General features: G+C 71.5%; 225 protein-coding genes, 3 tRNA genes and 1 riboswitch (1 of these 229 cut by a window edge). Of the genes, 106 read left to right on the plus strand and 122 right to left on the minus strand.

The features are described from left to right. A partial coding sequence (locus tag ACLQ3K_RS10060) for a hypothetical protein (protein WP_425999795.1) occupies positions 1-107 on the minus strand: 107 nt, incomplete at its 3' end. Positions 108-258: 151 nt separating this feature from the next. On the opposite strand from ACLQ3K_RS10060, the gene ACLQ3K_RS10065 reads away from it, so the two are divergent. The 18 genes from ACLQ3K_RS10065 (at position 259) to ACLQ3K_RS10150 (ending at position 17,837) form a co-directional block, all read left to right on the plus strand. Next, positions 259-1,233 carry an isopenicillin N synthase family dioxygenase gene (locus tag ACLQ3K_RS10065; protein ID WP_425999003.1) on the plus strand — a complete coding sequence of 325 codons (975 nt, stop codon included), beginning with the start codon at positions 259-261 and terminating at the stop codon, positions 1,231-1,233. A gap of 28 nt (positions 1,234-1,261) precedes the next feature. Continuing rightward, positions 1,262-1,657, plus strand: a complete 396-nt coding sequence (locus ACLQ3K_RS10070) for a hypothetical protein (RefSeq protein WP_224645814.1) — start codon at positions 1,262-1,264, stop codon at positions 1,655-1,657. A 141-nt stretch (positions 1,658-1,798) separates the two neighbouring features. Continuing rightward, the gene (locus ACLQ3K_RS10075; protein WP_068524392.1) at positions 1,799-2,161 is read left to right on the plus strand and encodes an NADH-quinone oxidoreductase subunit A; all 363 of its coding nucleotides are present in this window, start codon (positions 1,799-1,801) and stop codon (positions 2,159-2,161) included. Next, positions 2,152-2,706, plus strand: a complete 555-nt coding sequence (locus ACLQ3K_RS10080) for a NuoB/complex I 20 kDa subunit family protein (RefSeq protein WP_224645813.1) — start codon at positions 2,152-2,154, stop codon at positions 2,704-2,706. Before ACLQ3K_RS10075 ends, ACLQ3K_RS10080 begins: the two co-directional genes overlap by 10 nt. After that, the gene (locus ACLQ3K_RS10085; RefSeq protein WP_224645812.1) at positions 2,703-3,437 is read left to right on the plus strand and encodes an NADH-quinone oxidoreductase subunit C; all 735 of its coding nucleotides are present in this window, start codon (positions 2,703-2,705) and stop codon (positions 3,435-3,437) included. Before ACLQ3K_RS10080 ends, ACLQ3K_RS10085 begins: the two co-directional genes overlap by 4 nt. A 26-nt stretch (positions 3,438-3,463) precedes the next feature. Continuing rightward, positions 3,464-4,723 carry an NADH-quinone oxidoreductase subunit D gene (locus tag ACLQ3K_RS10090; protein WP_224645921.1) on the plus strand — a complete coding sequence of 420 codons (1,260 nt, stop codon included), beginning with the start codon at positions 3,464-3,466 and terminating at the stop codon, positions 4,721-4,723. Then, positions 4,720-5,442 carry an NADH-quinone oxidoreductase subunit NuoE gene (gene nuoE, locus ACLQ3K_RS10095; protein WP_425999007.1) on the plus strand — a complete coding sequence of 241 codons (723 nt, stop codon included), beginning with the start codon at positions 4,720-4,722 and terminating at the stop codon, positions 5,440-5,442. The genes ACLQ3K_RS10090 and nuoE overlap by 4 nt, the downstream gene beginning before the upstream one ends. Beyond that, positions 5,439-6,779 carry an NADH-quinone oxidoreductase subunit NuoF gene (nuoF, locus tag ACLQ3K_RS10100; protein WP_425999009.1) on the plus strand — a complete coding sequence of 447 codons (1,341 nt, stop codon included), beginning with the start codon at positions 5,439-5,441 and terminating at the stop codon, positions 6,777-6,779. Before nuoE ends, nuoF begins: the two co-directional genes overlap by 4 nt. Continuing rightward, complete coding sequence (locus tag ACLQ3K_RS10105; protein WP_425999011.1) at positions 6,776-9,118, plus strand: NADH-quinone oxidoreductase subunit G; 2,343 nt, start codon at positions 6,776-6,778, stop codon at positions 9,116-9,118. The genes nuoF and ACLQ3K_RS10105 overlap by 4 nt, the downstream gene beginning before the upstream one ends. Beyond that, a complete protein-coding gene (gene nuoH / locus ACLQ3K_RS10110) occupies positions 9,115-10,431 on the plus strand; it encodes an NADH-quinone oxidoreductase subunit NuoH (protein WP_224645808.1) in 1,317 nt (438 codons plus the stop codon). The genes ACLQ3K_RS10105 and nuoH overlap by 4 nt, the downstream gene beginning before the upstream one ends. Beyond that, the gene (gene nuoI / locus ACLQ3K_RS10115; RefSeq protein ID WP_224645807.1) at positions 10,424-10,927 is read left to right on the plus strand and encodes an NADH-quinone oxidoreductase subunit NuoI; all 504 of its coding nucleotides are present in this window, start codon (positions 10,424-10,426) and stop codon (positions 10,925-10,927) included. The genes nuoH and nuoI overlap by 8 nt, the downstream gene beginning before the upstream one ends. After that, positions 10,924-11,715: an NADH-quinone oxidoreductase subunit J gene (locus ACLQ3K_RS10120; RefSeq protein ID WP_425999013.1), complete on the plus strand. Its 792-nt coding sequence runs from the start codon at positions 10,924-10,926 to the stop codon at positions 11,713-11,715. The genes nuoI and ACLQ3K_RS10120 overlap by 4 nt, the downstream gene beginning before the upstream one ends. Then, positions 11,712-12,011, plus strand: coding sequence for an NADH-quinone oxidoreductase subunit NuoK (gene nuoK / locus ACLQ3K_RS10125; protein WP_068741024.1), 300 nt, complete (start codon positions 11,712-11,714; stop codon positions 12,009-12,011). The genes ACLQ3K_RS10120 and nuoK overlap by 4 nt, the downstream gene beginning before the upstream one ends. A gap of 3 nt (positions 12,012-12,014) precedes the next feature. Further along, a complete protein-coding gene (gene nuoL, locus ACLQ3K_RS10130; protein ID WP_425999016.1) occupies positions 12,015-13,892 on the plus strand; it encodes an NADH-quinone oxidoreductase subunit L in 1,878 nt (625 codons plus the stop codon). Beyond that, complete coding sequence (locus ACLQ3K_RS10135; protein ID WP_425999018.1) at positions 13,889-15,367, plus strand: NADH-quinone oxidoreductase subunit M; 1,479 nt, start codon at positions 13,889-13,891, stop codon at positions 15,365-15,367. The genes nuoL and ACLQ3K_RS10135 overlap by 4 nt, the downstream gene beginning before the upstream one ends. After that, complete coding sequence (nuoN, locus tag ACLQ3K_RS10140; RefSeq protein ID WP_425999020.1) at positions 15,364-16,809, plus strand: NADH-quinone oxidoreductase subunit NuoN; 1,446 nt, start codon at positions 15,364-15,366, stop codon at positions 16,807-16,809. The genes ACLQ3K_RS10135 and nuoN overlap by 4 nt, the downstream gene beginning before the upstream one ends. Before the next feature lie 15 nt (positions 16,810-16,824). Then, the gene (locus tag ACLQ3K_RS10145; RefSeq protein ID WP_224645802.1) at positions 16,825-17,148 is read left to right on the plus strand and encodes a hypothetical protein; all 324 of its coding nucleotides are present in this window, start codon (positions 16,825-16,827) and stop codon (positions 17,146-17,148) included. A gap of 50 nt (positions 17,149-17,198) precedes the next feature. Continuing rightward, entirely contained in the window at positions 17,199-17,837 is a 639-nt protein-coding gene (locus ACLQ3K_RS10150; RefSeq protein WP_425999797.1) for a TetR family transcriptional regulator, read from the plus strand. On the opposite strand, the gene ACLQ3K_RS10155 is transcribed toward ACLQ3K_RS10150, so the two are convergent. The 3 genes from ACLQ3K_RS10155 to ACLQ3K_RS10165 form a co-directional block, all read right to left on the minus strand. Then, on the minus strand, positions 17,838-19,241 hold the full coding sequence (locus tag ACLQ3K_RS10155; protein WP_425999022.1) for a lipase family protein: 1,404 nt from the start codon (positions 19,239-19,241) through the stop codon (positions 17,838-17,840). Positions 19,242-19,317: 76 nt separating this feature from the next. Then, positions 19,318-19,605 carry a DUF1905 domain-containing protein gene (locus ACLQ3K_RS10160; protein WP_425999024.1) on the minus strand — a complete coding sequence of 96 codons (288 nt, stop codon included), beginning with the start codon at positions 19,603-19,605 and terminating at the stop codon, positions 19,318-19,320. A gap of 15 nt (positions 19,606-19,620) precedes the next feature. After that, positions 19,621-20,007, minus strand: coding sequence for a DUF1761 domain-containing protein (locus tag ACLQ3K_RS10165; RefSeq protein ID WP_336670058.1), 387 nt, complete (start codon positions 20,005-20,007; stop codon positions 19,621-19,623). 69 nt (positions 20,008-20,076) lie between these two features. Here ACLQ3K_RS10165 and ACLQ3K_RS10170 point away from each other — a divergent pair, with 69 nt between their 5' ends. The 4 genes from ACLQ3K_RS10170 to ACLQ3K_RS10185 all read left to right on the plus strand — a co-directional run bounded on the left by ACLQ3K_RS10170 (position 20,077) and on the right by ACLQ3K_RS10185 (position 26,174). Then, positions 20,077-20,736, plus strand: a complete 660-nt coding sequence (locus tag ACLQ3K_RS10170; protein ID WP_425999026.1) for a TetR/AcrR family transcriptional regulator — start codon at positions 20,077-20,079, stop codon at positions 20,734-20,736. Between the two features lie 125 nt (positions 20,737-20,861). Beyond that, entirely contained in the window at positions 20,862-24,443 is a 3,582-nt protein-coding gene (gene mfd / locus ACLQ3K_RS10175) for a transcription-repair coupling factor (RefSeq protein WP_425999799.1), read from the plus strand. Further along, complete coding sequence (locus ACLQ3K_RS10180; protein WP_425999028.1) at positions 24,440-25,402, plus strand: MazG family protein; 963 nt, start codon at positions 24,440-24,442, stop codon at positions 25,400-25,402. The genes mfd and ACLQ3K_RS10180 overlap by 4 nt, the downstream gene beginning before the upstream one ends. A 43-nt stretch (positions 25,403-25,445) precedes the next feature. Further along, positions 25,446-26,174, plus strand: a complete 729-nt coding sequence (locus ACLQ3K_RS10185) for a lytic transglycosylase domain-containing protein (RefSeq protein ID WP_224651582.1) — start codon at positions 25,446-25,448, stop codon at positions 26,172-26,174. A gap of 3 nt (positions 26,175-26,177) precedes the next feature. Here ACLQ3K_RS10185 and ACLQ3K_RS10190 read toward each other — a convergent pair whose 3' ends face one another. The 5 genes from ACLQ3K_RS10190 to ACLQ3K_RS10210 all read right to left on the minus strand — a co-directional run bounded on the left by ACLQ3K_RS10190 (position 26,178) and on the right by ACLQ3K_RS10210 (position 28,311). Continuing rightward, positions 26,178-26,480: a MerR family transcriptional regulator gene (locus tag ACLQ3K_RS10190; protein WP_336670055.1), complete on the minus strand. Its 303-nt coding sequence runs from the start codon at positions 26,478-26,480 to the stop codon at positions 26,178-26,180. A gap of 145 nt (positions 26,481-26,625) precedes the next feature. Then, a complete protein-coding gene (locus tag ACLQ3K_RS10195) occupies positions 26,626-26,964 on the minus strand; it encodes a hypothetical protein (RefSeq protein ID WP_425999031.1) in 339 nt (112 codons plus the stop codon). 56 nt (positions 26,965-27,020) lie between these two features. Beyond that, entirely contained in the window at positions 27,021-27,848 is an 828-nt protein-coding gene (locus tag ACLQ3K_RS10200; protein ID WP_425999033.1) for a DoxX family protein, read from the minus strand. Positions 27,849-27,882: 34 nt separating this feature from the next. After that, positions 27,883-28,092 carry a CsbD family protein gene (locus tag ACLQ3K_RS10205; protein ID WP_224651589.1) on the minus strand — a complete coding sequence of 70 codons (210 nt, stop codon included), beginning with the start codon at positions 28,090-28,092 and terminating at the stop codon, positions 27,883-27,885. A 48-nt stretch (positions 28,093-28,140) separates the two neighbouring features. Beyond that, positions 28,141-28,311: a hypothetical protein gene (locus tag ACLQ3K_RS10210; RefSeq protein ID WP_336670052.1), complete on the minus strand. Its 171-nt coding sequence runs from the start codon at positions 28,309-28,311 to the stop codon at positions 28,141-28,143. A 310-nt stretch (positions 28,312-28,621) separates the two neighbouring features. Here ACLQ3K_RS10210 and ACLQ3K_RS10215 point away from each other — a divergent pair, with 310 nt between their 5' ends. Further along, positions 28,622-28,837 carry a hypothetical protein gene (locus tag ACLQ3K_RS10215; protein WP_336670051.1) on the plus strand — a complete coding sequence of 72 codons (216 nt, stop codon included), beginning with the start codon at positions 28,622-28,624 and terminating at the stop codon, positions 28,835-28,837. 56 nt (positions 28,838-28,893) lie between these two features. On the opposite strand, the gene ACLQ3K_RS10220 is transcribed toward ACLQ3K_RS10215, so the two are convergent. Next, positions 28,894-29,247, minus strand: a complete 354-nt coding sequence (locus ACLQ3K_RS10220; RefSeq protein ID WP_336670050.1) for a hypothetical protein — start codon at positions 29,245-29,247, stop codon at positions 28,894-28,896. 117 nt (positions 29,248-29,364) lie between these two features. Here ACLQ3K_RS10220 and ACLQ3K_RS10225 point away from each other — a divergent pair, with 117 nt between their 5' ends. Beyond that, positions 29,365-29,805: a pyrimidine dimer DNA glycosylase/endonuclease V gene (locus tag ACLQ3K_RS10225; RefSeq protein ID WP_336670049.1), complete on the plus strand. Its 441-nt coding sequence runs from the start codon at positions 29,365-29,367 to the stop codon at positions 29,803-29,805. A gap of 164 nt (positions 29,806-29,969) precedes the next feature. Here the strand turns inward: ACLQ3K_RS10225 and ACLQ3K_RS10230 are convergent, their stop codons facing one another. Then, positions 29,970-30,320 (minus strand): metalloregulator ArsR/SmtB family transcription factor, encoded by a 351-nt coding sequence (locus ACLQ3K_RS10230; RefSeq protein ID WP_336670048.1) that lies wholly within the window; start codon positions 30,318-30,320, stop codon positions 29,970-29,972. 91 nt (positions 30,321-30,411) lie between these two features. On the opposite strand from ACLQ3K_RS10230, the gene ACLQ3K_RS10235 reads away from it, so the two are divergent. Together ACLQ3K_RS10235 and ACLQ3K_RS10240 are read left to right on the plus strand one after the other, a co-directional pair. Then, on the plus strand, positions 30,412-31,749 hold the full coding sequence (locus ACLQ3K_RS10235) for an MFS transporter (RefSeq protein WP_425999037.1): 1,338 nt from the start codon (positions 30,412-30,414) through the stop codon (positions 31,747-31,749). Positions 31,750-32,125: 376 nt separating this feature from the next. After that, positions 32,126-32,674 carry a hypothetical protein gene (locus ACLQ3K_RS10240; protein WP_425999039.1) on the plus strand — a complete coding sequence of 183 codons (549 nt, stop codon included), beginning with the start codon at positions 32,126-32,128 and terminating at the stop codon, positions 32,672-32,674. Between the two features lie 134 nt (positions 32,675-32,808). On the opposite strand, the gene ACLQ3K_RS10245 is transcribed toward ACLQ3K_RS10240, so the two are convergent. The 3 genes from ACLQ3K_RS10245 to ACLQ3K_RS10255 form a co-directional block, all read right to left on the minus strand. Then, a complete protein-coding gene (locus tag ACLQ3K_RS10245) occupies positions 32,809-33,447 on the minus strand; it encodes a hypothetical protein (RefSeq protein ID WP_425999041.1) in 639 nt (212 codons plus the stop codon). A gap of 127 nt (positions 33,448-33,574) precedes the next feature. After that, positions 33,575-34,297 (minus strand): hypothetical protein, encoded by a 723-nt coding sequence (locus ACLQ3K_RS10250; protein WP_425999043.1) that lies wholly within the window; start codon positions 34,295-34,297, stop codon positions 33,575-33,577. A gap of 696 nt (positions 34,298-34,993) precedes the next feature. Next, positions 34,994-35,065 (minus strand) — tRNA-Gln (locus ACLQ3K_RS10255). Positions 35,066-35,195: 130 nt separating this feature from the next. Between ACLQ3K_RS10255 and glmU the strand changes: the two genes are divergently transcribed. The 6 genes from glmU to ACLQ3K_RS10285 all read left to right on the plus strand — a co-directional run bounded on the left by glmU (position 35,196) and on the right by ACLQ3K_RS10285 (position 40,492). Then, positions 35,196-36,647 carry a bifunctional UDP-N-acetylglucosamine diphosphorylase/glucosamine-1-phosphate N-acetyltransferase GlmU gene (gene glmU / locus ACLQ3K_RS10260; protein ID WP_425999045.1) on the plus strand — a complete coding sequence of 484 codons (1,452 nt, stop codon included), beginning with the start codon at positions 35,196-35,198 and terminating at the stop codon, positions 36,645-36,647. Further along, the gene (locus ACLQ3K_RS10265; RefSeq protein WP_224651601.1) at positions 36,644-37,621 is read left to right on the plus strand and encodes a ribose-phosphate diphosphokinase; all 978 of its coding nucleotides are present in this window, start codon (positions 36,644-36,646) and stop codon (positions 37,619-37,621) included. Before glmU ends, ACLQ3K_RS10265 begins: the two co-directional genes overlap by 4 nt. Before the next feature lie 7 nt (positions 37,622-37,628). After that, complete coding sequence (locus ACLQ3K_RS10270) at positions 37,629-37,931, plus strand: DUF1905 domain-containing protein (protein ID WP_224651603.1); 303 nt, start codon at positions 37,629-37,631, stop codon at positions 37,929-37,931. A 10-nt stretch (positions 37,932-37,941) separates the two neighbouring features. Beyond that, complete coding sequence (gene arsC / locus ACLQ3K_RS10275; protein ID WP_224651605.1) at positions 37,942-38,283, plus strand: arsenate reductase (glutaredoxin); 342 nt, start codon at positions 37,942-37,944, stop codon at positions 38,281-38,283. 9 nt (positions 38,284-38,292) lie between these two features. Then, positions 38,293-39,180 (plus strand): LysR family transcriptional regulator, encoded by an 888-nt coding sequence (locus ACLQ3K_RS10280; RefSeq protein WP_425999048.1) that lies wholly within the window; start codon positions 38,293-38,295, stop codon positions 39,178-39,180. Between the two features lie 133 nt (positions 39,181-39,313). Continuing rightward, positions 39,314-40,492 (plus strand): NAD-dependent formate dehydrogenase, encoded by a 1,179-nt coding sequence (locus tag ACLQ3K_RS10285; RefSeq protein ID WP_425999050.1) that lies wholly within the window; start codon positions 39,314-39,316, stop codon positions 40,490-40,492. Positions 40,493-40,528: 36 nt separating this feature from the next. Here the strand turns inward: ACLQ3K_RS10285 and ACLQ3K_RS10290 are convergent, their stop codons facing one another. Further along, complete coding sequence (locus ACLQ3K_RS10290) at positions 40,529-41,557, minus strand: FUSC family protein (RefSeq protein WP_425999052.1); 1,029 nt, start codon at positions 41,555-41,557, stop codon at positions 40,529-40,531. Between the two features lie 24 nt (positions 41,558-41,581). Then, on the minus strand, positions 41,582-41,773 hold the full coding sequence (locus tag ACLQ3K_RS10295; protein WP_224651611.1) for a hypothetical protein: 192 nt from the start codon (positions 41,771-41,773) through the stop codon (positions 41,582-41,584). 148 nt (positions 41,774-41,921) lie between these two features. Here ACLQ3K_RS10295 and ACLQ3K_RS10300 point away from each other — a divergent pair, with 148 nt between their 5' ends. The 5 genes from ACLQ3K_RS10300 (at position 41,922) to ACLQ3K_RS10320 (ending at position 47,348) form a co-directional block, all read left to right on the plus strand. Continuing rightward, positions 41,922-42,956, plus strand: coding sequence for a Dyp-type peroxidase (locus ACLQ3K_RS10300; RefSeq protein WP_425999055.1), 1,035 nt, complete (start codon positions 41,922-41,924; stop codon positions 42,954-42,956). Continuing rightward, positions 42,953-43,750 carry a family 1 encapsulin nanocompartment shell protein gene (locus ACLQ3K_RS10305; RefSeq protein WP_425999057.1) on the plus strand — a complete coding sequence of 266 codons (798 nt, stop codon included), beginning with the start codon at positions 42,953-42,955 and terminating at the stop codon, positions 43,748-43,750. The genes ACLQ3K_RS10300 and ACLQ3K_RS10305 overlap by 4 nt, the downstream gene beginning before the upstream one ends. Before the next feature lie 46 nt (positions 43,751-43,796). Continuing rightward, a complete protein-coding gene (locus tag ACLQ3K_RS10310) occupies positions 43,797-46,346 on the plus strand; it encodes an ATP-dependent Clp protease ATP-binding subunit (protein ID WP_425999059.1) in 2,550 nt (849 codons plus the stop codon). Positions 46,347-46,443: 97 nt separating this feature from the next. Then, positions 46,444-46,605, plus strand: a complete 162-nt coding sequence (locus ACLQ3K_RS10315) for a hypothetical protein (RefSeq protein ID WP_224651619.1) — start codon at positions 46,444-46,446, stop codon at positions 46,603-46,605. Positions 46,606-46,607: 2 nt separating this feature from the next. Next, a complete protein-coding gene (locus ACLQ3K_RS10320; protein WP_425999062.1) occupies positions 46,608-47,348 on the plus strand; it encodes a hypothetical protein in 741 nt (246 codons plus the stop codon). On the opposite strand, the gene ACLQ3K_RS10325 is transcribed toward ACLQ3K_RS10320, so the two are convergent. The 4 genes from ACLQ3K_RS10325 to ACLQ3K_RS10340 all read right to left on the minus strand — a co-directional run bounded on the left by ACLQ3K_RS10325 (position 47,345) and on the right by ACLQ3K_RS10340 (position 50,806). After that, positions 47,345-48,499: a GGDEF domain-containing protein gene (locus tag ACLQ3K_RS10325; protein ID WP_425999064.1), complete on the minus strand. Its 1,155-nt coding sequence runs from the start codon at positions 48,497-48,499 to the stop codon at positions 47,345-47,347. The two genes, ACLQ3K_RS10320 and ACLQ3K_RS10325, sit on opposite strands and share 4 nt — an antisense overlap. A gap of 130 nt (positions 48,500-48,629) precedes the next feature. Next, entirely contained in the window at positions 48,630-49,460 is an 831-nt protein-coding gene (locus ACLQ3K_RS10330) for a dienelactone hydrolase family protein (RefSeq protein ID WP_425999801.1), read from the minus strand. A gap of 26 nt (positions 49,461-49,486) precedes the next feature. Beyond that, the gene (locus ACLQ3K_RS10335) at positions 49,487-50,305 is read right to left on the minus strand and encodes an LLM class F420-dependent oxidoreductase (protein WP_224651625.1); all 819 of its coding nucleotides are present in this window, start codon (positions 50,303-50,305) and stop codon (positions 49,487-49,489) included. A gap of 54 nt (positions 50,306-50,359) precedes the next feature. After that, on the minus strand, positions 50,360-50,806 hold the full coding sequence (locus tag ACLQ3K_RS10340) for a limonene-1,2-epoxide hydrolase family protein (protein WP_425999067.1): 447 nt from the start codon (positions 50,804-50,806) through the stop codon (positions 50,360-50,362). Between the two features lie 233 nt (positions 50,807-51,039). On the opposite strand from ACLQ3K_RS10340, the gene ACLQ3K_RS10345 reads away from it, so the two are divergent. From ACLQ3K_RS10345 to ACLQ3K_RS10365, 5 genes are all read left to right on the plus strand, one after another. Beyond that, on the plus strand, positions 51,040-51,636 hold the full coding sequence (locus ACLQ3K_RS10345) for a 50S ribosomal protein L25/general stress protein Ctc (RefSeq protein WP_425999069.1): 597 nt from the start codon (positions 51,040-51,042) through the stop codon (positions 51,634-51,636). 5 nt (positions 51,637-51,641) lie between these two features. Then, entirely contained in the window at positions 51,642-52,220 is a 579-nt protein-coding gene (gene pth / locus ACLQ3K_RS10350) for an aminoacyl-tRNA hydrolase (RefSeq protein ID WP_425999071.1), read from the plus strand. Further along, the gene (locus tag ACLQ3K_RS10355) at positions 52,217-52,759 is read left to right on the plus strand and encodes a GNAT family N-acetyltransferase (RefSeq protein ID WP_425999073.1); all 543 of its coding nucleotides are present in this window, start codon (positions 52,217-52,219) and stop codon (positions 52,757-52,759) included. Before pth ends, ACLQ3K_RS10355 begins: the two co-directional genes overlap by 4 nt. A gap of 43 nt (positions 52,760-52,802) precedes the next feature. Then, positions 52,803-54,407, plus strand: coding sequence for a peptide chain release factor 3 (locus ACLQ3K_RS10360; RefSeq protein ID WP_425999075.1), 1,605 nt, complete (start codon positions 52,803-52,805; stop codon positions 54,405-54,407). 98 nt (positions 54,408-54,505) lie between these two features. Further along, complete coding sequence (locus ACLQ3K_RS10365) at positions 54,506-55,360, plus strand: 3-hydroxyacyl-CoA dehydrogenase (protein WP_425999077.1); 855 nt, start codon at positions 54,506-54,508, stop codon at positions 55,358-55,360. Between the two features lie 24 nt (positions 55,361-55,384). Here ACLQ3K_RS10365 and ACLQ3K_RS10370 read toward each other — a convergent pair whose 3' ends face one another. Both ACLQ3K_RS10370 and ACLQ3K_RS10375 read right to left on the minus strand, forming a co-directional pair. Next, on the minus strand, positions 55,385-55,723 hold the full coding sequence (locus ACLQ3K_RS10370; RefSeq protein ID WP_425999079.1) for a hypothetical protein: 339 nt from the start codon (positions 55,721-55,723) through the stop codon (positions 55,385-55,387). Between the two features lie 143 nt (positions 55,724-55,866). After that, positions 55,867-56,478, minus strand: a complete 612-nt coding sequence (locus tag ACLQ3K_RS10375) for a TetR/AcrR family transcriptional regulator (RefSeq protein WP_224646953.1) — start codon at positions 56,476-56,478, stop codon at positions 55,867-55,869. 51 nt (positions 56,479-56,529) lie between these two features. On the opposite strand from ACLQ3K_RS10375, the gene ACLQ3K_RS10380 reads away from it, so the two are divergent. Next, positions 56,530-56,973 carry a PaaI family thioesterase gene (locus ACLQ3K_RS10380; protein ID WP_425999081.1) on the plus strand — a complete coding sequence of 148 codons (444 nt, stop codon included), beginning with the start codon at positions 56,530-56,532 and terminating at the stop codon, positions 56,971-56,973. Positions 56,974-56,982: 9 nt separating this feature from the next. On the opposite strand, the gene ACLQ3K_RS10385 is transcribed toward ACLQ3K_RS10380, so the two are convergent. After that, positions 56,983-57,630, minus strand: a complete 648-nt coding sequence (locus tag ACLQ3K_RS10385; protein ID WP_255603366.1) for a LysE family translocator — start codon at positions 57,628-57,630, stop codon at positions 56,983-56,985. Between the two features lie 229 nt (positions 57,631-57,859). Next, positions 57,860-58,405, minus strand: a complete 546-nt coding sequence (locus tag ACLQ3K_RS10390; protein ID WP_425999083.1) for a DUF6790 family protein — start codon at positions 58,403-58,405, stop codon at positions 57,860-57,862. A gap of 55 nt (positions 58,406-58,460) precedes the next feature. On the opposite strand from ACLQ3K_RS10390, the gene ACLQ3K_RS10395 reads away from it, so the two are divergent. Beyond that, a complete protein-coding gene (locus ACLQ3K_RS10395) occupies positions 58,461-58,898 on the plus strand; it encodes a MarR family winged helix-turn-helix transcriptional regulator (protein WP_336670026.1) in 438 nt (145 codons plus the stop codon). A 12-nt stretch (positions 58,899-58,910) separates the two neighbouring features. Here ACLQ3K_RS10395 and ACLQ3K_RS10400 read toward each other — a convergent pair whose 3' ends face one another. Continuing rightward, positions 58,911-59,912, minus strand: a complete 1,002-nt coding sequence (locus ACLQ3K_RS10400; RefSeq protein ID WP_425999086.1) for an enoyl-CoA hydratase/isomerase family protein — start codon at positions 59,910-59,912, stop codon at positions 58,911-58,913. Positions 59,913-59,985: 73 nt separating this feature from the next. On the opposite strand from ACLQ3K_RS10400, the gene ACLQ3K_RS10405 reads away from it, so the two are divergent. Next, positions 59,986-61,812, plus strand: coding sequence for an ABC-F family ATP-binding cassette domain-containing protein (locus ACLQ3K_RS10405; protein WP_425999088.1), 1,827 nt, complete (start codon positions 59,986-59,988; stop codon positions 61,810-61,812). A 151-nt stretch (positions 61,813-61,963) separates the two neighbouring features. On the opposite strand, the gene ACLQ3K_RS10410 is transcribed toward ACLQ3K_RS10405, so the two are convergent. The 6 genes from ACLQ3K_RS10410 to ACLQ3K_RS10435 form a co-directional block, all read right to left on the minus strand. Continuing rightward, positions 61,964-64,537 carry a heavy metal translocating P-type ATPase gene (locus ACLQ3K_RS10410; RefSeq protein ID WP_425999090.1) on the minus strand — a complete coding sequence of 858 codons (2,574 nt, stop codon included), beginning with the start codon at positions 64,535-64,537 and terminating at the stop codon, positions 61,964-61,966. A gap of 26 nt (positions 64,538-64,563) precedes the next feature. Then, the gene (locus ACLQ3K_RS10415) at positions 64,564-65,523 is read right to left on the minus strand and encodes a heavy-metal-associated domain-containing protein (protein WP_425999803.1); all 960 of its coding nucleotides are present in this window, start codon (positions 65,521-65,523) and stop codon (positions 64,564-64,566) included. A gap of 166 nt (positions 65,524-65,689) precedes the next feature. Next, positions 65,690-66,604, minus strand: a complete 915-nt coding sequence (locus tag ACLQ3K_RS10420; protein WP_224646961.1) for a 4-(cytidine 5'-diphospho)-2-C-methyl-D-erythritol kinase — start codon at positions 66,602-66,604, stop codon at positions 65,690-65,692. Positions 66,605-66,614: 10 nt separating this feature from the next. Further along, on the minus strand, positions 66,615-67,508 hold the full coding sequence (rsmA, locus tag ACLQ3K_RS10425) for a 16S rRNA (adenine(1518)-N(6)/adenine(1519)-N(6))-dimethyltransferase RsmA (protein WP_425999092.1): 894 nt from the start codon (positions 67,506-67,508) through the stop codon (positions 66,615-66,617). Positions 67,509-67,523: 15 nt separating this feature from the next. Further along, entirely contained in the window at positions 67,524-69,029 is a 1,506-nt protein-coding gene (locus ACLQ3K_RS10430) for a transglycosylase family protein (protein ID WP_425999094.1), read from the minus strand. A gap of 106 nt (positions 69,030-69,135) precedes the next feature. Beyond that, on the minus strand, positions 69,136-69,984 hold the full coding sequence (locus tag ACLQ3K_RS10435; protein ID WP_425999096.1) for a TatD family hydrolase: 849 nt from the start codon (positions 69,982-69,984) through the stop codon (positions 69,136-69,138). 120 nt (positions 69,985-70,104) lie between these two features. Between ACLQ3K_RS10435 and ACLQ3K_RS10440 the strand changes: the two genes are divergently transcribed. Then, positions 70,105-71,292 carry a DUF7373 family lipoprotein gene (locus ACLQ3K_RS10440; RefSeq protein WP_224646966.1) on the plus strand — a complete coding sequence of 396 codons (1,188 nt, stop codon included), beginning with the start codon at positions 70,105-70,107 and terminating at the stop codon, positions 71,290-71,292. Positions 71,293-71,339: 47 nt separating this feature from the next. Here ACLQ3K_RS10440 and metG read toward each other — a convergent pair whose 3' ends face one another. Together metG and ACLQ3K_RS10450 are read right to left on the minus strand one after the other, a co-directional pair. Continuing rightward, on the minus strand, positions 71,340-72,890 hold the full coding sequence (metG, locus tag ACLQ3K_RS10445; protein WP_425999098.1) for a methionine--tRNA ligase: 1,551 nt from the start codon (positions 72,888-72,890) through the stop codon (positions 71,340-71,342). A gap of 90 nt (positions 72,891-72,980) precedes the next feature. Then, the gene (locus ACLQ3K_RS10450; RefSeq protein ID WP_224646970.1) at positions 72,981-73,253 is read right to left on the minus strand and encodes a hypothetical protein; all 273 of its coding nucleotides are present in this window, start codon (positions 73,251-73,253) and stop codon (positions 72,981-72,983) included. Positions 73,254-73,410: 157 nt separating this feature from the next. On the opposite strand from ACLQ3K_RS10450, the gene ACLQ3K_RS10455 reads away from it, so the two are divergent. Beyond that, positions 73,411-74,529, plus strand: a complete 1,119-nt coding sequence (locus ACLQ3K_RS10455; RefSeq protein ID WP_425999100.1) for an aminodeoxychorismate synthase component I — start codon at positions 73,411-73,413, stop codon at positions 74,527-74,529. A 35-nt stretch (positions 74,530-74,564) separates the two neighbouring features. Beyond that, positions 74,565-75,062 (plus strand): hypothetical protein, encoded by a 498-nt coding sequence (locus ACLQ3K_RS10460; RefSeq protein ID WP_425999102.1) that lies wholly within the window; start codon positions 74,565-74,567, stop codon positions 75,060-75,062. A gap of 15 nt (positions 75,063-75,077) precedes the next feature. On the opposite strand, the gene rsmI is transcribed toward ACLQ3K_RS10460, so the two are convergent. Continuing rightward, positions 75,078-75,938: a 16S rRNA (cytidine(1402)-2'-O)-methyltransferase gene (gene rsmI, locus ACLQ3K_RS10465; protein WP_425999104.1), complete on the minus strand. Its 861-nt coding sequence runs from the start codon at positions 75,936-75,938 to the stop codon at positions 75,078-75,080. 15 nt (positions 75,939-75,953) lie between these two features. Here rsmI and ACLQ3K_RS10470 point away from each other — a divergent pair, with 15 nt between their 5' ends. Beyond that, positions 75,954-77,555: a dolichyl-phosphate-mannose--protein mannosyltransferase gene (locus ACLQ3K_RS10470; protein WP_425999106.1), complete on the plus strand. Its 1,602-nt coding sequence runs from the start codon at positions 75,954-75,956 to the stop codon at positions 77,553-77,555. Positions 77,556-77,727: 172 nt separating this feature from the next. On the opposite strand, the gene ACLQ3K_RS10475 is transcribed toward ACLQ3K_RS10470, so the two are convergent. Next, positions 77,728-78,930: an MFS transporter gene (locus ACLQ3K_RS10475; RefSeq protein WP_425999108.1), complete on the minus strand. Its 1,203-nt coding sequence runs from the start codon at positions 78,928-78,930 to the stop codon at positions 77,728-77,730. 92 nt (positions 78,931-79,022) lie between these two features. Here ACLQ3K_RS10475 and ACLQ3K_RS10480 point away from each other — a divergent pair, with 92 nt between their 5' ends. From ACLQ3K_RS10480 to ACLQ3K_RS10505, 6 genes are read left to right on the plus strand one after another with little or no spacing between them, the layout of a single operon-like run. Continuing rightward, positions 79,023-79,112 carry a potassium-transporting ATPase subunit F gene (locus tag ACLQ3K_RS10480; protein WP_074850389.1) on the plus strand — a complete coding sequence of 30 codons (90 nt, stop codon included), beginning with the start codon at positions 79,023-79,025 and terminating at the stop codon, positions 79,110-79,112. Continuing rightward, positions 79,112-80,770, plus strand: a complete 1,659-nt coding sequence (gene kdpA / locus ACLQ3K_RS10485) for a potassium-transporting ATPase subunit KdpA (protein ID WP_425999111.1) — start codon at positions 79,112-79,114, stop codon at positions 80,768-80,770. The genes ACLQ3K_RS10480 and kdpA overlap by 1 nt, the downstream gene beginning before the upstream one ends. Further along, entirely contained in the window at positions 80,767-82,890 is a 2,124-nt protein-coding gene (gene kdpB / locus ACLQ3K_RS10490; protein ID WP_425999113.1) for a potassium-transporting ATPase subunit KdpB, read from the plus strand. The genes kdpA and kdpB overlap by 4 nt, the downstream gene beginning before the upstream one ends. A gap of 14 nt (positions 82,891-82,904) precedes the next feature. Continuing rightward, complete coding sequence (gene kdpC / locus ACLQ3K_RS10495) at positions 82,905-83,492, plus strand: potassium-transporting ATPase subunit KdpC (RefSeq protein ID WP_425999115.1); 588 nt, start codon at positions 82,905-82,907, stop codon at positions 83,490-83,492. 24 nt (positions 83,493-83,516) lie between these two features. Next, positions 83,517-86,084 carry an ATP-binding protein gene (locus tag ACLQ3K_RS10500; RefSeq protein WP_425999117.1) on the plus strand — a complete coding sequence of 856 codons (2,568 nt, stop codon included), beginning with the start codon at positions 83,517-83,519 and terminating at the stop codon, positions 86,082-86,084. Then, positions 86,081-86,755, plus strand: coding sequence for a response regulator (locus ACLQ3K_RS10505; protein WP_224646983.1), 675 nt, complete (start codon positions 86,081-86,083; stop codon positions 86,753-86,755). Before ACLQ3K_RS10500 ends, ACLQ3K_RS10505 begins: the two co-directional genes overlap by 4 nt. Here ACLQ3K_RS10505 and ACLQ3K_RS10510 read toward each other — a convergent pair. Next, the gene (locus tag ACLQ3K_RS10510; RefSeq protein WP_425999119.1) at positions 86,745-87,212 is read right to left on the minus strand and encodes a hypothetical protein; all 468 of its coding nucleotides are present in this window, start codon (positions 87,210-87,212) and stop codon (positions 86,745-86,747) included. The genes ACLQ3K_RS10505 and ACLQ3K_RS10510 overlap by 11 nt on opposite strands. Before the next feature lie 62 nt (positions 87,213-87,274). Here ACLQ3K_RS10510 and ACLQ3K_RS10515 point away from each other — a divergent pair, with 62 nt between their 5' ends. Then, complete coding sequence (locus tag ACLQ3K_RS10515) at positions 87,275-87,604, plus strand: hypothetical protein (protein ID WP_425999121.1); 330 nt, start codon at positions 87,275-87,277, stop codon at positions 87,602-87,604. A gap of 456 nt (positions 87,605-88,060) precedes the next feature. On the opposite strand, the gene ACLQ3K_RS10520 is transcribed toward ACLQ3K_RS10515, so the two are convergent. Then, positions 88,061-88,498, minus strand: a complete 438-nt coding sequence (locus tag ACLQ3K_RS10520) for a PaaI family thioesterase (RefSeq protein ID WP_425999123.1) — start codon at positions 88,496-88,498, stop codon at positions 88,061-88,063. A 36-nt stretch (positions 88,499-88,534) separates the two neighbouring features. Between ACLQ3K_RS10520 and ACLQ3K_RS10525 the strand changes: the two genes are divergently transcribed. Beyond that, on the plus strand, positions 88,535-89,107 hold the full coding sequence (locus ACLQ3K_RS10525; protein ID WP_425999125.1) for a TetR/AcrR family transcriptional regulator: 573 nt from the start codon (positions 88,535-88,537) through the stop codon (positions 89,105-89,107). Between the two features lies 1 nt (position 89,108). Here the strand turns inward: ACLQ3K_RS10525 and ACLQ3K_RS10530 are convergent, their stop codons facing one another. The 5 genes from ACLQ3K_RS10530 to ACLQ3K_RS10550 all read right to left on the minus strand — a co-directional run bounded on the left by ACLQ3K_RS10530 (position 89,109) and on the right by ACLQ3K_RS10550 (position 93,263). Then, complete coding sequence (locus ACLQ3K_RS10530; RefSeq protein ID WP_425999127.1) at positions 89,109-90,083, minus strand: RNA polymerase subunit sigma-70; 975 nt, start codon at positions 90,081-90,083, stop codon at positions 89,109-89,111. A 1-nt stretch (position 90,084) separates the two neighbouring features. Beyond that, positions 90,085-90,504: a VOC family protein gene (locus tag ACLQ3K_RS10535; RefSeq protein ID WP_425999129.1), complete on the minus strand. Its 420-nt coding sequence runs from the start codon at positions 90,502-90,504 to the stop codon at positions 90,085-90,087. A gap of 113 nt (positions 90,505-90,617) precedes the next feature. Continuing rightward, positions 90,618-91,892, minus strand: coding sequence for an aspartate aminotransferase family protein (locus ACLQ3K_RS10540; RefSeq protein WP_224646993.1), 1,275 nt, complete (start codon positions 91,890-91,892; stop codon positions 90,618-90,620). A 4-nt stretch (positions 91,893-91,896) separates the two neighbouring features. Further along, the gene (locus ACLQ3K_RS10545) at positions 91,897-92,835 is read right to left on the minus strand and encodes a phosphotransferase enzyme family protein (protein WP_425999132.1); all 939 of its coding nucleotides are present in this window, start codon (positions 92,833-92,835) and stop codon (positions 91,897-91,899) included. Continuing rightward, positions 92,832-93,263 carry an Lrp/AsnC family transcriptional regulator gene (locus ACLQ3K_RS10550; protein WP_425999134.1) on the minus strand — a complete coding sequence of 144 codons (432 nt, stop codon included), beginning with the start codon at positions 93,261-93,263 and terminating at the stop codon, positions 92,832-92,834. Before ACLQ3K_RS10550 ends, ACLQ3K_RS10545 begins: the two co-directional genes overlap by 4 nt. A gap of 82 nt (positions 93,264-93,345) precedes the next feature. Here ACLQ3K_RS10550 and ACLQ3K_RS10555 point away from each other — a divergent pair, with 82 nt between their 5' ends. Genes ACLQ3K_RS10555 through ACLQ3K_RS10565 form a run of 3 tightly spaced genes read left to right on the plus strand, consistent with a single transcriptional unit; the run spans position 93,346 to position 95,092 of the window. Next, complete coding sequence (locus ACLQ3K_RS10555) at positions 93,346-94,014, plus strand: AzlC family ABC transporter permease (protein ID WP_425999136.1); 669 nt, start codon at positions 93,346-93,348, stop codon at positions 94,012-94,014. Then, a complete protein-coding gene (locus ACLQ3K_RS10560; protein WP_425999138.1) occupies positions 94,007-94,333 on the plus strand; it encodes a branched-chain amino acid transporter permease in 327 nt (108 codons plus the stop codon). Before ACLQ3K_RS10555 ends, ACLQ3K_RS10560 begins: the two co-directional genes overlap by 8 nt. Positions 94,334-94,348: 15 nt before the next feature. Continuing rightward, entirely contained in the window at positions 94,349-95,092 is a 744-nt protein-coding gene (locus ACLQ3K_RS10565; protein WP_425999140.1) for an alpha/beta fold hydrolase, read from the plus strand. A 4-nt stretch (positions 95,093-95,096) separates the two neighbouring features. Here the strand turns inward: ACLQ3K_RS10565 and ACLQ3K_RS10570 are convergent, their stop codons facing one another. From ACLQ3K_RS10570 to ACLQ3K_RS10595, 6 genes are all read right to left on the minus strand, one after another. After that, on the minus strand, positions 95,097-95,990 hold the full coding sequence (locus ACLQ3K_RS10570; RefSeq protein ID WP_425999142.1) for a 3-hydroxyacyl-CoA dehydrogenase NAD-binding domain-containing protein: 894 nt from the start codon (positions 95,988-95,990) through the stop codon (positions 95,097-95,099). 137 nt (positions 95,991-96,127) lie between these two features. Continuing rightward, on the minus strand, positions 96,128-97,015 hold the full coding sequence (locus tag ACLQ3K_RS10575) for a hypothetical protein (RefSeq protein ID WP_425999144.1): 888 nt from the start codon (positions 97,013-97,015) through the stop codon (positions 96,128-96,130). Positions 97,016-97,144: 129 nt separating this feature from the next. After that, positions 97,145-98,137 (minus strand): hypothetical protein, encoded by a 993-nt coding sequence (locus ACLQ3K_RS10580; RefSeq protein WP_425999146.1) that lies wholly within the window; start codon positions 98,135-98,137, stop codon positions 97,145-97,147. Positions 98,138-98,212: 75 nt separating this feature from the next. Then, on the minus strand, positions 98,213-98,986 hold the full coding sequence (locus tag ACLQ3K_RS10585; RefSeq protein ID WP_425999148.1) for a lysophospholipid acyltransferase family protein: 774 nt from the start codon (positions 98,984-98,986) through the stop codon (positions 98,213-98,215). Between the two features lie 62 nt (positions 98,987-99,048). After that, a complete protein-coding gene (locus ACLQ3K_RS10590; protein ID WP_425999150.1) occupies positions 99,049-99,690 on the minus strand; it encodes an NAD(P)-dependent oxidoreductase in 642 nt (213 codons plus the stop codon). Further along, positions 99,687-100,127: a DoxX family protein gene (locus tag ACLQ3K_RS10595; protein WP_425999152.1), complete on the minus strand. Its 441-nt coding sequence runs from the start codon at positions 100,125-100,127 to the stop codon at positions 99,687-99,689. The genes ACLQ3K_RS10590 and ACLQ3K_RS10595 overlap by 4 nt, the downstream gene beginning before the upstream one ends. 101 nt (positions 100,128-100,228) lie before the next feature. Here ACLQ3K_RS10595 and ACLQ3K_RS10600 point away from each other — a divergent pair, with 101 nt between their 5' ends. Together ACLQ3K_RS10600 and ACLQ3K_RS10605 are read left to right on the plus strand one after the other, a co-directional pair. Next, positions 100,229-100,564 carry a winged helix-turn-helix transcriptional regulator gene (locus ACLQ3K_RS10600; protein WP_425999154.1) on the plus strand — a complete coding sequence of 112 codons (336 nt, stop codon included), beginning with the start codon at positions 100,229-100,231 and terminating at the stop codon, positions 100,562-100,564. 30 nt (positions 100,565-100,594) lie between these two features. Then, positions 100,595-101,371: a dioxygenase gene (locus ACLQ3K_RS10605; protein ID WP_425999156.1), complete on the plus strand. Its 777-nt coding sequence runs from the start codon at positions 100,595-100,597 to the stop codon at positions 101,369-101,371. A gap of 8 nt (positions 101,372-101,379) precedes the next feature. Here the strand turns inward: ACLQ3K_RS10605 and ACLQ3K_RS10610 are convergent, their stop codons facing one another. The 7 genes from ACLQ3K_RS10610 to ACLQ3K_RS10640 all read right to left on the minus strand — a co-directional run bounded on the left by ACLQ3K_RS10610 (position 101,380) and on the right by ACLQ3K_RS10640 (position 106,353). Beyond that, a complete protein-coding gene (locus ACLQ3K_RS10610) occupies positions 101,380-101,565 on the minus strand; it encodes a hypothetical protein (RefSeq protein ID WP_425999158.1) in 186 nt (61 codons plus the stop codon). Between the two features lie 16 nt (positions 101,566-101,581). Further along, complete coding sequence (locus ACLQ3K_RS10615) at positions 101,582-101,920, minus strand: DUF1801 domain-containing protein (protein ID WP_336670001.1); 339 nt, start codon at positions 101,918-101,920, stop codon at positions 101,582-101,584. Between the two features lie 129 nt (positions 101,921-102,049). Continuing rightward, positions 102,050-102,122 (minus strand) — tRNA-Ala (locus ACLQ3K_RS10620). A 42-nt stretch (positions 102,123-102,164) separates the two neighbouring features. Beyond that, on the minus strand, positions 102,165-103,412 hold the full coding sequence (gene glpR / locus ACLQ3K_RS10625) for a gephyrin-like molybdotransferase receptor GlpR (RefSeq protein WP_425999160.1): 1,248 nt from the start codon (positions 103,410-103,412) through the stop codon (positions 102,165-102,167). 141 nt (positions 103,413-103,553) lie between these two features. Continuing rightward, positions 103,554-104,183 (minus strand): GNAT family N-acetyltransferase, encoded by a 630-nt coding sequence (locus ACLQ3K_RS10630; protein WP_224647028.1) that lies wholly within the window; start codon positions 104,181-104,183, stop codon positions 103,554-103,556. A 5-nt stretch (positions 104,184-104,188) separates the two neighbouring features. Further along, the gene (gene glp, locus ACLQ3K_RS10635; RefSeq protein WP_425999162.1) at positions 104,189-105,430 is read right to left on the minus strand and encodes a gephyrin-like molybdotransferase Glp; all 1,242 of its coding nucleotides are present in this window, start codon (positions 105,428-105,430) and stop codon (positions 104,189-104,191) included. A 20-nt stretch (positions 105,431-105,450) separates the two neighbouring features. After that, positions 105,451-106,353, minus strand: a complete 903-nt coding sequence (locus tag ACLQ3K_RS10640) for a UTP--glucose-1-phosphate uridylyltransferase (RefSeq protein ID WP_425999164.1) — start codon at positions 106,351-106,353, stop codon at positions 105,451-105,453. 60 nt (positions 106,354-106,413) lie between these two features. Here ACLQ3K_RS10640 and ACLQ3K_RS10645 point away from each other — a divergent pair, with 60 nt between their 5' ends. Together ACLQ3K_RS10645 and ACLQ3K_RS10650 are read left to right on the plus strand one after the other, a co-directional pair. Continuing rightward, complete coding sequence (locus ACLQ3K_RS10645) at positions 106,414-106,938, plus strand: 5-formyltetrahydrofolate cyclo-ligase (protein ID WP_425999166.1); 525 nt, start codon at positions 106,414-106,416, stop codon at positions 106,936-106,938. A 186-nt stretch (positions 106,939-107,124) separates the two neighbouring features. After that, complete coding sequence (locus tag ACLQ3K_RS10650; protein WP_425999168.1) at positions 107,125-108,027, plus strand: DUF559 domain-containing protein; 903 nt, start codon at positions 107,125-107,127, stop codon at positions 108,025-108,027. Positions 108,028-108,047: 20 nt separating this feature from the next. On the opposite strand, the gene ACLQ3K_RS10655 is transcribed toward ACLQ3K_RS10650, so the two are convergent. Next, complete coding sequence (locus ACLQ3K_RS10655) at positions 108,048-108,599, minus strand: TetR/AcrR family transcriptional regulator (RefSeq protein ID WP_425999170.1); 552 nt, start codon at positions 108,597-108,599, stop codon at positions 108,048-108,050. A 73-nt stretch (positions 108,600-108,672) separates the two neighbouring features. Here ACLQ3K_RS10655 and ACLQ3K_RS10660 point away from each other — a divergent pair, with 73 nt between their 5' ends. The 3 genes from ACLQ3K_RS10660 to ACLQ3K_RS10670 all read left to right on the plus strand — a co-directional run bounded on the left by ACLQ3K_RS10660 (position 108,673) and on the right by ACLQ3K_RS10670 (position 110,450). Next, positions 108,673-108,927 (plus strand): FmdB family zinc ribbon protein, encoded by a 255-nt coding sequence (locus ACLQ3K_RS10660; RefSeq protein WP_425999172.1) that lies wholly within the window; start codon positions 108,673-108,675, stop codon positions 108,925-108,927. Continuing rightward, positions 108,924-109,727: an acyl-CoA thioesterase gene (locus ACLQ3K_RS10665; RefSeq protein ID WP_425999174.1), complete on the plus strand. Its 804-nt coding sequence runs from the start codon at positions 108,924-108,926 to the stop codon at positions 109,725-109,727. Before ACLQ3K_RS10660 ends, ACLQ3K_RS10665 begins: the two co-directional genes overlap by 4 nt. Before the next feature lie 90 nt (positions 109,728-109,817). Then, positions 109,818-110,450 (plus strand): SAF domain-containing protein, encoded by a 633-nt coding sequence (locus tag ACLQ3K_RS10670; protein WP_425999176.1) that lies wholly within the window; start codon positions 109,818-109,820, stop codon positions 110,448-110,450. A 2-nt stretch (positions 110,451-110,452) separates the two neighbouring features. Here ACLQ3K_RS10670 and ACLQ3K_RS10675 read toward each other — a convergent pair whose 3' ends face one another. Beyond that, entirely contained in the window at positions 110,453-111,439 is a 987-nt protein-coding gene (locus ACLQ3K_RS10675) for a PrsW family intramembrane metalloprotease (RefSeq protein ID WP_425999178.1), read from the minus strand. Between the two features lie 11 nt (positions 111,440-111,450). Continuing rightward, positions 111,451-111,975 (minus strand): hypothetical protein, encoded by a 525-nt coding sequence (locus ACLQ3K_RS10680; RefSeq protein ID WP_425999180.1) that lies wholly within the window; start codon positions 111,973-111,975, stop codon positions 111,451-111,453. A 69-nt stretch (positions 111,976-112,044) separates the two neighbouring features. On the opposite strand from ACLQ3K_RS10680, the gene mscL reads away from it, so the two are divergent. Beyond that, positions 112,045-112,494 carry a large-conductance mechanosensitive channel protein MscL gene (gene mscL / locus ACLQ3K_RS10685; protein WP_425999182.1) on the plus strand — a complete coding sequence of 150 codons (450 nt, stop codon included), beginning with the start codon at positions 112,045-112,047 and terminating at the stop codon, positions 112,492-112,494. A gap of 84 nt (positions 112,495-112,578) precedes the next feature. On the opposite strand, the gene ACLQ3K_RS10690 is transcribed toward mscL, so the two are convergent. From ACLQ3K_RS10690 to mrf, 14 genes are all read right to left on the minus strand, one after another. Further along, positions 112,579-113,280, minus strand: coding sequence for an MspA family porin (locus tag ACLQ3K_RS10690; protein WP_425999184.1), 702 nt, complete (start codon positions 113,278-113,280; stop codon positions 112,579-112,581). 211 nt (positions 113,281-113,491) lie between these two features. After that, positions 113,492-114,886 (minus strand): hypothetical protein, encoded by a 1,395-nt coding sequence (locus ACLQ3K_RS10695; RefSeq protein WP_425999186.1) that lies wholly within the window; start codon positions 114,884-114,886, stop codon positions 113,492-113,494. Positions 114,887-115,278: 392 nt separating this feature from the next. Next, the gene (locus tag ACLQ3K_RS10700; protein ID WP_425999188.1) at positions 115,279-116,670 is read right to left on the minus strand and encodes a hypothetical protein; all 1,392 of its coding nucleotides are present in this window, start codon (positions 116,668-116,670) and stop codon (positions 115,279-115,281) included. A 151-nt stretch (positions 116,671-116,821) separates the two neighbouring features. Further along, the gene (locus ACLQ3K_RS10705) at positions 116,822-117,520 is read right to left on the minus strand and encodes an MspA family porin (RefSeq protein WP_425999190.1); all 699 of its coding nucleotides are present in this window, start codon (positions 117,518-117,520) and stop codon (positions 116,822-116,824) included. Positions 117,521-117,589: 69 nt separating this feature from the next. Then, positions 117,590-118,249 carry an MspA family porin gene (locus ACLQ3K_RS10710; RefSeq protein ID WP_425999192.1) on the minus strand — a complete coding sequence of 220 codons (660 nt, stop codon included), beginning with the start codon at positions 118,247-118,249 and terminating at the stop codon, positions 117,590-117,592. A 425-nt stretch (positions 118,250-118,674) separates the two neighbouring features. Then, the gene (locus tag ACLQ3K_RS10715; RefSeq protein ID WP_425999194.1) at positions 118,675-118,920 is read right to left on the minus strand and encodes a hypothetical protein; all 246 of its coding nucleotides are present in this window, start codon (positions 118,918-118,920) and stop codon (positions 118,675-118,677) included. Beyond that, entirely contained in the window at positions 118,920-119,528 is a 609-nt protein-coding gene (locus tag ACLQ3K_RS10720; protein ID WP_425999805.1) for a MogA/MoaB family molybdenum cofactor biosynthesis protein, read from the minus strand. Before ACLQ3K_RS10720 ends, ACLQ3K_RS10715 begins: the two co-directional genes overlap by 1 nt. Positions 119,529-119,542: 14 nt before the next feature. Further along, complete coding sequence (locus tag ACLQ3K_RS10725) at positions 119,543-120,841, minus strand: S1C family serine protease (protein WP_425999196.1); 1,299 nt, start codon at positions 120,839-120,841, stop codon at positions 119,543-119,545. Between the two features lie 72 nt (positions 120,842-120,913). Beyond that, a complete protein-coding gene (locus ACLQ3K_RS10730) occupies positions 120,914-122,359 on the minus strand; it encodes a HAMP domain-containing sensor histidine kinase (RefSeq protein ID WP_425999198.1) in 1,446 nt (481 codons plus the stop codon). A 94-nt stretch (positions 122,360-122,453) separates the two neighbouring features. Next, complete coding sequence (locus ACLQ3K_RS10735; RefSeq protein WP_425999200.1) at positions 122,454-123,140, minus strand: response regulator transcription factor; 687 nt, start codon at positions 123,138-123,140, stop codon at positions 122,454-122,456. Between the two features lie 80 nt (positions 123,141-123,220). Beyond that, complete coding sequence (locus ACLQ3K_RS10740) at positions 123,221-123,877, minus strand: trimeric intracellular cation channel family protein (protein WP_425999202.1); 657 nt, start codon at positions 123,875-123,877, stop codon at positions 123,221-123,223. A 70-nt stretch (positions 123,878-123,947) separates the two neighbouring features. Beyond that, positions 123,948-124,121: a 50S ribosomal protein L32 gene (rpmF, locus tag ACLQ3K_RS10745; protein WP_013127873.1), complete on the minus strand. Its 174-nt coding sequence runs from the start codon at positions 124,119-124,121 to the stop codon at positions 123,948-123,950. A 74-nt stretch (positions 124,122-124,195) separates the two neighbouring features. Next, a complete protein-coding gene (locus tag ACLQ3K_RS10750; RefSeq protein WP_224647060.1) occupies positions 124,196-124,459 on the minus strand; it encodes a type B 50S ribosomal protein L31 in 264 nt (87 codons plus the stop codon). Continuing rightward, a complete protein-coding gene (gene mrf / locus ACLQ3K_RS10755; RefSeq protein ID WP_425999205.1) occupies positions 124,456-125,673 on the minus strand; it encodes a ribosome hibernation factor-recruiting GTPase MRF in 1,218 nt (405 codons plus the stop codon). The genes ACLQ3K_RS10750 and mrf overlap by 4 nt, the downstream gene beginning before the upstream one ends. Positions 125,674-125,719: 46 nt before the next feature. Between mrf and rpmB the strand changes: the two genes are divergently transcribed. The 7 genes from rpmB (at position 125,720) to ACLQ3K_RS10790 (ending at position 129,941) form a co-directional block, all read left to right on the plus strand. Then, positions 125,720-125,956 (plus strand): 50S ribosomal protein L28, encoded by a 237-nt coding sequence (gene rpmB / locus ACLQ3K_RS10760; protein ID WP_068574798.1) that lies wholly within the window; start codon positions 125,720-125,722, stop codon positions 125,954-125,956. Beyond that, complete coding sequence (gene rpmG, locus ACLQ3K_RS10765) at positions 125,957-126,121, plus strand: 50S ribosomal protein L33 (protein WP_425999208.1); 165 nt, start codon at positions 125,957-125,959, stop codon at positions 126,119-126,121. Then, the gene (rpsN, locus tag ACLQ3K_RS10770; protein ID WP_425999210.1) at positions 126,121-126,426 is read left to right on the plus strand and encodes a 30S ribosomal protein S14; all 306 of its coding nucleotides are present in this window, start codon (positions 126,121-126,123) and stop codon (positions 126,424-126,426) included. Before rpmG ends, rpsN begins: the two co-directional genes overlap by 1 nt. Then, positions 126,426-126,656 carry a 30S ribosomal protein S18 gene (gene rpsR / locus ACLQ3K_RS10775; protein WP_425999212.1) on the plus strand — a complete coding sequence of 77 codons (231 nt, stop codon included), beginning with the start codon at positions 126,426-126,428 and terminating at the stop codon, positions 126,654-126,656. Before rpsN ends, rpsR begins: the two co-directional genes overlap by 1 nt. Before the next feature lie 470 nt (positions 126,657-127,126). After that, on the plus strand, positions 127,127-128,065 hold the full coding sequence (locus tag ACLQ3K_RS10780) for an AEC family transporter (protein WP_224649591.1): 939 nt from the start codon (positions 127,127-127,129) through the stop codon (positions 128,063-128,065). 138 nt (positions 128,066-128,203) lie between these two features. Beyond that, on the plus strand, positions 128,204-129,184 hold the full coding sequence (locus ACLQ3K_RS10785) for a hypothetical protein (RefSeq protein ID WP_425999214.1): 981 nt from the start codon (positions 128,204-128,206) through the stop codon (positions 129,182-129,184). A gap of 154 nt (positions 129,185-129,338) precedes the next feature. After that, positions 129,339-129,941, plus strand: coding sequence for a DUF1707 SHOCT-like domain-containing protein (locus tag ACLQ3K_RS10790; protein WP_224649589.1), 603 nt, complete (start codon positions 129,339-129,341; stop codon positions 129,939-129,941). Here the strand turns inward: ACLQ3K_RS10790 and ACLQ3K_RS10795 are convergent, their stop codons facing one another. The 4 genes from ACLQ3K_RS10795 to ACLQ3K_RS10810 all read right to left on the minus strand — a co-directional run bounded on the left by ACLQ3K_RS10795 (position 129,942) and on the right by ACLQ3K_RS10810 (position 134,813). Next, positions 129,942-131,939, minus strand: a complete 1,998-nt coding sequence (locus ACLQ3K_RS10795) for a VWA domain-containing protein (protein ID WP_425999217.1) — start codon at positions 131,937-131,939, stop codon at positions 129,942-129,944. It abuts the gene before it with no gap. Further along, positions 131,929-133,323, minus strand: a complete 1,395-nt coding sequence (locus ACLQ3K_RS10800; RefSeq protein WP_425999219.1) for a sigma 54-interacting transcriptional regulator — start codon at positions 133,321-133,323, stop codon at positions 131,929-131,931. The genes ACLQ3K_RS10795 and ACLQ3K_RS10800 overlap by 11 nt, the downstream gene beginning before the upstream one ends. A 116-nt stretch (positions 133,324-133,439) precedes the next feature. Continuing rightward, positions 133,440-134,303, minus strand: a complete 864-nt coding sequence (locus tag ACLQ3K_RS10805; protein ID WP_425999221.1) for an SCO6745 family protein — start codon at positions 134,301-134,303, stop codon at positions 133,440-133,442. A gap of 42 nt (positions 134,304-134,345) precedes the next feature. Next, positions 134,346-134,813, minus strand: a complete 468-nt coding sequence (locus ACLQ3K_RS10810; RefSeq protein ID WP_224649585.1) for an SRPBCC domain-containing protein — start codon at positions 134,811-134,813, stop codon at positions 134,346-134,348. 16 nt (positions 134,814-134,829) lie between these two features. On the opposite strand from ACLQ3K_RS10810, the gene ACLQ3K_RS10815 reads away from it, so the two are divergent. Then, positions 134,830-135,180, plus strand: a complete 351-nt coding sequence (locus ACLQ3K_RS10815; protein ID WP_224649584.1) for an ArsR/SmtB family transcription factor — start codon at positions 134,830-134,832, stop codon at positions 135,178-135,180. 507 nt (positions 135,181-135,687) lie between these two features. Here the strand turns inward: ACLQ3K_RS10815 and ACLQ3K_RS10820 are convergent. The 6 genes from ACLQ3K_RS10820 to ACLQ3K_RS10845 all read right to left on the minus strand — a co-directional run bounded on the left by ACLQ3K_RS10820 (position 135,688) and on the right by ACLQ3K_RS10845 (position 142,435). Next, a complete protein-coding gene (locus ACLQ3K_RS10820) occupies positions 135,688-136,452 on the minus strand; it encodes a class II aldolase/adducin family protein (RefSeq protein WP_336670142.1) in 765 nt (254 codons plus the stop codon). Between the two features lie 154 nt (positions 136,453-136,606). Beyond that, positions 136,607-138,154: a bifunctional phosphoribosylaminoimidazolecarboxamide formyltransferase/IMP cyclohydrolase gene (gene purH, locus ACLQ3K_RS10825; protein WP_425999224.1), complete on the minus strand. Its 1,548-nt coding sequence runs from the start codon at positions 138,152-138,154 to the stop codon at positions 136,607-136,609. Beyond that, entirely contained in the window at positions 138,151-138,765 is a 615-nt protein-coding gene (purN, locus tag ACLQ3K_RS10830; protein ID WP_425999226.1) for a phosphoribosylglycinamide formyltransferase, read from the minus strand. The genes purH and purN overlap by 4 nt, the downstream gene beginning before the upstream one ends. Positions 138,766-138,844: 79 nt before the next feature. Next, the gene (locus ACLQ3K_RS10835) at positions 138,845-140,293 is read right to left on the minus strand and encodes a DUF6350 family protein (protein WP_425999228.1); all 1,449 of its coding nucleotides are present in this window, start codon (positions 140,291-140,293) and stop codon (positions 138,845-138,847) included. A gap of 58 nt (positions 140,294-140,351) precedes the next feature. Continuing rightward, positions 140,352-141,479, minus strand: coding sequence for a DUF5336 domain-containing protein (locus ACLQ3K_RS10840; RefSeq protein WP_425999230.1), 1,128 nt, complete (start codon positions 141,477-141,479; stop codon positions 140,352-140,354). An 89-nt stretch (positions 141,480-141,568) separates the two neighbouring features. Beyond that, complete coding sequence (locus ACLQ3K_RS10845) at positions 141,569-142,435, minus strand: LysR family transcriptional regulator (protein WP_425999232.1); 867 nt, start codon at positions 142,433-142,435, stop codon at positions 141,569-141,571. A gap of 77 nt (positions 142,436-142,512) precedes the next feature. Between ACLQ3K_RS10845 and ACLQ3K_RS10850 the strand changes: the two genes are divergently transcribed. After that, the gene (locus tag ACLQ3K_RS10850; RefSeq protein WP_425999234.1) at positions 142,513-143,727 is read left to right on the plus strand and encodes an MFS transporter; all 1,215 of its coding nucleotides are present in this window, start codon (positions 142,513-142,515) and stop codon (positions 143,725-143,727) included. Between the two features lie 81 nt (positions 143,728-143,808). On the opposite strand, the gene sucD is transcribed toward ACLQ3K_RS10850, so the two are convergent. After that, positions 143,809-144,711, minus strand: coding sequence for a succinate--CoA ligase subunit alpha (sucD, locus tag ACLQ3K_RS10855; protein ID WP_224649577.1), 903 nt, complete (start codon positions 144,709-144,711; stop codon positions 143,809-143,811). A gap of 16 nt (positions 144,712-144,727) precedes the next feature. Next, positions 144,728-145,891, minus strand: coding sequence for an ADP-forming succinate--CoA ligase subunit beta (gene sucC, locus ACLQ3K_RS10860; protein ID WP_336669976.1), 1,164 nt, complete (start codon positions 145,889-145,891; stop codon positions 144,728-144,730). 273 nt (positions 145,892-146,164) lie between these two features. Here sucC and ACLQ3K_RS10865 point away from each other — a divergent pair, with 273 nt between their 5' ends. From ACLQ3K_RS10865 to ACLQ3K_RS10885, 5 genes are all read left to right on the plus strand, one after another. Beyond that, positions 146,165-146,950 carry an LppX_LprAFG lipoprotein gene (locus ACLQ3K_RS10865; RefSeq protein ID WP_425999237.1) on the plus strand — a complete coding sequence of 262 codons (786 nt, stop codon included), beginning with the start codon at positions 146,165-146,167 and terminating at the stop codon, positions 146,948-146,950. Positions 146,951-147,000: 50 nt separating this feature from the next. After that, positions 147,001-147,384: a DUF4189 domain-containing protein gene (locus ACLQ3K_RS10870; RefSeq protein WP_224649565.1), complete on the plus strand. Its 384-nt coding sequence runs from the start codon at positions 147,001-147,003 to the stop codon at positions 147,382-147,384. A gap of 101 nt (positions 147,385-147,485) precedes the next feature. After that, positions 147,486-148,748 (plus strand): DUF7373 family lipoprotein, encoded by a 1,263-nt coding sequence (locus ACLQ3K_RS10875; RefSeq protein ID WP_224649563.1) that lies wholly within the window; start codon positions 147,486-147,488, stop codon positions 148,746-148,748. Positions 148,749-148,782: 34 nt separating this feature from the next. Next, complete coding sequence (locus ACLQ3K_RS10880) at positions 148,783-149,934, plus strand: endo-1,4-beta-xylanase (RefSeq protein WP_425999239.1); 1,152 nt, start codon at positions 148,783-148,785, stop codon at positions 149,932-149,934. Between the two features lie 125 nt (positions 149,935-150,059). After that, positions 150,060-151,289, plus strand: a complete 1,230-nt coding sequence (locus ACLQ3K_RS10885) for a DUF7373 family lipoprotein (protein ID WP_425999241.1) — start codon at positions 150,060-150,062, stop codon at positions 151,287-151,289. On the opposite strand, the gene ACLQ3K_RS10890 is transcribed toward ACLQ3K_RS10885, so the two are convergent. The 8 genes from ACLQ3K_RS10890 to ACLQ3K_RS10925 form a co-directional block, all read right to left on the minus strand. Next, positions 151,290-153,152, minus strand: a complete 1,863-nt coding sequence (locus ACLQ3K_RS10890) for an acetoacetate--CoA ligase (RefSeq protein WP_425999243.1) — start codon at positions 153,150-153,152, stop codon at positions 151,290-151,292. Positions 153,153-153,156: 4 nt separating this feature from the next. Further along, positions 153,157-154,782: an AMP-binding protein gene (locus ACLQ3K_RS10895; protein WP_336669974.1), complete on the minus strand. Its 1,626-nt coding sequence runs from the start codon at positions 154,780-154,782 to the stop codon at positions 153,157-153,159. A 21-nt stretch (positions 154,783-154,803) separates the two neighbouring features. Next, entirely contained in the window at positions 154,804-155,646 is an 843-nt protein-coding gene (locus ACLQ3K_RS10900) for an HpcH/HpaI aldolase/citrate lyase family protein (protein ID WP_425999245.1), read from the minus strand. Continuing rightward, entirely contained in the window at positions 155,647-156,150 is a 504-nt protein-coding gene (locus ACLQ3K_RS10905) for a MaoC family dehydratase (protein ID WP_224649506.1), read from the minus strand. It lies immediately after the preceding gene. Next, positions 156,147-157,295 carry an acyl-CoA dehydrogenase family protein gene (locus ACLQ3K_RS10910; protein ID WP_224649503.1) on the minus strand — a complete coding sequence of 383 codons (1,149 nt, stop codon included), beginning with the start codon at positions 157,293-157,295 and terminating at the stop codon, positions 156,147-156,149. The genes ACLQ3K_RS10905 and ACLQ3K_RS10910 overlap by 4 nt, the downstream gene beginning before the upstream one ends. A 1-nt stretch (position 157,296) precedes the next feature. Next, complete coding sequence (locus ACLQ3K_RS10915) at positions 157,297-159,303, minus strand: biotin carboxylase N-terminal domain-containing protein (protein WP_224649501.1); 2,007 nt, start codon at positions 159,301-159,303, stop codon at positions 157,297-157,299. A gap of 42 nt (positions 159,304-159,345) precedes the next feature. Next, complete coding sequence (locus ACLQ3K_RS10920; RefSeq protein ID WP_224649488.1) at positions 159,346-160,878, minus strand: acyl-CoA carboxylase subunit beta; 1,533 nt, start codon at positions 160,876-160,878, stop codon at positions 159,346-159,348. 117 nt (positions 160,879-160,995) lie between these two features. Continuing rightward, complete coding sequence (locus ACLQ3K_RS10925) at positions 160,996-161,610, minus strand: TetR/AcrR family transcriptional regulator (RefSeq protein ID WP_224649486.1); 615 nt, start codon at positions 161,608-161,610, stop codon at positions 160,996-160,998. Positions 161,611-161,669: 59 nt separating this feature from the next. After that, a riboswitch (M-box (ykoK) riboswitch) is annotated at positions 161,670-161,838 on the plus strand. Positions 161,839-162,127: 289 nt separating this feature from the next. On the opposite strand from ACLQ3K_RS10925, the gene ACLQ3K_RS10930 reads away from it, so the two are divergent. The 4 genes from ACLQ3K_RS10930 (at position 162,128) to ACLQ3K_RS10945 (ending at position 167,115) form a co-directional block, all read left to right on the plus strand. Continuing rightward, positions 162,128-162,832 (plus strand): MgtC/SapB family protein, encoded by a 705-nt coding sequence (locus ACLQ3K_RS10930; RefSeq protein ID WP_224649592.1) that lies wholly within the window; start codon positions 162,128-162,130, stop codon positions 162,830-162,832. Then, complete coding sequence (locus ACLQ3K_RS10935) at positions 162,829-164,583, plus strand: ABC transporter permease (protein WP_224649484.1); 1,755 nt, start codon at positions 162,829-162,831, stop codon at positions 164,581-164,583. Before ACLQ3K_RS10930 ends, ACLQ3K_RS10935 begins: the two co-directional genes overlap by 4 nt. Before the next feature lie 27 nt (positions 164,584-164,610). Then, positions 164,611-165,909, plus strand: coding sequence for a nitrate/sulfonate/bicarbonate ABC transporter ATP-binding protein (locus tag ACLQ3K_RS10940; protein WP_224649482.1), 1,299 nt, complete (start codon positions 164,611-164,613; stop codon positions 165,907-165,909). A gap of 195 nt (positions 165,910-166,104) precedes the next feature. Further along, on the plus strand, positions 166,105-167,115 hold the full coding sequence (locus tag ACLQ3K_RS10945; protein ID WP_336669972.1) for a M23 family metallopeptidase: 1,011 nt from the start codon (positions 166,105-166,107) through the stop codon (positions 167,113-167,115). A gap of 77 nt (positions 167,116-167,192) precedes the next feature. Here the strand turns inward: ACLQ3K_RS10945 and pcrA are convergent, their stop codons facing one another. The 4 genes from pcrA to ACLQ3K_RS10965 form a co-directional block, all read right to left on the minus strand. Continuing rightward, on the minus strand, positions 167,193-169,616 hold the full coding sequence (gene pcrA, locus ACLQ3K_RS10950) for a DNA helicase PcrA (RefSeq protein WP_425999250.1): 2,424 nt from the start codon (positions 169,614-169,616) through the stop codon (positions 167,193-167,195). A gap of 145 nt (positions 169,617-169,761) precedes the next feature. Further along, the gene (locus ACLQ3K_RS10955; RefSeq protein ID WP_425999251.1) at positions 169,762-171,558 is read right to left on the minus strand and encodes a hypothetical protein; all 1,797 of its coding nucleotides are present in this window, start codon (positions 171,556-171,558) and stop codon (positions 169,762-169,764) included. A 263-nt stretch (positions 171,559-171,821) separates the two neighbouring features. Continuing rightward, the gene (locus ACLQ3K_RS10960) at positions 171,822-173,594 is read right to left on the minus strand and encodes a hypothetical protein (protein ID WP_224649023.1); all 1,773 of its coding nucleotides are present in this window, start codon (positions 173,592-173,594) and stop codon (positions 171,822-171,824) included. A 209-nt stretch (positions 173,595-173,803) separates the two neighbouring features. Beyond that, on the minus strand, positions 173,804-175,624 hold the full coding sequence (locus ACLQ3K_RS10965; RefSeq protein WP_425999254.1) for a hypothetical protein: 1,821 nt from the start codon (positions 175,622-175,624) through the stop codon (positions 173,804-173,806). A 43-nt stretch (positions 175,625-175,667) separates the two neighbouring features. On the opposite strand from ACLQ3K_RS10965, the gene ACLQ3K_RS10970 reads away from it, so the two are divergent. After that, a complete protein-coding gene (locus ACLQ3K_RS10970; RefSeq protein ID WP_068524189.1) occupies positions 175,668-175,952 on the plus strand; it encodes a chorismate mutase in 285 nt (94 codons plus the stop codon). A gap of 3 nt (positions 175,953-175,955) precedes the next feature. Here the strand turns inward: ACLQ3K_RS10970 and ACLQ3K_RS10975 are convergent, their stop codons facing one another. Next, positions 175,956-177,083, minus strand: coding sequence for an FAD-dependent oxidoreductase (locus tag ACLQ3K_RS10975; protein WP_425999256.1), 1,128 nt, complete (start codon positions 177,081-177,083; stop codon positions 175,956-175,958). 73 nt (positions 177,084-177,156) lie between these two features. Here ACLQ3K_RS10975 and ACLQ3K_RS10980 point away from each other — a divergent pair, with 73 nt between their 5' ends. The 6 genes from ACLQ3K_RS10980 (at position 177,157) to ACLQ3K_RS11005 (ending at position 182,864) form a co-directional block, all read left to right on the plus strand. Next, positions 177,157-177,819 carry a TetR/AcrR family transcriptional regulator gene (locus tag ACLQ3K_RS10980; protein ID WP_425999258.1) on the plus strand — a complete coding sequence of 221 codons (663 nt, stop codon included), beginning with the start codon at positions 177,157-177,159 and terminating at the stop codon, positions 177,817-177,819. A 95-nt stretch (positions 177,820-177,914) separates the two neighbouring features. After that, complete coding sequence (stf0, locus tag ACLQ3K_RS10985; protein WP_425999260.1) at positions 177,915-178,712, plus strand: trehalose 2-sulfotransferase; 798 nt, start codon at positions 177,915-177,917, stop codon at positions 178,710-178,712. After that, on the plus strand, positions 178,709-179,650 hold the full coding sequence (gene cysD / locus ACLQ3K_RS10990) for a sulfate adenylyltransferase subunit CysD (RefSeq protein WP_425999262.1): 942 nt from the start codon (positions 178,709-178,711) through the stop codon (positions 179,648-179,650). Before stf0 ends, cysD begins: the two co-directional genes overlap by 4 nt. Then, positions 179,650-181,539: an adenylyl-sulfate kinase gene (cysC, locus tag ACLQ3K_RS10995; RefSeq protein WP_425999264.1), complete on the plus strand. Its 1,890-nt coding sequence runs from the start codon at positions 179,650-179,652 to the stop codon at positions 181,537-181,539. The genes cysD and cysC overlap by 1 nt, the downstream gene beginning before the upstream one ends. A gap of 125 nt (positions 181,540-181,664) precedes the next feature. Beyond that, positions 181,665-182,465, plus strand: coding sequence for a formylglycine-generating enzyme family protein (locus tag ACLQ3K_RS11000; protein WP_374201342.1), 801 nt, complete (start codon positions 181,665-181,667; stop codon positions 182,463-182,465). 18 nt (positions 182,466-182,483) lie between these two features. Beyond that, a complete protein-coding gene (locus tag ACLQ3K_RS11005) occupies positions 182,484-182,864 on the plus strand; it encodes a PIN domain-containing protein (protein ID WP_224648964.1) in 381 nt (126 codons plus the stop codon). A gap of 22 nt (positions 182,865-182,886) precedes the next feature. Here the strand turns inward: ACLQ3K_RS11005 and ACLQ3K_RS11010 are convergent, their stop codons facing one another. The 3 genes from ACLQ3K_RS11010 to ACLQ3K_RS11020 form a co-directional block, all read right to left on the minus strand. After that, the gene (locus ACLQ3K_RS11010) at positions 182,887-184,299 is read right to left on the minus strand and encodes a carotenoid oxygenase family protein (protein WP_224648950.1); all 1,413 of its coding nucleotides are present in this window, start codon (positions 184,297-184,299) and stop codon (positions 182,887-182,889) included. Between the two features lie 110 nt (positions 184,300-184,409). Beyond that, positions 184,410-185,840, minus strand: coding sequence for a sulfatase family protein (locus ACLQ3K_RS11015; protein ID WP_224648948.1), 1,431 nt, complete (start codon positions 185,838-185,840; stop codon positions 184,410-184,412). Positions 185,841-185,969: 129 nt separating this feature from the next. Beyond that, entirely contained in the window at positions 185,970-187,433 is a 1,464-nt protein-coding gene (locus ACLQ3K_RS11020) for an NAD-dependent succinate-semialdehyde dehydrogenase (RefSeq protein ID WP_336669965.1), read from the minus strand. Between the two features lie 111 nt (positions 187,434-187,544). On the opposite strand from ACLQ3K_RS11020, the gene pgi reads away from it, so the two are divergent. Then, a complete protein-coding gene (pgi, locus tag ACLQ3K_RS11025; protein ID WP_425999268.1) occupies positions 187,545-189,203 on the plus strand; it encodes a glucose-6-phosphate isomerase in 1,659 nt (552 codons plus the stop codon). 62 nt (positions 189,204-189,265) lie between these two features. Here the strand turns inward: pgi and ACLQ3K_RS11030 are convergent, their stop codons facing one another. Both ACLQ3K_RS11030 and ACLQ3K_RS11035 read right to left on the minus strand, forming a co-directional pair. Continuing rightward, the gene (locus ACLQ3K_RS11030; protein ID WP_224648942.1) at positions 189,266-190,063 is read right to left on the minus strand and encodes an IclR family transcriptional regulator; all 798 of its coding nucleotides are present in this window, start codon (positions 190,061-190,063) and stop codon (positions 189,266-189,268) included. Further along, positions 190,063-191,115 carry a D-2-hydroxyacid dehydrogenase gene (locus tag ACLQ3K_RS11035; RefSeq protein WP_425999270.1) on the minus strand — a complete coding sequence of 351 codons (1,053 nt, stop codon included), beginning with the start codon at positions 191,113-191,115 and terminating at the stop codon, positions 190,063-190,065. The genes ACLQ3K_RS11030 and ACLQ3K_RS11035 overlap by 1 nt, the downstream gene beginning before the upstream one ends. Before the next feature lie 56 nt (positions 191,116-191,171). Here ACLQ3K_RS11035 and ACLQ3K_RS11040 point away from each other — a divergent pair, with 56 nt between their 5' ends. Further along, a complete protein-coding gene (locus ACLQ3K_RS11040; RefSeq protein WP_425999272.1) occupies positions 191,172-192,068 on the plus strand; it encodes an NAD(P)-dependent oxidoreductase in 897 nt (298 codons plus the stop codon). A gap of 3 nt (positions 192,069-192,071) precedes the next feature. Here ACLQ3K_RS11040 and ACLQ3K_RS11045 read toward each other — a convergent pair whose 3' ends face one another. The 3 genes from ACLQ3K_RS11045 to ACLQ3K_RS11055 all read right to left on the minus strand — a co-directional run bounded on the left by ACLQ3K_RS11045 (position 192,072) and on the right by ACLQ3K_RS11055 (position 193,781). Next, on the minus strand, positions 192,072-192,299 hold the full coding sequence (locus ACLQ3K_RS11045; RefSeq protein WP_224648935.1) for a hypothetical protein: 228 nt from the start codon (positions 192,297-192,299) through the stop codon (positions 192,072-192,074). A gap of 130 nt (positions 192,300-192,429) precedes the next feature. Further along, positions 192,430-193,122, minus strand: coding sequence for an SDR family oxidoreductase (locus tag ACLQ3K_RS11050; RefSeq protein WP_425999274.1), 693 nt, complete (start codon positions 193,120-193,122; stop codon positions 192,430-192,432). After that, a complete protein-coding gene (locus ACLQ3K_RS11055) occupies positions 193,086-193,781 on the minus strand; it encodes a YczE/YyaS/YitT family protein (RefSeq protein WP_425999276.1) in 696 nt (231 codons plus the stop codon). The genes ACLQ3K_RS11050 and ACLQ3K_RS11055 overlap by 37 nt, the downstream gene beginning before the upstream one ends. A 76-nt stretch (positions 193,782-193,857) precedes the next feature. Here ACLQ3K_RS11055 and ACLQ3K_RS11060 point away from each other — a divergent pair, with 76 nt between their 5' ends. After that, complete coding sequence (locus ACLQ3K_RS11060) at positions 193,858-195,303, plus strand: PLP-dependent aminotransferase family protein (RefSeq protein WP_425999278.1); 1,446 nt, start codon at positions 193,858-193,860, stop codon at positions 195,301-195,303. An 84-nt stretch (positions 195,304-195,387) separates the two neighbouring features. After that, positions 195,388-196,008 (plus strand): DoxX family protein, encoded by a 621-nt coding sequence (locus ACLQ3K_RS11065; protein WP_224648925.1) that lies wholly within the window; start codon positions 195,388-195,390, stop codon positions 196,006-196,008. 181 nt (positions 196,009-196,189) lie between these two features. On the opposite strand, the gene efeB is transcribed toward ACLQ3K_RS11065, so the two are convergent. The 3 genes from efeB to ACLQ3K_RS11080 all read right to left on the minus strand — a co-directional run bounded on the left by efeB (position 196,190) and on the right by ACLQ3K_RS11080 (position 200,396). Beyond that, the gene (efeB, locus tag ACLQ3K_RS11070) at positions 196,190-197,437 is read right to left on the minus strand and encodes an iron uptake transporter deferrochelatase/peroxidase subunit (protein WP_425999280.1); all 1,248 of its coding nucleotides are present in this window, start codon (positions 197,435-197,437) and stop codon (positions 196,190-196,192) included. Next, on the minus strand, positions 197,427-199,457 hold the full coding sequence (efeU, locus tag ACLQ3K_RS11075; protein WP_425999282.1) for an iron uptake transporter permease EfeU: 2,031 nt from the start codon (positions 199,455-199,457) through the stop codon (positions 197,427-197,429). Before efeU ends, efeB begins: the two co-directional genes overlap by 11 nt. Before the next feature lie 66 nt (positions 199,458-199,523). Next, positions 199,524-200,396, minus strand: coding sequence for a DNA-formamidopyrimidine glycosylase family protein (locus ACLQ3K_RS11080; protein ID WP_425999284.1), 873 nt, complete (start codon positions 200,394-200,396; stop codon positions 199,524-199,526). A gap of 22 nt (positions 200,397-200,418) precedes the next feature. Here ACLQ3K_RS11080 and ACLQ3K_RS11085 point away from each other — a divergent pair, with 22 nt between their 5' ends. Genes ACLQ3K_RS11085 through ACLQ3K_RS11095 form a run of 3 tightly spaced genes read left to right on the plus strand, consistent with a single transcriptional unit; the run spans position 200,419 to position 202,814 of the window. Beyond that, positions 200,419-201,171: a 3'(2'),5'-bisphosphate nucleotidase CysQ gene (locus ACLQ3K_RS11085; RefSeq protein WP_224648917.1), complete on the plus strand. Its 753-nt coding sequence runs from the start codon at positions 200,419-200,421 to the stop codon at positions 201,169-201,171. A gap of 4 nt (positions 201,172-201,175) precedes the next feature. Then, entirely contained in the window at positions 201,176-201,841 is a 666-nt protein-coding gene (locus tag ACLQ3K_RS11090; RefSeq protein WP_224648913.1) for a helix-turn-helix transcriptional regulator, read from the plus strand. A gap of 52 nt (positions 201,842-201,893) precedes the next feature. Further along, complete coding sequence (locus tag ACLQ3K_RS11095) at positions 201,894-202,814, plus strand: sterol desaturase family protein (protein ID WP_224648911.1); 921 nt, start codon at positions 201,894-201,896, stop codon at positions 202,812-202,814. Here ACLQ3K_RS11095 and cobF read toward each other — a convergent pair. Then, positions 202,787-203,551 (minus strand): precorrin-6A synthase (deacetylating), encoded by a 765-nt coding sequence (cobF, locus tag ACLQ3K_RS11100; protein WP_224648909.1) that lies wholly within the window; start codon positions 203,549-203,551, stop codon positions 202,787-202,789. The two genes, ACLQ3K_RS11095 and cobF, sit on opposite strands and share 28 nt — an antisense overlap. Next, positions 203,548-204,171: a TetR/AcrR family transcriptional regulator gene (locus tag ACLQ3K_RS11105; RefSeq protein ID WP_425999287.1), complete on the minus strand. Its 624-nt coding sequence runs from the start codon at positions 204,169-204,171 to the stop codon at positions 203,548-203,550. The genes cobF and ACLQ3K_RS11105 overlap by 4 nt, the downstream gene beginning before the upstream one ends. 143 nt (positions 204,172-204,314) lie before the next feature. Between ACLQ3K_RS11105 and ACLQ3K_RS11110 the strand changes: the two genes are divergently transcribed. Continuing rightward, positions 204,315-205,424: a hypothetical protein gene (locus tag ACLQ3K_RS11110; protein ID WP_425999289.1), complete on the plus strand. Its 1,110-nt coding sequence runs from the start codon at positions 204,315-204,317 to the stop codon at positions 205,422-205,424. Here ACLQ3K_RS11110 and ACLQ3K_RS11115 read toward each other — a convergent pair whose 3' ends face one another. Continuing rightward, positions 205,425-206,033, minus strand: coding sequence for a pyridoxamine 5'-phosphate oxidase family protein (locus tag ACLQ3K_RS11115; protein ID WP_425999291.1), 609 nt, complete (start codon positions 206,031-206,033; stop codon positions 205,425-205,427). Positions 206,034-206,070: 37 nt separating this feature from the next. Here ACLQ3K_RS11115 and rnhA point away from each other — a divergent pair, with 37 nt between their 5' ends. After that, positions 206,071-206,514, plus strand: a complete 444-nt coding sequence (gene rnhA, locus ACLQ3K_RS11120) for a ribonuclease HI (protein WP_224648900.1) — start codon at positions 206,071-206,073, stop codon at positions 206,512-206,514. Here rnhA and ACLQ3K_RS11125 read toward each other — a convergent pair. Both ACLQ3K_RS11125 and ACLQ3K_RS11130 read right to left on the minus strand, forming a co-directional pair. Next, entirely contained in the window at positions 206,511-206,948 is a 438-nt protein-coding gene (locus tag ACLQ3K_RS11125) for a DUF2510 domain-containing protein (RefSeq protein WP_425999294.1), read from the minus strand. The genes rnhA and ACLQ3K_RS11125 overlap by 4 nt on opposite strands. Positions 206,949-206,966: 18 nt before the next feature. Next, on the minus strand, positions 206,967-208,109 hold the full coding sequence (locus ACLQ3K_RS11130; protein ID WP_425999296.1) for a metallophosphoesterase: 1,143 nt from the start codon (positions 208,107-208,109) through the stop codon (positions 206,967-206,969). Between the two features lie 82 nt (positions 208,110-208,191). On the opposite strand from ACLQ3K_RS11130, the gene ACLQ3K_RS11135 reads away from it, so the two are divergent. Next, positions 208,192-208,268 (plus strand) — tRNA-Arg (locus ACLQ3K_RS11135). Positions 208,269-208,277: 9 nt separating this feature from the next. Here the strand turns inward: ACLQ3K_RS11135 and ACLQ3K_RS11140 are convergent. The 5 genes from ACLQ3K_RS11140 to ACLQ3K_RS11160 all read right to left on the minus strand — a co-directional run bounded on the left by ACLQ3K_RS11140 (position 208,278) and on the right by ACLQ3K_RS11160 (position 213,030). Next, positions 208,278-209,270: an ABC transporter substrate-binding protein gene (locus tag ACLQ3K_RS11140; protein ID WP_425999298.1), complete on the minus strand. Its 993-nt coding sequence runs from the start codon at positions 209,268-209,270 to the stop codon at positions 208,278-208,280. Between the two features lie 82 nt (positions 209,271-209,352). Beyond that, entirely contained in the window at positions 209,353-210,933 is a 1,581-nt protein-coding gene (locus ACLQ3K_RS11145) for a VWA domain-containing protein (protein WP_425999300.1), read from the minus strand. A gap of 30 nt (positions 210,934-210,963) precedes the next feature. After that, positions 210,964-211,170, minus strand: coding sequence for an antitoxin (locus ACLQ3K_RS11150; protein ID WP_425999302.1), 207 nt, complete (start codon positions 211,168-211,170; stop codon positions 210,964-210,966). 10 nt (positions 211,171-211,180) lie between these two features. Next, positions 211,181-212,293 carry an MBL fold metallo-hydrolase gene (locus ACLQ3K_RS11155; RefSeq protein ID WP_224648875.1) on the minus strand — a complete coding sequence of 371 codons (1,113 nt, stop codon included), beginning with the start codon at positions 212,291-212,293 and terminating at the stop codon, positions 211,181-211,183. 2 nt (positions 212,294-212,295) lie between these two features. Further along, the gene (locus ACLQ3K_RS11160) at positions 212,296-213,030 is read right to left on the minus strand and encodes an enoyl-CoA hydratase (protein ID WP_425999305.1); all 735 of its coding nucleotides are present in this window, start codon (positions 213,028-213,030) and stop codon (positions 212,296-212,298) included. Positions 213,031-213,053: 23 nt separating this feature from the next. Here ACLQ3K_RS11160 and ACLQ3K_RS11165 point away from each other — a divergent pair, with 23 nt between their 5' ends. After that, on the plus strand, positions 213,054-214,148 hold the full coding sequence (locus tag ACLQ3K_RS11165; protein WP_425999307.1) for an NAD(P)-binding domain-containing protein: 1,095 nt from the start codon (positions 213,054-213,056) through the stop codon (positions 214,146-214,148). A gap of 404 nt (positions 214,149-214,552) precedes the next feature. Here ACLQ3K_RS11165 and ACLQ3K_RS11170 read toward each other — a convergent pair whose 3' ends face one another. After that, a complete protein-coding gene (locus ACLQ3K_RS11170; RefSeq protein ID WP_224650081.1) occupies positions 214,553-215,362 on the minus strand; it encodes an aldo/keto reductase in 810 nt (269 codons plus the stop codon). Positions 215,363-215,428: 66 nt separating this feature from the next. Here ACLQ3K_RS11170 and ACLQ3K_RS11175 point away from each other — a divergent pair, with 66 nt between their 5' ends. After that, positions 215,429-216,937: a carboxyl transferase domain-containing protein gene (locus ACLQ3K_RS11175; protein WP_224650079.1), complete on the plus strand. Its 1,509-nt coding sequence runs from the start codon at positions 215,429-215,431 to the stop codon at positions 216,935-216,937. Here ACLQ3K_RS11175 and ACLQ3K_RS11180 read toward each other — a convergent pair whose 3' ends face one another. Both ACLQ3K_RS11180 and ACLQ3K_RS11185 read right to left on the minus strand, forming a co-directional pair. Beyond that, complete coding sequence (locus ACLQ3K_RS11180; RefSeq protein WP_425999310.1) at positions 216,938-217,462, minus strand: DUF4333 domain-containing protein; 525 nt, start codon at positions 217,460-217,462, stop codon at positions 216,938-216,940. A 116-nt stretch (positions 217,463-217,578) separates the two neighbouring features. Beyond that, a complete protein-coding gene (locus ACLQ3K_RS11185) occupies positions 217,579-218,775 on the minus strand; it encodes an Nramp family divalent metal transporter (protein ID WP_425999808.1) in 1,197 nt (398 codons plus the stop codon). A 138-nt stretch (positions 218,776-218,913) separates the two neighbouring features. Here ACLQ3K_RS11185 and ACLQ3K_RS11190 point away from each other — a divergent pair, with 138 nt between their 5' ends. Continuing rightward, complete coding sequence (locus tag ACLQ3K_RS11190; protein ID WP_425999312.1) at positions 218,914-219,714, plus strand: HugZ family protein; 801 nt, start codon at positions 218,914-218,916, stop codon at positions 219,712-219,714. A gap of 25 nt (positions 219,715-219,739) precedes the next feature. Here the strand turns inward: ACLQ3K_RS11190 and ACLQ3K_RS11195 are convergent, their stop codons facing one another. Next, positions 219,740-220,768, minus strand: the 3' portion of a protein-coding gene (locus ACLQ3K_RS11195) for a hypothetical protein (protein WP_425999314.1). The gene runs 624 nt beyond the window's last position; only the last 1,029 of its 1,653 coding nucleotides appear in the window; the start codon falls outside the window, past its right edge; the stop codon is at positions 219,740-219,742.

Consider the following 220,768-nt stretch of genomic DNA (forward strand, 5'->3'; position numbering starts at 1 on the left):
GCCGCGCGGGCGAAGCTGCCATCGGCCAGCACGATCTCCACCTCCACCGTGGGGTTACCACGGGAGTCGAGGATCTCACGGGCGCCTACCTGGACGATTTCGGACACGGTCTCTCCTTATGCACTGGCCGAGCTCGGGGGCAACTCAGGAGCCAGCCTAGTGCCCGGCACCCGCGACACGAAGCCCGGCGCGCACGAAGTCCCGATCACACTGATCGGATCCACTCATACCTGGAGCCGACGGCGCTACCCTGCGGTCATGTCCGTCCCGGTGCTCGACCTCGCCCTCCTCGACACCGACCCCGCGCAGTTCGACGGTGCCGTCCGCGCCGCCGCGCACGACGTCGGCTTCTTCTACCTGACGGGCCACGGCCTGCCGCCGGAACGCATCGCCGAGGTGCTCGGCGTCGCCCGCGACTTCTTCGCGCTGCCGCAGGCCGAGAAGGACGCCATCGCGATGACGAACTCGCCGCACTTCCGCGGCTACACGCGCCTGGGCGGCGAGTTCACCCGCGGCGAGGTCGACTGGCGTGAGCAGATCGACCTGGGTCGGGAGGATGCGGCACCGTCGGGCCCGGGGCCGGACTACCTGAACCTGCTCGGCCCGAACCAGTGGCCGGAGTCCCTGCCTGCGCTGCGCGCGGTGATGGAGCGGTGGGACGCGGACCTGTCGCGGATCTCGCTAGCGCTGCTGCGGGCGTGGGCCCGATCGCTCGGCGCCGATCCGCACGTCTTCGACGAGGCCTTCGCCGACCACCCGGCGACGCTGATCAAGATCGTCCGCTACCCCGCGGGGACGGATTCCGAGCAGGGTGTGGGCGCCCACAAGGACTCGGGCGTGCTGACGCTCCTGCTCGTGGACCCCGCGTCGCAGGGCCTGCAGGTGCTGCCGCCCGGCGCGGCCGAGTGGGTGGACGTGCCGCCGCTGCCCGGCGCCTTCATCGTCAACCTCGGCGAGATGTTGGAGGTGGGCACCGACGGCTACCTACACGCCACCGAGCATCGGGTGCTGAACCGGAACACCGGCGACGACCGGATCTCGGTGCCCTACTTCTTCAACCCCTCCGTCGCGGCGCGGATGCCGCATCTGCCACTCCCCGCGGACCTGCGGACGGGCGTCACCGTCGACCCGGACAATCCGATCTTCGACACCTACGGCGCGAACGCCTGGAAGAGCCGCCTGCGGGCGCACCCGGACGTCGCGGCGCGGCACTACCCGCAATCCGCTTCGTAACCCGACCGGCGTCCCTAGTGTGGGGACCATGACCGGCGCAGCCCCGCTCGTCCTCGTCTACAGCTCCAACGCGCGGCACCGCGCGGAGATCACCGCCGCCCTGGGCTCCCGCCCGGCCCCGGACAGACCCCCGATCACCGTCCTCGAGGTCGCGACCGCGCCCGCCGTCATCGCCCGGCTCGACGAGGGTGGGGTCGCCCTGGTCGTGCTCGACGGTGAAGCCGCCCCCGCGGGCGGGCTGGGCCTGGCCCGGCAGGTGCGCGACGAGATCGAGCCGTGCCCGCCCCTGCTGGTCATCACGGCGCGCCGCGCCGACGGCTGGTTGGCACGGTGGTCCCAGGCCGACGACTGGGTGAGCCATCCGCTGGACCCGTTCGAGTTGGCGGGCGCCGCCGGGCAGCTGCTCGCCACCGCGACGCTCTGAGAAACAGACACGCTCGCCCCAAAAGCCCACCCCGATCAAACGTTGGACATATAGTCGTGATGTAGCTCACAACTTCACTCAGGGGAACCTAACCGGTTCTGCTGACTGGGATTTCGCATACGCCGCGAAGGGAGCACCGCCGTGAACCTGTACGTGCCCATCCTGGTACTCGGGGCGATCGCGGCCGCCTTCGCGGTGTTCTCCGTGGGTGTCGCCCGGTTCGTCGGGCCGCGCCGGATCAATCGAGCGAAGCTCGAGGCCTATGAGTGCGGCATCGACCCCTCGCCCACGCCGGCATCGGGGGGCGGCCGGTTCCCGGTGAAGTTCTACTTGACGGCGATGTTGTTCATCATCTTCGACATCGAGATCGTCTTCCTCTATCCGTGGGCGGTGCACTTCGACGTGCTGGGCACGTACGGGCTGCTCGCGATGGCGCTGTTCCTGGTGAACGTCACGGTCGCCTATGTCTACGAGTGGCGTCGAGGGGGACTGAGTTGGGACTAGAAGACAAGGTTCCCGGCGGGTTCCTACTGACGACGCTCGAAGGGGTGGCGGGCTACGCGCGGAAGGGATCGCTGTGGCCGGCCACGTTCGGCCTGGCCTGCTGCGCCATCGAGATGATGGCCACCACCGGTCCCCGCTTCGACATCGCCCGGTTCGGTATGGAGGCCTTCCGCGCCTCGCCCCGGCAGGCCGACCTGATGATCGTCGCGGGCCGGGTCAGCCAGAAGATGGCGCCGGTGCTGCGGCAGGTGTACGACCAGATGGCGGAGCCGAAATGGGTCCTCGCCATGGGGGTCTGCGCCAGCTCGGGCGGCATGTTCAACAACTACGCCGTGGTGCAGGGCGTCGACCACGTGGTGCCCGTGGACATCTACCTGCCCGGTTGCCCGCCGCGCCCGGAGATGCTGCTCAACGCCCTGCTGGCCCTGCACGAGAAGGTCGCGGAGACGCCGATGGGCGTGAACCGCGAGGCCGCGCGCCGCGCAGCGGAGGAGGCCGCTCTCGCCGCGCGTCCCACCATCGAATTCAAGGGCCTGCTGCGATGACCGACTCCCCCGAGCTGCCCGAGCCCGGCCGGACCGACGAATCCGGCACCGTCGAACCCGCTGCGTCGCAGTCCGACGTCGTCCGCACGCGCACCGGCATGTTCAGCGGCGGCACCGGTGACACCTCCGGCTACGGGCGGATCAGCCGTCCGGTCGCGATGCCCGGGCCCGGCGAGGAGCCCCTGCCCGCGGGCTACGACGGGGTCGTCGCGGTCCTGCGGTCGGCGCTGGACCGGTCCGACGGTGCGTCCTCCGAGGAGGCCGTCCGCGCGGTGGTCGTGTTCCGCGGCGAGGTCACGCTGAGGGTGCCGCGCGAGCATGTGGTGGCGGTGGCGCGGCTGCTGCGCGACGAGCCCGCGCTGCGGTTCGAGATGTGTCTGGGCACCTCGGGCGTGCACTTCCCCGAGGACGCCGGCGCGGAACTGCGCGCGGTCACGCACCTGCAGTCGATCACGCACGGGCGCCGGCTGCGCCTCGAAACCTCCTGCCCCGACGCCGATCCGCACATCCCGTCCCTGTTCCCCGTCTACCCGACGACGGATTGGCACGAGCGGGAGACCTACGACTTCTTCGGCATCGTCTTCGACGGGCACCCCTCGCTCACCCGGATCGAGATGCCGGACGACTGGGAGGGTCACCCCCAGCGCAAGGACTACCCGCTGGGCGGGATCGGCGTCGAGTTCCACGGCGCCGAGGTCTCCGCGCCCGACACCCGGAGGTCGTACTCGTGACCACCGACTACACCGAGTTCACCGCCATGGGCTCCGACTGGGACGACATCGCCGCCGAGGCGATCGGCCAGGAGCGGATCGTGGTGAACATGGGCCCGCAGCACCCGTCGACGCACGGCGTGCTGCGCCTGATCCTCGAGCTCGACGGCGAGACGGTGACGGAGGCGCGGTGCGGGATCGGCTTCCTGCACACCGGCATCGAGAAGAACCTCGAGTTCCGCACCTGGACGCAGGGCACCACCTTCGTCACCCGGATGGACTACCTGGCACCGCTCTTCAACGAGACCGCCTACTGCCTGGCCGTGGAGAAGCTGCTCGGCATCACCGAGGAGATCCCCGAGCGCGCGACGGTCATCCGCGTGCTCCTCATGGAGCTCAACCGCGTCACGAGTCACCTCGTGGCGCTGGCCACGGGCGGCATGGAGCTGGGGGCGGTCTCCCCCATGCTGCGCGGCTTCGAGATCCGCGAGCAGATCCTGGACGTCTTCGAGACGATCACGGGACTACGGATGAACCACGCCTACATCCGTCCCGGCGGCGTTGCGGCGGACCTACCGGACGAGGCGATCCCGCAGATCCGGGAGCTGCTGCGGACGCTGCCGCCGCAGCTGGCGTCCATGGCGTCCATGCTCACCGAGAACCCGATCTGGATCGCGCGCACCAAGAACATCGGCTATCTGGACCTCACCGGCTGCATGGCGCTGGGCATCACGGGCCCGGTGCTGCGGTCGACGGGCCTGCCGCACGACCTGCGTCGCAGCGAACCCTATTGCGGCTACGAGGACTACGAGTTCGACGTGATCACCGACAGCGGGTGCGACTGCTACGGCCGCTACCTGATCCGGGTGCTGGAGATGACGCAGTCGCTGCGCATCGTCGAGCAGTGCCTCGACAAGCTGACGCCCGGGCCGGTGATGGTCGAGGACGCCCGGCTCGGCTGGCCGGCGGACCTGAAGGTCGGACCCGACGGTCTCGGCAACTCGCGTGCGCACATCGCGGAGATCATGGGCGAGTCCATGGAGTCGCTGATCCACCACTTCAAGCTGGTGACCGAGGGCTTCGCGGTTCCCGCCGGACAGGTGGCCGTCTCCGTCGAGGCGCCGCGGGGCGAGCTGCTGGTGCACGCCGTGAGCGACGGCGGCACCCGCCCGTACCGCGTCCACTTCCGCGATCCGTCGTTCACGAATCTGCAGGCGGTGGCAGCGATGTGCGAGGGCGGCATGGTCTCCGACGTCATCGCGGCCGTGGCCAGCATCGACCCGGTGATGGGAGGGGTGGACCGATGAGCGAGCCCGTCTTCCTCGAGTTCGGCGCGCGACCGCAGGAGAAGGTGCAGCTGTACCGGCCGGGTGCGCCCACCGCGTACCCCGCGGCCGTCGCGGAGCGCCTCGCCGCCGACGCCGCGCAGCTCATCGTCCGGTACCCCGAGAAGCGGTCCGCGCTGCTGCCCCTGCTCCACCTGGTGCAGTCCGAGGACGGCTACATCACCCCCGCGGGCATCGAATTCTGCGCGGCCGCACTGGACCTCACCGCCGCCGAGGTCGTCTCCGTCGCCACCTTCTACTCGATGTACCGGCGCGGCCCCACCGGCGAGTACCTGGTCGGCGTCTGCACCACCACGTTGTGCGCCGTCCTCGGCGGCGACGCGATCCTCTCCTCCCTGTGCGAGCACCTCGGGATCGACCCCGGCGGCACCACGCCCGACGGGCGGGTCACCGTCGAGCGGATCGAGTGCAACGCGGCGTGCGACTACGCCCCCGTCGTCATGGTCAACTGGGAGTTCTTCGACGACCAGACGGTGGCGAGCGCCCGCGACCTCGTCGACGCGCTGCGCTCCGGCCGGCCGCCGTCGCCGACGCGGGGCGCACCGCTCGTCTCCTTCCGCGAGACCGCCCGCCTACTGGCCGGTTTCGACGACGTCCGGCCGGGCGCCGTGTCCGCCTCCGGTGCCGGCGGTGCCCCGACGATGGCCGGCCTGCAGGCCGTGCGGGAGGCGGAGTCATGACCGCGCACCTCACCCCCGTGCTGTCCGCCCGCTGGGGCGACCCCGAGCCCTGGACCCTCGATTCCTATCGCGCGGCGGGCGGGTACGAGGGGCTCGACCGCGCGCTCGCGATGACGCCCGACGAGGTGATCGGGCTGGTGAAGGACGCGGGACTGCGCGGCCGCGGCGGCGCCGGCTTCCCGACCGGCCTGAAATGGAGCTTCATCCCCCAGGTGCGCGACGGCGAGGCCTCCAAGCCCGGCGCCGACAAGCCGCACTACCTCGTGGTGAACGCCGACGAATCCGAGCCCGGCACCTGCAAGGACATGCCGCTCATGTTCGCCACGCCGCACACGCTGATCGAGGGCGTCATCATCGCCTCGTACGCGATCCGAGCACGTCAGGCGTTCATCTACGTCCGCGGCGAGGTGCTGGGCGTGCAGCGACGGCTGCGCGCCGCCGTCGCCGAGGCGTACGCGGCGGGCTACCTCGGCAAGCCGATGGGCCCCAGCGGATTCAGCCTGGACCTCGTCGTCCACGGTGGCGCGGGCGCGTACATCTGCGGCGAGGAGACGGCGCTGCTGGACTCGTTGGAGGGCCGTCGCGGGCAGCCGCGGCTGCGGCCGCCCTTCCCCGCCGTCGCGGGCCTCTACGCCTCGCCGACGTGCGTGAACAACGTCGAGTCGATCGCCAGCGTGCCGGCGATCCTCGCCCGCGGCGCCGAGTGGTTCCGCACCATGGGCAGCGAGAAGTCGCCCGGGTTCACGCTGTACTCGATCTCGGGGCACGTGGTGCGGCCCGGGCAGTACGAGGCGGCGCTCGGGGTCACGCTGCGCGAGATGCTGGAGCTCGCCGGCGGCGTGCGGCCCGGGCACGAGCTGAAGTTCTGGACACCCGGCGGCTCGTCGACCCCGCTGCTCACGGCCGAGCACCTCGACGTGCCGCTCGACTACGAGGGCGTGGCCGGCGCCGGATCGATGCTGGGCACCAAGGCCCTCCAGATCTTCGACGACACCGTCTGCGTCGTCCGGGCGGTGCTGCGCTGGCTCGAGTTCTACGCGCACGAGTCGTGCGGCAAGTGCACTCCGTGCCGCGAGGGCACGTACTGGCTGGTGCGGCTCCTGCGCCGGCTGGAGGAGGGCGAGGGACGCGTGGAGGACCTGGACACGCTCGCTGAGGTGGCCGACGGCGTACTCGGCAAGGCCTTCTGCGCGCTGGGCGACGGTGCCGCCAGCCCCATCCAGAGCTCGCTGCAGTACTTCCGCGAGGAGTACGAACGGCACGTCGCCGAGGGCGGCTGCCCCTTCGACCCCGCGGCCTCGATGCGCGAGGCCCCGGTCCCGGGAGGTGCCCGATGACCGCCCCGGAGCCCGTGAAGGCCACCATCGACGGCATCGAGATCGAGGTCCCGCCGGGCACTCTCGTGATCCGCGCTGCCGAGGACCTCGGCATCGCCATCCCCCGGTTCTGCGATCACCCGCTGCTCGCACCCGCGGGCGCGTGCCGGCAGTGCCTCGTGGACGTGGAGGGCCAGCGCAAGCCGCTGGCCTCGTGCACCACGACGGTGACCGACGGCATGATCGTGCGCACGCAGGCCACCTCCACCGCCGCTGCCGGCGCGCAGCGCAGCGTGATGGAGCTGCTGCTCGTGAACCACCCGTTGGACTGCCCGGTGTGCGACAAGGGCGGCGAGTGCCCGCTGCAGAACCAGGCCATGTCCGCCGGCCGCGCCACGTCGCGCTTCCCGGCCGCCGACAAGCGCACGTACCCCAAGCCCATCCCGCTCTCGGCGGAGATCGTGCTCGACCGCGAGCGCTGCGTGCTGTGCGCCCGGTGCACCCGCTTCTCCGACGAGATCGCCGGCGACGACTTCATCGAGCTTATGGATCGCGGTGCGCTGCAACAGGTGGGCGTCGCGGGCGACCAGCCGCTCGACTCCTACTTCTCCGGCAACACCGTGCAGATCTGCCCCGTCGGAGCGCTCACCAACACCTCGTACCGGTTCCGGGCGCGCCCCTTCGACCTGACCTCCACCCCGTCGGCGTGTGAGCACTGCGCGAGCGGCTGCGGCCTGCGGGTGGACCACCGCCGCGGGGAGGTGCTGCGCCGCCTCGCCGGCGACGATCCCGCGGTCAACGAGGAGTGGAGCTGCGACAAGGGCCGCTGGGCCTTCGCCTACGCCGCGGCGCCGGATCGCCTGACCGCGCCGCTGGTCCGCGGGGCCGACGGCACCCTCGTCCCCGCTTCGTGGCCGGAGGCGATCGCCGCCGCCGCAGAGGGGCTGACCGGCCGGGCCGCGGGCGTCCTCGCCGGCGGGCGCGGCACCGTCGAGGATCTCTACGCCTATTCGGCCTTCGCGCGCATCGCGCTGCGCACCAACGACATCGACTTCCGGGTCCGGCCGCACAGCGCGGAGGAGGCGGCGTTCCTGGCCTCCGGCGTGATGGGCGGGGTGACCTACGCCGACCTCGAGACCGCGCCGGTCGTGCTGCTCGCCGGCTTCGAGCCCGAGGAGGAGTCGCCGATCGTGCACCTGCGGCTGCGGAAGTCGGTGCGCGCCGGCAGCACCCGGGTGCTGTCGATCGCCCCGTTCGCCTCCCGCGGCCTGGGCCGCCTCGACGGCACACTCCTCGGGTGCGCCCCCGGCGGCGAGGCCGCCGCGCTCGCCGACCCCGACCTGGCGCAGCGGCTCTCCGTGCCCGGAGCGGTCATCCTCGTCGGCGAGCGACTCGCCGAGACCCCCGAGGCCCTCGCCGCGGCGGCGGCGCTCGCGGGCACCACCGGTGCCCGGCTGGCGTGGATCCCGCGCCGCGCGGGCGAGCCCGGCGCGATCGCGGCGGGGGCGCTGGCCGGGATGCTGCCCGGCGGCCGCCTCACCGCGAACTACGCCCACCGCATGGAGGTCGAGGCGCTGTGGGGCGTCACCCTTCCCGACGGCCCCGGCCGCGACACCGCCGGAATCCTCGCCGCCGCCGCGTCCGGCGACCTGCCCGCCCTGGTGTGCGGCGCGGTCGACATCGGCGATCTGCCCGACCCCGACGCCGCGCGCCGCGCCCTCGACGCCGCCTTCGTGGTGAGCCTCGAGCAGCGGGAGTCCGAGGTCACCGCCCGCGCCGACGTGGTGCTCCCCGTCGCCACCGTGACGCAGCGCGCGGGCACCTTCCGCAACTGGGAGGGCCGCGACCGCTCCTTCGCCGCGGCGCTCCCCTCGCCCGGCGCCCTCGCGGACGCGCGGGTCCTCGCCGTCCTCGCGCAGTCGATGCGCGCCGACCTCGGCTTCACCGACGCAGACGGTGCCGCCGCCGCGCTCCGCACGCTGGGCTCGGTCCGGCCGCCGCGCCGCCCCGTCGCCGGGCGCCCCGGCACCGTCGCCGTCCCGGGCGACGGCGAGGCCCTGCTCGCGACGTGGCGACAGCTGCTCGACCTGGGTCGCGGACAGGACGGCGAGCCCGATCTCGCGGCGACGGCGCGGCGGCCCGTCGCGCGGATGTCGGCGGCCACCGCAACCGGGATCCTCGCGGCGGACGGCGCCGACGTGTCGATCTCGACCGACCGCGGCACGATCACCCTGCCGCTCCAGGTGACCGACATGCCCGACGGCGTGGTGTGGGTTCCCCGGAACTCGCCCGGCAGCACCGTCGGCGAGACGCTGGGGGTCGGCTGGGGCGCCGTGGTCGGGATCGGGGTGGCCCGATGATGCTCGCCCTCGGACCGCACGACCCCGTCGACCTCTCCGCGTTCGGCCGGGACCCGTGGTGGCTGATCCTGATCAAGGCCGTCGCGGTCTTCGCCTTCCTGGTCGTGACGGTGCTCGCCGCGATCCTCATCGAGCGCAAGGTGATGGCTCGGATGCAGCACCGGTACGGGCCGAACAGGGTGGGGCCCTTCGGCATCCTGCAGTCCCTCGCGGACGGCATCAAGCTGGCGCTCAAGGAGGGGATCACGCCCGCGGGCGTCGACAAGCCCGTGTACCTGCTGGCGCCGATCATCGCCACCATCCCGGCGTTCATGGCCTTCGCCGTGATCCCGTTCGGGCCGCAGGTGTCGGTGTTCGGGACGTGGACGCCGCTGCAGCTCACCGATCTTCCCGTCGCGGTGCTGTACGTCCTCGCGATCACCAGCATCGGCGTGTACGGCATCGTGCTGGCCGGCTGGTCCTCCGGCTCCACGTACCCGTTGCTCGGCGGCCTGCGTTCCACGGCCCAGGTGATCAGCTACGAGGTCGCGATGGGCCTGAGCTTCGCCGCCGTCTTCCTGTACGCGGGCACGATGGCCACGTCGGGCATCGTCGGGCGGCAGGAGGGCACCTGGTACGTCTTCCTGCTGCTGCCCTCGTTCGTCGTGTACGTGGTCTCGATGGTCGGCGAGACGAACCGCGCGCCCTTCGACCTGCCCGAGGCCGAGGGCGAGCTGGTGGGCGGCTTCCACACCGAGTACAGCTCGCTGAAGTTCGCGATGTTCATGCTCGCGGAGTACGTGAACATGACCACGGTCTCGGCGCTCGCCACCACCCTGTTCCTCGGCGGCTGGCACGCTCCGTGGCCGCTGAACATGTGGGAGGGCGCGAATTCCGGCTGGTGGCCGGTGATCTGGTTCGTGGGCAAGGTGTGGTGTTTCCTGTTCGCCTTCATCTGGCTGCGCACCACGCTGCCGCGGCTGCGCTACGACCAGTTCATGCGGTTCGGCTGGCAGCTGCTGATCCCGACCGCGCTGGCCTGGGTGCTGGTCGCCGGCGCGGTGCAGGCGTGGGCCCTCGCCGGGCACTCGACGACGGTGCTGGCGCCCGTCGTCTCGCTGCTCTTCACCCTCGCCGTGCTCGCCGTCCTGGTGGCGCGGCACCGTCGGCAGAAGGCCCCCGAGCCCGGCCCCGATCCCGAGACCTTCTCGCTGCCCTTCGATCCGATGGCCGGCGGCTTCCCCGTGCCGCCCATGCCGGGCCAGTACCTGTCCGAGCCCGCCCGACGTGCCCTGCCGCGCGAGGCCGAAGCGAAGGAGGCGTCCCATGGCTGATCCCCTCGGCCTCGCCGGATTCGGCGTGACCCTACGGACCATGTTCACCAAGCCGGTCACGGAGAACTACCCGGAGGAGCCCTCGCCCACCGCCGGCCGGTATCACGGGCGGCACCAACTGAACCGGTACGCCGACGGGCTGGAGAAGTGCATCGGCTGCGAGCTGTGCGCGTGGAGCTGCCCCGCGGACGCGATCTACGTGGAGGGCGCCGACAACACCGAGGAGGAGCGGTACTCCCCCGGCGAGCGCTACGGCCGGACCTATCAGATCAACTACCTGCGGTGCATCGGCTGCGGCCTGTGCGTGGAGGCCTGCCCGACGCGCGCGCTCACCATGACGAACGACTACGAGATGGCCGACCGCGATCGCGGCGCGCTGATCTACGACAAGGACGATCTGCTCGCCCCGCTGCACGAGGGTGAGGTGCCGCCGCCGCACGCGATGCGCGAGGGCCTCACCGCCACCGACTACTACAAGGGGGCGGTGGACGAATGACCGGGGAGGAGTGGGCGTTCTGGATCGTCGCGGTGCCCGCGGTGGTCTTCGCCCTGGGCGTCGTGCTGGCCTCCAAGGCCGTGTACTCGGCGCTGTGCCTGGCCGCCACCATGATCCTGCTCGCGATCCTCTACATCTCGCAGGGCGCCACTTTCCTCGGCGTCGTGCAGATCGTGGTCTACACCGGCGCCGTGATGATGCTCTTCCTCTTCGTGGTCATGCTGGTGGGCGTCGACTCCTCCGACTCCCTCGTCGAGACCCTGCGCGGGCACCGGATCGGCGCCGCCGTCGCGGGTCTCGCCTTCGGAATGCTGCTCATCGGCCTCGTGGCCCGGGCCTCGCTCCGGGACGTCGGCGCCGGGGCCGCGCAGGGAGCGGGATCGGGCGAGTACCCGCCGAATTCCGTGGAGGCCCTGGCAGACACCGTCTTCGTCCGCTACCTGTGGGCATTCGAGCTCACCGCCGCGCTGCTGATCACCGCCACGCTGGGCGCGATGATCCTCGCCCACCGGGAGAAGCTCGCCACCGCGCTCAGCCAGCGCGAGCAGTCGATCCGCCGGTTCCGCGAGGGCCGCCGCGCCACGCCGCTGCCCAACCCCGGCGTCTACGCGCTGGGCAACGCCGTCGACCTGCCCGGTCGGCTGCCCGACGGGTCGCCCGCGCTCGACTCCGTGAACCACACGCTGACACCGCGCGTGCCGGGCGAGCGGCGGGCGCTCCCCGACCGCGCCCCGTCGCTCGACGACGACGTTCCGCACGCGCTCCGCGACGAGGAGGTGACGCCGTGAACCCGCACCTCTACCTGTACCTCGCCGCGCTGCTGTTCGCGATCGGCTCCGCCGGGGTGCTGCTGCGCCGCAACGCCATCGTGGTGTTCATGTGCGTGGAGCTGATGCTCAACGCCGCGAACCTCGCGCTCGTCACCGCGGGCCGCATGCACGCCGTGCCGCACGGACAGGTCCTCGCCTTCTTCACCATGGTGGTGGCCGCCGCCGAGGTGGTGGTGGGCCTGGCGATCATCATCGCGATCTTCCGGGTCCGCAAGTCCGTGTCCGTCGACGAGCCGCACCTGCTGAGGCGGTGACCGGTGACCGTACTCATCGCGGCTCTGCCGCTGATCCCCCTCGCCGGAGCGGCGGTGCTGCTGCTCGGCGGGCGCCGGACGAACGCCTGGGGGCACCTGTTCGGCACCGCGGTCGCGGCGCTGTCCTTCGTGGTCTCGGCCGTCGCCTTCGGCCTGCTCCTGGCCCGGGACGGCGCGGACAGATCGGTGGGCACCGTTCTCTACCACTGGTTCTCGGGCGGCGACCTCTCGGTGGACCTGGCCTTCCGGCTGGACCAGCTGTCGGTGTGCTTCGCGCTGCTGATCACGGGCGTCGGCACGCTGATCCACGTCTACTCGATCGGCTACATGGAGGCCGATCCGGGCCGGCGACGGTTCTTCGGCTACCTCAACCTGTTCCTCGGCGCGATGCTGGTACTGGTCCTCGCGGACGACCTCGTGGTGCTCTACCTCGGCTGGGAGGGCGTGGGTCTCGCGTCCTACCTGCTCATCGGCTTCTGGCAGCACAAGCCCTCGGCCGCGACCGCCGCGCGGAAGGCCTTCATCGTCAACCGCGTCGGCGACATGGGCCTCGCGCTCGCGGTCGCGGTCACCCTCATGACCTTCGGCACCACCACCTTCGGTGAGTTCCTCCCCCGCGCCGATGAGGCCGGCGAGGGCGTGCTCACCTGGCTCGGGCTGCTGCTCCTGCTGGCGGCCTGCGCCAAATCGGCGCAGGTACCGCTGCAGAGCTGGCTCGGCGACGCGATGGAGGGCCCCACCCCCGTCTCCGCTCTCATCCACGCCGCGACGATGGTCACAGCGGGCGTCTACCTGATCGTGCGCACCGGCCCCGTCTTCGAGGCGGCACCGGTGGCGCAGGGCTTCGTGCTCGCCGTCGGCGCGGTGACGCTGCTCTTCGGCGCCGTGATCGGCTGCGCGAAGGACGACATCAAGAAGGCCCTCGCGGCGTCGACCATGAGCCAGATCGGCTACATGGTGCTCGCCGCCGGGCTCGGTCCCGCGGGTTACGCCCTGGCGATCGCGCACCTGTTGGCGCACGGCTGCTTCAAGGCCAGCCTGTTCCTGGGCGCGGGCTCGGTGATGCACGGGATGAACGACGAGACCGACATGCGGCGGTACGGCGGCCTGGCGAAGGTCATGCCGGTCACCGCGGTCACCTTCGGCCTGGGCTACCTGGCGATCATCGGCGTCCCGCCGCTGTCGGGCTTCTTCACCAAGGACGGGATCATCGAGGCCGCGCTCGGCCGCGGCGGCTTCTGGGGCGCGGTGCTGGGCGGCGCCGCGATCCTCGGCGCCGGGATCACGGGCTTCTACATGACGAGGGTGATGGTGCTGACCTTCTTCGGCGCGCGCCGCTGGCGCGAGGGCACGCATCCGCACGAGTCGCCGCGGGTGATGACGGCGCCCATGGTCGTGCTGGCGCTGGGTAGCGTCGGCGCGGGCGCGATCCTGGTGATCGGCGGCACGCTGTCCGACTTCCTCGCACCCGCCGTCGGATCCGCGCCCGAGGCGCACCACGCGATCCCCGCCTGGGCGGTCACGCTGCTGGTCCTCGGCGCCGTCGCGATCGGCGTCGCGGTGGCGGTCCGCCTGACGCGGACGGTGCCCGTGGAGGCACCGTCGGCGGTGAGCGCCCTGACCCGCGCGGCCCGGCAGGACCTGTACGGCGACGCCCTCAACGAGGCCGTCTTCATGCGCCCCGGACAGGCCGCCACGGAGGCGCTGCTCGTGGCCGAGCGCAAGGGCATCGACGGTGCGGTCGACGCGATCCCCGCCGGAGTGCACCTCGGCTCGCTCCTGCTGCGGCGCTCGCAGACCGGGTACGCGCGCAGCTACGCGCTGGCCATGCTGGCCGGGACGGCGGTGCTCATCGGCGCCGCGGCGGTGTGGCTCTCATGAGCGGGCCGTGGCTGACGCTGCTGTGGGCGGCGCCCGCGGTCGGTGCCGTCGCCGCCGCGGCCGTGCCCCGCGCCGCGCGGTGGATCGGGCTGGCGGCCGCGCTCGTAGCGCTGCTGATCGGCATCGGTCTGGCGTTCGCCTTCGACCCAGCGGGCGGCTTCCAGTTCGTCGAATCGCAGTCCTGGATACCGTCCTTCGGCGCGGGCTACCGCCTCGGACTCGACGGCACCGGGCTGGTGCTGGTTCTGCTCACCGCCGCCCTGCTACCGGTCCTGCTGCTCGCCGCCTGGCGCGAGACCGCGCCGGAGAGCGAACGCGCCGGCACCTACGTCGCGCTCACGCTCGCGGTCGAGGCGATGGTGCTCGTCAGCTTCGTCACCACCGACGTGCTGCTGTTCTACCTGGTCTTCGAGGCCATGCTGATCCCGCTGTACTTCCTCCTGGCCGGGTTCGGCGGCACGGGAAGCGATGCGGCGGTCCGCACCCACGCGGCCGTGAAGTTCCTGCTCTACAACCTCGCCGGCGGGCTCGTGATGCTGGCCGCGGTCGTCGGGCTGTACGCCGCGTCCGGCACCTTCGACCTGCGCGCCCTGCTCGACGGTGCGCGGCCCGGCCCCGGCATCGCGCAGGACCTGATGTTCCTGGGATTCCTGTTCGCCTTCGCGGTGAAGGCGCCGCTGTGGCCGCTGCACACCTGGCTGCCGGGCGCGGCGGTGCAGACGAATCCGCCGACGGCCGTGCTGATGATGGCGATCGTCGACAAGGTGGGCACCTTCGCGATGCTGCGCTACTGCCTGACGCTGTTCCCCGACGCGGCGGCCCGCTTCGCGCCGTGGGTCGCGGCGCTCGCGGTGATCGGCATCGTCTACGGCGCGATCCTCGCGATCGGGCAGTCCGACGTGATGTCGCTCATCGCGTACACGTCGATCAGCCACTTCGGCTTCATCATCCTCGGCGTCTTCGCGCGCACCGGCGACTCGCAGGCCGGTTCGGTGCTCTACATGGTCAACCACGGCGTCGCGACGGCGTCGCTGTTCCTCACCGCCGGGGTCCTGGTCGCACGCCGTGGGAGCCGCCGGATCGGCGACTTCGGCGGCGCCTGGTCGCGGGCGCCGAAGCTGGGCGCGATCTTCCTCATCGCGGGCCTGGCGACCCTCTCGCTGCCGGGCCTCGGCCCCTTCGTCTCCGAGCTCCTGGTGGTGGTCGGCACCTACCCGCGGTGGGCCGTCGCCGCGATCGTCGCGGTGGTCGCGCTGGTGCTGTCGGCGATGTACGTGCTGTGGACCTACCAGCGCATGTTCACGGGCCCCGTGCCGGAGGAGGTGGAGCGCACCGTCGACGACGCGCGGCCGCGCGAGCTGCTCGTGCTCGTGCCGCTGGTCGTCGCCCTGTTCGTGCTGGGCTTCTTCCCCGCTCCCGCGCTGGACGCGATCAACCCGTCGGTCTCGCCCACGGTCGCGGAGGTCGCCCGATGAACCCGTCGATCGAGTACGCGCAGATCGCGCCGGCGCTCATCGTCTTCGTGGCCGCGATCGTCGGCGTGGTGGTCGAGTCGTTCGCGCCCGCGGCGCTCCGCGCCCGGGTGCACGCGGTGCTCGGCGGGGGCGCCGTGCTGGCTGCGCTGATCGCGGTGGCGGTGCTCGCGGACACCGGCGAGCGCCCGCGCGCGGTACTGGCGGGCGCGGTCGCGGACGACGGCCTCTCCCTCGCGCTGCAGGGGCTGCTCCTGCTCTCGACGCTCCCGGCGCTCGCGCTGATGGTGGCGCGCTACGACTCGCTGACGCACACCGAGGCGGTGCCGCTGACGCTGTTCGCGTTGGGCGGCATGCTGGCCTTCGTCTCGGCGCAGGACTGGCTGACGCTGTTCGTCGCGCTCGAGGTCTTCTCGCTGCCGCTGTACCTGCTGTGCGCGTTGGCGAAACGGCGCGGGCTGCTGCCGCTCGAGGCGGCGCTGAAGTACTTCCTGCTGGGCGCGTTCAGCTCGGCGATCCTCCTGTTCGGCATCGCCCTGCGCTTCGCGGCGACCGGCTCCACGTCGATCGCGGCGGTCCCGCAGGACGCGGTGTTCGGCACCCTCGGGGCCGCGCTGATCGGCGTGGGCCTGCTGTTCAAGGCCGGCGCCGTGCCCTTCCACTCCTGGGTGCCCGACGTCTACCAGGGCGCGCCGACGCCCGTGACCGCGTTCATGGCGGCGGCGACGAAGATCGCGGCGTTCGGCGTGATCGTGCGGCTCACCCTGGTCGCCTTCCGGGACGTGCCGTGGCGTCCGGTGATCGCGGCGGTCGCCGTGGTCACCGTCGTCGTGGGTTCGGTCATCGCGGTCACGCAGTCGGACGTCAAGCGCCTGCTCGCCTATTCGGCGATCGCGCACACGGGCTTCCTGCTCATCGGCGTCTTCGCCGGGACGGTCCGCGGCACGGGCGCGGTCTGCTTCTACCTCGCGGTGTACGGGCTCAGCACGGTCGGCGGGTTCGCGGTGGCCGCCGCCGTCCGCGAGACGCGGGCCGACGGCACGACCGCGGAGGTGGCCGACCTGGACCGGTGGGCCGGGCTGGGCCGGACCCGCCCGCTCCTCGCGGGTGCCATGGCCCTGTTCCTGCTCTCCTTCGCCGGAATCCCCCTGACCGGCGGTTTCGCGGGCAAGTTCGCGGTGTTCACGGCGGCCGCACAGCGCGGCGGAGGGTGGCTGGTCGTGGTCGGTGTGCTCGCCAGCGCGCTGGCCGCGGTCTTCTACATCCGGATCCTGATGACGATGTACTTCGCGCCCGCCCACGAGTTCGCGCCCGACGTTCCCCGGGTGGATCCGCTCACCGGTTTCGCGATCGCCCTCGGCGTCGTGGCGGTGGTCGCGCTGGGCGTCTTCCCGCAGCCCCTGCTGGACCTGTTCGCCGATCTCACGGTGTTCACCGGGCGGTAAGTAGAATCGTCAATCATGAGTGACAAGCCGCTTCCGTTCAGCAACGGCCTGCAGTTGAAGCCGATGGGTGCCGTCCTGCTGCTGGTTCTCGGCGTACTGATCTGGCGGCTGACCGATGCCACCACGACGACGGCACGGGTGCTGTACGTCGCGGCCATCGTCTTCGAGCTGCTGTTCTTCGTGGGCCTGATCTTCGCGAGCCGGTTCATCAAGAAGCAGCACGACCGGGCCGAGGCCGCGTACCGGGCGCAGGTGGCCGCGCAGGCCGAGGCCGCGCGCAAGCCCGCCGACGACGCCGACGATGCCGCGCCCGAGCCCGGCGCGACGGACACACCGTGACCTCCTCCGCCAAGCCGAATCGCGCGCCCGCCGCGCCGGCGCGGAAGCGGATGCCCGCGGCCGAGCGCCGCAACCAGCTGGTCGACACCGCGCGCTCGGTGTTCGCCGACCGCGGCTACGAGGCGGCGACCATCGAGGAGGTCGCGTCGAAGGCCGGCGTCTCCAAGCCCGTTGTCTACGAGCACTTCGGCGGCAAGGAGGGCCTCTACGCGGTGGTCGTGGACCGCGAGATGGAGATGGTCCTCGAGGTCTTCTCCCGGGCACTGCTCGAGGACCGCTCCAAGACGCGGATCGAGCAGATCACCCTCGCACTGCTCACGTACGTCGAGGAGCGCGCCGACGGCTTCCGGATCCTCACCCGAAACAGCTCGGCCGAGCACACCGGCGGCTACTCGACGCTGCTCAACGACCTGGTCAGCCAGGTCGAGATCCACCTCGAGAGCGAATTCGAGAACAAGAACCTCGACCCCGAGCTGGCGCCGCTCTACGCCCAGGCGCTGGTCGGCATGGTCGCCATGACCGCGCAGTGGTGGCTGGAGGTGCGCAACCCGCCCAAGGAGGCGGTGGCCGCCCACATCGTGAACCTCTCCTGGTACGGCCTCATCGGCCTCAAGGAGAACCCCGTCGCCATCGAGCCGAGCCAGCTGGGCGAGCCCGACTGCACCGTCGAGCCCGCCCGCGGAGACTGACTACCTGGGCCCGGCCCCGATAGGCGCGCCGACCAGCGAGGCGAGGACGGTACCGATCGCCTGGCCGAAGGTGCCGATCGCCGCGGGCTCGAGCCCGCTGCTGAAGACGTTCCGGATGTCGCAGCCCGACGGTGCCGGCCCGGTCGAGTCCATCCGCTGCTTGAGCCAGTCGAACGCGCCGCCCGCGCCGGTCACCACGACGGTGCCGTGGGTGGTCATGAGCTGCTTGACCGGGTTCGGCGGGAACTCCTCGCGGCGGTAGGTCACGGACGCGCCGCCCTTGCAGTACGAGTCCACGAGCTTGTCGGTCCCCGTGATCGGGGCGACCTCCTCGGTGATGCCGTTGTAGACGTACGCGGGCACCGTCGGGACCCGGCCGCTCACGCCGCGCTCGCGAATGGTCTTGGCGATGATCGGAATCCGCAGCACCTCGTCGACCGGCTTGGTGAGCATCCGGTTGTAGTCGAACCACAGGTTGGCCACGACGTTCTGCGGCATGCAGTGCCGGCGGGTCTCGTTCACGCGCGCCCGGCCCTCAGGGGTGAGCACCTTGTCGAGGGCGCCCCGGAACTCCTCGGAGTCCTTGCCGAGCGCGGAGAGGGCGAGCGGAATGAGGCCCGCGAGCAGCGACGTGTTCACGGCCTTGAGCGAGGCCTCGAGGTCGCGCTCCGGCGCGCCGAACGCGGCTCCGCGGATGTTGAGCTCGGGCGCGTAGGTCGGGTGCTCCTCGATGGTCCAGCTGCTGGCGATCGCGCCGCCCGAGTAGCCCCACAGCGTGACAGGGGTCTTCGCGTTCAGTCCGAGGCGGGAGAAGTTCTCCACCGCCCGGATGCCGTCGAGTACGGCCCAGCCCGGCTGGCGCGGGGTGAGGAAGCGGTCGTCGCCGCCGCCGTGGTCGGGCATCGCGACGGCCCAGCCCTCCTGGACGCCGAGGCCGGCGAACAGCAGCTCGGCGGCGGGCATGCCGAAGGTGAGCGGGCCCTCCTTCGCCGCCAGGTCGATGGGGCCGCCCTTGGTGGTCGAGTACGAGGACTGGCAGATGCGCAGCGTCGAGTCGGCGGCCGCCTGGTAGGAGAGCAGCTTGGTGGGCTTCTTGCCGCGCGGCACCATCACGGTGGTCACGCTGAGATCAGGCTCGCCGTTCATGCCCGTGGTCCGGTAGGCGAGCTGCCAGGCGTCCACGTTGAGGGGCATCACCTGCAGCGAGCGGATCGACGTGGTGCGGGTACGCACGATCTCGCCGGGCTTCAGCGACGCCAGGTCCGCGGGGCGGTCGTAGAAGGCGTCGGCGGGCGGTGCCGGTTCGACGAGGGGCGGCAGCGCCCGGGCGCTCGGGGCCGTCGCGATCCCGGTCGCGATCACGAGGACGGCGCCGATCAGCGCCGCGAGGACACGCGATCCCATCCGGAACGCTGATGTTTCATTCACCATAAGAAGGAACTTAAAGTGACCCCCGTCACCTGTCAAGGGGTGCTGTGACTCAGCTCAGGCGGCGCTCGAGGTGGACCGTGATCGCGTCGCCCTCCTCCTTGCCGATCTCGCGGCGGATCTTCGCGGCGACCGGGAGCTTGTGCGTCCCGTCGCCGAGAGCCATGAAGGAGCTGGTGAACGGGACCCCGTCCATGGTCCCGGAGACCTTGACGAGGCCACGGGCGCCGAAGAACTCGGCGGACCCGTCGAGCACGACGTACGTCCACCCGCCCTCGGCCTCGCTCCGCCGGAGCACGGCGGTGAAGGTGGTGTCGAGCGGACCTGCGATGGCGGACATGGCGTTTCCCTTCGATCAGTGGAGAAGGCCCAGCGCGACGGCGATGAGCACGAGCTTGAGGAGCCAGTCGCCCGCGTGGATCGCCGCGGTCTGCCACGGCACGCGCTCCCAGATGATCGATCCGGTGAGCAGCACGACGGGGAACGCGACCCAGAGCACGAGGGCGAGCGAGAGGGAGGCCGGGAGGGAGAGGAGGCCGGCCCGGTCGGCGACCCAGGCGAATCCCGCCGCGACCACGGCCGTGCGGACAAGTTCCGCGGCGACCTTCGCCGGCCCGGGCTTCCCGCGGTCGAGCGCCCGCTCCCCGAGCGCCCGCTGCTCCACCGGAGAGAGGAGCACGTAGTAGACGGAGCTGAGCACGAATGCCGCGAACGCGGCGACGGCGATACCTGCGACGATCATGACGTCCTCCTTTTAGTACTAATGAGTACCCTACGTCCTCATCTGAGTACTGTCCAGTACTATTTCGGCATGAACACCGCACAGGGCACACCCCGGCTCCGCGGCCGCCCGGGCGGCCGCAGCGGCGCCGACCTGCTCGCCGTCGCGCGGGACCTGCTCCTCGACCGCGGCTTCGCGGGCACGACGATGGACGCCGTCGCCGCCGGTGCCCGCATCTCCAAGCAGACCCTCTACCGGCAGTACCCGTCGAAGGACGACCTGTACGCGGCCGTCGTCCGGGATTGGGTGGACCGCGGCCGCGACGCGATGCGGCCGCACCTCGACGCACTCATCGCGACCGACGACGCCGCCCGCGGGCTGCGCGCCCTCGCCGGCACGCTGCAGGCGGGCGTCCTCAGCGGCCCCGTCCTGCGGATGCGCGCCCTGGTCGCGGCCGAGGCGGAGCGCTTCCCCGAGGTCGCCGACGACTACGTGCGGCGCAGCTGGGATCGCAATCAGGAGCTCCTCGCCGACGCCTTCGCACGCCTGGCCGCCCGCGGCCTGCTGCGCATCGACGATCCCGCCGCCGCGGCCGAGCAGTTCACCTGGCTCGTCCTGGCGGCGCCGCTCAACCGGCTCACCCTCACCGGCGGCCGGTCGCGCCCTACGCAGCAGGAATCGGACGACGTCGCCGACGAGGCGGTCGCCACGTTCCTGGCCCGCCACGCGCCGGCCGGCGCCGGTGCCTGAGCGGGCGCTCGGGCCCGTCGGCGCGTGTCGGACCGCGCCAATACACTGGATCGGTGCCTGACGCCGCCCCCTCCCCCGTCCCCGCCCTCGCCGGACTGACCAGGGCGGTCGCCGCCGATCCGGACATCGCCGCCTTCGCGGAGGCGGCGGGCAGGCCCGACCTCACCGTCACCGCGGTCGACGGTGCGCGTCCCTTCCTCGTCTCGGCGCTCGCCGACCGCGCGCCCGTCCTCGTCGTCACGGCCACCGGGCGCGAGGCCGACGACCTGACCTCCGAGCTGCGGGAGATGCTGGGCGACGGTGCCGTGGCGCAGTTCCCCAGCTGGGAGACGCTGCCGCACGAACGGCTCTCGCCGGGCGCCGACACCGTCGGCAAGCGGCTGCAGGTGCTGCGCCGCCTGGCCCACCCCGACGACGCGCAGTACGGCGTCCCGCTGCGGGCCGTCGTCGCGACCGTCCGCTCCCTGGTGCAGCCGATGGCGCCCGGACTGGGCGACGCCCCGTCGATCACGCTGCGCGAGGGCGTCGAGCACGACTTCGACCAGCTCATCGAGACCCTCGTGGAACTCGCGTACACCCGGGTCGACATGGTGGGCAAGCGCGGCGAGTTCGCCGTGCGCGGCGGCATCCTCGACGTCTTCCCCACCACCACGGATCTGCCCGTGCGCGTGGAGTTCTGGGGCGACGAGATCACCGACCTTCGCGCCTTCTCCGTCGCCGACCAGCGCTCCCAGCCCGAGGTCGAGGTGGGCACCGTGCACGTCTACCCGTGCCGCGAGCTGCTGCTCACCGCCGAGGTCCGCGAGCGCGCGGCCGCGCTCAAGGCCGATCATCAGAACGACGCCGCCCTCCTCGAGATGCTGGAGAAGCTCTCGCAGGGCATCCCGGTGGAGGGCATGGAGGCGCTGATCCCCGCGCTCATCCCGGGCGAACTGCAGCTGCTCACCGACGTGCTGCCCGCGGGCGCCCACACCCTGCTGCTGGACCCCGAGAAGATCCGCACCCGCGCGGGGGATCTCGGCCGCACCGGCCAAGAGTTCCTCGAGGCGTCGTGGACCGCCGCCGCGCTCGGCTCGGCCGCGCCGCTGGACCCGTCCGGGATGAACCTGGGCGCCAGCGCCTACCGCCCCCTCGACGAGGTGCACGCCTCCGTCTCGGACGCCGGGCGTCCGTGGTGGACCGTCTCGCCGCTGGCGACGGGGCCGGACGAGGGCCCCGACCACCTCACCGTCCGCGCCGAACACGCGCCCGCGCCAAGGGGATCCGACGCCGAGGCGGAGAAGCTCTTCGCGACGCTGCGCGCCCACGCCGCGTCCGGCGGCACCGGGGTGATCGTGGTCGCCGGCCAGGGCACCCGCGCCCGCATCCTGGAGCGGCTGCGCGACGCCGAGGTCCCCGCGACGGAGCTGGACGCGGGCGCCGCCCCGAAGCCCGGCACCGTCGGCGTGCTGCGCGGCAGCCTGCAGACGGGCCTGACGGTGCCCGCCGAGAAGCTCGTGCTGCTCGCCGAGCCCGATCTCACGGGTAACCGGGTCGCGGGCGTCGGCGACGGCAGGCGACTTCCGGCCAAGCGCCGCAACCAGGTCGACCCGCTGGCCCTGACCGCCGGCGACCTCGTGGTGCACGACGAGCACGGCATCGGCAAGTTCGTCGAGATGATCGAGCGCACCGTCGCGGGCGCCCGCCGCGAGTACCTGGTGATCGAGTACGCACCGGGCAAGCGCGGCCAGCCGGGCGACAAGCTGTTCGTCCCGATGGAGTCGCTGGACCAGCTCTCCCGCTACGTGGGCGGCGAGATGCCGGCACTGTCGAAGATGGGCGGCAGCGACTGGCAGAACACCAAACGCAAGGCGCGCAAGGCCGTCCGCGAGATCGCGGGCGAGCTGGTGCAGCTCTACGCGGCCCGCAACGCCGCGCCCGGCCACGCCTTCGCGCCGGACTCCCCGTGGCAGCGCGAGATGGAGGACGCCTTCCCGTTCACCGAGACCGTCGACCAGATGACGGTGATCGGCGACGTGAAGGGCGACATGGAGAAGCCCGTCCCGATGGACCGCGTCGTGATCGGCGACGTCGGCTACGGCAAGACCGAGATCGCCGTCCGCGCCGCCTTCAAGGCCGTCCAGGACGGCAAACAGGTCGCGGTGCTCGTGCCGACGACGCTGCTCGCGCAACAGCATCTGAAGACCTTCGAGGAGCGGATGCAGGGCTTCCCGGTCACGGTCAAGGGCCTGTCCCGGTTCACCGACAAGCTGGAGACGCGGGCCGTGCTCGAGGGCCTCGCCGACGGCAGCGTCGACGTGGTGGTGGGCACGCACCGGCTGCTGCAGACCGGCGTGCGCTGGAAGGACCTGGGCCTCGTGATCGTCGACGAGGAGCAGCGCTTCGGCGTCGAGCACAAGGAGCACATCAAGGCGCTGCGCACCAACGTCGACGTGCTCACCATGAGCGCCACCCCGATCCCCCGCACACTGGAGATGAGCATGGCGGGCATCCGGGAGATGTCCACCATCCTCACCCCGCCCGAGGAGCGCCACCCGGTGCTCACCTACGTGGGCGCGTACGACGACAAGCAGGTGGCCGCCGCCATCCGCCGCGAGCTGCTGCGCGACGGCCAGGTCTTCTACGTGCACAACCGCGTCAGCTCGATCGACCGGGCCGCCAAGCACATCCGCGACATGGTGCCCGAGGCCCGGGTCGTGGTGGCGCACGGGCAGATGGGCGAGGAGGCCCTGGAGAGCACCGTGCAGGGCTTCTGGAACCGCGAGTTCGACGTGCTGGTGTGCACCACCATCGTCGAGACCGGCCTGGACATCTCCAACGCCAACACCCTCATCGTGGAGCGCGCCGAGAACCTCGGCCTCTCGCAGCTGCACCAGCTGCGCGGGCGCGTGGGCCGCTCCCGCGAGCGCGGCTACGCCTACTTCCTCTACCCCTCGGAGAAGCCGCTCACCGAGACCGCCTACGACCGGTTGGCGACCATCGCACAGAACAACGACCTCGGCGCCGGCATGGCCGTCGCGATGAAGGACCTCGAGATCCGCGGCGCCGGCAACGTTCTCGGCGCGGAGCAGTCCGGCCACGTCGCCGGCGTCGGCTTCGACCTGTACGTGCGGCTCGTCGGCGAGGCGGTGGAGGCCTACCGCGCCGCCGCCGACGGCAAGCCGATCACGGTGCCGGAGGAGCAGAAGGAGGTGCGCATCGACCTGCCGGTGGACGCGCACATCCCGCCGGACTACGTCACCAGCGACCGGCTGCGCCTGGAGGCGTACCGCAAACTTGCGGCGGCGCACGACGATACGGCCGTCGCCGAGGTGCTCACCGAGCTCACCGACCGCTACGGCCCGCCTCCGGTGGAGGTGGACCGCCTCGCCGCGATCGCCCGGCTCCGGTCGCTCGCGCGGAACGCCGGCGTCACCGAGATCACCGTGACCGGCACCAATCTGCGCATCGCGCCGATGGAACTGCTGGACTCGCAGCAGATGCGCCTCAAGCGGCTCTACCCCGGCGGGTCCTACCGCGCCGCGACCCGCACCATCACCTTCCCGCTTCCGCGGGTGGGCGTGGGCGGCGTCGGCAGCGAGCGGGTGCGCGACATCGACGTGCTGCAGGCCGTCGCCGACTTCCTCGCCGCGATGGACGGCAAGGGCGCCGGCTACTGGCGGCTCGACCAGCCGCCCCGCGCCGTCGCTGCCACGGAGGCCCCGTGAGCGAGCCCCGCGGCACCGTCGTGCTGCTCGATCCGGCGCTGCCCACCCTGCTGCCCGTCGCGGCGCTCGCCCGGCTCACCGGCCCCGTGTACTACACGGAGGAGCTGCCGGTGAGGCTCGCGTGGCACCTGCCCGACGGGCACCCCGTGCTCGGCGCGGAGGCCCCCGCGGGCGCGACGCTGCTGACCTCCGACGAGACGCACCCGGCCGCGGCCGCGCTGCGGGCCGCGGGCGCCGACGTCATCGCCTCGCCCCGGCCCGCCGGGCTGGCGGTGCTCGACACCGTCGAGCTCATCGACCGGCTGCGGCGGGAGGGCCCGTGGGAGTCCGAGCAGACGCACGCGAGCCTGCTGCGCTACCTGGTGGAGGAGACCTACGAGGTGGCCGACGCCGTGGCGGCGCTCGACGACCCGGAGGGCGGGGCCGCCGCCGCGGCCGAGCTGCGCAGCGAGCTCGGCGACCTGCTGCTGCAGGTGGTCTTCCACTCGCGGATCGCCGAGGAGGGACCGCACCCGTTCGGCATCGACGACGTGGCCCGCACCCTCTCCGCCAAGGTCCGCCGGCGCACGCCCCACCTGGCCGACGGTGCCGAGGTCGACGTGGCGACGCAGGCCGAGAACTGGGAACGGCAGAAGCGGCTCGAGCGCGGCGAGCGCGCCTCCGTCCTCGACTCGATCTCGCTCGGCCAGCCCGCGTTGGCGCTGGTCGCGAAGGTCTTCGAGCGGCTGCTCACCGTCGACTTCCCCGCCGAGCTGGTCCCGGACGACGTGCGCACCGTCACCGTCGACCCGGCGGAACCGGACGCGGCTTTCGAGCTGGACTACCGCCGACGGGTGCTCGCGTTCATGGACCGGGTGCGCGAGGCCGAGGCCGTGATGGCCTCCGACGGGGTAGAATCGTGGGTCACCGCCTGGGGCGACGGTCACGCCGGGAACCCCGAGGCACAGCCCGGACGTTGAGATCGCGTCCCCAGTTTCCGGCGAGAGAGTTCACGGCGAGGTCATGGTCAGTTCCCGCATGCGCGCGGCGTTCGTCGTCGGCGTCGCGACGACGGTGCTCGCCGGCTGCGGCGCGATCGACCCGCGCCCCGAGATCCCGCAGGGCATCCCGCCCGGCGCGGGCGCTCCCGTGCCGCTGATCAACGTGAACGGACCGGGCCGCACCTCGGACCTGCTCCGCGACTGGGCCACGCCCATCAGCGTGGCCACCGGCATCCCGGTGATCTCGCTGGAGGCCTACGGCAACGCGGCCGAGGCGCTGCGGCAGCGCACGCCCGAGTGCGGGATCGCGTGGACCACCCTGGCCGGGATCGCCTTCATCGAGAGCAAGCACGGCACCTACCACGGCGCGACGATCGCGCCCGACGGCAAGGTCTCGCCGCCCATCCGCGGCGTGCCGCTGGACGGGACCAACGGGAACATGGAGATCCGCGCGACGGGGACCGACCCGCACCGCCCGAACGCGAAGTTCGACGCGGCCATGGGGCCGTTCCAGTTCATCCCCGAGACCTGGCAGCGCTTCGGCGTGGACGCCAACGGCGACGGCAAGGCCGACCCGGACAACATCGACGACGCCGCGATGACCGCGGCGCGCTACCTCTGCGTCTCGGGCAAGGACCTGACCACCGCGAAGGGCTGGGAGAAGGCCGTGATGGTCTACAACCAGTCCCGCAAGTACGTCCTGGACGTGCGCGACGCCGCGGCCGCGTACTCGGTGAACGTGCAGCCGTAGCCGCTAGTCGGCGCCGGCGCGGCAGGCGTCGAGTTCCGACCGCAGCGCCGCGCACTCGTCCTCCAGGACCAGAATGCGCTCCACCCCCGGGAGATTGATCCCGGTGGCGACGAGTTCCGTGATCCGCCGGATCCGCGCGATGTCGTCCTCGCTGTACCGGCGGGTTCCACCCGAGGTGCGCTGCGGCCGGATCAGGTGCCGCCGCTCGTAGAGGCGGAGCGTCTGGAGGCCGACCTGCGACAGCTCGGACGCCACCGAAATGCTGTACACGCCGAGGTCGGAACGCACGCGATGCGACTGCGTCATCGCACTCCTCCTTCGAGCCCTTCCTCACCTCGCCCGCACTGCTGCGTCGCTCGGCTACGAAAACCTGATCCGTCCACTGTAGATCCCGCCGCGCGGCGAATGTGGGACCACCCGCCGTCCCCGCGGATCCGCTCCGCGGGGACGGTCAGGCGTGCGGGACCTCGGCCAGGGGCGGCAGATCGCCGACGGCGGCGTCGTAGGCGTCGATCAGCCACGCCGCGGAACGGTCGGCGATCAGGACGGCCGCGCCGTCGCCCAGGGCACCGTCGAAGAAGCGGACCCGCCACGGCGCCCCGGCGTCCTCGTCGGCGAGGCCGGTGACGGCGTCCGTGTTCGTCGCGAGCAGGTAGCGCCCGAGCTCGAAGTCGACGCGCAGCGCGTACTGACCGTCGAGGTTCTCGACCCGGGCGCTCCGCTGCGTCGACACCTCCAGCGCGTGCAGCGCGTCGGTGTACCGCCCGGTGAACTCTGGCCTGCGGGGCACGGCGTCTCGATTCTCGTCGACCTACCGCGGCCGCGATCCGGGCCGGGCGGCCCACGTTACGCGACGCGCGAACGCTTCCTCTCCGCCACGGCGGCGGACGCCTCGTCCCGCAGCGCGTGGAGCCGGTCGCCCGCCGCGTCGACGAGGCCGGACGCGGCCTCCGCAGCGTCGGCGAGGACCGGTCGCGCGCGATCCACGACGTCGTCGAGGACGGGGCGCGCGCGCTCCACCGCGTCGTCGACGACCGGCTTCACCTTGTCCGCCGCATCGGTGATCGCGGGCTTCGCCTTCTCGACGGCGCCGGCCACTGCCGGCTTCGCCTTGCCGATCGCGGTCGCGCCGTACTCCTGCGCCGCGTGGGCCCTGTCCCGCCAGGCGTTCCCGTCGTCGTGATGCCCGGGCGTGATGGCGGAGACGGTGTCGGAGACCCGTTCGGACGCGCGCTCGGCGGCGCGGCGGGCGCGCCAGGTGACGCCGGGCTTTCCCTCGGTGTCGAAGCCGGCGATCAGCAGGCCGCCGAGCAGCGACAGGTTCTTCACGAAGTGCAGCTGTTGCTCGCGCCGCGCTTCGGGGTCCGCTTCCGCCCAGAACGGGTGGTCGACGACCGTCGCGGGCACCAGGGTGCCCGCGAGGGCCAGCGACGCGGCGCGCGGAGCCCGCCCGGTGGCGAGCAGCAGGCCGCCGCCGAGCTGGACACCCGCGTTGATCCGCACCCAACTCCGGGCGCTCGTCGGGATCGCCGTCGAATCGGGCAGGGCCTCAGTGGCCTTCTCGACCAGCGGGGCGACGGTGTCCGCCTTCCGCCCCGGGTCGCTCGTCAGGCCGGTGTACCCGGTGTAGACGAAGATCGATCCCAGTAGTGGTCGTGCGATCCGTCGAATCATGTCCAGCTCCCATCGTCGTCGGATATCGGGCGGATCACTTGCCCGAGAGCTTGTCCTTCACCTCGTCGACGCCCTCCTTGACCTTGTCGGCGGCGCCGGCGATCTTGTCCTTGATGGAGGCCTCGGCCTGGTCGCCACGGCCCTCCTCCTTGAGCTGCGGGTCGTCGAACGCGGTGCCGACGGTCTCCTTGGCCCGGCCCTTGATGTCCTGTGCCTTGTTCTTGGCGTCATCGGCGAAGCTCATCGTGCTCTCCTTCATGTCGGGGATTGCCTGTGCTGCTCGACGGCCGGATCAGCCGATCGGGGCGGCTGCCGTGTACAGGACGAGGGGAACCATCAGTCCCAGCGTCAGTAGCAGCAGCGCCACGATCACGACCCCACCGCGAGGGTGGACGACCAGCGGCTGAGCCGCCTCGACGAGGTGGCGCGGGACTCGTGCCGGGGTGGCTCGGAGGTCGTTCATCTCGCGCTCCCATCTGAAAATCTATGTCGTGTCGAACAGATTTCACGTTATGAGCGATGTCTATTCCTGTCAACGGTCACGCTAGAAAAGAAGCTCGAAACCGGAGGAAACAGGACGCCACCTGCACGTTCCCCGCACTGTGCGGCTCGTCACATTCGTCACGTGTGCGGCCTCGACCCCCGACGATCCAGCCCTTCCCGGCCGCGCCGTCCGGCGACGATTCGGGGGGTAAAGGCCGCTTGGGAGAACCGGCAGCGAAGGCCCACCCGGCTGACACCGAGCACCCAGGTTCGGGGCGCACCGTCGAACCATGACCATCAGCCGAAAGACCCTCGCCGCAGCCGGATTCCTCGCGATCTCAGCCCTCGCCCTCAGTCCTGCCGTCGCCTCCGCCGACACTCCATCGATGTACGACACGTGCTCCGCCGCACAACAGGGACGGGACATCACAACCGCCGACGGCGACACCCTCCGGTGCGTGAACATCGACTCGGGCTCCGGCTACTACTGGGAGGAACCCAACTGACCTGATCGCCGCGCTCCCCTCACCCGGCGCGCGTGATCCCGCGAAGGCGCGGGCCGCTAGACCTCGAGTCCGGCGGCCCGCGCCTGCTGCTTGATGCGGCTCATCTCGGAGACGTTGCCGATGATCGCGATCCAGTTGTAGACCAGCAGGGAGATCAGGCCCCACCAACCGGCGAGCAGGTTGTGCGTCTGCGCCGCTCGGTAGGCGGCCCGGATCTGCTGGTAGTCGCCGGTGGCGTAGGAGTCCTGCCACTGCGCCACGATGAGCAGCCCGGTGTGCTTGCGGAACTTCGCCTGGAAGACGGGGCCCTGCGGGTAGGGCTGCGGCGCATACCCCTGCTGGGCGTAGGGCTGCTGGGCGTAGGGCCGGCCGGCGGGCTGCTGCGCCGGGTCGTACGGGTTCGGATTCATGGACTCATCACGCCACTACGCGCTTGCGGTCGCCTTGCGCCGGGGTTGTTGCGCGGGACATTTCGGGCGAACCGGCACCGGTGCTCGCACCCATTGCGGGCCGGATAGCGTGGAGCCATGCGCATCTGGTCCGTCCATCCCCGCTACCTCGACCGGCAGGCACTCATCGCGTGCTGGCGCGAGACACTGCTCGCGCAGGCGGTGCTCGCGGGCCGCACCAAGGGCTACACGCGACACCCGCAGCTGGAGCGCTTCCGCGCGACGCCGGATCCGCTCGCCGCGGTCGGCGCGTATCTGGCCGCCCTCGCCGACGAGGCCGACGCCCGCGGCTACAACTTCGACCGCACCCGCATCGACGAGCCGGACGCGACCGTCGCGCCCATCGACGTGACCGACGGGCAGCTGGACCTGGAGTGGGCGCACCTGACGGCCAAACTGAAGACGCGGAGCCCCGAGGTGGCGGAGCGGTGGACTGCCGTCGAATCACCGGAACAGCACCGCAGCTTCCGGACAGTGCCGGGTCCCGTCGAGCCGTGGGAGCGCGCGCAGAAGGCGTGATTCCGCGTACTGCTCTCCCGCCAGACTCGAACCTGTTCCTGACGCGCTCCGAACCGGAAGACGACCCACATCGCCACGACGTCGCGTCGAGTGGGACGACTGCCGCGCACCTGTGAAGCCGGCGCGGGTCTATCGACAACCCTCAACCCGACGTCGGACCTGACCTAGTCGTGCTCGGGTAGATCCTTGAGTTGATGCTCGGCGGCGTTGAGCGCCTCGATCAGCAGACGTCGCACGTGCCCTCCACGCACCCGGTAGAGCAACCGGCGGCCGTCACGCCGATGCGCGACCAGGCCGGCGAGCTGAAGCTTGGCCAGGTGCTGCGAGACCGCAGGCCGCGCCTGGCCGACCTGCTCCGTGATCGTGGTGACGTCGAGCTCCCCCGCCCCACTGAGCGCCCAGAGGATCTTCATCCGAGACGGCACCGACAACATCTTCAACGCCAGGCAGGTCGCCTCGATCTGCCCGTCGGGCGGAGTCCGATCCCACTCGGACGTGACGTCATGTGCGTACACGGTCACAGGATAGCCGGTCGGCAGTTCGCCCCCATGGTTATTATGTGCGTACACAGGCACATGTGCATGGGTGGTCGGCGGGAGGTGGGACGTGACGTCGCTGTTCAGGATCCGTGACTACCGGCACCTGTTCGGTGCGCAGGTGGTGGCCCTGTTCGGCACGGGAATGACCACGGTCGCGCTGGGCCTCCTCGCGTACGACCTCGCGGGCACCGGGGCTGCCGCGGTGCTCGCGACGGCGCTGACCATCAAGATGGTCGCGTACGTGCTGATCGCGCCGCTGGCGACTGCGTACGTCGATCGGATGCCGCGCCGGCTACTGCTCGTCGGCCTCGACGTTCTTCGAGCGTCGGTCGTGCTCGCGTTGCCGTGGGTCGATCAGGTGTGGCAGATCTACGCGCTCATCACGATCCTGCAGTCCGCGTCAGCGGCGTTCACGCCCACCTTCCAGGCGGTGATCCCCGACATCGTGTCCGACGAAGCCGAGTACACGCGAGCACTGTCGGCCTCGCAGCTGGCATCGACGATGGAGTCGCTCCTGAGCCCCGTGCTCGCCGCGGTCGCGCTCGCGGTGATGAGTTACCACTGGTTGTTCGGGTTCACCGTCATCGGCTTCGCGTTGTCGGCGGCGCTGGTGGTGTCGACGTCGATTCCGGACGCGACGCGCAGCGCTCGAACGGGTGTCTTCGACCGGACCTTCGCGGGGATCCGGATTTTCGCAGCGACGCCGCGGCTGCGCGGGGTCCTCGGGCTGGATCTCGCGGTCGCGGGGGCAGGGGCGATCGTGATGGTCAGCACGGTCAACATGGTGCGAGACCACCTCGGCGGGTCGCAGGCGGGAGTGGCATGGCTGCTGGCAGCGTCGGGAATCGGGACGATGATCGTCGCAATGACGCTGCCGCGCGTACTCGACCGGGTCCCGGAGCGACCGGTCATGTTCGCCGGCGGCGGCCTCCTGGGCGCCGCAGCCGCATCGTCGGCAGTGATGGTCTCGGTGCCGGGTGCGCTCACGTGGCCGTCTGCGCTCATGGTGTGGTCGGCGATCGGGGTAGGGATGAGCCTGGTCCTCACACCCGTCGGGCAGGTGCTGCGCCGCTCGTCAGCACCCGCGGACCGGGCCGCGGTGTTCGCCGCGCAGTTCTCCCTCTCGCACCTGTGCTGGTTGATCGCCTACCCGATAGCAGGCTGGCTCGGCACCTCTGCCGGGTTCGGTCCCACGTTCGCGGTACTCAGTGGGCTGTCCCTGATCGGTCTGGCGGTGGCGGTGCGGGTGTGGCCCCGCTGCGATCCTGCAGAGCTCGAGCACCACCACTTCGCGGGCGACACGGCTCCTGAGCATCTCGCCGACGCGGTCGCCGTGGGCGGCGGCGTGTACCAGCATCGGCATCGCTTCGTGATCGACACCGAGCACGTCCACTGGCCCACCTGAGTCGCGGCCTCCCCGGCCGGCCGCAGAACGCCAGCCAACGCGTAGGCCTTGCTCTCCCGCCAGGACTCGAACGTGTTCCTGAAAACGCGTTGACCAGGGAAAAGGACTCAAATCGCCACGACGCCGCACCGAGTGAGGCGAGGGCCACGACCAGGCGAAACCGGCGCGACGGGTTGATATATCAACAACCCTCAACCTGTCAGGTCAGTCGCTGCTCGCGCTCTGAGGTTCGATCGTCAATGCGGTGTAGGTGACCTTCACCGCCCCGCCGCGGCTAACGTCGGACGCCTTGATCGCATCGATCCGGACCACCCGGGGATGTCACTGAGTCCGCTGGATGATGCCGCCCTGGCCAACGAGGGGAAGTAGGATTGAAATGAGCAATCGAACATTTGTCGCAGTTCCAGGCGCAACGATTGTACTGTTGTGCTCGTTGGTTGCTGGGTGTGGCACCAACGGTGGGGGAGGAAGTGCAGCCTCGCCTTCAGCGGCGATTCAGCCGGTGTCGTGTGTGATTAATGCGGACTACGTCATCGACCGCAATGATAAGAGGCGAGTCGCGGGGTATGCGAAAGGCATTTTCGTCGGTAGGGTCGCAATGAAGGTGAGGGAGGTCACCGACGGTGCGTCTAGCAAGACGATATTTCGAATCGATGTCCTCCGGACAATGAAGGGGGAGGTCGATCGTTCGGTAGAGATTGACCAGGCGGGAACCTCCGCGTGTCCCCAGGTCGACGAAAAGCTGCTTGAGGTTGGTCGCTACTACGTGTTAGCGATCGGCGCAGGTACTCCCCCGCTGGGGCTCGTTCAGTCCTACCCAGTCTCGCAGGCGGCCGCCCAAGCCGCTGAGCGAGACCTTTCGAAGGCCGACGGTGCGATCCAGGAAGTCGCTGAAGCCATCGCCAACCCGATCCCGTTCCCATAGCCTGAATCCACAACTGCATAGGGCGCGCGTCGCATCGCGCCACATCGCTGAAGCTGCCCCTCGACTCTCAACCAGTCGAGGGGCCGCTTTCGTCGCTGATCTGCGCCCGCGCTCTGACTATTGCCGGGGACCGCTCACCGCCGCACCTCGACAAGGGCTGCCCCGCTTCGCTCGGTCGCCGAGCGAACGTCTTTGAAGTCGGCGAGCCGGCAAGTGCCTACCGCTGGAATAGACACAGAGTCCTCGGGATACATCTCCACTGTCGCGGACAGTCCGGTATTGCCGCGCTGGATGCCGCAGGAGACCATCACTGATCGACCGTCGTTCTCGCCGACGATTCGCGCCGACAGGTTCAGGCCATCTCGGTTCAACTGACGTTCCATCGGGATGTCGTAGACCGTAGACCCCTTACGGAGCTTGGAGATCTCGGCCTTGCGCTCTGCGCTGTCGGGCGAGAGGTTGTAGCCGCCTCCGCCTGAGGCTTTGGTGCCAATTACCGCGATCTTCTTGCCGTTCTCGACGCGAATGTCCGAAAGGATGATCGACAGCCGCCATCCGATGAACGTCGAGGCCACGGAGTCGCCGCCGAGATACTGGTACACGCGAAATCCGAATTGATCCCCGTTGGAGAATTTCGCGGTCATATCCGCCCAGGTTCGCCCTGATTTGTTCTCGCCCGAGTTTTTGACCTGAAGCTGGACCTTGCCGCCTTGACTTGTGTGAAGCTCTGCGACCTCTACGGAGGATCCGACAGGCACGTCGGACATGCTCATAGGGACCGCACCAACACTGACGGAACTCCCTGCAGTTGGAGCGGCGGGATCGCCGCTCGGCGTGCACGCTCCGATGAGCATCAGCCCTGCAAGTGAGCATCCTGCAGTAACGAATTTTGCGCGCATGTCAGCACTGCCTTTCGAATGCGGTCGAGATTGGGGCGGAGATGGCAATGCCTGAGAATGAATGATTGATCTGCTCTTTTGGAATCCAAATCTCGCCGCCTCGGTCGGCCGGGTTGCCGGGGCCCCAAGGGTTCACGACCCACACTCCATCTGGAGTAGCTTTGGTAACCGCGTACTGGTGCATTCCTAGGGTCTTGACCGTCTCATCTCTCGACAAGCTCCCGTTCCGCATGACATCCGTAGTGAACGTCATGTCCTTCATGGTACCCAGCACGACGGACCTGCCCTCGGCAATCAGGGCGTTCGTCTTCTCGTGATCCTGCGTGACCTGATCTCTGACCTTGTTGCCAAGGGAGGCAACGAGATGGTGCTCACTCTCGCCGCCAGTGATGATCTGCTGTGACATGAAGGCGAAGCCGCCAACGCACATTAGGTACGCGGCCGCGCCGCCCCCTGTCTGGCTGTACGCCGACTCAAGAATCGAGATCGCGCCCTGGTTGCCGGCGAACCGTGCCCCTTCTCCGTAGACCTTGTCGACGTGGAAGGGCTTGCAGTTGGATCCGAACTTGACGTCGTAGCCGCCTCCGGCGGACGGCGTGATCATTTTCGCAAGGCCTTCTCGACCCTTTTCGCTGGCTTGAAATCCGAGGAATGATGCCAGCACCCAGCAGTCTCCGAGCCCGCCCTGTTCTGCCGTGTCGATCCGAGGGATGCCGCCGTTCATGAGACCCGACTGCACAGCCTCGTCAGGCTTCGCAGCATCGCAGTCAATCAGGCGGCGCGCGATCCTCTTGGGAGGGTTCTGGTCGCTCTGATTCTGTACCCCGTCCTGTGCAGGTTGCCCGCTCTGTGGTTCCGTAGGCGCCGGAGCTTGAGTGGCCGGCGGCGCTGGGGCCTGCGTCGGTTCGCAGTTCAGGATGCAACTGTTTGGCGGGGCGGTCACTGTGGGCATCGGCATCACTGTGCCCTGCAGCGCTGGGGTATTGCCGGAGCCTTGTGTGGGCGCTGGCGTCTCCGGCGGGGTGTACCCGGGAACGGTGGTGCTTGGAGCCTGCGGCGCGGTGGTGGGCACCTGGTTGCCCTGCGTCGGCTGCGGGCCCTGGGTTGGCTGTGGGCCGCACGTCTGTGAACCGTCTGGACACGGCAGCGCCTGTGCCGGGGCGACGCTCACGGCGATTGCCGCGACCAGCGTGGGTAAGAGTGCGGCAAGCGCCACCCGCCGGTCTCGACTACTCGGCCTGCCGCGGTAGCAGGCGGAAGCGAAACGAAACCTCGGGCGGAAAGACTCTTCTTGCATAGTGTGCACCTTGAGGTAGGCAACCTGAATGTGCTGGAAGCTATCACAGATTTGCTTAACTCATGAGGAAAGCGAATAGGCGCTGACGTTTCGGTTGCGACCCTCCGACCTGGCCTTGCGTTGCTCTCCCGCCAGGACTCGAACCTGAAATGTCTGAACCAAAATCAGAAGTGTTGCCGATTACACCACGGGAGACCGGGCCCGGGCGGGTGCCCGGAACCGTCGTCCAGCATTGTGCCACGGACGCTCCACCGCGGCGGTTCTCGTAGGATTGCGCCGACTCTCGACGCGAACGCACGACACGGACGACACCTCAGGAGAAGCGATGGCGAACGGAACAGCGGTGGTGATCCTCGCCGCGGGCGCGGGAACGCGGATGCGGTCGAAGATCCCGAAGGTGCTGCACGCGATCGCGGGCCGCACCCTGCTGGGCCACGCGCTGCACGCCGCCGCGGGCACGAAGCCGGAGCATCTGGTGGTGGTGGTCGGGCACGATCGGGACCGGGTCTCCGAGGCCGCCCTCGCCACGGCCGGCGAGCTGGACCACGAGATCCTCGTCGCCGTGCAGGAACAGCAGCGGGGCACCGGCGACGCCGTGCAGGCGGGCCTGAGCGCTCTCCCCGCCGACTTCGCCGGCACCGTCGTCGTGACGGCCGCCGACGTCCCCCTCCTCGATGCCGCGACGCTGCGGGAGCTCCTCGCCACGCACACCGGCGGCCACGGCGCCGCGGTCACCGTGCTGACCACCGCCGTCGCCGACCCGTCCGGGTACGGCCGCGTGCTGCGCACGCAGGACGGGCAGGTCACGCAGATCGTCGAGCAGAAGGACGCGACGCCCGAGCAGCTCGCGATCACGGAGATCAACTCCGGCGTGTACGCCTTCGACCACGCGCAGCTCGTCGCCGCGCTCGCCCAACTGCGGCCCGACAACTCGCAGGGCGAGCTGTACCTGACCGACGTGATCGGCATCGCCCGCGCGGCCGGCCAGCTGGTGCGCGGCGACCACGTCGACGACGAGATGCTGGTCGCGGGCTGCAACGACCGCATCCAGCTGTCCCAGCTCGGCCGCGAACTGAACCGGCGGATCGTCGAGCGGCACCAGCTGAACGGGGTCACCGTCGTCGACCCCGCGAGCACCTACATCGACGTCGACGTCGAGATCGCGCCCGACGTCACCATCGAGCCCGGCACGCACCTGCGCGGCGCGACCGTCATCGCCGAGGACGCGGTGGTCGGCCCCGACACCACCCTCATCGACACCGAGGTCGGCGCGGGCGCGACGGTGCTGCGCAGCGAGGTGCACCTGTCGGTGATCCGCGAGAACGCGACCGTCGGGCCGTTCAGCTACCTGCGGCCGAACACCGACCTCGGCCCCAAGGGCAAGATCGGCGCCTTCGCCGAGACCAAGAACGCGCAGATCGGAGCGGGCAGCAAGATCCCGCACCTGAGCTACATCGGCGACGCGACCATCGGCGAGGGCAGCAACATCGGCTGCGCGACGGTGACGGTGAATTACGACGGGGTGAACAAACACCGAACGGTGATCGGCGACCACGTGCGCATCGGATCCGACACGATGCTCATCGCGCCGGTGGAGGTCGGCGACGGCGCGTACAGCGGAGCGGGTACCGTGATCAAGCGCGACGTGCCGCCGGGAGCCCTGGCGGTCTCCGCCGCGGATCAGCGGAACATCGAGGAATGGGTCCTGCACCGGCGTCCGGGCACGAGCTCGGCCGAGGCGGCCCAGCAGGCTATCGCGAGGATTGACGAGCAGTGAGCAACTGGATCGATAACCAGAAGAACCTGATGCTGTTCTCGGGGCGTGCCCACCCCGAGCTGGCGCAGCAGGTCGCCGACGAGCTCGGTGTGCAGGTCACCCCGCAGACGGCTCGCGATTTCGCCAACGGCGAGATCTTCGTGCGCTTCGAGGAGTCGGTGCGCGGCAGCGACGCCTTCGTCCTGCAGAGCGCCCCGTACCCGGTCAATCAGTGGATCATGGAGACGCTGATCATGATCGACGCGCTCAAGCGCGGCTCGGCGAAGCGGATCACGGCGGTCCTGCCGTTCTACCCGTACGCCCGCCAGGACAAGAAGCATCGCGGCCGCGAGCCGATCTCGGCGCGCCTGGTCGCCGATCTGTTCAAGACCGCGGGCGCGGACCGGATCATCACGGTCGACCTGCACACCGACCAGATCCAGGGCTTCTTCGACGGGCCCGTCGACCACATGCACGCGCAGACCATGCTCGCCGAGTACGTGCGCGAGCACTACGGCACCGAGAACATGGTGGTCGTCTCCCCCGACGCCGGCCGCGTCAAGGTGGGCGAGAAGTGGGCCGACGCCCTCGACGGCGCGCCCCTGGCCTTCGTGCACAAGACCCGCGATCCCAATGTCGCGAACCAGGTCAAGAGCAACCGCGTCGTCGGTGACGTCGCCGGCCGCACCTGCGTGCTGATCGACGACATGATCGACACCGGCGGCACCATCGCGGGCGCGGTGGGCGTGCTCAAGGAGGCCGGCGCGAAGGACGTGATCATCGCGACCACGCACGGCGTCTTCTCCGAGCCGGCCACCGAGCGCCTCGCCAACTGCGGCGCACGCGAGGTGATCGCCACGAACACGCTGCCGATCCCGCCGGAGAAGCACTTCGACAACCTCACCGTGCTCCCCATCGCGCCGCTGCTCGCGCGCACCATCCGCGAGGTCTTCGAGAACGGCTCGGTGACGAGCCTGTTCAACGGCAACGCGTAGCCGCGCCGTGCCGGGCGTGCGGGGCGACTTCCGGGCCGAGATCTGGCTCGCGGAATCGACCGGCGCCTGGCACTTCGTCTCGCTCCCGAACCACCTGGCCGACGAGATCGCCGACACCGTCGACGGCTCGAAGCCCGGGTTCGGGAGCGTTCGCGTCTCGGTGACCGTCGGCGCGACCACCTGGGCGACGTCGATCTTCCCCGACGCCAAGCGCGGCACCTACGTGCTCCCGGTGAAGAAGGCCGTCCGCGCCGCGGAGGGTGTGGAGGCCGGCGACACCGTCGCGGTCTCCCTCGCCGTCACGGACTAGATTGGCCGGTATGGACGCGACGATCTACCACAACCCCCGCTGCACCAAGTCCCGCCAGGCGCTGGCCCGGCTGGAGGAGGCCGGCGCGACGGTGACGGTGGTCAAGTACCTCGACCAGGTGCCGTCGAAGGCGGAGCTGACGAAGCTGATCGCCGACGCCGGGCTCACCGTCCGGCAGGCCGTGCGCACCCGCGAGGCGGAGTACAAGGACCTCGGCCTCGCCGACGCGACCGACGACGCCCTGCTCGACGCGATGATCGCGCACCCGAAGCTCATCGAGCGCCCCTTCGTGGTGACCGCCAAGGGAACGCGCATGGCGCGCCCCACCGAGGCCGTCGACGAGATCCTGTAGCGGAGGGCGATGCTCTTCCGTCAGCTCGAGTACTTCGTCGCCCTCGCGCGCGAGCAGCACTTCGCGCGCGCGGCCAGCACCTGCTACGTGTCACAGCCGGCGCTGTCCGAAGCGATCCGCAAGCTCGAGCGCGAGCTCAAGGTGCCGCTCGTGCTCCGCGGCTCCTCCTTCGAGGGCCTCACGCCCGAGGGCGAGCGGCTGGTGCCGTGGGCGCGCCGGATCCTCGCCGACCGCGACGCCCTCGAACACGAGGTCACGGCCCTGCGCACGGGCCTCACCGGCGAGCTCAGCCTCGGCGTGATCCCCGCGGCCGCCACCTCCGCCGCGCTGCTCACCGACCCGTTCTGCGCCGCCCACCCGCTGGTCCGGGTCCGGGTGTGGGCGGGCCTGCGCTCCGCCGACGTGGTCGAGCGGATCCGCCGGTTCGAGCTGGACGCCGGCATCGTCTACCCCGGGGGCGTCGCCGTCGACGGCCTGGCCGTGACGCCGCTCTACACGGACCGGCTCGCCCTCATCGCGCGCGAGGACCTCCTGCCCGACGGTGACGGGCCTTGTCCGTGGGCGGACGCCGCGCAGCTGCCGATGTGCCTGCTGCACGAGGGCATGCACGGGCGCGACCTCGTCGACGCGGCGGCGCGGGCGCACGGGGTGCGGCTCTCGCCGCGGCTCGAGGCGGACTCGGTGGCGACGCTCCTCGCCATGGTGGGGGCCGGTCGCTGGGCGTCGATCGTGCCGCGCGCGTGGATCGCGACGTACCGCGCACCGTCGGGCACGCGGACCGTCGAACTGGAGGGCACGGAGGATCTCGCCACCTCCGTGGCCCTCGTGCGGGGCGCCGGGGAGCCGGAGTCGCCGCTGGCCCGCGCCCTCGCGGAGAGCGCGCACCGCGCCGGCTGAGTCCCTGCCTGCGGTGATCGGCGGCGCCTATCGGGCGAGCGGATCCCCGTATTGGACGCGGCGTCCGGGACGCGCGAAGGTAGTTGCAGAGGGACGAAATCAATTCTCCCCCTCAATTATTCGAGGAGTTGTCATGGCGAAGATCCTGTGTGTCCTGTACCCCGACCCGGTGACGGGCTACCCGCCCGAGTACGCCCGCGATTCCATCCCGCTGATCGAGGCCTACCCCGGCGGTCAGACCATCCCCTCCCCCGCCGCGATCGACTTCACGCCGGGCGAGCTGCTCGGCTGCGTCTCGGGCGAGCTGGGCCTGCGGAAGTACCTCGAGGCCGCCGGCCACGAGCTGATCGTGACCTCGGAGAAGGACGGCCCCGAGTTCGAGCGCCACCTGGCCGAGGCCGAGGTCGTCATCTCGCAGCCGTTCTGGCCCGCCTACCTCTCGGCGGAGCGCATCTCGAAGGCCCCGAACCTCAAGCTGGCGCTCACCGCCGGCATCGGCTCCGACCACGTCGACCTGGACGCCGCGATCAAGGCCGGCATCACCGTCGCCGAGGTCACCTACAGCAATTCGATCAGCGTCGCCGAGCACGCCGTGATGCAGATCCTCACGCTGGTCCGCAACTTCGTGCCCTCGTACAAGTGGGTCGTCGAGGGCGGCTGGAACATCGCCGACTGCGTCGAGCGCGCCTACGACCTCGAGGGCATGGACGTGGGCATCATCGCCGCCGGCCGCATCGGCCAGGCCGTGATGCGCCGCCTCGCCCCGTTCGGCGTGCGGCTGCACTACTTCGACACCCGCCGGCTGCCGCTGGAGCTCGAGCAGGAGCTGAACCTGACCTACCACGATTCGGTGGAGTCGCTGGTGCGCTCGGTGGACGTCGTCGACATCCATGCCCCGCTGCACCCGAAGACCTATCACATGTTCGACGCCGAGCTGCTGTCGACGATGCGCCGCGGCTCCTACATCGTCAACACCGCGCGCGCCGAGATCGTGGTCCGCGACGACGTCGTCGCCGCGCTCGAGTCCGGGCAGCTGGCGGGCTACGCCGGCGACGTCTGGTTCCCGCAGCCGCCGGCCGTCGACCACCCGTGGCGCACCATGCCGCACCACGCGATGACCCCGCACGTCTCCGGCACCACGCTCTCCGCGCAGGCCCGGTACGCCGCGGGCACCCGCGAGATCCTCGAGGACTTCTTCGCGGGCTCGGCCATCCGCGACGAGTACCTCATCGTCGACGGCGGAGCGCTGGCCGGCGTGGGCGCGAGCTCGTACACGTCCGACGGTTCCGCCAGCCCGGGCGCGCACGTCTGATCGCCGACGGTGCGCGGCCCCGGCCCGGGCGGCGACTCAGCCGCGCCGCTCGGCCGGGCTGCGCACCAGGAGCGCGACGGCGACGCCCACCACCACGCCGATCACCGTGTCGACTCCGCGGTAGAGCAGCATCCGCACCGGATCCGTCGGATCCGCCAGCTCGGTCATCAGCATGATCAGCGGGGTGAAGAAGCCGATCGCGACGGCGTAGTGCCGGGCCGTGTAGAGCTCCGTCGGGAACAGCAGCGCGATCGCCACGAGTGCCAGCGCGGTGGGCCCGGGGTCCAGCGCCAACAGCGCCGCGGCCACCGCGAGCCCCACAAAGGTCCCGATGGTGCGGTGCGTCGCGCGGGTGATCACCAGCCCCGTCTCCGCGTCGGAGGGCCGGCCCGCGTCGATCACCGCGAGCGGGACGGCGGCGGCGGCCATCGCCCAATTGGCGTGGTCGACGCCGATCAGCACCCCCGCGGTGCCCGCGATGCCGACGGCGAGGGCGTAGCGCAGCGCGTGGATGCCCACTCCCGGGGCGGGACGTCGGAGGACCATCGCGACGCCGTCCCACCAGGGGCGGCCGCGGAACGGATCGGGTCGCCCGACCGCGCCGACCACGATGGCGAAGACCACCGTCGCGGCGCAGATCGCGAGCGCCTGCCAGGGCGGGGCGAGCCCCGCCGGCAGCGTCGCGGTCGCGCCCATCGCGAACAGGAAGAAGAACGGCCCGGCGGGGCGCAGCCGCACCGCATCGGACAGGACGGAGCAGACGGTGGCGAAGACGACGCCGACCGCCACGAGCACCCAGGGCGGTGCCTGATGGTGCGCCAGGGTGATCCCGAGCGCCTCACCCGCAATGAGCAGGCCGCCGGCCTGCACCTGGTGCACGATCCGCGGGCGGCCCTGCTCGCCCCGCCCGTACATGCCGGCGAAGGCGCCGAACTCGGCGTAGATCAGCAGCTCCGGACGGCCCCAGGCGATGAGCACCAGGCCCGGGACGAGGAGCGCTATCGCGACGCGGAGCGCGTGGCCGCCGTCGCGCAGGTCGGGCCGGTAGCGCTCGGGGAGGTTCATCCCCACCGGACGCCGCACGCGGGGTCAGGCGTACGCGGCGAACACCGCGGCGAGGATCGCGCACACGGCGGCGCCGCTGACCGCGCCGGCGGCGAGCAGCGCGTTGGTCGTGTAGGTGGCGTCCGAGGCGGGACGGCGCGGCGTGGAGACCACGCACGCGGCGACGACGCCCGCGAGCGCTCCGAGTGCCAGCACCACCACTACGATCCACGTCATCTTCGACTCCCTCCGGTCCTGTGAACAACACCCAATACCGTCGAAACGGAACCGACGACGGTGCACGGACCATCATCGCACGCGCGGCTTTTCGCGTCCCGCTGCGCCGATCGTTCTTCCCCACCGCACCGTCCAGACCTGAGTTAGGGTGAAAATCGTGGTCCCGAATCAAGTAGTGATCTCGCCGTTGACCCAAGCCGCGATGTTCGTCGTGGTGACGATCGAGCATGGCCGCGAGGACCACGTCCACGACGCCCTCGACAACCTCTCCGGGCTCACCCGCTCGGTCGGCTTCCGGTACCCCGAGAAGCTTCTCTCGCTCACCACCTCGTTCGGCTCCGACGCCTGGGATCGGCTGTTCTCCGGGCCCAGGCCGCGGGGGCTGCACCCGTTCACCCCGCTCGACGGTCCGCGGCACCGCGCACCGTCGACCCCCGGCGACGTGCTGTTCCACGTCAAGGCGAGCACCCTCGACATGTGCTTCGAGCTGTCCTGGCGGATCCTCGAGGCGCTCGGCGACGCCGTGACGGTGGTCGACGAGGTGCACGGCTTCCGGTTCTTCGACGACCGCGACCTGCTCGGCTTCGTCGACGGCACCGAGAACCCCGCGGGCGCAGCGGCGGTGGCCGCCACCGCGATCGGCGACGAGGATCCCGACTTCGCCGGCGGCAGTTACGTGCACGTGCAGAAGTACCTGCACGACATGGGCGCGTGGCGCGCGCTCTCCGTCGAGGAGCAGGAGCGCGTGATCGGGCGGAGCAAGCTCGAGGACATCGAGATGTCCGACGACGTGAAGCCGGCGAACTCGCACATCGCGCTCAACGTGATCGAGGACTCCAGCGGTGAGCAGCTGCAGATCATGCGGCAGAACATGCCCTTCGGCGAGCTCGGCAAGGGCGAGTTCGGCACCTACTTCATCGGCTACTCCCGCGACCCCGGCGTCACGGAGCAGATGCTGCACAACATGTTCATCGGCTCTCCGGCGGGCAACACCGACCGGATCCTCGACTTCTCGACCGCGCACACGGGCTGCCTGTTCTTCACCCCGTCGGGCGACTGGCTCGACGCCCCGCCCGACCTCCCCGCCGACGGCGCACCGTCGGCGGAACCGACCGCAACGACCCCGCCCGCCCGCGCCGAGGGCTCACTCGGCATCGGCGGCCTCAAGGAAGGCACGCAATGAACAACCTGCACCGTCACCTCGCACCCGTCACCCCCGAGGCCTGGGAGGAGATCGAGACCGAGGCCTCCCGCACGTTCAAGCGGAACATCGCCGGCCGCCGCGTTGTCGACGTCACCGGCCCCGACGGGCCCGAGGCGGCCGCGGTCGGCACCGGACGCCTCCTCCCGGTCGACGGCCCCGCCGAGGGCGTGCAGGCGCAGCTGCGCGAGAGCCGCCCGCTGGTGCGGCTGCGCGTCCCCTTCACCATCTCCCGCGACGCCGTCGACTCGGTGGAACGCGGCGCGCAGGACGCGGACTGGGATCCGGTGAAGGCCGCGGCGAAGCAGCTCGCCTACGCCGAGGACCGCGCGGTCTTCGAGGGCTACGCCGCCGCATCGATCGCCGGCCTGCGCGCGTCCTCGTCGAACGCCGCCATCGCCCTGCCGAGCGACCCGATCGACGTCCCCGACGCCGTCGCGGGCGCCCTCGAGGACCTGCGGCTCGCGGGCGTCGACGGGCCGTACTCGGTCCTGCTCTCGGCCGACGTCTACACCTCGATCAGCGAGACCACCGACCACGGCTACCCGATCCGCGAGCAGCTCAAGCGGTTGGTGGACGGCGAGATCATCTGGGCGCCTGCGATCGACGGCGGCTTCGTGCTGACCACCCGCGGCGGCGACTACGAGCTGCGGCTGGGCACCGACGTGGAGATCGGCTACCTCAGCCACGACGCGACGACCGTACAGCTGTACCTGCAGGAGACGTTCACGTTCCTGGCCTACACCGCGGAGGCTTCGGTCCCGCTGACCTCCTAGAACACCGCTCCACCCTCCCCTCCGATAACCGAAGAAAGGCATCCCCATGAGCGAACTCGACGGCGTTTTCGACGACATCTTCCAGCGGTTCTTCGGCAATTCGGTGGGCCGGCCCGCGACGGCGCGGGTGGACCTGAACCGCCTCCTCAACGAACAGGCGAAGTCCCTGCTCGCCGAGGCCCAGGTGGCGGCGTCCGACTGGGACAACCCGGAGATCACCCCCGAGCACCTGCTCTACGCGGCCGCGATGAACGAGCCCACGCGGGACGTGCTCGTCCGGCTGAAGCTGGACCCGGACAAGGTGGCCGCCGCGATGCAGGCCGCCGCGCAGGCGAGCGCGAACCCGGCCGCGATGGACGGCGCGCCGTCGCTGAGCCCCGCGTCGCGGCGCGCGCTGCGGGTGGCGCAGCAGCACGCCGCGCAGAACGGGCAGTCCTACGTCGGGCCCGAGCACATCCTGCTCGGCATCGCCGACAACCCCGACACCGTTGCCGCACAGGCGCTCTCCGGTGGCGGCATGGCCTCCGGCCAGACTCCGGGCAAGCCCGGCAAGGCGGGGAAGCCCGGCAAGGCCGGCACCGCCGGGCAGGCACCGCAGCAGGAGAGCACGACCCCGACGCTCGACGAGTACGGTCGCGACCTCACCGCCGAGGCCCGCGCGGGCAAGGTCGATCCGGTGGTCGGTCGCGCCGAGGAGATCGAGCAGACCATCGAGATCCTCTCCCGGCGCCGCAAGAACAACCCCGTCCTCATCGGCGACCCCGGCGTCGGCAAGACCGCCATCGTCGAGGGCCTGGCGCAGCGGATCGTCAACGACGACGTGCCGAAAACGCTTGCCGGGCGCCGCGTGATCGCGCTGGACGTGAGCTCCATGGTCGCGGGCAGCAAGTACCGCGGCGAGTTCGAGGAGCGCCTGACCAAGGTGCTCGACGAGGTGCGCGAGCATTCGGACGAGCTGGTGGTGTTCATCGACGAGCTGCACACGATCATCGGCGCCGGCGGTGGCGGCGAGGGCTCCATGGACGCCGGCAACATGCTCAAGCCCGCGCTGGCGCGCGGCGAGCTGCACGCGATCGGCGCCACCACGATCGACGAGTACCGCAAGTACATCGAGAAGGACGCCGCCCTCGAACGCCGCTTCCAGCCCGTGATGGTCAGCGAGCCCTCGGTGGACGACACCATCGAGATCCTGCGCGGCCTCATCGACGTCTACGAGGAGCACCACCAGGTGCGCTACGAGGACGCGGCGCTCGTCGCGGCCGCGGAGCTCTCCGACCGGTACATCACGGACCGGTTCATGCCGGACAAGGCGATCGACCTCGTCGACCAGGCCGGCGCACGGGTCCGCCTGCGCACCAAGACCCCCGACGCCGACACCCGTTCGATCGAGGACGAGCTCGGCGCGCTGCGCCGCGAGAAGGACAGCGCCGTCGAGGGCGAGGACTACAAGGCCGCCGACGAGCTCAAGGAGAAGATCTCCGACGCCGAGGAGCGCCTCGCGGCGGCGGGCGGCGGCGAGGCCGAGCCGGAGGTCACCGTCGTCGACATCGCGGAGGTCGTCTCCCGGCGCACGGGGATCCCGGTGGCGGACCTGACCTCCGAGGAGCGGGAGAAGCTGCTCCGGCTCGAGGACGACCTGCACGACCGCGTGATCGGCCAGGACGAGGCGGTGCTCGCCGTCTCCGAGGCCGTGCGCCGCGCCCGCGCCGGGCTCAAGGACCCGGGCCGGCCCATCGGCTCGTTCCTGTTCCTCGGCCCGACGGGCGTCGGCAAGACCGAGCTCGCGAAGGCGCTGGCCGCCACCGTCTTCGGCGACGAGGACCGGCTGATCCGGTTCGACATGAGCGAGTTCCAGGAGAAGCACACGGTCTCGCGGCTGGTGGGTGCCCCTCCTGGCTACGTGGGCTACGAGGAGGCCGGGCAGCTCACCGACAAGGTGCGGCGCCAGCCCTACTCGGTGATCCTGTTCGACGAGGTCGAGAAGGCCCATCCGGACGTCTTCAACGTGTTGCTGCAGCTGCTCGACGACGGCCGCGTGACCGACGCGCAGGGCCGCACCGTCGACTTCAAGAACACGATCGTGATCCTGACGTCGAACATCGGCGCCGACCTGATCCTGGACGCGCCGGAGGACGACTTCGAGTCGGTCATCCCCCAGGTCAAGGACCGGCTGCGGACGCACTTCCGGCCGGAGTTCCTCAACCGCATCGACGACACGGTGATCTTCCACCGCCTGGACAAGGCGCAGCTGCGCAACATCGTCGAGCTGATCCTCGACGGTACGCGGCGCCTGCTGCGCGCCCAGGACGTGGAGCTGGACGTGACCACCAAGGCGGAGGACTGGCTCGCCGACGAGGGCTTCCAGCCCCAGTTCGGCGCGCGCCCGCTGCGCCGCACGGTGCAGAAGGAACTCGACAACCGGCTGTCGTCGATGTTGCTGCGCGGCGACGTCCGCGCCGGCGACACTGTCCGCGTGGACGCCGACGACGACGGCCTCGTGCTGTCGGTGGTGGAGAAGCACGCCGACGGTTCCGTGTCCGAGGGCTCCCTGCCCGCGGGCGACGAGCCGGACGCCCCGGAGAAGGAGAAGGTATGAGCGACAAGAACACCCGCGAAGAAGAGATCGAGCACGAGCAGAAGCGCAAGCAGGAGGAGCGCGACCGCCTCGAGCGAGAGGAACAGGAGCGACTGGAATGAGCGATTCGAACGAGACGGACCTCTCCGCCCTGGCGGAGACTCCCGCCCAGGCTGCTGCCGAGGCGCAGCAGGCGGAGCTCGACGCCCGCGAGGCGGTGGGCGCGGACCTCGATGACGACGGGGAGAACGTCCTCGCCGAGGAGGAGGGCATCTCCTAGCGGTGACCTGGTTCGGGGACTGGTGGCAGCACGAGGTGATCGGCGCCCAGAAGGGCCCGCTGCTGCTGAGCTTCGTCGCGTTCGTGGTCACCTTCGTCGCGACGCGGTCCGTCACACGGATGATCCGCGCCGGCCACGGCCCCTTCCACGACGTCAGCGCGGGCGGGGTGCACCTGCACCACTCGACACCCGGCCTGCTCCTGCTGGTGGCGGGCGCGTTCACGGCGGTCGGCGCCGCCGGGCGCGCGCCGTGGGCCTACCTCGCGGCGCTGCTCGTCGGCGTGGGCGCCTCGCTCGTCCTCGACGAGTTCGCGATGATCTTCCACCTCAAGGACGTGTACTGGTCGCAGGAGGGGCAGCTGTCCGTCTCCGTGGTGACGCTGGCGGCGGCCTGCGTCGGGCTGGCCGTGGTCGGGGTCTCCCCCGCGAACGTCCCCGGACTGGGCGACACCGAGCGGTGGGTACGGGGCGGCGTCGCCACGCTGCTCGTGGCGCACCTGCTGCTCGTCGCCGTGACCGCGCTCAAGGGCAAGTACCCGACGGCCCTCGTCGGGCTGTTCGCCTGGCCGGTGGCGTGGGTCGCCGCCGCCCGGATCGCCCGCCCGACCGCGCCCTGGGCCCGGTGGTTCTACTCCCCCGCGAAGACGGACCGGGCCCGGCGGCGTGACCGGGAGTTCGCCGCGCGCTGGGGTCCCGTCCGGCAACGCTGGGACGACCTCATCGGCGGGCGGCCGTCGAGCTAGCCCGAGGGATGGTCCTCGCGATGGACGGTCGTGCGGCCGCCACCCGACTCCTTGCTCCGGCGGAGGGCACCGTCCGCCGACTCGATGACCGAGACGACGAACCGGCTCCGGTCGTCGAAGGTCCGCAACACCGCGGGCTCCGGGAGCTCCACCGAGGCGATGCCCGCGCTGAACGACATCCGCTCGCCGCCCGCCAGCACGGGCAGTAGCTCCTGCACGTCGTGCAGGACCGCCGCCACGGCGGGCGCACTCAGAGGCGACACGACGGCGAATTCGTCCCCGCCGACTCTGGCGACCAACGACTCCCGGAGCGCCGACCGCTGCAGCGCGACCGCCACCGCCCGGAGCGCGGCATCGCCCGCCAGATGCCCGTAGGCGTCGTTGACGTGCTTGAACCGGTCTACGTCGAGCATGCACACCGAGAACCGCCCGACCGTCGACCGCATCAGCTCGTCGACCGAATCCCGGAACCCCGTCCGGTTGAGCAGTCCGGTCATCGCATCGGTCGACGAGGCCGTCAGGCTCGCCCTGATCAGTTGCTTGAGCTGCCAGGTGTACAGGTAGTTGAGGATCACGACACCGCCGATCCCGAGGATGCTGACCGCGACCTGGGCGCTCACGGCGAGCGGGGTCGCGCCGTACACCTGGATCACTCGGATCCCCAGATGGACGATGACGATGCTGGAGACGACGAGATGCAGCGCCAGGGCGCGCGTCGTCAGGAAATGCGCCGCGTACGCGCCGACGGTCGCGAACAGCACGGTTCCCGCCAGCGCCGCGGCCGGGCTCTCGTACAGGACCAGAATGCTGGAGACCACGACGTCCGCGTACAGAACGAACAGCCTGCTGATCAGCTTGCGGCGCGGGCACGGATTCCACCACAGCGACGTGATCGGAAAGCGACTGACGGCGACGGCGGCCGGGACCCCCGACACACACAGGAGGGACAGCGCGATCGTGCGGGCAGCGGAGTCCCCGGCCCCCTCGGGGGTGAAGATCATGACGGCGCCGAAGATCCCGACGCACAGGGTGAAGCCAGCGACCGAGTACCGCCAGACGACGTCGCTGACGACCGCATGACGCCTCAATCGATTGAACGCCAGGCCGAGTTCGTCGCCGTTGCGGTCGGGGTGGCTACCGGTGATCTCCATGATGGCGCCGAGACTAGCAATAGTAAATGCTTGGTAATGACACGCAAAAGTTCTCTTGACCGTTATGGGAAGATCGGTCTGAGCTGCGCGAACGCACCCCGTAGCCCTCGTCGGCGCCCGGCTCGCTGAGTCAGGACGCAGGGAGCAGGGTGTCGCGGAAGAGCTGGATGACGTCGTCGAGGGCCTGACGGGTGGGCTGGCCGGGCTCGTCGATGAGGTGCTCGGTGAGCACCGAATGCGGCGGCGTCGGCGCGTCGGGGTTCGCGTCCGCACCGTCGATCTCGACGGCGATGAAGGCGTCGCCCAGCTGCTCCCGGAGGAAGTCGAAGCGCTCGCCGGGCACCAGCGTGTCCGTCGTGAACCGCAGGCCCAGCACCTTGAGCCCCTGCTTGGCGCACCGCACCTTGACGGTCTCGAGGTCCTCCGGCGAGATGTCGATGCTCCGGCGCCGGCCCGGCGTGATCCCCAGGGGCATCGATGGCTGGCTGAGCACGGGCGCGAGCAGCACGTCGTCGACCGCCATACCGAGCGCGAAACCGCCGGTGAAGCACATGCCGACCGCGCCGACGCCCTTGCCGCCGCAGCGCTCGTGTTCGTGCCGGGCGAGCGCGCGCAGCCAGGAGACGACCGGCGAGGACTTACCCACCGCGAGGATGGTGAACTCCTTGCTCACGCACAGCGGCGCGATCGAGGCGCCCGCCATCGCGGCGCCCTTGAGTCCGGTGTTCTTCGGGTTGGCGTCGAGCCCCGGGATACCGAACAGCTGGGGCACGACCGCGGTGAAGCCCGCGGCCACCACCTTCCGGGCGAACTCCAGGACCTTCGGCGTGATCCCGGGGATCTCTGCCATGACGATCACGGCCGGGCCCTCGCCCTTCCGGTACACGTCACGGGTCGCCCCGTCGGCCGTGAACGACTCCTTCGCGAAGTCGGTGAGGTTGGCGGCGGCTTCTGCTCTCAGGTCCACCGCACCATCGTGCCCGACCGTCAGAGAAGGCGCTGCGCGACGGCCTCGAGCGCGGGCCACGGATCGTCGTCGAGCGCCTGCACCGCGACGTGGTCCGCGCCCGCGTCGAGGTGCGCCCGCACACCCGCGGCGACGGCGTCCCCGTCGCCGTGCACGGCCAGCACGTCGACGAGGCGATCGCTCCCGGGCTTCTCGACGTCGGCCTCGTCGAAGCCGAGGCGCCGCAGGTTGGCCACGTAGTTCTGCAGGCCGAGATAGAACTTCACCGTCCTACGCCCCAGCTCGCGGCCGCGGGCGTCGTCCTCGTCGAGCACCACCTTCTGCTCCGGCGCGAGCAGCACCCCGTCGCCGAGGATCTCCCGCGCGCTGCGGGTGTGCTCGGGCGAGGTCAGGTACGGATGCGCGCCGGCGGTGCGGTCGGCGGCGAGGCGGAGGACCTTGGGCCCGAGGGCCGCGAGCACCGTCTGCTCCTTCGGCACGCCCTCGGCGGCGAGCACGTCCAGGTAGTCGACGAGCGCCTGGTACGGCGTGCGGTAGTCGGCGCTGGCCTCGCGATGCCCGGCGCCGATGCCGAGCACGAACCGGCCCGGGTACTTCGTCTCGATGCGATGGAAGGCGGCGGCCGCGGACCGCGCGTCGTCCTGCCAGATGTTGAGGATGCCCGTCGCGACGACCAGGTCCTCTGTCGCGTCGAGGAGCGGGTCGACCACCGCGAGGTCGCCGCCGGGCGAACCGCCGAGCCACAGCGTGCCGTAGCCCAGCTCCTCGGCCCGTGCCGCGAAGGCACCGTCGACCAGTGTCGCGCCGCGCCAGATCCCCAACCTGCCCAGAGTCGTCATGGCCGGTGCAACACCGCCAGCTGCGGGATCCATTCCCTCTCGGATCACGGCGAGTCAGATCACGGCGCGCGGCAGGGTGGGCCGGGCGGGCGCGTAGAAGACGCCGGCGACGGCGCGCGCTCCGGCGCGGGCGACCGCGCGCACGTCGGCCTCGTCGCGCCAGGCGACGATGCGGCCACCGTCGACCTCGAAGGTGCCCCGGACCTGGAACTGGACCCGCAGCGGCCCGTAGACGAGGGCCGTGACGCGCTCAGTGACGGCCACGGCGCAGCCGGACTGCTCGGACGCCAGCAGGACCGCCTGCATCGCGACGCGAGTCCGCGCGTGCCAGCGGAAATGGCGCGCGATGGCGACCCGACCGCGCAGCGGCCTGCCGCCGGTGCGCCGGTACACGACGTGCTTCGCGAGCAACCTCTCTGCGATGTCGTAATCGCCGCTGCCCAGGGCGTCGACGAAGCGCTCCGCGACGTCCTGCGGCGACCACAGCGGGGAGTTGTTCACGTTATCGATGGTGCCGATGTGGCGTGGACGCCGCGCGAACTGGACATGACGGAATGGCGAAGCTTCGATTTCGCTCCTGAGCGGGCGGTTCGGTAGACTGTGGGGCGACCTTCTCGGCGAGGGCGGCCCCGGCCGCCGTGATCGACGCGAACGGCACTTCTCCCGCGGATCCGCAGGGCGCAGTGCGGGCCGCCTCGGACGCCGGGGCCGCATCACCGCACCGAAGGAATCTCATGTCCGAGACCAACAAGCTCGTCGCCACCGTCCGCACCGAGTTCGGCAAGGGCGCCGCGCGCCGCGCCCGTCGCGACGGCCTCGTGCCCGTCGTGCTCTACGGCCACGGCACCGAGCCGCAGCACTTCACCGTCGTCGCCCGCGACTTCGCCACCATCCTGCGTAAGGACGGCACCAACGCCGTGCTGAACCTGGACATCGACGGCAAGGAGCAGCTCGCGCTGACCAAGCAGGTCGTCGTGCACCCGCTGCGCAACTACATCGAGCACACCGACCTCCTCGTCATCAAGAAGGGCGAGAAGGTCACCGTCTCGGTGTACGTGATCATCGAGGGCGAGCCGATCGGTGGCGCGCAGGCGTCGCTGGAGCTCAACGAGATCGAGATCGAGGCCGACGCGCTGAACATCCCCGAGAACGTCGTGGTCAACGTCCACAACCTCGAGCCCGGCACCCAGATCACCGCCGGCGAGCTGAAGCTCCCCGCGGGCGTCACCGTGCTGACCGACCCCGAGGCCCTGGTCATCAACATCACCGAGATCGCTTCCGCGGCGTCCGAGGATGAGGCCGAGGCCGAGGCCGCCGAGGCTGCCGAGTAACTGAAATGACCGACCGGCCACTCATCGTCGTGGGGCTGGGTAACCCCGGCGAGAAGTACGCCGGAACCCGGCACAACATCGGCTTCGACGTGGTCGACGAGCTCGCATCGCGCGCCCGCACCTCCTTCTCCCGGCACAAGAAGTCGGGGGCGGAGGTCGCGGGCGCGCGGCTCGTCGGCCGCCAGGTGTACCTGGCGAAGCCGCAGTCCTTCATGAACCTCTCGGGCGAGCCCGTGGGCGCGCTCGCGCGGTTCTACTCGGTGGAGCCGACCGACGTGATCGCCGTGCACGACGAGCTTGACATCGACTTCGGTCTCGTCCGGCTCAAGCGCGGCGGCGGCGAGGGCGGCCACAACGGGCTCAAGTCCCTCACGCAGCACCTCGGTACGCGCGACTACCTGCGCGTCCGGGCCGGGATCGGCCGACCGCCCGGCCGGCAGGACCCGGCCGACTACGTGCTCAAGCCCTTCGCCAAGACGGAGAAGCCCGAGGTGCCGCTGCTGATCGCCAACGCCGCGGACGCGGTCGAGCTGCTGATCCGTGACGGCCTCGAGCCCGCCCAGAACACGGTGCACGCCTGGTGATCGCCTTCCGCCGGGTCACGCGCGAGGACTTCCCCCTCCTCGCGTCGTGGCTCGGCGAGCCGCACAACCGGCGCTGGTGGCACCACCAGACCTCCCCCGAGGCGATCGAGCGCGACTTCGGGCCGTCCGTCGACGGTGCCGAGCCCTCGCTGGACTTCGTCGCGCTCGACGATGCCGGGGTGGCGTTCGGCCTGATCCAGCGGCAGCGGTGGATCGACTACGCGGACGAGCCGGAGACGGCCGCCGTGGGGTCCCTGGTCGATCTCGGTCCCGCGGACTGGGGAGTCGACTACCTGATCGGCTCGCCCTCCGCGACGGGCCGGGGCCTGGGCACGGCCATGATCGCGGCGATGTGCTCGGTGATCTTCACCGAGCTCGGCGGCGAGCGGGTCGTGGTCGCCGTCGCGGCGGGCAACCGCCGCTCGTGGCGCGCGCTGGAGCGCGCCGGCTTCGCCCTCGTCGGGCACGTCGACATCCCGCCCGACAACCCCGTCGACCCGCCGGACCACGTGCTCTACGCCCTTTCGCGCCCCTCCTGACCGCGACACGATCTACCTGCGAATACGGGTACACTGGCTCCCCGTGAGTTCCATTGCCGACGAGGTCTCCCGCCGCCGTACCTTCGCCATCATCAGCCACCCCGACGCGGGTAAGTCCACGATGACGGAGGCCCTGGCGCTGCACGCCCGGGTGATCAACGAGGCCGGCGCTATCCACGGCAAGGCCGGCCGCAAGTCCACCGTCTCCGACTGGATGGAGATGGAGAAGGCGCGCGGCATCTCCGTCAGCTCCACGGCGCTGCAGTTCAACTACACCTCCGCCGGCGCCGGCGCGGACGCCGAGCCGTCGGTCATCAACCTGGTGGACACCCCGGGTCACGCCGACTTCTCCGAGGACACCTACCGCGTGCTGACGGCCGTCGACGCGGCGGTCATGCTCATCGACGCCGCGAAGGGCCTGGAGCCGCAGACGCTCAAGCTGTTCCAGGTGTGCCGCCACCGCGGGATCCCCGTGATCACGGTCATCAACAAGTGGGACCGGCCGGGCCGCACCCCGCTGGAGCTGCTCGACGAGATCTCCGAGCGCATCGGCCTGACCCCCACTCCCCTGTTCTGGCCGGTCGGCATCGCGGGCGACTTCCGCGGCCTGCGCGACGTGCGCAAGGACGAGTACGTGCACTTCACCCGCACGGCGGGCGGCGCGAAGATCGCTCCCGAGGAACACCTTTCGACCGACGCCGCGCTCGATCGCGAGGGCGAGGTGTGGACCGAGGCGGTCGAGGAGACCGAGCTCATGACCGAGATGGGGCAGGGCCACGACCAGGAGATGTTCCTGGCGGGCCAGACCTCGCCCGTGATCTTCACCTCGGCGATCCTCAACTTCGGTGTGCGGCAGCTGCTGGAGGCCCTCGTCGAGCTGGCGCCCGCCCCGCATTCGCGCACCGCGATCGACGAGTCCGAGCGGGAGGTCACCGATCCGTTCAGCGCCGTGGTCTTCAAGGTGCAGGCCGGCATGGACTCCGCGCACCGGGATCGCCTGGCGTTCATGCGGATCGTCTCCGGCGAGTTCGAACGCGGCATGGTCGTGCAACACGCGCAGACCGGCAAGCCCTTCGCCACCAAGTACGCGATGACGGTGGTCGGCCGCGACCGCGAGACCGTCGAGACCGCCTACCCCGGCGACGTCGTCGGCCTGGTCAACGCGAACGCGCTCGCCCCCGGCGACACCCTGTACGACGGTGCCAAGGTCCAGTTCCCGCCGATCCCCTCGTTCGCGCCGGAGCACTTCGCGGTGGTCCGCGCCGACTCCGCGGGCAAATACAAGCAGTTCCGCAAGGGCATCGAGCAGCTCGGCACCGAGGGCGTGGTCCAGTTGCTGCGCAACGACGTTCGCGGCGACGCCTCGCCCGTCATGGCCGCGGTCGGCCCCATGCAGTTCGAGGTCGTCGTCGCCCGGATGAAGACGGAGTTCAACGTCGACGTCCAGGTCGAGAACCTGGGCTACTCGGTGGCGCGCCGGACGGACGCCGCCAGCGCGGATGAGCTCAACCGGCAGCGCGGCGTCGAGGTCTTCGAGCGCAACGACGGCGCGCTGCTCGCCCTGTTCTCCGACAAGTGGCGCCTGCAGTACATCGAGAAGGAGCACCCGACTCTCGCGCTCGCGCCCCTGGTCGCGGCGGCCGACTGACCCTCGACGCATCGAGTTGTGTTCTACAACTCAGTGCGCGGCCCGGCGACCGGGACGAGGATGGATCACGTCACGACTTCGAGAGTGAGGATCCGTTCATGACCGACATCCGCAGGGTCACCGTGCTCGGCACCGGCGTACTCGGCGCGCAGATCGCCTTCCAGACCGCGTACAGCGGCTTCGAGGTGACCGCGTACGACATCGACGACGCCGCGCTCGAGCGCGGCCGCGCCACCTTCGCCGGGCTCGTCGCCACGTACGAGCGAGAGGTCGACGGGGCCGCGGACGGCAAGGCCTCCGCCGCCCTGGGCCGGCTGACCCTGACCGCGGATCTGGCCGCCGCGGCGCGCGAGGCGGACCTGATCATCGAGGCGATCCCCGAGATCCTGGAGCTCAAGCGCGAGACCTTCGGGAAGCTGAACTCGCTCACGCCGGAGGCGACGATCTTCGCGACCAACTCCTCGTCGTTGCTCCCGAGCGCGATCGCGGACGCGACGGGCCGCCCGGATCGGTTCCTCGCCCTGCACTTCGCGAATCGCATCTGGACGTCGAACACCGCCGAGGTGATGGGGACGCCGGCGACCTCGCCGGACGTCTTCGACACCGTCGTCGAGTTCGCCGGCGAGATCGGCATGGTGCCGATCCCCATCCACAAGGAGAAGGCGGGTTACGTCCTCAACTCGCTCCTCATCCCGTTCCTCAACGCCGGCGTCGAGCTCGCCGCGGACGGCTACGCGACGCCGCAGGACGTCGACAAGGTGTGGCGGATCGGCACCGGCTCGCCGATGGGCCCCTTCCAGATCCTCGACATCATCGGGCTGAACACGCCGTACAACATCATGTCGGCCGGCGACGAGCGCAATCGCGGCTTCGCCGCGTGGATCAAGGAGAACTACCTCGACCGGGGCCGCACGGGCCTGGCCGCGGGCAAGGGCTTCTACGACTACGAGTAGTCCGCTGCCGGGCCCGGCGCCCCCTCAGAACCGGGGGCTGTCGGCGCCCGGCGCGTCGCGGGGATGATCCCCCGGGTCGATGGGCGTCGCGGAGCTCGGCCCCGCATCGCGGGCCGATCCCGAATCCGAGTCCGGATTCATGTTTCCGGGCCACAGCGCGGACCCCGGCGGCACGTTCGAGTGATTGGCGCCGCCGCCGGGCGCACCGCCGGGAGCGACCGCCGACGGGCTCACCACGTGGTCTCTGGGCTGCGCGGCGGCAGGCCCGGCCGCGAGGAGGGCGGCGCCGGCTCCGGCGGCGACCAGTCCGACGGCGAGCCGTCGTGTGAGGGGCTGGACTGCGGGATTCCGTTTCTCGTTCATACTTCGACCGTACCGACGGATTTCACGAAACCGACTGGCTGAATACAGCTTTCACGAAGCCGACACAAACGGACGAACGTCACGGAACCGACGGTGGGACCGTCGCGATTCCTTCACATCACCGTGCGTGGCGTGCGCCACGGTCAGCGGGAGACGGCGAGGTTCGCGGCACAGCGAGCGCGGACTTCGCCGATGAGGCGGTCGGCCTCGGCGGCGTCGATCAGGCCGCGGGCGGCGAGGGCGAGCAGCCCGTTGATGCCGGCCCAGCACTGGATCACCTCGCTGCGCGCCGCGTCGGCCGGGTCGCCGACGGCGACGATCACCGCGTCCAGCGCCGTCGCGAGGTAGCCGCGCACCTCCGCCCGGGCGGCGCGCACCACCTCCGAGTCCTCACCGTGCACGTCGGTGAGGCCCAGCAGCCGGAAGGCGATCGGCTCGCGGCGGTGGAAGTCGAGGTACTCGTCGAAGGCCCTGCGCGCGGCCTCCTCCCCCGCGCTTCCCGCGACCGCTGCCCCCATCGCCGCGACGTGCTCGCTGCCGACCCGGCAGGCCAGCACCGCGTAGAGGTCCGCCTTCCCGCCCGGGAAGTTCGAATAGATGCTGGTCAACGCGACGTCCGCGGCGGCGGCCAGCTCGTCGACGGAGGTGCCCCGATAGCCCTGCGGCCGCCCGTACAGGTCCCGCGCCGCGTCCAGCAGCGCGGCACGCGTGCGGCGGCGGCGCTTGTCCGCGGGTTCCGTCAGGAGCGATTCCATGGCACTATCCTAGTCATACTTCGTTTTCATAGTCAGACTAGGAGAACTTCGATGACCGTCTCGCCCGATCAGCTCGACGCCGGCGCCGCCGACGGCTCCGAGATCATGCGGCAGTTCGTGCCCGCGTCGCCCTTCGTCGCTCTGCTCGGGATGCAGCTGGAGGAGATCTCCGACGGCGCCGCCACGCTCCTCGTGCCCTACCGGCCCGATCTGACGACGGTCGGCACGATGATGCACGGCGGCCTCATCGCGGCGGCCGCGGACATCGGCGTGATGGTCGCGGCGTGGGCGGGCCGCCCGGTGCCGGACAAGCTGCGCGGCGTCACCGCGTCGCTGTCGCTGAACTTCATCGCCCCGTTGATCGAGGACGGCCTCCGGGTGCGGGCGCACCGCCTGTCCACGGGCCGGAAGACCAGCCACGTGCGGTGCGACATGTACTCGCAGACGGGCGACGTGTTGGTCGCGAGCGCTACGGGCACGTACCAGGTGGGCTGACGCCGGCACTCACACGCGGGCGCGCTGCGGGACCTCGCGGGCGAGGAGCAGCGCGACGGCGCCGAGCAGCGTGCCCGTGATCCGGCGCTGCCACGCCGCCCACGTCGGGCGCCGCGCGATGAGCGCCGCCACCGCACCCGCGGCGATCACGATCGCGGCGTTGACCAGCATCGACACCGTGATCTGGATACCCCCGAGGAGGAAGCCCTGCGCGGCGACGTGCCCGCGGGAGGGGTCGACGAACTGCGGGATCAGAGCGAGGTACATGATCGCCGCCTTGGGGTTGAGCAGGTTGGTGAGGAGCCCCATCCGGAAGAGCTTCGCGCTCGAGTCGCGCGGCAGGTCGGTGGTCTCGAACAGCCCGCGGCCGCCCGGACGCAGCGCCTGCCACGCGAGACAACCCAGATACAGCGCGCCGGCCGCCTTGAAGCCCATGAAGAGCCACGGCACCGCCACGAAGACGACGGCCAGCCCCACGTTCGCGAGGGTGAGGTAGACGAGGAAGCCCGCCCCGGTGCCGGCCAGCGAGATCAGTCCGGCCGCGCGGCCCTGGCCGATGCTGCGGGAGACGAGGTAGATCATGTTCGGCCCGGGCGTGAGCACCATCGCCAACGCCGTCACCACCATTCCCGCCACCGCGGTCCACGAAACGATCATGAGACCCATCCTCGTGAGCAACTGGCATCGGAGTACATATCCAGTCGAGTGTGACTGGCATCCGCGTGAACGCGGGCGCGACGTCGCACCCCCCGAGTTCCGGACACTATGAAATCGTGACCGCCAGTGACACCCGGAACCACGACATATCCGGTGTGTCACTGGCGGTCACGATGTCATAGCCGTTCGAGCTCACATAGCGGCTCACGCGTTGCGAGCCGGTCCGCAGTCAGTGCGACGCGGGGAGCGGGCCGGCGCCGACGCCGACGCTCACGCGATCGCCGTCCGATGCGTGGCGACGGTCCGCGATCGCGAGCGCGATGATCGCCGCGGGGACGAGGATGTCGACGAGGAGGATGCCGCCGGTGTTGCCGGGCTGGTGGTCACCGTGCGCGAACCACTGGTCGAGATGCCCGAACGCCGCGCCCCACAGGAAGATCGCGTAGCCGACGCCGTAGGCGAGCCGGAATCCCCGATGCCGGAAGACCAGGACGAAGGCCATCGCCGCGAAGCCCAGATTGGTGAAGGCGATCTCGAATTGGAAGGGATTCCCGGCGGGGAATCCGATCTCGTTCGCCATCACGTCCGGGGCGAGGAGGAAGAAGACGCCCACCCACGCCGCGCCCAGGCCGGCGGCGACGAGCATCGCCCGCTGCCAGATCTCGAGACGCTCGCCGGGCCGGCGGGAGGAGCGGACAGCGGCCCAGATCGCCGCGGCGATCGGGAAGATCAGCGGGGTGGACGTGTGGATGAGGTACTGCGTCGATGCGTTCATAACTCAGTCTTAACACGTTAATATTAACGGGTCAAGACTCCTGTAGCCTGGAGACATGAACGAACCCGACGAGGGCCTGGGCGACGTGCTCAACCACATCACGATGCTGCTCGGTGTCGTGACGCGCGAGTACGGAGCCCCCGGCGCGCTGAGCTACAGCCGGATGCGGCTCCTGGGCACCCTCGAGGAGGTGCAGCCCGCGACGCAGCACGAGCTGGCGCAAGCGATGCTCGTCTCCGACGCGGCCGTCAGCCGCATGCTGACCGCGCTCGCGCCGGAGGGGCTGGTCACCGTCGAACCCGATCCCGAGCACGCCCGCCGGCGCCTGGTGCGCCTGACGGACAAGGGTGCGGAGCAGTTCCACGCGTCGAGCACCGACTACGCGGCCCAGCTCGAAAAGGCCCTCACCGCACAGGACTTCCCGTACGAGCGCTATCTCCGCGACAGCATCGTGCTGCGCGACTTCCTCGCGACCGCTGCCGGCCGCGGCTGATCCGCGAGCGGATCAGTTGCCGATGATCGCCTCGATCTCGCGCTCCTCGACGTCGCTGACCGATGCGGGCGAGAACTTCGGGTCGCGCGTCTTGTCGACGAGCACCGCGCGGATCCCCTCGACGAAGTCGGGGCGGCGGACCAGGCGGGCGCCCACGACGGCCTCCTCGGCGAGGCACTGTGCCAGGGTCCGGTTGCGCGACTCCTGAATCAGGTCGAAGGTGACGAAGACCGAGGTGGGGCAGGCCGTGGAGAGCTGCTCGCGGGCAGTGTCGGCCCAGGCGCCGGACGTCGTGGCGAGGCCCGCGAGGATCTCGGTCACCGAGTCGCGGCCGAAGACGTCGGCGATCTCGTCGAGCGGCAGGGTCGAGGCGGGGGCGGTGTCGCCGAAGCGCGCGAGGACACCGTCGAGCTCCTCCCCGGCGAGGAGGGCGGCCTTGACGTCGGGCATGGCCGACGAGGGCACGAAGTGCGTCGCGAGCCCGACGGCGAGCGCGTCGCCGGCGCCGATCCGGGCGGCGGTCATGCCCATGAGCTCGCCGAAGCCCTTCGGGAGGCGGCCGAGGATGTGCGTGGCGCCCACGTCGGGGAGGAAGCCGATCGCGACCTCGGGCATGGCGATGAGCGCCTTCTCCGAGACGACGCGGTGCGAGCCGTGGATCGAGACGCCCACGCCGCCGCCCATGTTCACGCCGTCGATGAGGGCGATCACGGGCTTGGGTAACTCCGCGAGGCGCAGGTTCATGTCGTACTCGTCGCGGAAGAACGGGGTGAAGTCCTCCCCCGCCACCACCTGGTCGCGGATGGCGCGGATGTCTCCGCCGGCGCAGTAGGCCTTGGGCGAGGCGGAGGTGAGGAGCACGCGGGTCACGGCGTCGTCGGACTCCCAGGCCTGCAGCGCCGCGTCGATCGCGTGCACCATGTCCATGGTGAGCGCGTTGAGCGCCTTCGGACGATTCAGCTCGATGTGGCCGGTGCCCCCGGCCACGGTGGTGACGATCTCGGCGTCGCTCACAGCCCACTCCTCGCGATTAGTCGCATATCCAACTAAATCAGTATGGCAGGTGCCCGCGTAACCTGGACGCGCGATGGCGAATCTTCTCGGCGCGGATGCGCTGCACCTCGAGTACCCGACCAAGACGGTCTTCGATTCGGTCTCCCTCGGCGTCAACGAGGGTGACCGGATCGGCATCGTCGGCCGCAACGGCGACGGCAAGTCCAGCCTGCTCGGCCTGCTGGCCGGCACCCGCGAGCCCGATTCCGGCCGCGTCACCCGACGCGGCGGCGTCAGGGTGGGCGTGCTCACCCAGACCGACCTCTTCGACGACGAGGACACCGTCGGCCACTCCGTGGTGGGCGACACCCCCGAGCACGTCTGGGCGGGCGATCCGAAGGTACGCGATATCCTCGCCGGCCTGCTCACGGACCTGCCGTGGGACGCGCGCCTCGGCGAGCTCTCCGGTGGGCAGCGTCGCCGGGTGCAACTGGCGCAGCTCCTCGCGGGCGAGCACGACGTGCTGATCCTCGACGAGCCGACGAACCACCTGGACGTCGAGGCGATCGAGTGGCTCGCCGGCCACCTCAAGACCCGCTGGCCCGCGAACCAGGGCGGCCTGCTCATGGTGACCCACGACCGGTGGATCCTCGACGAGGTCTGCACCGCGACGTGGGAGGTGCACGACCGCATCGTCGAGCCCTTCGAGGGCGGTTACGCCGCGTACATCCTGCAGCGCGTCGAGCGCGACCGGCAGGCGGCGTCGATCGAGCAGAAGCGGCAGAACCTCGCGCGCAAGGAGCTGGCCTGGCTGCGCCGCGGCGCCCCCGCCCGCACCAGCAAGCCCAAGTTCCGGATCGACGCGGCGAACGCGCTCATCTCCGACGTCCCCGAGATCCGCGACAAGACCGAGCTGCAGTCGCTCGCGGTCTCGCGGCTCGGCAAGGACGTCGTCGACATCCTCGACGTCGGCGTGGCGTACGGCGACAAGCAGGTGCTCAGCGACATCGAGTGGCGCGTCGCGCCCGGCGAGCGCACCGGCATCCTCGGCGTCAACGGGGCGGGCAAGTCGACGCTGCTCGGCCTCATCGACGGTGCCGTCCAGCCCACGACCGGCACCGTCAAGCGCGGCAAGACCGTCAAGGTGCAGACGCTGACGCAGCGGCTCGACGAGCTCGAGCAGCACTGGGAGGATCCGGTCCGGGTGGTGCTGGCGAACCTGGCCACCAGCTTCACCGTGGGCAGCGGCTCCAAGGCGCAGGACCTGACCCCCTCGCAGCTGCTGGAGCGGCTGGGCTTCGCGAGCGCGCAGCTCTCGACGCCGGTCAAGGACCTCTCCGGCGGACAGAAGCGGCGCCTGCAGCTGCTGCTCATCCTGCTCGACTCGCCGAACGTGCTGATCCTCGACGAGCCGACCAACGACCTGGACACCGACATGCTGGCCGCGATGGAGGACCTCCTCGACTCGTGGCCGGGCACGCTCATCGTGGTCTCGCACGACCGCTACTTCCTCGAGCGCGTCACCGACCAGCAGTACGCGATCCTCGAGCGCCGCCTGCGGCACCTGCCCGGCGGCGTCGAGGAGTACCTCGCCCTGCGGCGCGCCCAGCACGGCTCGGGCTCCGGATCCGGTTCCGGCCGTGCGGGTTCGACGGTGCCCGCCACCTCCGACTCCGGCGCCCCGGCCGAGTCCGGGCTCAGCGGCGCCGAGCTGCGGGCGGCGCAGAAGGAGGTCACGGCCGTCGAGCGCCGGATGACCAAGCTGACGGAGCAGGTCGAGAAGGCGAAGCTCGCGCTCGCCGAGCACGACCAGGGCGACTACGCGGGCCTCGCTGAGGAGATGAAGAAGATCTCCGCGCTGGAGGACGAGCTGGCGGAGCAGGAACTGCGGTGGCTCGAGCTGTCGGAGGCGCTCGAATAGGCGATCCGCTCACGAATTTCCACTCCTCGTGGCAGGCGCGACGCAGATGTCCGCGGCCGGCCGCTGAGTTGGAATTCGTCGACGCGATCATGCCGAAGCGCCGGCCGAGGCGCGGTTGACCCGCGCGCCGGCCGGCGCTTCCTCGCTCGGCTCAGGCGACGTTCGCCGCGTACTTCGCCGGGTCCGAGTCGAACTTCGGGGCGCACGAGGGGCAGCAGAAGAAGTACCGCTCGCCGTCGAAGTCGCGGAACAGTCCGCGCGCCTCGGCGGTGGACTTCACCACCGGGTTGCCGACCATGACGGGGCAGGTGGTGTTCTCGTCCGCCGCCTGCGCGGTGTTCGCGGGCGCGACGCTCAGCCGGATGTCCTCGGGCTGCGAGGAGTTCGTGCTGCAGCAGCTCATGTCGGTGGTGTCCTCTCGATCGGTGGAAGGGATCCGGTCTCCGGGGCGATCGGCCGGAGCCCGCCCCGCCGCGCTGCGGAATCCACGCAGGCGCAAGCTGTTCCCGACGACGAAGACGCTGGAGAAGGCCATCGCCGCGCCGGCGAGCATCGGATTGAGCATGCCGAGCGCCGCCACCGGGATCGCCGCGACGTTGTAGGCGAACGCCCAGAACAGGTTCGTCTTGATCGTCCGGAGGGTGGTGCGCGACAGGCGGATCGCGTCGACGGCGGCCCGCAGGTCCCCGCGGACCAGGGTGATGTCCGCCGCCTCGATCGCGACGTCGGTGCCCGTGCCCATCGCGAGTCCCAGGTCGGCGGCGGCGAGCGCGGGGGCGTCGTTGACCCCGTCGCCGACCATCGCCACGACGCGGCCCTCGGCCTGCAGGCGGGTCACCACGGCGACCTTGTCCTGCGGCATGACCTCGGCGATCACCTCGTCGATGCCGACCTCCGCCGCGATCTTCCAGGCGGCGGCCTCGTTGTCGCCGGTGAGCAGCACGGGCGTCAGACCCAGTGCCCGCAGCTCCCGGATCGCCTCCGCGCTGGTGGGCTTCACGACGTCGGAGACCACGAGGATCCCCCGCGCCGCGCCGTCCCAGCCGACCGCGACGACCGTCGCGCCCTGCGCCTCGGCGTCCGCCTTGGCCGCGACGAGCCCGTCGGACAGGTGCAGCGCCCAGTCGGCGAGCAGCGACTCGCGACCCACGATCACGCCGTGGCCGTCGACGACACCCTGCACACCCTGTCCCTCGACGTTCGCGAAACCGTTGACGGGAGAAAGGATTCCGACCTTCTCCGCCGCGCCCTTGGCGATCGCCTGGGCGATCGGGTGCTCGGAGGCGTCCTCGAGGGCGCCGGCGTAGCGCAGCACGTCGATCTGGTCGACGCCCTGCTCGGTGATCACGTCGACCAGGGTCATCCGGCCGGTGGTCACGGTGCCGGTCTTGTCGAGCACGACGGTGTCGACGCGGCGGGTCGATTCGAGGACCTCGGGCCCCTTGATGAGGATGCCCAGCTGGGCGCCCCGGCCGGTGCCGACGAGCAGCGCCGTCGGCGTGGCGAGGCCCAGCGCGCAGGGGCAGGCGATGACGAGGACGGCGACCGCGGCGGTGAACGCCGCCGAGACCGGGAAGCCCGCGCCGAGCCAGCCACCCAGGGCGACCGCGGCGATGGCGATGACGATCGGCACGAAGACGCCGGAGATCCGGTCGGCGAGGCGTTGCACCTCGGCCTTGCCGGTCTGCGCCTCCTCCACGAGCCGCGCCATCTGCGCGAGCTGCGTGTCCGCGCCGACGCGGGTGGCGCGCACCACGAGTCGTCCGCCCGCGTTGACCGTGGCGCCGGTGATCGGGTCACCCGGTCCGACCTCGACGGGCACCGATTCGCCGGTGAGCATCGAGGCGTCGACCGCGGACGTCCCGGAGACGACCACGCCGTCGGTGGCGATCTTCTCGCCGGGCCGCACGATGAACTCGTCGTCCGCCCGCAGCTCGTCGACGCCGATCTTCACCTCGGCCCCGTCGCGCAGGACGGAGACCTCCTTGGCGCCGAGCTCGAGCAACGCGCGCAGCGCCGCCCCGGCCCGCCGCTTGGAGCGCTTTTCGAAGTAGCGCCCGGCGAGGATGAACATGGTGACGCCGGCGGCCACCTCGAGGTAGATGTTCGCGGCACCGTCGGACGGCGCGAGCGTGAGGGAGAACGGGTGCGTCATCCCCGGCTCCCCTGCGGTGCCGAGGAAGAGGGCGTACAGCGACCACAGGAACGCCGACAGTGTGCCCATGGAGATGAGCGTGTCCATCGTGGCCGTGCCGTGCTTGAGGTTCGCCCACGCCGCCTTGTGGAAGGGCCATGCGCCCCACAGGATCACGGGCGAGGCCAGCGCCAGCGAGGCCCACTGCCAGTAGGTGAACTGCCACGCGGGGATCATCGCCATGGCGATGACGGGCACGCTGAGCACGACGGCGCCGATGAGCCGGGTGCGGAGCGAGGCCAGCTCGACGTCCGCGGGGGTGCTCTCCTCGCCGCCCGGCCCCGACGGTGCCGCCGCCCCGGACAGCGTGGCGCTGTAGCCGGTGCCGACGACCTCGTCGATGATGCGCTGCGGGTCGACGCCCTCGGGCGCGACGACCTTCGCCTTCTCGGTGGCGTAGTTGACGGTGGCGCTCACGCCGTCGATCTTGTTGAGGCGCCGCTCGATCCGATTGGCGCACGAGGCGCAGGTCATGCCACCGATATCCAGCTCGATGTGCGCGCCGCCGGTGGTACTGCCGGGTGTGCTCATGGTCGATTCCTCCTCTTCTGTGGTGGTCAGTGCCCGCCGTGGCCGTCGGCCGGAGCGGGGGCGGATGGGGTCGTGGGGTTCGGCGGCGCCGCGGACGCGGCCGCGTCGACGACGAAGCTCGCGGTGCGCACCACCCCGTCGACCTGGAAGTCCAGGTACAGCAGGTAGCGCCCCGCGGTGGGGGCCTGCGCCTGGAAGGCGATGGCTGGCCCGCCGGTGTCCCCCGGCTTCGGCTCGGCACCCTCGGGGTGCACGTGCAGGAAGGCGAGATCGCCCTGGCGGAGTGCGACCAGGTGGCCGAAGGCGCCGAGGTAGGGCTGCAGCGCGGTGACGGGCGCGCCGTCGCGGCTCACGCGCAGCGTGACGGGGCTCGAGGCACCGGCGACGAGGTCACCGTCGAGCTGGACGGTGAAGCCGTCCACCTGAGCCGTGCGCGACGGGGCCGGGTCGGCGGGTGCGTAGCCGCCGGCGACCTCGACGGTGCGCGTGAGCGTGACGGCGGACCCGGTCGCGGGCGCGAAGTCGGCGTAGAGGCGGTAGGCGCCCGCCTCGGCCCAGCTCCACGGCAGCGACCAGACGCCGGTGGCGCGGTCGAGCGTGGGATGGACGTGGCGGAACAGGCTGCCGTCGGCGCGGACCACGATGAGGTGCAGGTCCTTCTCGTGCGTGGTCGTGTACGCCGTCACGGGTGCGCCGGCGGCGTCCTCGATGCGGAAGCTCAGGGAGCCGGCCTCCCCGACCGCGCGCGGCGCGGCGACGGGGGCGAAGGTGAGACCCTCGGCGCTGAGCGAGACGCCCTTGAGCGCGGTCGGCGCCGCGGGGGCGGCTGCGGCCGGGGCGGCGTGCCCGCCGTGGCCCTGGTCCGCCTGCGCGTTCCACTGGGCGACGGTGCCGTCCGGCACCACCGCGCCGGCGATGCCGTAGGCGCCGCCGAAGGCGATCACGAGGCCGGCGCCGTAGACCGCCAGCTTGGCCGCCGGATTCATCGAGCGCCGCGTCGTCTCCCGGCTGTCCATGGTTCCTCCTCGATCAGGGGTACCCCCAGTGGGTATCTGATCGAACCATATACCCCTAGGGGGTATGTGGCAAGGAGTTGTCCGCCATTCATCCGAGAGGGGGGTGAGGCGCGCGGCGGCGCGAGGGGGCGTGCGCCTACGGCACGACGGTGGCGCCCGGCACCGGGCCCGAGGCGACGCGCACCGTCCGGCAGACACCGGCGCCCGCGAGCTCGGTGCCCACGTCGACGGCGTCGTCGGCGCTCGCGCAGAGGAACGCACAGGTGGGGCCGCTGCCGGAGACGATGCCGGCGAGCGCGCCCGCCTCGATGCCGGCGCGCAGCGTGCGCCGTAGTCCCGGCTGCAACGAGAGCGCGGCCGCCTGCAGATCGTTGGTGAGCAGCGGAGCCAGGCGGTGCGGATCGCCGGATGCCACGGCGGCGAGCAGCGCGTCGGGACTGCCTGCGCGCGGCGGATCGCCGGCCTCGCGCAGCCGGTCGAGCTCGCGGTACACGGCGGGGGTACTCAGGCCCTCGCGGGCCAGCGCGAGCGTCCAGTGGAATTCGCCGCGGGCCAGCGCGGGGATCAGCCGCTCGCCGCGGCCGGTGCCGAGCGCGGTGTGACCGTGCAGCGAGAAGGGCACGTCGGAGCCGAGCGTCGCGGCCACCTCGTCGAGGTCGTCGCGGCCGATCTCGAGGCCCCAGAGGGTGGCGGCGCCGAGCAGCGCGGCGGCCGCGTCCGCGGATCCGCCGGCCATCCCGCCCGCCACGGGGATGCCCTTGGCGATGTCGATGCGCATGTTCGGGTCCCGGCCGTACCGCTCCGCGAGCGCGACGACGGCGCGCGCCGCCAGGTTGGTGGGGTCGGTCGGCACGTCGCGGACGCCCTCGCCGGTCACATGCAGGGTCAGCGCGTCGGACGGGGTGAGGGTCACGTCGTCGTGCAGGGAGAGCGCCTGGAAGACGGTGACCAGCTCGTGGAAGCCGTCGGGCCGCACGTCGCCCACCCCGAGGTGGAGGTTCACCTTGGCGGGCGCCCGCACGGTCAGGGGGGTCGGTACCACGGAAAGCACGCGGTCCAGACTACGGGGCGGCGTCGGCGGGCCGAGCGGCGGCGAGGGCGGCGAACTGCTCGACCGACAGCTTCTCGCCGCGTTCGCGCGGGTCGATACCCGCCGCGACCAGCAGCTCCTCCGCCGCGGCGGGCGATCCCGCCCAGGTCGCGAGGGCGGCGCGCAGGGTCTTGCGGCGCTGCGCGAAGGCCGCGTCGACGGCCGCCCACAGGCGGACCCGGTCCACGTCGGGCCGGCCGCCGGGGCCGTGCAGGTCGATCCGGACCAGGCCGGACTCCACGTTGGGCTCGGGCCAGAACACCGCCCGCCCGACGGTGCCGGCCTTGCGCACGCGCCCGTAGTACGCCGCCTTCACCGACGGGACGCCGTAGACGCGCGAACCCGGGGGCGCGGCGAGCCGGTCGGCGACCTCCAGCTGCACCATGACCAGCACGGTCCGCAGCGTGGGGACCTCGGCCAGCAGGTGCAGCAGCACCGGCACCGAGACGTTGTACGGGAGGTTCGCGACGAGCACCGTCGGCGATCCCGCGACGGACACCTGCGCACCGGAGACCTTGAGCGCGTCCTCGCCGATCACCGTGAGGTTCCCCGCGAGTTCCGGCGCACGTTCGGCCACCGTCTTCGGGAGCTGTTCCGCGAGAACGGGATCGATCTCAATGGCGGTGACGGAGGCGGCGGCGTCGAGCAGCGCGAGGGTGAGGGAGCCGAGGCCGGGCCCCACCTCGAGCGCGACGTCGTCGGGGCGCACGTCGGCGGCGGCGACGATCTTGCGGACCGTGTTCGGGTCGTGCACGAAGTTCTGCCCCAACGTCTTCGTGGGACGAACGGACAACTGCCCGGCCAGCGCGCGGATCTCCGCGGGGCCGAGCAGTCGTGCTTGATTCTTGAACTCGGCGCCGGTCACAACGGCTGAGTCTACTTACTCCGAGTTGCCGGACAGGCCCAGCTTCGACGAGCACGAGGGCCATGCGCCCCAGCCCTGGCCGCGGAGGGTCTTGCGGGCGATGTCGATCTGCTCCTCGCGGGTCGCGAGATCGGCGCGGGGCGCGTACTTGCCGCCGCCGAAGGCCATCCACGTCTGCTGCGTGAACTGGACGCCGCCGTAGAAGCCGTTGCCGGTGTTGATGGCCCAGTTGCCGGTGGCCTCGCACTGCACCAGGCGGTCCCACACGGAGCCCGGTGCCACGTAGGGCGCGCCCGGGGCGGTGCCGACGGCGGTGACGCCGGCGATGCCCGCGTCGAGGACCTTGGAGCCGATCCGCTCGCGGGAGACGACCTTGCCGTCCACCACGTGCTCGCGGTACTGGACCTCCTGCTTGCCCGGCTTGCCCGGGTTCGTGACCTGCGTCTTGCCATTGGTCAGCTTCGGGTCGTCGACCTTCTTCGGCGGCGCCGTGTACGGCTCGGTGACCGTCACGGTGGCCGTCCGGTTCCGGTTGACCGAGATGGTCATGCCGGGGGTGACGGGGGTGTTGGCGCTCGGCTTGACGGCGTCCTGCTGGATCAGCGGGACACCCATCTTGGCCAGGTACTCGCCGACGGTGCGCCCGGCGGCGTTGGCGACGACCTTGCCGCCCGCGTCGAGCACGGTGGCGGTGACGGGCGTGACCACCGAGACGGCGGCACCGTCGAGCGGCACCTGCGCGTCGAGCGGGAGGGAGACGAAGTTCTTCGCGTCGCCGAGGCCGGCCGAGGCGAGGGCGGCGCCGAGCGTCAGGTCGGTGGTCTTGACAGTGCGGACCTTGCCGTTGACGTTGACCGCGATGTCGCGGTCGTGCTGCACGGTGATCTGCTGACCGGGCTTGACCGACTCGCCGAGGCCGGGGCTCACGCGGTCCGAGGCGTCGGCGTCGATGCCGGCGGAGCCGAGGATCGACTTCACCGAGCGGCTCATCGTGGAGACCTCGTGGGTCTGCCCGTCGACGGTGACCGTGAAGTCCTGGTACAGCGCGGCGGCGGTGCCGCCGGAGGCCATCAGGGCGACCAGCATGGCGCCGGTGACGGCGCGGACCGGGGTGTTCTCGAGCTTCGCCGACAGGCCGTCGAGGATTCCGGGCTTGTCGTCGTCGGACGCGGTCTCCGCGGCGGGCTCGAGGGCGTCGTCGGCCTCGGTGTCGAGGACGGCGGGCTCGGGGAGCGCCTCGGCCTGCGGGTGCTCCGCGTTGTACTTCTCCTCGGCCTCGAGGGCCAGGCTCTCGGCCTCCGCGACGGCGTCGTCGCCGTAGACCTCGGCCTCGAGGTCGATGATCTCGCGGTCCGCCTCGGGATCGAGGGGCCGGCCCTCGATGTCGGTGAACCGGGCGAAGACCTGGGTCACGTCGAACTCGGCGGTGCGCTCCCGGGTGGAACCGAAGGCGCCGCGGCGCGGGTGCGAGGTGGGCTGATCCACCGTGGTGGTGTTGTCGTCTGCGTCGAGCTCAGGCACTGGTGACTTCCCATGGGTGGACTGCAGGTGTGGCGCTCGGCGACGTTTCGGTCGCCGTTACATCACAGTACGGTAACGGAGAAGTGGGAGGCGTGCCAGCTTCTGTTCATTTCGCGCCCGCGAATGTGGCCCCGAACACACGCTCCGCCGTCGTGGTGGTGGCCGCCGCGATCTCCTCCGGCGAGACTCCGCGCAGGTCAGCGAGGTAGCGCGCGGTATAGGGGATGCAGTACGACTCGTTGGGCGTACCCCGGTACGGGTGGGGTGTGAGATACGGCGCGTCGGTCTCGACGAGCAGTTGATCGTCCGGAACGAGGCGCGCGGCCTCCTGCAGCTCCGTCGCGTTCGTGAACGTCACGGTGCCCGAGAAGCTCAGGACGTAGCCGCGGTCCACGCACTCGCGCGCCATCGCCGCGTCGCCGGAGAAGCAGTGGAAGATCACCGTCTCCGGGGCGCCGAAGCGCTCGAGGTCCGTGAGGATGTCGGCGTCCGCCTCACGGTTGTGGATCATCAGCGGCTTGCCCAGTCGCTTCGCCAGGTCGATGTGCCACTCGAAGGCCGCGTGCTGCTGCGCCGGCGTCGCGACGTCCTCCCGCTTGCCGAGCCAGTACCAGTCGAGCCCCGTCTCGCCGATCGCCACGCACCGCGGGTCGGAGGCCAGGCGCTCGAGCTCCGCCGGCGCACCGTCGACCTCGAGCTGGTGCGCGTCGGTCGGGTGCAGGGCCACGGCGGCGAAGACCCGCTCGTCCCAGCGGCTCGCCTCGATGACGTACCGCGCCTGGTCGAGATCACAGGCGACGGTGACCACGCGGTCGACGCCGACGGACGCCGACCGGTCGACCAGCTCCCGCACGGCCTCGGGCGTGCGGGCGCGGCATCCGTCGAGGTGCGTGTGCGCGTCGACGAGGCCGGGCAGCGGCGCGGGCAGCGGAGGCGGCGGCTTCTTCTTCCCCATGCGCTCCATTGTCCCGGTACCGCTCCGGGGCCCCGTCCTCGGACCATGTTTAATCCGACGTTAAGCAGCCGCGAAGCCGTGCCTGGTGTGCTCCGTGCGGTGTCCGACCGAGGAGAACGAATGAAGAAGTCCGTCCTGTCCGCCGCTGTCATCGGCGGTGCCGCGTTGCTCGCCGCCTGCAACACGACCGGCGGGGAGCCCGTCGCGGCCCCGTCGTCGGGATCGCCGGCCGTCTCGTCGTCGGCGGCGCCCAGCGCGCCCGCCGGGACGACGGTGCCGGTCCCCGCCGGCCTGGACTACGGCGCGTACCCGACGAAGGCCCGCACGATCACCGCCTCGGAGAACCGGTCGTGGGTGGCCGAGGGCAATCGGATGGGCGACGAGGCGCTCATCCAGGCCAACGAGGTCGACCCGCGGCTCATCATCGGCGGCGCGGGCCTGCGCTCGTACCCCGTGCTCGTCGGCGACGGCCTCCGCAGCCGCGTGCCCGACGCCACCGCCCGGGCCTTCCAGGCCAACAAGATGCGGGTGGGCATGACGACCACGCGGGGCGACGCGCTCGACAAGCCGACCGTCGCGGTGCGGATCGGCCTCTACCGCTTCGAGACCCCCGACGCCGCGAAAGCTGCCCTCGACGCCATCCGCACCGCCACCGCGTCCGCCCCGAAGGTCCGCGTCACCGTCGACGGTGCGCCCGACGTGCTCGCGTCCGAGTTCAAGCCCGGCACCGTCGACGCCTACGTCGTGCAGGGGCCCTTCGTCGTGAACGTCAGCGGCACCGGGCCGACCACGGATCAGGGCGCGCAGTTCGTGACCAAGGCCTACGGTCTGGAGCTGCCGAAGCTCAAGGCGTTCACGCCGACCGCCGTCGACCAGATCCGCAAGCTCGACCTCGACAAGGACGGCATCCTGTCCAGGACGCTCCCCGCGCCCGACGCACAGGATCCGACCCTCTTCGAGAACTGGTACACGTGGAACGGGCAGCTGCACCGAATCCAGGACATCACCAGGACCGAGACCTATCTCGCCGCCGGCATCGACCTGATCGGCAACACGGGCGCCGGCAGCGTCGTCTATCGCACGCGCGATGCCGCGGCCGCGACCACGATGGTGCAGACCGCCGCCGCCAAGAACCCCGCCGTGCCGGGCATCCCCCAGCTCCCGTCGGTGAAGTGCATGACGGGCGGCAGCCTCACGTACTGCTGGGTGCCCGTCGGGCGCTACGTCGGATCGGTCCAGGACAGCAACGCGGCGCTCGCGCGGCAGAAGGCGGCCGCCCAGTTCTCCATCCTCGCGACCACGCCGTAGGCCCGCCGGCCGGGCGCGGGAGACCGCGTCCGGCCGAGGTACCGCGGCTACTCGGCCTCGGGCTCGACGTACCGGGGGAAGACGCCCTGCGGCTTGGGGAGCGCGGTGCCCGCGGCCAGTCGGGTGCCGACGGCCTCGAACGTGCGCCGGTCCTTCGGCTGCTCGAGCAGGGTCAGCAGTTCCTCCGCCGACTCCGGCATCACCGGCTGCAGCAGCAGCGCGACCTGGCGGACGACCTCGGCGGTCGTGTAGAGCACCGTGCCCATGCGCTCGGGGTCGCTCGCCTTGAGCTTCCACGGCTCCTGCGCCGAGAAGTACCGGTTGGTCTCGGCGAGGACCTCCCAGATCGCCTCGAGGTACAGGTGCAGCGCCTGGTCGCCGACGTGCCGGCGGACCGTCGACAGCAGGCCGTCGGCCCGGGCGAGGAGCGCCTCGTCGGCGGGCGTGAACGGGCCCGGCGTGGGGACCGTGCCCGCGCAGTTCTTGTTGATCATCGACAGCGAGCGCTGCGCCAGGTTGCCCAGCTCGTTGGCGAGGTCGGCGTTGATCCGGCCGACGATCGCCTCGTGGCTGTAGCTGCCGTCCTGGCCGAAGGAGACCTCGCGGAGCAGGAAGAAGCGCAGCGCGTCGAGGCCGTACTCGGCGATGAGGGCGTGCGGGTCGACGACGTTGCCGACCGACTTGCTCATCTTCTCGCCCTTGTTGAACAGGAAGCCGTGGGCGAAGACCCGCTCGGGCAGCTCGATCCCGGCGCTCATGAGGAACGCAGGCCAGTACACGGCGTGGAACCGGATGATGTCCTTGCCGATGATCTGCAGCTTGGGCGGCCAGAACGTCTGGAACTGCGCCGACTCGGTGTCGGGGTAGCCGGCGCCGGTGAGGTAGTTGGTCAGCGCGTCCACCCAGACGTACATCACGTGATCCGGGTCGCCGGGGACGGGCACGCCCCAGTCGAAGGTGTCGCGGCTGATCGAGAGGTCCCGGAGTCCGCCCTTGATGAAGCTGACGATCTCGTTGCGCCGCGTCGCGGGCTCGAGGTAGCCGCCCTCGCGGTCGAGCAGGGCGAGCAGCCGGTCCTGGTACGCGGACAGCTTGAAGAAGTACGACGCCTCCTCGGTCCACTCGACCTCGGTGCCGGTGTCGGTGGAGACGCGGGTGCCGTCCTCGGTGACGGTGGTCTCGTCCTCGGCGTAGTAGGCCTCGTCGCGCACGGAGTACCAGCCCGAGTACTTGCCCAGGTAGATGTCGCCGGCGTCGACCATCTTCTGCCAGATGGCCTTCGACGCCTCGTAATGGTCGGCGTCGGTGGTGCGGATGAACCGGTCGAAGGTCGAGCCGACTGCGCGCTGCAGCGCCTCGAAGGCCGCGGCGTTGCGATCGGCGAGGGCCTTGACCTCGATGCCCTCCTTCGCGGCGGTCTGCTGCATCTTGATGCCGTGCTCGTCCGTGCCGGTGAGGAAGAAGACCTCGTGGCCGTCGAGTCGCTGGAAGCGCGCGATCACGTCGGTGGCGATGTACTCGTAGGCGTGCCCGATGTGGGGCACGCCGTTCGGGTAGGCGATCGCCGTGGTGATGTAGAAAGCCTTGTCTGCAGCCATGGTGCGCCCAGCTTATCGGTGCACTGCAAGCGTGTTCCGGGCGGAATCGCGAAGTGGATCGACGGGGCCCGGCGCCGTCCGGGACGGACGTCAGCCGGCGAGGGCGGAGGCGGGAACCGCATCCAGCGCGACGACGGCGCCGGACTCGTCCAGCCGGAAGCGGGCGATGTCCCGGCCGTAGCGGACGTAGACCACGTCGTAGTCCACGCCGATGACCTCGGTGTCGACGGTCGGAACCGCGGCGGCGGTACCCGCGTACTCGCCCTCCGCGTAGAACCGGACCTGGCTGCGCTCGCCGTGGGCGACGTGCACCCAGGCCAGTCGCTCGCCGAGGGCCGTACCGCCGTCGATCACCGGGTTCATCGCTCCTCCTCGTGAGTTGGGGTGGCGGGCGGATCGGGTGGGTGGGAGAGATCCGCCGGCCGAGACCCACTCTTCCGGCCCGCGCCCTCCGCGCACATCCGGTGAAACCCCCATTCCTCCCCGAGATCGCGCGGCGGCGCCGTGACAGGATGGCGCGGTGCAACCGGTCGACATGCTGCGGGCGCTCCGCGAGCGCGGCCACCGGCCCGCCGCGCTGTTCGGCGCGTGGGGCGGCTTCCGCGCCGTGATCGCGCCCGCGCCGCAGCTCGATCCGGGCATCGCGCCCGACGGTGCGCCGTGGCTCGGGATCGTCGGCTACCCGGACACGACCGGCGAGCCCCGCCTCGTCCCGGCGGTCATCGGCGGCGATCCGGGCCCGCTGCTCCTGCTCGACGCCGACGGCCGTTGGGCCTGCACCGATCCCGCGTTCCCGATCCCCGACGCCGCGCCCGCCCCGCGCCCGTGGGCGGCCGCGTGGACCCCGCCCGACCGGGGCGATCATCGCGCAGCCGTGCTCGCGTGCCAGGAGGCGATCCGCGCGGGCGACGTCTACCAGGTGAACGTGTGCACCCGCTTCGGCGGCGACCTCACCGGCGACCCGCTGGACCTGTTCGCCGACATCGCCGCCGCCACCCGCCCCGCCAAGGCCGCCTACCTCGAGGGCGACTGGGGCGCGGTCGCCTCGTTCTCCCCCGAGACCTTCCTCACCGAGCGCGACGGCCTGCTCACGGAGCGGCCCATCAAGGGCACGCTGCCGCTGACCAGGCCGGCGGAGGACCTGCGCGCCAGCGTCAAGGACGTCGCGGAGAACGTGATGATCGTGGACCTGGTGCGCAACGACCTCAGCCGCGTCGCCGCGACCGGGACCGTCCGCACGCCGGAGCTGCTGCGCGTCGAGCCCGCCCCCGGCGTCTGGCACCTGGTCTCGACGGTGACCGCGCGGCAGCGGCCCGGCACCACCCGCGCGCAGCTGCTCGACGCGACCTTCCCGCCGGCGTCGGTCACGGGCACCCCGAAGCTCTCCGCCCGCGAGCGGATCACCGCATGGGAGCGGCACACCCGCGGCAGCTACTGCGGCGCGATCGGCATCGACCATCCGCTGACCGGGTTGGACCTCAACGTCGCGATCCGCACCGTCGAGGCGCGCGACGGTGCGCTGCGGCTCGGCGTGGGCGGCGGCATCACCATCGACTCCGAGCCCGACGCGGAGTGGCGCGAGTGCCTCGACAAGGCGGCGTCGATCGTCGGCCATCGCGGATCTCCCCCGCACGGGTGACGACGCCCCGCGTCGCGGCCCGCGACACTGGCCGCATGATCGACCTCCACGCCCCCGCGTTCCGTCGCTTCCTCCTGGTCCTGGCGGCGGCCTTCGCCGCCGGGCTCGCGTTCGGCGGCCACCTCTACACCCAGCGCGATCCCGTCGTCGCCGGCTTCGTCCCGTGGACCGCCGCCTGGCCGCAGCACGCGGTGGTGGCCGTGATCGGGGCACTGCTCGTGCTCGGGATCCGGGCCCGACGGTGGCCGCCCCGCACGCCCGCCCTCACCCCGGTGCGGCTGACGCTCGCCGCGCCACTGCTGCTCCTGCTGGTCTTCGCCGCCTTCCGGGCGGGCGTGCAGGTGCTGGCCGGGCTGGACCCGAACTTCACGGTGAACGCGTGGGGCGGCCCGACGTACCTCGGCGCGATGGCCTGCCACTACCTCGATCTCGCAGTGGGCGGCATCGTCGTGGTCGGGGCGCTCCGGCTGATCCTCACCCGGCGGGCATCGACGCCCGGAGCGGGGGTTCAGCGGGCTGCGGCCGCCGCCTGATTCTCCGCGACCCGGTCAGTCGTCGGTCTCCTCGCGCCGCCGCGCGAGCGCCGTCTCGTAGAGCTCGCGCTTGGAGGCACCGGTCTCCGCGGCGACGGCCGCGCAGGCATCCTTGAGCCGCTCCCCCGCGTCGACGCGGCGCAGCACGGCGGCGACGTGGTCCTCGGGGTCGGCGGAGATCGGATCGGCACCGGAGACCACGACGGTGATCTCGCCGCGCACCCCGTCGGCGGCCCACGCCGCGAGCTCGCCCAGCGTGCCCCGGCGGACCTCCTCGTAGGTCTTGGTGAGCTCGCGACACACCGCGGCGCGCCGCTCGGTTCCGAGCACCTCGGCGGCGTCGGCGAGGGTGTCGGCGAGGCGGTGCGGCGACTCGAAGAACACCGCCGCGCGACGTTCCGTCACCAGCTCGGTGAGCCATGACCGGCGGGCACCGGACTTGCGCGGGGCGAAACCGTCGAACAGGAACCGCTCGACGGGCAGCCCCGACAGGGCCAGCGCCGTGGTCACGGCCGACGGCCCGGGCAGGCACGTGACCCGGTGCCCCGCCTCGACGACGGCCGCGACCAGGCGATATCCGGGGTCGGAGACCGACGGCATGCCGGCGTCGGTGATGAGCAGGACGGTCTCGCCGGCGTCGAGCGCGGCGAGCAGTTGCGGGATGCGGCCGGCCTCGTTGTGGTCGTAGAAGCTGAGCACGCGCCCGGCGATCTCCACCTCCAGCGACGCCGCCAGCGACCGGGCCCGGCGCGTGTCCTCGGCGGCGATCACGTCGGCGGATCCGAGCGCCGCGATCAGCCGCGCGGTGGCGTCACCCGGGTTGCCCATCGGCACTCCGGCGACGATCAGTGCCCCGCGCGCGTCCTCTGTTCCCACGGGTCACACCCTACGATGGTTCGCGTGACAGCTGTGGCGATGCCCGAGGGGCGTAGCGAGGACCGCGAGATGGTGAGCCCCGGCCCGAGGCTCCCGCCCGCGGTGTTCGGCGCGACGGACCGCGCCTTCGGCTGGACCGTGACGCTGGTGCTGACCGCCGTCGCGGCGGCGACGCGGTTCTTCAACCTGGGCTATCCGAGCAACACGGGCTTCATCGGCAGCACGCCCGTACAGACGCCCGTCTTCGACGAGAAGCACTACGCCCCGCAGGGCTGGCAGGTGCTCTCGGGCGGGCAGTGGATCGAGGACAACCCCGGCTTCGGGCTGGTCGTGCACCCGCCCGTGGGCAAGTGGATGATCGCGATCGGCGAGTGGCTGTTCGGCTACGGCCCGCTGGGCTGGCGGTTCATGTCGGCGGTGTGCGGCACGCTGCTCGTCCTGTTGGTGATCCGCGCGGCGCGGCGGCTGGCGCGGTCCACGCTGATCGGCGGCCTGGCCGGCCTGTTCCTCATCTGCGACGGCCTGACGATGGTCTCCTCGCGCGTCGCGCTGCTCGACATCTTCCTCGTCTTCTTCGGCTTCGCCGCGTTCTCGATGATCCTCGTGGACCGCGATCAGATGCGGGAGCGGCTGCACCGCGCGGCGCTCGAGGGGCGGATCACCGATTCGCTGTACGGTCCGCGGCTGGGCTTCCGCTGGTGGCGGTTCTCCGCCGCGATCATGGTGGGCCTGGCGTGCGGTGTGAAGTGGTCGGGCATCTACTTCCTCATCGGCGTCCTGGTGCTGTCCCTGGCGTTCGACGTGGCGAACCGACGCCAGTACGGCGTGCTGCGTCCGTGGCGCGGGGTGCTGCTGCGCGACCTGATCCCGTCGGGCATGTCGCTCGGGGTGGTCCCGGTGCTGGTGTACCTGGGCAGTTTCTGGCCGTGGTTCGCCTCGGAGACGTCGGTGTACCGGTACGCGGTGGGCAACCAGGTCGGCGAGGGCGGCCCGTTCGGCTGGGTCCCCGCGGCGCTGCGCTCCCTGTTCTTCTACGAGACCACGATCCTCGACTTCCACGACAGCCTGACGAACTCCGCAGGCAACCACCACCCGTGGGAGTCGAAGCCGTGGACCTGGCCGATGGGCCTGCGGCCGATGCTCTACCACTACACCGCGGACCAGTCCGGGGGCATGTGCGGCGACGGGCCGTGCGTGCGCGCGGTGATGGCGGTCGGCACGCCGGCGCTCACGTGGATCGCCGTACCGGTGGTGCTGTGGGCGCTGTGGAAGATGTTCGTCAAGCGGGACTGGGCCTACGCCGCGCCCGTGACCATGTACTTCGCGACCTATCTGCCGTGGTTCCTCAACCTGGACCGGCAGATGTACTACTTCTACGCGCTCACCCTGATGCCCTTCCTGTGCATCATGATCGCGCTGATCTGCCGCGAGGTGCTGGGCCTCGACGGCCGCGCCCGGTACTTCGGCTTCGAGCGGCTGCAACTGGGCCGCTGGCTGGTGGTGCTCTACGCGACGATCGTGGTGCTCAACTTCGCCTGGCTGTGGCCGATCCTCACCGCCACGCCGATCCCGATGTGGTGGTGGCGTCTGGAGCTCTGGCTGCCCAGCTGGCAGTAGGGCCCGGAGGGCGGGGCGGAGGTCCCCCGTTCACGCTGCGACGGGACTCTCGAATTCTGTCCGGTTCGGACACGGTGTCCGAAGCGGACAGAATCCGAGAGTCGTCGATGCGGTGCACGTCGTCGACCACGACGGGGGTGCGTCCGTAGGCGCACACGGGCGGGCGCCGCGCTCAGACCGTCGCGGCGACGCGGGTCTCCCGCGCCAGCATCCACACGAACGCGGCGACCACGCACAGCGCGGCGGTGATGGCGAAGGCCCAGGTGAAGCCGAGGTACTGGGCGATGGCGCCGGCGAGCAGCGGGCCGGAGATGGTGCCCGCGTCCTGCGCCATCTGATACGCCGAGAGGGCGCCGCCGCTGCGGCCCTTGCCCTGCAGGACGTCGGCGAGGGAGGCCTGCATGGTCGGGGCGACGAGGCCCGTCCCGATCCCGGCGACGACCGTGACGAGGAAGGCGACCAGCACCGAATCGGTGAAGCCCAGCGCCAGCGTGCCCGCGGCGATGACGAGCATGCCGACCACGATGAAGGGGCGGCGGCCGTACCGGTCGGAGGCGCGGCCCGCGGGGAACATGGCGAGCACGTCGCCCGCGGCGTAGGCGGCCAGCGCGTAGCCGGCGATCGCGGCGGGCTGATCGAGCACCGCGGCGAAGAACAGCGGCAGCAGCGAGACCCGCATCGAGTACACCCAGCCGAACACCACCGACGTGAACAGCGCGGCCCGGTAGGCGGAGTCCGCGAGGGCCTCGCGCATCGTCGTGCCCGGTTCGGAGGAGGCCTCCTCCCGGCCCGCGAGGGTGCTGCCGCGCAGCGCGATCCCCACGACGAGCGTGGCGACGACGAGCGCGATGGCGTAGACGACGAACGGCACCCGCAGGCCGAAGCCGACGAGCGCGCCGCCCAGGAGCGGGCCGCAGATGCCGCCGAGCACGAAGCTCGACGAGTACACGCCGCTGACCCTGCCGCGGATCTCGGCGGGCGCGATCCGGATCATCAGGCCCATCGCCGAGACGGTGAACATCACCGATCCGACGCCGCCCAGCCCGCGGAAGAGCATGAGCTGCCAGTAGCTCTGAGCGAAGGCGACGGCGAGCGTCGAGGCGGCGACGATCAGGAGCCCCGTCATGTAGATCCAGCGTTCGCCGAAGGCCTTCACCAACGGGCCGGTGGCGGGCGCGAAGGCGAGCCGCATGATCGCGAAGGCGCTGACGACCGCGGAAGCGGCGCCGATGCCCACGTCGAAGGTGCGGGCGAAGGCGGGCAGCGCGGGCGCGACGACGCCGTACCCGAGGGCGATCACGAAGCTCGCCGCGACGAGGACCCAGACCTCCGGCGGTACCCGCTGCGGCGCGGGCGCGGAAGCTGCTGAGTTCACCGAAACATCATCCGCTAAGAACGCGTCAAGACCCGCATCGGGGGCGTTAAGGGGGCGTGAAAACGCCCGTTCCCGGTGGTCCAGTGGAGCCCATGGACATCTCCAACGCGCTGGCTCTGGCGGCCACGATCCTCACCCTGGCGTACCTGCTGTACGCCCTGCTGCGCCCGGAGCGCTTCTGATGAGCGGCACCCTCTCCGGCCTGCTGACGATCGGCACCCTGGTCGCGGCGCTGGCCATCGCGTACCGCCCGCTCGGCGACTACCTGGCGCACGTGGTCACCACGCCGAAGCACTGGCGGGTCGAGCGCGTCGTCTACCGCCTCGTGGGCGCCGACCCCGAGGCCGAGCAGGGCTACCGGGTCTACGCGCTGGCAGCGCTCGCGTTCAGCGCCGTCAGCATCGTCGCGCTCACGATCCTGCTCCTCGTGCAGGGCTGGCTGCCCGGCGTCGAGCCGAAGCAGTGGCGCTTCGACGAGGCCCTCAACACCGCGATCTCGTTCGTCACCAACACCAACTGGCAGTGGTACTCGGGCGAGAGCGCCATGAACCTCATCGCGCAGGCGATCGGCCTCGCGGTGCAGAACTTCGTCTCCGCGGCCGTCGGCATCGCGGTCGCCGTCGCGCTGATCCGCGGCTTCGTCCGCTCCCGCACCGACCGGCTGGGCAACTTCTGGGTGGACCTCACCCGCATCACGCTGCGCGTGCTGCTGCCGATCGCCGCGATCGGCGCCGTGATCCTCATGGCGCAGGGCGTGGTGCAGACGCTGTGGCAGCGGCACGAGATCGTCGGGCTCGACGGGCAGAAGCAGGTGCTCACCGGCGGCCTCGTCGCGAGCCAGGAGGTCATCAAACTCCTCGGCACCAACGGCGGCGGCTACTTCAACGCCAACTCCGCGCACGCCTTCGAGAACCCGACGGCCGCGACCAACCTGTTCCAGATCTTCCTCATCCTGCTCATCCCCGTGGCGCTGCCCCGCATGCTGGGCAACCTCGTCGGCAACCACCGGCAGGGCTACGCGATCCTCGGCTCGATGACCGTGATCTTCGCCGTCTCGACCGCGATCTCCATCGGCGCGCAGCTGGGCAACCAGGGCACGGCCGGCAGGGCCGCGGGCGCCGCGCTCGAGGGCCAGGAGCTGCGGATCGGCCAGTGGGGCACCGGCCTGTTCGCCACCGCCACCACCAGCACGTCGACGGGCGCCGTGAACGCCGCCCACGACAGCCTCACCCCCGGCGCCGGCGGCGCCGCGCTGGTGAACATGCTGCTCGGCGAGATCAGCCCCGGCGGCGTGGGATCCGGCCTCTACGGCATGCTCGTCATCGCCGTCCTCACCGTCTTCCTCTGCGGCCTCATGGTGGGCCGCACCCCCGAGTACCTCGGCAAGAAGATCGGCCGCACCGAGATCACCCTCGCCGCGCTGTACATCCTGGTGATGCCCGCGCTGGTGCTGGTCGGCACCGCCGCCACCGTGGTCCAGAAGCAGGGCGTCGCCGCCATGACCAACGACGGTGCGCACGGCCTCTCCGAGGTCCTCTACGCCTACGCCTCGGCCGCGAACAACAACGGCAGCGCCTTCGCCGGCCTCGCCGTCGACACCCCGTGGTTCAACTACACCCTCGGCGCCGCAATGCTCCTCGGCCGATTCGCGCCCATGGTCGCGATCCTGGCCCTGGCCGGCGCGCTCGCCAAGCAGCACCCCGTGCCCGCCACCGCGGGCACCATCCCCACCCACCGCCCGCTGTTCGTGGGCCTCACCGTGGGCGTCGTGGTCCTGGTGGCCGGATTGACCTTCGTCCCCGCCCTCGCGCTCGCACCGATCTCGGAGGTCACCCAGTGACGAACACGCTGACCGACGCCACCCCGTCGGACCCGAAGGCCGTCACCCAGGCACCGAAGCGGCGCTCCGCGTTCTCGCTCGCCGAGCTCAAGTCGGCGCTGCCCCGCGCGGCCGCGAAGCTGGACCCGCGCACGCAGATCCGGCAGCCCGTCGTCTTCGTGGTGTGGATCGCCTCGGTCTACACCACCGCGCTGGCGATCGTGAACCCGTCCGTGTTCGCGTGGTCCGTGGCCGTCTTCCTCTGGGCGACGGTGCTCTTCGCGAACCTCGCCGAGGCCGTCGCCGAGGGCCGCGGCCGCGCGCAGGCCGATTCGCTGCGCAAGGCCAAGACGGAGACGATCGCACGGCGCAGGACCGCGTCCGGCGAGGAGCAGGTCCCCGGCTCGCAGCTGCACGTCGGCGACCTCGTGATCGTCGAGGCCGGCGAGGTCATCCCCGGCGACGGCGACGTCGTCGAGGGCATGGCGACCGTCGACGAGTCGGCGATCACCGGCGAGTCCGCCCCCGTCGTGCGCGAGTCCGGCGGCGACCGCTGCGCCGTCACCGGCGGCACCCGGGTGCTGTCCGACCGCATCGTCGTCGAGATCAAGACCGAGCCGGGCAAGAGCTTCATCGACCGGATGATCGGCCTCGTCGAGGGAGCCAACCGGCAGAAGACGCCGAACGAGATCGCCCTGAACATCCTGCTCACGGTGCTCACGATCATCTTCCTGCTGGCTGTCGCAACGCTGCAGCCGATGGCGATCTACTCGGGCGGCGCGGTCGACGTGGTGGTGCTCGTGGCGCTGCTCGTGTGCCTCATCCCCACGACGATCGGCGCGTTGCTCTCCGCGATCGGCATCGCCGGCATGGACCGGCTGGTGCAGCGGAACGTGATCGCCAAGTCGGGCCGCGCCGTGGAGGCCGCGGGCGACGTCTCGACGCTGCTGCTCGACAAGACCGGCACCATCACCTACGGCAACCGGCGGGCCACGTCGTTCCACCCCGTCGCGGGCGTCGACGAGCACACCCTCGCCGGGCACGCGCTGCTCGCCTCGCTCGCCGACGAGACGCCCGAGGGGCGCTCCATCGTCGACCTGGCGACGGAGCACGGCCACGAGGTCCCGACGGTCCGCCTCGGCACCGTCGTGCCCTTCACGGCGCAGACCCGCATGTCGGGCGTCGACCTGCCCGACGGCACCCGCATCCGCAAGGGCGCCTCGGCGGCCGTGCTGGCGTGGGTCGCCGCGGAGCACCGGGTCGACGGGCCCGGCGAGACCCTCGGCGAGGCCGTCTCCGAGGCGCTCGGCGCCGTCGACGTGCGGCTGGCCGTCGACGAGATCTCCGGAACCGGCGGCACCCCGCTGGTCGTCGCGTACGCCGAGCCCGGCGCCGCCCCGACCCTGCAGGGCGTCGTGCACCTCAAGGACGTGGTCAAGGCGGGCATGCGCGAGCGCTTCGCGCAGCTGCGCGCGATGGGCATCCGCACCGTCATGATCACCGGCGACAACCCCCTGACCGCGAAGGCCATCGCCGCGGAGGCGGGCGTCGACGACTACCTCGCCGAGGCCACCCCCGAGGACAAGCTGGCGCTGATCAAGCAGCAGCAGGAGGGCGGCCGCCTCGTCGCGATGACCGGCGACGGCACCAACGATGCGCCCGCGCTCGCGCAGGCCGACGTGGGCGTCGCGATGAACACTGGCACCTCCGCCGCGAAGGAGGCCGGGAACATGATCGACCTGGACTCCGACCCGACGAAGCTCATCGACATCGTGGAGATCGGCAAGCAGCTGCTCATCACCCGCGGCGCGCTGACCACGTTCTCCATCGCCAACGACATCGCGAAGTACTTCGCGATCATCCCCGCGATGTTCGTGCCCCTGGCCCCCGGCCTCGACGTGCTCAACGTGATGCGCCTGCACAGCCCGCAGTCGGCGATCCTCTCGGCGGTGATCTTCAACGCGCTGATCATCGTCGCGCTGATCCCGCTCGCGATGCGGGGCGTGAAGTACACCGCCAAGTCGGCCGACAAGCTGCTCGCGCGCAACCTCACCATCTACGGCCTCGGCGGCATCGTCGTCCCCTTCCTCGGCATCAAGCTGATCGACCTCGTCGTCCAGCTGATCCCCGGCCTCTCCTGAAAGAAGGCATCACCGTGTTGAGTTCCACACCGCGCCAGCTCCTCGCCGGCCTGCGCATGCTGATCGTCATGACCGTCGTCCTCGGGGCCCTGTTCCCGCTGGTGATCTGGGGCGTCGGGCAGGTCGCCTTCAGCGCGAAGGCGAACGGCTCGCAGGTCGAGCAGAACGGCACCGTCGTCGGGTCCGAACTGCTGGCCCAGAAGTTCGACGGTCCGCAGTGGTTCCATCCGCGCCCGTCCGCCGGCGAGTACGACACCCTCGCCTCCGGCGGCACCAACCTCGGACCGAACAGCGAGAAGCTGGTCGCGCTCATCGCGGAGCGCCGCGCGAAGGTCGCCGCGGAGGACGGGGTGGCACCGTCGGACGTGCCGACCGACGCCGTCACGGCGAGCTTCTCCGGCTTGGACCCGCACATCTCCCCCGCGTACGCGCGGCAGCAGGTGGCGCGCGTCGCGAAGGCCCGGGGCCTGGCGCCGGAGCGGGTGACCGCGCTGGTGGCCGCGCACACCGACGGCCGACAGCTCGGCTACCTGGGCGAGGAGCGGGTTAACGTGGTGAATCTGAACCTCGCGCTCACCGACCTCGCCGCCGCGGCGAAGTAGCCCGGGCGGAGGAGGAGGGGAGACATGCCGAAGGGGCTTCTTCGCGTCTACCTGGGCGCCGCGCCGGGCGTGGGCAAGACCTACGCCATGCTCACCGAGGGCGTGCGCCGCGCCTCGCGCGGGACGTCGGTGGTCGTCGGCTACGTCGAGACCCACGGCCGGCCCCAGACGGAGGCCCAGGTCCAGGGGCTGCAGGTGATCCCCCGCCGGAAGGTCGAGTACCGCGGCGCGGTGCTGGAGGAGATGGACGTCGACGCGGTGATCGCCGCGCACCCGACGGTGGTCCTCGTCGACGAGCTCGCCCACACCAACGCCCCCGGCTCGAAGAACGAGAAGCGCTGGCAGGACATCGCCGAGCTGCTCGACGCCGGCATCACCGTGATCACCACGGTCAACATCCAGCACCTCGAGTCCCTCGGCGACGTGGTGGAGTCGATCACCGGCGTGCGGCAGCGCGAGACGATCCCCGACGGGGTGGTCCGCCGCGCCGAGCAGGTGCAGCTCGTCGACATGACGCCCGAGGCCCTGCGGCGGCGCATGGCGCACGGCAACATCTACGCGCCCGACAAGGTGGACGCCGCGCTCTCGCACTTCTTCCGCATCGGGAACCTCACGGCGCTGCGGGAACTCGCGCTGCTGTGGCTGGCCGACCGCGTGGACGAGCGGCTCGAGCAGTACCGCTCCGAGCAGGGCATCTCGGCCGCCTGGCCCACCCGTGACCGCACCGTCGTCGCCCTGACCGGCGGCCCCGAGGGCGGGACGCTGCTGCGCCGCGGCGCCCGGATCGCGGCGAAGGGCGCGGGCGGCGAGCTGCGCGCGGTGTACGTCGCGCGCAGCGACGGCCTCTCGGGCGCCTCGCCCGCCTCGCTGGCGCAACTGCGGCAGCTCACGGAATCGCTGGGCGGCACCTTCCAGATCGTCACCGGCGACGACGTGGCCGCCGCGATCCTGCAGTACGCCACCTCGGTGAACGCCTCGCGGATCATCCTCGGCAAGTCGCGGCACCGGGCGCTGACCTCGGTGGTGCGGTGGCCCGTCTCGGACGCGGTGATCGAGGGCTCCGGCGACATCGACGTGCAGGTGGTCACGCACGAGCGGGCCGCGGGCGCGGGCCGGCGCCGGCTGCTCCCCCGCATCGACGGCCCCGACCCCGTGCTGCTGGGCAAGCGGCGCACCATCGCGGGCTGGGTGCTGGCGATCGCAGGGCCGGTACTCCTCACGGCGCTGCTCGCGCAAACCCGGCAGTGGCACTCGCTGCCCACCGAGCTGATGCTCTTCCTCATGCTGACGGTGGCGGTCGCCCTGGTCGGCGGCATCCGGCCGGCGGTGCCCGCGGCGATCCTCGGATCGGTGCTGCTCAACTACTACTTCGCGCCGCCGCTGTACACGTTCACGGTGGCGTCGGGCGAGAACGTCTTCGCCGTCGCCATGTTCGTGCTGACGGCGATCGCGGTCGCGTCGGTGGTCTCCCTGGCCGCCCGGCAGACCGCCCGGGCCGCCCGCGCCCGCGCCGAGGCCGACGTGCTCAGCGGCCTCGCCGACACCCTGCTGGCGACCGAGAACACCGACGACGAGATACCCGCCCTGCTCGACGAGGCCATCGTGACCTTCGGGCTGCGCGGCGCCTCCCTGCTGCGGCGCGACGACGCCGACTCCCCCTGGCAGCTGGTCGCCGGGCGGCGCGAGTCGCCGCTCAGCCCGGAGGACGGCACCGACGCGGCGATGGTCGGCGACAACGTGGCCCTGGTGGTGAACGGCGATCCGCTCAGCGCCTCCGAGCACGGGCTGCTCGTCGCCTTCGCGGCGCACGCGGCGGCCCGGCTCGACCGGGAGGCGCTCAGCGCCGAGGCCAAGCAGGCCCGGACCCTCGCCGAGGGCAACCGCGCGCGGACGGCGCTGCTCAGCGCGGTCTCGCACGACCTGCGGACGCCGCTCGCCGGGATCAAGGCCGCCGTCTCGTCGCTGCGCCGCGACGACGTGGAGTGGTCCGACGAGGACGAGGCCGAGCTGCTCGCGACCATCGAGGAGAGCGCCGACCGGCTGGACTCGCTGGTGGGGAACCTGCTCGACATGTCGCGGCTGCAGTCCGATTCGCTCACGCTGCTCACCCGCGAGGTGGGGATCGAGGAGGTCCTGCCCGCCATCTGGACCGCGCTCCCCGACGCCGACCTGGCCTTCGACTTCGCCTGCGCCGACACCGACGCGCCGCCCACCGCCCTGGCGGATCCCGGACTGCTGGAGCGGGTGCTGGCGAACCTCGTGGAGAACGCCGTGCGGCACTCGCGGGGCGGGCCGGTCACCGTCGGCGTCTCCGGCGTGCACACCCCCGACGGGGACCGCCTGCAGGTCCACGTCCGCGACCACGGCCCTGGTGTGCCGCAGGAGCAGCGCGAGGCCATGTTCAAGCCCTTCCAGCGGATGGGCGACGCCCCGGCCGGCAACGGCGTCGGGCTCGGGCTCGCGGTGGCCCGCGGGCTCACCGAGGCGATGGGCGGCACGCTCACCGCGGAGGACACCCCCGGCGGCGGCCTGACCATGATCGTGGACCTGCCCGCCGCGCAGCCGGTGTCGAGTGATGAGGTGGTCTCGTGACGTTCGTTCTGGTGGTCGACGATGAGCCCGCGATCCTGCGCACCCTGCGGATCAACCTCAAGGCCCGCGGCTACGAGGTGGAGACGGCGTCCGACGGCCGGTCGGCCCTGCAGATCGCGCGCGAGCGGACGCCCGACGTGGTGGTGCTCGACCTCGGCCTGCCCGACCTCGACGGCACCGCGGTGCTGGCGAAGCTGCGGGAGTTCTGCACCTCCCCGGTGATCGTGCTCTCCGCGCGGCACGGCAGCGACGACAAGGTGGAGTCGCTGGACATCGGCGCCGACGACTACGTGACCAAGCCCTTCGCGATGGACGAGTTCCTCGCCCGCGTGCGCGCGCAGGTGCGGCGGACCGGCCTGGTGGACGCGCCGGCGCCGGCGAAGACCGAGGCCTTCGAGGTGAACTTCGAGGCGCGGACGGTGACCCGCGACGGCGCGACGGTGCGCCTCACCCCCACCGAGTGGAAGATCGTGGACGTGCTGGTCCGCAACGCGGATCGGCTGGTCTCGCAGCAGACGCTGCTGCACGAGGTGTGGGGCCCGTCGTACTCGCGCGAGACCAACTACCTGCGCGTGTACATGGCGCAGCTGCGGCGCAAGCTGGAGCCGGACCCCGCGCACCCGCGGTACTTCGTCACCGAGCCCGGGATGGGCTACCGCTTCATCCCGTAGCGCTCGGACGGCGCCGGTTCGGGAGCGCGGCGTACCTCCCGCCGGGTGCGACGGTGCTCCTGCCGCGCGGCTCTCGGATTCTGTCCGGAACGGACACGACGGTGCCGAGCACGTCGAACGCGCGGGCGCGGGCCGCGGCCAGGTCGGCCTCGGCGGACGATGCGATGGCGACCAGCCCGTTTCCACGTGCGGCACGGGCCTGCGCGGAACTGTGGTTCGCGGCGCGGTGGTTCGCGGCACGGTGGTTCGCGGCACGGTGGTGGGCGACGCCGAGGTCGCCGACCAGCGGCTCGAGCGTTCGCGCGACCGCGCTGAAGGCGGCGGCCGCTGCGGCTCCCCCGGTCGCGTCGAGGTCGAAGACGCGGGCGAGGGTCCGGCCCAGCGATTCCGCCCACGTCGCCTCCGCGAGTGCGAGCCATGCCGCGATCTCCCGCCGTTCCTCTCGCAGGTCGCGCATCCAGGGCAGGTTCGCTGCCCACCCGGTCGCGACGAGGTGGCCGGTGAGCACGGAGTGGAGTCGTGGAGGAGATCGCGGAGGGCGATCGGTGTCGGCGAGGCGTGGGCGAGACCGCCGAGCGGATCGTCGATGCCGGCGTCGGTGAAGAACGCGGCGTCCGGCCACGTGTCGTCGGTGCGCCCGTCCTCGCAGTCGCATCCGGCCGGGCGGTCCCGCGGATCGCGCTCCGGCACGCCGCCCTCGCACCGGCAGTCGTCGGCGATGGCGGACGCCGCCTCGGCCGCGGGGCCGCTCGGCCACACCGGCCCCTCGGTGCGCCGCGGGCGCGGGGCGAGGACGACGCGCACGGCGTCGGCCGGCTCCGGCAGCCACCACGGCGTGGCGAAGAGTAGCCGCGCGGTGCCGCCGTACTTGCGCCGCAGGGTCCGCTCGGACACGCGCTCCCCGCTCGGAAGGCGCAGGCGGCGCGCGACTTCCGTCAGGGTCGCGCGGTCCAGTCCCTCGACCGCGACGAGCTCGAGCGCGGCCCGGACCGCCGCCTCGTGCAGCGCCCGATCACGGATCGGCATGGTTCGTTCCTGGAAGTTGTGCATGGCTCCCCCCGAAGCTCACGTATCCCGACGTCGACGCTACGACGACCGCGCGCCGCCCGGGCGAGGACCGCGAAACCCGCGGCGAGTGGGGCGGATGCCGCGCGGCACGGGCACGGCCCCGTGCATTGCACTGCAGCGATCTCGGGACTCTCGATTTCTGTCCGGTTCGGACGACGTGTCCATAACGGACAGAATCCGAGAGTCGGCGGGAAGGCAGCCTGCAGGCTCCCTCCTCCGGGCGCGCCGCCGCGAGACTCAGCCGGCGGGCGCGGTGAGCGGACGGTCGAGGGCGGTGGCGGTGTAGAGGCCGGTGAGGCAGCGGGTGCCGTCGAGGGAGTCAGTGAAGACGTCCGCGGCGGCGATCATGGTGCGGCCGGGAGGGCCGACGAGGCGGCCGACGGCGACGAGCCGCTCCCCGCGCGCCGGGCGGAGGTTGTGGGAGTTCATGGCGGTGGTCGCGGCGACGCGGCCGGAGTCATGGATCGCGGCGAACGCCGACCCGACCGCGGCGATGTCGGCCAGCATGGCGACGATGCCGCCGTGGCAGTGCACCCCGTCGAAGGTGACGTCGGGGACGACGGGCATCGAGAGGACGGCGCGGTCGGGTGTGACATCGTCGACCGAGAGTTGGAGCCAGCGGGCGACGGGCATGGAGTCGAGGACGCGGGTGAGGACGTGATCCAGGGTCGTCATGGCCGAAACATATCACTGATACGATTGCCGGGGAAGATGCCGAGACAGAGAACCAGGACGCCCGAGGTCGCGGACGGGATCGCCGCCGCCGCACTGGAGATCGTCCGCGCCGAGGGCGCGGACGGGCTCACGACCCGGCGCGCCGCGGCCGCCGCGGGCACGAACATCGCCGCGCTGGGCCAGCTCTTCGGGAACCGCGACGGCCTCGTGAACGCGGTCGCGCTGCGCGGCTTCGCCCTGCTCGTCGAGACCCTGCCGCAGGCGGACGGCCCGCCCCGCGAGGTGCTCGCCGCCTGGGCCGACGCCTACCGCCGCTTCGCCGCCGACGAGCCCGCGCTGGTCGACGTGATGTTCTCCCGCCCGCTCATCGGCCCGATCCCACCCGAGCACCCGGTGCACGAGTGCCGGCAGGTCCTCGTCGAGGCCTTCGGCGCACTCACGGGCAGCGCCGAACGGGGGGACGTCGAGGCGATCGCGCTCGGCTTCGGCGCCCTCCTCGAGGGCCTGGCGACGAAGGACCGGCACGGCCTGCTCGGCCCCACCGCCGACGCGCGGGACCGGGCCTGGCGCCTCGCCGTGGCCGCCTACGCCGACGGCGCCGCCCGCTGATTCAGCGCAGGTCGGCCGGCAGCCCCGCGAGCGCGAACAGGTCCGCGGGATCGAGGAACGCGGAGACGTGGGTGAGCGCGCCGTCGGTGAAGGTCAGCACGTCCAGCTGGAACGGCAGCCAGACGTCGCCGCCGGACCCGGCCGCCGCCGGCGAGCGCAGGTACATCGCGGCGGCGGGCAGGCCGTTGCACACCGTCGGGACCATCCGCAGGTCCCCGGCGACCTGCGCGGGGCACTGCGTCCGCGAGAGCTCGCCGATGGCCTCGGCGCCGCGGTACCAGCCCGGGATCGGGGGCATCTCCCAGGTGGCGTCGGCGGCGAGGATCCGCACGACACCGTCGATGTCGTGCCGCTCGAAGGCCGCGCAGAACTCGTCCCACACCTCCTTCTCGTGGTCGGACAGCTCGGCGGCCCTGCGGCCCTCCTGGGCGGCACCGTCGCCGATGGAGGCCCGCGCCCGCTGCAGCGCGCTGTTCGCCGACGCGACGGAGGTCTCGAGCGCCGCGGCCGTCTCGGCGGCGGAGAACTCGAGGACGTCGCGCAGGATCAGCGCGGCCCGCTGCTTGGCCGGCAGCACCTGCAGCGCCGCGACCATCGCGAGCCCGATGCCCTCCCGGGCGACCGCCGCCTCCCCCGGATCGCCGAGCGCGCGGTCCGGGAGGGGCTGCAGCCAGAGCACCTCCGTCGACGGCACGACCGGCTCCAGCGGATTCGACGGCTCGCCGCCGAGCCCGACGGGCAGCACCCGCCGGGCCGTGGCGGCCGTGAGGCAGACGTTGGTCGCGATGGAGTACATCCACGTCCGCACCGACGACCGGCCCTCGAAGCGGTGGAAGGCCTTCCACGCGCGCAGATAGGTCTCCTGCACCAGGTCCTCCGCGTCGGACGCGGAGCCCGACATGCGGTAGCAGTGCGCGAGGAGCTCGGCGCGCAGCGGCGCGGTGGCGGAGTCGAAGCCGGCGTCGACGACGGTCATGTCAGCCCTGCGCGGCCTCGGGCCCGCCCGCGGCGGCGGCCGGGTCCATCCACATGATCTCCCAGGTATGGCCGTCGGGATCGTCGAAGGAGCGGCCGTACATGAAGCCGTGATCCTCGGAGCGTCCCTCCGTGCCGCCGGCGGCGACGGCGCGGTTCACCACCTCGTCGACCTCCTCGCGGCTCTCCGCGCTGAGCGCGATGAGGGTCTCCTTGACGCCGGGCGCCGCCGTCGTGGCCTCGTGGAAGGTGCCGAAGAAGTCGTTCTTGAGCAGCATCGCCACGATGTTCTCGCCCAGCTCCACCGAGATGGCGTTCTCGTCACTGAACTGCTCGTTGATGGTGTAGCCCACGGCGGTGAAGAAGTCGCGCGAGCGCTGGACGTCGGCGATGGGCAGGTTCACGAAGATCATCTTGTGCATGGCGTCGCTCCTTGGTCCGCGGCGTTCGCTCTCGAACACCGTCACATGGTTAGACGGGCCTCGTCGCCGGAACTCATCGGCCCGCGCGGATATATTTTCCGGTGGCCGATGACCTACCCCTGCAACGCGGAATCGAGGATCTCCAGGCCCGCGTCGATCTCGGCGTCCGACGCCGTGAGCGGTGGCGCTATGCGGAAGATCGAGCCCATGCCGGGCAGCTGCACCACGTTCATGTGCAGGCCGCGCTCGTAGCAGCGCTCCGTCACCAGCTTGCCCAGCTCGTTCGCGGGTTCCTTGGAGTCCCGGTCGCGCACCAGCTCGATGCCCTGCATCAGGCCGCGCCCGCGCACGTCGCCGATGGCCTCGTGGCGCAGCGCCAGCTCGTCGAGCCCCGCGCGCAGCCGCGCCCCGCGCGCCGCGACCGAGGCCGCGACACCGTCGCCCAGGACGTCCAGCACCGTCGTCGCGACGGCGGCGACCATCGGGTCGCTGACGTGCGTGGTGAAGAACAGGAAGCCCCGCTCGTGGCAGACGCGCTCGATCTCCGCGGAGGTCACCACCGCCGCGATCGGCAGGCCCGCGCCGAGCGTCTTCGAGAGGGTCAGGATGTCGGGCACGATGCCGTCGCGCTCGAAGGCGTACGCGGCGCCCGTGCGCCAGAGGCCGGTCTGCGCCTCGTCGACGATGAGCAGCATGCCCCGCTCCTCGCACTTGCGCTTCAGCGCCGCGAGGTACCCGACGGGCACGTCGATGATGCCGCCCGACGACAGGATCGGCTCCACCAGGCACGCGGCCAGCGAGCCCGTCGACTGCGCGTCGATGAGCTCGAAGCCGAAGTCCAGCTCCGACTCCCAGTCGTACTTGCCCGCGGCGTCCACGAACCGCGAGCGGTAGGCGTTCGGCGTCGGCAGGGCGAAGTTGCCGGGCGCGGTGGGCCCGTAGCCCTTGTGTCCCGACGAGTAGGTCGCCGCGGCCGCGCCGGCGGTCATGCCGTGCCAGGACTTCGAGAAGCTGACGATCTCGTGCTTGCCGGTGTACAGCTTGGCCATCCGCAGCGCGGCCTCGTTGGACTCCGCGCCGGTGGTGAGCTGCAGGACGTGGCTCAGCGGCTCCGGCAGGGTGGCCGCGAGCCGCTCGGCCAGCGTCACGACCTGCGGCGAGAGCATGCCGGAGAACAGGTGGTCGAGCGTCGCGATCTCCCGCTGCACCGTCGCCACGATGGCCGGATGGCTGTGCCCCAGAATGGCGCTCATCTGACCGGACGTGAAGTCGAGCCAGCGCCGCTCCCCCGAGTACACGTAGGTGCCCGCGGCACGGTCGATGGGCAGGGGCGCGAAGGTGCCGCCGTAGCGCACGACGTGCGCGGCGACCGATTCCGAGAAGCTCACGCGCTCACAGTAGCCGCCCGGCCAGGTACGCCTGCGCCAGTTCGACGGTGCCGTCGGCGAATCCGGGATCCGCCTCCAGTGCATGTCCGTGCGTGCCGAGCCAGCCGAGCAGTTGCAGGCGCCGCAGCAGCACGAAGTCGGGCAGGAGAGCGGCGTGCGCGTCGGGCAGTGCCCGACGGTGGCGGTACGCCGCGGCCCAGGCCGCCGCCCACTCCGGCAGCCGCGGGTCGGTCTCGACGAAGGACGCGGCGGCCGCGAATTCGAAGAGGTGCCAGCCGAACCCGGCGTCGTCGAAGTCGATCACGGTGAATCCGGCGCCGGGCGTGATGAGGTTGGCGGCGCGCAGGTCGCCGTGGATCAGCCCGAATCGGTCGGCGGTGCGGCCGAAGGCGTCGATCCGTTCCGCCGCGCTGTCGGCCGCCGGCGCGATCGCCCGACGGTGCGCCTCCCCCACCGCGAGCCCGTCGCGCCAGGAGCCCCAGCGGGGCCGCGGCCCGATCGTCTCCTCCACCCCCCAGGTGAAGCGCGTGAAATCGGCGGGCCGTCGCCAGGACTCGGCGTGCCCGTGGAAGACCGCGGCGATCTCGCCGAGCGCCGCGAAGTGCGCGACGTCGAGCGCCTCGTCGGGCACGGGGCCGCCGGGCAGCTCGGCGAACAGCACCGCGCGGCGCCCCGTCGGGCCGTCGATCAGGACGTCGCTCAGCGGCTCCACCACGGGCACCGTCGTATCGCGGCGGAGGGCGGCGATCCATGCCAGCTCGGAGGCGATCGCCGCGTCGCCGACGTACCCGGGCCGGTGCAGTCGCAGCACCGCCGGCCGCGGCCCGCCGCGCACGCGGAAGGTGGCGTTCTCGCTGACCAGCAGCGGTTCGACGGTGCCGCAGGGCCACGCATCGTCGGCGATGCGCTGCGCGACGAGGGAATCGGCCTCCGCGGAGCTCACTTGACCACCTTCATCGTCATGCGGGAGTCCACGCGGACGATCGCCGGGTCGCCCATGAGGTGCGTGGTGACCCAGCGCTCGTACGTCGCGAGATCCGCGACGCGCACGCGGATCAGGTAGTCGGGCAGGCCGAACATGCGGCGCACCTCGATGACCTCGTCGAACGAGGCGATCCGCGCCTCGAAGGCCTCCACCGACGCGCGGTCGTTGGCCCCGAGGTCGGCGTTGATCATGACCTCGAAGCCGCGGCCCAGGGCCGCCGGGTCGAGCACGGCGGTGTAGCCGGTGATCACCCCGTCGGTCTCCAGCCGCCGCACGCGGCGCAGGCACGGCGCGGGCGTGAGGCCCACGCGCTGCGCCAGCTCCTGGTTGGTGAGCCGCCCGTCGCGCACCAACTCGTCGATGATTGCTCGATCGAGTGCATCCACGTCGGTGATATTGCCACAGCCATCGTCTATCCGACCATTTACGCAAGCACATTGCGCACGATGCGAAATAGAATTGTTTCCCATGGGAGTTCCGTCGAAGGTCGCCGTGGTGCAGCTGGGCCTGTTCGTGCTCGGCATCGGCCTCGGCGTGGTGGTCACGGGCAACGGCCTGCCGTGGTGGATCGCGCCGGTGCTGTCGATGGCGGTGTACGCGGGCTCCGTCGAGTTCCTCCTCGCCGGCCTCCTGGCCGCGGCGACGCCACTCGCCGCGATCGCCGCCACGACGTTCCTCGTGAACTCGCGACACCTGTTCTACGGCCTCACCTTCCCGCTCGACCGGATCCGCAGCCGCGTCGGGAAGGCGTACGGCGTCTACGCCCTCACCGACGAGGCCTACGCCCTGGTGAGCACGGCACCGTCGGCCACGATGACGGGGAAGATGATCCTGCGCACCCAGATCGGCCTGCACGTGGCGTGGGTCGCGGGCTCGCTGGTGGGCGGGCTCGCGGGCGGCGCCTTCCTGCGCGACGTGCCGGGCGTCGACTTCGTGCTCACCGCGTTGTTCGTGGTGCTCGCGATGGACGCGCACCCGGACCGCACGACGCTCGCGCTCGCGCTGGCCTCCTGCGCGGTCGCGCTGGCCGCGGCGCCGGGCGCGATGCTGCTGGTCGCGATGGGCGGCTTCGCCGGGCTGCTGGTGGTGCGGCACGTCGTGGCCCGCCGGAACGCGAAGGAGGCGGCGCATGCCTAGCACCGGATACCTGCTGGCGGGGATCGCGATCGCGGCCGCGGTCACCGTCGCGCTGCGGCTGGCGCCGTTCGGCCTGGCCTCGGTGCTGCGCGATTCGCCGCTGCTCGCCGACTTCGGGCGGTGGATGCCCGCGGGCGCCGTGGTGGTGCTGGCCGTCTACTGCATGGCGCAGGTCGACTACGCCGCGCCGGCCCACGGGATCCCGCAGATCGCGGGCGTGGCGGCGACGGCGCTGGCGCACCTGTGGCGGCGCAACGCGGTGCTGAGCATCGTCGCGGGCACCGGGGTGTGCGTCGCGCTGAGTTACGCCTTGGCGTGATGGCACCATGAGCTGATGCGCGAGGAGATCGTCACCACCGGCGACGTGCGCCTGGCGGTGCAGCACCGCCGCGTGCCGGATCCGACGGGCCCGCCGGTGCTGCTCATCCACGGCATGGCCGCGGACCACCGCACCTGGCGGCGCACCGTCCGCGCCCTGCACGCCGCCGGTCGCGACACCGTGACCTACGACCAACGCGGCCACGGCCGCAGCGACCACAGCCCCGAGTACCTGCTCGACGAGCTCGCCGCGGACGCCGAGCGGGTGGCGCGGCACGCGGGACTGACCACCTTCGACGTGGTCGGTCACTCCCTCGGGGGCCAGGCCGCGCTGCGGCTCGCGTGGCGCCTGCCCGACGGTGTCCGCCGCCTCGTCCTCGAGGAGATGCCGCCCGTGGCGCTCGAACCCGAGCAGGTGGCGGAGTCGATGGACGTGCCGCTGACGCCCCGCCGGGTGTGGCTGGGCGTCAAGCAGGTCGTGCAGACGCCGGGCGCCCTCTCGCGGTTCGACAAGACGATGATGGACTCGGTCTCGCCGCAGTTCCACCCCGACCCGGCGTGGTGGGAGCGGCTCGCGGCGACCGACCAGGAGACGCTGGTGATCTCCGGCGGCCCCCGCGACTTCCTCCGCCCCGAATACCTGCGGCTCGTCGCCGATGCGCTGCCGCACGGCGAGTTCGTCGAGCTGCGCGGCGGGCACACGGTGCACCGCGAGTCCTCCGCCGCGTTCGCCCGCGCGGTCCTCGAGTTCCTGCGGTGACCGGCTACGCCCCGTCGTCCACGGAGCGGAGCGCGTCGAGGACGGCGCGCGTGCGCCGGTCGCGCCGGGCGAGCAGGCGCTCGTAGTTCTCCTGCCCTGTCCCGTACGCCGCGTCGACCTTCTCGATGAGCGCCTCCGTCGATTCGGGGGTGTTCGACGGGGTGCCGAGCGGGATCTTGCCGACCTCGGCTCCGATCCCGGTGAACAGGTGCCGCGCACCCTCGGGCCCGCCGCCCAGCGCGTTGCCCTCGAAGAGCCCCGTGGCCGCCCAGCGCAGGCCGAGTGAATTGCTCAGCGCGACATCGAGGTCCTCGACGCTCACCACGCCGTTCTCGACGAGGTAGCGGGCCTCGCGGCTGATCGCCACCTGCAGCCGGTTCGCGACGAAACCCTGGATCTCCTTGCGCAGCACCACCGGCGAGCGGCCGAGTTCCCGGTACAGCGCGACCGCGCGCTGCGTCGTCTCCTCCGACGTGTGCTCGCCGGGCACCACCTCGACCAGCGGCATGAGCGCGGGCGGGTTGAACGGGTGCCCGACGATCACCCGCGAGGGGTCGTCGAGGTCCGCGGCGATCGGCGTCGCGGGGATCGAGGAGCTCGACGTGGCGAGGACCGCGTGTGCGGGGGCCGCGGCGACGATCTGCGCGAACAGGTCCTGCTTGATCGGCAGCCGCTCGGGGCCGTTCTCCTGCACGAGGTCCGCGCCCGCGACGGCGGCGGCGAGGTCCGCGGCGACCTCGACCTGCGCGTCGCCGGGGAACTCCGCCGCGACCAGGTCGGCCAGGTCGGGCCGGGGGTCGGTGAACGCGACGCGCCAGCCGTGCGCGCGGGCGAGTTCCGCCCACGACAGGCCGATGACTCCCGCTCCGATGATCGCGATCTTCCGGGTATCCGCCACGGTCCCACTCCTTCTCGGGCATTCGCCGCGCTCCGGCGGGCGGCGACGGTTTCAGGTCTACTCCTGTCGGCCCCCTTTGTCACAGCAAAAGGCCCGCCCCACCGAATGGTGGGACGGGCCCTGCGGAGGAACCGGTGTCACGGGGTGGGCGGGGCCACCTGGCCGCCGGAGATCAGCCGGTAGGCATTGATCAGCACGAGCGAGGCGACGGGCGCCGCGACGAGCAGGCCGACGCCGCACAGTGCGCCGCCGATGGCCAGGATCACCACGGTGACGATGTAGACGAGGATCGAGTTGCCCACGTCCTTCTGGAAGACGGCGAAGCCCTGTTTGAAGGCCTCGCCCACGCCCAGCCCGCGGTCCACGACGGTCGGGAGGATGTACATCGTGACCAGACCGACGACGATCGAGCCGATGTAGCCCACGTACGGGATGGCCGAGATCAGGCTGGCGACGATCGCCAGGAGCAGCGCCGTGAGTATGGACGGGCCGGCGTTGCGCGGCGCGAAGAACGAGCCGATGCTCACCGGCTTGCCGTCAGCGATGTCCAGCAGGCCCGACGTGTACGCGACCAGGCAGATGTACAGGATGAGCGCGCCGACGAAGGAGAAGATCACCGTGGCCACGGATCCCGCGGTGGTGAGATCGACGGTGGTCGAGCCGTCCGACTCCTCGATCACGTCACCGACACCGAACTGGCTGATGAGGAAGTACGCCAGCGCGGAGGCGGCGACCAGCGCGATCGCGTAGACGATGATGGGGATGATCAGCGCGGCGGCGTTCTTCGTGAACTTGTTCCACGACCAGGAGATCGCGTCCCCTAGGTTGAAGTGCGCCTGCGGCGCAGGCGGGTACTGGCCGAATCCGGGCTGCCCGTAGCCCTGCGGCGGAACGGCCCCCTGTGGCGGAACTGCACCCTGCGGCGGCACCGGCGGCGGGAAGCCCTGCCCGGGCTGCGGGGGTACGGCGCCCTGCGGCGGAACGCCGGGCTGATCGCCTGTCGGATCGTTCGGTGGTTGCGTCACGGAAGCCTCCCCTGGGTCGGGAGCTCGGCGCTCCCGTTTTGCGGTCGCACTCATTTAACGACACAAACCGAGGGCCCGCCCACCGTTCGGTGAGCGGGCCCTGGTTCGGCTTCCGTGAGGACGGTTCCCCTAGGGGGTGAGCGGAGCCACCTGACCGCCGGTGAGGCGGCGCCACGTGTACACGATGACCAGCAGGCCGATCGGCAGCGTGATGAACGCGCAGATGCCCATGATGATCGCGGTGAGGATCCACACCAGCAGCGAGTTGCCGGCGTTGTTCTTGGCGGTCTCGAAGCTGGTGCGCAGCGCGTCGCCGAGCCCCAGATTGCGGTCGATGGTCGCGACGAGCACGAACATGAAGAGCCAGGCCGCCACGAGGCCGGGGATGACGCACAGCAGAGTTCCGACGCCGACGATCAGTCCGACGACGAGCGCCGCGACGAGCGCGGATCCGGTGTTGCGAGGCTTGAAGAACGAGCCGAGGGTGACCTCTTTGCCGTCGGCGAGATCGAGCAGCCCCGACAGCAGCGCCGTGTGGATCAGGTACTGCACGATGGCGATGACCAGCGCGAACAGCAGGGAACCGCCGAGGCTCGCGCCCAGCGAGACGTTGTCCGCGGTGTAGGTGTTGGTGGTCGGGTCGTACGTCGTGTCACTGGACGCCAGCATCCCGCCGAGCAGCAGGCTGTAACCGATGCCGAACACGACGTAGAAGATCACGCCGTAGATCAGGCCGGCGACCAGGACCGAGCCGGCGTTCTTGCTGAACTTGTTCCAGGCCCAGGAGAAGGCGTCACCGACGTTGAAGGGCTGCTGGCCGCCGAACTGCGGTGCGCCGTAGCCGCCGCCGGGAGGAGGCGGGAAGCCGCCCTGCGGCGGAGGCGGGAAGCCCTGTCCACCCTGCGGAGGCGGGAAGCCCTGGCCGCCTTGCCCGTAACCGGGATCCTGCGGGGGCGGGAAGCCTCCTGCGGGCGGGGGCGGGAAGCCGCCCTGCCCGTACCCCGGCTGCTGCGGGGGCTGCTGCGGGTAGCCACCCTGCTGGTATCCGCCCTGTTGCGGATCCTGCGGGTTCTGCGGGTAGCCGCCCTGGTTGTCACCAGGGTAGTTCGGCGGCTGCGTCATGGGTCTCCTCCACTTGCTCATGAACGAACAGGGAAAACCTACCAACCGCAGGTGGTGCACACCATAGGTGGCGGCTCAGCCACCGTCGGCCTGACGCTTCGCCTCGCGCTTGGCCTTCCGGAGCGCGAATTCCTCCTGTTCGAGGCGCAACGCCTCGTCGGGCGGGGGGGCCCCGCCGCCGAGCCTGGCCGGCACCCAGTCCTCCCCCGCCGGGGCGGGGAATCCGCGCTGCGCGTCCAGCACCGTCTCCCCCATGGCGGCCCGCAACCGAGCCGTCAGGGCGACGGGGTCGTCACCGTCGGGCAGGAGGGCCGGCCCGACCTCCACGACGACGGGGAACCGATGCCGACCGATGCGGCGCTGCGTGCCCTTGGACCAGATGCGCTGCGTGCCCCACACGGCCATCGGCACGATCGGCACGCCGGCCTCGATGGACATGCGGGCGGCGCCGGATTTGAGCTCCTTGAGCTCGAAGCTGCGGCTGATGGTGGCCTCGGGATAGAGGAGGATCACCTCGCCGCGCTCGAGGGCCGCTTCGGCCTCGTGGTAGCTCTCGGCGCCGTGCTCGCGGTCGACGCCGATCGCCCCGCAGTGCTTGATGATGAAGGCCATGATCTTCACCTTGCGGAGCTCGGCCTTGACCATGTAGCGCGGCCAGCGACCGGTCCTCTTCACCGCCAGTCCGGCTTCGAGGAAGTCGACGTAGGAGGTGTGGTTGACCGCGACGATGACGCCGCCGGTGGCGGGGATGTTCTCCAGGCCGCGGTACTCCACGCGCAGCCCCTGTGCGCCCACAATGCTTCTCGCGAGCATCAGGACCACCTGATAGACGGGTTCGCGCCGCGCCATCACACCCCCTGCAGTTGCTTCCTGCTGCGAGGATACGACGGCGCGGCGCGGGCCGCGTCGGATCAGTAGGCGACCGAGAACCGCTCCCGCTCGTGCGCGGGGGTGAGGATCTCGTCGACGAACGCGATCGCATAGTCGGCGCCGGAGATCTCGGAGTTCCCGTCGGCGTCGGTGAGCAGCAGGTCGCCACTCGTGCGGAAGGTGCCGCGCTTCTCGCCGGGGTTGAAGGAGCCGTAGCTCGCGGCGGGGCTGAGGTAGAACCAGTCCACGTCATCGACGGTGCGCAGGTAGTCCAGCGCGCGGTCGTGCTCCTGGGCGATCGGCTTGACCTCGTCGGGGAACGACGGGGTGTCGACCAGCTTGGGGCCGCCCTCCGCGACCAGCAGGCTGCCGGCGCCGCCGACCACGCCGAGGCGGGCGCCGGTGGAGCGCGCGGCGGCGACCAGCGCCTCCAGGGCGGTGCGCAGCTCGGTGCCGTCGCCCGACGGTGCCGCGGTCGGCAGGGCGGACACGATGACGGCGGCGCCCTCGACGGCGCGGGCCACGGAGGCCGCGTCCGTCACGTCGCCGGCCTCGGCGGTCGCGCCGGCCGGGACCTTCGCGACGTCGCGGGCGACGCCGACGACCTCGATACCGCGGTTCAGGGCCTCGGTGGTGATGTGGCCGCCCGAGTACCCGGACGCGCCGAAGACGGTGATCCTCACTTGGTGCCCTCCAGCTTGTTCTTGAGCAGCAGCGCGTCGATGCCCAGCGAGGTCTGCGGCACCGCGGCGACGGCGAGCAGGCCGGCGATCAGCACGAGCGGCAGCTCGATGCCGCCGCCGCCGGGGTTCGACGCGAAGAAGCCGTTGTCGATGTGCACCGTGAAGATGGCGCCGACCATGTCGATGATCAGCACGATCGCGACGATCGGGACCGCGAAGCCGACGATGAGGAGTGCGCCGCCGAGCAGCTCGGCCAGGCCGGCGAACCACGCCGACAGGGTCGGTGCCGGGACGCCCATCTTCTCGAAGGCGCCGGCGGTGCCGCTGAGGCCGTTGGTGACGACCTTCTGCCAGCCGTGCGCGAAGAAGACGACGCCGAGGATGACCCGGGCGAGCGTGAGAAGCGTGAACTGGGTGGTGACCAGTTTCTTGACCATTGAGATCTCCTAAGATGGTTGAAGCTTCAAGCGTTTGCCGTTACCATAGAAGCACAGACGAAACGTAAGCGCAATAATTCTGTACGTGTAAGGTTTCCGCCATGGCTGATTTCGACGTCTTCGCGAAGGACTGCCCCTCGCGCGAGGTGTTCGCCCACGTCACCGGACGATGGGGCGCGCTCGTCCTCGGGCGCCTGCGCACCGAGCCCCAACGCTTCGGCGAGATCCGCCGCCAGGTCGAGGGCATCAGCGACCGCATGCTCACGCAGACGCTGCGGTCACTCGTCGACGACGGGCTCGTGAGCCGCTACTCCGCCGGCACCAATCCCCCGCACACCGAGTACCGGCTCACCCCCGCCGGTGCCGATGTGGCGGAGGCGGTACTGCGGCTGGCCGAGGCCGTGGAGACGGCGATGACCACCACGGATCGTCCCTGACGCGAGCGCTCGATCCCCGGGAGGGAACTCATGTCCACCATGCCCGCGCTGTTCCTCAGCCACGGTGCACCGCCCCTCGTCGACGACGAGCGGTGGGTCGCGCAGCTGCGCCGGCTCGCCGCCGACCTGCCTCGGCCGGAACAGATCCTCGTCGTCTCCGCGCACTGGGAGGCGGCGCCGCTCACCGTGGGCGCCACCGATTCCCGCGTCCCGCTCACCTACGACTTCGGCGGCTTCCCGGAGCGGTACTACCGCACCGTCTACCCCTCCCCCGGCACGCCCGACCTGGCGGACCGGATCGCGGCCATGGCGCCCGACGACCAACCCGTGCACCGGGACTCGCAGCGCCGCCTGGACCACGGCGCGTACGTGCCGCTCACGGTGATGTACCCGGACGCCGACATCCCGACGCTGCAGGTCTCGCTCCCCACGCTGGAGCCGGAGGCGCTGTTCGGGCTGGGGCGGCGGCTCGCGGAGCTGCGCGAGGAGGGCGTGCTGATCATCGGCTCCGGGTTCACCACCCACGGCCTGCCCTTCCTCACCGACCCGAGCGCCGACGCCGTCGCGCCCGGGTGGTCGGTCGAGTTCGACGCGTGGGCACACGAGCGGTTCGCCGCCGGGGATGTGGACGGGCTCATGCGATTCCGCGAGGAGGCGCCGGGCATGCCCTACGCGCACCCGCGGATCGAGCACTTCGCGCCGCTGTTCGTCACGCTCGGCGCGGCGACCGATCCCGAGGCCGCGCCCGAGGAGCCTATCGACGGCTTTTGGATGGGTCTGGCCAAGCGCAGCATCGTCGCGGCCTGAGGCGCGCGTCAGGCCCCGTCGGCCTGCTCGGTCAGGTAGGCGAGGAGGGCGGCGTCGTCGGACTCGAGGCGGTCGACGATCTCACCGCCGTCGCAGCGCAGCAGGGCGACGACGGCGCGCTCGTCCGAGCGGTTCAGCACCGTCCACGTGCCGCCGGAGTCCTCCCAGCGCCGCAGCTGCTCGAGCGGGGTCATCGTCGACGGTGCGCCGTCAGGCGACGGCCTTCGCGACCAGGGCGGCGATCCGCGCCTCGGTCTCGGCGTCGAGGGCGGTGATGTTCCAGACGATGGGGTGCATGGTGGCGCCCTCCTCGAAGGCGGGGTTCACCGTCTCTCCGAATCCGAAGGCCACGTACGTGTCTCCGGGCTTGATGTAGCAGACGTCCTCGCCGCCGCCGACGTAGAACGGCAGGCCCCAGCGCACGACGGGCTCCAGGCCCGGCGCGTTCTCGCGGATGATGGCGTGCACGCGCTCCCCGATCTCGGCGTACGGCGCGGGCATGGCGCGGAGCTTCGCGAGAACGGCGGCGTCGCCCTTCTTGGTGAACATGACGGTGGGCCTCCTGCGGTCGGGCGGGAACCTCACGCTACCGCGAGCGCGCCGCGCGGGCGGGCCCGGAAACGAGTTCGGGCGGGGTTCTGATTTCTCAGAACCCCGCCCGGACTGCGGTTTCCTCTGTGGAGCTAAGGGGAATCGAACCCCTGACCTCCTCGATGCGAACGAGGCGCGCTACCAACTGCGCTATAGCCCCTTGCGGAACTCGAATACCTTAGCAAGCCCCGCGGCCAAACTGTTAACCGACCTTGCGCTCGTACGGTTCCCGCACGTCAGCGGGGCGATCGAGGAAGTCGAACTCCTCGGCGCGGTAGCGCGGCAGGTGGTCGAAGGCGGGGTCCTCGTCGTCGATCTCCATGACGATGCAGCCGCCGCGGCGCAGGTGCGCCGGCACCCCGTCGCGCACCTCGGCCTCGCGGGCGCGCTCACGCCGGGCCCGCTCCAGGCGCGCCATCCGGCGCCGTCGGATCTCGGTCTCGATCCGCACCGTCCGGCGGAGGTAGGCGAGGTAGGCGACCAGCGCGAGCACCACCGCACCGAGGCCGTACCAGGCGAAGGGCACGTTCATCAGGCCCGCGCCGAGCGCGACCACGGCGAGGACGCCCAGCACCAGCGTGACGCGCTGACGGAACCGGAACCGCGCCTCGGTGATCCGGGCGTCGTTCTCCGGGTCGTAGCCGCCGCGGCGGCGGCGCGGCTCGGCGGCATCGTCCTGCGCCTCGTCCGCGGCGGCGTACTCGTCCTCGTACTCGGCGTCGCCCTCGTACTCGGCGCCGTCCTCGGCGACCGGGCGGGCGACGGGGGCGAGCTCCTCGGTGAGCTGCTCGTCCACCGGCACCTCGTCGACGATGTCGTCGTACTCCGCGGCCTCGGCGAACTCCTCGGCCTCGGCGACGAGCTCGGGCTCCGCCTCGGCGACGGGCTCCTCGACGACGGGCTCCTCGACGGGTGCGGTCACGCGGCGGACGATCGGCGCGGCCTCGGGCGCGGCGGCCTCGTCGGAGGCCTCGGGCGCGTCGACGTCCAAGTGGTCGAGGTCGACGACCTTCGTCCGCTGGGACATAGCGGCCCGCTCGACGGTGTGGATCGGCGTGGTGTCGCCGTCCATCGGGCTGGATCCGTGCAGGTCGTCGACGTCGGAATCGACGTAGGCGTGCGCCTCCGCGTCCTCGTCGGCGCGGTCGTCGGTCGCGGAGACGGAGGTCTTGCCGAGCACGATCCGGCCGTCCTCGACGATCTCGTCGTCCTCGAGCTCGGCGTCCGCGTCGGCCGCGGCCGCGCCGCGCCGCTCCTCGACGACGGTGGCCGCGGGGCGGATGCGGCGCCGCACGGCGCGGCCGGCGGAGCCGCCGCGGTGCAGCAGCCTGGTCTTCAGCGTCGCGTCGGACACCTGGTTCACCTTGGGGTGCCGTGCCGCGAGCATCGGAACGAGCACCACCAGCCACGCGACGATCAGCCCCACCCAGAGCAGTGTCTGCGGGATCATGTCGGCTCCCTCCGGCAATCAGCGAGCACGGATCACATCCGTGTAAGTCGCCTTGAAGGCTATTTCACCGTGGTGAATCAGCGCGCCCGACGCGCCGTAGCCAAACCCCAAAAATCTCAAACAGTCACTTCAGTCACACGCTCAGAAGCGCGCGCGACCCGACCGGACCACCCGCGCGACCATGGAATCCGCGACCTCCTCGGCCGTGATCGCGACGAGCAGATGGTCGCGCCAGGCACCGTCGACGTGCAGGTACCGGCGCAGCAGGCCCTCCTCACGGAAGCCCGAATTCCGCAGCACCGCGCGCGATCCGGCGTTCTCCGGGCGCACCGTCGCGTCCACGCGATGCAGGCGCAGCGCGCCGAAGCAGTGGTCGACGGCGAGCGCGACCGCCGCCGTGGCCACCCCGCGGCCGGTCACCCGCCGGTCCACCCAGTACCCGACCCACGCGCTCTGCAGCTGCCCGCGCGTGATGTTCCCGATGGTGATCTGGCCGGCGTAGGCACCGTCGACCTCGATGACGAGAGGGACGATCGTCCCGGATCTCGCCTGCGAGCGCAGGGACGCGCACAGCGGCGTCCACTGCGAGGCCGCGTGCCGCCGTTGCCAGTTCACCTCGCCCGACGGTTCCCAGGGTTCCAGCTCGGCCCGGTTGAGCAGCCGCAGCCGCGACCACTGCCGGCCGTCGCGGGCGCGGATGGGGCGCAGCCGCACGACGCCGGCGGCCGTGGTGAGGGGCCCGAGCTCGACCTGCCAGTTCGCTCCGAACACCGACGTCAGCCGCGCTGGGCGAGGAAGGCGACGACCACGTCGTCGCCCGCCCGGACCTCGGTGACCTCCGGGTCCACGACGATGAGGCAGTTCGCCTCGGCCAGGCTCACCAGCAGGTGGGAGCCGTTGTCGGGGATCGGGGCGACCATGAACTCGCCGCTGTCCTCGTCGCGCATGAGCTGGCCGCGCACGTACTCGCGGCGCCCGGCCGGAGATTGGTGGGACGCGGCGCTCTTGGCCGTGACCAGGCGGCGCATCGGCTGCCGCTTGCCGAGCGCGATGCGGATCAGCGGCCGCACCATCACCTCGAAGGCGACCAGCGCGCTCATCGGGTTCGAGGGCAGCAGGAACGTGGGCACCTGATCGTCGCCGAGCGTGCCGAAGCCCTGCACCGACGCGGGGTGCATCGCGATGCGCTCCACCGCCAGGTCGCCGAGCTCGGCCAGGGCGGCGGTGATGTCGTCGGACGCGCTGCCGCCGAGCGCGGAGGTCACGATCACGACCTCGGAGCGCTGCAGCTGCGCCTCGACGGCCTCGCGCACCCCGTCGGTGGTGACGATGCCCACGCGGTGCACCTCGGCGCCGCAGTCGCGGGCGGCGGCGGCCAGCGCGTAGGAGGCCACGTCGTAGACCTGGCCCGCGCCGGTGTCGCGGTCGATGTCGACCAGCTCGCGGCCCACGGAGATCACGGCGACGCGGGGCCGCGGGTGCACGGAGACCTTGTCGCGCCCGACGGCCGCGAGCAGGCCCACCTGCGCGGGCCCCACGACGGTGCCGCGGCGCACGGCCACGTCGCCCGGCTGCACGTCGTCACCGGTGCGGCGGACGTACTGCCCGGACCGGACCGCATGTCCGACACGGACTTTCGACAGGCCACCGTCGGTCCACTTGTCGGGGAGGACGGCGTCGGCGAGCGTGGGCAGCGGCGCGCCGGTCTCGACCTTGACGGCCTGGCCGGGCTGCAGCCGGATGGGTTGGCGGTTGCCCGCGCGGACCTCGCCCACGACCGGCAGCGAGACGACGATCTGCTCGCCCGTCTCCTCGTCGGTCTCGCCGGCGCTCGCCACGTCGACGGAGCGCACGGCGTACCCGTCGATCGCGGCCTGGTCGAACGCGGGAAGGGCGTTCTCGACGACCACTTCCTCCGCGCACATGAGGCCCTGCGCCTCGGAGATCCCCACGCGCACCGGCCGCGGCGCCACCGCCGCCGCCGTGACCCGTGCCAGATGGTCCTCCACGGAGCGCATGCTCTCGGCCTCCTACAGCGTCAGTCTCGGTTCAGGCGATCCTGCAGCCAGTCGCGCAGGTCGGGACCGTAGTCGTCGCGGTCCAACGCCAAGTCAACCGCAGCCTTGAGGTAGCCCCCGGGATTTCCGAGGTCGTGTCGGGTTCCGCGGTGCACGACGACGTGCACGGGATGGCCCTCGCTGATGAGCAGCGCGATGGCGTCGGTCAGCTGGATCTCGCCGCCGGCGCCCTTGTCGATGCGACGCAGCGCGTCGAAGATCGCCCGGTCCAGCAGGTATCGGCCGGCCGCCGCGTAGTTCGACGGGGCGTCCTCGGCCTTGGGCTTCTCGACCATGCCGTTGACCTTGAGCACGTCGGGATTGGTGGCGTCGGGCACGATCTCGACGTCGAACGCGCCGTAGCTGCTGATCTGCTCCGGGGAGACCTCGATCGCGCACAGCACGGAGCCGCCGCGCTTCTCGCGGACCTTCGCCATCGTCGTGAGCACGCCGATGGGCAGCACCAGATCGTCGGGCAGCAGGACGGCGACGGCGTCCTCGTCGTCGTCGAGGACCGGCTCGACGCAGGACACGGCGTGGCCCAGACCCAGCGGCTTCTCCTGGATGACGGCCTCGGCGTGGATCAGGTTCGGGGCGCGACGCACCTTGTCGAGCATCGCGGTCTTGCCGCGCTTCTCCAGGGTGCCCTCAAGGACGAGGTCCTCGACGAAGTGGGCGACCACGCCGTCCTTACCGGGGCTGGTGACGATGCAGAGCCGCTCCGCACCGGCGGCCGCGGCCTCCTCCGCCACCAGCTCGATGCCGGGGGTGTCGACCACCGGGAGCAGCTCCTTCGGCACCGTCTTGGTGGCGGGAAGGAATCGGGTACCGAGGCCGGCAGCGGGGACGATCGCGGTCTTCGGAATGGACGGCGCGTTGCTCATTCCCCCACCTTAGGCTAGGTCACGTGAAGGTAACGATCCGAGTGGCTGGGAGTTCGCTGCATGAGCACTGAGTCCAAGGCCTCCTGGCGCGCACGTTTCCGCCGTGGTCGCGCGGCCATGACGGGCGCTCAGCGGGCGGAGGCCGCGGCGGCGTTGACCTCGGTTCTGGCCGCGTTGGACCTGGGTGAGGTGGTCGCGGCGTACGTGCCGGTGGGCTCCGAGCCGTCGTTCAGTCTCGACCGGCGGGTGCTGCTGCCGGTGACGCCGGCGGAGCCGGGACCGCTGGACTGGGCGTGGTCGGGCTCACTCGCCCCCGGCCCCTTCGGCCTGCTGGAACCCACCGGTCCCCGGCTCGGGGTCGAGGCGCTTTCCGGGGCTTCGGCGGTGCTCCTCCCCGCGCTGGGCTGCTCCCGGGAGGGAGTACGACTGGGGCGGGGAGCCGGCTACTACGACCGCTCCCTGCGCCCCGGACCGCGACTGATCGCGGTGGTCTACGACGACGAGCTGGTGGACTCCCTGCCGTCGGAGCCCACGGATGTGCCGGTGCATGCCGCGCTGACCCCGTCGGGGCTGGTGGAGTTCTGATATCGCCGAGGAATTCGCATCGGTGCGCCGGCGGAGGGAGGATTTCCCTCGGGTACCAGGAGGAACGCGAAATCCCCGGCGTAGTTCTCGGCGCCGTTCTCCACAGGTAAGGGTACGAAACGAGTTCTCTCCACAGGAAGGCGGCGGGAGGCCTCACCCATCCGCCGCGGCCTCGATCATCGGACCATGACCACACTGGAATTGATCGCGCAGATGGCCGCGGCCAGCGGCGGAGTCGTCTCCCGGCGAGCGTTGATCCGTGGCGGCGCCGACGCGGCGGAGATCGAGCGGTTGCGGAGCCGCGGCGTCATTGCCGCCGTCCGCCGCGGTTGGTACTCGGTGCCCGGAGCGAAGCCGATCGTGGTGGCCGCAGTGAAGAACGGCGCCGCTCTCACCTGCGTCTCGGCGCTGCCGTACTACCCCGGGGTCTGGGTCCCGCCCGGCGACGGCAGGACACATCTCCGCTGGCCCCGACATCTCAAGCACCGTCGCACGCACAGGCAGTGCCGCGCGTACCGCACGCTGCCGTCGCCGGTCCATGCCGTCGATCCACTCGTCACGACGTTGCTGTGCGCGGCGAACTGCGTGAGCGACGAGAACCTGGTCGCCGTACTCGACTCGGTGCTCCGCCTCCCCGATCCGGTCACCATCGACGACCTGCGTGTGGCGTTCGACGGAGCGCCCCGTCGGATCAGCCGCCTCCTCGGCCTCCTCGATCCGAAGGCGGGCTCGGGCACAGAATCCCTCACCCGCTACCGCCTGCACTGCCTCGGAATCAGAACGCGGTCGCAGGTGGCGCTGCCATGGGGCATCGTCGACCTCCTCGCGGGCGAGAAGTTGGTCATCGAATGCGACAGCGAGGAGTACCACGGCGGCGCTCAGCGGCGCGCCGATCTGCGGCGCGACCGCATCGCCGTGCGCGGTGACTATCGCGTGATGCGGATCGACTACCAGGATGTGATCGCGAATTGGGATGCTGTCCGCGACGACATCCTCGACATCGTGCGAACCGACCGTCACCGCGGGAAGACCCGGGAGATCAGCATCGAGAACCGCACCGAGTCCGAATCCGGCTTCGACCACGCGTGAAACGCGAATTCCCCGGAGACCTAGATCAGGAGGCGGGAGATGTACTTCTCGCCGTAGGTGCGCAGGGCGGCGGTGTCACTGATGTCCAGGCCGGTGGGCGAGTTGGACAGCAACGATCCCGTGATCCGCAGCATCAGATCCACCACCGAACAGAGCTCGGCGTAGTCCTGCTCGGCGCCGGTGTTGCGCAGGCGGATCACGATGCCCTGGATGAGCAGGTCCCACACGCCGCGCGGGATGCGCAGGAAGTACTCGGGCTCGGCGGCCAGCACCTTGGACACGGCCATGTTCGACTCGGCCTGTTCGATGCTCAGCACGAACACCTCGACCAGCGTCTGCTGCGGCGTGTACCCGACGATGGTCTTGTCGAGCTTGCGGCGCAGGGTGCGGATCTCGATCGCGACGACGCGGGCGATCAGCTGGTCGCGGTTGGGGAAGATCCGGTACAGCGTGCTGCGGGAGACGTGCGCCTGCTTGGCCACCTGGTCCATGCTGACGCCGGGGATGCCGTTCGCGGCGATCACCTCACGTGCCGCGTCCACGATCCGCCGCGCAGGTGAGGGAACCGTCATAGCGGTATCGTATCCGCTCACATCCTTGGCACTCGAATCGCAGGAGTGCTAAATCGAGGGGTAGAATCGCGAGGTGCCTACCTATTCGTATCAGTGCAAGGAGTGCGGCGAGGCCTTCGACGCCGTCCAGTCCTTCTCCGACGATCCGTTGACCGTGTGCCCCAACTGCGGCGGCCCGCTGCGGAAGCTGTTCAACTCCGTGGGCGTCGTCTTCAAGGGCAGCGGCTTCTACCGCACTGATTCCCGCAGCTCCAAGGCCGAGACGACGGCCAAGTCGGAGACGAAGTCGGACACGGCAGCGAAGGTCGACAAGGCGACCAGCTCGTGACCCACGTCTTCGACGAGGCGACGTCCGTCGAGCCGATCGCCGGCGGATTCCGCGCGCAGACGCACCCGGCCTACAACAACATGGTCGGCCCGTTCGGCGGGATCACCGCCGCCACCGTCGTCGCGGCGCTACAGGCGCACCCCGAGGCGCAGGGCCACCCGCTCAGCCTCACCCTCAACTTCGCCGCCCCGATCAAGGACGGCGCCTGGGACGTCGCGATCACCGTGCTCCGCACGAATCGCACCAACCAGCACTTCACGTACGTCATCAATCAGGGCGACGGTGCCGTCGCCTCCGGTACCGCGGTGTTCGGCACCCGTCGCGATACCTGGAGCGACACCGAGTCCGCCTTCCCCGAGGTCGGGTCCCCCGAGGGCATCGCCGAGAAGCCCTTCCCCGCGATGATCGCCTGGGCGCAGAACTACGAGACCCGCTTCGTCGAGGGCAGCCTGGAGATGGACGGCCCGCAGGACGCGTCGACGACCACCATGTGGCTGCGCGACAAGCCGGCGCGCCCCCTGGACTACCCGGCGCTGGCCTCGATCTCCGACTCGTTCTTCCCGCGGATCTTCCTGCGCCGCGGCACGTACGTCCCGGCGGGCACCATCTCGCTGACGACCTACTTCCACGCGAGCCCCGCGGAACTCGAGCAGCAGTCCGACGACTACCTGCTCGCCACCGCCCGCGCGGCCCGGTTCGGGCACGGTCATTTCGATCAGTACGGCCAGGTCTGGGGCCGGAACGGCGCACTGCTCGCGACCACGCATCAGATCGTCTACTACAAGGATCCGCAGGCCTGATCCTCCGGCCTTTCTCCACAGGTTCGGGGTTATCCACAGGCACCCCTTTTCCGACGGTGCCGGGGTGCGGCACCGTCGTAGCCTCCGGGCATGGACTCCTTGCAACCGACCGGAGCGGAACGGATCCGGGCCGCGCTGCGGCCGGGCTGGGCCCGCACGCTGACGGCTCGGCGGACGGTCGCCGCGGCGCTGGCCGTGCTCGCGCTGATCGTGGCCGTCACCAGCCGCCCGAGCGGCCCGCAGGAGCAGGTTCTGGTGGCCGCGCGGGAACTGGGGCCGGGCGGCCGGCTCACCGCCGAGGACCTCGCGGTGCGCACGGTGCCCGCAGAGCTCGCGCCGCAGGACGCGCTGGCCGGGCCCGACGATGCCGTCGGCCGGTCGGTGACGGGGCCCGTGGGCGCGGGCGAGATCCTCACGGGCCGCCGAGTGCTTACCGACCGCACCGCCGGGTACATCCGCCCGGGATCGCGACTGGTCCCGGTCTCACTCCAGGACGCGGCCACGATGGATCTGCTCCGCGCGGGCGACGTGGTCGACGTGGTGGCGCAGCGCAAGGACGACTCCCCTGCCGTGCTGGCCCGCTCGGCGACGGTGGCCGTGGCCGCGGCTCCCCAGGCCACCCGGCAGCAGGCCCGCACGGCGATGCTCGCGATGTCGGAGTCGGAGGCGCACGCCGTGGCCGCCGCGGCGCTCAGCTCCCCGCTGTCGGTGGTCTTCCGGTGAGGTCAGCCGACGCGGTAGGTGAGCTCGCGGATCAACCACGTCTGCCGCTCCCGCGCGACGTCCGCCGCGGCGGGGCCGTAGTAGTAGCGCAGGTACTGTTCGCCGGCGCGGCGCTGGGCTCGGGTGGGCAGCGTGGCGAGTTCGGCGGGCGGGGCGAGTTTCGCAGCCTCGGGCGTGGTGATGGCGCTCTGCAGCCACCGTCGCTGCTCGAGGATCATCCACCACCAGGCGCCGCCGAGCAGGGTCAAGGTGACGGCGCATTTGAGCAGGATCAGCGCGAAGGCGATCATCGGGTTCTCGCCACTGGGCGCGTTCCACCAGAAGTGCATCAGGTAGGAGAGCGCCAGAGCCAGGGCCGCCAGCGCCGGGCGGCTCCGCAACAGGGCCAGGCCGAGCGCGAAGAAGCCTGTGTACACCCAGTGCGACTGGAAGCCGAAGAGCGCGCGCAGCAGGGTCACGGTGAGCGCGCCGGCGGCGTCGGACTGGGCGTCGCGCAGCGCGAAGGTCATCGCGTAAGTGAGGTTCTCCACCACCTGGAAGCCGAGGCCCGCGAAGGCGCCGACGGCGAAGATCTGCAGGGGCCGACGCAGCCGGTCGCGGAACATCACCAGCAGCAGGGCGACGCCGGCGCCCTTGATCGTCTCCTCGTCGAGCGGGCCGACGAGGGCCGCGCCCCAGACGGTGGCGCCGGGATCGTCGAGGACGTCGCTCACGGCGTCGGAGGCGAAGCCGTTGATCTGCAGCGACAGCCCGCACGCGCCGATCGCGCCCCACGCGAACGCGAGCGCCCAGGCGCTGCGGACCTGGGCGTGGGAGCGGTCCAGTGCCCAGATGATCACCGCGATGACGGCGGCCGCGAGCACGATGATCGGCAGCGCCACAGCGATGGCGGTGCCGGACTCGGCGAGCCGCGGCACCATGTCGCGCGCGAGTACGTAGCCGCCGCACACCAGGCCGGCCGCGTACACCCAGAAGGAGATGGTGGTCATCCGCGCGCGCATCAGACCTCCCGCATCGACTGGACGAGGGCGGTCAGGTCCGGCACGGCACCGTCGGGTGGGCGCAGCGTGAGCACCGTGACCAGCAGTGCGTCCCGTCCGACCACGGCGCACTCCCCCTCGCGGCCGCCGCCGGTGGCGGTGCAGCTGCGGCCCGTGAAGTCGGCTCCGCGGAGTTCGCCGGTGAAGCGCGCGTCGACGCCGCCGGCCTCGAACTCGCGCAGGCGGCGCGGGGCGGCGGAATCGAAGTCGGTCATGCCGGTGGTGAGACGCACGGAGAGCGAGCTGCCCGTGGCGTGGGTGAATCGCGCCACGTCGGCCCGGCCGGACGGCACCTTCTCCCAGCCCGACGGTGCGCGGAAATCGACTCCGGCGTAATCGTTCCCAACACGGTAGGCATGGTCGGCGACGGGCGTCTGCGGTGTCGGCACGGCGCGCTCGATCCCGAACCACCCCGCGGCGAGGCCGCCGACGACCAAGATCACACCGGCCGAAACGCCCGCGTCCACTGCGCGGATTCGATTCATACCGCTAGCATAAGTCCGAAATTGCATCATGCGTCACTGGCGTTACAACCTCACGAAGGACACTCGATCATGCTCAAGGGATTCAAGGACTTCCTCCTCAAGGGCAACGTGCTGGACCTCGCGGTCGCCGTTGTCGTCGGTGCCGCGTTCACCGCGATCGTCACCGCGTTCACCGAGAACATCGTGCAGCCGCTCATCGCCTCGATCGGCGGCGGCAAGGACGTGCAGGGCCTCGCGTGGCAGATCGTCTCGGGCAACGACAAGACCGTCGTCGACTTCGGCGCCGTGATCACGGCAGCGATTAACTTCATCCTCGTCGCGGCCGTCGTCTACTTCGTGCTGATCCTGCCGTACGAGACCCTGAAGAAGCGCGCGAGTGGTCCGGCTACCGAGGACGAGGTGGACGTGCTCGTCGAGATCCGCGACCTGCTCGCCGCGCAGGCCGCGCAGCCCCAGGGCGGCGCGCACTCCGTCCTGCCGCCCACGGGCCAGTTCCCCTCGCAGAAGCCGCAGATCTGACCCCGGCTACAACGAAAGCCGGCCTCCCCCAACGAGGGGAGGCCGGCTTTTCGCTTTCCGGTCCGACGGTGCCGTCGGCTCGCGTCAGCCGAGGGTGAAGCGATCGCCCCAGAGGATCACGCGACCCTTGCTGTCGCCGACCTGGGCGCGGACGATCACGTACAGGCGGGCCTGGGCGTACCCGGCGCAACCGTCGACGCCGATCGTCTGGTCGCTGTAGGTGAAGCTGCCGCTCGAGCCGGTGAAGTCGAAGCTGGTCGACGGGGCCGCCCAGTCCGGGTCGATCTCGTCGCCGGGCTTCGGCCAGGTCGAGCGGTCATAGGTCAGCGACTGGGTTCCGATCGAACCCGCCGAGAGCGAGAGGGACGCGCCGGTCGAACCCGTCACCGAGGGCTCGATCGTCGGGCCGTTGAAGCCGACCGAGGCTCCCGACGCCGCCTCGACACCGGCTTCGACGCCGGCCGACCCGACATCGATCTGGCAGCCCACGGCGTACCCCGCCTCGATCGATCCGCCGTCTGCATCGGCGCCGTTCACCTTAACGCTGACCGTTCCCGATACCCAGGCGTTGCGCGTGGTCGGCAGGGCGACCATTCCCGGCGACAGGCGGGCGCGCTGCCCCGTGACGGAGACGGTGATCGAGCCGGATCCCGCCTTCACCGTCTGCGAGGCGTTGCGCAACGGAATCACGGTATCGGCGCTCGCCGTAGCGGGCGCGAGCAGCGCAGCGGTCGCGGCGCCTGCGGTGGCGAGCGCCGCCGCAGCGAGGGAGATTCTCGGGGTCATGTACCCAGTCCTTTCGTACGCCGGCTGAGCTTCGCCGACGATTGAGAGGAAGCTACCAGCCGAAAAACGCCCAAACCGCCCGTGGAAACGCTGAGTTAACACTGACGGGAAGCTGTAACAGAATAGGCACTTTCTGAGGACTCCGGAGGGTTTCGGGCCGCAAACGACGGAGCGCCCGCCCCAATCAGGGCGGGCGATCCGTCGGTCGGAGCTATTCGCCGTCGTTCGCCGTCTCGCCGCCGGTGCCGGGCTCGGCTTCGGCGGTCGAACCCGCGCTGCCGGACGGCTGCGGGTCGTCACTCCCCGTGGGCGCGGTCGGCTCCTGCGTCGTCGGCGCGCTCGGCTCCGCGGGCTTCGTCCGGTCGGGACGGTCGAACAGGTCACGGACGGCGCCGATGAGATCGCGCCCCTTCGCCCCCTCGCCCGTCCCCGAGCCACCGGTTCCCGGGGTGGTCGGCACGGTGGAGCCGGCCTGCGACGAGCCCTCAACCTCGGGTGCGCCCGAGCCTGAGCCGCTGAGTGTCTTGACGAGAGGCTTCGCGGGCTTGGCCCCCGTCTCGGCTGCAGCGCCACTGGCTACCGAGCGGTCGGCCGCGGCGTCGGGCAGAGTCGGGACGCCGGGAAGGACGGCGCCGATCGCCTTGAGGTCGTATTCGAGGATCTGCCCCGGCAGCGCGACCACGTTGCCGGCCACCTCGGTGAGGTAGCCCTGAATCGCCTGCGCCGCGCCGGCGAAGTCGCCCCGGAGCGCCTTCTTGTTCACGGCGTCACTCACCGCCTGGAAGATGTTGGACTTGTCGGCGACGCCGTTCTTCGCGACGAAATCCGCGTACTCGGCGTCGGACTGCTCGGCCGTCTTCTTGGGGAGAGTGCCGCCCCCCTTCTTGAGGTACAGACCGTCCTCGTCCGTCTTGTAGCCGACGGTGACGAACCCGGCGAGCCTGGCCTGATCGAAGTTCTTCAGCGGGATCCCGGCAACAGTCAGCAGGCTCCCGACGGTCGGGAGCGCGAACGGGCTCGCATCAGCCGGGGACGCGGCCGCCCGAACCGCGGTCGCGGTCGCTGCCGGCTTGGGAAAGAAGGCCCCCACGTTCAGGTTGATCAAGGCCGCCGGGAGGGCGATCACCTTCGCGGCGAGCTGGGCCAGGTAGTTCTGGATCTGCGCCGCGGCGGTGGCGAAGTCACCCTTCAGCGCCACCTTGTTCACCGAATCACTGATCGCCTGGAAGATGTTCACGTTGACCGCCACGCGGTTCTCCGCGACGTACTTCGCGTAGTCCGCGTCGGACTCGCCCACCGCCTTCTCTCGAAGCGGCTTATCGTTCTTGTCCACCAACTTGCCGGCGGCGTTCGTCTTGTAGCCCGTGAAGACGAAGGCGGACGTCCGAATCAGCTCGAAGTTGCTGAAGGGAAGCGCGAGCACTGTGAGCGGGTCGGGCGCGAACGACTCCAGAGCCGGCAGCTCCGGCAACGCGGCGGCCTGCTGTGTGGAGACAACGGCCGCGGGCGCGGGCGCAGAGGTGGCGGCGACGGCGTTCGCGCCGACCGGGTTCGCGATGATCGCGGCCGCGGTGACTGCGGCGGCCAGCGAAGTGGTGCGCTTCATTGCTATTAGTTCCCCTCAGTTCAATCTCAGGCGATTCCTACCTGTTCCTGAAAAATAGCACCGCACATGGAAGAAGAAATACGAAGTACGGAAAGTCGGTTGAGCAATCCATTACCAAGCAATGAAAAGAGTTCGGGCCCCTGGGAGCGATACACGCGGTGGCGGCTTTCGACATTGCACCAGCAATTCGCCGACGGTTCCGGAACCGGACAGAGAGGCACCGAAGTGACCCCCGCGCGAACGACTCCGCCGCGCATCGGTGCACGTCATTCGGCTGACGAGTGACGCCCTGCCACGCATATCGCACCGTTGCAGACTCCGGGCTACAGAAAAGCGCATCGCGCGCCCCGGGAAGCCCGAGACGCGCGATGCGCTGATGTGAAGAGGAGCGGCTACTTCGCCGTCGAGCCTGCCGACGAATCCGACGCGCTCGACCCCTCCGATGCCGACGAGTCCGACGCGCTGGAGTCGCCGGTGGACTTCGACTCCGCGGCCGGCTTCGACTCCGCAGCGGGCTTCGCATCCGCCGTCGGCTTCGACTCCGCAGCGGGCTTCGCATCCGCCGTCGGCTTCGCGTCGACGGTGGGCTTCGACTCCTCGACGACCGGCTTGGTCTCCGTCGCCGTCGACTCGACCGGCTTGGTCACCGTCGGCTCGGCGGCCGGCGTGGTCACCGTCGGGGTCGACTCGACCGGCTTGGTGACCGTCGGCTCCGCCGCGGGCTTCGCGGTCTCGGCGACCACCGGCTTGGCGGTCTCCACCGCGGGCTTGGCAGCCTCGACGGTCGGCTTGGACGTCTCCACCACCGGCTTCTGCGCGACGGTCGCCTTGTCGGCGACTGACGTCACGAGGGACTCGTCGGCGGTAGCGACCGAGGTCCGCGACACCGCATCCGACGACGTGATGGTCGGCGCGGCGACGCCCGGGGTCAGCGAGGCGATCAGCTTGTCGATCTTGTCCGATGCCGCCTTGATCTGCGCGCCCGGGAACTCGACGATCGTGGTCACCGACTTGGACACGGCGTCGACCACGAGGTTGACGGCATCGCCGAACTTGCCCTGGAAGATCGCCTGGGGGACCGAGGTGAGCAGGCCGTAGAAGTTCTTGTAGATCGACAGCGCCGCCTGGCCGCCGGCGTACGCGGTCGCGACCGGGATGCCGAGGACGTCGAGCCCGGCGGTGATCGGGTTCGGCTTGGCGGCCGTCTCGGACGAGACCGTGGCCGCAGCCTTGGGGGCTTCGGCCGCCTTCGGGCCCGCGCCGGTGGCGATCCAGGTCAGCGAGTCCGTGACCGCCTTCTGGAACAGGCTCGGAACCGAGCCGAACTCACCCTTGAAGATGGCTTGCGGCACTGAGGTGAGCATCTTGTACCAGATGGTGTAGACGCCCTGGCTGGTCTGCAGGACGCGGTAGACCGCCTGCACCGGAAGGCCGGCGAGGTTGAGGAGATCGGTCACCGACTTCGGCACCGTGGGCAGCTCGACAGCAGCCTGCGAGCTCGCGGCAGAGGCGGCAGCAGTGGCGCCCTGAACGGCCTCGTCGGTGACGACGACGAAGGTGCCGAGCGCGGCCGGAACAGCGGCGGCCGCATTCGCAACCGCGGGAGCCGCGGCGATGTTCTTGAGCACCGCGGCGGGGGTCGCGATCGTGCTCGCGACGGTGGCGGCCGGGGTGGCGGCGGGTGCCGAGGTCGCGGCGACGGCGCCGGAGACCGGTGCGATGGCGACGGCGGCGGCAGCCACGATCGCGGTGACGGAGGTGAGGGAGGTGGCCTTCGTGTTCATGGTGTCAGCTTCCTTGAGGACGGATGCAGCGCCCGGGATTCATGCAGTACAAACCGGGCGGCGCCGTGCCCGATTTGTACGTTGGTACCAATCTGTCGAGACACAGAAGGCGGTGCCCGAATGGACACCGCCTCCTAGCGTGTGATGGCTATCAGCCCAGGGTGAAGGGCTTGCCCCAGAGGAAGACCGTCGACTGCGTGTTACCCGACTTCACCTTGACCTTGGCGAAGAAGCGGGCCTGCGCGTAGCCGGCGCAGCCGTCGACGCCGATGGTCTGCTCGGTGTACGCGAGCGAGCCCGACGCACCCTTGAACTTGAAGCCGGTGCTGGGATCGGCCCAGTCGGGGGCGATCTCGTCGCCGGGCGACGGCCAGGTCGCGCGGTCGTAGGTCAGCATCTGCGTGCCGATGCTGCCCGCGGAGAGCTTGATCGAGGCGCCGGTGGTGGCGGTGACCTTCGGCTGGATGGTGGGGCCGTTGAACGAGACCGAGGCTCCGGACTCGCCGGTGACGCCGGCGGTGACGCCGGCCGAGCCCACGTCCACCTGGCAGCCCACCGCGTAGCCCGCGGCGATGGAGCCGCCGTCCGGCTTGCCGCCGTTGATCTTCACGGAGACCAGACCCGAGACCCACGCGTTGCGGGTGGTGGGCAGGGCCACCATGCCGGGCGAGAGCTTCGCGCTCTGGTTGGTGATGGTGACCACGACGTTCGAGTCGCCCACCTTGTTGGAGACGCTGCCGTTGGGCAGCGGGATGAAGGTGTCGGCGTTGGCCACACCCGTGGAGACGGTGCCGAGCGCCACGCCGGCCGCGGCGGCAACGACGGCGCCGCGGATCGCGATGTTCTTCATTGAAATGACATTCCTTCGGGAATCGCCGCCCCGCGGGGCGGGCAAGAGAGAGTCAGGTCGGTCGGGAGATCAGCCCAGCGAGAACGGCGCGCCGTACAGGAAGCCCTGGATACGGTTGCTGCCCTTGATCTCGACCCAGGTCACGACGCGCGCCTGCGCGTAGCCCGAGCAGTGCTTGATGTCGATGTTCTGGTCCTTGATCGACACGTTGTACGTGCCGGCCTTGGTGAACTTGATCGAATCGGTCGAACCCAGCTGATCGCCGCGGCCGTAGCCGGAGACGCTCGAGGTCGCGCCCGGGGTCAGCGGGACGGACAGTCCGACGCCAGCACCGCCGAGGCTGGCGCTGGGACCGCTCGAATCGAGGCCCGCACCGGGTCCGGTGACCTTGCCCTCGACACCGATCGCGCCCGGGAACTGGCAGCCGACGATGACGCCGACGCCGAGCTTGCCCTGGATGTCCTTGGCGTCGGCAGGAGCCGAGACCGTGACGGAGCCGTTGGACGTGTACCACGCGGTGCGCGACTGCGCCGTGGCGAGCGAGCCCTGGATCGCCGACGAGTTGCCCGTCGACTTCAGGACGACGCTCCAGCCCGCGGGGGCCGGGACGGTCTTCTGACCACTGGGCAGCGGGCCGGCGTTCGCCGATCCAGCAGTGACCGAGGCAGCAGCAGCCACCGCGATCGCAACGACGCCAGCGCGCCCTGCAACCTTGCTCATCTTGCTCATTCGTTCCCCTCACCAGGAATCATGGTGTGACGCTCCGGTAGGAGCGCCGGCCGGCGACTCACCCAGCCGCCCTGCCGAATCCTGCGCTTCGTCTCAGCTCAGGATCACTATCGGTTCCCCGGAAGTCTTCGCTGACCTTCGGTTCTCGCGGAGCATATCCTCAGTTTTCCAGGTCGCGCAACGCTTTCGATCTTCGTAAATGATGAGTTCGTGAACCTTCTCATCGCGATCGCGAATCTCGTACTCATGCGTCGACCTGCACTTCTTAGGTTGCACTCACCGAAAACGGTCATCTACCTGCATGAAACTTAGGGTGGGCTTCGCCCTTAGAGTTCACTCAGATACACCAGAGCCGTAACCTGACCGTTTCACTGGGCGGGCGTGTCCTTAGTCACACTACCAGCAGGTTTGCGACTTCAACGGCTCTACCCGCCGTGGTGCGGCGGGCGATTCTCGCGATACCAACGCTCCGTCGGGTCACCGTCGGGCCCGGAACGGCGAGACGCCGCGCCCGAGCGGGGCGCGGCGTCGTTCGATCCTCGGCCGGAGCCGGAATCGGGCAGATCGTCCTTGGTCTGCGAGGGCAGGACGTCCCCGAAGATCCGCGCGACATCGCGCGCGGAGTACTTCCGGGGAGCGGGGCCCTCGGGGGTGGATCCGGGCTCGGACATCACCGCGCCTGGTCGTCCCCGCCCGCGATGTGGCGGATCACGTGGGTGGCGAGCGGCGTCAGCGTCGCCATGCCGTCGCGGATCGCCGCGCGCGAGCTGGCGAGGTTCACCACCACCGTGCTGCCGGACACGCCGGCCAGGCCGCGCGAGAGGCCCGCGTCGGCCGCGCCCGCGGCGAGGCCCGACGAGCGCAGCGCCTCGCAGATGCCGGGCAGCTTCTTGTCGAGGATCTCCTCGGTGGCCTCCGGCGTCACGTCGCGGGCGCCCACGCCCACGCCGCCGATGGTGACCGCCAGGTCGACGCCGCCGATCACCGCGGTGTTCAGCGCGTTGCGCACGTCCACCTCCTCCGCGGGGACCACGACCACGGCGTCCACCTCGAAGCCGGACTCCTCGAGCAGCTCCGTCACCAGCGAGCCCACCGACTTCCCCGCGCCGGACGCGCGGGAGGCGCCGGGCTGCAGGTGGTCGTCGACGACGACCACGAGGGCACGGCCGATCACCCCGGCCCCGTCGAGGGCGGCGTCATCGAGGGCCGGCACGTCCAGCACGTCGTCCTCCAGCCACTCGGCGTCCGCTGCTCGGCTCTGGCTCATCTCCGCGGTCATCTTCGACTCCTCCGTCACTTGTCCAACTTATCGAGCGTCACCTGCTTGGTCACCGGACTCGTACTACTCGGGCTATCGAGGTAGGTAACGGTCACGGTAGCCCCCGGCGGGTAGGCGCGCACGGCCCCGATCAATCCGTAGCCGTCGCTGATCTGCAGATCGTCGACCTTGGTCACGAGCGCACCCTTCGGGATGCCCGCGCGGCCGAAGCCGCCCGTCGCCGAGACGTCCACGACCAGCGCGCCGGGCCGGCTCACCGACGCCCGCGGATCCACCGTGATGCCCACGGCCGCGTGCGTCGCCGACCCCGACTCCATCAGCTCCTTGCTGATCCGCTGCACCTGGTTCGACGGGATCGCGAAGCCCAGGCCGATGCTGCCGCCCTGCTGCCCCGTCGCCTTCGAGCCGCCCAGCGTCGCGATCGACGAGTTGATGCCCACGAGCCGGCCCGTCATGTCGACCAGGGCGCCACCCGAGTTGCCCGGGTTGATCGCCGCGTCGGTCTGCACCGAGTTGATCACCGTCGCCTGGTCGGAATCCTTGCCGCTGGTCGCCACCGGGCGGTTCAGCGCCGAGACGATGCCGCTGGTCACCGTGCCCGCGAGGCCCAGCGGGGCGCCCACGGCCACGACCTCCTGGCCGACGGTCAGCTTGCCGCTGTCGGCGAAGGTCAGCGGCTTGAGGCCGCGCTTGTCCGTCTGGATCACCGCGAGATCGGTGATGGGGTCCGTGCCCACCACGGCGGCGTTGCTCACGCTGCCGTCGGAGAAGGAGACCGTCAGCTTGCCGTTCCCGGCGATGACGTGGTTGTTCGTCACGATCTTGCCGTCCGCGCTGATCACGACGCCCGACCCCGACGACTCCGAGCTCCCCGCCTGATTGTCGATCGACACCACGGCCGGCAGCACGCCCTGCGCCACGTCCTGCACCGAGCCCTTGACCACGGGCGGCGCGTCACCGCCGGACACCGTCACCGTCGGCGACGCATCGCTCTTGCCCCACACCAGGTACGCCCCGGTCACCGAGAGCAGCGACGCGATCAGCGCGATCGCCACGCCCATCGCGACCAGCGCGCCCATCCCGGGCCCGCGCGCGGGCGTCGTGGTCACCGCGGGCAGGACGCCCGGCCCCGGGTAGCCCGACGGTGCGCCGCCCGGCGCCGGGTAGGTGTTCGAGTACTGCTGCGTGGGCCGGTACTGGCCCTGCGCACCGGGCTGGCCCGGCTGGCCCGACGCACCGGGCTGGCCCGGCTGCCCGTACTGCTGCCCCGCCGGCTGCCCCTGCTGATAGGGATTCTGCGGACCCTCGGTCATGGAGCCCCCTCCTTCGTGTTCTTCCCCGCCAAGACTGCATACGCCTTCTGTGAAGTGCCTGTGAGCAGATTGTCACTTCCCCCGCAGCAGGCGCAGGCGGGGTTCCCGCTGCACCACCTGCGGGGCCCTGCCACCCGCCACCGGGCTACCGGGGATCTCGAGACGCACCAGCGCGCCGCCACCGTCGGCCGTGCCGACCGCGACGGAACCACCGTGCCGCTCCACCACCTGTTTGACGATCGCGAGGCCCAGGCCGGAGCCGGGCATCGAGCGGCTCGCCATCGAGCGGTAGAAGCGCTCGAAGACCAGCTCCCGGTCCTCCTCCGGGATGCCGGGCCCGCTGTCGGCGACGCTGAGCGCCGCCCGGTCGACGCCGATCTCGGCGAGCTCGACCCGGACGACGGAACCGTCGGGCGAGAACTTCGCAGCGTTGTCCAGCACGTTCACCACCGCGCGGCCCAGGCCGCCGTTGTCGCCGTAGACGTACCAGGGCGCGCTCGTGACGTCGAAGCGGACCGTCGGGCGACGGCGCTCCACGCGCTCGACCGCCTTCTGCACGATCTCCTCGAGGTCGACCTCCTCGTTCACGGCCTCGGGCGCGTCCTCGCGGGCGAGGTCGACGAGGTCGCCGACCAGCGTGGTCAGCTCCTCCACCTGGGCGAGGACGTCGTCGGAGAGCTCCTTCATGTCGTCCTCGGGGATCGGCGGCGCGCCCGGCTGGTTCGCGGCGACGAGCAGCTCGACGTTGGTCCGCAGGCTCGTGAGCGGCGTGCGCAGCTCATGGCCGGCGTCGGCGACGAGGCGGGCCTGCCGGTCGCGCGACTCGGCGAGGGCCTGCAGCATCGTGTTGAAGCTCATGGTCAGCCGCGCCAGCTCGTCGCGGCCCACCACGGGGATCGGGGTGAGGTCGTCGGTGCGAGCCACCCGCTCCGCGGCCTCGGTGAGCCGCTGCACGGGTCTCAGGCCCCCGCGCGCGACGGCGGTGCCCGCGATCGCCGCGAGCACGATGCCGCACGCGCCGACCACGACGAGCACCGTGCCCAGCTCGCTGAGCAGGTTCTTCGTCGGGGTGAGGTCCTCCGCCACGATGATCGTGACGCCGTTGTCGAGGCGCCGGGCCATCACCCGGGTGTCGCCCTCGGAGCGCAGCGACTGGGCGAGCTTGCCCGAGATCACGTCGCGCTCGGGCTGCCCGATGGGGACCTGACCCGACGGGCCCGAGTGGTACGGCGTCCCGTCCGGGTAGACGACCATCGTGCGGTTGACGGACATGTCCGGCCGGAACATCAGCATCATCATCACGGTCGTGAACTGCGTGACCGGCGAGCTCATCGCCGGCGCCACCGAGTCGACCTGCTGGTGCAGCCGGTTGTCGACGTCCGCGTACATCGCCCGCTTGACCACGAAGAACGCCGACGCCGCCATGAGCGCCACCGTGATGCCCACGACGGCCGCGGCCAGCAGCGTCACGCGCCAGCGGAAGCTGACGTTGCGGGTGACCGGGTTGGGGTCGCGCATCGGGCGACGGTCCCGGACCTGCCGGTCGCGGGCCTCCGGGCGGGCGTGCCGCGGCAGAGGGCCGGACGTCGTCGGAACGCGCCCCGTCATCGGATCACGGCGGGGTCTCGCGCAGGACGTACCCGACGCCCCGCACGGTGTGGATCAGGCGGCTCTCCCCCTCGGCCTCCGTCTTGCGGCGCAGGTAGCCGACGTACACCTCGAGCGCGTTCCCCGAGGTCGGGAAGTCGTAGCCCCAGACCTCCTCGAGGATGCGGCTGCGAGTGAGCACCCGGCGCGGGTTGCTCATCAGCATCTCAAGCAGGCTGAACTCGGTGCGGGTGAGGCTGATGCTCCGCTCGCCGCGGAGCACCTCGCGGGTGGCCGGGTCGAGGCTGAGGTCCTCGAACCTGAGCACCTCGTTGTCGGCGCCCGCGTCCGGGGTCGCGCGGCGCAGCAGCGCCCGCATCCGGGCCAGCAGCTCCTCCAGCGCGAAGGGCTTGGGCAGGTAGTCGTCGGCGCCGGCGTCGAGGCCGCTGACCCGGTCGCTCACGGCGTCGCGGGCGGTGAGCACGAGGATCGGCAGGTCGTCGCCCGCGCTGCGCAGGCGGCGGCACACCTCCAGACCGTCGATCCGCGGCATGTTCAGGTCCAGGACCAGCGCGTCCGGGCGGTTGCTCGCGATGTGATCGAGCGCGTCCTGCCCGTCGACGGCGGTGTCCACCTGGTACCCGTTGAAGGTCAGCGAGCGGCGCAGGGACTCCCGCACCGCACGATCGTCGTCGACCACCAGAATTCGCATAGTCCACAGTCTTACCGAAGTCGTGTGTGAATTGGCTTAAGGGGTGCTTGTCGGCACTCGGCCCTGAGCGAACAACCGGTTCAGCGGCGGCGCAGCGCCTTCTTGCACGCGCCGACGAAACGTCCGGCCACGTCCTCGGGGGCGACGGGCACCCGCCAGCCCTGCCACAGCGCGAGCAGGCGGAAGCCGGACGCCAGCACCGCGCCGACCAGGAGCGCGCGGGAGTCGGTGGCGCCCCAGGAGGCGGCGAGCACCGTCGCGCCGGCGCCGGTGAGAGCCGGGATGGCGTAGAGGTCGCGCTCCTGGATGAGCAGCGGCACCTCGTTGACCAGGATGTCGCGCAGCACGCCGCCGCCGAGGGCAGTGGTGATGCCGATGAGCGCGGCGGCGAACGGGCTGGCGTCGTGGTGCAGGGCCGTCAGGGCGCCGGTGGCAGAGAAGACGCCCATGCCGATCGCGTCGAGCACGAGCACGGAGTTGCGGAGCCGGCCGAACTGCGGGTGGAAGACGAAGACGAACGCCGCCGCGATCGACGCGGTGGTGATGTTCTCCCAGCCTTGGAAGGAGGCGGGCGGGTGGATGCCCAGCAGCACGTCGCGGGCCACGCCGCCGCCCACGCCGGTGAGCGCCGCGAGGGTCCACACGCCGAACAGGTCGAGCCGCTTGCGGACGCCGATGAGCGCGCCGGAGGCGGCGAAGACCGCGATCCCCGCGTAGTTCAGCACCGCCAGCAGCACGTATGCCCCCTCGGATACACCTCAAGAGCGGGTCGGCACCAGGCCGACCCGCTCTTGGGGGAAAGATCAGTTAGCGGCGGTCGAGATCGACCAGGCCCAGCTTCGCGGCGCGCACGAGGCGACGCGGAACCAGGTGGGTGCGGCCGCCGACCTGCACGGCCTGCAGCTCGGGGTTGTTCGCCTTCCACTGCGAGCGGCGAGCATGCGTGTTCGCCCGCGACATACGGCGCTTCGGTACAGCCATGATTCTTCCTAACGGTCCTCGGAACAAGTCTTCGACGCGAGCCCGAGGGCTACCAACGTCACAAGCACTGAAGTCTACCGTCCCGCGGCCCGCCCGCCAAAACGTGCGTACTTCTCCTGGAACTTCTGCACCCGGCCGGCGGTGTCGACGACGCGCTGCTTGCCCGTCCACAGCGGGTGCGAATCGCTGGTCACATCCACGACGATCAGCGGATACGTCTCCCCGTCGACCTCGACGGTGCGCGTCGACGTCGCCGTGCTGCGGGTGACGAAGATCTTCCCCGTCGACGAGTCCTGGAACGCGATCGGTCGGTACTCGGGGTGGATTCCCTGCTTCATCGGTTCTCCTTCTGTTCAGCCTCGGCCTCGGTGCCGGGGGTCAGGTCTTCGCACGGGTCGGCGTGCATCTCGCCGAACGGGTCGTGCCAGCCGGCCCACGCGTCGGGGCCGGCGGCGAACTCCTCGGGGGTCAGCTCGGCCCACCGCAAGGTCTCCGCGATCTGCGCGGGGTCGGCCCCGGCCGCCAGCACCACCAGGTCGGTCCGACGGTCCCCGTACGCCTCGTCCCACGCCGCCGACGCCATCGCCCACCGCTCGGGCGAGCCGTCGCCGCCGGCCGCGAGCCACCGTCCGGCCGCCCCGACGCGCAAACCGGCGCCGGCGGACTCCAGCCAGAAGGCCTCGTCGGGCGTGGTAGCGAGCCAGAGGCGCCCGCGGGTGTGGACGACACCGTCGAGCAGCACGTCGATCGCCTCGTGGAAGCGGCCGGGGTGCAGCGGGCGGCGGGCACTGAACTCGATCAGCCGGACGTCACCGTCCGCGTCGAGGGGCGGGCAGCCGGGCAGAAGCGGGCCGAACGGCTCGATGGGCGCGCGCGGGGTCGCCAGGCGCGGCAGCAGGCCGTCGAGCGGGACGCGCTCGCGGGCGATCGGGGCGCCCGGCGCGAGGCGGCGCAGCACCGCGCGCAGCCGGGCGGGGTCGGGGCTGTCGCCGGTCACGACCAGCAGGTCCGCGCTCTGCGCGTGCCCGACGGCCAGCTGGGCGACGGTGCGCTCGTCGTCGTCCGGCACCGGGAAGCGCTCGCCGAGATCGTCCTCGCCGAGGGCGTCGTCGAGCCAGGTCGCGCCGTCGACGAAGCCGATCGTGCCGGTCACCTCGACGTCGCGCGCGGCGGGGCCGGGCACCGCGCCGACCATCTCCACGATCACGTGCTCGATGGCGTGCCGCACGGCGTCGGCCTCGAGGATCGGGTCGAGCCGCACGACGATGCGCCGGACGCCCACCCGCCGGTGCAGCGTGCGGAGCAGCGGCAGCAGGTCCTCGCGGAGCGTGCACGAGACGCAGCCGTGCGCGAGCTCGAGCAGGGCGACGCGCTCCTCGGCGGTCCCGTCGGGCCGGACGGTGGCCTCCGAGCGCACGACCAGGCCCTCCCTCAGGCCGGACAGGTCGTGATGCACGACGACGGTGCCGGGCTCGGCCAGCTCAAGCGCGCGCTCCTGCCCGCCGAAGCCCGTCAGGAGCAGGACCGGGGTTCTCTTGGAAATGATTCCCATTTCCAGTACGTTACCTTATCGACAATCATTCGCAAGAAGGAGAACCATGTCCGCACACTGCCAGGTCACGGGCCGGGCGCCCGGCTTCGGCAAGCGGGTCTCGCACAGTCACGTGCGCACGAACCGCCGCTGGGACCCGAACATCCAGCGCCGCCGCTACTACGTGCCGTCGCTCGGGCGCACGGTCACGCTCCGGGTGTCCACGAAGGGCATCAAGACCATCGATCGCCGCGGCATCGACGCCGTGGTCGCCGACATCCTGTCCCGAGGGGAGAAGCTGTAAATGGCCCGCAACGAGGTCCGACCGATCATCAAGCTCAAGTCCACCGCCGGCACCGGGTACACCTACGTGACCAGGAAGAACCGCCGCAACGACCCCGACCGCATGGTGCTGCGCAAGTACGACCCCGTGGTCCGGCAGCACGTCGACTTCCGGGAGGAGCGCTGATGGCCACGAAGGCGAAGATCGCCGCCAACGAGCGGCGCAAAGTCCTGGTGGCACGACACGCCGAGCGTCGCGCCGAGCTCAAGCGGGTCATCGCGCACCCGTCGACCTCGGCGGACGAGCGCGCGGCCGCCGTGAGCGCGCTCGCGAAACTGCCCCGCGACAGCTCGGCGACGCGTGTCCGCAACCGCGACGCCGCCGACGGCCGCCCGCGCGGCCACCTGCGCAAGTTCGGGCTGTCGCGCGTGCGGGTGCGGCAGATGGCGCACGACGGTCAGCTGCCCGGCGTCCGGAAGTCGAGCTGGTGATGGCACGTCGATCCCTGCGCACCCCGCCCGCGCGGCGCGGCCTCGTCCGCGTGCCCGAGGGCGCGCTCGACTACAAGAACGTCACCTACCTGCGCACTTTCCTCAACGAGCGCGGCAAGCTGCGCTCCCGCGCGGTGACCCGGCTCTCGCCGCAGGACCAGCGCGCGCTCGCGCTGGCGGTGAAGAACGCCCGCGAGATGGCGCTGCTCCCCTACTCCTCGAAGAAGTAGCTCCTCACGATGTCGCGTTCTGCGGCGGTACACCTGCGCACGCGTACCGCCGCAGAACGCCGAATCGTGAGGAACACCCTCGCGGCCGGGCGCACATGCACGGGCGACGCGTGCGTGCCGGCGAGGAGTGCAGGTGCTCCGCCGCTCTGCTCTCGGATTCTGTCCGGAATGGACAGCGCATCGCCGCGGATAGCGGACGAGTCGCCGTCGTCCCCCACGCGGCGTCGACGTCCCCCACGCCGCGGTTGCTCCCCCACCCCACGACCGGCTTCCCGTAGGGACCGACCGTCCCGCACGCGGCGTCGACGTCCCCCACGCGGCGCCCACGCGGCGCTGTGTCGCGACCGGGGAGGCCCGTCGAACAGCCGCGCCGGCGCTGTCCATTCCGGACAGAATCCGAGAGTCGAGCGCCGCGTGCACCGAACCCACCCGCGAGTCGGTGATACTTCGGTCGCGTAACCTTCTGGCACGTGACTTCCGTGCTGGCAGGCTTCGCCGTGATCGCGATCATCATCGCGGCCGGGTGGCTCCTCGGCCGGTTGGAAGTCCTGGGCGAGCAGCCGGAGAAGCAACTGTCGCTGCTGGTCTTCTACCTGCTGACGCCGGCGCTCCTGCTGCACGCGCTGGCCACCACCGACGTGACCGTCCTCTTCAGCTCGCGGCTGTGGGTGAGCGCGGGGTCGGCGCTCGCGATCGCGGCGGTCTACTACGTGATCGTCCGCGTCTTCTGGCGGCGGACGATGGGCGACGCCACGATCGGCGCGCTCGCCTCGAGCTACGTGAACTCGTCGAACCTCGGCATCCCGATCGCGGTCTTCGTGCTGCACGACACCTCGTACGTGGCGCCGCTGCTGCTCTTCCAGATCCTCGTCTTCTCGACGATCGCGCTCACGATGCTCGACCTCGCCGAGGCCCGCGAGCGCACGGGGCCGAAGCAGCCGCTGTGGCGCACCGTCGCGACCCCGCTGCTGAACCCGATCGTCGTCGGTGCGCTGATCGGGCTCACGATCTCCCTGACGCGGTGGCATCCGCCGGAGTGGTTGATGAGCCCGGTGAAGCTGCTCGGGGACGCCTCGGTGCCGATGGCCCTGATCGTCTTCGGGCTCTCGCTCGGCGGCGTGCGGGTGCTGCAGAAGGGCGAGGCGCCCCGCCGGGACATCGCCCTGGCGACCGTGCTCAAGATGATCGCAATGCCGGTGCTCGCGTGGGCGATGGCGCGCTTCCTGTTCGGGCAGTCGGGGCACGCCCTGATGGCGCAGACGGTGACCGCCGCCCTCCCGACCGCGCAGAACGTGCTGGTCTACGGCTTGCGATACAACCGTGGCGTGATCCTGGCGAGGGATTCCGGGCTTATCACAACGGCCCTGTCGATTCCGGCGATCATGCTGATCGCGGTCCTTCTCACCTGACGAATGTGACGCACGACCCGGTCACATTACGCCTGTGACCCCCGTTTCGGCTTGGGTTGACGAAACTACTCGTGGGTTAATGAACTCACGAGTAGGGCGCTGAACGGCGCACTACGAACCGAACCCAGGAGAGACCCCATGGCTCAGACCGCCGCACAGCGCGCCGTCGACCTGTTCGTCTCTGCCGTTGAGGCCCGCGGGGGCAAGGCAGAGGTGACCACGAAGGGCAGCACGACCCTCGTCACCGTGACCGCAGCCGACGGCCGTACCGAGACGCTCCGCGTGAAGGCCACCACCGGCGACGCATGGCAGGCCCGTAAGACCGAGGCCGCCGCGAAGGCCCCCGTCACCGCGTGGGCGCTCGTCGACCTGTCCGACGGTGCGCCGATCGCGCTCGCCCCGGCCGCCGACTACGCCGCGCACGTGGCGAAGCTCGCCGCCGCGTGGGAGGGCAAGAACCCGGGCAAGGCGCTGACCGCCGGCACCAACCTCTCGGTGACCGCCGACGCCGTCGCCGCGTGGGAGGACGCCTGGGCCGTTCTCGGCCTCGACGGTGCCGCGAAGCCCGCCGCCGCTGAGAAGCCCGCCGCCAAGCCCGCCGCTGAGAAGCCGGCCGCCGCGAAGGTCCCGGCCAAGAAGGCCGCCGCCAAGACGGCGACCCCGGCCGCGAAGAAGGCCGCCCCGGCCAAGAAGGCGCCCGCGAAGAAGGCGCCGGCGAAGTCCGCCGCCACCAAGCCCGCCGCTGCGAAGCCGGCCGCGACCAAGCCCGCTGCTGCCAAGACTGCTGCTGCGAAGCCGGCGGCCGCCAAGACTGCTGCGTCCAAGCCGGCCGCGAAGCCCGCGGCCACCAAGCCCGCCGCGAAGAAGGCGCCGGTCAAGGCCTCCGAGGCCAAGATCACCCCGATCGCCGCGCAGAAGGACGCCGCCTCGAAGAGCAAGGCGCCCGCCTCGATCGACGCGAAGTCCTCGAAGCCCGCCGCCAAGGCGGACGCGAAGGCCGCGCCGAAGGCACCGTCGAAGACGGTCGCGAAGGCCGAGGAGAAGGCCCCGAAGAAGGGGCAGCCCTCCGGGATCGCACTGCTGCTCAAGCGTCTCCCCGTGGTGGGTCGCCTGCTCTGACGCGGCACCGAACACCTCGCTCCCCCGCGGGAGCAGCACCGTCCCCCGGTCCCTCGGACCGGGGGACGGTCGCGTTCCGGGACGAGTGCACCCCCTGAACGGCGATGAAGTTTTGGGAAGCGCGACGGCGGGCGATTCGCCTAGAGTCGAGGGCATGTCCGACGAGTTGGAGCCCCTGCGCCGCGACGTCCTCCGAGCATCCGATCACGACCGCAACCGGGTGGTCGAGATGCTCTCCGAGGCCCTCGGCCTCGGGCAACTCACGCTTCCCGAGTACGAGGACCGCTCGCACCAGGCGGTCGCGGCCCGCACGTTCGCCGATCTCGACCGGCTCGTGGTGGACCTGCCCGCCGTGCAGAACCTCCCCGCGACGGCGGCCCCGGCCTACCGCGCACCGTCGACCGCGCCGGCCGGCGTGCCGCGGATGGGCGAGACCAAGTGGGCCGTGATGTCGGAGACCAAGGTGCGTGGGCCGGTCGCCGTCGGGCCCGAGCACACCGCGATCGCGTTCTGGGGCGGCGTCTCGCTGGACCTGCGGGAGGCGACGTTCCTCGTCGGCGACGTGACGCTCAACGCCTACGCGGTCATGGGCGGCGTGAAGATCATCCTGCCGCGCGGCGCGAACGTCCACGTCGAGGGCGTGGGCGTGATGGGCGCCTTCGACCACAAGAATCCGCAGACGGGGGACCCCACCGGCCCCCGGATCGTGGTGAAGGGCTTCGCCTTCTGGGGCGGCGTCGAGGTGGAGATCAAGTAGCTATCTGCGCTTGCGGCTGCCCAGGTAGTCGCTGACCACGGCGGCACCGAGCCCGTCCAGGTCCGGCGAGACCAGCCGCCCGCCGACGCGCCGCACCACGGCGGTGAGGAAGCGGGTCAGGCCCGGGTCGTCGCCCAGCTGGAAGACGGTGATCTGCGCGCCCTGCGCGGCAACCGCATCCAGTCCGCGCACCGTCATCGCGATGGTCCGCGGGTGCGGCGGGTAGTCGAAGAAGGGTTCGCCGTCGCGTTCGAGGTGCGCGGTGGGCTCGCCGTCGGTGACCACTAGGAGCACCGGCTGCGCGTTCGGATGCGACCGGAAGTGCTGCTGCGCCAGGGCGAGCGCGTGGTGCAGGTTGGTGCCCTGCTCGTAGACGCCGTCCAGCCCCGTCAGTTCGCCGACGCTGAGCGTGCGCGCGTACCGCCCGAAGCTGATGAGCGCCAGGTCGTCCCCGCGGAATCGGGTCGAGATCAGCTGGTGCAGAGCAAGAGCCGTGCGCTTCATCGGCAGCCAGCGGCCCTCCATCACCATGGAGAAGCTGGTGTCCACGAGCAGCGCGACGGCGGCGCGGCTGCGCGCCTCGGTCTCGGTGACCTCGATGTCCTTGGCGTCCAGCGTCACCGGGCCCGACTCGCCGGAGGCGGCCTGGCGGAGCACGCCGTTGAGCACGGTGCGGGTGGCGTCCCAGGGCTCGGTGTCGCCGAACCGCCACTCCCGGCTCGCGCCGGTGGCCTCGCCGGTGGCACCGGCGCGGGCGGTGTTGCGCTCCCCGCCACGGGAGGTCAGACGGTCAGCGACGTCCCGGAGGATCGACTGGCCCAGCTGCCGGATCGCCTTGGGAGACAGGCGCAGCGCTCCGTCGGGGTCCCGGGAGAAGTAGCCCTGGTCCTTGAGCGCCTTCTCCAGTTCGGCGAGTGTCCGCGCGTCGGCGACGGCCTCGTCGCCGAGCTGCCGCTGCAGTGCGTCGAGGTCGATGTCGTCGAGCGCGGCGCCGTTGTGCTGCTGGCTCAGTTGCTCGGCAAGGGATTCCAGGTCGGCGATGTCCTGCATGGCCTGCGTCGCATCGCCGAGGCCCATGCCCTCGCCGCCCTCGAACTCCTGGCTGCCGTACCAGTCCTCGCCCGGACGGGCGTCCATGAGCTTGCCGGTGAGGTCGCTCAGCGCCTGGGAGAGCTGCGGCGAGCCGAAGGCCGCCTGCGACAGCTCCTCCAGCTCGGCCCGCTGCTCGGGCGTGAGGCTGTTGTGGAGCCGCTGCGCGGCCGCCGAGCGCTGCGCCAGCGCATCGATGAGCTCGTCGATGTTCCGCGGGTTCTCCGGGAAGTACTGGCCGTGCTCGGCCATGAAGTCCTCGAAGTCGTCCTGCGTCGCGGTGCCGGCGTTGTGCTTGTCCAGCAGGGTGTTCAGGTCGTCGAGCATCTTCTGGATCGCCGCGCGGTCCTCGTCGGTCGCGCCCTCGAGCGCCTGCTTGATCCCCGCGAACTGCTGGTCCAGGAGCTCGCGGCCAAGCAGGTCGCGGATCTCCTCGTACTTCTGCGCCGCCTCGGGCGAGCGCCACTGATAGTCGCCCAGCTCGCGCACGGCCTGCGCCGCCGACGGCGGCAGGTTCGAGATCCGCATCTCCTGGAACCGGGCGTCATCGTCCAGTGCCCGCGCGAGCTCCTTGCGCTCCGCGAGCACGGCCTCGTCGAGCAGCTTCTGCACGTCCTCGAAAGTCTTGCCGAGGTTGTTGCGCTGCAACAGCTCCTGGCGCCGGCGGTTCGCCAGCTCGGCGAGCTTGTCGAGGCCGCGGCGGTTCTCGCCGCCGCGGCGCAGGTACTCCTGCAGCGCGCGGCGCGGGGAGACGCCGCTCATCACGTCGCGGCCGATCTCGTCGAGCGCGTCCCGTAGATCCACCGGCGGGGCCAGCGGATCGGGCCCGCCGGTGTAGCGGCGGTACCGGGCCAGGTGCCCGCGCCGTCCCTGCCGGTCGCGCCCCGCGCGCGAGGACCTATCCGCCATAGACGGTCTGGCCCTCCTCGTCGGACTCCTTGCCGATCCGCCGGGCCAGGTACAGGCCCTCGAGCGCGAACTCGGCGGCGGCGGCGCGCTCCCCCGGCGACTCGGCCTCGAGCCGGCGGTACACCTCCGCGAGGACCGGGACCTCCGGGAGCGCGGTCAGCAGCTCGGCGGCGGTCACGTCGTCACCCGTGACGATCGGCCCGCCCGCCTCGATTGCCTCCACGAGCGGCCCCAGATCGACGCCCAGCAGGTACTCGCTGATCGTCTCGGCCGTCGCGCGACGCAGCAAGTGCACGAGCGTCGCGATCTCGCGCCCCTCCTCGCCGGCCTCGAACTCGACCTTGCCGCGCAGCACGTCGGGCACCGTCATCAGGTCGACGGGGCGCGCGACGGGCAGGTCCTCGCCGCCCACGGCCGCGCGGTGCAGCGCCGCCGCGGCGATGGTCTCCTGCGCCGCGATGGCGAACCGGGCGGAGACGCCGGACCGCTGGTCGACGGCGGGCGATTCGCGCAGCTCGCGGGTGAACCGGGCCAGCACCTCGGTGAGGTACTGCGGCACGGAGGCCACGACGTCGGCCTCCTGCTCGATGACCGCGACCTCGTCCTCGAGGTCCAGCGGGTAGTGCGTGCGGATCTCGGCGCCGAAGCGGTCCTTGAGCGGCGTGATGATGCGGCCGCGGTTGGTGTAGTCCTCGGGGTTCGCGGACGCGAGGAGCAGCACGTCCAGCGGCAGGCGCAGCGTGTAGCCGCGCACCTGGATGTCGCGCTCCTCCATCACGTTCAGCATCGCGACCTGGATGCGTTCGGCCAGATCGGGCAGCTCGTTGACCGCGACGATGCCGCGGTGCGCCCGCGGGATGAGGCCGAAGTGGATGGTCTCGGGATCGCCGAGGCTGCGGCCCTGCGCGACCTTGACGGGGTCGACGTCGCCGACCAGGTCGCCGACGGACGTGTCCGGCGTCGCCAGCTTCTCGGAGTAGCGCTCGTCGCGGTGCTTCCACGCGACGGGCAGCTCGTCGCCCAGCTCCTGCGCGCGGCGGATCGAGGCCGGGGTGATCGGGTGGTACGGATGCTCGCCGAGCTCCGCACCGTCGATCACGGGGGTCCACTCGTCGAGCAGGCCGACGATGGTGCGGATCAGCCGCGTCTTGCCCTGGCCGCGCTCGCCGAGCAGGACCACGTCGTGGCCGGCCAGAAGGGCGCGCTCGAGCTGCGGGATGACGGTGTCGTCGAAGCCCTGGATGCCGTCCCAGGGATCGGTGTCGGCGCGCAGCGCGGCGAGCAGGTTGTTGCGGAGTTCGTCCTTGATCCCGCGGTAGACGTGGCCGGAGGCCTTGAGTTCGCCGAGGGTGGCGGGCAGCGTGTCGGGGCGTGCAGTGCTCACGCCGTCAACGCTACGCCGATCGGCGGCCTCCGCCCTAGCGAGTACGCCCGCAGCGAAACCGGGAATAGACGCTCGCGTCGGCGGGGTTGCCGAGGGCGGCGCCGTGGGATCGGCGGCTACTTCTTCTTCGTGCCGGGGATGACGCCCGCGTCGATCACGGCCTTGGTCAGCGGCCGGATGCGGCTGATCAGCTCCTCGGTGCCGGGCCCGAAGGCCGCCGCGGTGATGGCGTCGGTTCCGGCCTCGATGTCCAGGTAGACGCCCATGCCCTCGGCGGTGAGCCGGTGCTCCTCGGCGTCGCCCTCGACCAGGCCGCGCGCGGTGAGGCGCGCGACCGCGTCGCCCCACTCCTGCTCGCTGTAGCCGCGGGTGATGCGGAAGAACCGGCGGCCCATGACGCGGCGGCGCACGTCCGGGTCGGGCAGGTCGGCCTCGTGCAGGACGCCCGCCTCCAGGCCCGTCAGACCGTGCCGGATCAGCTCGGCGAGGTGGTTGTCGCCGCGCCATTCGCGGAGCACCGAGAGGTGGCGCCAGAGCGCCAGGGCCGGGTCGTCGGGGACCGTCGACGACGCCCAGGCCGCCGCGAGCGTCCGGCCGGCCAGGGGCAGGTCGGCGACGACGGTGCCGAATCCGTCGGCGACCGCGCGCACCTCGGCCGGGTCGATCCCGGCGAGGATGGTGCGGTACTGCTCCGCGAGCATCACGTAGCGGCGCTCGTCGATCTCGGCCAGGCCGGCGTCGACGGCGACCGGCCAGGCGGCCTCGATCAGCGACGGCGCGAAGTTGTAGAAGGCCGCGGCGACGACGGCGGCGTGCGCCTCGCCGATCGGTGCGGCCCGCGCGCCCACGTAGAAGGCGTGCTGGTCGATCCCCAAGTCGCTGACCGCGTCCCGGATACCGGGATTGAAGTAAGCGACGACGTGGAAGGGTTCGACCGTCTCGTAGGCGGTCCGGGCAAGGGCGACGGCGTTGTCCGACATGCCCTCACCCTGTCAGGGCGGGCGACGGATGTCGACGGTGGGCTACTTGTAGAAGCCCTCGCGCAGGTTGATGCCGTGCTCGACCCAGGCCTTCATCGCGGCGAGCATGCCGGTCCAGCCCATGCAGTTGCCGAAGGCGCCCTTGGCGCCGTCCTCGGTCGCGGTCCACGCCGACTCGGTGATGGTGACGAGCGTGCGGCTGTCGTCGTCGATCGGCGCGAATTCGAAGGTCGTGGTGGTGTGGCCGTCGCCGGCGACGGCGTTCTCGGCGTCCCAGCGGATCACGATCTTCGAGTGCGGCGTCGCCTCGACGACCTGCACGGGGAAGGCGCCGGGGAAGTCGGCGAAGTCCCAGGTGACCTCGGTGTTCGGCTCCAGCCTGCCGCGGGCGCCGCCGGTGGTGAAGTACTTGGACAGCTGGTCGGGGTCGGCGACGGCCTCGTAGACCTGCGCAGTGGGGCGCGCCACGTAGCCGGAGACGGTGAAGGAGAGTTCTTTGAGTTCAGACATGTGATAAAACTACAACATGTCTACGAGCGATCGCAAGGGCTCCGCGGAACCCGCCGGCGACGACGACGCGGACGACGCCGTCTTCAAGGCGCTCGCCAACGCGACCCGTCGCCGCATGCTCGACGTGCTCAAGGAGTCGCCCCGCACCACGGGCGACCTGTGCGCGCAGTTCCCCGACCTCGACCGCACGACGGTGCTGCAGCACCTGCGCGTCCTCGAGCGCGCGGAGCTGGTGATCGGCCGCAAGGTCGGCCGCGAGCGACACCTCACGCTGGCGCCCGTCCCCATCAAGCGCATCCACGACCGCTGGATCGGCGAGTACGCCCGCGCGGCGGTGTCCCTCCTCGACGACCTCACCCGCGACTGAGTCCGGCGACGTCGACGGGGCTCGGCAGGCGCGGCGGCGGAGGTCTGGCGGGACATACGAGTCCCGTCAGCCGGCGATGCGTCTGACGCATCCCCTCTGACCTGCGCGAACGGAGGCAAGCCATGCGCCGGCCGTATACCTCCGTGCGACGCCCCTCGGGGACCGAGGGCCTGCCGCGCAGCCCACCGCGGACGAAGGCCACTCAGCCGTCGCGCGCCGCGGCACAGCTCGCGCCTGCGCTCCGTCGCCCGCTCCGTCGAGCCCCTCCACTCCGGAGAACTGGTGCCGGGACTGGACTGCCGGGGCACGACACACGCCCGCACCAGTTATGCGTCGCTCGCATAAGTCGATCGGAAATCAGCTGGTCACACCCCATGCGTGCAGCGCATGGCTGTTCGGCGGAGTTGGCTGTCTACTGCCTGATGCTCGGCGACGACGCGCTGCGGGTCGGCGTCGTCCGGCAGCACCCGCGCCCCCGGACTCGTTCTCGACCCGCCGAGCGGCGGTCTACTCGAAGACGTCGGGCGAGGAGGCGACGGTCTGCTCCCACAGCGGGCGGAACTGGAACCAGCCGGCGATGTCGCCGCCGACCTGCGAGTGGGTCAACCGCGCCGTCGCGGGATCGATCTCCTGCGGCTCCCCCGCCGCCATCGCGAGGAGCTGCGCCTGGCAGGAGCGCTCCATCGTCACGAACCACCAGGCGGCCGAGGACACCGACCCGCCGACGGTGATGAGCCCGTGGTTCTTGAGGATCGCGGCCTTCGCGTCGCCGATCGCCGCCGCGACCCGCTTGCCCTCGAGGGTCTCGTTCACCACGCCGGCATAGTCGTCGTAGATGCCGTGGTCCTCGTAGAAGGCGCAGGCGTCCTGGGTGAGCGGCGCCAGTGGGATGCCCAGCGACGAGAAGGCCTTGCCGTGGACGGAGTGCGCGTGGGCGGCGGCCACGGCGTCGGGCCGCGCGTCGTGCACCTGCGCGTGGATCACGAACGCGGCGCGGTTCACGGGTCGCCGGCCGTGCACGACGACACCGTTGTGGTCCACGCAGATCAGGTCGGAGACGCGGATCTGGTTGAAACTCATGCCGAACGGGTTCACCCAGAACAGGCCCGGATCCTCGGGGTCGCGCGCGGTGATGTGCCCGGCCACCCCCTCGGAGAAGCCCAGCCGGCCGAAGACGCGGAAGGCCACGGCGAGGTCGCGCTTGCGCTGCTCGCGCTCCTCGTCGACGGACAGCCCCATGGACGGCAGGGGCAGCTCGGCGTTCTCGGGCATCGGCCCGACGGCGGCCTCGAGCAGCGGTAGATATTCGGCCGGAACCTGCATCGACATCTCCTCCGTGCGATCGCCGCGGGCACGACGAGGGGGCGGAAACGGCGAACGCCCCCGGGGTCAATGATTCACCCCGGAGGCGTTCGCTACGCGCGGATCAGTGGAAGAAGTGGCGTGTCCCGGTGAAGTACATCGTCACGCCCGCCTCGACGGCCGCCTGGACGACCTCCTTGTCGCGGATGGAGCCACCCGGCTGCACGATCGCCTTCACGCCCGCGTCGATGAGGATCTGCGGGCCGTCGGGGAACGGGAAGAAGGCGTCGGACGCGGCCACCGAGCCCAGTACGCGGTCGCCCGCGCGGGTCACGGCGAGCTGCGCCGAGTCGACGCGGTTGACCTGCCCCATGCCCACGCCCACGGACGCGCCGCGGGAGGCCAGCAGGATCGCGTTCGACTTCACAGCGCGGCAGGCGCGCCAGGCGAACTCGAGGTCGGCGAGGGTGGCCTCGTCGGCGGGCTCGCCCGCGGCCAGCGTCCACTCGTCCGGCGAATCGCCCGCGGCGTCGATGGCGTCGGACTGCTGCACCAGCAGGCCGCCGGTGATCTGCTTGATCTCGGTGCCCAGCACCGGCGGCTCGGCGAGCAGCACACGGATGTTCTTCTTGCGCTGCAGCACCGCGAGCGCACCGTCGGCGTACGAGGGCGCGATGATGACCTCGGTGAAGATCTCCGAGACCTGCTCGGCCATCTCCAGGCTGACCTCGCGGTTCGCGGCGATCACGCCGCCGTAGGCGGATACGGGGTCGCAGGCGTGCGCTTTGCGGTGCGCCTGGGCGACGTCCTTGCCGATCGCGATGCCGCAGGGGTTGGCGTGCTTGATGATCGCGACGGCCGGCTCGTTGAAGTCGTAGGCGGCGCGCCAGGCGGCGTCACCGTCGGTGTAGTTGTTGTAGCTCATCTCTTTGCCGTGCAGCTGCTGCGCCTGCGCCAGCCCGGACTTCGCGCCGCCCACGTACAGCGCCGCGCCCTGGTGCGGGTTCTCGCCGTAGCGGAGCACGGCCTCGCGGGTCCAGGTGCCGCCCATCCACGACGGGAACTTCTGGTCGGGCTCGGGGGCCACGACGCTCGTCATGTACGAGGCGACGGCCACGTCGTAGTCGGCGGTGTGCCGGAAGGCCTTCGCGGCGAACGACTTGCGCTGCTCCAGCGAGAAGCCCCGGCGGGCGCTGTCGATCACGTCGCCGTAGTCGTCGGGCGAGACCACCACGGTCACCGACGGGTGGTTCTTGGCGGCGGCGCGCACCATCGACGGTCCGCCGATGTCGATCTGCTCGATGCACTCGTCCTCGGAGGCGCCGGAGGCGACGGTGTCGGTGAACGGGTAGAGGTTCACCACGACCAGCTCGAACTTCTTCACGTCCAGCTCGCGCAGCTGCTCGAGGTGCTCGGGCAGGCGGGTGTCGGCCAGGATGCCGGCGTGGATCTTCGGGTGCAGGGTCTTGACGCGGCCGTCGAGGCACTCCGGGAAGCCGGTGACGTCCTCGACGCGGGTCACGGCGACACCGGCGTCGGCGATGGTGCGCGCGGTCGAGCCGGTCGAGACGATCTCGACGCCCGCCTGGGCCAGGCCGGTGGCCAGCTCCACCAGGCCCGACTTGTCGTACACGCTGATGAGCGCGCGCTTGATCGGGATGTTGCTGCTCATGGAATGGTGACCTTTCGTCCATCCGTGCTGTAGCCCTGGCGGGCGACTGCGGCGACGACCTCTGTCAGAAGCCGGCGCTCAACGACCTTGATCCGTTCGTGCAGGGTCTCCTCGGTGTCCCCCGGCTGCACCGCGACCGCCTCCTGCGCGAGGATCGGTCCGGTGTCCAGCCCCGCGTCCACGAGATGCACAGTGGAGCCGGTGAGCTTGACTCCGTACTCGAGGGCGGCGGGAACGGCGTGGGCGCCCGGGAAGGCGGGCAGCAGCGCGGGGTGCGCGTTGATGACGCGGCCCCCGAACGCGGCGAGGAAGGCGGGGCCGAGGATCTTCATGAAGCCGGCCGCGACCACGAGGTGCGGCTCCAGCTCGGCGACGGCGGCGGTGAGCGCCTCGTCCCACGCCGCTCGGTCCTCGTAGGCCTTGAGGGGGACCTCGGCGGAGTCGATGCCGGCGTCCGCGGCGACCTCCAGCGCGCGGCAGGTCCGGTCCGCGACGATCCCGACCACCGACCCGGGATAGCCGGGTTCCGCCGCCGCCGCGAGCAGCGCCTCGAGCAGCGAGCCGGTGCCGGACGCCAGCACGACGATCCGGGCGGGCGCGCACGGCGGCACGACCGTGGGGCTGGGCGTGGTCAGGATGCACTCCTCGCAGAGGGACGATTCGGCAACAGCCTAGCGCCGCCCCGTCGGGCTACTGCCCGAAGGTGTAGCTGTCCAGTTCCTCGATGTCTGCTATTTCGCGCTCGCGCTTCGAGGCGGCGGGCCCGACGGCCTGCCGGGACACCGGCCGCACCTCCTCAGTGGGCTGCTCGGCGAGGGCGTCGAAGTCGCCGGTGTCGGCCGCCTCGTCCTCGGGTTCGCGCTGCTCGTCGTCGTGGTCGCCGCGCTCGGCGGGCTCGATCTCCACGGTCACGCCGTCGTCGATCACGTCCGCCTCGTCGGCGTAGGTGGTGTAGCCCGACGGTGCCTCCTCCTCGGCCCGGCGCGCGGCGCGCACGGCGCGGGACTCGCCGGCCTGCTGCAGCACCAGCGCGGCGAGCACGCCGACGAGGCCGATCCAGCCGAGGGTGAAGCCGAAGACCTGGAGCAGGTCGGCGCCCGCGTAGCCGAAGCCGCCGAGCTCGCCGCCGGCGAGGAAGGCCGCGGCGGCGAAACCTGTCGCGGTGAGCGCGGCGGTGGCGGCGACGGCCGTCACCGTCGGCCCGAGGTCGAGGGAGCGGGCGGCGCACCGTCGGCCCACCTGGACCGCCACGAAGGCCGGCACCGCGAGCAGCGGCAGCAGGTACCAGGGCGACGGGCCCTGGGGCAGCACGGCGAGGATCGGCACGCCGGGGGCGCGGCCGGGGACCGCCGAGAAGACGCTCATCGAGATCGGGCCCAGGTCCACGGTCGCGCCGAGCGGCAGGGCGGCGGCGGCGATCACCGCGTTGGGCAGGTACAGCAGCGAGAGCAGCACCAGCGAGACCATGCCGACGGCGTCGTTGCCGGAGCGGACGAGCTCGAAGACCGTCTCCCAGCGGATCACGAGACGCACCACGACGATGGCCAGGCCCACGGCGCCGAAGGTGAGCAGGGCGCGGCCGGCGAGGCGGGCGCAGTCGTCGACCCAGGAGGGGATCCGGAGGAAGCGGGCGACGTCGCGCCAGTAGGCGGGCGCAAGGCCGATGAGGGCGGCGCCGAGGTGGACCGCGACGGTCGCGACGAAGGCGGTGAGCGGTGGCGGCGTGCCGATGGTGAACCGCCCGGCGGCGTCGTTGACGATCGCCAGCGCGATGGCGGTGAAGAGGGCGGGACCGGCGATGGCGCACAGGAGCACCGAGCGCAGGTCCGCTAGCGGGCGGCCCTCGCCGCCGGCGCGGCGCGCGGCCCGGGCGACGCCCACGACCAGCGCGGCGGTGGGGATCAGGGGCAGCACGCCGAGGGTGATGTCGCTGATGGTGACCGGCACCTGGTGCACGGCCAGCCACAGTCCGGCGACGGTGGGGGCGATCGCCCCGAGCCCCGTCGACGTGGTGAGCAGGACCACCACGCCCACCAGCAGGGTGGACGCGAGGGTCACGAGCGACGGCCCGAAGGCCATCACGAACAGCGGCCGGGTCTCGCTCTGGCCCGGCCCGGCGGCGCGCGCTGAGTCGATCATCTTCACCACTGTGACATCGCAGTGGCCGATGTTGTCTCAGGCGCGCCGCTGGCGGGGACTACTGACCCTGCGGCTTGTTCTCGTCGTCCGACGAGTGCGAACCGTACTGCGGGGTGGACGGGCTGCCGAAGGCCTGCGTGCTGGCCGTGGAGGCCTGGCCGAAGGCCGTGGTCACCTCGTCGGGCGACGCCGAGGCGCCCGGGTTCGACGGTGCCGACGGGAAGCCCGTGGTGGCCGGCGCCGCAGGGGTCGACGGCGTCGAGGCCGGCGCCTGGTAGCCCGACGAGGCCGGCGCCTGGTAGCCGCCGTAGGACGGCCACTGCGACTGGGCGGCCTGCTGCTCCTGCTGCACCGGGGCGGCGGCGGGGGCCGCCGGGTTCGACGGCGCGGACGGCGCGTCGGTGGCGGCCGGAGCGGCGGTGGCGGACGCGGCGGCGTCAGCGGTGGCGGTCTCCGCAGCGGCGGCCACGGCGGCCGGGTTCTTCACGATGCCCGCGTCGACGAGCACCAGCACGACGGCGGCGGCCGCGGTGAACAGCGAGAAGACCAGCGCGATCCAGTACCCGTAGACCAGGTTCTCCCAGGTGAAGAGACCGAAGAGCAGCGAGATGAAGCCCGCGACGGCGAGCGCGGCGGCCGGGGTGCGGCCCGTGTTGCCCTTCGAGATCAGGCTGAGGCCGGCGGCGACGCCCGCGGCGAGCGCGAGGGTGAGCGCCGTGAGCGGCGGGCCGGTGAAGGCGTTGACGGCACCGTCGAAGGTGCGGCCGAGGATCTCGGTGCTGGAGTCGCTGAACGTCAGGAAGCCGAGGAGGAAGGTGATCACACCCAGCGCGGCGGTGGCGATGGACAGCACGAGCGCCAGGTCGAGCGGCTTCGACGGCGCGGCCGGGGCCTGCGGGAAGCCGCCGTACTGCTGGCCGTAGCCCTGCTGCTGCGGGTAGCCCTGGCCGAAGCCCTGCTGGCCGTAGCCCTGCTGCGAGTAGTCCGGCTGCTGGCCGTAGCCCTGCTGCGCGGGCTGGCCGTAGCCGCCCTGCTGCGCCGGCTGGCCGTAGCCGCCGCCCTGCTGAGCCGGCTGGCCCGGCTGCCCGTAACCCTGCTGGCCGTAGCCCTGCTGCGAGTAATCCGGCTGCTGCCCGTAGCCCCCCTGGCCCGGCTGCTGCCCGTACCCTCCACCTGAGTAGGTCATGATTCTTCTCCCCGAAGGTCGACGAGGCTCACCACGGAGCCAGTACGCCACCACCCTATACACGGAGTCTGACGTCAACGGGATTCAACTCATTGAGTGTGATGATCCATGACAGTCAACAGGGCCCTGGCCGCGGGGCTGAGCAGCTTCGAATGGACCAGCAGCTGGGAGCGGGTGGGGCCGTCGACGAGCGGCACGACGGCGAGCCCGGCACCGTCGGGCACCGTCTCCCGCGCGGCCATCCCGACGCACAGGCCCGCCGCGATGAGCTCCAGCATGGTCTCGGACCGGTCCACCTCGAAGGCGACGGTGCGCCGCACGCCCGCCCGCTCGAAGGCCTGATCGGATTCGGCGCGGCCGGCGCCGCCCGCGGGGTAGTCGGCGTACGGGCGGTCCGCGGTGGAGGCGAGGGTGAGCGGACCGTCGACCCGCTCGGCCTCGGGGACGACGAGGACGAGATGGTCGACGGCGAGCCTCCGGGCGACGACGCCCGCCGTCGAGAAGCCGTCCGGCACGCCGAGGAGCGCCAGGTCGACGGTGCCGGTGCGCACGCCCTCGATGAGGACCTCGCTCGCGCCGCTGCGCAGCCGGACGGTGGCGTCCGGGTAGGCGGCCCGGTAGGCGCGCAGGACGTCGACCACGTCGAAGACGGTGAAGGTGGGGATCATCCCGACGGTGACGGTGCCGCGGACCCCGCCGAAGGTGGCGGCCACCTCGTCGGCCGCGCGTTCGGTGGCCGCGAGCGCGGCCCGGGCCTGCGGCAGGAAGGCCTCCCCCGCGGCCGTGAGCCGGACGGACCGGTTGGTGCGGTCGAACAGGCGCGCGCCGAGTTCCTTCTCCAGCGCCGCGACGCGGTGGCTGAGCGCGGACTGCACGACGTGGCAGCGTTCGGCGGCCCGCGTGAAGTTCAGCGTCTCGGACACCGCGATCACGTACCGCAGCTGCTGCAGCTCCATCGACCATCTCCCAGACAGATCATTCCATCGAAATCATACGTTGGACTCATGATGAGCGGGAGCAGAGACTGGAAGCCATGACCACCACCGCTCCCCGCACCGCGACGTCGGCCCCCGGCCTCCTGCGCCTCATGGCCCTGGCGACGGGGCTGTCGGTGGCGGGCAACTACCTCGCGCACCCGATCCTCGGACTGCTGCAGGAGCGGCTCGGCATGTCCGAGACCGCGGCCGGGATGCTGGTCACCGCGGCGCAGGCCGGCTACGCCGTCGGGCTCGTCCTGCTGGTGCCGATGGCCGACGCGGTCCGCCGCCGCCCGCTCGCGCTCGCGCTGCTCCTGATCACGGCGGCCGCGTTGGTGGCGGCCGGGGCCGCGCCGTCGGGCGGGGTGCTGCTGGTCGCGGCGACGGTCGCCGCGATCACCTCGGTCGGCGCGCAGGTGATCGTTCCCTACGCGGCCGAGCTCGCGGGGCCGGAGCACCAGGCCCGCGCCGTCGGCATCGTGATGAGCGGGCTCGTGCTGGGCACCGTCGTGAGCCGCTTCCTCTCGGGCGTGCTGTCCGACCTCGCGGGCTGGCGCACGCCGTACCTCGTGCTCGCGGCGCTGCTCGTCGTCGTCACCGCCGCCCTGTCCTGGGCGCTCCCCCGCCACGATCCGGGCCGGCCGGGCCTGACCCCGTCGGGCTACCGCGCGCTCCTGGTCTCGATGGCCGGGCTGGTGCGCGAGCTGCCGGTGCTGCGGCTGCGAGCGGTGCTGATCGGCCTCGCGCTCGGCTCGTTCATGGTGCAGGGCGCCGCGGTGACCTTCCTGCTCGCCGGCTCGCGCTACGGCTGGACGCCCGCCGCCATCGGCGCGATCGGGCTGCTCGGCGCCGTCGGCGCGCTCTCCGGCCCGACGATCGGGAAGTTCGTGGACCGCGGCCACGGGGCGGTGCTCACCGCGGGCGGCCTGGGCCTGCAGGCGACGGCGTGGCTGCTCATGATTCCCGCGGGCGGCGCGATCGGTCTGCCCGCCCTCATCGTGGGGCTGGCACTCATGGGTATCGGCCAGCAGGCGGCACTGAATTCGTCCCAGGCCGTGGTCTTCTCGCTCCGACCCGAGGCGCGCGGCCGCATCAACGCCGTGTTCATGGGCACGTTCTTCCTCGGCGGCACCCTCGGTTCCGCGGCGACCGCCGCGCTGTGGCCCCTCGCCGGCTGGACGGGCGCATGCCTGCTCGGCGCGGGCCTCGCCGCCGCGGCGCTGGTTCTGTACCTGGTGTTCCGGGGCGTCGAGCGCGCACCGTCGGCCTAGGCCGGGCACCGTCGGGCCGGAGAAACGGGACGACCCCGCCTCCCTGACGGGAGGCGGGGTCGTGGACCGAATGCGCTGCGGTTACAGCGACTGCAGGATCTCGCGGGCGAGAGCGGCGGTCTCGGAGGGCGTCTTGCCCACCTTGACGCCGGCGGCCTCGAGGGCCTCCTTCTTCGCGGCGGCCGTGCCCGAGGAGCCCGAGACGATGGCGCCGGCGTGGCCCATGGTCTTGCCCTCGGGAGCGGTGAAGCCGGCCACGTAGCCCACGACGGGCTTGGTGACGTTGGCCTGGATGTACGCCGCGGCGCGCTCCTCGGCGTCGCCGCCGATCTCGCCGATCATGACGATGAGCTTGGTGTTCGGGTCCTTCTCGAACGCCTCGATGGCGTCGATGTGGGTGGTGCCGATCACCGGGTCGCCGCCGATGCCGATGGCGGTGGAGAAGCCGAAATCGCGCAGCTCGTACATCATCTGGTAGGTCAGCGTGCCCGACTTCGACACGAGGCCGACGGGGCCGGTGCCGGTGATGTTGGCCGGGGTGATGCCGACGAGGGCCTCGCCCGGGGTGATGATGCCGGGGCAGTTCGGGCCGATGATGCGGGTCTTCTGGCCCTTCTCCACGTTGTAGGCCCAGGCGAACGCCGAGTCCTGCACGGGGATGCCCTCGGTGATGACCACCAGGAGCGGGATCTCGGCGTCGATGGCCTCGACGATGGCGTCCTTGGAGAACGCCGGCGGCACGAAGGCGATCGAGGTGTCGGCGCCGGTCTTCTCGATGGCCTCGGCCACGGAGCCGAAGACGGGCAGCTCGATGGCGTTGCCGTCCTTGTCGGTGTGCGAGACGGTGGTGCCCGCCTTGCGCGCGTTCACGCCGCCCACGACGTTGGTGCCGGCCTTGAGCATCAGCGCGGTGTGCTTGGTGCCCTCGCCGCCGGTGATGCCCTGGACGATGACCTTGTTGTCCTTGGTCAGGAAGATAGCCATTTTTCTGTTGTCTCCCTTACTTGTTCGCCAGCTCGGCGGCCTTGTCGGCGCCTTCGTCCATGGTCTGCGCGAGCGTCACCAGCGGGTGGTTCGCGGCGGCCAGGATCGCCCGGCCCTCCTCCACCTTGTTGCCGTCGAGGCGCACGACGAGCGGCTTGGAGGCCGAGGCGCCGAGGGTCTCGAGGGCGCCGACGATGCCGTTGGCGACCGCGTCGCACGCGGTGATGCCACCGAAGACGTTGACGAAGACGCTCTTGACCTGCTCGTCACCGAGGATGACGTCGAGGCCGGCGGCCATCACGGCCGCGGACGCGCCGCCGCCGATGTCGAGGAAGTTGGCCGGCTTGACGCCGCCGTGGTTCTCACCGGCGTAGGCGACCACGTCGAGGGTCGACATGACCAGGCCCGCACCGTTACCGATGACGCCGACCTGACCGTCGAGCTTGACGTAGTTGAGGTCGTTCTCCTTGGCCTTGAGCTCGAGCGGGTCGGTGGACCCGGCGTCGGCGAAGGCCGCGTGATCGGGGTGGCGGAAGTCGGCGTTCTCGTCGAGCGAGACCTTGCCGTCCAGCGCGAGGATCTGGTCGTCCGGGGTGCGGACGAGCGGGTTGACCTCGACCAGGGTGGCGTCCTCGGCGACGAAGACCTCCCACAGCTTCTGGATGGTCACGGCCGCGGCGTCGAGCACCTCGGCGGGCAGCTTGCCGGCCTCGGCGATCGCGCGGGCGGTGGCCAGGTCGACGCCCTTGGTCGCGTCCACGGCGATCTTCGCCAGCGCGTCCGGGTTCTCCTCGGCGGTGACCTCGATCTCCACGCCGCCCTCGACCGAGCACATGGCCAGGTAGGTGCGGTTGGCGCGGTCGAGCAGGAAGGAGATGTAGTACTCCTCGGCGATGTCGCTCGCCTCGGCCACCAGCAGCTTCTTGACGACGTGACCCTTGATGTCCAGGCCGAGGATGTCGTTCGCGTAGCGCTCGGCGTCGTCCGGGGTGGCTGCGTACTTGACGCCGCCGGCCTTGCCGCGGCCGCCCACCTTGACCTGCGCCTTGACCATCACGGGCTTGCCGACTTCTTCGGCAATCGCGCGTGCATCGGCGACGTTGTCCGTCACGCGGCCCGGCGAGGTCGGTACGCCGTGCTTGACGAACAGTTCCTTCGCTTGGTATTCGAAGAGATCCATCAGCTCACCATCTGTCTGGTTACTCGGTCCACCCGCATTCTTCACGGGTCCGGGGTCGACTCTATGCCTCCGCGAATCCGCTCGGGCGGCGACCCTTGTTCAATGACGTATCTCACTTGACCTGCGGTTATCAGTCATCGCAACCTACCCGTCGGTAAGTTTTTGGATCGGCCCAGGCAAAGGACCCCCGAAGTCCGCTTCAGGCGGTTGCAAGCGCCGGTTAAGCCCGGCCATCGAAACTCTCCTCAGTCCTACTGAAGGAGAACCACACCCATGAAGCGCACTTCCCGCCCCGCCCTCATCGCGGCCTCGGCAGCCGTCGCGCTGAGCGTCGTGCTCACCGGCTGCTCCGACAAGGGCACGTCGACCCCCGGCTCCGAGACCACCGCCGGCGCGAACGCGTCCACCACCGACGCGCCCGCCCTGCTGTCCTCCGCCGCCGAGTCGGCCAAGAAGGTCACGAGCGCCCACTTCACCGTCGCCGTGGGCGGCAAGGTGCAGGGCCTGCCCGTCAGCAAGGTCGACGGTGACCTCCAGGTCAAGCCGTCCACCCAGGCGCAGGGCACCGCGATGATCCAGCCGGGCAACGCCGAGGGCAAGTTCACCTTTATCGACGGCCGCATGTACGCCTCGCTCTACGGCGACAAGTACGCGGACTACGGCGACGGCGCGTCGATCTACGACGTCTCCGCCCTCTTCGACGAGAGCAAGGGCATCCCCAACATCCTGTCGAAGGTCACCGGCGCGAAGGTCGCCGGCACCGAGACGATCGACGGCCAGGAGACCACCAAGATCACCGGCACGGTGCCCGCGACCGAGATCGCCACGATCACCGGCTCCCGGGTCGATCCCGCGAAGAGCGTCCCCGTTCCCACGACGCTGTGGGTCCAGAGCTCCGGCGACAAGCAGCTCGTCCGCATCGAGGTCAAGCCCTGGACCGAGGGCACCATCACCCTCACGTTCTCGAAGTGGGGCGAGAAGGTGTCCGTCACCAAGCCCGACGTCGCCCCCGAGGAGACCCCCAGCAACCCGGGACCGGGCGAGAGCCTCCCCCGTTGACGACCCACTGAAACACCCTCTCCCCCGAGAACCCCGAGAAAGGCACCACCATGAAGACGTTCACCACGAAGGCGTTCGTCGCCGCCGTCGCCACCGCGAGCATCGCGGGCGGCATCCAGGTCGCCGTCGCGACTCCCGCCGCCAACGCCGCGGTCAACTTCGGCGCCATCGCCGTCGCCAGCAACGGCGCGACGGGCCGGTCCTGGGACTACGCCAGCCCCGGCGCCGCCGAGCGGGCCGCCCTCGGCTCGTGCGGCTACGCCAGCTGCAAGGTGCTGGCCTCCTTCTCCAACGGCTGCGGTGCGGTCGCCCAGAAGCCGGGCTGGTTCCAGGGCGGCACGGGCCGCTCCATCGGCGCCGCACGGTCGAGCGCCCTCGCCCGCAACGGCGGCGGCTCGATCCTGGTCTGGCAGTGCACCTCCGGTCACCTCTGACCGGTCACATAGTGCAGGGGCGGCACCGTTTCCGACGGTGCCGCCCCCTCGCATCCACAGATCCTGGTCCGTCTATGACCGAGCATTGGGAGACTTGGGCAGTGAAGAGATCGCACCCCGTCGGGCCTCCCGACCCCCGTGTGAAGCGCCGACTCGCTGCCGTCCTCGCACTGTCGCTGGCGGCGAGTACGGGATGCACCGCGACGATCGGCGGCGAAGCGGTACCGGATCCCGCCGCGACGAAGATCGACACCGGCAACTTCCCCACTACGCCGCGAACCGTCGCCGCGGTGACGCCCGGGGACGCGTGGCAGCAGGAGGCGCTCATCATGGCGGACTCCGTGGTGGCACCGTTCGACATCCGGCCGACCCTGTCGAAGCGCGCAACCGCCATTTCCATGCTCACCGGCCCGATCACCCTAGTCGCCGGCTTCGGCGACGACGGAAGCTCGAAGTCGCTGGCACTCATTCCGACGGACAAGGTGATCGCCCTCGGCGGCTTCGGTTACCAAACGGGATTCCTCGCCACCGCTGCTGACTCCACCACCAACCCGACCGCGTTCCTCTCCATCGGGCTCCTCCGGTTCTACTCACCGGAATCCGCGACACAAGCGCTCGCCATCATGCGCGACGACAAGACAACTGCTCCGGCGGGTCTCGACGCCGTCGCCGACGCCGTCCCGGTCTCAGCCGGCGACAGAGCTGGGCTGCAACGGGTGACGGTCGCCGCCCGTCGGGGCAATCTCATCGCCCTCACCGCGGCGGCCGGGCCGACTGCCGTCGAAGCCGGCGCGCTCGCGGTCGAAGCCCTCACCGCCCAGGTCGCGAAGGCCACGTCGTACCGGCAGAACGGGGTCCTGTCTCCCACCGCGGTGCCGTCGGTTCCCATGGACAAGGACGGGATCATGTCGCGAACGCTCGCAAGCCCGGCCACCGACAACGCGGTCTTCGGTCTCTCGCCACGTGTCGCCTACTTCGAGGGCTACTACTCCCGGCGCACGCGGTACATGGTCAACCTGCTGCCCGAGTGGCTGAACAGCGCCGAGGCGAACGGGATCGACCTCATCGCGGAGACGAAGTCCGCCGTGGTGATGCGCGCCCGCGACCACGACGCCGCGGTGGCCTTCGTCCGGAACAAGGGGAAGGGCGGCGGCGTCGACACGTCCGCGAACGTCTTCTACACGCCCGGCATCCCCCGCGACAACGTCCTCTGCGGCCGGGAATCGAACGCCGACAAGACCAAATACACGTGCTACCTCATCCTGGGCCGGTGGACCGTCCAGGTGCACCAGTCCACCCTGCAGCTCGCTCAGCAGGCGATCTCCGCCGAGTACCTGATCAACAAGGCCGCCGGCGAGAACTGACCGGACGCCCTCGCCCCTCGGTACGCTCGCGGTAGTGACGCCCAGAACGCTGTTCCTCGGCCTGCTCGCCGTCGCCCTCACCGTGACGGGCTGCGGCAGCGCGCAGGAGCCCGCGCGACCGTCACCGTCGTCCGACGGTGCCTGCCCCCTCCCCGCGCCGCCGCTCCGGGGCCTCGTCGCGGCGCAGGGCAAGACGATCGGCACGGCGTACCGTTCCACCTTCGCCGCGGGCGATCCCTGCTACGAGGAGGTCGCCGGGCGCGAATTCGGTTCGCTGACCACGGAGATCGGCACCATGACGAACACCGTGGCACCGGAGGCGGACCGGTTCGACTTCCGCGAGGCCGACGCGGTCGCGGAAATCGCGCAGCGCCGCGGCCAGGACTTCCAGATCCACTCCCTGATCTGGGACCCCCTCGACCAACAGGTGTGGGGCATCGTCCCCGAGTACGCCCGGAGGCTCTCCGATCCGGAGCGGCACCGGTTCATGACCGACCTCGTCACCGGCGTCGTGCAGCGGTACGCGGTCCGCGCGAGCGCGGTCACCGTCGTCAACGAGCCCTTCGACCAGCGCGGGGTGCTGCAGCGCAACGCCTGGTGGCGCACCACTTCCAGCGAGCGGTACATCGTGGACGCCTTCCGCGCGGCGCGGCTGGCCGCGCCGTCGATGAAGCTGTACCTCAACGAGCACAGCGCGGAGACGGTGAGCGACAAGTCGACTGCGCTGCTGGCGCTGGCGACGAGGCTGCGCGCCGAGACCGTGGAGGTGTCCGTCGATGGGCGGACCGAGCGGCGCCCGCTGCTCGACGGTGTCGGTTTCCAGGCGCACATGCTGGGCGGAGCGGATCAGCAGCCGAGCACCGACGACATGCGGAAGAACCTGCGCCGCTTCACCGACTTCGGCCTCGATATCCGGTTCACCGAGCTGGACGTCCGGATCCCCACGGACACGGGGCGCGCCGCCGAGGTCGACCTGCAGCGGCAGGCGCGCGTGTACGCGACGATGGCCGGCCTGTGCCGTGAGCTGAGCCGCTGCACCGGGATGACGGTCTGGGGCTTCACCGATCGTCGCTCGTGGATCACCGACTACCCTGATACCTTCTCCGGCTACGGCAGCGCCAACCTCCTCGACCGGAACTACGGCGCCAAGCCCGCCTGGGAGGCCCTGCGCGCCGCCTTCCGCTGACCCGGTTCCTGCCTGACCTGGCCCTTTCCATCGGCACTGTTGCGATTCGAACACGATCCGCCGCTCGCCGGGCCTCCGGCCCCGCAGCCCGACATACTCGGTGTCGTCGGGGTTCGGGGGCGATCATGGAAGCACGTAGCGGAGCGGCGACGGCCGTCGTCGCGCTGGTCGTCGGGCTGCTATCCGCCTGTTCGACGGTGGTCGCGGGCACGCCGGTCGCCGAGACCACCGTGTCGAAGGTGGACCCCGGGAACTTCCCGACGACGCCGCGCGCTGTCACCGCGCAGTCCGCGGCCGACGCGTGGCAGCAGGAGGGGATGATCATCGCCGACGCGGTGGTGGCGCCGTCGGACATCCGGTCGGACCTGACGGCGTCGGTATCGGACGAGCCAGAGGCCGGGGCCGGTCCGCTGCTCCGGGTGGGGCAACTCATCGAGCGGGACAGCGCCCGCGGCATCCGGACCGGCGGGATCCCTCCGCGGATAGCGGCGAACCTGGAGCTCAACACCAGGTTCGACGCCGGGTTCGCGACCGCCGCCGGCGACTCCTCCACCGCCCCGAAGACGCAGCTCGCGGTGGCGCTCCTCCGCTTCACCACCGACGACAGCGCCGAGAAGGCCATGACGACGCTCCGGGCGGACATTCCGCCGCCCGCCGCGCTCGCGCGGATCCCCGCCGCGGTCGTGGTGTCGAGCACAACGGCGGGCGGGCTGACCAAGACGGCGGTCGCGGCGCCGGTGAACAACCTCATCTCGCTGGTCTGGGCCACCACCCGGGGCGCCGGCAGCGAGGAGCTCGCGATCAAGGGCCTCGCGGCCCAGGTCGAACGGTCGCGGACGTACGTCCCGACGGTGCGACTCTCGGGGCTCACCGTGCCAGCCGTGCCGATGGACAAGGACGGGATCATGTCGCGCACGCTGGCCTCGCAGAACGATTCCCGGACCCGGACCGCGTTCGGCTTCTCGAGCGGGTTCGAGCTCGGCGACGGCTATTACTCGCCGCGCACCCGATATCTGATGAACCGCCGCCCCGACTGGCTCGCGTCCGCGACCCGGAACGGCGTCGACCTCGTCGGGAACACGGCTCGCACGACGGTGCTGCGGGCCCGGGATCCCGCGGCCGCCAAAGCCTTCCTCTCCGAGACCCGCGCCGACCCGACCGCCACCGCGCACGACGTTCCGGGGTTCTCCCGAGACCAGGCGGGCTGCGACTCCATCACGCACCCCACTCAGCCGTACTCGTGTCACGTCACCGTCGGGCGGTGGGCGATCCAGGCGACCTCCACCTCCCTCGACCTCGCACGCCAGTCGATCTCCGCCGCGTACCTGATCAACAAGGCCGCCGGCGAAAAGTGATCACCAGGCGTGCGCGCGGCCCTGCTCCTCGTACCAGCCGAGCAGGTCCGGGTCGTCGACGGACTTCGGGTCGACGTTGACGTCGCGGCCGGCGAGCATGCCGGTCACGGGGATCTCCAGCTTCTTCCCCGTCTTGGTGTGCGGGATGCCGGGGGCGAGGATCACCTCGTCGGGCACGTGCCGCGGCGAGAGCCTCGCCCGCACATCCGCTCGGATTCGCGAAACCAACTCGTCCGTCAGCTCCTTGCCCGGGACGAGGGTGAGGAACATGGGCATCCAATACTTCGCGTCCGGCCCGTCGACGCCGACGACCATGGCCTCGGCGACCTCCGGGACGGCCTCGACGACCTCGTAGATGTCGGCCGAGCCCATCCGGATCCCGTTGCGGTTCAGGGTCGCATCGCTGCGACCGTGAATGGTGATCGACCCGCGGTCGGTCAGCTCCACCCAATCGCCGTGCCGCCACAGATTCGGTGCGATGCCGTCGGTCCACTCGTGCTCGAAGTACGCCGCGCGGTACTTGGCGTCACCGGGGTCGTTCCAGAAGTTCGTCGGCATCGACGGCATCGGCACGGTGATCACCATCTCACCGACCTCGTCGATCAGCGGCGTCCGGTCCGGCGCCCACGCCTCCAGGGCGCAGCCCAGGTAGCGGACGGTCAGCTCGCCGGGCACGTGGGGCACCGAGGCGGTGCCGCCGCAGAACGCGCTGCACACGTCCGTACCGCCCGAGACGGAGCTCACCGGCAGCCCGGCGGCGACGTGCTCGTCGACCCAGGTGAACAGGTCCGGGGCCAGCGGCGATCCGGTGCTGCCGATCGTCTTGAGCACCAACGCGTGCTCGGTGCCGGGGTTCAGTCCGGCCTTGCGGGAGGCCTGCAGCTGGCCGGGGCTCGTGCCGAAGAAGGTGACCTTCTCGTCCTCGCAGACCTGCCACAGCCGGTCCGCCGTCGGGGCCAGGGGGTGCCCGGAGAAGGTGACGATCGTCGCGCCCATCAGCAGGCCGGCGATCTGGTAGTTCCACATCATCCACGACAGCGCGGTGTGCCAGAAGAAGACGTCGCCCGGGCCGATCTCGTTGTGCAGGCCGAGCACCTTCACGTGCTCGACGAGGATGCCGCCGTGGCCCTGCACGATGCCCTTCGGCTTGCCCGTCGTGCCCGACGAGAACAGCACCCACAGCGGGTGATCGAACGGCACCTGCACCGGGTTCAACGGCGGTGTGGAAGCCGTCGGCTCCGGCAGCTCCGTGATCACGTGCGACGCCGGGACCCCCAGCAGCCCGGCGAGTTCGGCGGTGTCCGCCCGCTTGTCGACCCGCTTGTCCCCGAAGGCGTAGCCGTCGCGGGCGAAGAGCACCTTCGGCGCCAGCTGCGCCATGCGGCCGGCCGCGCCCTCCGGCGCGTAGTCCTGCCCGCAGCCGGACCAGACGGCGCCGATCGACGCCGTCGCCAGGAACGCCAGCACCGCGAAGGGCTCGTCCGGCAGGTACGCGGCGACCGTGTCGCCCACGCCCACGCCGAGCGAACGCAGCAGCTCCGCGATCGCGGACACCCGCGCGGGCAGCTCCGACCACGGGATCTCCACCCGCGCACCGTCGTCCGACAGGCCCACGATCGCGGCACCCTGGAGCGACGCGAACCGCAGCACCCGATCGACGTAGTTCAGCTCCACCTCCGGGAACCAGCGGGCGCCGGGCATCTCCCGCGCCGCCAGCACCGGTCCGGTCCGCTCACCGAGCTCGAAGAAGTCCCACACCGCGCCCCAGAACGCCTCGGGCTCGGACACGGACCACTGGTACACGGCGTCGTAGTCCCCCGTGGGGACGCCGGCGGACTCTGCGAAGCGATCGATCGAATGCACCCCGTCAGCCTTCCAGACCGAGCAGCGTCACGGACTCTTCTCGCATCTGCACCTTGCGAATCTTTCCCGATACCGTCATAGGGAAAGCCGATACCACGTGCACGTAGCGGGGGATCTTGTGGCGGGCGATCTTCCCGTCGGCGAAGGCCTTGAGATCGTCGACGGTGAAGGAGTCCACTCCCTCCCGGAGCTGGATCCAGGCCATCAGCTCCTCGCCGTACTTCTCGTCGGGCACGCCGATCACCTGCGCGTCGAGGATGTCCGGGTGCGTGTAGAGGAACTCCTCGATCTCGCGCGGGTAGATGTTCTCGCCCCCACGGATCACCATGTCCTTGATCCGGCCGGTGACCCGCACGTAGCCGGCCTCGTCCATGGTCGCGAGGTCGCCGGTGTGCATCCACCCGTCGGCGTCGATGGCCTCGGCGGTCTTCTCCGCGTTGTTCCAGTAGCCCTTCATCACGGAATAGCCACGGGTGCACAGCTCCCCGACCTCGCCGCGGGGCATCACGGTGCCGTCGATCGGGTCGATCACCTGGATCTCCAGGTGCGGTCCCACCCGCCCGACGGTGCCGACCCGCAGCTCGAGCGCGTCGTCGACGCGGGTCTGCGTGGACACCGGCGAGGTCTCCGTCATGCCGTAGCAGATCGAGACCTCGGTCATGCCCATCCGGTCGACCACCTTGCGCATGACCTCCTCCGGGCACGGCGAGCCGGCCATGATGCCGGTGCGCAGGCTGGACAGGTCGTAGGTGTCGAAGGTCCCGAGGGCGAGCTCCGCGATGAACATCGTGGGCACGCCGTAGAGGCTGGTGCACTTCTCGGCGGCGACGGCGGCGAGCGCGTCCTCCGGCACGAAGGCGGGCCCGGGGATCACCATGGCGGCGCCGTGGGTGATGGCCGCGAGGTTGCCCATCACCATGCCGAAGCAGTGGTAGAAGGGCACGGGGATGCAGATCGAGTCCTGCTCGGTGTAGTTCAGCAGCTCACCCACGAGGAAGCCGTTGTTGAGGATGTTGCCGTGGGTCAGCGTGGCGCCCTTGGGGAATCCCGTGGTGCCCGAGGTGTACTGGATGTTGATCGGGTCGTCGGCGCGCAGCTCGTCGCCGAGATCGGCGAGGGCGTCGAGCTCGTCCTCGGTGGGCGCGGCGAGGTAGGCGTCCCACGCCGGGGTGCCGAACTCCACCACGTCGCGGAGCTCGGGGGCCTCGGGCCGGGCGGTCGCGAGCATCGCCGCGTACTCGGAGGTCTTGAAGCGGGTCATCGTGAACACGGCGACGATGCCCGACTGGTTCAGCGCGTACTCCAGCTCGCGCTGCCGGTAGGCGGGGTTGAGGTTGACCAGGATGACGCCGGCCAACGCCGTACCGAACTGCACGACGACCCACTCCGGAGTATTGGGCGCCCACACGCCCACGCGGTCGCCGCGGCGGATCCCGTTCCGCAGCAAGCCCGCCGCGAACGCGCGGGAGTCGGCGAGCAGCTCGTCGTAGGTCCACCGGCGGCCCGAGGGCACGTCGACGAGGGCGGTACGCTCGCCGAACCGGTCGGTCGTCATCTCGAGCTGGGCGCCGATCGTGGCGGTGAGCAGCGCGGGCTCGGCCTCGCCGCGATCGTAGGACGGGGTGGTCATCTCTTCACTCCTACTGATTCTTCAGTCGGCCCGGGCGACGATCGCGCGGGCCTGGGCGAGCAGCGGCGCGTCGATCATCTGACCCCGCACCTGGTAGACGCCGTTGTTGCCGGCCTCGGCCTCGAGCACCTCGCGGGCCCAGGCGATCTCGTCGTCCGTGGGCCGGTAGGCCGCGCGGATCACGGCCGCCTGCGAGGGGTGGATGCAGACGGTGGCGGCGAAGCCGAGCGCCACGGCGTCCTCGGCCTCCGCCGCGAGGCCCTCGGTGTCGGCGATGTCGATGTGCACCGCGTCGAGCGCGAACTTGCCGTGCGCGGCGGCCGCGAGTCGGGTCGCCGAGCGGACGTGCCGCGGGACGTCGCGGTAGGTCGCGTCGGCGAAGCGGCTGGACCGCCCGCCCATCGCGGCCACCAGATCCTCCGCGCCCCACATGAGGCCGATGCACCGCGGATGGGCGGCGATCTCGTTGACGTTCACCGCGCCCAGGGGCGTCTCGATGAGCGCGATCACCTGCAGACCGTCGACCTGCGCCAGCTTGTCCAGCTGGTGCGCCGACTCGGTCTTCGCGAGCATGACCACACGATAGGCCGTGCGGCGCAGCGCCTCGATGTCTTCGGCGAAGTCGTAGGTGCCGAAGGCGTTCACCCGCACGATCGTCGTCGCCGGGTCGAGATCGTTGTCGATCAGGGCCTCGCGAGCCGCGGGCCGAGCGTCGGCGGTGACGGCGTCCTCGAGGTCGATGATCACCGCGTCGGCGCGCTCGGCCGCCTTGGCGTACCGCTCGGGCCGGTCGGCGGGGCAGAACAGGATCGCGGGGCCGGGCGGCTGCCAAGCGGGCGCGTTCAGGTCATCGTGGTGGAACATCTACGCCCCCTCCCCCGACGGTGCCCGGCGCACCAGCGTGGACCGCTCGGCCACGGCGACGACGGCACCGTCCTGGTTGCGCGCGACGTGCCGCAGGTTGACGATGCCCTCGCCCGGCCGCGACTTCGACTCCCGCTTGCCCGTGCACAGCGTCTCCGCGTACAGGGTGTCGCCGGCGAACACCGGCGCGGGGAAGGCGATCTCGGAGAAGCCGAGGTTCGCGACGAGCGTGCCCTGGGTGAGCTGCGCGACGGACAGGCCCACCAGGGTGGAGAGCGTGTACATCGAGTTCACCAGGCGCTGGCCGCCGAAGCCGGGCTGCTGCGCCGACCAGTGCGCGTCCAGATGCAGCGCCTGGGTGTTCATGGTCAGCTTGGTGAACAGCATGTTGTCGGCCTCGGTGACGGTGACGCCGGGCCGGTGCTCGTAGAGCACGCCGTCCTCGAACTCGTCGAACCACAGGCCGCGCTGAGTGACCCGCCGCACGGGCTCCTGCTCACTCACGAGTTCAGCCCCAGCGAACGCGCGATCAGCATGAGCTGGACCTCGGTGGTGCCCTCGCCGATCTCGAGGATCTTCGAGTCGCGGTAGTGCCGCGCGACGGGGTACTCGTTCATGAAGCCGTAGCCGCCGTGGATCTGGGTGGCCATGCGCGCGTTGTCCATCGCCGCCTCGGAGGAGATCATCTTGGCGATGGCGGCCTCCTTCTTGAAGGGCTTGCCGGCCAGCATGAGCCGCGCGGCCTCGTAGTAGGCGACGCGCGAGGTGTGCGCCCGCGCCTCCATCCGCGCGATGGCGAAGGCGATCGACTGGAACTCGCCGATCGGCTTGCCGAAGGCGTTGCGCTCCTTGGCGTACTTCACCGACTCGTCGACGCAGCCCTGCGCGGCGCCGGTGGCGACGGCGGCGATGGCGATGCGGCCCTCGTCGAGGATGGAGAGGAAGTTCGCGTAGCCGCGGCCCTCCTCGCCCAGCAGGTTCTCCGTCGGCACGCGCACGTCGGAGAAGCTCAGCGGGTGCGTGTCGGAGGCGTTCCAGCCCACCTTGTTGTACGCGGGCTCCACGGTGAAGCCGGGCGTGCCGCTGGGCACGATGATGGTGGAGATCTGCTTGCGGCCGTCGGGCTTGGTGCCGGTCACGGCGGTCACCGTCACCAGGCTGGTGATGTCGGTGCCGGAGTTGGTGATGAACTGCTTGGAGCCGTTGATGACCCACTGATCGCCGTCGCGCTTGGCGGTGGTCTGGGTGCCGGAGGCGTCCGAGCCGCAGCCGGGCTCGGTGAGCCCGAAGCCGGCGAGGTTCTCACCCGCGGCCAGGGAGGGCAGGTACTTCTGCTTCTGCTCCTCGGTGCCGAACTTGTAGATCGGCATGGCGCCGAGGCCGACGCCGGCCTCCACCGTCATGGCGACCGACTGGTCGACGCGGCCGAGCTCCTCCAGCGCGAGGGCGAGGGCGAAGTAGTCGCCGCCCATGCCGCCGTACTCCTCGGGGAAGGGCAGGCCGAACAGGCCCATCTGGCCCATCTGCTTCACGACCTCGTACGGGAAGGAGTGCTCCTCGTCGTGCTTGGCCGAGACGGGCGCGACCACCTGGTTCGCGAAGTCGCGCACCGTGTCCCGCAGGTCGGCGTAGTCCTGGGTCAGTTCCATGTCAATTCTCTTCCGTTCCGGTAGCCGTGACGCTCGCGAGCACCTGGGCCGCGGTCACCTTGTCTCCTGCGCGCACCGCGATGGACACCACGCCGTCGTGCGGCGCGGTCAGCGGCTGCTCCATCTTCATCGCCTCGATGATCACCAGGGTCTCGCCCTTGGTCACCGTCTGGCCGTCCTCGACCGGGACCGCGACGACGGCGCCCGGCATGGGGCTCACGACGTCGCCGCCGTGGGCGCCGTCGCGGTCCTTCGACGTGGACTTCGCGAGCGGCAGCTCGTACGTGCCGTCCTCGCCACTGACCCAATAGGTTCCGCGGTCGAGAGCGACGGTGACCGGCGTCGAGAAGCCGTCCACCACCAGCCGCTCGCCGACGATCCGCGCCGTGCCGGAGCTGTCGAGCGTGGATCCCTCCAAGGTCCCGCGCACCGTGACCGCGTCCCCGAGTACCGAGACGTGGACCTCGCCGGTCTCCTCGGTGCCGGCGAACCGGACCACGGTGGGCTGCGCGCCCCCGATGCGCCAGCCGGTCTCCGTGCCCCACGCGCCCTCGCCACGGGATGCGGCGACCGCGGTGAGCGCCGCCGCGGCGTAGGCGCGGACCGTCGGCTCGGGGCGGGTGTAGGTGGGCGCCAGGCGATCCAGCAGCTCGGTGTCGAGCTCCCCCGAGACCACGTCGGCGTCGGCGAGGACGAACCGGCAGAAGTCGACGTTGGTGCGCAGGCCGGTGAGCTGGGTGCCGGCGAGGGCCTCGTCGAGGCGGCGCAGGGCCTGCTCGCGGTCGTCGGCGTGCACGATCACCTTGGCGAGCATGGGGTCGTAGTCGCTGCCGACGACGCTGCCGGCCTCGATGCCGGTGTCCACGCGGACGGGGCCGCGGCGGTCGCTGCGCGGATACCGCAGCGCCGTCACGGTGCCGCCCGTGGGCAGGAAGCCGGCCGCCGGGTCCTCCGCGTAGACGCGCGCCTCGACGGCGTGCCCGGTCAGCACGATGTCGTCCTGGGACAGCGCCAGCGCCTCCCCGTTGGCGACGCGGATCTGCTGCTCCACCAGGTCGACGCCGGTCACCAGCTCGGTGACGGGGTGCTCGACCTGCAGGCGGGTGTTCATCTCCATGAAGAAGAACTGATCGGGGCGCTTGGCCGAGACGATGAACTCGACGGTGCCCACGCCGGTGTAGCCGACGGAGCGCGCGGCATCGCACGCGGCGCGGCCGATCTCGGCGCGGGTGGCCTCGTCGAGCAGGGCCGACGGGGCCTCCTCGATCACCTTCTGGTGGCGGCGCTGCAGCGAGCACTCGCGCTCGCCGAGGTGGATCACGTTGCCGTGCTTGTCCGCCAGTACCTGCACCTCGATGTGGCGCGGGGTGTCGACGAAGTGCTCCATGAACAGCGTGTCGTCGCCGAAGGCGGCGGCCGCCTCGCGGCGCGCGGCGGCGACCGCGGCGGGCAGATCCGCCGGGTTCTCGACCCGGTGCATGCCCTTGCCGCCGCCGCCCGCACTGGGCTTGATGAGCACGGGGAAGCCGATGCCCTCGGCCGCGCCGATGAGGTCGGCGTCCGTCAGGCCCGGGCGGCTGATGCCGGGGACCACGGGCACGTCCCGCTCGACCACGGCGGCGCGCGCGGTGATCTTGTCGCCCATCGTCTCGATGGATTCGACGGGCGGGCCGAGGAATTCGATTCCGGCATCGGCGAGCGCCCGCGCGAAGGCGGCGTTCTCGGAGAGGAAGCCGTAGCCGGGGTGCACCGCGTCGGCGCCGGTGACGCGAGCCGCCTCGACCACCTTGTCGATGCGCAGGTAGCTCTCGGTGGCGGCCGCCGGGCCGAGGCGCACGGCCTCGTCGGCGAGCCGCACGTGCCGGGCGTCGGCGTCCGCGTCGGAGTACACCGCGACGCTGGCGATGCCGAGCGTGCGCAGCGTATCGATGACGCGGCAGGCGATCTCGCCGCGGTTCGCGATCAGGACCTTCTCGATTTTCTTGCCACGTGCCACATCAGTGCGCATGTCGGTTCCTCTTGTTTCGTGCCCTCTGCTCATGGACATGCGTCACATCCGGAAGACGCCGTAGGAGACCTCGGCCAGCGGCGTCCGGGACGCCGCCTCGAGCGCGAGGCCGAGGACGGTGCGGGTGTCGGCGGGGTCGATCACGCCGTCGTCCCACAGCCGGGCCGTGGAGTAGTAGGCCTGCGACTGCCGCTCGAACTGGTCGCGCACGCCCTGCTTGAACTCCTCCATGCCCTCCTGCTCGCGGCGGACGGAGCCGAGCGTGTCGGCGGCCTGCGGGCCGCCCATGACGGAGATCCGGGCGTTGGGCCACATCCACAGGAAACGCGGCGAGTAGGCGCGGCCGCACATCGAGTAGTTGCCGGCGCCGAAGGAGCCGCCCACGATCACGGTGAACTTGGGGACGCGGGCGCAAGCGACGGCGGTGACCATCTTGGCGCCGTGCTTGGCGATGCCGCCCTCCTCGTACTGGCGGCCCACCATGAACCCGGTGATGTTCTGCAGGAACAGCAACGGGATCCGACGCTTGTCGCACAGCTCGATGAAGTGCGCGCCCTTCTGCGCGGCCTCGGCGAAGATCACGCCGTTGTTGCCGATGATGCCCACCGGGTGGCCGTGGATCCGCGCGAAGGCGGTCACCATGGTGGTGCCGAAGAGCTCCTTGAACTCGTCGAACTCGCCGTCGTCGACGATGATCTCGATGAGCTTGCGGACGTCGTAGCCGATCTTCGGATCGGTCGGCACCACGTCGTAGAGGTCCGTCTGCGGGCGGCGGGGCGGCAGCGCCGGGCGCACCTCCCACTGCCGCTCGCCGACGGGGCCGAGGCGCCCGACGATCTGCCGGACCTTCTCCAGCGCCTCGTCGTCGGAGTCGACCAGGTGGTCGGTGACGCCGGACTTGGTGGAGTGCATGAGGCCGCCGCCCAGGTCCTCGGCGGAGACGTCCTCGCCCGTGGCGGCCTTCACCAGCGGCGGACCCGCGAGGAAGATCGTGCCCTGGTCGCGGACGATGATCGTCTCGTCGCTCATGGCCGGCACGTAGGCGCCGCCCGCGGTGGAGCTGCCGAGCACGGCGGCGATCTGCGGGATGCCCGCGGCGCTCATGGTCGCCTGGTTGTAGAAGATGCGGCCGAAGTGCTCGCGGTCGGGGAAGACCTCCTCCTGGTTGAGCAGCATGGCACCGCCCGAGTCCACGAGGTACACGCAGGGCAGCCGGTTCTGCATCGCGATCTCCTGCGCGCGCAGGTGCTTCTTCACGGTGACCGGGTAGTAGGTGCCGCCGGAGACCGTCGCGTCGTTGGCGACGATCATCACCTGCCGCCCGGAGACGGTGCCGATGCCGGCGACGGCGCCCGCGGAGGGGGCCTTGCCGTCGTACATGTCCTCGGCCGCCAGGGGCGCCACCTCGAGGAACGGGCTGCCCGTGTCCAGCAGCCGCCGGATCCGCTCGCGCACCAGCAGCTTGCCGCGGCCCTCGTGCCGGGCGCGTGCCCGCTCACCGCCGCCCTGCGCCACCCTGTCGAGCCGTTCACGCAGCTCGGCGACGTTCGCCTCGTGTTCCTCGCGGAATGTCACGCCCGCTCCTTTGGGTTATTCACCATTAACTGAAAATGAGAATATGTGAGCCCGGCCACCGTGTCCAGTCTTACCCGGGGGTAGCTTCCGCGCGGCGGATTGCGCGGGTTGGTCGGGCTAGACGCCCAGAGCGGCGAGCGCCTTGTCGCGCAGCAGCGCGCGCAGCCGGGGCTGCGGCAGGGCCGGCAGGCTCGGGGCGGCGTTGATCAGGCCGAAGACGGCGTGCACGACGGCGCGGTTGTCCACCGGATCGCCGCCGAGCGCGGTGAGCGCGTCGGCCCACAGCTCCACGTACTGCCTCTGCAGCCGGCGCACCCGGCGCGCCGACTCCGGCGCGAGCGACCACATGTCGCGGTACTGCACGCGGATGAGATCCGGCTCGGAGGCGGCGAAGTCGACGTGGAAGTCGACGAGGTCGCGCAGCGCCTGCCGCGGATCGTCGGCGCGCTCCTCCGCGACCCGGCGGCCACCGTCGTACAGGTACTCGGAGATCTCCACCAGGAGGGCGGCGAGCACGTCCTGCTTGCCCGCGAAGTGGCGGTACATGGCCGGGCCGGAGACGCCCGCTGCCGCGCCGATGTCCTCGAGGCGCACGCCGGCGAAGCCGCGCTCGGCCATGAGCGCCGCCGCCGCGGCGAGCAGCTCGCGGCGGCGCGCCGCCTTCGCGCGCTCGCGCGCCGTCCCCGCCTCGAGCCCTGCCGCGCCGGACCGGCGGGTCGTCGGTACCTCCATGGCGGGCCACACTACTCGGCTTGCAGCGCTAACGACCCCGTGTCATGCTTGTTCCGCAAGGCGCCAATCGTTCGCTGAGGCTCCTTCGCGGAAACAGGCCAGCGACCCCGAACGTCGAGAGACGCCCCGGGTCAGGACAGGCGCATCCGGCTTAAGGGTGCTCCCCGATTGGCTCCCGTTCACGGGTTCACGCCGCGAAGTGCTGAAGGTCTGACGTGGAGGGGCGCACTTTCTCCACCCTCCCTCCCGGCGCGCGGAAGTCGAACCGACGGAGGTGATGCAATGCCCGACGACAGTCGTAGTCGATCGCTCGGCGCTTCCCGCATCACCGCGGGAAGCCGCTGAGCGCACCATGATCCGGGCCGGAGGCCCGCCCCGCCGACGACGCACCGTCGGCGCCCTCGCGTCGCCTCCGTCCCACTGACACCTCCACACCCCACTCCGCCGCGCTCCCCTGGGCCGCGGCGCAGTGGCGCGTGCCCGGACGAGGGGAATCACCATGCACGCCACCACGAACATCGACCAGCTCGACATCCTGCTGCGCATCGTCGCGGGCGTCGGCTTCGGCACCCTGATCGGACTCGAGCGCCAGTACCGCGCCCGCATGGCCGGCCTGCGCACCAATGCGCTGGTCTCCGTCGGCTCCGCGCTCTTCGTCGTCCTGTCCGCCTACGGATTCGAAGGCGGCGACCCCACCCGGGTCGCGGCGCAGATCGTCTCCGGCATCGGCTTCCTCGGCGGCGGCGTGATCCTGCGCGACGGCCTCACCGTGCGCGGGCTGAACACCGCCGCCACGCTGTGGTGCTCCGCCGCCGTCGGTGCGCTGTCGGGCGCGGGGATGTACGTCCCCGCCGCGATCGGCACCGTCGTCGTGATCGGGGTGAACACCGCGCTGCGCTCGGTCGGGCACGCCGTCGACCGCGCGCCCGACAACGGCAAGGAGGCGCCGAGCCGCTACGAGTTCGTCGCCGTGACGCGCGACGAGAACGAGGCGCACGTCCGCGTGATGCTGGTACAGGCCCTGAGCCGCACCGTCTTCCACCTGCAGTCGATCAGCAGCGTCGACACCGCCGACGGCAAGGTGGAGGTGCGTGCCACCCTCGCCGCCGACGGCCGCGACGACCGCGCGCTGGAGACCGCGATCAGCCAGCTCAGCATGGAGCCGTCGGTGACGGCGGTGCGCTGGGACGCCCTGCCCGAGCGCGAGGAGGAGGACCTGTGAGCACGCTGACCGCTCCCCCGCTCGGCGGCCGGCGGACCGAGCGCGACGGTCGCCGCTCGATCGTCGCCGACGTGCTCGTCGTCGCCGGCGCGGCCGCGCTGATCTGGCTGACGATCCGCGTCGGCCAGGGCATGGGCGCGCCGATCGACCTGGCGCACAGCACCGCCCGTGTCGACACGGACCCGGCGAACCTGCCCTACTACGCGCTGCGTTCCCTGCTGCGGATGTTCCTGGCGCTCGCGGCGTCGATCGTCTTCACCTTCGGCTACGCCCTGCTCGCCGCGCGGTCGCGGCGGGCCCGCGCGGTACTACTGCCGCTGCTCGACGTACTGCAGTCCGTGCCGATCCTGGGCTTCCTGTCAGTGACCGTCACCGTCTTCCTCGCGCTGTTCCCCGGGTCGACGCTCGGCCTGGAGTGCGCCGCGGTCTTCGCGATCTTCACCTCGCAGGCCTGGAACATGACCTTCGCCTTCTACCAGAGCCTGATCAGCCAGCCGCGCGAGCTCGGCGAGGCCGCCCGCGACCTGGGACTGTCGCGCTGGCAACGGTTCTGGCGACTCGACGTGCCCGGCGGCATGATCCCGCTGGTCTGGAACGCCATGATGAGCTTCGGCGGCGGCTGGTTCTTCCTCACCGCCTCGGAGGCCGTCTCCGTGGCGGGCGACGAGTACGCCCTCCCCGGCATCGGCGCCTACGTCGCCACCGCCTCGTCCGACGGTGACCTCGCCCGCGTCGGGTGGGCGATCGCGGCGATGATCGTGGTCATCGTCGGGGTGAACCTGCTGTTCTGGAGCCCCCTGACGGCCTGGGCCGAGCGGTTCCGGCTCGAGGACTCCGCCACCGGGCGCGTCCCGCGTTCGGCGGTGCTCACCCTCCTGCACCGCTCGCACGTCACGGACGGGGTGCGCCGCGCCGCCGCCCCGGTGATCACGGGGCTGGACCGGGCCTTCGCCGTGTTCGGCCGGACCGGGACCGCGGCGCCCGCGGACCCGCGCCGCACCCGCCTCGGCGACCTGGCGTTCGGCACCGTCGTCCTGGCGGTCCTGGCGTACGGCCTGTGGCGGGCGCTCGAGGTGATCCTCCGCGACGCCGGACTCGCCGAGGTGGGGCACGTGCTGCTGCTGGGCCTGGCCACGATGGCGCGGGTCGCGGTCGTCATGGTGTTCGCGACCGTCGTCTGGGTGCCGATCGGCGTGATCATCGGCCGCAGCCCGCGCCTGACCCGCGCGCTGCAGCCCGTCGTCCAGGTGTGCGCGAGCTTCCCCGCGAACTTCCTGTTCCCCCTGGTCACCGCGGTCCTGGTGGCGTGGAACATACCGCTCGACCTGGGCGGCGTCGTGCTCATGGCGCTCGGCACGCAGTGGTACATCCTGTTCAACGTGATCGCCGCGGCCAGCGCGATCCCCGGCGACCTGCTGGAGGCGGCCGACGACATGCGGCTGCCCCGGCTGCTGACGTGGCGGTACGTGCTGCTGCCCGGCGTCTTCGCCGGATACGTCACCGGCGGGATCACCGCCGCCGGCGGCGCCTGGAACGCCTCGATCGTCGCGGAAGTCGTCTCCTACGACGGCGAGACCCACCACGCCTACGGGCTCGGCGACTACATCGCGCAGGCCACCGCGGCCACGGGACCCGACCACACCTCCCATCTCCTCCTCGGGATCGTCGTGATGTGCCTGTTCGTCGTGGGCACCAACGCCGCCCTCTGGCGCCGCCTCTACCGCACCGCCGAGCGCCGCTACTCCCTCTAGTCACCCCTTATTACTAGGAGCCGTTCCATGACCACCACGCTCGCCACCCCGCTGATCCGGCTGCAGGGCCTCACCAAGAGCTTCGAGGGCGCCCACGGCGACACCCTGACCGTGCTCGACGGCATCGACCTCACCATCGAGCACGGCGAGATCGTCGCGCTACTCGGCCGGTCCGGCTCGGGCAAGTCCACGCTGCTGCGCATCATGGCGGGGCTGATCCCCGCGACGTCCGGCACCGTCGAATCCGACGGTGCGCCGCTGTCCGGGCCCAACCCGGCCACCGCCATGGTCTTCCAGTCCTTCGCACTCATGCCCTGGCTGACCGTCCAGGACAACGTCGAGCTGGGCCTGACGGCCCGGAACGTGCCGCGCGCCGAGCGCCGCACCCGGGCGCTGGAGGCGATCGACACCATCGGCCTCGACGGCTTCGAGTCCGCGTACCCGCGGGAGCTGTCGGGCGGGATGCGGCAGCGGGTCGGCTTCGCCCGGGCGCTGGTGCGGCAGCCGGACCTCCTGCTCATGGACGAGCCCTTCTCCGCCCTCGACGTGCTGACCGCCGAGAACCTGCGCGGCGAGCTGGTGGAGCTGTGGGGCGGCGACGGCTTCCCCACCCGGAGCGTCTGCATCGTCACGCACAACATCGAGGAGGCGGTGCTCCTCGCCGACCGCGTCGTGGTGCTCGGCTCCAAGCCCGGCCGCATCGTCCACGAGACCCGGATCGACCTGCCGCGCCCGCGCACCCGCACGGCGCCGGAGTTCGAGGCGATCGTCGACCGGCTGTACGGGGCGCTGACGGGCCGCGACGCGGAGATCGAGCACGAGCCCGACCCCGTCGAGGCGACGCCCGTGAGCCGGCCGCTCCCCGACGCCACCGTCGACGGCATCGCCGGCCTGCTCGAGCTCGTCGCCGCGCACGGCGACCACGCCGACCTCCCCGACCTCGCGGCGGACCTCAACTTCGAGCTCGACGACATCATGCCGCTGGTCGACGCCGCGGCCCTGCTCGGCTTCGCCGAGGTGAGCGGCAACGACATCGTGCTCACCGACATCGGTCGCACGTTCGCCTCGGTGCCGCTCACGGAGGCCAAGGAGGTCTTCGCGCGGCAGGCCGCCGAGCGGGCCCCGCTGGTGCGGACGGTGCTGCGGGCGCTGCGGACGGCGCCCGCCGGTGCGCTGCGCAGCGGCTTCTTCCTGGATCTGCTGCGGCGGGGCTTCGGCCCGGACGACGCGGAACGCCAGCTCCGGCTGGCCGTCGACTGGGGTCGGTACGGCGAACTCTACGATTACGACGCGGACGGCGGCCGGATCCTGCTGGACCAGCAATGACACATAGTGACCTGAGGCTTTGTGATCTCATTGTGACCAAGCGCACATTCGACCGAACCGCCCCCCTAGAGGTTGTCTCGCCGCAATCATTTCGTTATCGTCGACGGGACGCGGATCACGAAGCGGTCACGATGAGGACATCGTCGGATCACCACGTGGTCCGAAGTGCGGTTTTACGGTTGGAGTAGGCGAGATATGACACGGAGTCGCGAGAACCACGTGCGCTGGCAAGGCGGCACGCAGGTCCTCGATGATGAGTCGATCACCGCGATCATCCCGCTGGATGAGCTCGAGGCCCGTCTCGACGAGGCCTATTCCGAGACCTGGACCGACGCGCCGGACGACACCGGCCTGGTCTACCGCCCCTCCAGCTCCGAGGTCACGCAGGACCTCATGATCCCCGAGGTGCTGTTCACCGGGGACACCGAGCTCGACGCGCCCGAGCTGGACGAGATCGAGGACACCGCACTCCTCGGCTCGCCGGAGGCCGCCCCCGAGCTGCTCCCCACGCCGGTCCGCAAGGGCGGCAAGCACCGCGTCCCCACCGCTCCGCACGCCCTCAAGGGCCGTGCCGCCCTGCTCGCGCTCGCCGCGGGTGCCAGCGTCGCCGGCGCCGCCGTGGTCAACGCCGCCGGTAGCGAGGGCCCGTCGACCTCGCAGCAGCCGATCGTGCCGCCCGCCGCGGGCCCCGAGGCCAACGCCGGCCGTCAGGCGCCCCTGCCCGCCGCGCAGGACACCGAGCAGTTCACCGCCGGTCTCGCCGGCGGCAAGGCCCGCAAGGACGCGGACGACAAGCGCATCATCGACTCGATGCGCCCGAAGGTGACCGCACCCGTGAACGGCGCCACCCTCACCTCGAACTTCGGCACCCGCTGGGGCGCCATGCACGGCGGCCTCGACCTCGCCGCCCCGCTCGGCACCCCGCTGTTCGCGGCCGCCGACGGCGTGGTCACCGACGCCGGCCCCGCCTCGGGCTTCGGCATCTGGATCAAGATCCGCCTCACCGACGGCACCGTGCTGGTCTACGGCCACATGTACAACGTCAACGTCCAGGCCGGCCAAACGGTCAAGGCGGGCGACCTCATCAGCTGGGTCGGCAACAACGGCTACTCCACCGGCCCGCACCTGCACTTCGAGGTGCACGGCGCCGGCGGCGCGAAGCTGGACCCGCAGAGCTGGCTCGCCGAGCGCGGCGTCCGCGTCTAAGACTCCACACACGCTGAAAGGCGCCCCGGATCACCGGGGCGCCTTTCGCGTTGTTCGGGGCGCTCGCGCCGTTCGGGCTAGAGCTTCTCCATCGGCAGGCCGCCGAAGGTCATCAGGGTGACGGTGCCCGACGAGCCGAAGTCGAAGGTCGCGCGCTCCATCGGACCCGCGCCCGTGACGGCGGTGACGGTGCCGAGCCCGAACGAGTCGTGCGAGACCCGGTCGCCCACGGCGAGCGAGAGCTTGTTCGCACGCCGCGTGGGCCTGGGCGCCCGCTTGGGCGTCCAGCCACCGTCGGACCGCTGATCCCGCCCGCCGTACGAACCCCCGCCCTGGCCGCCCCAGGACGGTCGGTCCTGCCCGAAGACCCCGCGCGAGCCGCCGAACTGGCTGCGCTTGGGCTCGAGGCGGCGCCACGAGATGAGGTGCTGCGGGATCTCAGCGAGGAACCGGGACTCCGGGTTCTGCATCGGATCGCCCCAGGTGGCGCGGACCATCGCGCGGGAGAGGTAGAGGCGCTCGCGGGCGCGGGTGATGCCCACGTAGGCGAGCCGCCGCTCCTCGGCGAGCTCCGCCTCGTCGCCCAGCGCGCGCATGTGCGGGAACTGCCCGTCCTCCCAGCCGGTCACGAAGACCACCGGGAACTCGAGGCCCTTCGCGGTGTGCAGGGTCATCATGGTGACGACGCCGGCCTCGCTGTCGGGCACCTGATCGGCGTCGGCGACCAGCGAGACGCGCTCCAGGAACGCGGCCAGGGAACCGGGCTCCGGCGCGCCCTCGTCGACGACGACGTCGGTGAAGTCCTGCGCGGAGAACTCCCGCGCGACGCTGATCAGCTCTTCGATGTTCTCCAGGCGCGCGCCGTCCTGCGGGTCCGACGAGCCCTCCAGCTCGGCCCGGTAGCCCGTCTTCTCGACGACGGCGTCGAGCAGGTCGCCGAGGTCCTGATCCTCGTCGGCCGCGGTGCGCCGCAGGTCTGCCATGAGGCCCGCGAAGGCGGCGATCGCGTTGCGCGAGCGCGGGTTCAACATCGCGACGGTGCCGTCGACCGCATCCTCGATAGCGGTGCTGAATGTGCCCCCGCGGTTCTCGGCGTGCACGGAGAGGCAGGCCTGCGCCCGGTCGCCGATGCCGCGGCGCGGGGTGTTGACGATGCGCTGCAGGCTGACGGTGTCGTTCGGGTTGTCGATCGCGCGCAGGTACGCGACCAGGTCGCGGACCTCCTTGCGCTCGTAGAAGCGCACGCCGCCGACCACCTTGTAGGGCACGCCGTGGCGGATGAAGACCTCCTCCAGCACGCGCGCGGCGGTGTTCGTGCGGTAGAAGACCGCGACGTCGCTGTACTTGACGCCCTTGTCGGCCAGCGCGTCGATCTCCGAGACCACGAAGCTCGCCTCGTCGTGCTCGTTGTCGGCCACGTAGCCGGTGATGAGGTCACCGTCGCCCTGGTCGGTCCAGAGCTTCTTCTCGCGGCGGCCCGCGTTGCGGGAGATGACCGCGTTGGCCGCGGAGAGGATGGTCTGGGTGGAGCGGTAGTTCTGCTCCAGCAGGATGGTCTCCGCGTTCGGGAAGTCCCGCTCGAACTCCTCGATGTTGCGGATCGTGGCGCCGCGGAAGGCGTAGATCGACTGGTCCGCGTCACCGACGACGCACAGCTCGCTGGGCTCCACGCCGTCGGCGTCGGTCTCCAGGCCCACCAGCTCGCGGACCAGCACGTACTGCGCGTGGTTGGTGTCCTGGTACTCGTCGACCATCACGTGCCGGAAACGGCGACGGTAGTACTGGGCGACGTTGGGGTGCGACTGCAGCAGCGCCACCGTCTCCCCGATGAGATCGTCGAAGTCGAAGGCGTTCGCGCCGCGCAGGCGGGCCTGGTACGTGCCGTAGACCTCGGCGACGGTGACCGCGAAGGCCTCCCCCGTCTTCGCCGCGTCCGCGGAGGCCCGCTCCGGATCGATCAGCTCGTTCTTCAGGTTGCTGATGTGGGTGGCGAGCGCCCGCGGCGCGAACCTCTTCGCGTCCAGCCCCATGTCCTTGACGATCATGGTGAGCAGGCGGCGGGAATCGTCCGCGTCGTAGATGGAGAAGTTGGAGTTCATGCCCGGCAGCAGGCCGGCCTGGGCGCGGAGGATGCGCACGCAGGTGGAGTGGAACGTGGAGACCCACATGATCTTGGCGCGGTTGCCGATGATGCCGGCGACGCGCTCCCGCATCTCCGCCGCGGCCTTGTTGGTGAAGGTGATCGCGAGGATCTGGCCGGGGTGCATGTTGCGGGCGGCCAGCAGGTAGGCGATGCGGCGCGTGAGCACCGCCGTCTTGCCCGAGCCCGCGCCCGCGACGATGAGCAGCGGAGATCCCTCGTGCAACACCGCGGCGCGCTGCTGCGGATTCAGCCCCTCGAGCAGTTCCTGGCCGCGTTCCTGCCGCTCCACCTGCGCTGCTGGGCGGGAGAAGGGCTGACGCTGGCGGAGTCCGGACTGCTGCGGTGCTGGGTTACTCATCTCCCGTCCAGAGTAGCCGGGACGACCGACAGGTTTCGCAGCCGCGCGCCGGGGGCGGGCGTGGGCGCCGGGCACGAACAATCGAAGCGTTCTGCGATGTTCCGTCGCGGGAACCTCGCAGAACGCTTCGAAAGGTGTGTCGGCGTCAGGCTGCCGCGGGGGCCGCCTCCGCAGTGTCGGCGCCGGCCGACTCCTCGGCATCCGTCGTGTCCGCGCCGGTGGCGTCCTCGGATGCGGCGCCCTCGGAAGTGGCGGAGTCGTCCGTCGCCTCCTCAGCGGGGGTCTCCGCAGGCGTCTCCGTGGCCGGGTTCCCCGTCTCCGGCGCCTCGGCGGCCGGGTTCCCGGTCGCCGGGGTCCCGGTCGCCGGGGTTCCGGTCGTCGGAGCCTCGACCGGTGCCTCGGTGGTCGGCGTACCGGCCGCCGGGGCGTCCTCGTCGGTCACCGTCGGAGTCGAGGGCTGCGCACCGCCCGTCGACGGGGCCGGCGAGGCCTCGTCGACGGTGTCCGCCACGGCCGCCTTCGCCGGCGCATCGGCCAGGGTCGTGGCGTTGCCCGCGTCGGCGGTCTTGCCGGTCAGCCCGTCGAGGAAGCCGGTCCCGACGCCCAGCAGGCCGGGGAGGAGGCCGATGGTGAACGGGTTGTCCGAGAACAGCGCGTCGCTGCCGTCGGTCAGCGTGCTCCCCAGCCCGGCCACCGCGGCGTTGATCGCCGCGATCGGGTCACCCGTGCCGAGCGCCTTCACGACGTTCTCGAGGCCGGTGAAGACCGTCGACGGCAGCACCCGAGTGGCGTTGTAGAGCCCGAGCGTCAGGTACAGCAGCGGCTCCGCCGCCCCGTCGAGCCCCTTGCCCAGGGGACCCAGGAACGGATTGAGCTTGTCGCCGGTCTGGAGCACTGCGCCGCCGAGCTCGAGCAGCGGCGCGGCCAGGATGCCGTGGATGACCTCGTAGGAATCGGCCCACTTGCCGGCCGGAACGCCGGTGAGCAGGGTGCTGAGGATCCGCTGCACGCCGTCGGGCCCGGCGAGGTTGGTCGCGATCCGGGTCAGCGTATCGGTCCAGATCCCGCCGATCGCACCGAAGTCGGGCAGCGCGGTCGGCGACGCCGCGAGCGTGGACGCGGATGCGGAGGTGAAGGTGACCTTGTTGCCCGTCGGCAGCGTGAACGGTCCCGCGTTCGCCCAGTCGGACCCGGCGATCCCGCCGATGATCGTCGGGACCAGGTTGATCAGGCTGGGGATCGCGCCCATCTCCCCGAACAGCGCGCCGATCACCTTCTCGCTGACAGCGGAGGCCGTGCCGAACAGCGAGGTCAGCGCCGCAGCGGGACCGCCGGTGCTGAGCGCCTTGAGCGCGGCGGTGACACCGTCGGCGAGGAGCGCCGGCACCTCGACGCCCGCCTGGAGCGGGCCGAAGGCGAGGCCGATGAGCGGGATCAGCGCGGCCTTCAGCCCGTCGCCGATCGGCCCGAGCTGACCGCCGATCGCGTCCATCACCGGGAGCAGGCTGATCGCGGGGGTGAGGATCGCGCCGGTGATGGTGGTCGCGAAGGTCGTCCACGCGTAGCCCAGATTCCCCGCCGCGAGATCCTTCTGGATGCTCTCGAGGTTGTCGAACAGGTTGTTCCCGAGGTAGTCGAAGAAGGCCTTGCCGGCGTCGCCGGCCGCACCCGCGACGGTGCCCGCGGTGGCGAGTTGGTCCTCCACCAGCTTCGTCAGGCCGGTGACCGGGTCCGTGACGAACTTCAGGCCCATCGCCGTGGCCCAGTTCGCGACGGCACTGGCGGCGCCGCCGAGGTCCTGAACGATCGGCGGGAGCGACGGTGCCGTCACGGCACCCATCGACGTCGCGACCGGTGCGACCGCGATCGCCGCCGCGGCGGCCATGGCGACGGCGGGTGCGGCGTAACGACGGTGGGAGGACCGAGGATCTGCTGCGAGCATGGAGAAACACCCTTCAACTGGAGTGAGCCGGATCACACAAGAACCGGACGAACGGAACATACGCCCACGTCGTGGATTTTCGGACGGCTTTCGAAGAAGCTTTGCGACACCACACGTCCATCTGTCTCAATGCAGTCTGCACGTTTCTGAACACACCAGGTCACGCGATGTTTCTCCGCCTGATACGGAACCGCTCCCCAGCGGTGGCGGCGCGGCCGGTAGTTCCGCGGCGCTCAATGCTGGGGAGCGGTTCCTTCGCACCGTCAGGCGTCGGCGGAGACCTCCGCGCCCGTCGTGGAGTCGGAGGCGCCCTGCTCGACCTCGGCGCCACCCGTCGGGGCCTGCTCCTCAGCCTCCGCCGGGACCTCCGTGGTGGGCTCGGCGGGCGCGCTCGGCTCGGCGGGCACCGACGGCTCCGCCGGAACCGTCGGCTCCGCGGGCTCGACGGGGGCGGCGGGCTCCGCCGGGGTGACCGGCTGGGCCGGGGTGACCGCCGCATCGTCGTCGACGACGGTGCCGCCGGCCGCCGGCGTGACGACCGCCGGGACCGACGCATCGACGGCTGCGGACGTCACGGGCGCGAGGGCCGTTTCGGCGGTCGTCGCGACCACGTCCGCGGCGGGCTTCGCCGAGTCCGCGGCGGGCGCTGCGGGCTTGAACGCGTCGAGGATGTTCTTGCCGATGTTGGCCAGCCCCGGGAAGACCGCGTTGTCGAAGGGGTTGTCCTTGGCGACGAACAGGCGATCGTTGAGGAACGTGGTCAGAGCGCCGATGTCGGCCGTCAGCCCGGTGAGCGCCTTGGCCGGATCACCGGACAGCAGCGCCGTCACCAGGTTCTGGCCGATCGCGACCACCTTGCCCGGGGTGTCGAAGAGCACCGCCAGAGCGGAGTTCCCGAGCCCGATGAAATCCGCCTGGGAGTTCGTGAGGCCGACACCGATCGGGCCGAGGTACGGGTTCACGAGATCGGTGATCGGCATGATCCCGCCCAGCAGGACGATGATCGACAGCGCCTTGGCCTTGTCGGCGACGTCGCCGATCGCGCCGGCCGGATCACCCTTGCCGAGCTTGCCGAACGCGTCGGTGATCGTCTTCACGACGCCGGGGGTCCACTCGTCGCCCTTGACGCTCGAGACGAACATCTCGAAGCCCGCCTTCCAGGCGTCGAACAGCGTCGCGAAGTCCGGCATCCCGAGCGCCGGCGCGGAGGCGACGGCGGCGCGGGCGGCCATGGCGTCGGCCTGCGCGGAGGCGGGCAGCTTGGGGATCAGCTCACCGAGCACCGCGGAACCGGCCTTGACCAGGTTGGGAATCAGCCCCGTCGCCGCATTGGTGACGTTGGCCTCGAGGAACTTCCCGATGCCCGCGACTCCGGACGAGACGGCGGCACCGATCTTGGTGACGTCGCCGGAGAGCATCGCCTTGACGATGGCCTCGCCCGCGGCGAGCACCTCGTACGGCAGGCGCGTGGTGAGCGCGAGCGCGGACTGGCCGAGCGGGATCAGGTACGGGAAGGCCGCGTCCAGCCCCTTGCCGAGCGCCCCCAGCTTCGGGTTGAACTCGCCCGAGATGGGGAACAGGACGGCCATCATCCCGATCATCGCGGTGGTCTCGACCAGGCTGCCGATCGGCCGGTACGCGCCGGCGACGCTGCCGGCCTTGAGCGCCTCGAGCGCCTGCTCGAAGGACTTCTGCACGCCGCCGCCGAACTCGCCGGCGAGGCTGGCCTGGACCTGCTTGAAGGCCTCCTGCAGCGTGTTCGCCAGGAAGGTCACGTCGCCCCAGCCCCACGTGGGGGCCGCCGCGGCGGCAGCGACGGGCCCGGCGGCGCGGGGCAGGAGGTTCGCAACCGAGCCTGCGACCTGCGTCTGCAGGTTCACGAGCTTCGCCGGGTTCACCAGGACGGTGGACGCGGGCGCGGTGACGGCGCCGACGGAGGCGGTGATCGGCGCGACGGCGATCGCGGCCGCGGTGACCATGGCGAGGGAGGCGCCGGCGTAGCGGCGCGGGACGGATCGACGGACGACGGCTTGCATTTCAGGCAGCACCCTTCGGCTGGAGTGAGTCCGATCACAGAAGATTCGGACCAGCGCACCATACAACCCACACCGTGGATATACGTCCGAATTCGCGGAACTCTGCGACATTGGACGTTGATGTGTCGCACCGTTGAATCCACGCTGCGGGCAAATGCCAGGTGAGGGCGTATCCGCTCGCCGCAAGCAGCCGGAGAGGCTCGCAGGGGTCAGGACGCCGGGACCAGCAGGCCGACGGGCCCACTACCCACGCAGGCGACGAGGCCCGGGGTCTCGGCGCGCGCGATCAGGCCGTCGCCGGTCCCCGTCACCCGGGCGTAGACGGTGTGCGCGCCCCTGCGGACGGGCACTCGGACCGGCGTGGCGCCGCGCTGCTGCTGCAGCACGACGACCCCGTCGGACGAGGCGAGGTAGTTGAACTGCACGACCCAGTCCCAGAAGGCGAGCGGGCCCTCGTAGGCCAGGGTCGCGGGGGCGGCGTCGTCGACGCGGGTGCCGCACGGGAAGGGGCCGAGCGGCAGGCTGCGGACGCGCGTGACCTGCCCGGGGCGGAAGCGACCCTGCTGGTCGACGACGGTGGCCTCCCCCGCGTGCTCGGCGAACCGCGGGTGCGCGGGCTGCGTGGCGAGGATCCGCGAGAGCCGATTGTTGGGACCGGCGAGCCGCGCCAGGATGTCGCCGTGGACCTCCTGGTCGAGCACCTCGCGATCCGCGTACGCGGCCGCCCCCGCGCGCAGGTTCTGCAGGTAGGGGCCGGTCGGATTGTCGTGCCACAGGGGCGCGAAGCGGACGGCGGAGGCGGTGCCGCTGAGCGCGAAGGCGATCACGACGGCGGCCCACAGTCGCCGGTCGCTCGGGAATCCGGCGACTTTCGACCTCAGGAGGCCGAATCTGGCCTCGTGACCCCGGATTCGGCCGGTTTCACAACGAAGAACGATCGCCGCAGCCAGGGTGAGCACCCACGCGAAGTCGGCGAAGTAGCGCAGGGAGAGCGGCAGCAGCGCCGACGTGTACTCGGAGCTGCGCAGGAAGAAGACCGTCGACGAGGCGCCCAGGAAGTAGGCCCCGGCCGCGCCCCAGGCGGCGAGGCCGCGCGGCGCCCGCCACCAGGTCACCGCGAGGATCGCGGCGATCGCGAGCAGCCCCACGACGGTGATCGTCACGTCGGTGACCACCAGCGGCGGCCCGGGGTTCTCGCGCCGCCACGTCCACGGCCCGCCGACCGCGGCCGGCGCGAGCACCGCGTTCACCGACCGCCACAGCACGCGGGCCGTGAACCCGACGGTGTGCGTGCCCGGCCGCGACGCCGTGACCGAGAGCCACAGCACCACCCACGCCACGACCACCAGCGCGAACGCCGCCCACAGCCAGCGGCCGCGGCGCAGCACCGTCCGGACCGGCCGACGGTGCCCGCGCACGTACGGCAGCAGGCAGGCCGCCGCGAGCGCGACGAACGGGATGACCAGCGCCTTCTCGAAGAAGAGCAGCGAGACCAGCAGCGCTGCGACGGCGTACGCACCGGAGCGCCGCCGGCCGCGCAGGTACCGCATCGTCTCGGCCACGACCACCGCGAGCCCGATCTGCAACGGCAGCGCGTTGAGCGCCGACGCCCACCACGCCGTCGCCGTCAGGGTGAGCGGGCTGAACAGCAGGAAGACGAACGGCACCAGGACCACCGGGCGTCGGCCCGCGACGATCACCAGCGTGCGCAGGGTGAGCACCGAAGCCGCCAGCTGCAGCACCAGGATCGACGCGGCGGCCACCGGCCAGCTCAGCGGCGCGACCTTGGTGGTCACCGCGGCTGCGAACAGCGTGCCGGGCATGAAGTGGCCGTCGTAGTCGACGAACCAGGCGCCGACGTCGGTCAGCGGGCGCGACGCCCGGCCGATGAAGGCCACGTCGTCCCAGTAGAAGTTCCCGCGCGCCAGCACGTACCCACGCACCGCGAGCTGCCCGACGATGAGCAGCGCCGCGCCGATCCACAGCACGCGCCGCGAGGCGGGCACGGTGGGCGGGCTGGCGGCAGGCACGGTGCTCGATGGTAGATCCCACGGCTGTGGAAAACTTGAACCCATGAGCACACCGGACGACACCGGCGCCGAGACGCCGCTCGCCGACGAGGAGATCCAGGCCCTCCGCGAGGAGATCGACCGCCTCGACGCCGAGATCCTGGCCGCGATCAAGCGCCGCAGCGAGGTCTCGCAGATCATCGGCCGCACGCGCATGGCGTCCGGCGGCACGCGGCTGGTGCACTCGCGCGAGATGAAGGTGCTCGAGCGGTTCTCCGAGCTCGGCCGCGAGGGCCACACCCTCGCGATGCTCCTCCTGCGCCTGGGCCGGGGCCCGCTCGGCCGGTAGCCGTCAGGCCCGGCCGACCCCCGCGAAGAAGTCCAGCAGGCCGTTCGGCGCGTCGCCGCCGAGCATCATCGTCGCCATCTCGTCCGCGTCCGCCGCGGACTGCTCGGCACGGACGAACATCTCGCTCTCGTAGGCGGTGAGGGCGGCGTCGAGGTCGCCGGGGTTCTCGACGATGTGCCGGGCCAGCTCGGCACCGTCGAACAGCGCGATGTTCGCGCCCTCCCCGGCCGGCGGGCTGACGTGCGCGGCGTCGCCGACCAGCGTGACGCCGGGGACGCGGTCCCAGCGCAGCCCGACGGGCAGGGTGTAGAGCCGCCGCGGCACGAGCGGCGTGTCCGATTCGCCGATGAGGCGGGTCAGCTCCCCCGACCAGCCCGGGTACTCGGCGAGCACGCGCTCGGCGGCCGACGGTGCCGACCAGTCGATCCCGTCCGCCCACTCCTCGGGCACGTGCAGCTGCGCGTAGGTGTGGACGATGTCGCCCGCCTCCGCGTGCGTGCTGATCCCGCGGCCCGGCGCGAGCGCGAACATCGCACCCTCCCCCACGAGCTCGGCGATGCCGGGGTGGCGGCGCCGGACGTCGTGCAGGTAGGTCTCGACGTAGGTGGTGCCGTAGTACGACGGTGCCGCGTCCGTCACCAGGGCGCGCACCTTGGACCAGGCACCGTCGGCCCCGACCAGCAGGCCGGTCTCGACGACGGTGCCGTCGGCGAACGACAGCTCGTGCCGCCCGCCGCCGAGCGCGCGCACCGCGACGACCTTGGCGCCCCAGCGGATCGCGTCGGCCGGCAGGGAATCGATGAGCAGCTGTCGCAGCTCGCCGCGGAGGACCTCGGGCCGGCCGCCGTCGCCGTCGTCCGGGAGGTCGAGGAGGACGGCGCCGTCGCGGCCGAGGGCCCGGGTCGCCTCGCCGCCCTCGTGGATCAGCGCGCGGAACTGCGCGGTGAGGCCCGCCGCCTCGATCGCGGCCTGGCCGTCGGCCTCGTGGATGTCGAGCTGGCCGCCCTGCGTGCGCGACATGGGCGTCGGTTCGGCCTCGTAGATCACGGCGTCGATGCCGTGGACGTGCAGGACGCGGGCCAGGGCGAGGCCGCCGAGCCCGGCGCCGATGATCGTGATGGATGTCTGCATGGTGCTCCCCTTTCATTGGAACAACGTTCCATAAGAGTTTGGAACATCGTTCCAGTCGTGTCAAGATGGAGCCGTGCCACCCCGCAGCCGCCGCACCGACGCGCTCTCCCGCGATCGCATCGTCGACGCCGCGATCGGCCTGCTCGACGAGAGCGGCGCGGACGCGCTGACCTTCCGCGCCCTCGCGACCGCCCTGAACACGGGAAGCGGGGCGATCTACCACCACGTCGCGGGCAAGGACGAGCTCCTCGCCGCCGCGACCGACGCCGTCCTGCGGCCGATCCTCGCCGCGCCCGCGGGCGGCCGCGACCCCCGGGAAGCGATCCGCGGCCTCGCGCTCACCCTGTTCGACACGATCGACGCGCACCCGTGGCTGGCCGCCCAGGTGATGGCCGATCCGGGCCGGCCGGCGAACCTGCTGCTCAGCGAGCGAATCGGCGGCGCCGTGCTGGCGATGGGCCCGCCGGAGGACTCGCTGTTCGACGCCGCCACCGCGATCGTCGGCTACGTGCTCGGATCGGCGGCCCAGAACGCCGCCAACGCTCGGTCGGACCTCGCCCGCAGCGGGCCCAGCCGCGAGGAGCTGCTGGGCGGCGTCGCGGCCCGCATCGGGCAGTTGCAGCCCGACGAGTTCCCGTACCTGCACCGCATCGCCGCGACCATGGCCGATCACGACGACCGCGCCCAGTTCCTCGCCGGACTCGACCTGCTCCTGGCCGGCATCGACGCCCTGTAGCGAACGCACCACACCGGCCGCGATCCGTCAAGGATCACGTTCACAGTGCCATCGAACCCCAGGTCGGAAGGCCTTTCTGCGCCAGACTGGCGGGCATGCCCAGCCCCGACGACTATCTCGTGTGCGCCAGCCAGCGCAGCGGGAGCACCCTCCTCGTGGAGTCGCTCGCGGCCACCGGCGTCGCCGGGCGGCCGCAGGAGTTCTTCCAGTACTACCCGTCCTCGTCGCTGTCGCCGCAGCCGCGCGAGTGGTTCGCCGGCGTCGACGATCCGTCGCTGCTCGACCTGCTCGACCCGACCGATCCCGGCACCGTCGACCCGCGCGGCCCCGCGCAATGGCGCGACGACGTGCTGCGCGAGGGCCGGACCCCGAACGGCGTCTGGGGCGGCAAGCTCATGTGGAACCAGACGCCCGTCCTCGTGACCCGCACCCGCACCGCGTCGGGCTCGGTGCGGACGGCCATCCGCTCGCTGTTCGACGGTGCCGACCCCCTGTACGTGCACGTCCACCGGCCCGACGTGGTCGCCCAGGCCGTGTCGATGTGGCGCGCCGTCCAGACCCGGGTGTGGCGCGACGACCCCGATCACGACCGCGAGCGCGACGAGCGCGCCGTGTACCGCGCCGACGGGATCGCCCACCTGGCCGGGATCCTGCGCGAGCAGGAGCGGTCGTGGCGGGCGTGGTTCGCGTTCGAGGGCATCACGCCGCTCGAGATCGACTTCCACGAGCTCACCGCCGACCCGCAGAAGACGACGGCGCGCGTGCTGGACGCGCTCGGGCAGGACCCGCACCTCGCTCCCCCGCCGCCGCTCAAGCCCCAGTCGAACGACCGCTCCAAGGAGTGGGCGGAGCGCTACCGCGCCGACGCCGCCGAGAACGGATACCCCCTATGAGCACCGTGACACCCGAACCGATCGCCGCCGTCGACGAGCTGCGCGTCCTCGAGGCCGAGGCGGTGCACATCATCCGCGAGGTGGCCGCCGAGCTGGAGCGCCCGGTGCTCCTCTTCTCCGGCGGCAAGGACTCCATCGTGCTGCTCCGCCTGGCGGAGAAGGCCTTCCGGCCCTCGCCGCTGCCCTTCCCGATCTTGCACGTCGACACCGGCCACAACTTCCCCGAGGTGATCGACTTCCGCGACCGCCGCGTGGCCCCGACCGCGGAGAACCCCGACGGGATCGAGCTCATCGTCGCCTCGGTGCAGGAGTCGATCGACACGGGCCGGGTCGCCGAATCGACGGAGTCCTCCGGCTCGCGAAACCGGCTGCAGACCCGCACGCTGCTCGACGCGCTGGAGGCCGGGAACTTCGACGCCGCGTTCGGCGGCGCCCGGCGCGACGAGGAGCGGGCCCGGGCGAAGGAGCGGGTGTTCAGCTTCCGCAACGAGTTCGGGCAGTGGGACCCGCGGGCGCAGCGCCCCGAGCCCTGGTCGCTCTACAACGGACGAATCCGCCGAGGCGAGTCCGTCCGGGTGTTCCCGCTCTCCAACTGGACCGAGCTCGACATCTGGCGCTACATCGAGCTCGAGGGCCTCGAGCTGCCACCGATCTACTACGCGAGCGAGCGCGAGGTCTTCGAGCGCGACGGGATCCTGCTCGCCGTGTCGGAGTTCACGCAGCCGCGCGCCGGCGAGACCGTGAACTGGGAGTGGGTGCGCTACCGCACCGTCGGCGACCTGACCATCACCGGCGCGGTCCGCAGCCGCGCCACCGAGATCCACGACGTGATCGCGGAGATCTCCGCCGCCACCGTCTCGGAGCGCGGCGAGACCCGCGCCGACGACCGGACATCGGCCGCGGCCATGGAGGACCGGAAGAAGGAGGGGTACTTCTGATGACGGACGTACTGGCACCACCGACCACGCGGCAGCTGCTGCGCCTCGCCACCGCGGGCTCCGTCGACGACGGCAAGTCGACGCTCATCGGCCGCCTGCTGCACGACACCGGCAGCCTGCCCACCGACCACCTGGACGCCGTCACCGACGGCGACGAAGTGGACCTCGCGGCGCTCTCCGACGGCCTGCGCGCCGAGCGCGAGCAGGGCATCACCATCGACGTGGCCTACCGCTTCTTCTCCACCGACACCCGCAGCTACGTGCTCGCCGACACCCCCGGCCACGAGCGGTACACCCGCAACATGTTCACCGGCGCTTCCAACGCGCACGTCGCGATCCTGCTGGTGGACGCCCGCAAGGGCGTGCTGCGCCAGACCCGCCGGCACGCCCGCATCGCGACGCTGCTCGGCGTGCCGCACGTCATCGCCGCCGTGAACAAGATCGACCTCGTCGACTTCTCCGCGGAGCGGTTCGCGGAGGTCGAGGCGGAGCTCGCCGAGCTCGCCGTCCGGCTCGGCCTGGGCGCGATCCCCGCGATCCCGCTGGCCGCCAAGCTCGGCGACAACGTCGTGCACCGCTCGGCGCACACCCCCTGGTACGACGGCCCGACGCTGCTCGAACACCTCGAGGCCGTGCCCCTGCGGGCACCGTCGGCGGTCGCGACCGAGCTGCGCCTGCCGGTCCAGTGGGTCTCCCGGCCCACCGCCGAGCGGCGCCGACGGTACGCCGGCCGCGTCGCCGCCGGCACGCTGACCGTGGGCGACGAGGTGCTCGTCCTGCCGTCCGGGAGCAGGTCGACGGTGACCGCGCTCGACACGCTCGACGACGACCGCGCGACGGCCGTCGCGCCGCTGTCGGTGTCCGTCGAGCTGGCCGACGACATCGACGTGGGCCGCGGCGACGTGCTCATCTCCGGCGCTGACGGCGCGCACCTGCCGGTGAACGCCCGCGAGCTGGAGGTCACCGTCTGCTGGCTGGCCGAGAAGCCCCTGCGGGCCGGGGACCGCGTGGCGCTCAAGCACGCCACGGCGACGGTGCGCGCGACCGTCCAGTCGCTGGAGCGGCGCCTGGATCCGGAGACGCTCATCGAGCAGGTGGGGCCGAGCGAGCTGGCGCTCAACGACATCGGGACCGTGACGCTGCGGACCTCGTCGGTGGTGGTGGCCGACCCGTACGCGCAGAACCGGGACACCGGTGCGCTGATCCTCATCGACGAGGCGAGCAACGACACCGTCGGCGCGGGCACCATCACCGAGGCCCGCGAGGTGGTCCCCGGGCAGGCCACCCGCAACGACATCCGCTGGCACCCCAGCTCGTTGGGCCGCGCGGAGCGCTGGGCGAAGACCGGCCAGCGCGGCGCGACCGTGTGGTTCACGGGGCTGCCGGCGTCCGGCAAGTCGACGGTGGCGGTCGCCCTGGAGCGGGCGCTGGTCTCGCGGGGCCGCGTCGCCTATCTCATCGACGGCGACAACATCCGCCACGGGATCAGCGACGACCTGGGCTTCTCCCCCGGCGACCGCGCGGAGAACATCCGCCGCGTGGGGCACCTGACGCGCCTGTTCGCGGACGCGGGCGTCATCTCGATCGCGTCGCTGGTCTCGCCGCTGCGGTCGGACCGGGACATCGCCCGGGAGCTGAACCTGGCGGCCGAGATCGACTTCCTCGAGGTGCACGTCTCCACGCCAGTGTCGGAGTGCCGCAAGCGCGACCCGAAGGGCCTCTACGCCCGCGCGGACCGCGGCGAGCTCCGCGGCCTCACCGGCGTCGACGGGCCGTACGAGAAGCCCGAGGACCCGGACCTGCGGTTCGACACCACCGGCGCCGACACCGACGAGCTGGCGCAGCGGGTGATCGCGTTGCTCGTTCGGCGGGGAATACTCGAGGAGTGAACTGCTGCACGCCCGAGGGCCCGGATCTGCCGCCGCACACCGGCGCGGCGCCGGGCGGCGGCGTGGCGCCGGTCGGCGGCGCGCACCCGATCGCGCAGGCGCACGTCCCCGCCGGGGCGTTCGCGATGGGCGACGCGCACGGCGACGGCTACCGCGCCGACGGCGAGCTCCCCGTGCACCGGGTCGTGCTGCCGGGCTTCGCGATCGACGCGACGACGGTGACGGTCGCCGCGTTCGCGGCCTTCGCCGACGCGACCGGGTACGTGACCGACGCCGAGCGCTTCGGTGCCTCCGCGGTCTTCCACGCGAGCGCGGCGGACCCGTCGGCCGGGGTGCCGGTGGCGGGCACGCCGTGGTGGCTGACGGTGCCGGGCGCGACGTTCCGCGCGCCGGGCGGGCCGGGCACCGTCGGACTGGACGACCATCCGGTCGTGCACGTCTCGCACGCCGATGCGCTGTCCTACTGCGCGTGGGCCGGGCGGACCCTGCCGACCGAGGCGCAGTGGGAGTACGCGGCGCGCGGCGGCCTCGACGGCGCCCGCTACCCGTGGGGCGACGAGCATCCGGCGCCGGGCCGGGACTGCAATGTCTTCGTCGGCGCCTTCCCCGAGCCCGACGGCCCCTTCGGGACGGTGCCGGCCGCGTCGTACGCGCCGAACGGCTACGGCCTGTACCAGGCGGTGGGGAACGTGTGGGAGTGGTGCGCCGATCGGTATTCCGCTCGCTACTACCGGGTTTCGCCGGAACACTCGCCCGCCGGGCCGGACCGCGGGACCGCCCGGGTGCTGCGCGGCGGCAGCCACCTGTGCCACGACTCGTACTGCTACCGCTACCGCGTGGCGGCCCGCAGCCACAACACCCCGAGCTCGACGGCGAGCAACATCGGATTCCGCACCGTGTCCGATTCCGATATCGTGATTTCATAGATCCGATATACGCCGGCGGTGCGATGGTCGAGGATCCAGACCGGCGAGATCACCACCACCGCACTGGAATCGTTCACGACGGGCGGGAACTTCCTCGCAGCATGCGCACCGCAGCTCCTCGAGGCCCTCTACTCCACACGTTCTCCTCGTGAATGGGAGTCGGAGTACGCCGCCAAATGGGAGTTCCTCGATGTGCTCCACCCCGGCATCGAAACCCACGCCGTCTCCGTGGAGTTGCAGCGTCGCCTCTGGCGTTCCGGCACGGTGCGCTCGGCCGGCCCCGTCGACACGATGATCGCCGCGATCGCCATCCGGCACGATGCGGTCGTCGTGCACCGGGACAGCCACTACGAGCGGATCGCGGAGGTGGCGTCCGAGTTCCGTCAAGTACGGGCGTAGGCCGGGCGGCCACGGCGCCGGGTCAGGCCCGGGCGACGCGGTCCGTGAAGCTCCCGTGGAATCCGGGGAAGAAGCCGGTCGGGCCGGTGGCACGCGCGATCGGACCCGCGTCCACGTGCCGCGCGTCGAAGACGTGCAGCCCGGTGCGCGACGCGTCGACGTCGGTGACCAGGGTGAGCAGCCAGCCGTCGTCCTCGGCGGCGCCGTCGACCGCGGGCACGAACAGCGGCTCGCCGACGGCGTGGCCCGGTTCGTAGGCGAAATGCTGCTCGGCGCCGGTGTCGTGGTCGATCTTGTACACCCCGTTGGTCGCATCGGGCGCCGCGTCGAGGGTGGCGTAGTAGCCGTAGGAGTAGGGCCTGCCGGTGCGGCGCTGATCGTGCTGCGGCAACTCCAGCCGGTGCTCATTGAGGTCGCGCACCGTGACCCCCGCGGGCGTGATCGTCACGCGCGCACTGCATCCGCCGATGTTCTCCGTGGTCGTGCGGAACTCGCGCGCCGGCAGGAAGAAGTCGTCGGGATCTGCATATCGCACGACGTCCACGTGGACGTCGCCGCGCTCGTCCTCGAAGGCGTTCGTGATGTGGATGTACATCAGGTCCTCGTCGAGTGCCTGCTCGATGGGCGCACCGCCGTCACGAGGAACGAGGACCACCCGGGTGGGCCGGTCCGAGTGCCACCGGGCCGCCTGCTCCTGCGGCACCTGCAGCGCCGCAACAGGATCGACCGTGAGCGGGGAGATCAGGAAGACGAGGAAGCGCTCGGTGATGGAGAAGTCGTGCTGCACGTGGAGCGCGGTCAGAGGCACCGTCGCGAGCACCGTGGTCCGCCCGTCCGGCCCGGTGCGGAAGCACTTGAGCCCGACGGGGAGTCGCGGAAGGAGGCCGGGGACGAAATCGAGACCGAAGTTGAACATCTCGCCGGTGACCGGGTCGATGCGCGGATGCGGGGAGAACCGGCCGAAGGTCGACAGCGACCCGTCGAGCGTGCACACGCCGACGGTCGCGAGGGTGTCCGGGTCGAGCTCCCAGGGCTTCCCCGCGTCGGACAGCGCGAGCAGCCGGTCGGCATGGACGACCGCGTGGGTGTTGGCGGCGTCGGCGGGGAGCTTCAGGTTCCGCCACCAGCCCGGCACCGTGTTGCCGATGCCCTTGATCCGCGCGCCCTCCCCCGCCTCCTCCTGCCGGTACTTCGGCGTCCGGACGTACCGGGAGCGGAACCGGACGCGCCCCTCGTCGAGCACGTACTGCGAGACCATGCCGTCGCCGTCGAAGGGGTGCCGGGCGACGAAGCCGCCGGCCTCGAACCGAACCGGCCCGTTGCGGTACAGGGTTCCCCGCAGTCCCGCGGGGAGCGCGCCGTCGACGTCCAGCTCCTCCGCGACGGGCGTCTCGGGCGGACTGGTCCGATACAGGTCTCCGACGGTGATCGACATGGCTCTCCCGGGGTACGAACGACTGTCGATACGATTAAATTACTAGTTGTATCAACTGTGCGGCGGAACGGGCGAGCACGAGGGAAGAACGCAGGTGGATCCGCGGCCCGTCACCGACCGGCGGCACGCGCCTCCGCCGGGGCGGCGTGCTCGGTCGGCACGAGCTCGCGACGCTCGCCCTGCGGGCGGCGCGACGGCAGTGGAACCTCGTCGGCGTCGGGCTCCGCGCGGCCGGCGAAGAACGCCGCCATGAAGGCCTCGGCGATCGCGGTGCCCTCGGCCTCGGTCGGCAGCACGTCGCCGGTGTCCTCGCGCCAGGTCGCGAGCACGCCGGCGAGGCGGCGGGCCACCCACTGGTAGGCGGGCTCGTCGACCACGTTGCGCCGCTCGTACGGGTCCACGACCAGGTCGTACAGTTCCCGACGGGGCCGCGGCGCGGCCGTCTCGTACGGGTCGAGCGAGGCGGCGGAGGAACTGTCGGCGATGTCGAGCGGCAGCAGCAGCGCGGGCCGGTCGGCGTAGTTCTCGATGTAGCTGAACTGCTTGGTGCGCACGGCGCGGATCGGGTCGTACGCGTCGTGGTAGGTCTTCTGCGTGAACAGCCCGGCGCGCACCTGCTCCCCCGTGGGCTCCAGCAGCTCCGCCGCGTGGGTCTCCCCGTCGACGTCCTCCGGCAGTGGCAGGCCGAGCAGGTCCAGCACCGTCGGAGTCAGGTCGACGCCCGAGAACAGGTCGTCGTAGACGCGGGGCGCGAGCCCGAGGGAGCGAGGCGGGCGCGCGATGAAGGCGACGCCGGTGCCCTCGCCGTAGAGGGTCGACTTCGCCCGCGGGAACGCGAGGCCGTGGTCCGTGATGAACAGGATCCAGGTGCTCTCGGCGAGACCCAGTTCGTCGACGGTGTCGAGCAGCCGCCCGACGGCGGCGTCGGCCTGCGTGATGCTGCCGTGCAGCCCGGCGAGGTCCTCGCGGACCTGCGGGGTGTCCGGAAGGAAGCCGGGGACGCCGATCGCGTCCGGGTCGGCGGGCTCGTACTGGTCGACGGGGTACGGGCGGTGCGTCTCGAAGAAGCCCGCCGTGAGGAAGAAGGGCTCCTCATGGCCGACGGCGTCGGCGAGCCACTCCTGCGAGCGCGCGACGACGTACTCGCACAGCGAGTCCGAGACGTCGGCGGTGTCGAACCCGAGGCGGGTGGGGTCCGCGCTCTCGTGCTGCATGCCGAACAGGGCGCTGCGGTACCCCGCCTCGCCGAGCAGCGACGGCAGGGTGCGCACGTGGTCGCGGTACTCGAAGCCGTGGTGCGCGAGCCCGACGAGGCCGTTGCGGTGCGGGTGCAGGCCGGTGAACAGCGAACCGCGCGCGGGCGAGCAGAGCGGCGCCGTCGCGTGCGCGTCGGAGAAGCGGATGCCCTCCGCGGCGAGGCGGTCCAGGTTCGGGCTGACGACGCCCTCCGCGCCGTAGCAGGTGAGGTGGCGGCCCAGGTCGTGCCAGTGCACCAGGATCACGTTCTCCCGGGTGCCGCTACCCACCTGCTTCTCCACCATCCCTCGACGTTGCCACAGCTCGCCCCGCCGCGGCGAGCTTTGCGATCACCCCGACTGCAATTGAGCGACGTTCTGGAGAGGAAACCCGCAGGTCAGGTTCTCCAGAACGTCGTTCAATCGGGGAGGGGGTCACTGGAGGGCGATGTAGCGGGTCTCCAGGTACTCCTCGATGCCCTCGCTGCCGCCCTCACGGCCGAAGCCGGAGGCCTTGACGCCGCCGAACGGGCCGGCGGGGTCGGAGATGACGCCGCGGTTCACGCCGACCATGCCGGCCTCGATCCGGTCGGCGACGCGCAGCGCGCGGTCCAGGTCCTTGGTGAAGATGTAGGCCGCCAGCCCGTACTCGGTGGCGTTCGCGGCGGCGACGCCCGCGTCCTCGTCGGCGAAGGCGACGATCGGCGCGACGGGGCCGAAGACCTCCTCGGTGAGGATCCGGGCGTCGGCGGGGACGTCGGCGAGCACCGTCGGCGGGAAGAAGTGGCCGGGCCCCTCGGGCGCGACCCCGCCGAGCCGCAGCGACGCGCCCTTCGCGACCGCGTCCTGCACCAACTCGGAGACGGTGGCCTGCTGGTCGGCGGAGACGAGCGGCCCGATGGTGACGCCGTCGTCGGTACCGCGGCCCAGGACGTACTTCCCCATCCCGTCGACGAGCTTCGCGGTGAACTCCTCGACCACGGACTCGTGCACGTGGAAGCGGTTGGCGGCGGTGCACGCCTCGCCGCCGTTGCGCAGCTTGGCGAGCAGCGCCTGCGCGACGGCGTGGTCGACGTCGGCATCGTCGAAGACGACGAACGGCGCGTTGCCGCCCAGCTCCATCGACGTGCGCAGGATCCCGGGCGCCGACTGCGCGACGAGCGCGGCGCCGACCTCGGTCGAGCCGGTGAAGGTGAGCTTGCGCAGCCGCGGGTCGGCGAGCAGCGGGCCCGTCAGCGCGCCGGACTTCGAGGTCGGCAGCACGGAGATCACTCCGTCCGGGACGCCCGCGTCGCGCAGCACCTCGGCGAGCAGCAGCATCGTCAGCGGCGTGAGGCCGGCGGGCTTGACCACCATCGTCGCGCCGGCGGCGAGCGCGGGCCCGATCTTGCGGGTACCCATGGCCAGGGGGAAGTTCCACGGGGTGATCGCGAGGCACGGCCCGACGGGGGCCTTGCTCACCAGGATCCGCCCGGTGCCGGCGGGCGCGGGCGTGTACCGGCCGGCGATGCGCACGGCCTCCTCGGAGAACCAGCGGAAGAACTCCGCGCCGTACTTGAGCTCGTTGGCCGACTCGGGCAGCGCCTTGCCCATCTCCAGCGTCATCAGCAGGGCGAAGTCGTCGGCGCGGGCGTGCAGTCCCTCGTACGCCGCACGCAGGATCTCGGCGCGCTCGCGGGCGGGCGTCGCGGCCCAGGCCGGGCCCGCGGCGACGGCCGCGTCGAGGGCCGCGGCTCCGTCCTCGGGCGTGGCGTCGGCGACCTCGATCAACACCTCCTCCGTGGCGGGATCGTGCACCGGAAAGGTTGCGCCCGAACTCGAATCGCGGAACACCCCGTTCACGAAGATCCCGGTGGGGATGCGGTCGAGGAGGTCACGGACGCGCTGCTCGGTTGCCATACCGCCACCCTAGCTCCGCGCCGAGGGCGCGCGCAGGGCCTTGTCCCGGCGCCCGCTGTGACCTCGTCCGTGAACCGCCCGCGGCGGCGCTCCGGACACTAGGCTGACGCCATGAGCGACAGCGACATCACCGCGTCCACCGCCTGGCGGAACCTCGTCGATCACCACCGCGAGATCGCCGGGACCACGCTGCGGGAGCTGTTCGCCGCCGACCCGGACCGCGGCTCCGACTTCGTCTTCCAGGTGGGCGATCTCTACATCGACTACTCCAAGCACCGCGTCACGCGCGAGACGCTCGGCCTGCTGACCGCTCTCGCCGACGAGGCCGGGGTCGCCGCCCGGCGCGACGCCATGTTCGCGGGCCAGCACATCAACTCCACTGAGGACCGCGCCGTCCTGCACACCGCGTTGCGCGCACCGTCGAGCCTGGACCTGCAGGTGGACGGGCAGGACGTGACCGGCGACGTGCACGACGTGCTGGAGAAGATGGGCGCCTTCAGCGATGAGGTGCGCTCCAAGCGATGGCGCGGCGCGACGGGCGAGCCCATCACCGACGTGGTGAACATCGGCATCGGCGGCAGCGACCTGGGCCCCGCGATGGTCTACAAGGCGCTGCGCGCCTATGTCCAGCGTGGCCTGACCTGCCACTTCGTCTCCAACGTCGACCCGGCCGACATCTCGGCCACGCTGGCGCAGCTCAACCCCGCGACCACCCTGTTCATCGTCGCCTCGAAGACCTTCTCCACGCAGGAGACGCTGACCAACGCGCACGCGGCGAAGGCCTGGCTGCTGGAGAAGCTCGGCGTCGGCGAGGAGGCCGTGGCGAAGCACTTCGTGGCCGTCTCCACCAACGCGGAGCGGGTCGCGGCCTTCGGCATCGACACCGCGAACATGTTCGGCTTCTGGGACTGGGTCGGCGGCCGCTACTCCGTGGACTCGGCGATCGGGCTGTCGGTGATGATCGCCGTCGGCCCCGAGCGGTTCGCCGAGTTCCTGGCCGGATTCCGCACCGTCGACGAGCATTTCGCGACCGCGCCCGCCGAGGCGAACGCGCCGCTCATGCTCGGGCTGATCGGGCTCTGGTACTCGGACTTCTTCGGCGCGCAGTCCCGCGCGGTGCTCCCCTATGCGCAGGACCTGGCCCGCTTCCCCGCGTATCTGCAGCAGCTCACCATGGAGTCGAACGGCAAGTCGGTGCGCGTGGACGGCACGCCCGTCACCGCCGACACCGGCGAGATCTTCTGGGGCGAGCCCGGCACCAACGGCCAGCACGCCTTCTTCCAGCTGCTGCACCAGGGCACGCGGCTCGTGCCGGCGGACTTCCTCGGCTTCGCGGAGTCCACCGACGACCTGCCCACGACCGACGGCGTCGGCACCATGCAGGACCTGCTGATGAGCAACCTGTTCGCCCAGACGAAGGTGCTCGCCTTCGGCAAGACGGCGGACGAGATCGCGGCGGAGGGCACCGATCCGGCCGTGGTGCCGCACAAGGTGATGCCCGGCAACCGGCCCACCACCACGATCCTCGCGCCCAGGCTCACCCCGTCCGTCGTGGGCCAGCTCATCGCGCTCTACGAGCACCAGGTGTTCACCGAGGCCGCCGTCTGGGGCATCAACGCCTTCGATCAGTGGGGCGTCGAGCTGGGCAAGGTGCAGGCCAACGCGCTGCTGCCCGTCATCGCGTCCGACGGTGCGCCCGCCGCCGACCTCGACTCGTCGACCGACGCGCAGGTGCGCTGGTACCGCGCGCAACGCGGCCGCGCGGTCTGAGCCGCGGGGCGGGACCGCCGGGCCGGGACCGCCGGGCCGGGCCGCCGGGCCGGGCCGCCGGGCTAGGGCCGCTCCGTCGCCGCCCGCTCGCGCCACGGATTCGTGAGCCGGGCGGCCGCCTCGGCCAGCGCAGTCGTCACGGCGGCGACGCGCGCATCGTCGAGCTGCTCGGTGGGGACGGCGACGCCCAGGCCCAGCGGCGGGTCGCCCGGCGCCCACGCGGGCAGGGCGACGGCGATGCCGGTGAGGCCCAGCGTGCCGCGGCCGGGGTCGATGGCGTAGCCGCGCTCGCGGACGCGGGCCAGCTCCGCGCGGATCGCGGCGTCGGTGATCTCGGTGCCGTCGACGGCGCTGCGCGCGGGCACGGCGGTCGCGAGGATCGCGTCGAGTTCCTCGTCGGGCAGGCTCGCGAGCAGGGCCTGCCCGGACGCCGTGAAGACGGCGGGCAGCCGCGAGCCGAGCGGCGTGCCGAACCGGTAGGGCACCCGGCCCTCGTGCCGCGCCAGGTAGAGGGCGTGGGCACCGTCGAGCATGGCGATCTGGACCAGTTCGCGGTGCAGCACCGGCGACGCGGAGATCACCGGGAAGAACTCGCGGACCTGGTTGAACTGCAGCGCGTACGCGCCACCGATCTCCGCGGTGCGACGGCCGAGGGAGAAGCCGCCGGGGACGCGGCGGATCATGTCGCCGTCCTCCAGGGCCTGGCACAGGTTGGCGCAGGAGGACTTGGCGATGCCCAGGCCGCGGGCGAGGTCGCTGAGGCTCAGGGCCGGGCTCTCGGACTCGGCGAGCAGCGAGAGGATGCCGATCGCGCGGGTCACCGCGGGCGCCGGGGCCCGCGGGCCCTCCGGGGAGGCCATCAGTAGAACTCCACCGTGTCGACGACGTTCGCCATCGGCACACCGTCGAGCAGGGCGGTCGCGTTGCGGGCGAAGAGGCGGGCGATGCGCGTGCCCTCCTGCCGGCTGAGCGCCGCGGTGTGCGGGCTGGCGAGCACGCGGGGATGGCCCCAGAGTGGGCTCGCCTGCGGCAGCGGCTCGGTCGCGAAGACGTCGAGGGCGGCGAAGCCGACCCGCCCGTCGTCGAGGGCGGCGAGCAGCGCGTCCTCGTCGATGACGGTGCCGCGGCCCACGTTGGTGAGCAGGGTGCCGGGGCGCAGGCCCGCGAGCAGCTCGGCGCCGATCAGCTTCTCGGTGGCGGCGGTGCCGGGCAGGGTCACGACGATGGCGTCGGCCTGCGCGGCCGCCTGGGCGAGGTCGTCGAGCGGGATCACGCGGTCGACGTTCTCCACGGGGCGGCCGCTGCGGGAGGTGCCCCAGACCGTCGATCCGCAGGCCTTGAACCGGGCGGCGGTCGCGGCGCCGATGCCGCCGAGGCCCACGATGAGCACCGTCATCTCGTCGAGGTGGCGCATGGCCCAGCGCTCGGCGGGCCAGTGCCGGGCGGCCTGGTCGGCCTCGAGGTGGCGCAGGTCCTTGGCGCCCGCGAGGATCCCGAACAGGGCGAACTCGGCGAGGGTGGAGCCGTGCACCCCGGCGCTGGTGGTGAAGGCGACGCGCTCCAGCTCGGCCGGGGTCAGGCCCGCGGCGCGCACCTGGGCGCCGCCGCCCGCCGCGGTCGCGTGCACCCAGCGCAGCGACGGATTGGCGCGGACGGTCGCGGCGAGCCGGGCGGGGCTGACGTCGGGGAGGCCGAACAGGGCGTCGGCGCCGTCGAGCAGAGCGGTGAAGGCGGCCTCCTGCTCGGGGGTACGGGTGAAGGCGGGGTCGCCCTCCCAGTCGGCGTCCCACCGGGAGGGTTTGTTCAGTGAGTGGTCGCGCAGCAGCTCGACGCGGGGCTCAAGCCGCTCGATGAGCAGGCAGTCGTCCTCGGGCAGGTCGACGGCGAGGGCGGCGCGGAGCGTGGAGGTCATGCGGCGAGTCTAGTCAATCGGCCAACATATTGAACGCGATTCGCTAGGTTGGACGAATGACGGAGGTTTCGGCCCCCTTGAACGGGGTGACGGTCGGCGTGATCGGACTCGGCGCCATGGGCGCCCCCATGTCGCGGCACCTCGCCCGCGGCCACGGGAGCGTGCACATCACCGCCCGGCGCCCGCGCCCCGACCTCGTCGCCGACGGCGCCGTGCAGCACGCCGACGCCGCATCGCTCGCCGCCGTCGCCGACGTCGTGCTCCTCATGCTGCCAGATCTGCCCGAGGTGGAGGAGGTGCTGGCGGGCGGGCTGCTCGCGGGCGACCGCCCCCTGCTGCTGCTCATCGGCTCCACGTCCTCCGCGCCCGGCGTCCGAGCCCTCGCCGAGCGCCTCGACCGCGAGACCGCGGGCCGGGTCCGCGTCGTCGACGCCCCCGTCTCCGGCGGCGACGACGGCGCGATCGCCGGCACGCTGTCGATCATGCTGGGCGGCACCGAGGACGACTGCGCCCTCGCCGCCGCGGTGCTGGCGCCGTGCGGCACGCCGGTCCGGCTGGGGCCGCTCGGGGCGGGACAGGTCGCGAAGGCCTGCAACCAGCTGGTGGTCGCCGCGACCATCGCCGCCCTGGGCGAGGCGACGGTGCTGGCCGACCGGTCGGGCATCGACCTCGGCACGATGTGGGACCTGCTCGGCGGGGGCTACGCCGCCTCGCGCCTGTTGGACACGCGCAAGGAGAAGCTGGTCACCGGCGACGACACCCCGTCGGGGATGGCGAAGTACCTGCTCAAGGACTTGAAGTCGGGGGCGGAGGTCGCGGCCGCCACGGGCACGGAGGCGGCGCTGCTGCCCGCCCTGTTGGCCGAGTTCGAGGAGATCGTCGCCGCCGGGCTGGGCGAGCGCGACATGTCCGTCACCCGGCGGTTCGTCGCCGAGCGGAAGCCGTCGGAGTAGGGCTCACGGCTCCTTGGGGATCTGCCAGGTGCCGTTCGCGTTGCAGCTGAGCACGAAGCCCTGGCTGCGCTCGAGCGCGAGCTTGCCGACGTTGTAACCGGCGCAGCTCTCGCCGATGCTGCCCCGGGCGTAGTCGCTGATGTCCGGGTCGGCGTGGACGGGGGCCGCGGCGACGATGAGGGCGACTCCGGCTGCGGAGGCGATCGTGGCTGTCTTGATGAATGTGCGCATTTCGCACCACCTTTCGTCCCTGCTAACGCTAGGAACTTCGGTGTCGCGGCACATCCGGGCCGGGCCCCCACGTTTCGGGGCGGCGCCTCAGGGGTGGGCCCCTAGTCCTTCCGGGGGATCCGGTCGGGGCTCAGATCAGGCGGCGGGTGACCTCGTCCGGGGCGTGCCGCAGCACGGCACCGATCGGCGCCCAGGGCCACGGCGGCACGGCGGCCTCGCGCGGCGCTCGGTCGATGGCCTTGACGATGGCCTTGACCCCCTGATCGAGCGGGACCATCAGCGGCGTCTTGAGGCCGTCGGTGATCGCCGTCTCGATGTAACCGGGCTTGATCACGGTGATCTTGATCGGCCCGTTGGGGAACTCCGCCTGCATGCCCTGGCCGAGTGCACTGAGGCCCGCCTTGCTGGCCGCGTACGCCGTGCCCGCACCGGGGTGCCCGCGCTCGCCCGCGATCGAGGAGACCAGGACGAGGTGGCCGTGGCCCTGCGCGCGGAAGATCTCGAGCACCGCCTCGGCCTGCGCGAGGGCGCCGGTGAGGTTGGTCTGCACCGTCTCGATATTGGCCCTGGCATTGCCGGTACCGACCGAGGCGCCCTTGCCGATGCCGGCGTTGATGATCGCCCGGTCGAGGCCGCCGAGCCGCTCCGCGATGTCGGCGATGGCGACGGGCACGGCGTCGAAGTCCGTGACGTCGAGCCGGCCGACCTCGACGGCGCCGGCCTTGGGGCAGGCGGTGAGCTCGGCGCGCAGGGCCTCGAGCCGGTCGAGGCGGCGGGCCAGGAGCCCTACGTCCTCGCCGCGCTCCGCATACGTCCGAGCCATGCCTTCGCCGAGACCGGAGCTGGCTCCGGTGATGAGGATCCGCATTCGCCCACCTTAGCGACTGCATCGTCTCCGCCGCCGTGTTCGCCGCGGGCGAGCGCCGGGCCGCCGAGTCCGGTCTTCGCGAACAGCTGGATCAGCGGGCCGACGCCCGCCGCGTACAGCACGGTGCCGATGCCGAGGGTCCCGCCGAGCAGGAAGCCCACGATCACGACCAGCACCTCCATCGACGTGCGCACCACGCGCACCGAGCCGCCGGTGCGGGCGACGAGCCCCGTCATCAGGCCGTCGCGCGGGCCCGGTCCCATACCGGCCCCGATGTAGAGCACCGTCGCGAAGGCGTTGAGCACGATGCCGCCCACCATCATCGGGATCGCGACGACCAGCGCGGGGTTCTCGGGGAACAGGGGCGCCATGGTGTCGAAGGCGACGCCGATGACGATCACGTTGGCGACCGTGCCGAAGCCCGGCTTCTGCCGGATCGGGATCCACGCGAGCAGCACGAGCGCGCCGACGACGATCGACGTCACCCCCACCGACAGGCCGATCTTCTCCGCGAGCCCCTGGTGCAGCACGTCCCACGGCATGTTGCCGAGGCCCGCGCGCAGGATCGCGACCATCGCCGTGCCGTACAGCCACAGGCCCACGAACAGCTTCATGAGTCGAATCATCATGACACTCACTCTTACGCCAAGTGGCATGGCAATCCATAGCCAGTCCTGAGATACTGGCCTCATGTTCCCCTCAACTGGCACTGTCGGCGCGGCCGCCCTGGTCCGCCAGCTCGGCTCCTGGAAGCCCGACGGTCCGCGCCCGGCCTACCTCGCGCTCGCCGAGGCGCTGCGCCTGCTGGTCCTGGACGGACGGGTCCCCGTCGGGACCGCGCTGCCGAGCGAGCGCGCCCTGGCCGCACACCTCGAGGTCAGCCGCACGACCGTGACCACCGCGTACGCCGAGCTGCGCGACAGCGGGCACCTGCAGTCCCGGCAGGGCGCGCGCAGCGTGCTCTCGCTGCCGCACGCCGTGCCCGCCGAGCCCGCGGACACCGGCCCCGAGGCCGACCTGATCCGGCTGAACATCGCGGCGCCGTCGGCACCGGACCAGATCGTGCACGACGGCTACCGGCACGCACTCGAGTGCGCGCCGCCCTACCTCGCGGGCATCGGCCTCTACCCCGGCGGCGTGCGGGCGCTCAAGGAGGCGATCGCGCGGCGGTACACCAACCGCGGCCTGCCCACCGCGGAGGAACAGATCCTCGTGACCTCCGGCGCCCAGCACGCGTTGCGCGTCGTGCTGGACACGCTGGTCCATCCGGGCGACCGCGTCGTCATCGAGCAGCCGACGCACCACGGCACCATCCTCGCGCTGCGCCGGCACAATGCGCGGCCCGTCGCCGTGGGGCTGCACCCGGAGCACGGCTGGGACCTCGACCAGCTCGAGGCCGTCGCGAAGCAGCAGAATCCGCGGATCATCTTCACCATCCCCGACTTCCACAACCCGACGGGGCTGCTGCTCGACGAGGCCGGGCGCCGGCGGCTCGGCGAGATCTCCGCGCGCTACCGGGTGCCCGTCGTGGTCGACGAGACGATGGCCGAGCTCGCGCTCGACGTTCCCACTCCCCCGCCCGTCGCCGCGTTCGCGCCGCGCGGCGCCCGGATCATCACGCTCGGGTCCGCGAGCAAGACCATCTGGGCGGGCCTGCGGGTGGGCTGGATCCGCACCGAGACCTCCCCCGATTCGCTCACCGCCGCCCGCTACGACATGGACCTCGCGGGCGCCGTCTTCGAGCAGCTCGCCGCCGGCTACGCCCTCGACCACCTCGCCGACTTCCTGCCCGGGCGGCTGGATTCGCTGCGAACGGCGCGGGCGGTCGCGCGGGACGCGGTCGCCGAGCACCTGCCCGGCGCGACGGTCTCCCCCGGCGTCGGCGGGCTGTGCCTGTGGGTGACGCTGCCGCGGCCCGTCGGGACCGCCACCGCCGCGGCCGCCGCGGGCCTGGGGGTGCGCATCGCCGCCGGCTCCGCCTTCGGGGTCGACGGCGCCCTCGAGCGCAACATCCGCATCCCGTACTCCCTGCCGCCGGACCAGCTCGCGCAGGCCATCGAGCTGGTGGGCACCGCGTACCGTCGGGCGACGGGCGGCGCGACGATGCCGGACCTCGAGGGGCAGCTCGTCGTGTGAAGTGGACCACTCCCGGGAATCCTCGGGACCGCGGTCCGGTTGAACGCCTCAGAACCGACGACCTCCGCTGGAAGGGACCCCGACATGGGACAGAACAACACCGCACGTGACCTCGGGCTCCTCGCCCTGCGTACCGCCGTCGGCGGCGCCCTCGCGTACCACGGCGCGCAGAAGCTCTTCGGGGTGTTCGGCGGCCACGGCCTCGAGGCCACCGGGCAGGGCTTCGAGTCGATGGGCTTCGCGCCCGGCAAGCCGAACGCCGCCCTCGCCGGCGCGGGCGAGCTGGCCGGTGCCGCCCTCGCGCTCGGCGCCGCGACCCCGCTGGCCGCGGCCGGCGGCGTGGGCGCGATGCTGGTCGCCGCCGAGGTCCACCGCCCGCAGGGCTTCGCCGCGCAGGGCGGCGGCAACGAGTACCCGATCACCCTCGGCGTCGCCGCGGCCGCGCTGGCGCTGACCGGCCCCGGCAAGTACTCGGTCGACCACCTGCTGGGCGACCGCCTGAACAAGCCGTGGATCGCGGCCCTCGCGCTGGGCGGCGCCGTCGCCGGCGGCGCGGTCACCATCGCCCGCCGCAACGCCGTGCTCGCGCAGGCCGAGGCCGTGTCCCAGGAGATCGAGGACGAGGCCGCCGAGGGCGACTTCCTGCTCGGCGACTACGACCCGGAGACGGGCACGAACGACGGCGCGGACAAGCTCATCAAGTAGTCCCCGCCGCCGCGGCACTCACCGGCCGCGTTGAAGTCGAATGCCGCCGGACCCCTCACCCAGGGTCCGGCGGCATCGTCGTCTGTGCGCGGGCGCGCAGCTCAGAATCTCCAGTTCTGCGGGACCGCACGTGTTCCAGCGCACGCGCGACGCCGCAGAAGGCGACATCGTGAGGAGCCCCTCAGCGGAACAGCCCGGCCCCGAGGAAGTCGTCCGCACCCCGCACTCCGGGGACGGCGAAGAAGTAGCCGCCGCCGAACGGGGTCACGTAGTCGGTGAGCGGCTCGTCGATCAGGCGCTTCTGCACCTCCTCGAACTGCGCCTCGACGTCCTGCTGGAAGCACAGGAAGACGTGGCCGCACGCCATGTTGCCGTTCATGTCCAAACCCAGGTCGTAGTTGTACGACCGGCGCACCAGGCGCTGCTTCTCCGTCTTCTCCCCCTCGCGCGGGTTCGCCAGGCGGATGTGCGAGTCCATCGGGATCACGTCGCCCTCGGGGTCGGCGGCGTAGTCGGGATCGTCGGTCTCGGCGGCACCGTCGAGCGGGGCGCCGGAGTCGCGGCGCCGGCCGAACATGCCCTCCTGCTCCGCGATCGAGACGCGGTCCCAGAACTCGACCATCATCCGGATCAGCCGCACCACGAAGTACGTGCCGCCGGTCGCCCACGCGGGCTCGCCGCCGCCCGTCACCCAGATCAGCTCCTCCGCCTGCGATCCGACGGGGTTGGCGCTGCCGTCCTTGAAGCCCATGAGGTTGCGCGCCGCGCCCTCGGGCCGCGGCGGGGCGCCGTAGCCCTGCATCTTCCACCGCAGCTGCATCGCGCCGCGGGTGTGCTTGGCGATGTCGCGCAGCGCGTGGTGCACGGTGTCGGGGTTGTTGGCGCAGAACTGCAGCACCAGGTCGCCGTGCATCTGCGCGGCGTCGGGCTGGTCGTTGGGGAAGACCGTCATCGGCTTGAGCTTCGCCGGCTTCTTCGCGCCCAGCCCGAACCGGTCGTCGAACAGCGACGAGCCCACGCCGAGCGTGATCGTCAGCCCGTCGGCGGGGACCACGGGCCCGAGCACCGCGCTGTCCGCGGGCGGCTTGCCCACGCCCAGGTTCGCCGGGGTGCCGCCCGCGGTGAGGAAGCGCGCGCGGTCGGTGATGGTCCGCAGCAGCTTCTCCAGGCCCGCGCGATCGGTGATCACGTCGAACGCCGCGACCATGAGGGCCGCCTGCTTCTCCGCCGGGGCGGGCGTCAGGATGCCGGACTGGTGCTCGCCCTCGAACGGGTAGGAGTCGCGCACCGTCGGGCCCGAGGACTGCGCCGCGTCGCTGCGCGCGCCCCCGGCCAGCACGCCGCCGACGGCGGCCACGCCCACGGCGCCGACCGCCGCGCCCTGCAGGAACTTCCGCCGGCCGGTGCCGGTCGTCGTCTCATCGCTCATGCTTGGGGATCTCCAGGAGGTTGGGCACGGCGGACAGGGTCTCGAGGGCCTGCCCGACGGTGCCGTTGATCTTCTGCCGCAACGCCAGCGGCGGAGCCTCGAGCGGCGGGTAGGTGCCGTCGGGCCGCTTGACGGCGTCGAGGGCCTTGGTGATGTCGTCCAGCTCGCGACGAGCGGTGGACACCAGGTCCGGGACGCGCGGCGCGAGCAGCGGCTCGAGCACGCGGAGCACGGCGCGGGTGGCCTCGACGTCGGCGGCGGTCGCGGCGTAGCCGGCGTGCGCCCCCTGGTCGCTGACACCCGTGAGGTGGTCGCGCAGCGCGTCCTCGAGGATCTCCTGGGCGCGCTTGGTGAGCGTGATCGGGTCGCCGGCGATGTCGTCGGTGCGCAGGTCGGCGCGGACCTTCGTCAGGCCCTCGAGGGTCTTGTCAACCTGCGCCGTCAGCGCCGCCGACGGTTCGCCGGTCCACAGCCCGTACTCGATGCGCCGGATGCCGGAGAACTCCGGATCGCGGACCCCGTCGGCGAAACCGTCGGGCAGGCCCGCGACGGCCGTCCCGACCTCGCCGAAGCTGTTGTACGAGGCGCCGACCTTCTCCCACGCGGTCATGGCGTCGAGCCACGCCGCCTTGGCGCCCGCGGTGTCGCCGCCGCCGAGCGCGGCCTTCACGCGGTTCAGGGCGGACTCGACCGCGGGGAGCACCGTCAGCACGTAGTCCTGGTACTTCGCGTTGGCGCCGTCGAGATCGTCCTTGGTCACGCGCGCGACGGCCTTCGGAGCCGCACCGCCGCCGGTCACGGTGAACTGCTCGGAGCGGGTCTCCTTCTGCCCTGCGAGGTAGCAGACGAACCGGTAGCTCCCGCCCCCGAGCGTCGCCGACAGGTCGGCGGTGGTGGCCGGCCCGAGGGTCTCGATCTCGCCGACGACGGCGTCGCCGCTGTCGACGAGAGTGATCTCGCCCGACTTGCCGGACTTGTTGGTGACGGTGATGCGCTGCTGCCCGGCCGAAGCGCCGCTGAAGCCCTTGGCGCAGTCCGCCTCGGTGACGGTCACCGCGCCCGCGGCGGCGGGCTTGGCCGGCAGGATCGCGATGATCAGGCCCGCGACGAGCAGCGGCACCAGCACGACGACCGCGGCCGCGAGGCCGGTGCGCGTGCCCGCGAGGCGCGCGGCCCAGGCCTCGAAGCGACCCTTCTCGCCCGGCGTCGCCGGTGCGGGCTTCGTGCCGAGGAAGATCCCCAGTACGACCACCAGGTAGGCGAGCCACGCGAAGACCTGCAGCACCGTCATCTTCGGCGCGAGGTTGGTGATGCCGCCGATCAGCGCCACCCACCACGAGTCGGTGCTGATGCTGCCGGACAGGTCGAAGGCGATCCAGGTGCGGCCGGGGAGGACGCCGGCGTTCTGCAGGTCGCCGAGGCCGTAGGCGAGGACGCCCGCGGCCACGACGATGAGCAGGATCGCGGTGTACCGGAAGAACGTGGCGAGGTTCAGCCGCACGGCCTGCCGGTAGAGCAGCACGCAGATGCCGAACGCCACCGCGAGGCCGAGCGCCGCGCCGACGGCGGGGCCCACCGCGTCGCCCGAGGCGCGGGCCGCGGTCCACAGGAACAGCGTGGTCTCCAGGCCCTCGCGCGCGACCGCGAAGAACGCGGTGAGCACGAGCGCACCCGCGCCCAGCACCATCGCGGTCTCGACGTCGGCGCGCAGTTCCTTGGACAGCGACGCCGCGGTGCGCCGCATCCAGAAGATCATCATCGTCACGAGCAGCACAGCGAGCACGCTCAGCGTGCCCGCGACGACCTCGCGTGCCGTGGCCGACAGCTCCGACGTGGTGAAGGTCAGGATCGCCCCGAAACTCACCGACAACGAGGCCGCGCCCAGCGCGCCCAACCACACCGGCACCCGCGAACCGCCCGACTTCTTCACGGCGGCGAGCAGGATGCTCACTATCAGTCCCGCTTCCAGGCCTTCACGCAGGCCGATGAGGAAGTTCGGGACGGCATCACCCCAGTTCATGCCTAGAAGGTAAGGCACGCCTTCAATCGACTATGCAGCGATGCCTAACCTCAGGGCGGTTTGGGCTCATTTCAGCAGTTTCGACATCCGACGGTCCGCCAGCACCTTGCCGCCCGTCTGGCACGTGGCGCAGTACTGGAAGGAGCGGTCGGCGAAGGAGACCTCGCGCACGGTGTCGCCACAGACCGGACAGGGGCTGCCGGTGCGGGCGTGCACCTTCATCCCGGAGCGCTTCTCCGCCTTGAGGGTGGCGACGTGCTGCCCGACGGACCGCTCGACCGCGTCCTCGAGCTCGGACCGCATGGCGGCGTACAGGGCGTCCGCCTGCTGCGCATCCAGGGACTTCGCCGCCGCGAAGGGCGAGAGCTTCGCGGTGTGCAGGATCTCGTCGGAGTAGGCATTGCCGATGCCCGCGATCGTGCGCTGGTCGCGGAGCAGCGTCTTGAGCTGCGCGCGCGAGCCGGCGAGGATCGCGCCGAACTCGTCGCGGGTGACGGCCAGCGCGTCGGGGCCGAGCGTCGCGACCATCTCGATCTCCTGCGGGTCGTGCACGATCCACACCGCGAGCCGCTTCTGCGTGCCCGCCTCGGTGAGATCGAAACCCTCGCCCTCCGGCCCGACGTGCACGCGCAGCGCGATCGGCGACTTCCCGCCGGGTCTGAGCGGCGTCGGCGAGAGCTTCTCCGACCAGCGCAGCCACCCGGCGCGGGAGAGGTGCACGACGAGGGCGAGGGCCTCGTCGCCCTTGCACGCATCGAGGATGAAGTACTTGCCGATCCGGCGCGTTCCGGTGACGGTGGCCCCGACCAGGTCGTGCGGGCCCGGCGCATAGGTCTTGAGCACGGACAGCGCCGCCACGTCGACCCGCCGGACCTGCGTGCCGACGGCCTTGGCGCCCACGTAGTCCGCGATCGCGGTGATCTCGGGAAGCTCCGGCATACAGCCACTCTAGGGTGGGGGTATGACCTTCTTCGGCCGTTCCGACGGTGGCGCCCTGTCCGACATCGAGCTCGCGGCCGAGATCGCCGACGGTGCCGGGCGGATCCTGCAGTCCATCCGGCACGGTTCCCTGCTCGACGACGGGGTACTGGGCGACACCGGCGACCGGCTCGCGCAGGCCTGGATCGCCCGCGTCCTGCGCCGGCACCGGCCGAACGACGCGGTGCTCTCGGAGGAGGCGCCGGACTCCACCGAACGGCTCTCGGCCGAGCGGGTGTGGGTCATCGACCCGCTCGACGGCACCCGCGACTACGCGGCCCACCGTCCCGACTACGCCGTGCACGTCGCGCTCACGCAGGGCGGGCAGCCGGTGCACAGCGCGGTCTCGCTGCCCGCGATGGACCGGGTGTTCCGCTCCGACACTGTCACCGCGCCGACCGGGGCGTTGACGGGCAACCTCGCCCTGTCGCGCAGTCGCGCGACGCCCGGCATGTTCCGGGTCGCGGAGTCGCTGGGCCTGCAGCCCGTCTCGCTGGGTTCCGCCGGGGTGAAGACGATGGCCGTCGTGACGGGGCAGGTCGACGTGTACCTGCACGCGGGCGGCCAGTACGAGTGGGACTCCTGCGCTCCCGTCGGCGTCGCGCGCGCCGCGGGCCTGCACTGCTCGCGCCTCGACGGCAGCGAGCTCACCTACAACAACCCCGACCCCTACCTCCCCGACCTGGTGGTCTGCCGCCCGGAGCTGGCGGAGAAGGTCCTCGACGCGCTGAACTGAGCGCATGAGCGGGTGGACGGGGTCGGTGCACCTCAGCGTGGGCGCGCTCGCCTACGACGGCGCCGTCGGCACGACGGGGCGGCACCGGCACGCGGCGTGGCAGCTCCTCTCCCTCCGGTCCGGAACGGTCACCGTCACCGTCCAGCCGCCCGACGGTCCTCCGCGCGCCCGGGAGGGCGTGACCGCCTTCGTGATCCCGGCGGGCACCGTGCACGCGATCGGCCCGGTCTCGCCGGACGCGGCGGGGCTCACCGTCTACCTGGATCCGGACGCGGTGCCGGCGGACCTCCCCGAGGCGCCCACGGAGGCGGAGCTGCGGGCGCTGGCGACGGCGCGGGACGGGCTCCGGCCTGTGCATCCGTACGTGCGGTCGGCGCTGGACGTGGTGGCGCGGCGGCGATCCGAGCCCCTGTCGCTGACCACCGTGGCGGCGGAGATCGGGGTGTCGGCCTCGCACCTGAGCCGGCTGTGGCGCCGCGACCTGGGCCTCGCCTTCCCGGCCTGGGTGCGCTGGTCACGCCTGCGCGCGATGGCCGAGCGGGTGCGCGACGGGGCGTCGATCACCGACGCCGCGCACGCCGCGGGCTTCGCGGACGGGGCGCACGCCAGCCGGGTGTGCCGGGAGATGTTCGGCCTGTCGCCGCAGCAGTTGCTGGCCGCCCTCGGCTGATCCGATCGATCCGTACAAGCCCGGCGGCCGGTCCCGCGGCGAGGCTGGACGCATGAGAAACCTTCTCCGCTACGGCTATCCACTGCTCATGCTCGTCGGCGTAAACGGCACGATCATCGCGCTCGCCGGATCGGGCGCCCCGAAGCTCACCCTGATCGGCGTGGTCCTGGTCGCGATCGCGCTGTCCTTCACCGCCGAGCGCGTCATCCCCTACGAGCGGGCGTGGAACCGCTCGCATGACGACGCAAGCCGCGACGTGGCGCACGTGCTGGTCAACGAGTCGCTGATGCTGGCCTCGCTCGCGGTGATCCCGCTGGTCGCGGCGCTCCGCGGCCCGGGGTCGTGGTGGCCGCACGCGCTGCCCTTCTGGGCGCAGGTCCTGCTCGCGGTGCTGGTCGCCGACCTCGGGATCACCGTGGTGCACATGGCCAGCCACCGGTACGGCTGGTTGTGGCGGCTGCACGCGGTGCACCACAGCGTGACCCGCTGCTACGGGCTCAACGGGCTGATGAAGCACCCGCTGCACCAGACGCTGGAGACGATCGGCGGCGTCGCGCCGCTGCTGATCCTCGGCATGCCCGTGCCGGTCGCGTCGGCGCTGGCGGCGATGGTCGCGGTGCAGTTGCTGCTGCAGCACTCCAACGCCGACTACCGCGTCGGGCCGCTGCGGTCCGTGCTGGCGCTCAACGAGGGGCACCGGTTCCACCACCAGCGCGAGGCCGGGGCGGGCGACGTCGACTTCGGGCTGTTCACCTTGCTCTGGGACCACCTGTTCGGCACGTACGTCCTCGATCGCCGCCGCCGGTTCACCAGCGCCGACCTCGGCATGGCGGCCAAGCCCGACTACCCCACGGGTTACGGCGCGCAGCTCGTCGTGCCGTTCACCGAGGCGGGCGGCTGCGGGGAGATGGGCCCGCTGCCGCGCCGGACGGTGCGCGACCGGCTTCAGTCGGCGGGGCGGCGGAGCAGGTAGACGTCCATGATCCAGCCGTGCTTCTCGCGGGCCTCGGCGCGAGTGCGGGCGATCAGGTCGCCCACCTGGCCGACCGGGCCGTCGAGGAGGATCTCGTCGGGCGTGCCGAGGTAGGCGCCCCAGTAGACGTGGTCCGTCGGCTCGGCGGTCTCGCGGAACGTGCAGTCCGCGTCGAGCATCACGACGGTGTTGCGGCCGTCGTCCTCGTGCAGGCGGCGGCCGGTGGTGATGTGGATCGGCTCGCCCACCCGGTTGAGCAGGATCGCGTGCGCGGCGGTCAGTGCCTGCACGCTGGTGATGCCGGGGATCACCTTCGCCGCCAGCGGGAGTGAGTCGGCCACGCGATCCAGAACCCGCAGCGTCGAGTCGTACAGCGACGGGTCGCCCCACACCAGGAAGCCGGCGTTCCCGCCCTCGGGGACGTGTTCGGCGATCGCCGCGGCCAGCGCGGCGGCCCGGGCGTCGTGCCACGCGCCGACGTTGGCGGCGTAGGCACCGTCGGGCCGCGAGGCGCCGCGCTCGGCGGACCGGTCCCGCGGCGGGTCGGGCACGAGCACGACGGGGGTGTCGGGCGCGTGCCGGTCGACGATCTCCTGCCGGATCCCGGTGAGCGTGCCCGCGTTCGGCTTGTCGAGGACGAACAGGGCGTCGGCGGCGCGCATCGCGTCGATCGCGCCCACGGTGACGTGCCCCGGGTCGCCGGCGCCGATGCCGATGACCAGAGCGGTGCGGGTCACGCGATCGGCTCGCTGTACATGTTGAGCGTGGCGGTGAGCAGGTCGATGCGGTTCTGCTTGAGGGTCTCGTTCTCCGGGTCGATCACGCAGTACGACGCGGTGCCCTCGTGCACGGCGAGCAGCGCGTAGCCGAGCGCCTCGGGCGCGGTGACCCGGCGGCCGGCCGCCTCGAGCACGTGCATCACGGTGGGGATCATATTGGCGAGCAGCATCTGCTGGGCGTCGCGGACCGTCTGATTGAGCTCGGGCGTGCGGGTGCACAGCGCGACGAAGTCGCCGTTCACGCGCTGCCAGCGCTCGTTGACGGGGATCGCGCGGACGGCCATCTCGATGAGCTTGCCGTAGTCGGCGCCCTGGACGACGTAGGTGTCGACGACCTTGGCCATGACGTCCATGATCCACTGCACGTGGAACCGCCAGACCTCGATGAACAGCTCTTCGAGGCTGGTGAAGTTGGAGTAGAAGGCGCCGCGGGTGAAGCCGGCCGCCTCGCACACCATGGTGACGTTCGTCGAGCCGTAGCCGTGCTGCGCGAACACCAGGTACGCCGCGCGGATCAACCGCCGACGAGTCTTCGCGCGACCCTTGGGATCGTCCGTCGGTTGCAGCGCCGCGGTCATCCGGCCGTCCCCGTGGGACAGAATGTGCGTCGCTGTTCCATCGGCTCAGTGTACCCGTCGGTAGCCTCGGCTTCAGCGGTACTTCAGCGACCGCCAACCGCGACGTCCTAGCGTTGCGGGCATCACGTCGTAGGAGGTCCGCAATGCCCGATTCACCGCCCGCATCCGCATCCGGCGCGGCCCGGATCGCCGGGCTCGCCCTCGCCGTGGCGGGCGCCGTCGGCCTCGTCGTGGCGGCCTTCCTCACGTGGTACACGGTCACGGCCAGGGCGCCCGAGGGCGTGCCGGGAGGCCTGCTCTCCTCGCTCGAGGCCCGGGTCAACGGGATCGGCGCGGTCACCATGCCCGCGTTCGGCGGCGCCGACGTCTCGTCCTCCGTACCGAACGACGTCGCGTGGGGAGGTTGGGTGGCCGTCGGGCTCGCCGTGGCCGTCGTGCTCCTGGCGGCGGTCGCGGCCCTCGGGCCCGCCGGGCAGCGACGCCTCGGCGCCGCGGGGGCCGTCGTCGTCGGCGTGGCCGGGATCGCCCTCGGCGTGTACGCGGCGGTCGTCCCCGTCGGCACGCAGACGGTGGCGGTCGAGGGCCTGAACCTGCAGGTCGACACGAAGGCGGGCGTCGGCCCCTACGCCGTGATCGTCGCCGCCGTGATCGCGACGCTCGGAGCCCTCGCGCTGCTCCTCGCCCGACGGTCCGCCCCCGCCACCGTCGCGCAGCCCGCTCCACAGGCGCCGCAGTTCCCGGCGTCGCCGTTCGGGCCCGCCGGCCAGGCGTCCGGCGCTCAGGCTTCCGGCGCTCAACAGCCCAGCGGTCAGCAGCCCGGCGGTCAGATCCCCGGTGCACAGCTTCCCGGCGCCCCGCTGCCCGGCGCACCGCTGCCGCCCACGCACCTGCCTCCCCAGCACGCGCCGCAGGCACCGTCCAACCAGCAGTACCCGCCGGCCGACCCGGCCTGGGGCCGCCCCGTCGCGCCGCCGATGCCGGCGCACACGCCGCCCCCTCTCCCCGCCCCGGCCGCCGTGCCCGACGAGCAGACGCGGACCGCCGTGGCGCCGGTGGCGCAGCGCCGGCCGCAGCCCGACTGGGACCGGAACTGGCCCGGCACGGTGCCGCCGAAGCCGGGGCCGGTCACCCCGTCGGAGCAGCACACGCAGGTCGTGAAGCGGCCGCCGCGCCCGGTGAAGGTCTCGCCCAAGCCCGAGACGGAGGCGATCCCGCGCCGCGATCCGCGCTTCGACAGCCCGACGCAGCCCTGATCAGCCGGCGTCGCCCTCCAGCTCGGCGACGCGGGCGCGCAGTCGGTCGATCTCGGTCTGCAGCTCGGCCTCGCGCTCCGCGGCGACCTTCTGGTACGCCGCCCCGAGCTGCTTGATGTACTCGCGGTCGAAGCGCGGGATGATGCTGCGCTGGCAGTTCCAGTCGAAGGCCTCGACGGCGATCTCGATGACCCGGCGGTCCGCGGTCTCGCGCACCGTGCCGCGCCCGAAGACCTTGAGCCGCACGCGCCGCGGGTAGTCGACGAAGAACATGGCGAGCCGGTCGTCGTCCGCGAGGTTGCCGAGGGTGACGAACTGGTTGTTGCCCGGGATGTCGATGAAGCCGAGCCGCCCCGTCGCGGGGTCGTGCTGCACGAAGCCCGCCGGGCCGCTGCGGTACTGCAGGTAGGGCCAGCCCTGCGGGGTCACGGTGGCGAGGCAGAACTGGTCGGCGCGGGTGATCATGAGCAGCTCGCGGTCGGTGAGGGCCTGCGGCCCGTCGTCGCCCCGCTCGAGCTGCCGGCCGTACGCGACGTAGCTGCCGTTGCGGCGCTGGCGTTCCAGGGCGTCGTCGCCGAAGACCAGGTGGTGGTAGTGATTGTTCGGCACGGCTTCACGGTAGCGCGCACCGCTAGGATGGCTCCTCGTGGCGGACGAGATCGTGATCTACACCGACGGCGCGTGCTTGGGGAATCCCGGGCCGGGAGGCTGGGGCGCGGTGCTGCGCTTCGGCGAGCACCAGAAGGAGCTGTACGGCGCCGAGAAGGACACGACGAACAACCGCATGGAGCTCATGGGCGCCATCTCCGCGCTCGAGGCGATCACGCGGCCGATGCCGGTGGTGCTCTACACCGACAGCTCGTACGTGAAGAACGGCATCACCAAGTGGATCGCCGGCTGGAAGCGCAACGGCTGGAAGACCTCCGCCAAGCAGCCCGTGAAGAACGCCGAGCTGTGGCAGCGCCTGGAGCAGGCCGCCGCGCAGTACGAGATCGACTGGCGCTGGGTGAAGGGGCACGCGGGCAACGAGGGCAACGAGCTCGCCGACCAGCTGGCCTCGCGCGGCGCGCAGGAGGCGCGGGACGCCTAGTCGCGCTCCGAACGTCGAGTTCTGCGACGACGGACAGGTCCCTGCGCGCCTCCGTCAGCGGAGAACGCGACGTTGGGAAGCAGGCGACGCTTCACGGGTCGTTGCGCGGGGCGCAGCCTCGGCGGCGCATCGGCCGTGCGGGTCCGGACCTTCGCAGTCGAGGCGGCCCCGGGGTCGGCGAACCGGCGGGTCCACTTCGTGCCGTTCCACCAGCGCATCCGCGCGGCGTCCTCGGGGTCCGGGTACCAGCCCGCGGGCGCGACGGGCGGCGGCAGCTCGACCCGGCGCGGCAGCGACAGGCCCGCGGGGACGCGGGTGGCGGGGAGCATGAGGACGGGCACGCGACGGGCGGCGGTGGGTTTGCGGCGGGTCCGCGCCGACGGGGCGACGCTCACCGTCACCGGCCCGACGTCGGTACTCGCGCGGATCGCCATACCCGGATCATGCCCCGGTCAGGCCGCGCTCAGCTCCAGAATCGCGATCTCCGGCGGCGCGGCGACGCGCACCGGCGGCCCCCACGCGCCCGCGCCACGGCTGGTGTAGACGGGCATCCCGTCGACGGATTCGAGCCCCTGCAGCGCGGGCTGCTGCAGCCGGACGAAGTACCGGAAGGGCCAGATCTGGCCGCCGTGCGTGTGCCCCGCGACCTGCAGGTCCGCGCCGCGCTTGGCGAACTCGCGGCCCTGCAGCGGCTCGTGCGCGATGGCCACCGTGAAGGCGGCGGGATCGACGCCGGCGAAGGCCGCGTCGTAGTCCACCTCGTGCGGCGCCTTGCCCGTCCGGTCGTTGGCGCCCACGAGCGTGACCGTCGCGCCGTTCCGCTCGAGCCGCGCCGAGCCGTTGGTCAGCGGGACGACGCCGACGTCGCGCCAGCGCTGCACCCAGTTCACGACGTCGCCGGCGTAGTACTCGTGATTGCCGGTCACGGCGAACACGCCGAGCGGGGCGCGCAGGTCGCGCAGCGGCGTCAGGTCGTCGCCGATCTGCGCCACCGTGCCGTCGATGAGGTCGCCGGCCATCAGCACGAGGTCGGGCCGCTCGGCGTTGGCCCGGTCGACGACGCCCTGCACGAAGCCGCGGCTCCGCACCGGGCCGGCATGGATGTCCGTGATGAGCGCGACCTTGAGCGGGCCGAACGCGGCGGGCATCGACGCGAGGCGGATCTGCGTGTGCGTCACCCGCGGCGTCGCGGCCTCGACCAGCCCGTACAGCGTCGCGGCGACGGCGCCGATCACGCCCACGAGGGCCACGGCGCGACGGAGCGGCGCACCGTCGAACCCGGGGCGGACGAGCCGCACCAGCCGGGTGAGCACCCACAGGACGCCGAGGACGAGCAGGGTGAGCAGCAGGTAGAAGATCGTCGCGAGCCACGTGAGACCGGCGGCGCTGATCCAGCGGACGCGATCGGGGGCGATCGCGCCCGCGCCCGCGAGCAGGCCGACCGCGCTGCACGCCGTGAGGACCACGGCCACGGCGACGGCGACGTTCCCGGCGATGCGCGCCGGCCGGGTCGTCCACCGCCGGACCACGCGACGCTGCACGAGAGCCAGCGAGCCCAGCGTGACGACCAGAAGTACTGAGATGCCGATCGGCACGCGGCCAACCCCCTCGTGATGCTGCAAACTCGGACATCCGAATGTACCCGGCGGGCTCCGCGTGGCTAAACTCGTGCCGCACGCCCTCGTAGCTCAGTCGGATAGAGCGGATCTCTCCTAAAGATCAGGTCGCAGGTTCGATTCCTGTCGGGGGCACCACGCGCGCGGCTACCGCCCGGAGATCCAGGACGGGATCGCGGGTCCCTCGACCCCGAACGCGGCCGCGATGTCCGCGAGGATCGTGTACGCGCCCTGCACGCTCACCGAACTGATCCACTCCCGGTCCTCGACCGTGACGACCTTCGGGACCAGCGACGACCACAGGGGGTTGCGCTCGAACTCGCCCCGCGCGTCGGCGGCCTTCGCGCCGTTGGTCGCGACGAAGATCTTGGTCCCGTCCGCCATCGGGATCTGTTCGGGGCTGATCTCCACCATGAGCTGGTCGACGTCCTGCGACGCGGGCCGGGCGAGGCCCGCATCGGCGATCACCATCCCCGTGAACGACTTCCGACCGTAGAGCCGGGTGGGCCCGCTGGTCACGAACCGCACGACGGAGACCGTCGCCTGCTCCCCGGCCTTCGCGCGCACCGCGCGCCCGACCTTCGCGGCTTCTGCCTCGTACTGGGTGAGACGCTCGGCGGCCAGCGACTCCTTGCCGAGGCTCTTCGCCAGGAGCGCGATGTTCTCTCGCCAGGTCTGCCCGGTCGTCTCGCTCATCACGGTCGGCGCGATCGCGCTGAGCTGCGAGTACTGCTTCTCGTGGCGGACCTTGGCGCTGACGATGACATCGGGGTCCAGCGTGGCGACGCGCTCCACCGAGGGCGCCGTCAGCGGGCCGACGCTGACCGCGCCCGCACCGAAGCTACGCGACGCGCCCAGGTGCTCGGCGAGGCCGCCGCCCTCGGTGCGGTAGTCGGTGTACCCGACCACCTGGGTCTCGAGCATCAGGGCCTGCTCGACGTAGGAGTCGTCCAGCGCGACGATCCGCTGCGGCTGAGCGGGGATGGTCGTCGTCCCCATGGCGTGCTCGACGGTCCGCGGGAAGCCCGCCCCCGGCGTACCGCTGCCCGCGGACGGGCCGGTCGGCGAGGCGCTGCCGCAGGCGGTGAGGGTTCCGATGGCGAGCGCGGCGATCGCGATCCGCACGAGGGACGACTTCATGGGCGGGCTCCGTTTCCGAACACGTCAGACGATGAGGGGAGCCTATCCTAGGTAGTCCGATATGCCCGACCGGTCCGGAAGCCTACTTCGCGCGCTTGGCGACCGCGTTCACGAAATCCGCGAGCATCTGCTGCTCGGTGTCGGCCGACTGCGCGGTACCGCCGGTGGCGTCCGCGATCCGCTTGAGGGCCGGCAGGTCGGCGTCCTTGCTGATCCCGACGGTGTGGATGTTCACCGGCCGCGCCGGGTCCACCAGCTTCTTCAGCTCGGCCACCAGCTGGTCGAGGGTGGTGCCGCCGTTCTTCTCGTTGCCGCCGTCGCTGAGCAGGATCAGCGAATTGGAGTAGGCGGGGTCGAAGTCCTTGACGGCCTGTCGGTAGGCGGCGAGCGTCGTGTCGTAGAGGCCGGTGCCGCCGCGGACGCGGCCGGGCAGCGAGTTCACGCCGTCGAGCAGCAGCTGCCGCTGGGTCTTGTCCCCCCGCTTGTCGGAGAGGCGCGCGGTAGGGACGACCTCGGTCCAGTCCTTGCCGCCGTTCGTGGCGAGGGAGAAGGTCCACAGGCCGACGGCGTTCGCGTCGGGGATCTGGGTCACGACCTTGGTGAAGCCCGACGCGAGCATCCCGATGCGGGTGGTGTCGCCCACCTTCTCGTCCATCGAGCCGGAGGTGTCGACCACGACGAGCGCCTTGAGCGGCACCGCGAGGGTCGAGTAGGCCTGCTCGGCGTGCGCGAGCCGGGTCCGATCGGGGTCGGGGAGCGCCGTCACCGCGCCCACGCCGCCCGACGGTGCCTCCGCCAGCGCGGTGCCGCGCAGGCCGTCGCGCGCGAGGGCGGCGAGGCCGTCGCCGGAGGTGAAGGCCGCGGCGAGGCGCTTGCCGGCGTCGGTCGCGGCGGCCTGACGCTCGCCGGTGGCGGCGACGGCGAGCAGCAGCTCGTCGCGCGGGGCACCGGTCTTGGGGACGACGGCGGCGAGGTCGCCGCGTCCCTTCTTCGCGGCGAGGTAGGCGTACTCGGGCACGACCACGACGCCGCCGTCGGCGGCCGCGGCCGTGACGGGATCGCCGTCGACGCGCTTGGCGGCCTGGGCGTACTGCGCCAGGACGGCGTTGAGGGCCTGGTCGTCGCCGCCGCCGGGGCGGGTGGACTCGGCGACGGCCGCGACGACCGGCGCGTCGGCGTAGGGGGAATCGGCCGTGACCGCGCGGATCGTGGCCTGCGTCATGGCCTCGGACCAGCTCGCCGGCTGCGGGACCGCGGCGCCCGCCAGGACGATCGGGGAGCCTGCCACGACGGTGGTCGGCAGGTCGCGGCCGAGCTGGGCGGAGACCGCCTCCGCGCGCGAGCGCGACGGGGCGAACCACAGGTCGGCGGCGCCGGCCTGCAGCCGACCCGCGGACTCGCGGTCCGGCGCCTCGGCGACCGCGATGGTGGTGCACTTGTCGGAGGCGAGCGACGCCTGCGAGCGGAGCGCCGGCGCCAGCGCCGGATCGGCCATCACGGTGACGGTGCTCGACGCGCCGCAGCCCGCGAACTTCCCGCCGACGATCGCGACGATCCCGGCGACGAGCACCGCGACCAGCCCGGCCCCGACGAGAAGCCGCGCGACGTTCCTGCCGCGCGGCTTCTCCGCAGCCGGTTCACCCGGCGCGTAATGACGACCCATGAGAGCAGTGTCGCCCTTTCTGAAGGTGTGTTACTGCTGCGGACCCTGCTGGTCCTGGGGGCCCTGCTGGCCCTGCTGGCCGCCGGCGAACTTCTTCGCGGCGTCCTGCGCCTTGTCCACCTGCGCGGAGTACTTGCCGCCGGTCTTGCCGTCGATGAAGTCGCCGGCCTTGTCGATGACGCTCGGGTTCTTCCCCAGCGCCTGCTTGGCCTTGTTCGCGAGATCCTTGAAATCCATGCGTGCCAGGCTAGCGGACCGTCGACCACCAGTCGTGCGTACCAGGCATGATCGCGCCCGCGGGGCCCGCGCCGGCACCGTCGACCCGGCCGCCCGGCATGGGGATGATCGTGGCGACCCCGGCCTCCTCCGCGGCGGCGAGGAGCCGCTCGACGGGCTCGGACCAGTCGTGGAAGGCGAGGTTGAACGTGGCCCAGTGCACGGGTACGAGCGGGGCGCCCGGCTTGGCGATCATCGCGTGGATCGCGACGGCCTCCTCCGGGTTGGTGTGCACGTCGGGCCAGAGGGGGTCGTAGGCGCCGATGGGCAGCAGCGTGAGGTCGAACGGGCCGAAGTGGTCGCCGACCAGCTTGAAGCGCTCGGTGAAGCCGGTGTCGCCGCCGAAGAAGACGGAGTGCTCCGGGCCCACGAGCGACCAGGACGCCCACTGCGTGGAGTTACGGGTCAGGCCGCGGCCGGAGAAATGCCGGGCCTCGGTGCACACGACCTTGACGCTCTTCCCGTCGCGGGTCAGCGTGTGCGCCTGGTCCCAGTCCAGCTCGACGATCCGGTCCTCGGGGACGCCCCACGCGCGCAGGTGCCCGCCCACGCCGACGGGCACGCAGAAGGGCACGTCGCGGTCGCGGGTGAGCTCGTCGATGGTGGGCAGGTCGAGGTGGTCGTAGTGGTCGTGGCTGATGATCACCGCGTCGATGTGCGGCAGCGCGCTCAGCGCCACGGGGACGGGGTGCAGCCGCGCGGGGCCGATGGTCGGCGACGGCGACACCCGCTCGCCCCAGACGGGGTCGGCGAGGATCCGGAAGCCGTCGACCTCGATGAGCACCGACGAGTGCCCGAACCAGGTGACGGCCAGGTCGGAGGGCTGCTCCGGGCTCGGGTCGGCGGCCAGCGGGATCGGGCCCGACGGTGCCCCCACCCCGTGCCGGGCCCGGCCCACGACGCCGCGGGCGATCTTGGCCGCGTCGAACCGCTGGTGCGGGCTGTCCGGATCGGTGTTGGTGTAGACGGTGTCCACCTGCGCGCCCATCGACCGCTTCAGGCCGCTCGCGGCGCGGATCCCCGCGGCGCCGGCGATACCGGCGGCCGCGCCCGCGGCGAAGGTGACGACGTTCCCCAGCCGCATGATCAGCGACCCGTGAAGCGGGGCTCGCGCTTCTCGATCCGGGCCATGATGGCCTCCTTGAGGTCCTCGGAGTCCCACACCGCGTGCAGGCGCTCGACCTCCTCTTCGGTGGCCGGCTCCAGCGCCACGTCCGTCTTGAACAGCGCCTTGTAGTTCTGCAGCGAGAGCGGGGCGAGTTTCGCGATACCGCGGGCGAACTCGAGCGCCGCCTCGCGGTCGCCGATCGCGTTGGCGAAGCCCAGGTCCAGCAGCTTCTCGGCGCCGATCTTCTGCGCGGCCATCAGCACACCGCGGGCGTGGCCGCCGCCGACCAGATCTTCGAGGCGGCGCAGCGTCCACTTGTCGATGGTGACGCCGAGCTTGGCGGCGGGGATCGCGATCGTCGCGCTGGGATCCAGCACGCGCAGGTCCGCGAGCATCGCCATCTGCACGCCCGCCCCCACCGCGGGCCCGTTGACCGCGGCGACCAGGATCTGCTTCATCGACTCGACCCGGCGGTAGAAGCGGATGACCCGCTCCATGAAGTTCTTGTCCAGCACCGCGCCCGATCGCAGATCCGCCCCCGCGGAGAACACGGTGCCCTGCCCCGTGAGCACGATGACGAAGACCCCGTCGGCCTCCGCGCGGTCGAACGCCGCCTCCAGGCCGTCCATGATCTCCGGGTTCAATGCGTTCCGCGCTTCCGGGCGCTGGAACTCGATGACGGCGACCCGGTCCTCCAACGTGTAACCAATCATGGCAGGCAATCTACGCTACGGGGGTGAAGGATGTCGTCGTGGTCGGTGCTGGCCAGGCCGGTCTCTCGGCCGCCTACTTCCTCCCCAGGTTCGGTATCGAGAATTCTATTGTTCTCGATCACAACGCCGGTCCCGGGGGCGCGTGGCGGCAGCGCTGGCCGTCGTTGACGCTCCGCTCGGCGAATCACGTCCATGACCTGCCGGGCTGGGGTCTGCAGGACGCGCTGGGCACCGACTGCGATGACGTCCCGGCCGCCACCGGCGTCGCGCAGTACTTCGGCGACTACGAGAAGCGGTTCGACATCGACGTGCACCGGCCCGCCCACGTCGCCTCGGTCTCGCGCTGCGACGAGGGCTACCTCGTGGCCGGGCACGGCGCCGAGGGCCCGTTCGAGTACCGGACCGCCGCCGTCATCAACTGCACGGGCACGTGGGACCGGCCGTTCTGGCCGACGGTGGCCGGCGCACCGTCGTTCCGCGGGACCCAGCTGCACGCGCACGACTACCGCACCGCCGAGCCCTTCGCGGGGAAGCGGGTCGCCGTGGTCGGCGCCGGGATCACCGCGGTGCAGCTGCTCCTGGAGATCGCCGAGGTCGCGGAGACGTCCTGGTTCACCCGCCGCGAGGTGCAGTGGGACACCACGCCCTTCGATCCCGACAAGGGTCGTCGCGCCGTAGCGCGCGTGGAGGAGCGGGTGCGGGCCGGCCTGCCGCCCGGCTCCGTGGTCTCGGTGACCGGGCTGCCGATGACCGACGCCATGCGCCGCGGCATCGAGGCGGGGGTGCTGGTCCGGCGCCCGATGTTCGCCTCCCTCTCGCCCGACGGTGCCGTGCTCGCCGACGGAACCCTCGTGCCCGCCGACGTGATCCTGTGGTGCACCGGCTTCCGCTACTCGATGGACCACCTCGCGCCGCTGAACCTGCGCTCCCCCGGCGGCGGCATCGTCATGACCGGCCGGCTCGCGACCGAGGTCGCCGGCGAGCCGCGGCTGCACCTGCTGGGCTACGGCCCGTCCGCGTCGACGATCGGGGCCAATCGCGCTGGGAGGGAGGCGGCGAAAGCGATCGCCGAGGTCGTCGGCGGGGCGCTGGGTACGGGCCGGGCGGGGCGGGGATGACGCGGCTCGCTTAGACGTCGGACCGCTCGCCTAGCGGCTCGGGGCCTCCGATGCGCTCGACCGCGTCTTCCCCACCCCACCCTCGTTCGTTCGTAGTCGCGTCCGGTACGGCCGTCGTCTCGCGTGGGCCTTGGGGACCAGGGGGTCGTTTGCGGGCGGCTCTCCGATTGTGTCCGAGATGGACAAGGCCCCATCTTTCGAAGGGGTCTGCGACGTTCGGCGTCGCATTCGTCGCAGAACGCTTCGAGAAGTGTCGGTGGGTGTGGTGGCGCCGTGGCGTGGCGTCGCCCCCGCGCCGCGTCAGCAGGGGCGTTGTCCGAATCGGACAGGATCCGAGAGTCGGCCGGAGGGCACCGTCGGGCCCCGGGAGCCGCAGCGCGGCGCCCCGGGGCCGGACCGGCGGATCAGCGCAGGTTGAACGTGGCCGGATCCGGCCCGATGCGCTTGCCGGGCAGCGCGCTGATGCGGGCGACCTCGTCGTCGGAGAGCGTGAAGCCGAAGACGTCGAAGTTCTCGGCGATGCGGGCGGGCGTCACCGACTTGGGGATCACGACGTTGCCGAGCTGCAGGTGCCAGCGCAGGATCGCCTGCGCCGGGGTCACGCCGTGCGCGGCGGCGACCTCGACGACGGCGGCGTCGGTCAGGGATTCGCCCTGGCCCAGCGGCGACCAGGCCTCGGTGGCGATGCCGTGCTCGGCGTGGAAGGCGCGCAGCTCGTCCTGCGGCAGGCCCGGGTGCAGCTCGATCTGGTTGATCGCCGGGGTCTCGCCGGTCTCGTCGATCACGCGGCGCAGCGCCTCGACGGTGAAGTTGCTGACGCCGATCGCCTTCGCGCGACCGGAGTCGCGGATCTGCTGGAAGGCCTTGAAGGTGTCGACGTAGCGGTCGTACTCGGGGACCGGCCAGTGGATGAGGTAGAGGTCGACGTAGTCGGTGCCGAGCCGCTCGAGCGAGGCGTCGAAGGCGCGCAGCGTCTCGTCGAAGCCCTGATCGGAGTTCCACAGCTTGGTGGTGAGGAAGACCTCGTCGCGGGCGAGGCCGCTCTCGGCGATCGCACGACCCGTGCCGGCCTCGTTCTCGTAGACCTTCGCCGTGTCCACGCTGCGATAGCCGACCCGCAGGGCCTCGGCGACGGCGTCGTGCGCACCGTCGTCCGACACCTGCCAGACGCCGAAGCCGAGCTGGGGGATCGAGGTTCCGTTATTGAGCTTCACGTTCGGTACGGTCATGGCCCGAACAACGCGGCCAGAGGGCCGAGTGTTCCCAGTAACCTGAATTCCATGGCGATCACCGCGCAGGACCTCATCGATGCGATCCTCGACCGCGGCACCTTCACCAGCTGGGACGGCCCGCTGCCGGACGTCGCGCCGGACGCCGAGTACGCCGCCGCGCTGGAGCGCGCACGGGAGCGCTCGCACCACGACGAGGCGGTCATCACCGGCGAGGGCCGCATCCGCGGGCAACGGGTCGCGCTCATCGCGTGCGACTTCGCATTCCTCGGCGGCTCCATCGGCGTCGCCGCGGCCGAACGGATCGTGACCGCGGTCGAACGCGCGACCGCGCTGCGGCTGCCGCTGCTAGCGACGCCCACGTCGGGCGGCACGCGGATGCAGGAGGGCACCGTCGCCTTCCTGCAGATGGTGAAGATCTCCGCGGCGGTCACGCTGCACAAGCAGTCGGGCCTGGCCTACCTCGTCTACCTGCGCGATCCCACGATGGGCGGGGTGTTCGCGTCGTGGGGCTCGCTGGGGCACGTGACCATCGCGGAGCCCGGCGCTCGCATCGGATTCCTCGGGCCGCGCGTCTACGAGGCGCTGCGCGGCGAACCCTTCCCCGACGGGGTGCAGACCGCCGAGCACCTCTTCGAGCGCGGCCTCATCGACGGCGTGGTGCCGCTCCGCTTCGTCCGGCTGCTCGCGCATCGCACGCTCCGGGTGCTCGCGGGCGCGCAGGACGCCGACCCGCTGGCCCCGCACCTCGGCGTCCGCGAGGAACTCGACGCCGCCGACGACGGCACGCCCGCCTGGGACTCGGTGCGGATCAGCCGCGAGCCCGGGCGGCCCGGCGTGCGCGCCTTCCTCCGCCACTCCGCCACGGACCGGCTGCCGCTGTCGGGCACCGGCGAGGGCGAGACCGACCACACGCTGCTGCTCTCGCTGGCGCGGGTGCAGGGCTATCCGTGCGTGGTCGTCGGGCAGGACACCACGCGGGCCGAAGGCGCGGCGCTCCCCCTTCTCGGCCCCGCGGCGCTGCGCGCTGCCCGCCGCGGCATGCGGCTGGCCGCGGAGCTGAACCTGCCGCTCGTCCTCGTCATCGACACCTGGGGCGCGGCGCTCTCCCCCGAGGCCGAGGAGGGCGGGCTCGCCGGCGAGGTGGCGCGCAGCCTCTCCGACCTGGTCACCCTCACGGTCCCGACGGTGTCGGTCCTCCTCGGGCAGGGCACGGGCGGCGGCGCGCTGGCGATGCTGCCCGCCGACCGGGTGCTGTGCGCGCAGCACGCGTGGCTCGCGCCGCTACCGCCGGAGGGCGCGAGCGCGGTGATGTACCGCGACGCCGACCACGCCGCCGAGATGGCGGACCGGCAGCGGATCCGCGCGGCCGACCTGCTCGCGGACGGCATCGTCGACCGGGTGATCCCGGAGCGACCGAATGCGGCCGACGAGCCGACGGAGTTCTCCCGCCGCGTGGGCCTCGCAGTGAGCGACGCCCTCGCGGAGCTCTCCCTCATCCCCGATCCGATCCGGATCAGCCGGCGGCTGGATCGCTACCGCTTCCTGGGCGGCCGCTGATCAGTTCCCGACGGTGACGCCCCACTGCACGCGGGCGGAATCGACGGTGGTCACCGTCACGGTCACGTCGTGCCGGTGACCGCCGGCGTTCATGACGCAGCTCTGCCGGGCCCCGACGGTGCCGGCGAGCGCGCCCGCACAGCTCACCGAGTCGACGCGCCGACTCCGCTCGAGCACCTCGTGGGTGCGCCGCTCGAGCTCGCCGATGGCCACCCGCCGGCCCGCCTGGGGCACGCCGGCGACCGTCGAATTCCACTGCACCCGATCACCGTCGACGTCGGTGACCTTGAGGGCCACGGCGAACTCCTCGCCGTCCCGGGTCAGGACGCAGGACTGCGCCGCCCCCACCTCGGCCGCGAGTCCGCCGTCGCAGTGCAGATCGTCCGACGGTGCCGCCGCCACCTGCTGGAGGGTGCCGTTTTCGACCTGCTCCTGAGCGACCTCGGTGGGCGAGAGCATGGTCCAGCACGCGGCGATCGCGACGCCGGCACCGCCGACGACGACCGCCAAAGCCCGCAGACCCATCGCGACTCGTTTCCGTGACTAAACTCCGCCTTCACGACATGTGAATTGCGTTTATTGAATCACGGTACAGTTGCGATCTCAACACGGAAGTGATCCGTGTCGCGCTTAGGCGCGTGTCAGCCGGTGACGGTGAGGTAGATCAGCGCGACGTTGAGAGCGACGATCAGCGCGCCCGCGGCCGCGGACGCCCAGCGCAGGGGCGCCCGGTCGGCGAACTCCCCCATGAGCGCCCGGTCGGCGGTGTAGCGGCGCAGCGGCAGCAGGGCGAAGGGGATGCCGAAGCTCAGCACCACCTGCGAGATGATCAGCGCCTCGGTAGGCGGCACGCCCAGCGCGAGCACCCCGATCGCGGGGATCATCGTGACCAGCCGGCGCACCACGACCGGGATCCGCTTGTGCAGCAGGCCCGCCATGATGGTGCCGCCGGCGTAGCTTCCGACCGACGTGGACGCGAGGCCCGAGGCGAGCAGGCCGACGGCGAACAGCCCGGCGACGACGGGCCCGAGCGCGTCGCGCACCGCGGCGTGCGCACCCTCGATCGAGTCGGTGCCCTCGACGCCGTACAGGCTCGACGCCGCGAGCACGAGCAGCGCGATGTTCACCGCGCCGGCGATGATCAGGGCCAGCACCACGTCGACCCGGGTCACCTTGAGCAGCCGGCGCGCCCGCTCGACGGCGCCCTCGGCGGGCGGCGTGCCGTGCCGGTCGACGACCAACGCGGAGTGCAGGTAGATCGCGTGCGGCATGACGGTCGCGCCCAGCATCGACGCGGCGAGCAGCACCGTCTCGCTGCCCTGCAGGCGCGGGACGAGCCCGCTGAGGAAGGCGGCACCGTCGGGCGGCGCGGCGATCAGGCCCGCCACGAAACCGACCACGATGATCGCGAGCATGCCGATGATGACCAGCTCGAACCGGTACTGGCGGCGGCCGTCGGCGAGCGTGAGCAGCAGCGTCGAGATCATGCCGACGATGAGACCGCCCCAGACCAGGGGGACCCCGAAGAGCAGGTTCAGCGCGAGCGCGCCGCCGATGACCTCGGCGATGTCGGTGGCCGCGGCGACCAGCTCGGCCTGGCCCCAGAACGCGAGGCGCGACCGGCGCGGCAGCCGCTCCCCCAGGACCTGCGGCAGCGAGCGGCCGGTGACGACGCCGAGCTTGGCGGACTGGTACTGGATCATCACTGCCATGACGTTCGCCAGCACCAGCACCCAGACCAGCAGGTAGCCGTACTTCGCGCCCGCGGTGACGTTCGCGGCGACGTTGCCCGGGTCGACGTACGCGATCGCGGCCACGAAGGCGGGTCCGAGCAGCATCAACGCGCGAACGGGAGGGCGCTTCGTCGGCACGACGGTATCGGTGAGCACGTTAGAAGGTTAAGCGAACACAGAGTTTCGGTCAACCGAAACCTTGGGTGCCGCGTGCCGGGACCAGGCACGCCCTAGGCTGCTCCCATGACTGTTCGCGACCACGGCGACCCCGGCGACGCCCCCACCATCGCCCCGCCCCTGACGGACGTCGCCGAGCCCCGGCGCCCCTCCGCCGCCGAGGAGGCGCGCACGGTCGCCTCGGCCGGCAACACGGCGACCCTCGGCAGCCTCTCCGCCGACGGCGGCCCCTGGGCCTCACTCGTCACGTACGGGCTGCTCGGCGGCGACCCGGTGCTGTGCGTCTCGCACATGGCCGAGCACGGCCGGAACCTGGCGCGCGATCCCCGCGCGAGCGTCTCGATCGTCGCGCCCGACGCCTCGTCGGATCCCCTGGCCAACGCGCGGATCACCCTGGCGGGCACCGTCCGCCGCCCCGAAGGCGATCAGCTATCGGCGGCCCGGGAGGCGCATCTCGCCGCCGTGCCCGCGGCGAAGTACTACATCGACTACAGCGACTTCACCGTGTGGCTGCTTGAGGTGGAGCGGGTCCGCTGGGTGGGCGGATACGGCCGGATGGACTCGGCGTCGAGCGCGGATTACGCCGCCGCCGAACCGGATCCGGTCACCCCGCACGCCGCGGGCGCCGTGCGCCACCTCAACGACGACCACGCCCCGGCCCTGCTGGACATGGCCCGGCAGCTGGGCGGCTACCCCGACGCCACTGCGGCGCGCTGCGAGCGCGCCGACCGGTACGGCCTCGACATCCATGTGGACACCCCGCGCGGCTGGGCCGTCACCCGCGTCGGCTACCTCGCCCCGCTGGACGCGCCAGCCGAGCTGCGGCAGGCCACCGTCGCCCTCGCCCGCCTGGCGGCCGGGCGGTAGCGGACCCACCGCCCCGGCGCCGGCGTCAGTTCGCCGGGGCCGGCGTGGTGGTCGTCGGGACCGGCACGGCGACGGTCGGCTTCGGCGCCACCGGCTTCGGGGCGACGGTCGTGGTCGGCACCGGCGCGACGGTGGTGGTGATCCGCGGCGGGGTGATCACGGGCGGCTGCGTCGTCGGGGGCTTCGTGACCACCGGCGCCTGCGTCGTCGGGGGCGCCTGCGTCGTCACGCGCGGCGGAGCGATCGTCGTGGTCGGGACCGGCGCGACGGTCGTCGTCGGCGGGGCGACGGTGACCGGCGGCGCGACCGTCGTCGGCGCGACCGTCGGTGCGACGGTGGGCGCGACCGTCGGCGGCGCGATGGTCGTCGGCGGGATCGTCGGCGCCGCGGTCGTCGGCGCGACCGTCTGCGGGGACGTGCCCGGCGGAACCGTCTGCGGCGAGGTCCCGGACGTCGCGGTCGGGGCGGCGGTCGAGGTCTCGGTCGGGCGGGTCACCGTGCCTCCCTCAGAGGTCCCGGCGCCGACGGGGGCCGACGTCGCGGCGGTGGTGCCGCCCGTCGCATCCCCGGCCCGGCCCGCCGTGGTGGTCGCGGCGGTGGTGGTCGGGCTCGCGACGGCGACGGAGACGCTGGTGCCGATCGCGTCCTCGACGGACGCGCGGCTGCCGGCCTGGACGGTGGCGCCCTGCAGCGCGGCGGCGACCGGCGCGGTGACCGTGGCGTCGGTGTTCACGTTGCCGGGGACGGCCTGGCCGGGAAGCGCGACGATGGGCGCGACCTTCGCCGAGGTCGGCAGCGGCGCGAGCACCACGCCGGGCGCGACGGGCGCGGTCACCGTGGTCGTCGTGGTGGTCGTGGTGGTGCTCGTCGACGTGGCGGTGTACACCGGCGCGAGGATGCGGCCCTGGTCGCGCACGTCGACGACGCGGCCGGGCGTGACCGCCCAGACCGGGTAGAACGGGTCGGTGAAGCGCGGCGGGACCCGGCGGTACGGGTTGCTGAAGATGTTGATCGTGATGGACACCGAGATGATCGGCTGCGGCCGGGGGCGGGT

This window comes from Tsukamurella sp. DT100, assembly GCF_049844855.1.
Classification (GTDB): Bacteria; Actinomycetota; Actinomycetes; order Mycobacteriales; family Mycobacteriaceae; genus Tsukamurella.

What these genes read in the sequence shown, in the direction of transcription:
- ACLQ3K_RS10065 (WP_425999003.1), top strand. Translation starts at nt 259, where the DNA reads ATGTCCGTCCCGGTGCTCGACCTCGCCCTCCTCGACACCGACCCCGCG.
- ACLQ3K_RS10070 (WP_224645814.1), top strand. Translation starts at nt 1,262, where the DNA reads ATGACCGGCGCAGCCCCGCTCGTCCTCGTCTACAGCTCCAACGCGCGG.
- ACLQ3K_RS10085 (WP_224645812.1), top strand. Translation starts at nt 2,703, where the DNA reads ATGACCGACTCCCCCGAGCTGCCCGAGCCCGGCCGGACCGACGAATCC.
- ACLQ3K_RS10090 (WP_224645921.1), top strand. Translation starts at nt 3,464, where the DNA reads ATGGGCTCCGACTGGGACGACATCGCCGCCGAGGCGATCGGCCAGGAG.
- nuoE (WP_425999007.1), top strand. Translation starts at nt 4,720, where the DNA reads ATGAGCGAGCCCGTCTTCCTCGAGTTCGGCGCGCGACCGCAGGAGAAG.
- nuoF (WP_425999009.1), top strand. Translation starts at nt 5,439, where the DNA reads ATGACCGCGCACCTCACCCCCGTGCTGTCCGCCCGCTGGGGCGACCCC.
- ACLQ3K_RS10105 (WP_425999011.1), top strand. Translation starts at nt 6,776, where the DNA reads ATGACCGCCCCGGAGCCCGTGAAGGCCACCATCGACGGCATCGAGATC.
- nuoH (WP_224645808.1), top strand. Translation starts at nt 9,115, where the DNA reads ATGATGCTCGCCCTCGGACCGCACGACCCCGTCGACCTCTCCGCGTTC.
- nuoI (WP_224645807.1), top strand. Translation starts at nt 10,424, where the DNA reads ATGGCTGATCCCCTCGGCCTCGCCGGATTCGGCGTGACCCTACGGACC.
- ACLQ3K_RS10120 (WP_425999013.1), top strand. Translation starts at nt 10,924, where the DNA reads ATGACCGGGGAGGAGTGGGCGTTCTGGATCGTCGCGGTGCCCGCGGTG.
- ACLQ3K_RS10135 (WP_425999018.1), top strand. Translation starts at nt 13,889, where the DNA reads ATGAGCGGGCCGTGGCTGACGCTGCTGTGGGCGGCGCCCGCGGTCGGT.
- nuoN (WP_425999020.1), top strand. Translation starts at nt 15,364, where the DNA reads ATGAACCCGTCGATCGAGTACGCGCAGATCGCGCCGGCGCTCATCGTC.
- ACLQ3K_RS10145 (WP_224645802.1), top strand. Translation starts at nt 16,825, where the DNA reads ATGAGTGACAAGCCGCTTCCGTTCAGCAACGGCCTGCAGTTGAAGCCG.
- ACLQ3K_RS10150 (WP_425999797.1), top strand. Translation starts at nt 17,199, where the DNA reads ATGCCCGCGGCCGAGCGCCGCAACCAGCTGGTCGACACCGCGCGCTCG.
- ACLQ3K_RS10155 (WP_425999022.1), bottom strand. Translation starts at nt 19,241, where the DNA reads ATGGGATCGCGTGTCCTCGCGGCGCTGATCGGCGCCGTCCTCGTGATC.
- ACLQ3K_RS10160 (WP_425999024.1), bottom strand. Translation starts at nt 19,605, where the DNA reads ATGTCCGCCATCGCAGGTCCGCTCGACACCACCTTCACCGCCGTGCTC.
- ACLQ3K_RS10165 (WP_336670058.1), bottom strand. Translation starts at nt 20,007, where the DNA reads ATGATCGTCGCAGGTATCGCCGTCGCCGCGTTCGCGGCATTCGTGCTC.
- ACLQ3K_RS10170 (WP_425999026.1), top strand. Translation starts at nt 20,077, where the DNA reads ATGAACACCGCACAGGGCACACCCCGGCTCCGCGGCCGCCCGGGCGGC.
- ACLQ3K_RS10185 (WP_224651582.1), top strand. Translation starts at nt 25,446, where the DNA reads ATGGTCAGTTCCCGCATGCGCGCGGCGTTCGTCGTCGGCGTCGCGACG.
- ACLQ3K_RS10190 (WP_336670055.1), bottom strand. Translation starts at nt 26,480, where the DNA reads ATGACGCAGTCGCATCGCGTGCGTTCCGACCTCGGCGTGTACAGCATT.
- ACLQ3K_RS10200 (WP_425999033.1), bottom strand. Translation starts at nt 27,848, where the DNA reads ATGATTCGACGGATCGCACGACCACTACTGGGATCGATCTTCGTCTAC.
- ACLQ3K_RS10205 (WP_224651589.1), bottom strand. Translation starts at nt 28,092, where the DNA reads ATGAGCTTCGCCGATGACGCCAAGAACAAGGCACAGGACATCAAGGGC.
- ACLQ3K_RS10210 (WP_336670052.1), bottom strand. Translation starts at nt 28,311, where the DNA reads ATGAACGACCTCCGAGCCACCCCGGCACGAGTCCCGCGCCACCTCGTC.
- ACLQ3K_RS10215 (WP_336670051.1), top strand. Translation starts at nt 28,622, where the DNA reads ATGACCATCAGCCGAAAGACCCTCGCCGCAGCCGGATTCCTCGCGATC.
- ACLQ3K_RS10220 (WP_336670050.1), bottom strand. Translation starts at nt 29,247, where the DNA reads ATGAATCCGAACCCGTACGACCCGGCGCAGCAGCCCGCCGGCCGGCCC.
- ACLQ3K_RS10225 (WP_336670049.1), top strand. Translation starts at nt 29,365, where the DNA reads ATGCGCATCTGGTCCGTCCATCCCCGCTACCTCGACCGGCAGGCACTC.
- ACLQ3K_RS10240 (WP_425999039.1), top strand. Translation starts at nt 32,126, where the DNA reads ATGAGCAATCGAACATTTGTCGCAGTTCCAGGCGCAACGATTGTACTG.
- ACLQ3K_RS10245 (WP_425999041.1), bottom strand. Translation starts at nt 33,447, where the DNA reads ATGAGCATGTCCGACGTGCCTGTCGGATCCTCCGTAGAGGTCGCAGAG.
- ACLQ3K_RS10250 (WP_425999043.1), bottom strand. Translation starts at nt 34,297, where the DNA reads ATGAACGGCGGCATCCCTCGGATCGACACGGCAGAACAGGGCGGGCTC.
- glmU (WP_425999045.1), top strand. Translation starts at nt 35,196, where the DNA reads ATGGCGAACGGAACAGCGGTGGTGATCCTCGCCGCGGGCGCGGGAACG.
- arsC (WP_224651605.1), top strand. Translation starts at nt 37,942, where the DNA reads ATGGACGCGACGATCTACCACAACCCCCGCTGCACCAAGTCCCGCCAG.
- ACLQ3K_RS10280 (WP_425999048.1), top strand. Translation starts at nt 38,293, where the DNA reads ATGCTCTTCCGTCAGCTCGAGTACTTCGTCGCCCTCGCGCGCGAGCAG.
- ACLQ3K_RS10285 (WP_425999050.1), top strand. Translation starts at nt 39,314, where the DNA reads ATGGCGAAGATCCTGTGTGTCCTGTACCCCGACCCGGTGACGGGCTAC.
- ACLQ3K_RS10290 (WP_425999052.1), bottom strand. Translation starts at nt 41,557, where the DNA reads ATGAACCTCCCCGAGCGCTACCGGCCCGACCTGCGCGACGGCGGCCAC.
- ACLQ3K_RS10295 (WP_224651611.1), bottom strand. Translation starts at nt 41,773, where the DNA reads ATGACGTGGATCGTAGTGGTGGTGCTGGCACTCGGAGCGCTCGCGGGC.
- ACLQ3K_RS10305 (WP_425999057.1), top strand. Translation starts at nt 42,953, where the DNA reads ATGAACAACCTGCACCGTCACCTCGCACCCGTCACCCCCGAGGCCTGG.
- ACLQ3K_RS10310 (WP_425999059.1), top strand. Translation starts at nt 43,797, where the DNA reads ATGAGCGAACTCGACGGCGTTTTCGACGACATCTTCCAGCGGTTCTTC.
- ACLQ3K_RS10315 (WP_224651619.1), top strand. Translation starts at nt 46,444, where the DNA reads ATGAGCGATTCGAACGAGACGGACCTCTCCGCCCTGGCGGAGACTCCC.
- ACLQ3K_RS10325 (WP_425999064.1), bottom strand. Translation starts at nt 48,499, where the DNA reads ATGGAGATCACCGGTAGCCACCCCGACCGCAACGGCGACGAACTCGGC.
- ACLQ3K_RS10335 (WP_224651625.1), bottom strand. Translation starts at nt 50,305, where the DNA reads ATGACGACTCTGGGCAGGTTGGGGATCTGGCGCGGCGCGACACTGGTC.
- ACLQ3K_RS10345 (WP_425999069.1), top strand. Translation starts at nt 51,040, where the DNA reads ATGTCCGAGACCAACAAGCTCGTCGCCACCGTCCGCACCGAGTTCGGC.
- pth (WP_425999071.1), top strand. Translation starts at nt 51,642, where the DNA reads ATGACCGACCGGCCACTCATCGTCGTGGGGCTGGGTAACCCCGGCGAG.
- ACLQ3K_RS10365 (WP_425999077.1), top strand. Translation starts at nt 54,506, where the DNA reads ATGACCGACATCCGCAGGGTCACCGTGCTCGGCACCGGCGTACTCGGC.
- ACLQ3K_RS10370 (WP_425999079.1), bottom strand. Translation starts at nt 55,723, where the DNA reads ATGAACGAGAAACGGAATCCCGCAGTCCAGCCCCTCACACGACGGCTC.
- ACLQ3K_RS10375 (WP_224646953.1), bottom strand. Translation starts at nt 56,478, where the DNA reads ATGGAATCGCTCCTGACGGAACCCGCGGACAAGCGCCGCCGCCGCACG.
- ACLQ3K_RS10380 (WP_425999081.1), top strand. Translation starts at nt 56,530, where the DNA reads ATGACCGTCTCGCCCGATCAGCTCGACGCCGGCGCCGCCGACGGCTCC.
- ACLQ3K_RS10385 (WP_255603366.1), bottom strand. Translation starts at nt 57,630, where the DNA reads ATGATCGTTTCGTGGACCGCGGTGGCGGGAATGGTGGTGACGGCGTTG.
- ACLQ3K_RS10390 (WP_425999083.1), bottom strand. Translation starts at nt 58,405, where the DNA reads ATGAACGCATCGACGCAGTACCTCATCCACACGTCCACCCCGCTGATC.
- ACLQ3K_RS10395 (WP_336670026.1), top strand. Translation starts at nt 58,461, where the DNA reads ATGAACGAACCCGACGAGGGCCTGGGCGACGTGCTCAACCACATCACG.
- ACLQ3K_RS10405 (WP_425999088.1), top strand. Translation starts at nt 59,986, where the DNA reads ATGGCGAATCTTCTCGGCGCGGATGCGCTGCACCTCGAGTACCCGACC.
- ACLQ3K_RS10410 (WP_425999090.1), bottom strand. Translation starts at nt 64,537, where the DNA reads ATGAGCACACCCGGCAGTACCACCGGCGGCGCGCACATCGAGCTGGAT.
- ACLQ3K_RS10415 (WP_425999803.1), bottom strand. Translation starts at nt 65,523, where the DNA reads ATGAATCCGGCGGCCAAGCTGGCGGTCTACGGCGCCGGCCTCGTGATC.
- ACLQ3K_RS10435 (WP_425999096.1), bottom strand. Translation starts at nt 69,984, where the DNA reads ATGGGGAAGAAGAAGCCGCCGCCTCCGCTGCCCGCGCCGCTGCCCGGC.
- ACLQ3K_RS10440 (WP_224646966.1), top strand. Translation starts at nt 70,105, where the DNA reads ATGAAGAAGTCCGTCCTGTCCGCCGCTGTCATCGGCGGTGCCGCGTTG.
- metG (WP_425999098.1), bottom strand. Translation starts at nt 72,890, where the DNA reads ATGGCTGCAGACAAGGCTTTCTACATCACCACGGCGATCGCCTACCCG.
- ACLQ3K_RS10450 (WP_224646970.1), bottom strand. Translation starts at nt 73,253, where the DNA reads ATGAACCCGGTGATCGACGGCGGTACGGCCCTCGGCGAGCGACTGGCC.
- ACLQ3K_RS10460 (WP_425999102.1), top strand. Translation starts at nt 74,565, where the DNA reads ATGATCGACCTCCACGCCCCCGCGTTCCGTCGCTTCCTCCTGGTCCTG.
- ACLQ3K_RS10470 (WP_425999106.1), top strand. Translation starts at nt 75,954, where the DNA reads ATGGTTCGCGTGACAGCTGTGGCGATGCCCGAGGGGCGTAGCGAGGAC.
- ACLQ3K_RS10480 (WP_074850389.1), top strand. Translation starts at nt 79,023, where the DNA reads ATGGACATCTCCAACGCGCTGGCTCTGGCGGCCACGATCCTCACCCTG.
- kdpA (WP_425999111.1), top strand. Translation starts at nt 79,112, where the DNA reads ATGAGCGGCACCCTCTCCGGCCTGCTGACGATCGGCACCCTGGTCGCG.
- ACLQ3K_RS10500 (WP_425999117.1), top strand. Translation starts at nt 83,517, where the DNA reads ATGCCGAAGGGGCTTCTTCGCGTCTACCTGGGCGCCGCGCCGGGCGTG.
- ACLQ3K_RS10510 (WP_425999119.1), bottom strand. Translation starts at nt 87,212, where the DNA reads ATGCGCGACCTGCGAGAGGAACGGCGGGAGATCGCGGCATGGCTCGCA.
- ACLQ3K_RS10520 (WP_425999123.1), bottom strand. Translation starts at nt 88,498, where the DNA reads ATGACGACCCTGGATCACGTCCTCACCCGCGTCCTCGACTCCATGCCC.
- ACLQ3K_RS10525 (WP_425999125.1), top strand. Translation starts at nt 88,535, where the DNA reads ATGCCGAGACAGAGAACCAGGACGCCCGAGGTCGCGGACGGGATCGCC.
- ACLQ3K_RS10530 (WP_425999127.1), bottom strand. Translation starts at nt 90,083, where the DNA reads ATGACCGTCGTCGACGCCGGCTTCGACTCCGCCACCGCGCCGCTGCGC.
- ACLQ3K_RS10535 (WP_425999129.1), bottom strand. Translation starts at nt 90,504, where the DNA reads ATGCACAAGATGATCTTCGTGAACCTGCCCATCGCCGACGTCCAGCGC.
- ACLQ3K_RS10555 (WP_425999136.1), top strand. Translation starts at nt 93,346, where the DNA reads ATGGGAGTTCCGTCGAAGGTCGCCGTGGTGCAGCTGGGCCTGTTCGTG.
- ACLQ3K_RS10560 (WP_425999138.1), top strand. Translation starts at nt 94,007, where the DNA reads ATGCCTAGCACCGGATACCTGCTGGCGGGGATCGCGATCGCGGCCGCG.
- ACLQ3K_RS10565 (WP_425999140.1), top strand. Translation starts at nt 94,349, where the DNA reads ATGCGCGAGGAGATCGTCACCACCGGCGACGTGCGCCTGGCGGTGCAG.
- ACLQ3K_RS10580 (WP_425999146.1), bottom strand. Translation starts at nt 98,137, where the DNA reads ATGACGCAGCCGCCGAACTACCCTGGTGACAACCAGGGCGGCTACCCG.
- ACLQ3K_RS10585 (WP_425999148.1), bottom strand. Translation starts at nt 98,986, where the DNA reads ATGGCGCGGCGCGAACCCGTCTATCAGGTGGTCCTGATGCTCGCGAGA.
- ACLQ3K_RS10595 (WP_425999152.1), bottom strand. Translation starts at nt 100,127, where the DNA reads ATGGTCAAGAAACTGGTCACCACCCAGTTCACGCTTCTCACGCTCGCC.
- ACLQ3K_RS10600 (WP_425999154.1), top strand. Translation starts at nt 100,229, where the DNA reads ATGGCTGATTTCGACGTCTTCGCGAAGGACTGCCCCTCGCGCGAGGTG.
- ACLQ3K_RS10605 (WP_425999156.1), top strand. Translation starts at nt 100,595, where the DNA reads ATGTCCACCATGCCCGCGCTGTTCCTCAGCCACGGTGCACCGCCCCTC.
- ACLQ3K_RS10610 (WP_425999158.1), bottom strand. Translation starts at nt 101,565, where the DNA reads ATGACCCCGCTCGAGCAGCTGCGGCGCTGGGAGGACTCCGGCGGCACG.
- ACLQ3K_RS10615 (WP_336670001.1), bottom strand. Translation starts at nt 101,920, where the DNA reads ATGTTCACCAAGAAGGGCGACGCCGCCGTTCTCGCGAAGCTCCGCGCC.
- glpR (WP_425999160.1), bottom strand. Translation starts at nt 103,412, where the DNA reads ATGATCCCGCAGACACTGCTCTGGGTGGGGCTGATCGTCGCGTGGCTG.
- glp (WP_425999162.1), bottom strand. Translation starts at nt 105,430, where the DNA reads ATGCGCTCCGTGGAGGACCATCTGGCACGGGTCACGGCGGCGGCGGTG.
- ACLQ3K_RS10640 (WP_425999164.1), bottom strand. Translation starts at nt 106,353, where the DNA reads ATGAGCAACGCGCCGTCCATTCCGAAGACCGCGATCGTCCCCGCTGCC.
- ACLQ3K_RS10645 (WP_425999166.1), top strand. Translation starts at nt 106,414, where the DNA reads ATGAGCACTGAGTCCAAGGCCTCCTGGCGCGCACGTTTCCGCCGTGGT.
- ACLQ3K_RS10650 (WP_425999168.1), top strand. Translation starts at nt 107,125, where the DNA reads ATGACCACACTGGAATTGATCGCGCAGATGGCCGCGGCCAGCGGCGGA.
- ACLQ3K_RS10655 (WP_425999170.1), bottom strand. Translation starts at nt 108,599, where the DNA reads ATGACGGTTCCCTCACCTGCGCGGCGGATCGTGGACGCGGCACGTGAG.
- ACLQ3K_RS10670 (WP_425999176.1), top strand. Translation starts at nt 109,818, where the DNA reads ATGGACTCCTTGCAACCGACCGGAGCGGAACGGATCCGGGCCGCGCTG.
- ACLQ3K_RS10675 (WP_425999178.1), bottom strand. Translation starts at nt 111,439, where the DNA reads ATGACCACCATCTCCTTCTGGGTGTACGCGGCCGGCCTGGTGTGCGGC.
- ACLQ3K_RS10680 (WP_425999180.1), bottom strand. Translation starts at nt 111,975, where the DNA reads ATGAATCGAATCCGCGCAGTGGACGCGGGCGTTTCGGCCGGTGTGATC.
- mscL (WP_425999182.1), top strand. Translation starts at nt 112,045, where the DNA reads ATGCTCAAGGGATTCAAGGACTTCCTCCTCAAGGGCAACGTGCTGGAC.
- ACLQ3K_RS10690 (WP_425999184.1), bottom strand. Translation starts at nt 113,280, where the DNA reads ATGACCCCGAGAATCTCCCTCGCTGCGGCGGCGCTCGCCACCGCAGGC.
- ACLQ3K_RS10695 (WP_425999186.1), bottom strand. Translation starts at nt 114,886, where the DNA reads ATGAAGCGCACCACTTCGCTGGCCGCCGCAGTCACCGCGGCCGCGATC.
- ACLQ3K_RS10700 (WP_425999188.1), bottom strand. Translation starts at nt 116,670, where the DNA reads ATGAACACGAAGGCCACCTCCCTCACCTCCGTCACCGCGATCGTGGCT.
- ACLQ3K_RS10705 (WP_425999190.1), bottom strand. Translation starts at nt 117,520, where the DNA reads ATGAAGAACATCGCGATCCGCGGCGCCGTCGTTGCCGCCGCGGCCGGC.
- ACLQ3K_RS10710 (WP_425999192.1), bottom strand. Translation starts at nt 118,249, where the DNA reads ATGAGCAAGATGAGCAAGGTTGCAGGGCGCGCTGGCGTCGTTGCGATC.
- ACLQ3K_RS10715 (WP_425999194.1), bottom strand. Translation starts at nt 118,920, where the DNA reads ATGTCCGAGCCCGGATCCACCCCCGAGGGCCCCGCTCCCCGGAAGTAC.
- ACLQ3K_RS10720 (WP_425999805.1), bottom strand. Translation starts at nt 119,528, where the DNA reads ATGACCGCGGAGATGAGCCAGAGCCGAGCAGCGGACGCCGAGTGGCTG.
- ACLQ3K_RS10725 (WP_425999196.1), bottom strand. Translation starts at nt 120,841, where the DNA reads ATGACCGAGGGTCCGCAGAATCCCTATCAGCAGGGGCAGCCGGCGGGG.
- ACLQ3K_RS10730 (WP_425999198.1), bottom strand. Translation starts at nt 122,359, where the DNA reads ATGCGCGACCCCAACCCGGTCACCCGCAACGTCAGCTTCCGCTGGCGC.
- ACLQ3K_RS10735 (WP_425999200.1), bottom strand. Translation starts at nt 123,140, where the DNA reads ATGCGAATTCTGGTGGTCGACGACGATCGTGCGGTGCGGGAGTCCCTG.
- rpmF (WP_013127873.1), bottom strand. Translation starts at nt 124,121, where the DNA reads ATGGCTGTACCGAAGCGCCGTATGTCGCGGGCGAACACGCATGCTCGC.
- ACLQ3K_RS10750 (WP_224647060.1), bottom strand. Translation starts at nt 124,459, where the DNA reads ATGAAGCAGGGAATCCACCCCGAGTACCGACCGATCGCGTTCCAGGAC.
- mrf (WP_425999205.1), bottom strand. Translation starts at nt 125,673, where the DNA reads ATGGGAATCATTTCCAAGAGAACCCCGGTCCTGCTCCTGACGGGCTTC.
- rpmB (WP_068574798.1), top strand. Translation starts at nt 125,720, where the DNA reads ATGTCCGCACACTGCCAGGTCACGGGCCGGGCGCCCGGCTTCGGCAAG.
- rpmG (WP_425999208.1), top strand. Translation starts at nt 125,957, where the DNA reads ATGGCCCGCAACGAGGTCCGACCGATCATCAAGCTCAAGTCCACCGCC.
- rpsN (WP_425999210.1), top strand. Translation starts at nt 126,121, where the DNA reads ATGGCCACGAAGGCGAAGATCGCCGCCAACGAGCGGCGCAAAGTCCTG.
- rpsR (WP_425999212.1), top strand. Translation starts at nt 126,426, where the DNA reads ATGGCACGTCGATCCCTGCGCACCCCGCCCGCGCGGCGCGGCCTCGTC.
- ACLQ3K_RS10785 (WP_425999214.1), top strand. Translation starts at nt 128,204, where the DNA reads ATGGCTCAGACCGCCGCACAGCGCGCCGTCGACCTGTTCGTCTCTGCC.
- ACLQ3K_RS10790 (WP_224649589.1), top strand. Translation starts at nt 129,339, where the DNA reads ATGTCCGACGAGTTGGAGCCCCTGCGCCGCGACGTCCTCCGAGCATCC.
- ACLQ3K_RS10795 (WP_425999217.1), bottom strand. Translation starts at nt 131,939, where the DNA reads ATGGCGGATAGGTCCTCGCGCGCGGGGCGCGACCGGCAGGGACGGCGC.
- ACLQ3K_RS10805 (WP_425999221.1), bottom strand. Translation starts at nt 134,303, where the DNA reads ATGTCGGACAACGCCGTCGCCCTTGCCCGGACCGCCTACGAGACGGTC.
- ACLQ3K_RS10810 (WP_224649585.1), bottom strand. Translation starts at nt 134,813, where the DNA reads ATGTCTGAACTCAAAGAACTCTCCTTCACCGTCTCCGGCTACGTGGCG.
- ACLQ3K_RS10815 (WP_224649584.1), top strand. Translation starts at nt 134,830, where the DNA reads ATGTCTACGAGCGATCGCAAGGGCTCCGCGGAACCCGCCGGCGACGAC.
- ACLQ3K_RS10820 (WP_336670142.1), bottom strand. Translation starts at nt 136,452, where the DNA reads ATGCCCGAGAACGCCGAGCTGCCCCTGCCGTCCATGGGGCTGTCCGTC.
- purH (WP_425999224.1), bottom strand. Translation starts at nt 138,154, where the DNA reads ATGAGCAGCAACATCCCGATCAAGCGCGCGCTCATCAGCGTGTACGAC.
- ACLQ3K_RS10835 (WP_425999228.1), bottom strand. Translation starts at nt 140,293, where the DNA reads ATGATCGACTCAGCGCGCGCCGCCGGGCCGGGCCAGAGCGAGACCCGG.
- ACLQ3K_RS10840 (WP_425999230.1), bottom strand. Translation starts at nt 141,479, where the DNA reads ATGACCTACTCAGGTGGAGGGTACGGGCAGCAGCCGGGCCAGGGGGGC.
- ACLQ3K_RS10845 (WP_425999232.1), bottom strand. Translation starts at nt 142,435, where the DNA reads ATGGAGCTGCAGCAGCTGCGGTACGTGATCGCGGTGTCCGAGACGCTG.
- ACLQ3K_RS10850 (WP_425999234.1), top strand. Translation starts at nt 142,513, where the DNA reads ATGACCACCACCGCTCCCCGCACCGCGACGTCGGCCCCCGGCCTCCTG.
- sucD (WP_224649577.1), bottom strand. Translation starts at nt 144,711, where the DNA reads ATGGCTATCTTCCTGACCAAGGACAACAAGGTCATCGTCCAGGGCATC.
- sucC (WP_336669976.1), bottom strand. Translation starts at nt 145,891, where the DNA reads ATGGATCTCTTCGAATACCAAGCGAAGGAACTGTTCGTCAAGCACGGC.
- ACLQ3K_RS10865 (WP_425999237.1), top strand. Translation starts at nt 146,165, where the DNA reads ATGAAGCGCACTTCCCGCCCCGCCCTCATCGCGGCCTCGGCAGCCGTC.
- ACLQ3K_RS10870 (WP_224649565.1), top strand. Translation starts at nt 147,001, where the DNA reads ATGAAGACGTTCACCACGAAGGCGTTCGTCGCCGCCGTCGCCACCGCG.
- ACLQ3K_RS10885 (WP_425999241.1), top strand. Translation starts at nt 150,060, where the DNA reads ATGGAAGCACGTAGCGGAGCGGCGACGGCCGTCGTCGCGCTGGTCGTC.
- ACLQ3K_RS10895 (WP_336669974.1), bottom strand. Translation starts at nt 154,782, where the DNA reads ATGACCACCCCGTCCTACGATCGCGGCGAGGCCGAGCCCGCGCTGCTC.
- ACLQ3K_RS10900 (WP_425999245.1), bottom strand. Translation starts at nt 155,646, where the DNA reads ATGTTCCACCACGATGACCTGAACGCGCCCGCTTGGCAGCCGCCCGGC.
- ACLQ3K_RS10910 (WP_224649503.1), bottom strand. Translation starts at nt 157,295, where the DNA reads ATGGAACTGACCCAGGACTACGCCGACCTGCGGGACACGGTGCGCGAC.
- ACLQ3K_RS10915 (WP_224649501.1), bottom strand. Translation starts at nt 159,303, where the DNA reads ATGCGCACTGATGTGGCACGTGGCAAGAAAATCGAGAAGGTCCTGATC.
- ACLQ3K_RS10925 (WP_224649486.1), bottom strand. Translation starts at nt 161,610, where the DNA reads ATGGAGGTACCGACGACCCGCCGGTCCGGCGCGGCAGGGCTCGAGGCG.
- ACLQ3K_RS10940 (WP_224649482.1), top strand. Translation starts at nt 164,611, where the DNA reads ATGACCACCACGCTCGCCACCCCGCTGATCCGGCTGCAGGGCCTCACC.
- ACLQ3K_RS10945 (WP_336669972.1), top strand. Translation starts at nt 166,105, where the DNA reads ATGACACGGAGTCGCGAGAACCACGTGCGCTGGCAAGGCGGCACGCAG.
- pcrA (WP_425999250.1), bottom strand. Translation starts at nt 169,616, where the DNA reads ATGAGTAACCCAGCACCGCAGCAGTCCGGACTCCGCCAGCGTCAGCCC.
- ACLQ3K_RS10955 (WP_425999251.1), bottom strand. Translation starts at nt 171,558, where the DNA reads ATGCTCGCAGCAGATCCTCGGTCCTCCCACCGTCGTTACGCCGCACCC.
- ACLQ3K_RS10960 (WP_224649023.1), bottom strand. Translation starts at nt 173,594, where the DNA reads ATGCAAGCCGTCGTCCGTCGATCCGTCCCGCGCCGCTACGCCGGCGCC.
- ACLQ3K_RS10970 (WP_068524189.1), top strand. Translation starts at nt 175,668, where the DNA reads ATGAGCACACCGGACGACACCGGCGCCGAGACGCCGCTCGCCGACGAG.
- ACLQ3K_RS10975 (WP_425999256.1), bottom strand. Translation starts at nt 177,083, where the DNA reads ATGCAGACATCCATCACGATCATCGGCGCCGGGCTCGGCGGCCTCGCC.
- stf0 (WP_425999260.1), top strand. Translation starts at nt 177,915, where the DNA reads ATGCCCAGCCCCGACGACTATCTCGTGTGCGCCAGCCAGCGCAGCGGG.
- cysD (WP_425999262.1), top strand. Translation starts at nt 178,709, where the DNA reads ATGAGCACCGTGACACCCGAACCGATCGCCGCCGTCGACGAGCTGCGC.
- cysC (WP_425999264.1), top strand. Translation starts at nt 179,650, where the DNA reads ATGACGGACGTACTGGCACCACCGACCACGCGGCAGCTGCTGCGCCTC.
- ACLQ3K_RS11000 (WP_374201342.1), top strand. Translation starts at nt 181,665, where the DNA reads ATGGGCGACGCGCACGGCGACGGCTACCGCGCCGACGGCGAGCTCCCC.
- ACLQ3K_RS11010 (WP_224648950.1), bottom strand. Translation starts at nt 184,299, where the DNA reads ATGTCGATCACCGTCGGAGACCTGTATCGGACCAGTCCGCCCGAGACG.
- ACLQ3K_RS11015 (WP_224648948.1), bottom strand. Translation starts at nt 185,840, where the DNA reads ATGGTGGAGAAGCAGGTGGGTAGCGGCACCCGGGAGAACGTGATCCTG.
- ACLQ3K_RS11020 (WP_336669965.1), bottom strand. Translation starts at nt 187,433, where the DNA reads ATGGCAACCGAGCAGCGCGTCCGTGACCTCCTCGACCGCATCCCCACC.
- pgi (WP_425999268.1), top strand. Translation starts at nt 187,545, where the DNA reads ATGAGCGACAGCGACATCACCGCGTCCACCGCCTGGCGGAACCTCGTC.
- ACLQ3K_RS11030 (WP_224648942.1), bottom strand. Translation starts at nt 190,063, where the DNA reads ATGGCCTCCCCGGAGGGCCCGCGGGCCCCGGCGCCCGCGGTGACCCGC.
- ACLQ3K_RS11035 (WP_425999270.1), bottom strand. Translation starts at nt 191,115, where the DNA reads ATGACCTCCACGCTCCGCGCCGCCCTCGCCGTCGACCTGCCCGAGGAC.
- ACLQ3K_RS11040 (WP_425999272.1), top strand. Translation starts at nt 191,172, where the DNA reads ATGACGGAGGTTTCGGCCCCCTTGAACGGGGTGACGGTCGGCGTGATC.
- ACLQ3K_RS11045 (WP_224648935.1), bottom strand. Translation starts at nt 192,299, where the DNA reads ATGCGCACATTCATCAAGACAGCCACGATCGCCTCCGCAGCCGGAGTC.
- ACLQ3K_RS11050 (WP_425999274.1), bottom strand. Translation starts at nt 193,122, where the DNA reads ATGGCTCGGACGTATGCGGAGCGCGGCGAGGACGTAGGGCTCCTGGCC.
- ACLQ3K_RS11055 (WP_425999276.1), bottom strand. Translation starts at nt 193,781, where the DNA reads ATGAAGCTGTTCGTGGGCCTGTGGCTGTACGGCACGGCGATGGTCGCG.
- ACLQ3K_RS11060 (WP_425999278.1), top strand. Translation starts at nt 193,858, where the DNA reads ATGTTCCCCTCAACTGGCACTGTCGGCGCGGCCGCCCTGGTCCGCCAG.
- ACLQ3K_RS11065 (WP_224648925.1), top strand. Translation starts at nt 195,388, where the DNA reads ATGGGACAGAACAACACCGCACGTGACCTCGGGCTCCTCGCCCTGCGT.
- efeB (WP_425999280.1), bottom strand. Translation starts at nt 197,437, where the DNA reads ATGAGCGATGAGACGACGACCGGCACCGGCCGGCGGAAGTTCCTGCAG.
- efeU (WP_425999282.1), bottom strand. Translation starts at nt 199,457, where the DNA reads ATGAACTGGGGTGATGCCGTCCCGAACTTCCTCATCGGCCTGCGTGAA.
- ACLQ3K_RS11080 (WP_425999284.1), bottom strand. Translation starts at nt 200,396, where the DNA reads ATGCCGGAGCTTCCCGAGATCACCGCGATCGCGGACTACGTGGGCGCC.
- ACLQ3K_RS11085 (WP_224648917.1), top strand. Translation starts at nt 200,419, where the DNA reads ATGACCTTCTTCGGCCGTTCCGACGGTGGCGCCCTGTCCGACATCGAG.
- ACLQ3K_RS11090 (WP_224648913.1), top strand. Translation starts at nt 201,176, where the DNA reads ATGAGCGGGTGGACGGGGTCGGTGCACCTCAGCGTGGGCGCGCTCGCC.
- ACLQ3K_RS11095 (WP_224648911.1), top strand. Translation starts at nt 201,894, where the DNA reads ATGAGAAACCTTCTCCGCTACGGCTATCCACTGCTCATGCTCGTCGGC.
- ACLQ3K_RS11105 (WP_425999287.1), bottom strand. Translation starts at nt 204,171, where the DNA reads ATGACCGCGGCGCTGCAACCGACGGACGATCCCAAGGGTCGCGCGAAG.
- ACLQ3K_RS11110 (WP_425999289.1), top strand. Translation starts at nt 204,315, where the DNA reads ATGCCCGATTCACCGCCCGCATCCGCATCCGGCGCGGCCCGGATCGCC.
- ACLQ3K_RS11125 (WP_425999294.1), bottom strand. Translation starts at nt 206,948, where the DNA reads ATGGCGATCCGCGCGAGTACCGACGTCGGGCCGGTGACGGTGAGCGTC.
- ACLQ3K_RS11140 (WP_425999298.1), bottom strand. Translation starts at nt 209,270, where the DNA reads ATGAAGTCGTCCCTCGTGCGGATCGCGATCGCCGCGCTCGCCATCGGA.
- ACLQ3K_RS11145 (WP_425999300.1), bottom strand. Translation starts at nt 210,933, where the DNA reads ATGGGTCGTCATTACGCGCCGGGTGAACCGGCTGCGGAGAAGCCGCGC.
- ACLQ3K_RS11150 (WP_425999302.1), bottom strand. Translation starts at nt 211,170, where the DNA reads ATGGATTTCAAGGATCTCGCGAACAAGGCCAAGCAGGCGCTGGGGAAG.
- ACLQ3K_RS11155 (WP_224648875.1), bottom strand. Translation starts at nt 212,293, where the DNA reads ATGCGGCTGGGGAACGTCGTCACCTTCGCCGCGGGCGCGGCCGCCGGT.
- ACLQ3K_RS11160 (WP_425999305.1), bottom strand. Translation starts at nt 213,030, where the DNA reads ATGATTGGTTACACGTTGGAGGACCGGGTCGCCGTCATCGAGTTCCAG.
- ACLQ3K_RS11175 (WP_224650079.1), top strand. Translation starts at nt 215,429, where the DNA reads ATGGCGATCACCGCGCAGGACCTCATCGATGCGATCCTCGACCGCGGC.
- ACLQ3K_RS11180 (WP_425999310.1), bottom strand. Translation starts at nt 217,462, where the DNA reads ATGGGTCTGCGGGCTTTGGCGGTCGTCGTCGGCGGTGCCGGCGTCGCG.
- ACLQ3K_RS11185 (WP_425999808.1), bottom strand. Translation starts at nt 218,775, where the DNA reads ATGCTGCTCGGACCCGCCTTCGTGGCCGCGATCGCGTACGTCGACCCG.
- ACLQ3K_RS11190 (WP_425999312.1), top strand. Translation starts at nt 218,914, where the DNA reads ATGACTGTTCGCGACCACGGCGACCCCGGCGACGCCCCCACCATCGCC.